General features: G+C 58.7%; 209 protein-coding genes, 2 tRNA genes, 11 pseudogenes and 2 riboswitches (2 of these 224 cut by a window edge). Of the genes and pseudogenes, 106 read left to right on the forward strand and 116 right to left on the reverse strand.

Annotated features, from left to right (window positions below; translation table 11 throughout):
- Positions 1–1,337, forward strand: partial view of an Orn/Lys/Arg family decarboxylase gene (locus tag ACYZTZ_RS09810; RefSeq protein ID WP_461998015.1) — the 3' portion only. It extends 949 nt beyond the left edge of the window; the window shows 1,337 of its 2,286 coding nt (coding positions 950–2,286); its start codon lies off the left edge, out of view; it ends in the stop codon at positions 1,335–1,337.
- 298 nt (positions 1,338–1,635) lie between these two features.
- Here ACYZTZ_RS09810 and ACYZTZ_RS09815 read toward each other — a convergent pair whose 3' ends face one another.
- On the reverse strand, positions 1,636–2,046 hold the full coding sequence (locus tag ACYZTZ_RS09815) for a response regulator (protein WP_461998016.1): 411 nt from the start codon (positions 2,044–2,046) through the stop codon (positions 1,636–1,638).
- A 215-nt stretch (positions 2,047–2,261) separates the two neighbouring features.
- On the opposite strand from ACYZTZ_RS09815, the gene ACYZTZ_RS09820 reads away from it, so the two are divergent.
- Both ACYZTZ_RS09820 and ACYZTZ_RS09825 read left to right on the forward strand, forming a co-directional pair.
- Positions 2,262–2,882 carry a tyrosine-type recombinase/integrase gene (locus tag ACYZTZ_RS09820; RefSeq protein WP_461998017.1) on the forward strand — a complete coding sequence of 207 codons (621 nt, stop codon included), beginning with the start codon at positions 2,262–2,264 and terminating at the stop codon, positions 2,880–2,882.
- A 180-nt stretch (positions 2,883–3,062) separates the two neighbouring features.
- A complete protein-coding gene (locus ACYZTZ_RS09825; RefSeq protein ID WP_461998018.1) occupies positions 3,063–3,761 on the forward strand; it encodes an ion channel in 699 nt (232 codons plus the stop codon).
- Positions 3,762–4,215: 454 nt separating this feature from the next.
- Here the strand turns inward: ACYZTZ_RS09825 and ACYZTZ_RS09830 are convergent, their stop codons facing one another.
- From ACYZTZ_RS09830 to ACYZTZ_RS09845, 4 genes are all read right to left on the reverse strand, one after another.
- Positions 4,216–5,265, reverse strand: coding sequence for a tyrosine-type recombinase/integrase (locus ACYZTZ_RS09830; RefSeq protein WP_461998019.1), 1,050 nt, complete (start codon positions 5,263–5,265; stop codon positions 4,216–4,218).
- A 1-nt stretch (position 5,266) separates the two neighbouring features.
- Complete coding sequence (locus ACYZTZ_RS09835; protein ID WP_123368031.1) at positions 5,267–5,509, reverse strand: DUF4224 domain-containing protein; 243 nt, start codon at positions 5,507–5,509, stop codon at positions 5,267–5,269.
- Positions 5,510–5,554: 45 nt separating this feature from the next.
- Positions 5,555–5,914 carry a hypothetical protein gene (locus ACYZTZ_RS09840; protein WP_461998020.1) on the reverse strand — a complete coding sequence of 120 codons (360 nt, stop codon included), beginning with the start codon at positions 5,912–5,914 and terminating at the stop codon, positions 5,555–5,557.
- A 330-nt stretch (positions 5,915–6,244) separates the two neighbouring features.
- Entirely contained in the window at positions 6,245–6,568 is a 324-nt protein-coding gene (locus ACYZTZ_RS09845; RefSeq protein WP_461998021.1) for a hypothetical protein, read from the reverse strand.
- Between the two features lie 114 nt (positions 6,569–6,682).
- Here ACYZTZ_RS09845 and ACYZTZ_RS09850 point away from each other — a divergent pair, with 114 nt between their 5' ends.
- A complete protein-coding gene (locus tag ACYZTZ_RS09850) occupies positions 6,683–7,072 on the forward strand; it encodes a hypothetical protein (RefSeq protein WP_461998022.1) in 390 nt (129 codons plus the stop codon).
- On the opposite strand, the gene ACYZTZ_RS09855 is transcribed toward ACYZTZ_RS09850, so the two are convergent.
- Positions 7,073–7,699, reverse strand: coding sequence for a hypothetical protein (locus ACYZTZ_RS09855; RefSeq protein WP_461998023.1), 627 nt, complete (start codon positions 7,697–7,699; stop codon positions 7,073–7,075). It lies immediately after the preceding gene.
- Positions 7,700–7,789: 90 nt separating this feature from the next.
- Between ACYZTZ_RS09855 and ACYZTZ_RS09860 the strand changes: the two genes are divergently transcribed.
- Complete coding sequence (locus tag ACYZTZ_RS09860; RefSeq protein WP_461998024.1) at positions 7,790–8,023, forward strand: hypothetical protein; 234 nt, start codon at positions 7,790–7,792, stop codon at positions 8,021–8,023.
- On the opposite strand, the gene ACYZTZ_RS09865 is transcribed toward ACYZTZ_RS09860, so the two are convergent.
- Entirely contained in the window at positions 8,024–9,829 is a 1,806-nt protein-coding gene (locus ACYZTZ_RS09865; protein WP_461998025.1) for a DNA cytosine methyltransferase, read from the reverse strand.
- An 85-nt stretch (positions 9,830–9,914) separates the two neighbouring features.
- On the opposite strand from ACYZTZ_RS09865, the gene ACYZTZ_RS09870 reads away from it, so the two are divergent.
- Positions 9,915–10,112, forward strand: coding sequence for a hypothetical protein (locus tag ACYZTZ_RS09870; protein ID WP_461998026.1), 198 nt, complete (start codon positions 9,915–9,917; stop codon positions 10,110–10,112).
- 29 nt (positions 10,113–10,141) lie between these two features.
- Here ACYZTZ_RS09870 and ACYZTZ_RS09875 read toward each other — a convergent pair whose 3' ends face one another.
- Both ACYZTZ_RS09875 and ACYZTZ_RS09880 read right to left on the reverse strand, forming a co-directional pair.
- Positions 10,142–10,780 (reverse strand): hypothetical protein, encoded by a 639-nt coding sequence (locus tag ACYZTZ_RS09875; protein WP_461998027.1) that lies wholly within the window; start codon positions 10,778–10,780, stop codon positions 10,142–10,144.
- A gap of 232 nt (positions 10,781–11,012) precedes the next feature.
- Positions 11,013–11,936 (reverse strand): DNA cytosine methyltransferase, encoded by a 924-nt coding sequence (locus tag ACYZTZ_RS09880; protein ID WP_461998028.1) that lies wholly within the window; start codon positions 11,934–11,936, stop codon positions 11,013–11,015.
- A 53-nt stretch (positions 11,937–11,989) separates the two neighbouring features.
- Between ACYZTZ_RS09880 and ACYZTZ_RS09885 the strand changes: the two genes are divergently transcribed.
- Entirely contained in the window at positions 11,990–12,391 is a 402-nt protein-coding gene (locus ACYZTZ_RS09885; RefSeq protein WP_461998029.1) for a hypothetical protein, read from the forward strand.
- A 30-nt stretch (positions 12,392–12,421) separates the two neighbouring features.
- Here the strand turns inward: ACYZTZ_RS09885 and ACYZTZ_RS09890 are convergent, their stop codons facing one another.
- Together ACYZTZ_RS09890 and ACYZTZ_RS09895 are read right to left on the reverse strand one after the other, a co-directional pair.
- Positions 12,422–12,784, reverse strand: a complete 363-nt coding sequence (locus ACYZTZ_RS09890; RefSeq protein ID WP_461998030.1) for a hypothetical protein — start codon at positions 12,782–12,784, stop codon at positions 12,422–12,424.
- A gap of 4 nt (positions 12,785–12,788) precedes the next feature.
- On the reverse strand, positions 12,789–13,097 hold the full coding sequence (locus ACYZTZ_RS09895) for a hypothetical protein (protein ID WP_461998031.1): 309 nt from the start codon (positions 13,095–13,097) through the stop codon (positions 12,789–12,791).
- Between the two features lie 101 nt (positions 13,098–13,198).
- Between ACYZTZ_RS09895 and ACYZTZ_RS09900 the strand changes: the two genes are divergently transcribed.
- Positions 13,199–13,417, forward strand: coding sequence for a hypothetical protein (locus ACYZTZ_RS09900; protein WP_461998032.1), 219 nt, complete (start codon positions 13,199–13,201; stop codon positions 13,415–13,417).
- An 11-nt stretch (positions 13,418–13,428) separates the two neighbouring features.
- Here ACYZTZ_RS09900 and ACYZTZ_RS09905 read toward each other — a convergent pair whose 3' ends face one another.
- Positions 13,429–14,046, reverse strand: coding sequence for a hypothetical protein (locus tag ACYZTZ_RS09905; RefSeq protein ID WP_461998033.1), 618 nt, complete (start codon positions 14,044–14,046; stop codon positions 13,429–13,431).
- A 121-nt stretch (positions 14,047–14,167) separates the two neighbouring features.
- Here ACYZTZ_RS09905 and ACYZTZ_RS09910 point away from each other — a divergent pair, with 121 nt between their 5' ends.
- Positions 14,168–14,389, forward strand: coding sequence for a hypothetical protein (locus ACYZTZ_RS09910; protein ID WP_461998034.1), 222 nt, complete (start codon positions 14,168–14,170; stop codon positions 14,387–14,389).
- 122 nt (positions 14,390–14,511) lie between these two features.
- On the opposite strand, the gene yejK is transcribed toward ACYZTZ_RS09910, so the two are convergent.
- Complete coding sequence (gene yejK, locus ACYZTZ_RS09915; RefSeq protein WP_461998035.1) at positions 14,512–15,519, reverse strand: nucleoid-associated protein YejK; 1,008 nt, start codon at positions 15,517–15,519, stop codon at positions 14,512–14,514.
- Between the two features lie 172 nt (positions 15,520–15,691).
- Here yejK and ACYZTZ_RS09920 point away from each other — a divergent pair, with 172 nt between their 5' ends.
- On the forward strand, positions 15,692–16,213 hold the full coding sequence (locus ACYZTZ_RS09920) for a hypothetical protein (protein ID WP_461998036.1): 522 nt from the start codon (positions 15,692–15,694) through the stop codon (positions 16,211–16,213).
- Between the two features lie 3 nt (positions 16,214–16,216).
- Here ACYZTZ_RS09920 and ACYZTZ_RS09925 read toward each other — a convergent pair.
- From ACYZTZ_RS09925 to ACYZTZ_RS09970, 10 genes and pseudogenes are all read right to left on the reverse strand, one after another.
- Positions 16,217–16,525: pseudogene (locus tag ACYZTZ_RS09925) on the reverse strand (hypothetical protein).
- Positions 16,526–16,600: 75 nt separating this feature from the next.
- Positions 16,601–17,062: pseudogene (locus tag ACYZTZ_RS09930) on the reverse strand (hypothetical protein).
- Positions 17,059–17,301: a hypothetical protein gene (locus ACYZTZ_RS09935; RefSeq protein WP_461998037.1), complete on the reverse strand. Its 243-nt coding sequence runs from the start codon at positions 17,299–17,301 to the stop codon at positions 17,059–17,061. The pseudogene ACYZTZ_RS09930 and the gene ACYZTZ_RS09935 overlap by 4 nt, the downstream one beginning before the upstream one ends.
- 2 nt (positions 17,302–17,303) lie before the next feature.
- Complete coding sequence (locus ACYZTZ_RS09940; RefSeq protein ID WP_461998038.1) at positions 17,304–17,966, reverse strand: lambda exonuclease family protein; 663 nt, start codon at positions 17,964–17,966, stop codon at positions 17,304–17,306.
- The gene (locus ACYZTZ_RS09945) at positions 17,966–18,955 is read right to left on the reverse strand and encodes a RecT family recombinase (RefSeq protein WP_461998039.1); all 990 of its coding nucleotides are present in this window, start codon (positions 18,953–18,955) and stop codon (positions 17,966–17,968) included. Before ACYZTZ_RS09945 ends, ACYZTZ_RS09940 begins: the two co-directional genes overlap by 1 nt.
- Positions 18,956–19,008: 53 nt before the next feature.
- Positions 19,009–19,809, reverse strand: coding sequence for a hypothetical protein (locus ACYZTZ_RS09950; protein ID WP_461998040.1), 801 nt, complete (start codon positions 19,807–19,809; stop codon positions 19,009–19,011).
- A 158-nt stretch (positions 19,810–19,967) separates the two neighbouring features.
- Positions 19,968–20,093 (reverse strand): hypothetical protein, encoded by a 126-nt coding sequence (locus tag ACYZTZ_RS09955; RefSeq protein WP_461998041.1) that lies wholly within the window; start codon positions 20,091–20,093, stop codon positions 19,968–19,970.
- On the reverse strand, positions 20,090–20,284 hold the full coding sequence (locus ACYZTZ_RS09960; protein WP_461998042.1) for a hypothetical protein: 195 nt from the start codon (positions 20,282–20,284) through the stop codon (positions 20,090–20,092). The genes ACYZTZ_RS09955 and ACYZTZ_RS09960 overlap by 4 nt, the downstream gene beginning before the upstream one ends.
- Complete coding sequence (locus ACYZTZ_RS09965; protein WP_461998043.1) at positions 20,281–20,493, reverse strand: hypothetical protein; 213 nt, start codon at positions 20,491–20,493, stop codon at positions 20,281–20,283. Before ACYZTZ_RS09965 ends, ACYZTZ_RS09960 begins: the two co-directional genes overlap by 4 nt.
- The gene (locus tag ACYZTZ_RS09970) at positions 20,490–20,738 is read right to left on the reverse strand and encodes a hypothetical protein (protein WP_461998044.1); all 249 of its coding nucleotides are present in this window, start codon (positions 20,736–20,738) and stop codon (positions 20,490–20,492) included. Before ACYZTZ_RS09970 ends, ACYZTZ_RS09965 begins: the two co-directional genes overlap by 4 nt.
- Positions 20,739–20,916: 178 nt before the next feature.
- On the opposite strand from ACYZTZ_RS09970, the gene ACYZTZ_RS09975 reads away from it, so the two are divergent.
- On the forward strand, positions 20,917–21,240 hold the full coding sequence (locus ACYZTZ_RS09975; RefSeq protein ID WP_461998045.1) for a hypothetical protein: 324 nt from the start codon (positions 20,917–20,919) through the stop codon (positions 21,238–21,240).
- Between the two features lie 907 nt (positions 21,241–22,147).
- Here the strand turns inward: ACYZTZ_RS09975 and ACYZTZ_RS09980 are convergent.
- A complete protein-coding gene (locus ACYZTZ_RS09980) occupies positions 22,148–22,903 on the reverse strand; it encodes a hypothetical protein (RefSeq protein WP_461998046.1) in 756 nt (251 codons plus the stop codon).
- Positions 22,904–23,358: 455 nt separating this feature from the next.
- On the opposite strand from ACYZTZ_RS09980, the gene ACYZTZ_RS09985 reads away from it, so the two are divergent.
- Complete coding sequence (locus ACYZTZ_RS09985) at positions 23,359–23,670, forward strand: DUF1654 domain-containing protein (protein ID WP_461998047.1); 312 nt, start codon at positions 23,359–23,361, stop codon at positions 23,668–23,670.
- Positions 23,671–23,718: 48 nt separating this feature from the next.
- Here ACYZTZ_RS09985 and ACYZTZ_RS09990 read toward each other — a convergent pair whose 3' ends face one another.
- Complete coding sequence (locus ACYZTZ_RS09990; RefSeq protein ID WP_461998048.1) at positions 23,719–24,060, reverse strand: hypothetical protein; 342 nt, start codon at positions 24,058–24,060, stop codon at positions 23,719–23,721.
- A gap of 165 nt (positions 24,061–24,225) precedes the next feature.
- On the opposite strand from ACYZTZ_RS09990, the gene ACYZTZ_RS09995 reads away from it, so the two are divergent.
- On the forward strand, positions 24,226–24,444 hold the full coding sequence (locus tag ACYZTZ_RS09995) for a hypothetical protein (RefSeq protein WP_461998049.1): 219 nt from the start codon (positions 24,226–24,228) through the stop codon (positions 24,442–24,444).
- 3 nt (positions 24,445–24,447) lie between these two features.
- Here the strand turns inward: ACYZTZ_RS09995 and ACYZTZ_RS10000 are convergent, their stop codons facing one another.
- The 4 genes from ACYZTZ_RS10000 to ACYZTZ_RS10015 form a co-directional block, all read right to left on the reverse strand.
- The gene (locus tag ACYZTZ_RS10000; RefSeq protein WP_461998050.1) at positions 24,448–24,711 is read right to left on the reverse strand and encodes a hypothetical protein; all 264 of its coding nucleotides are present in this window, start codon (positions 24,709–24,711) and stop codon (positions 24,448–24,450) included.
- 253 nt (positions 24,712–24,964) lie between these two features.
- Positions 24,965–25,471: a hypothetical protein gene (locus ACYZTZ_RS10005; protein ID WP_461998051.1), complete on the reverse strand. Its 507-nt coding sequence runs from the start codon at positions 25,469–25,471 to the stop codon at positions 24,965–24,967.
- A 74-nt stretch (positions 25,472–25,545) separates the two neighbouring features.
- A complete protein-coding gene (locus ACYZTZ_RS10010) occupies positions 25,546–25,962 on the reverse strand; it encodes a hypothetical protein (protein WP_461998052.1) in 417 nt (138 codons plus the stop codon).
- A gap of 474 nt (positions 25,963–26,436) precedes the next feature.
- The gene (locus ACYZTZ_RS10015; protein ID WP_461998053.1) at positions 26,437–27,309 is read right to left on the reverse strand and encodes a S24 family peptidase; all 873 of its coding nucleotides are present in this window, start codon (positions 27,307–27,309) and stop codon (positions 26,437–26,439) included.
- Positions 27,310–27,417: 108 nt separating this feature from the next.
- Between ACYZTZ_RS10015 and ACYZTZ_RS10020 the strand changes: the two genes are divergently transcribed.
- The 10 genes from ACYZTZ_RS10020 (at position 27,418) to ACYZTZ_RS10065 (ending at position 37,786) form a co-directional block, all read left to right on the forward strand.
- Positions 27,418–27,624, forward strand: a complete 207-nt coding sequence (locus ACYZTZ_RS10020) for a Cro/CI family transcriptional regulator (protein ID WP_461998054.1) — start codon at positions 27,418–27,420, stop codon at positions 27,622–27,624.
- Between the two features lie 326 nt (positions 27,625–27,950).
- The gene (locus tag ACYZTZ_RS10025; RefSeq protein WP_461998055.1) at positions 27,951–28,382 is read left to right on the forward strand and encodes a phage regulatory CII family protein; all 432 of its coding nucleotides are present in this window, start codon (positions 27,951–27,953) and stop codon (positions 28,380–28,382) included.
- 64 nt (positions 28,383–28,446) lie between these two features.
- Complete coding sequence (locus tag ACYZTZ_RS10030; protein WP_461998056.1) at positions 28,447–32,319, forward strand: phage tail tip fiber protein; 3,873 nt, start codon at positions 28,447–28,449, stop codon at positions 32,317–32,319.
- A 3-nt stretch (positions 32,320–32,322) separates the two neighbouring features.
- Positions 32,323–32,679, forward strand: coding sequence for a hypothetical protein (locus ACYZTZ_RS10035; protein ID WP_461998057.1), 357 nt, complete (start codon positions 32,323–32,325; stop codon positions 32,677–32,679).
- Positions 32,676–33,335, forward strand: a complete 660-nt coding sequence (locus ACYZTZ_RS10040; RefSeq protein WP_461998058.1) for a hypothetical protein — start codon at positions 32,676–32,678, stop codon at positions 33,333–33,335. The genes ACYZTZ_RS10035 and ACYZTZ_RS10040 overlap by 4 nt, the downstream gene beginning before the upstream one ends.
- A 39-nt stretch (positions 33,336–33,374) precedes the next feature.
- Positions 33,375–34,538 (forward strand): pyocin knob domain-containing protein, encoded by a 1,164-nt coding sequence (locus ACYZTZ_RS10045; protein ID WP_461998059.1) that lies wholly within the window; start codon positions 33,375–33,377, stop codon positions 34,536–34,538.
- Positions 34,538–34,873 carry a hypothetical protein gene (locus ACYZTZ_RS10050; RefSeq protein WP_461998060.1) on the forward strand — a complete coding sequence of 112 codons (336 nt, stop codon included), beginning with the start codon at positions 34,538–34,540 and terminating at the stop codon, positions 34,871–34,873. The genes ACYZTZ_RS10045 and ACYZTZ_RS10050 overlap by 1 nt, the downstream gene beginning before the upstream one ends.
- Positions 34,870–35,235: a phage tail protein gene (locus ACYZTZ_RS10055; protein WP_461998061.1), complete on the forward strand. Its 366-nt coding sequence runs from the start codon at positions 34,870–34,872 to the stop codon at positions 35,233–35,235. The genes ACYZTZ_RS10050 and ACYZTZ_RS10055 overlap by 4 nt, the downstream gene beginning before the upstream one ends.
- 280 nt (positions 35,236–35,515) lie before the next feature.
- A complete protein-coding gene (locus ACYZTZ_RS10060; protein ID WP_461998062.1) occupies positions 35,516–36,946 on the forward strand; it encodes an acyltransferase family protein in 1,431 nt (476 codons plus the stop codon).
- 414 nt (positions 36,947–37,360) lie between these two features.
- On the forward strand, positions 37,361–37,786 hold the full coding sequence (locus ACYZTZ_RS10065; protein ID WP_461998063.1) for a cell wall hydrolase: 426 nt from the start codon (positions 37,361–37,363) through the stop codon (positions 37,784–37,786).
- 345 nt (positions 37,787–38,131) lie between these two features.
- Here the strand turns inward: ACYZTZ_RS10065 and ACYZTZ_RS10070 are convergent, their stop codons facing one another.
- The 3 genes from ACYZTZ_RS10070 to ACYZTZ_RS10080 all read right to left on the reverse strand — a co-directional run bounded on the left by ACYZTZ_RS10070 (position 38,132) and on the right by ACYZTZ_RS10080 (position 40,192).
- Positions 38,132–38,809: an SOS response-associated peptidase family protein gene (locus ACYZTZ_RS10070; protein ID WP_461998064.1), complete on the reverse strand. Its 678-nt coding sequence runs from the start codon at positions 38,807–38,809 to the stop codon at positions 38,132–38,134.
- A 23-nt stretch (positions 38,810–38,832) separates the two neighbouring features.
- On the reverse strand, positions 38,833–39,561 hold the full coding sequence (locus ACYZTZ_RS10075; protein WP_461998065.1) for a hypothetical protein: 729 nt from the start codon (positions 39,559–39,561) through the stop codon (positions 38,833–38,835).
- A 205-nt stretch (positions 39,562–39,766) separates the two neighbouring features.
- A complete protein-coding gene (locus ACYZTZ_RS10080) occupies positions 39,767–40,192 on the reverse strand; it encodes a response regulator (RefSeq protein ID WP_461998066.1) in 426 nt (141 codons plus the stop codon).
- Positions 40,193–40,353: 161 nt separating this feature from the next.
- On the opposite strand from ACYZTZ_RS10080, the gene ACYZTZ_RS10085 reads away from it, so the two are divergent.
- Positions 40,354–40,590 carry a hypothetical protein gene (locus ACYZTZ_RS10085; RefSeq protein ID WP_461998067.1) on the forward strand — a complete coding sequence of 79 codons (237 nt, stop codon included), beginning with the start codon at positions 40,354–40,356 and terminating at the stop codon, positions 40,588–40,590.
- A 41-nt stretch (positions 40,591–40,631) separates the two neighbouring features.
- On the opposite strand, the gene ACYZTZ_RS10090 is transcribed toward ACYZTZ_RS10085, so the two are convergent.
- The 4 genes from ACYZTZ_RS10090 to ACYZTZ_RS10105 form a co-directional block, all read right to left on the reverse strand.
- Positions 40,632–40,838, reverse strand: a complete 207-nt coding sequence (locus tag ACYZTZ_RS10090) for a hypothetical protein (protein WP_461998068.1) — start codon at positions 40,836–40,838, stop codon at positions 40,632–40,634.
- Between the two features lie 232 nt (positions 40,839–41,070).
- Positions 41,071–41,466 carry a hypothetical protein gene (locus tag ACYZTZ_RS10095; protein ID WP_461998069.1) on the reverse strand — a complete coding sequence of 132 codons (396 nt, stop codon included), beginning with the start codon at positions 41,464–41,466 and terminating at the stop codon, positions 41,071–41,073.
- A gap of 105 nt (positions 41,467–41,571) precedes the next feature.
- Complete coding sequence (locus tag ACYZTZ_RS10100; protein ID WP_461998070.1) at positions 41,572–41,781, reverse strand: hypothetical protein; 210 nt, start codon at positions 41,779–41,781, stop codon at positions 41,572–41,574.
- A 206-nt stretch (positions 41,782–41,987) separates the two neighbouring features.
- Positions 41,988–42,075: transfer RNA gene (locus tag ACYZTZ_RS10105), tRNA-Ser, on the reverse strand.
- A gap of 122 nt (positions 42,076–42,197) precedes the next feature.
- Between ACYZTZ_RS10105 and ACYZTZ_RS10110 the strand changes: the two genes are divergently transcribed.
- On the forward strand, positions 42,198–42,869 hold the full coding sequence (locus tag ACYZTZ_RS10110; protein ID WP_008155030.1) for a Bax inhibitor-1/YccA family protein: 672 nt from the start codon (positions 42,198–42,200) through the stop codon (positions 42,867–42,869).
- A gap of 65 nt (positions 42,870–42,934) precedes the next feature.
- On the opposite strand, the gene ACYZTZ_RS10115 is transcribed toward ACYZTZ_RS10110, so the two are convergent.
- The gene (locus ACYZTZ_RS10115; RefSeq protein WP_056740694.1) at positions 42,935–43,372 is read right to left on the reverse strand and encodes an Lrp/AsnC family transcriptional regulator; all 438 of its coding nucleotides are present in this window, start codon (positions 43,370–43,372) and stop codon (positions 42,935–42,937) included.
- Positions 43,373–43,507: 135 nt separating this feature from the next.
- On the opposite strand from ACYZTZ_RS10115, the gene ACYZTZ_RS10120 reads away from it, so the two are divergent.
- The gene (locus tag ACYZTZ_RS10120; protein ID WP_461998071.1) at positions 43,508–44,404 is read left to right on the forward strand and encodes a DMT family transporter; all 897 of its coding nucleotides are present in this window, start codon (positions 43,508–43,510) and stop codon (positions 44,402–44,404) included.
- 13 nt (positions 44,405–44,417) lie between these two features.
- Here ACYZTZ_RS10120 and ACYZTZ_RS10125 read toward each other — a convergent pair whose 3' ends face one another.
- A complete protein-coding gene (locus ACYZTZ_RS10125) occupies positions 44,418–45,458 on the reverse strand; it encodes an FUSC family protein (protein ID WP_461998072.1) in 1,041 nt (346 codons plus the stop codon).
- Between the two features lie 47 nt (positions 45,459–45,505).
- Positions 45,506–47,131, reverse strand: coding sequence for an NADP-dependent glyceraldehyde-3-phosphate dehydrogenase (locus ACYZTZ_RS10130; protein WP_461998073.1), 1,626 nt, complete (start codon positions 47,129–47,131; stop codon positions 45,506–45,508).
- Positions 47,132–47,375: 244 nt separating this feature from the next.
- Between ACYZTZ_RS10130 and ACYZTZ_RS10135 the strand changes: the two genes are divergently transcribed.
- The 14 genes from ACYZTZ_RS10135 (at position 47,376) to ACYZTZ_RS10200 (ending at position 62,677) form a co-directional block, all read left to right on the forward strand.
- Entirely contained in the window at positions 47,376–48,263 is an 888-nt protein-coding gene (locus ACYZTZ_RS10135; RefSeq protein WP_461998074.1) for a Dyp-type peroxidase, read from the forward strand.
- A 16-nt stretch (positions 48,264–48,279) separates the two neighbouring features.
- Positions 48,280–49,248 carry a Gfo/Idh/MocA family protein gene (locus ACYZTZ_RS10140; protein WP_461998075.1) on the forward strand — a complete coding sequence of 323 codons (969 nt, stop codon included), beginning with the start codon at positions 48,280–48,282 and terminating at the stop codon, positions 49,246–49,248.
- Positions 49,249–49,424: 176 nt separating this feature from the next.
- Positions 49,425–50,177: a GntR family transcriptional regulator gene (locus ACYZTZ_RS10145; RefSeq protein WP_461998076.1), complete on the forward strand. Its 753-nt coding sequence runs from the start codon at positions 49,425–49,427 to the stop codon at positions 50,175–50,177.
- Between the two features lie 11 nt (positions 50,178–50,188).
- On the forward strand, positions 50,189–51,919 hold the full coding sequence (locus tag ACYZTZ_RS10150; RefSeq protein ID WP_461998077.1) for a fumarate reductase/succinate dehydrogenase flavoprotein subunit: 1,731 nt from the start codon (positions 50,189–50,191) through the stop codon (positions 51,917–51,919).
- Positions 51,920–51,945: 26 nt separating this feature from the next.
- Complete coding sequence (locus ACYZTZ_RS10155) at positions 51,946–52,191, forward strand: 4Fe-4S dicluster domain-containing protein (RefSeq protein WP_007946457.1); 246 nt, start codon at positions 51,946–51,948, stop codon at positions 52,189–52,191.
- A gap of 169 nt (positions 52,192–52,360) precedes the next feature.
- Entirely contained in the window at positions 52,361–53,767 is a 1,407-nt protein-coding gene (locus ACYZTZ_RS10160; protein WP_461998078.1) for an ABC transporter substrate-binding protein, read from the forward strand.
- A 137-nt stretch (positions 53,768–53,904) separates the two neighbouring features.
- Positions 53,905–54,687, forward strand: coding sequence for an ABC transporter permease (locus ACYZTZ_RS10165; protein ID WP_461998079.1), 783 nt, complete (start codon positions 53,905–53,907; stop codon positions 54,685–54,687).
- Entirely contained in the window at positions 54,687–55,535 is an 849-nt protein-coding gene (locus ACYZTZ_RS10170) for an ABC transporter ATP-binding protein (RefSeq protein ID WP_461998080.1), read from the forward strand. The genes ACYZTZ_RS10165 and ACYZTZ_RS10170 overlap by 1 nt, the downstream gene beginning before the upstream one ends.
- Positions 55,532–56,494 carry a HEAT repeat domain-containing protein gene (locus tag ACYZTZ_RS10175; protein ID WP_461998081.1) on the forward strand — a complete coding sequence of 321 codons (963 nt, stop codon included), beginning with the start codon at positions 55,532–55,534 and terminating at the stop codon, positions 56,492–56,494. Before ACYZTZ_RS10170 ends, ACYZTZ_RS10175 begins: the two co-directional genes overlap by 4 nt.
- Positions 56,491–56,778: a DUF971 domain-containing protein gene (locus ACYZTZ_RS10180; protein ID WP_461998082.1), complete on the forward strand. Its 288-nt coding sequence runs from the start codon at positions 56,491–56,493 to the stop codon at positions 56,776–56,778. Before ACYZTZ_RS10175 ends, ACYZTZ_RS10180 begins: the two co-directional genes overlap by 4 nt.
- A gap of 167 nt (positions 56,779–56,945) precedes the next feature.
- Positions 56,946–57,563 carry a transcriptional repressor LexA gene (gene lexA / locus ACYZTZ_RS10185; RefSeq protein ID WP_461998083.1) on the forward strand — a complete coding sequence of 206 codons (618 nt, stop codon included), beginning with the start codon at positions 56,946–56,948 and terminating at the stop codon, positions 57,561–57,563.
- On the forward strand, positions 57,563–58,180 hold the full coding sequence (gene imuA / locus ACYZTZ_RS10190) for a translesion DNA synthesis-associated protein ImuA (protein WP_461998084.1): 618 nt from the start codon (positions 57,563–57,565) through the stop codon (positions 58,178–58,180). Before lexA ends, imuA begins: the two co-directional genes overlap by 1 nt.
- 7 nt (positions 58,181–58,187) lie before the next feature.
- Positions 58,188–59,603, forward strand: a complete 1,416-nt coding sequence (locus ACYZTZ_RS10195; RefSeq protein WP_461998085.1) for a Y-family DNA polymerase — start codon at positions 58,188–58,190, stop codon at positions 59,601–59,603.
- Positions 59,579–62,677 (forward strand): error-prone DNA polymerase, encoded by a 3,099-nt coding sequence (locus ACYZTZ_RS10200; protein ID WP_461998086.1) that lies wholly within the window; start codon positions 59,579–59,581, stop codon positions 62,675–62,677. Before ACYZTZ_RS10195 ends, ACYZTZ_RS10200 begins: the two co-directional genes overlap by 25 nt.
- 195 nt (positions 62,678–62,872) lie before the next feature.
- Here the strand turns inward: ACYZTZ_RS10200 and ACYZTZ_RS10205 are convergent, their stop codons facing one another.
- From ACYZTZ_RS10205 to ACYZTZ_RS10235, 7 genes are all read right to left on the reverse strand, one after another.
- Positions 62,873–63,535, reverse strand: a complete 663-nt coding sequence (locus ACYZTZ_RS10205; RefSeq protein ID WP_461998087.1) for a flavin reductase family protein — start codon at positions 63,533–63,535, stop codon at positions 62,873–62,875.
- Positions 63,536–63,547: 12 nt separating this feature from the next.
- Positions 63,548–65,035 carry an amidohydrolase family protein gene (locus ACYZTZ_RS10210; RefSeq protein WP_461998088.1) on the reverse strand — a complete coding sequence of 496 codons (1,488 nt, stop codon included), beginning with the start codon at positions 65,033–65,035 and terminating at the stop codon, positions 63,548–63,550.
- Complete coding sequence (locus ACYZTZ_RS10215) at positions 65,032–66,228, reverse strand: amidohydrolase family protein (protein ID WP_461998089.1); 1,197 nt, start codon at positions 66,226–66,228, stop codon at positions 65,032–65,034. The genes ACYZTZ_RS10210 and ACYZTZ_RS10215 overlap by 4 nt, the downstream gene beginning before the upstream one ends.
- Positions 66,229–66,351: 123 nt before the next feature.
- Complete coding sequence (locus ACYZTZ_RS10220; protein ID WP_462000658.1) at positions 66,352–67,404, reverse strand: extracellular solute-binding protein; 1,053 nt, start codon at positions 67,402–67,404, stop codon at positions 66,352–66,354.
- Between the two features lie 32 nt (positions 67,405–67,436).
- Positions 67,437–68,225, reverse strand: a complete 789-nt coding sequence (locus ACYZTZ_RS10225) for an ABC transporter permease (RefSeq protein WP_008154998.1) — start codon at positions 68,223–68,225, stop codon at positions 67,437–67,439.
- Positions 68,222–69,139 (reverse strand): ABC transporter permease, encoded by a 918-nt coding sequence (locus ACYZTZ_RS10230; protein WP_461998090.1) that lies wholly within the window; start codon positions 69,137–69,139, stop codon positions 68,222–68,224. The genes ACYZTZ_RS10225 and ACYZTZ_RS10230 overlap by 4 nt, the downstream gene beginning before the upstream one ends.
- Position 69,140: 1 nt before the next feature.
- Positions 69,141–70,226 carry an ABC transporter ATP-binding protein gene (locus ACYZTZ_RS10235; RefSeq protein ID WP_461998091.1) on the reverse strand — a complete coding sequence of 362 codons (1,086 nt, stop codon included), beginning with the start codon at positions 70,224–70,226 and terminating at the stop codon, positions 69,141–69,143.
- Between the two features lie 140 nt (positions 70,227–70,366).
- Between ACYZTZ_RS10235 and ACYZTZ_RS10240 the strand changes: the two genes are divergently transcribed.
- The 3 genes from ACYZTZ_RS10240 (at position 70,367) to uvrA (ending at position 76,115) form a co-directional block, all read left to right on the forward strand.
- Positions 70,367–71,056 carry a GntR family transcriptional regulator gene (locus ACYZTZ_RS10240; RefSeq protein ID WP_008154995.1) on the forward strand — a complete coding sequence of 230 codons (690 nt, stop codon included), beginning with the start codon at positions 70,367–70,369 and terminating at the stop codon, positions 71,054–71,056.
- A 178-nt stretch (positions 71,057–71,234) separates the two neighbouring features.
- The gene (locus ACYZTZ_RS10245; RefSeq protein ID WP_461998092.1) at positions 71,235–73,346 is read left to right on the forward strand and encodes a hybrid sensor histidine kinase/response regulator; all 2,112 of its coding nucleotides are present in this window, start codon (positions 71,235–71,237) and stop codon (positions 73,344–73,346) included.
- Between the two features lie 138 nt (positions 73,347–73,484).
- Positions 73,485–76,115: an excinuclease ABC subunit UvrA gene (gene uvrA, locus ACYZTZ_RS10250; RefSeq protein ID WP_461998093.1), complete on the forward strand. Its 2,631-nt coding sequence runs from the start codon at positions 73,485–73,487 to the stop codon at positions 76,113–76,115.
- An 84-nt stretch (positions 76,116–76,199) separates the two neighbouring features.
- Here uvrA and ACYZTZ_RS10255 read toward each other — a convergent pair whose 3' ends face one another.
- Positions 76,200–78,143 carry a response regulator gene (locus ACYZTZ_RS10255; RefSeq protein WP_461998094.1) on the reverse strand — a complete coding sequence of 648 codons (1,944 nt, stop codon included), beginning with the start codon at positions 78,141–78,143 and terminating at the stop codon, positions 76,200–76,202.
- Positions 78,144–78,205: 62 nt separating this feature from the next.
- Positions 78,206–78,310: pseudogene (locus tag ACYZTZ_RS10260) on the reverse strand (ATP-binding protein); the annotation flags it as partial.
- A gap of 129 nt (positions 78,311–78,439) precedes the next feature.
- On the opposite strand from ACYZTZ_RS10260, the gene ACYZTZ_RS10265 reads away from it, so the two are divergent.
- On the forward strand, positions 78,440–78,682 hold the full coding sequence (locus tag ACYZTZ_RS10265; protein WP_056740730.1) for a DUF465 domain-containing protein: 243 nt from the start codon (positions 78,440–78,442) through the stop codon (positions 78,680–78,682).
- A gap of 129 nt (positions 78,683–78,811) precedes the next feature.
- Here the strand turns inward: ACYZTZ_RS10265 and ACYZTZ_RS10270 are convergent, their stop codons facing one another.
- The 3 genes from ACYZTZ_RS10270 to ACYZTZ_RS10280 all read right to left on the reverse strand — a co-directional run bounded on the left by ACYZTZ_RS10270 (position 78,812) and on the right by ACYZTZ_RS10280 (position 82,012).
- Positions 78,812–79,900, reverse strand: a complete 1,089-nt coding sequence (locus ACYZTZ_RS10270) for an SMP-30/gluconolactonase/LRE family protein (RefSeq protein ID WP_461998095.1) — start codon at positions 79,898–79,900, stop codon at positions 78,812–78,814.
- A complete protein-coding gene (locus ACYZTZ_RS10275; RefSeq protein ID WP_461998096.1) occupies positions 79,897–81,042 on the reverse strand; it encodes an SRPBCC family protein in 1,146 nt (381 codons plus the stop codon). Before ACYZTZ_RS10275 ends, ACYZTZ_RS10270 begins: the two co-directional genes overlap by 4 nt.
- A gap of 106 nt (positions 81,043–81,148) precedes the next feature.
- Positions 81,149–82,012, reverse strand: a complete 864-nt coding sequence (locus ACYZTZ_RS10280) for a LysR family transcriptional regulator (RefSeq protein WP_461998097.1) — start codon at positions 82,010–82,012, stop codon at positions 81,149–81,151.
- 130 nt (positions 82,013–82,142) lie between these two features.
- Here ACYZTZ_RS10280 and ACYZTZ_RS10285 point away from each other — a divergent pair, with 130 nt between their 5' ends.
- Positions 82,143–84,773 carry an MGH1-like glycoside hydrolase domain-containing protein gene (locus ACYZTZ_RS10285; protein WP_461998098.1) on the forward strand — a complete coding sequence of 877 codons (2,631 nt, stop codon included), beginning with the start codon at positions 82,143–82,145 and terminating at the stop codon, positions 84,771–84,773.
- A gap of 77 nt (positions 84,774–84,850) precedes the next feature.
- On the opposite strand, the gene ACYZTZ_RS10290 is transcribed toward ACYZTZ_RS10285, so the two are convergent.
- From ACYZTZ_RS10290 to ACYZTZ_RS10300, 3 genes are all read right to left on the reverse strand, one after another.
- Positions 84,851–86,698: an amidohydrolase gene (locus ACYZTZ_RS10290; RefSeq protein WP_461998099.1), complete on the reverse strand. Its 1,848-nt coding sequence runs from the start codon at positions 86,696–86,698 to the stop codon at positions 84,851–84,853.
- 307 nt (positions 86,699–87,005) lie between these two features.
- Positions 87,006–87,320: an SCP2 sterol-binding domain-containing protein gene (locus ACYZTZ_RS10295; RefSeq protein ID WP_008154977.1), complete on the reverse strand. Its 315-nt coding sequence runs from the start codon at positions 87,318–87,320 to the stop codon at positions 87,006–87,008.
- Between the two features lie 64 nt (positions 87,321–87,384).
- Complete coding sequence (locus ACYZTZ_RS10300) at positions 87,385–88,095, reverse strand: histidine phosphatase family protein (RefSeq protein ID WP_461998100.1); 711 nt, start codon at positions 88,093–88,095, stop codon at positions 87,385–87,387.
- 204 nt (positions 88,096–88,299) lie between these two features.
- Between ACYZTZ_RS10300 and sohB the strand changes: the two genes are divergently transcribed.
- Together sohB and ACYZTZ_RS10310 are read left to right on the forward strand one after the other, a co-directional pair.
- On the forward strand, positions 88,300–89,322 hold the full coding sequence (gene sohB / locus ACYZTZ_RS10305) for a protease SohB (protein WP_129443624.1): 1,023 nt from the start codon (positions 88,300–88,302) through the stop codon (positions 89,320–89,322).
- A 199-nt stretch (positions 89,323–89,521) separates the two neighbouring features.
- Positions 89,522–93,322, forward strand: a complete 3,801-nt coding sequence (locus ACYZTZ_RS10310; RefSeq protein WP_461998101.1) for a dermonecrotic toxin domain-containing protein — start codon at positions 89,522–89,524, stop codon at positions 93,320–93,322.
- Positions 93,323–93,374: 52 nt separating this feature from the next.
- Here ACYZTZ_RS10310 and ACYZTZ_RS10315 read toward each other — a convergent pair whose 3' ends face one another.
- Entirely contained in the window at positions 93,375–93,869 is a 495-nt protein-coding gene (locus ACYZTZ_RS10315; RefSeq protein ID WP_038982933.1) for a DUF934 domain-containing protein, read from the reverse strand.
- Entirely contained in the window at positions 93,853–95,511 is a 1,659-nt protein-coding gene (locus ACYZTZ_RS10320; RefSeq protein WP_056741498.1) for a nitrite/sulfite reductase, read from the reverse strand. The genes ACYZTZ_RS10315 and ACYZTZ_RS10320 overlap by 17 nt, the downstream gene beginning before the upstream one ends.
- Before the next feature lie 525 nt (positions 95,512–96,036).
- On the opposite strand from ACYZTZ_RS10320, the gene ACYZTZ_RS10325 reads away from it, so the two are divergent.
- Complete coding sequence (locus tag ACYZTZ_RS10325) at positions 96,037–97,110, forward strand: ABC transporter substrate-binding protein (RefSeq protein WP_461998102.1); 1,074 nt, start codon at positions 96,037–96,039, stop codon at positions 97,108–97,110.
- Here ACYZTZ_RS10325 and ACYZTZ_RS10330 read toward each other — a convergent pair.
- Entirely contained in the window at positions 97,107–97,325 is a 219-nt protein-coding gene (locus tag ACYZTZ_RS10330; protein WP_008154959.1) for a DUF2970 domain-containing protein, read from the reverse strand. The genes ACYZTZ_RS10325 and ACYZTZ_RS10330 overlap by 4 nt on opposite strands.
- A gap of 152 nt (positions 97,326–97,477) precedes the next feature.
- On the opposite strand from ACYZTZ_RS10330, the gene ACYZTZ_RS10335 reads away from it, so the two are divergent.
- A complete protein-coding gene (locus tag ACYZTZ_RS10335; protein WP_461998103.1) occupies positions 97,478–98,881 on the forward strand; it encodes a dermonecrotic toxin domain-containing protein in 1,404 nt (467 codons plus the stop codon).
- A 59-nt stretch (positions 98,882–98,940) separates the two neighbouring features.
- Positions 98,941–104,556, forward strand: coding sequence for an NEL-type E3 ubiquitin ligase domain-containing protein (locus ACYZTZ_RS10340; protein ID WP_461998104.1), 5,616 nt, complete (start codon positions 98,941–98,943; stop codon positions 104,554–104,556).
- 62 nt (positions 104,557–104,618) lie between these two features.
- Here the strand turns inward: ACYZTZ_RS10340 and metH are convergent, their stop codons facing one another.
- Positions 104,619–108,329, reverse strand: coding sequence for a methionine synthase (gene metH, locus ACYZTZ_RS10345; protein ID WP_461998105.1), 3,711 nt, complete (start codon positions 108,327–108,329; stop codon positions 104,619–104,621).
- Positions 108,330–108,484: 155 nt separating this feature from the next.
- On the opposite strand from metH, the gene ACYZTZ_RS10350 reads away from it, so the two are divergent.
- A complete protein-coding gene (locus tag ACYZTZ_RS10350; protein ID WP_461998106.1) occupies positions 108,485–110,779 on the forward strand; it encodes a fatty acid cis/trans isomerase in 2,295 nt (764 codons plus the stop codon).
- A gap of 213 nt (positions 110,780–110,992) precedes the next feature.
- Complete coding sequence (gene nfuA / locus ACYZTZ_RS10355; RefSeq protein ID WP_008150988.1) at positions 110,993–111,577, forward strand: Fe-S biogenesis protein NfuA; 585 nt, start codon at positions 110,993–110,995, stop codon at positions 111,575–111,577.
- Between the two features lie 146 nt (positions 111,578–111,723).
- Here the strand turns inward: nfuA and cobM are convergent, their stop codons facing one another.
- The 4 genes from cobM to ACYZTZ_RS10375 form a co-directional block, all read right to left on the reverse strand.
- Positions 111,724–112,470 (reverse strand): precorrin-4 C(11)-methyltransferase, encoded by a 747-nt coding sequence (cobM, locus tag ACYZTZ_RS10360; protein ID WP_461998107.1) that lies wholly within the window; start codon positions 112,468–112,470, stop codon positions 111,724–111,726.
- Positions 112,471–112,553: 83 nt separating this feature from the next.
- Entirely contained in the window at positions 112,554–112,967 is a 414-nt protein-coding gene (locus ACYZTZ_RS10365) for a cobalamin biosynthesis protein (RefSeq protein WP_461998108.1), read from the reverse strand.
- Entirely contained in the window at positions 112,964–113,671 is a 708-nt protein-coding gene (locus ACYZTZ_RS10370) for a CbtA family protein (protein ID WP_461998109.1), read from the reverse strand. Before ACYZTZ_RS10370 ends, ACYZTZ_RS10365 begins: the two co-directional genes overlap by 4 nt.
- Before the next feature lie 11 nt (positions 113,672–113,682).
- On the reverse strand, positions 113,683–113,886 hold the full coding sequence (locus ACYZTZ_RS10375) for a CbtB domain-containing protein (RefSeq protein ID WP_008150980.1): 204 nt from the start codon (positions 113,884–113,886) through the stop codon (positions 113,683–113,685).
- 121 nt (positions 113,887–114,007) lie between these two features.
- Positions 114,008–114,236: riboswitch (cobalamin riboswitch) on the reverse strand.
- Between the two features lie 176 nt (positions 114,237–114,412).
- Positions 114,413–114,625: riboswitch (cobalamin riboswitch) on the forward strand.
- 98 nt (positions 114,626–114,723) lie between these two features.
- Here ACYZTZ_RS10375 and cobW point away from each other — a divergent pair.
- From cobW to ACYZTZ_RS10400, 5 genes are all read left to right on the forward strand, one after another.
- The gene (gene cobW, locus ACYZTZ_RS10380; RefSeq protein ID WP_046048481.1) at positions 114,724–115,785 is read left to right on the forward strand and encodes a cobalamin biosynthesis protein CobW; all 1,062 of its coding nucleotides are present in this window, start codon (positions 114,724–114,726) and stop codon (positions 115,783–115,785) included.
- 3 nt (positions 115,786–115,788) lie between these two features.
- Positions 115,789–119,562, forward strand: a complete 3,774-nt coding sequence (gene cobN, locus ACYZTZ_RS10385) for a cobaltochelatase subunit CobN (protein WP_461998110.1) — start codon at positions 115,789–115,791, stop codon at positions 119,560–119,562.
- Between the two features lie 154 nt (positions 119,563–119,716).
- Positions 119,717–120,715, forward strand: coding sequence for an ATP-binding protein (locus tag ACYZTZ_RS10390; RefSeq protein ID WP_461998111.1), 999 nt, complete (start codon positions 119,717–119,719; stop codon positions 120,713–120,715).
- 53 nt (positions 120,716–120,768) lie between these two features.
- Positions 120,769–121,374: a vWA domain-containing protein gene (locus ACYZTZ_RS10395; RefSeq protein WP_462000659.1), complete on the forward strand. Its 606-nt coding sequence runs from the start codon at positions 120,769–120,771 to the stop codon at positions 121,372–121,374.
- A gap of 28 nt (positions 121,375–121,402) precedes the next feature.
- Entirely contained in the window at positions 121,403–123,049 is a 1,647-nt protein-coding gene (locus ACYZTZ_RS10400) for a phospholipase D-like domain-containing protein (protein WP_461998112.1), read from the forward strand.
- Positions 123,050–123,181: 132 nt separating this feature from the next.
- Here the strand turns inward: ACYZTZ_RS10400 and ACYZTZ_RS10405 are convergent, their stop codons facing one another.
- Positions 123,182–124,408, reverse strand: a complete 1,227-nt coding sequence (locus ACYZTZ_RS10405; RefSeq protein WP_461998113.1) for an NADH:flavin oxidoreductase/NADH oxidase family protein — start codon at positions 124,406–124,408, stop codon at positions 123,182–123,184.
- Between the two features lie 77 nt (positions 124,409–124,485).
- Here ACYZTZ_RS10405 and ACYZTZ_RS10410 point away from each other — a divergent pair, with 77 nt between their 5' ends.
- Positions 124,486–124,899 (forward strand): MerR family transcriptional regulator, encoded by a 414-nt coding sequence (locus tag ACYZTZ_RS10410; RefSeq protein ID WP_046048475.1) that lies wholly within the window; start codon positions 124,486–124,488, stop codon positions 124,897–124,899.
- Here the strand turns inward: ACYZTZ_RS10410 and ACYZTZ_RS10415 are convergent.
- A complete protein-coding gene (locus tag ACYZTZ_RS10415) occupies positions 124,880–126,430 on the reverse strand; it encodes an MFS transporter (RefSeq protein ID WP_461998114.1) in 1,551 nt (516 codons plus the stop codon). The two genes, ACYZTZ_RS10410 and ACYZTZ_RS10415, sit on opposite strands and share 20 nt — an antisense overlap.
- Before the next feature lie 103 nt (positions 126,431–126,533).
- Between ACYZTZ_RS10415 and ACYZTZ_RS10420 the strand changes: the two genes are divergently transcribed.
- Positions 126,534–127,400, forward strand: a complete 867-nt coding sequence (locus ACYZTZ_RS10420) for a LysR family transcriptional regulator (RefSeq protein ID WP_461998115.1) — start codon at positions 126,534–126,536, stop codon at positions 127,398–127,400.
- A 97-nt stretch (positions 127,401–127,497) separates the two neighbouring features.
- Here the strand turns inward: ACYZTZ_RS10420 and ACYZTZ_RS10425 are convergent, their stop codons facing one another.
- Positions 127,498–127,941, reverse strand: coding sequence for a thioredoxin family protein (locus ACYZTZ_RS10425; RefSeq protein WP_461998116.1), 444 nt, complete (start codon positions 127,939–127,941; stop codon positions 127,498–127,500).
- A 210-nt stretch (positions 127,942–128,151) separates the two neighbouring features.
- On the opposite strand from ACYZTZ_RS10425, the gene ACYZTZ_RS10430 reads away from it, so the two are divergent.
- The 10 genes and pseudogenes from ACYZTZ_RS10430 to ACYZTZ_RS10475 all read left to right on the forward strand — a co-directional run bounded on the left by ACYZTZ_RS10430 (position 128,152) and on the right by ACYZTZ_RS10475 (position 135,403).
- Complete coding sequence (locus tag ACYZTZ_RS10430) at positions 128,152–128,400, forward strand: type II toxin-antitoxin system Phd/YefM family antitoxin (protein WP_461998117.1); 249 nt, start codon at positions 128,152–128,154, stop codon at positions 128,398–128,400.
- A pseudogene (locus ACYZTZ_RS10435) lies at positions 128,390–128,524 on the forward strand (type II toxin-antitoxin system RelE family toxin); the annotation flags it as partial. The gene ACYZTZ_RS10430 and the pseudogene ACYZTZ_RS10435, both read left to right, overlap by 11 nt.
- A 255-nt stretch (positions 128,525–128,779) precedes the next feature.
- The gene (locus ACYZTZ_RS10440) at positions 128,780–129,628 is read left to right on the forward strand and encodes a transporter substrate-binding domain-containing protein (protein WP_033061661.1); all 849 of its coding nucleotides are present in this window, start codon (positions 128,780–128,782) and stop codon (positions 129,626–129,628) included.
- 51 nt (positions 129,629–129,679) lie between these two features.
- Positions 129,680–130,342 (forward strand): amino acid ABC transporter permease, encoded by a 663-nt coding sequence (locus ACYZTZ_RS10445; protein ID WP_008015908.1) that lies wholly within the window; start codon positions 129,680–129,682, stop codon positions 130,340–130,342.
- Positions 130,343–130,351: 9 nt separating this feature from the next.
- The gene (locus ACYZTZ_RS10450; RefSeq protein ID WP_008033040.1) at positions 130,352–131,014 is read left to right on the forward strand and encodes an amino acid ABC transporter permease; all 663 of its coding nucleotides are present in this window, start codon (positions 130,352–130,354) and stop codon (positions 131,012–131,014) included.
- Positions 131,011–131,817, forward strand: a complete 807-nt coding sequence (locus ACYZTZ_RS10455; RefSeq protein WP_461998118.1) for an amino acid ABC transporter ATP-binding protein — start codon at positions 131,011–131,013, stop codon at positions 131,815–131,817. Before ACYZTZ_RS10450 ends, ACYZTZ_RS10455 begins: the two co-directional genes overlap by 4 nt.
- A gap of 29 nt (positions 131,818–131,846) precedes the next feature.
- Positions 131,847–132,236, forward strand: a complete 390-nt coding sequence (locus ACYZTZ_RS10460; RefSeq protein WP_461998119.1) for a RidA family protein — start codon at positions 131,847–131,849, stop codon at positions 132,234–132,236.
- An 82-nt stretch (positions 132,237–132,318) separates the two neighbouring features.
- The gene (locus tag ACYZTZ_RS10465; RefSeq protein ID WP_033061664.1) at positions 132,319–133,083 is read left to right on the forward strand and encodes an IclR family transcriptional regulator; all 765 of its coding nucleotides are present in this window, start codon (positions 132,319–132,321) and stop codon (positions 133,081–133,083) included.
- A 39-nt stretch (positions 133,084–133,122) separates the two neighbouring features.
- Positions 133,123–134,340 carry an amino acid deaminase gene (locus ACYZTZ_RS10470; RefSeq protein WP_046048469.1) on the forward strand — a complete coding sequence of 406 codons (1,218 nt, stop codon included), beginning with the start codon at positions 133,123–133,125 and terminating at the stop codon, positions 134,338–134,340.
- Positions 134,341–134,470: 130 nt separating this feature from the next.
- Positions 134,471–135,403: a sugar kinase gene (locus tag ACYZTZ_RS10475; protein WP_461998120.1), complete on the forward strand. Its 933-nt coding sequence runs from the start codon at positions 134,471–134,473 to the stop codon at positions 135,401–135,403.
- 125 nt (positions 135,404–135,528) lie between these two features.
- Here the strand turns inward: ACYZTZ_RS10475 and ACYZTZ_RS10480 are convergent, their stop codons facing one another.
- Entirely contained in the window at positions 135,529–135,804 is a 276-nt protein-coding gene (locus tag ACYZTZ_RS10480) for a peptidylprolyl isomerase (RefSeq protein WP_007898282.1), read from the reverse strand.
- 69 nt (positions 135,805–135,873) lie between these two features.
- On the reverse strand, positions 135,874–138,411 hold the full coding sequence (locus ACYZTZ_RS10485; protein WP_461998121.1) for a hybrid sensor histidine kinase/response regulator: 2,538 nt from the start codon (positions 138,409–138,411) through the stop codon (positions 135,874–135,876).
- A 120-nt stretch (positions 138,412–138,531) separates the two neighbouring features.
- Between ACYZTZ_RS10485 and ACYZTZ_RS10490 the strand changes: the two genes are divergently transcribed.
- Both ACYZTZ_RS10490 and ACYZTZ_RS10495 read left to right on the forward strand, forming a co-directional pair.
- Positions 138,532–139,641 carry a PilT/PilU family type 4a pilus ATPase gene (locus ACYZTZ_RS10490; protein WP_461998122.1) on the forward strand — a complete coding sequence of 370 codons (1,110 nt, stop codon included), beginning with the start codon at positions 138,532–138,534 and terminating at the stop codon, positions 139,639–139,641.
- Positions 139,642–139,777: 136 nt separating this feature from the next.
- A complete protein-coding gene (locus tag ACYZTZ_RS10495; RefSeq protein ID WP_461998123.1) occupies positions 139,778–143,626 on the forward strand; it encodes a hypothetical protein in 3,849 nt (1,282 codons plus the stop codon).
- A gap of 19 nt (positions 143,627–143,645) precedes the next feature.
- On the opposite strand, the gene ACYZTZ_RS10500 is transcribed toward ACYZTZ_RS10495, so the two are convergent.
- The 11 genes from ACYZTZ_RS10500 to ACYZTZ_RS10550 all read right to left on the reverse strand — a co-directional run bounded on the left by ACYZTZ_RS10500 (position 143,646) and on the right by ACYZTZ_RS10550 (position 158,029).
- The gene (locus ACYZTZ_RS10500; protein ID WP_461998124.1) at positions 143,646–145,601 is read right to left on the reverse strand and encodes an acetoacetate--CoA ligase; all 1,956 of its coding nucleotides are present in this window, start codon (positions 145,599–145,601) and stop codon (positions 143,646–143,648) included.
- A gap of 86 nt (positions 145,602–145,687) precedes the next feature.
- Positions 145,688–146,461: a 3-hydroxybutyrate dehydrogenase gene (gene hbdH, locus ACYZTZ_RS10505; RefSeq protein WP_461998125.1), complete on the reverse strand. Its 774-nt coding sequence runs from the start codon at positions 146,459–146,461 to the stop codon at positions 145,688–145,690.
- Between the two features lie 7 nt (positions 146,462–146,468).
- Positions 146,469–147,860, reverse strand: coding sequence for a GntP family permease (locus ACYZTZ_RS10510; protein WP_046048463.1), 1,392 nt, complete (start codon positions 147,858–147,860; stop codon positions 146,469–146,471).
- 300 nt (positions 147,861–148,160) lie between these two features.
- The gene (locus tag ACYZTZ_RS10515; protein WP_461998126.1) at positions 148,161–149,576 is read right to left on the reverse strand and encodes a sigma-54 interaction domain-containing protein; all 1,416 of its coding nucleotides are present in this window, start codon (positions 149,574–149,576) and stop codon (positions 148,161–148,163) included.
- A gap of 127 nt (positions 149,577–149,703) precedes the next feature.
- Positions 149,704–151,278 carry an ABC transporter ATP-binding protein gene (locus ACYZTZ_RS10520; RefSeq protein WP_461998127.1) on the reverse strand — a complete coding sequence of 525 codons (1,575 nt, stop codon included), beginning with the start codon at positions 151,276–151,278 and terminating at the stop codon, positions 149,704–149,706.
- A gap of 14 nt (positions 151,279–151,292) precedes the next feature.
- Positions 151,293–152,315 (reverse strand): ABC transporter permease, encoded by a 1,023-nt coding sequence (locus tag ACYZTZ_RS10525; RefSeq protein WP_046048461.1) that lies wholly within the window; start codon positions 152,313–152,315, stop codon positions 151,293–151,295.
- On the reverse strand, positions 152,315–153,376 hold the full coding sequence (locus tag ACYZTZ_RS10530; protein ID WP_461998128.1) for a microcin C ABC transporter permease YejB: 1,062 nt from the start codon (positions 153,374–153,376) through the stop codon (positions 152,315–152,317). The genes ACYZTZ_RS10525 and ACYZTZ_RS10530 overlap by 1 nt, the downstream gene beginning before the upstream one ends.
- Positions 153,376–155,244 (reverse strand): extracellular solute-binding protein, encoded by a 1,869-nt coding sequence (locus tag ACYZTZ_RS10535; protein ID WP_461998129.1) that lies wholly within the window; start codon positions 155,242–155,244, stop codon positions 153,376–153,378. Before ACYZTZ_RS10535 ends, ACYZTZ_RS10530 begins: the two co-directional genes overlap by 1 nt.
- Before the next feature lie 135 nt (positions 155,245–155,379).
- Positions 155,380–155,661, reverse strand: coding sequence for a peptidylprolyl isomerase (locus ACYZTZ_RS10540; RefSeq protein ID WP_056741530.1), 282 nt, complete (start codon positions 155,659–155,661; stop codon positions 155,380–155,382).
- A 108-nt stretch (positions 155,662–155,769) separates the two neighbouring features.
- Positions 155,770–156,651: a lipase family alpha/beta hydrolase gene (locus tag ACYZTZ_RS10545; protein WP_461998130.1), complete on the reverse strand. Its 882-nt coding sequence runs from the start codon at positions 156,649–156,651 to the stop codon at positions 155,770–155,772.
- A 289-nt stretch (positions 156,652–156,940) separates the two neighbouring features.
- The gene (locus ACYZTZ_RS10550; protein WP_461998131.1) at positions 156,941–158,029 is read right to left on the reverse strand and encodes a 3-deoxy-7-phosphoheptulonate synthase; all 1,089 of its coding nucleotides are present in this window, start codon (positions 158,027–158,029) and stop codon (positions 156,941–156,943) included.
- A gap of 624 nt (positions 158,030–158,653) precedes the next feature.
- Between ACYZTZ_RS10550 and ACYZTZ_RS10555 the strand changes: the two genes are divergently transcribed.
- The 6 genes from ACYZTZ_RS10555 to ACYZTZ_RS10580 all read left to right on the forward strand — a co-directional run bounded on the left by ACYZTZ_RS10555 (position 158,654) and on the right by ACYZTZ_RS10580 (position 163,180).
- Positions 158,654–159,412 (forward strand): carbon-nitrogen hydrolase family protein, encoded by a 759-nt coding sequence (locus tag ACYZTZ_RS10555; RefSeq protein WP_461998132.1) that lies wholly within the window; start codon positions 158,654–158,656, stop codon positions 159,410–159,412.
- Positions 159,412–159,855: a GNAT family N-acetyltransferase gene (locus tag ACYZTZ_RS10560; RefSeq protein WP_461998133.1), complete on the forward strand. Its 444-nt coding sequence runs from the start codon at positions 159,412–159,414 to the stop codon at positions 159,853–159,855. The genes ACYZTZ_RS10555 and ACYZTZ_RS10560 overlap by 1 nt, the downstream gene beginning before the upstream one ends.
- 126 nt (positions 159,856–159,981) lie before the next feature.
- Complete coding sequence (gene gacA / locus ACYZTZ_RS10565) at positions 159,982–160,623, forward strand: response regulator transcription factor GacA (RefSeq protein WP_008015884.1); 642 nt, start codon at positions 159,982–159,984, stop codon at positions 160,621–160,623.
- A 2-nt stretch (positions 160,624–160,625) separates the two neighbouring features.
- Complete coding sequence (uvrC, locus tag ACYZTZ_RS10570; protein ID WP_056741535.1) at positions 160,626–162,449, forward strand: excinuclease ABC subunit UvrC; 1,824 nt, start codon at positions 160,626–160,628, stop codon at positions 162,447–162,449.
- Positions 162,450–162,481: 32 nt separating this feature from the next.
- On the forward strand, positions 162,482–163,042 hold the full coding sequence (pgsA, locus tag ACYZTZ_RS10575; RefSeq protein ID WP_008150904.1) for a CDP-diacylglycerol--glycerol-3-phosphate 3-phosphatidyltransferase: 561 nt from the start codon (positions 162,482–162,484) through the stop codon (positions 163,040–163,042).
- Positions 163,043–163,104: 62 nt separating this feature from the next.
- Positions 163,105–163,180 (forward strand) — tRNA-Gly (locus ACYZTZ_RS10580).
- 19 nt (positions 163,181–163,199) lie between these two features.
- Here the strand turns inward: ACYZTZ_RS10580 and ACYZTZ_RS10585 are convergent.
- Complete coding sequence (locus tag ACYZTZ_RS10585; RefSeq protein WP_461998134.1) at positions 163,200–163,604, reverse strand: hypothetical protein; 405 nt, start codon at positions 163,602–163,604, stop codon at positions 163,200–163,202.
- A 468-nt stretch (positions 163,605–164,072) separates the two neighbouring features.
- Between ACYZTZ_RS10585 and ACYZTZ_RS10590 the strand changes: the two genes are divergently transcribed.
- The gene (locus ACYZTZ_RS10590) at positions 164,073–164,342 is read left to right on the forward strand and encodes a hypothetical protein (protein ID WP_461998135.1); all 270 of its coding nucleotides are present in this window, start codon (positions 164,073–164,075) and stop codon (positions 164,340–164,342) included.
- 45 nt (positions 164,343–164,387) lie between these two features.
- Here the strand turns inward: ACYZTZ_RS10590 and ACYZTZ_RS10595 are convergent, their stop codons facing one another.
- Positions 164,388–165,254, reverse strand: coding sequence for a patatin-like phospholipase family protein (locus ACYZTZ_RS10595; protein ID WP_461998136.1), 867 nt, complete (start codon positions 165,252–165,254; stop codon positions 164,388–164,390).
- A 317-nt stretch (positions 165,255–165,571) separates the two neighbouring features.
- Between ACYZTZ_RS10595 and ACYZTZ_RS10600 the strand changes: the two genes are divergently transcribed.
- From ACYZTZ_RS10600 to ACYZTZ_RS10610, 3 genes and pseudogenes are all read left to right on the forward strand, one after another.
- Entirely contained in the window at positions 165,572–166,345 is a 774-nt protein-coding gene (locus tag ACYZTZ_RS10600; protein WP_461998137.1) for a ParA family protein, read from the forward strand.
- Between the two features lie 166 nt (positions 166,346–166,511).
- Positions 166,512–166,727 (forward strand): hypothetical protein, encoded by a 216-nt coding sequence (locus tag ACYZTZ_RS10605; protein WP_461998138.1) that lies wholly within the window; start codon positions 166,512–166,514, stop codon positions 166,725–166,727.
- Positions 166,728–166,890 (forward strand): annotated as a pseudogene (locus ACYZTZ_RS10610) (LysE family translocator); the annotation flags it as partial.
- A 47-nt stretch (positions 166,891–166,937) separates the two neighbouring features.
- On the opposite strand, the gene ACYZTZ_RS10615 reads toward ACYZTZ_RS10610, so the two are convergent.
- On the reverse strand, positions 166,938–167,249 hold the full coding sequence (locus ACYZTZ_RS10615) for a hypothetical protein (RefSeq protein WP_226299650.1): 312 nt from the start codon (positions 167,247–167,249) through the stop codon (positions 166,938–166,940).
- 319 nt (positions 167,250–167,568) lie between these two features.
- Between ACYZTZ_RS10615 and ACYZTZ_RS10620 the strand changes: the two genes are divergently transcribed.
- The gene (locus ACYZTZ_RS10620) at positions 167,569–168,606 is read left to right on the forward strand and encodes a GGDEF domain-containing protein (RefSeq protein WP_462000660.1); all 1,038 of its coding nucleotides are present in this window, start codon (positions 167,569–167,571) and stop codon (positions 168,604–168,606) included.
- Positions 168,607–168,630: 24 nt separating this feature from the next.
- A pseudogene (locus tag ACYZTZ_RS10625) lies at positions 168,631–168,954 on the forward strand (acetoin dehydrogenase dihydrolipoyllysine-residue acetyltransferase subunit); the annotation flags it as partial.
- Positions 168,955–169,040: 86 nt separating this feature from the next.
- Here the strand turns inward: ACYZTZ_RS10625 and ACYZTZ_RS10630 are convergent.
- Both ACYZTZ_RS10630 and ACYZTZ_RS10635 read right to left on the reverse strand, forming a co-directional pair.
- Positions 169,041–169,817, reverse strand: a complete 777-nt coding sequence (locus ACYZTZ_RS10630) for a hypothetical protein (protein ID WP_461998139.1) — start codon at positions 169,815–169,817, stop codon at positions 169,041–169,043.
- A 68-nt stretch (positions 169,818–169,885) separates the two neighbouring features.
- Positions 169,886–170,551: a type 1 glutamine amidotransferase gene (locus ACYZTZ_RS10635; RefSeq protein ID WP_461998140.1), complete on the reverse strand. Its 666-nt coding sequence runs from the start codon at positions 170,549–170,551 to the stop codon at positions 169,886–169,888.
- 191 nt (positions 170,552–170,742) lie between these two features.
- Here ACYZTZ_RS10635 and ACYZTZ_RS10640 point away from each other — a divergent pair, with 191 nt between their 5' ends.
- Complete coding sequence (locus ACYZTZ_RS10640; protein ID WP_461998141.1) at positions 170,743–171,651, forward strand: LysR family transcriptional regulator; 909 nt, start codon at positions 170,743–170,745, stop codon at positions 171,649–171,651.
- Here ACYZTZ_RS10640 and ACYZTZ_RS10645 read toward each other — a convergent pair.
- Positions 171,648–173,003, reverse strand: coding sequence for an amidase (locus ACYZTZ_RS10645; RefSeq protein WP_461998142.1), 1,356 nt, complete (start codon positions 173,001–173,003; stop codon positions 171,648–171,650). The genes ACYZTZ_RS10640 and ACYZTZ_RS10645 overlap by 4 nt on opposite strands.
- 13 nt (positions 173,004–173,016) lie before the next feature.
- Entirely contained in the window at positions 173,017–174,348 is a 1,332-nt protein-coding gene (locus ACYZTZ_RS10650; RefSeq protein WP_461998143.1) for an MFS transporter, read from the reverse strand.
- Positions 174,349–174,560: 212 nt separating this feature from the next.
- On the opposite strand from ACYZTZ_RS10650, the gene ACYZTZ_RS10655 reads away from it, so the two are divergent.
- On the forward strand, positions 174,561–175,598 hold the full coding sequence (locus ACYZTZ_RS10655; protein ID WP_461998144.1) for a LacI family DNA-binding transcriptional regulator: 1,038 nt from the start codon (positions 174,561–174,563) through the stop codon (positions 175,596–175,598).
- Positions 175,599–175,640: 42 nt separating this feature from the next.
- Here ACYZTZ_RS10655 and ACYZTZ_RS10660 read toward each other — a convergent pair.
- From ACYZTZ_RS10660 to ACYZTZ_RS10675, 4 genes and pseudogenes are all read right to left on the reverse strand, one after another.
- A pseudogene (locus tag ACYZTZ_RS10660) lies at positions 175,641–175,775 on the reverse strand (LysR family transcriptional regulator); the annotation flags it as partial.
- A 37-nt stretch (positions 175,776–175,812) separates the two neighbouring features.
- A complete protein-coding gene (locus tag ACYZTZ_RS10665; protein ID WP_461998145.1) occupies positions 175,813–176,433 on the reverse strand; it encodes a glutathione S-transferase family protein in 621 nt (206 codons plus the stop codon).
- Positions 176,434–176,531: 98 nt separating this feature from the next.
- On the reverse strand, positions 176,532–177,413 hold the full coding sequence (locus ACYZTZ_RS10670) for an NmrA family NAD(P)-binding protein (RefSeq protein ID WP_461998146.1): 882 nt from the start codon (positions 177,411–177,413) through the stop codon (positions 176,532–176,534).
- A gap of 58 nt (positions 177,414–177,471) precedes the next feature.
- Complete coding sequence (locus ACYZTZ_RS10675) at positions 177,472–178,113, reverse strand: HD domain-containing protein (protein WP_461998147.1); 642 nt, start codon at positions 178,111–178,113, stop codon at positions 177,472–177,474.
- 105 nt (positions 178,114–178,218) lie between these two features.
- On the opposite strand from ACYZTZ_RS10675, the gene ACYZTZ_RS10680 reads away from it, so the two are divergent.
- Positions 178,219–179,262, forward strand: a complete 1,044-nt coding sequence (locus tag ACYZTZ_RS10680; protein ID WP_461998148.1) for a GlxA family transcriptional regulator — start codon at positions 178,219–178,221, stop codon at positions 179,260–179,262.
- Between the two features lie 282 nt (positions 179,263–179,544).
- Complete coding sequence (locus ACYZTZ_RS10685; protein WP_461998149.1) at positions 179,545–180,417, forward strand: DNA/RNA non-specific endonuclease; 873 nt, start codon at positions 179,545–179,547, stop codon at positions 180,415–180,417.
- Between the two features lie 338 nt (positions 180,418–180,755).
- Here ACYZTZ_RS10685 and ACYZTZ_RS10690 read toward each other — a convergent pair whose 3' ends face one another.
- Complete coding sequence (locus ACYZTZ_RS10690; RefSeq protein WP_461998150.1) at positions 180,756–182,414, reverse strand: arylsulfatase; 1,659 nt, start codon at positions 182,412–182,414, stop codon at positions 180,756–180,758.
- 496 nt (positions 182,415–182,910) lie between these two features.
- On the opposite strand from ACYZTZ_RS10690, the gene ACYZTZ_RS10695 reads away from it, so the two are divergent.
- Positions 182,911–183,726 (forward strand): transporter, encoded by an 816-nt coding sequence (locus ACYZTZ_RS10695; protein WP_462000661.1) that lies wholly within the window; start codon positions 182,911–182,913, stop codon positions 183,724–183,726.
- A 92-nt stretch (positions 183,727–183,818) separates the two neighbouring features.
- Here ACYZTZ_RS10695 and ACYZTZ_RS10700 read toward each other — a convergent pair whose 3' ends face one another.
- Entirely contained in the window at positions 183,819–184,364 is a 546-nt protein-coding gene (locus tag ACYZTZ_RS10700) for an NMCC_0638 family (lipo)protein (protein WP_461998151.1), read from the reverse strand.
- A 351-nt stretch (positions 184,365–184,715) separates the two neighbouring features.
- Between ACYZTZ_RS10700 and ACYZTZ_RS10705 the strand changes: the two are divergent.
- Positions 184,716–184,949, forward strand: a pseudogene (locus ACYZTZ_RS10705) (c-type cytochrome); the annotation flags it as partial.
- Here ACYZTZ_RS10705 and ACYZTZ_RS10710 read toward each other — a convergent pair.
- Positions 184,881–185,051 (reverse strand): hypothetical protein, encoded by a 171-nt coding sequence (locus ACYZTZ_RS10710; protein ID WP_462000735.1) that lies wholly within the window; start codon positions 185,049–185,051, stop codon positions 184,881–184,883. The pseudogene ACYZTZ_RS10705 and the gene ACYZTZ_RS10710 overlap by 69 nt on opposite strands.
- On the opposite strand from ACYZTZ_RS10710, the pseudogene ACYZTZ_RS10715 reads away from it, so the two are divergent.
- Positions 185,049–185,230: pseudogene (locus tag ACYZTZ_RS10715) on the forward strand (efflux RND transporter periplasmic adaptor subunit); the annotation flags it as partial. The gene ACYZTZ_RS10710 and the pseudogene ACYZTZ_RS10715 sit on opposite strands and share 3 nt — an antisense overlap.
- 63 nt (positions 185,231–185,293) lie before the next feature.
- On the opposite strand, the gene ACYZTZ_RS10720 reads toward ACYZTZ_RS10715, so the two are convergent.
- The 4 genes from ACYZTZ_RS10720 to ACYZTZ_RS10735 are packed head-to-tail and all read right to left on the reverse strand — an operon-like array spanning position 185,294 to position 188,348.
- On the reverse strand, positions 185,294–186,058 hold the full coding sequence (locus ACYZTZ_RS10720) for an ABC transporter ATP-binding protein (protein WP_046031503.1): 765 nt from the start codon (positions 186,056–186,058) through the stop codon (positions 185,294–185,296).
- 16 nt (positions 186,059–186,074) lie between these two features.
- Positions 186,075–186,785, reverse strand: a complete 711-nt coding sequence (locus ACYZTZ_RS10725) for an ABC transporter permease (protein ID WP_461998152.1) — start codon at positions 186,783–186,785, stop codon at positions 186,075–186,077.
- Positions 186,782–187,510 (reverse strand): ABC transporter permease, encoded by a 729-nt coding sequence (locus tag ACYZTZ_RS10730; RefSeq protein WP_046037968.1) that lies wholly within the window; start codon positions 187,508–187,510, stop codon positions 186,782–186,784. Before ACYZTZ_RS10730 ends, ACYZTZ_RS10725 begins: the two co-directional genes overlap by 4 nt.
- Positions 187,511–187,565: 55 nt before the next feature.
- Complete coding sequence (locus ACYZTZ_RS10735; protein WP_461998153.1) at positions 187,566–188,348, reverse strand: transporter substrate-binding domain-containing protein; 783 nt, start codon at positions 188,346–188,348, stop codon at positions 187,566–187,568.
- 386 nt (positions 188,349–188,734) lie between these two features.
- Here ACYZTZ_RS10735 and ACYZTZ_RS10740 point away from each other — a divergent pair.
- Positions 188,735–189,014, forward strand: a pseudogene (locus tag ACYZTZ_RS10740) (transposase); the annotation flags it as partial.
- 59 nt (positions 189,015–189,073) lie between these two features.
- On the opposite strand, the gene ACYZTZ_RS10745 reads toward ACYZTZ_RS10740, so the two are convergent.
- The 4 genes and pseudogenes from ACYZTZ_RS10745 to ACYZTZ_RS10760 all read right to left on the reverse strand — a co-directional run.
- Positions 189,074–190,207, reverse strand: a complete 1,134-nt coding sequence (locus ACYZTZ_RS10745; protein WP_461998154.1) for an aminotransferase class V-fold PLP-dependent enzyme — start codon at positions 190,205–190,207, stop codon at positions 189,074–189,076.
- Between the two features lie 323 nt (positions 190,208–190,530).
- A complete protein-coding gene (locus ACYZTZ_RS10750) occupies positions 190,531–190,950 on the reverse strand; it encodes an SRPBCC family protein (RefSeq protein ID WP_461998155.1) in 420 nt (139 codons plus the stop codon).
- 90 nt (positions 190,951–191,040) lie between these two features.
- Entirely contained in the window at positions 191,041–191,427 is a 387-nt protein-coding gene (locus tag ACYZTZ_RS10755; protein WP_461998156.1) for a hypothetical protein, read from the reverse strand.
- 52 nt (positions 191,428–191,479) lie between these two features.
- A pseudogene (locus tag ACYZTZ_RS10760) lies at positions 191,480–191,935 on the reverse strand (IclR family transcriptional regulator); the annotation flags it as partial.
- On the opposite strand from ACYZTZ_RS10760, the gene ACYZTZ_RS10765 reads away from it, so the two are divergent.
- Positions 191,903–192,046: a hypothetical protein gene (locus ACYZTZ_RS10765; RefSeq protein WP_461998157.1), complete on the forward strand. Its 144-nt coding sequence runs from the start codon at positions 191,903–191,905 to the stop codon at positions 192,044–192,046. The pseudogene ACYZTZ_RS10760 and the gene ACYZTZ_RS10765 overlap by 33 nt on opposite strands.
- 204 nt (positions 192,047–192,250) lie before the next feature.
- Here the strand turns inward: ACYZTZ_RS10765 and ACYZTZ_RS10770 are convergent, their stop codons facing one another.
- The 3 genes from ACYZTZ_RS10770 to ACYZTZ_RS10780 form a co-directional block, all read right to left on the reverse strand.
- Positions 192,251–193,831: an aldehyde dehydrogenase (NADP(+)) gene (locus ACYZTZ_RS10770; protein WP_461998158.1), complete on the reverse strand. Its 1,581-nt coding sequence runs from the start codon at positions 193,829–193,831 to the stop codon at positions 192,251–192,253.
- Between the two features lie 72 nt (positions 193,832–193,903).
- Entirely contained in the window at positions 193,904–195,451 is a 1,548-nt protein-coding gene (locus ACYZTZ_RS10775) for a UxaA family hydrolase (protein WP_461998159.1), read from the reverse strand.
- Positions 195,452–195,616: 165 nt separating this feature from the next.
- Positions 195,617–196,576: a LysR family transcriptional regulator gene (locus ACYZTZ_RS10780; RefSeq protein ID WP_056741656.1), complete on the reverse strand. Its 960-nt coding sequence runs from the start codon at positions 196,574–196,576 to the stop codon at positions 195,617–195,619.
- A gap of 120 nt (positions 196,577–196,696) precedes the next feature.
- Here ACYZTZ_RS10780 and ACYZTZ_RS10785 point away from each other — a divergent pair, with 120 nt between their 5' ends.
- Positions 196,697–197,893, forward strand: a complete 1,197-nt coding sequence (locus ACYZTZ_RS10785; RefSeq protein ID WP_461998160.1) for a fumarylacetoacetate hydrolase family protein — start codon at positions 196,697–196,699, stop codon at positions 197,891–197,893.
- A 67-nt stretch (positions 197,894–197,960) separates the two neighbouring features.
- Complete coding sequence (locus ACYZTZ_RS10790) at positions 197,961–199,328, forward strand: MFS transporter (protein ID WP_461998161.1); 1,368 nt, start codon at positions 197,961–197,963, stop codon at positions 199,326–199,328.
- A gap of 121 nt (positions 199,329–199,449) precedes the next feature.
- Here the strand turns inward: ACYZTZ_RS10790 and ACYZTZ_RS10795 are convergent, their stop codons facing one another.
- From ACYZTZ_RS10795 to ACYZTZ_RS10850, 12 genes are all read right to left on the reverse strand, one after another.
- On the reverse strand, positions 199,450–200,238 hold the full coding sequence (locus ACYZTZ_RS10795; RefSeq protein WP_461998162.1) for an SDR family oxidoreductase: 789 nt from the start codon (positions 200,236–200,238) through the stop codon (positions 199,450–199,452).
- Between the two features lie 59 nt (positions 200,239–200,297).
- Complete coding sequence (locus ACYZTZ_RS10800) at positions 200,298–201,845, reverse strand: amino acid ABC transporter permease/ATP-binding protein (protein ID WP_461998163.1); 1,548 nt, start codon at positions 201,843–201,845, stop codon at positions 200,298–200,300.
- Positions 201,846–201,909: 64 nt separating this feature from the next.
- Complete coding sequence (locus ACYZTZ_RS10805; protein ID WP_046046875.1) at positions 201,910–202,704, reverse strand: ABC transporter substrate-binding protein; 795 nt, start codon at positions 202,702–202,704, stop codon at positions 201,910–201,912.
- Between the two features lie 47 nt (positions 202,705–202,751).
- The gene (locus ACYZTZ_RS10810) at positions 202,752–203,822 is read right to left on the reverse strand and encodes an isopenicillin N synthase family dioxygenase (RefSeq protein ID WP_461998164.1); all 1,071 of its coding nucleotides are present in this window, start codon (positions 203,820–203,822) and stop codon (positions 202,752–202,754) included.
- Between the two features lie 14 nt (positions 203,823–203,836).
- Positions 203,837–204,688, reverse strand: a complete 852-nt coding sequence (locus tag ACYZTZ_RS10815) for a sugar phosphate isomerase/epimerase family protein (protein WP_461998165.1) — start codon at positions 204,686–204,688, stop codon at positions 203,837–203,839.
- Positions 204,689–205,048: 360 nt separating this feature from the next.
- On the reverse strand, positions 205,049–205,477 hold the full coding sequence (locus ACYZTZ_RS10820) for a hypothetical protein (protein WP_461998166.1): 429 nt from the start codon (positions 205,475–205,477) through the stop codon (positions 205,049–205,051).
- 106 nt (positions 205,478–205,583) lie between these two features.
- A complete protein-coding gene (locus ACYZTZ_RS10825; RefSeq protein WP_461998167.1) occupies positions 205,584–206,114 on the reverse strand; it encodes a DUF2867 domain-containing protein in 531 nt (176 codons plus the stop codon).
- Between the two features lie 58 nt (positions 206,115–206,172).
- Positions 206,173–207,225, reverse strand: a complete 1,053-nt coding sequence (locus tag ACYZTZ_RS10830) for an alpha/beta hydrolase family protein (RefSeq protein ID WP_462000662.1) — start codon at positions 207,223–207,225, stop codon at positions 206,173–206,175.
- 47 nt (positions 207,226–207,272) lie between these two features.
- Positions 207,273–210,293, reverse strand: coding sequence for an EAL domain-containing protein (locus tag ACYZTZ_RS10835; protein ID WP_461998168.1), 3,021 nt, complete (start codon positions 210,291–210,293; stop codon positions 207,273–207,275).
- The gene (locus ACYZTZ_RS10840; protein WP_462000663.1) at positions 210,281–211,300 is read right to left on the reverse strand and encodes a substrate-binding domain-containing protein; all 1,020 of its coding nucleotides are present in this window, start codon (positions 211,298–211,300) and stop codon (positions 210,281–210,283) included. The genes ACYZTZ_RS10835 and ACYZTZ_RS10840 overlap by 13 nt, the downstream gene beginning before the upstream one ends.
- A gap of 414 nt (positions 211,301–211,714) precedes the next feature.
- Entirely contained in the window at positions 211,715–212,518 is an 804-nt protein-coding gene (locus ACYZTZ_RS10845) for a putative hydro-lyase (protein ID WP_461998169.1), read from the reverse strand.
- A 91-nt stretch (positions 212,519–212,609) separates the two neighbouring features.
- Positions 212,610–213,557 carry a LysR family transcriptional regulator gene (locus ACYZTZ_RS10850; protein WP_008145748.1) on the reverse strand — a complete coding sequence of 316 codons (948 nt, stop codon included), beginning with the start codon at positions 213,555–213,557 and terminating at the stop codon, positions 212,610–212,612.
- A gap of 267 nt (positions 213,558–213,824) precedes the next feature.
- Between ACYZTZ_RS10850 and ACYZTZ_RS10855 the strand changes: the two genes are divergently transcribed.
- A complete protein-coding gene (locus ACYZTZ_RS10855) occupies positions 213,825–215,087 on the forward strand; it encodes an OprD family porin (RefSeq protein WP_461998170.1) in 1,263 nt (420 codons plus the stop codon).
- Between the two features lie 136 nt (positions 215,088–215,223).
- Positions 215,224–215,439, forward strand: a complete 216-nt coding sequence (locus tag ACYZTZ_RS10860; RefSeq protein WP_008145745.1) for a TOBE domain-containing protein — start codon at positions 215,224–215,226, stop codon at positions 215,437–215,439.
- A gap of 35 nt (positions 215,440–215,474) precedes the next feature.
- Here the strand turns inward: ACYZTZ_RS10860 and ACYZTZ_RS10865 are convergent, their stop codons facing one another.
- On the reverse strand, positions 215,475–216,344 hold the full coding sequence (locus tag ACYZTZ_RS10865) for a LysR substrate-binding domain-containing protein (RefSeq protein ID WP_461998171.1): 870 nt from the start codon (positions 216,342–216,344) through the stop codon (positions 215,475–215,477).
- A 252-nt stretch (positions 216,345–216,596) separates the two neighbouring features.
- Here ACYZTZ_RS10865 and ACYZTZ_RS10870 point away from each other — a divergent pair, with 252 nt between their 5' ends.
- From ACYZTZ_RS10870 to metC, 10 genes are all read left to right on the forward strand, one after another.
- On the forward strand, positions 216,597–217,439 hold the full coding sequence (locus ACYZTZ_RS10870; RefSeq protein WP_461998172.1) for a transporter substrate-binding domain-containing protein: 843 nt from the start codon (positions 216,597–216,599) through the stop codon (positions 217,437–217,439).
- 72 nt (positions 217,440–217,511) lie between these two features.
- The gene (locus ACYZTZ_RS10875) at positions 217,512–218,363 is read left to right on the forward strand and encodes a transporter substrate-binding domain-containing protein (RefSeq protein ID WP_461998173.1); all 852 of its coding nucleotides are present in this window, start codon (positions 217,512–217,514) and stop codon (positions 218,361–218,363) included.
- A complete protein-coding gene (locus tag ACYZTZ_RS10880) occupies positions 218,360–219,784 on the forward strand; it encodes an FAD-binding oxidoreductase (RefSeq protein WP_461998174.1) in 1,425 nt (474 codons plus the stop codon). Before ACYZTZ_RS10875 ends, ACYZTZ_RS10880 begins: the two co-directional genes overlap by 4 nt.
- Positions 219,781–220,992, forward strand: coding sequence for an aminotransferase class I/II-fold pyridoxal phosphate-dependent enzyme (locus ACYZTZ_RS10885; RefSeq protein WP_461998175.1), 1,212 nt, complete (start codon positions 219,781–219,783; stop codon positions 220,990–220,992). Before ACYZTZ_RS10880 ends, ACYZTZ_RS10885 begins: the two co-directional genes overlap by 4 nt.
- Positions 220,989–221,723 carry an amino acid ABC transporter permease gene (locus ACYZTZ_RS10890; RefSeq protein WP_140893106.1) on the forward strand — a complete coding sequence of 245 codons (735 nt, stop codon included), beginning with the start codon at positions 220,989–220,991 and terminating at the stop codon, positions 221,721–221,723. Before ACYZTZ_RS10885 ends, ACYZTZ_RS10890 begins: the two co-directional genes overlap by 4 nt.
- The gene (locus ACYZTZ_RS10895) at positions 221,713–222,501 is read left to right on the forward strand and encodes an amino acid ABC transporter permease (RefSeq protein WP_461998176.1); all 789 of its coding nucleotides are present in this window, start codon (positions 221,713–221,715) and stop codon (positions 222,499–222,501) included. Before ACYZTZ_RS10890 ends, ACYZTZ_RS10895 begins: the two co-directional genes overlap by 11 nt.
- A complete protein-coding gene (locus ACYZTZ_RS10900) occupies positions 222,488–223,324 on the forward strand; it encodes an amino acid ABC transporter ATP-binding protein (RefSeq protein ID WP_461998177.1) in 837 nt (278 codons plus the stop codon). Before ACYZTZ_RS10895 ends, ACYZTZ_RS10900 begins: the two co-directional genes overlap by 14 nt.
- A 17-nt stretch (positions 223,325–223,341) precedes the next feature.
- Positions 223,342–223,938 (forward strand): cysteine dioxygenase family protein, encoded by a 597-nt coding sequence (locus tag ACYZTZ_RS10905; protein WP_461998178.1) that lies wholly within the window; start codon positions 223,342–223,344, stop codon positions 223,936–223,938.
- Positions 223,935–224,591, forward strand: a complete 657-nt coding sequence (locus ACYZTZ_RS10910) for a glutathione binding-like protein (protein ID WP_461998179.1) — start codon at positions 223,935–223,937, stop codon at positions 224,589–224,591. The genes ACYZTZ_RS10905 and ACYZTZ_RS10910 overlap by 4 nt, the downstream gene beginning before the upstream one ends.
- Positions 224,592–224,614: 23 nt before the next feature.
- Positions 224,615–225,603 carry the beginning of a cystathionine beta-lyase gene (metC, locus tag ACYZTZ_RS10915; RefSeq protein WP_461998180.1) on the forward strand. It continues 1,765 nt past the right edge of the window, so only the first 989 of its 2,754 coding nucleotides appear in the window; the start codon lies at positions 224,615–224,617; the stop codon falls past the right edge of the window.

Raw genomic sequence — 225,603 nt, forward strand, 5'->3', positions numbered from 1 at the left:
ACCCGACACCCGTCCACGCCATCATCACCAACTCCACCTACGACGGCCTGACTTACAACGTCACCCGCGTCGAAGAGTTGCTGGGGCAAAGCGTCGATCGTCTGCATTTCGATGAAGCCTGGTACGGTTATGCGCGTTTCAACCCGCTGTATCGCGAGCGCCACGCCATGCACGGCAGCCCGGACGATCACGACGACTCGAAGCCGACCGTGTTCGCCACCCAGTCGACCCACAAGTTGCTGGCCGCCCTGTCCCAGGCCTCGATGATTCACGTGCGTAACGGCCGCAACCCGATCGAACACGGGCGCTTCAACGAGTCGTACATGATGCACGCCTCGACTTCACCGAACTACGCGATCATGGCTTCCTGCGACGTCAGCTCGGCCATGATGGAAGCGCCCAGCGGGCAAATCCTCACCACCGAATCGATCGAAGAAGCCATCAGTTTCCGCCAGGTCGTCTCGCGCATGCACAACGAGATGCTAAGCAAGGATGACTGGTTCTTTACCTGCTGGCAGCCGCCGACCGTGCAGGTTGGCGCGGCCACCGTGCCGTTCCATGAAGTCGCCCCGGTGCTTTTGAAAACCGAGCCGAACTGCTGGGTACTCCATCCCAACGCGGTATGGCACGGCTTCGGTGACATCGAAGAAGGCTACTGCATGCTCGACCCGATCAAGGTCTCGGTGCTCAGCCCCGGCATGGGCGACGACGGCAACTTGCTCGATTCTGGCATCCCGGCCTGTGTGCTCACGGCCTACCTGGGACGTCAGGGCATCGTGGTCGAGAAAACCACCGACTTCACCATCCTGTTCCTGTTCTCCATCGGCATCACCAAAGGCAAATGGGGCACCTTGCTCAATGCCCTGCTCGACTTCAAACGCGACTATGACGACAACGTCGAACTGGAACTGTGCCTGCCGGATCTGCTGGCCGCCAACCAGACTCGTTACGCCGGCATGGGCCTCAAGGACCTGGCCGACGAAATCTTCGCTGCCATGAAGAAACACAAAACCACCGCCAACATGGCCCAGGCGTTCGGCACATTGCCGAAAGCCGAATTCAGTCCGGTGGAGGCCTACGAAAAACTGGTCAGAAACGACATCGAACGGGTGACACTCGCAGAAGCCGCAGGGCGTATTGCCGCGACCGGGATCGTGCCGTATCCACCGGGCATTCCATTGCTGATGCCGGGTGAAAACGCCGGGCCTGCGGACGGGCCTTTGCTGGCGTATCTCAAGGCACTGGAAGCCTTTGACAAATCCTTCCCGGGTTTCACCCATGACACCCATGGGATCGAAAGTGAGGCTGGGGTTTACCGGATGCTGGTACTGAAATGAGTGAAGGGCTGGCCTGCCCATTACGCCGTCCATCACTCAGATGGGCGGCTGCCAAGCTAGAGTTGTTATCTGTTGTACGGGTTTAATGATGACGCTCTTGAGTTAAAAAAGGTCGGTTTTGAACTATCCAAGATGCGGTGAATGTCGTTGCCATATCCCTGCCGCCGAGGTGCCCAAGTCGGTAACGAATCTCAACGAATGACTGGTATTAGCTGGTAGCTGCCTGTCAGAAAGGGCTGCATTCGACCCCGAGCCGCCAATAGGCCAAGGAGGTAAAAACTGAATAGGCGAACTGTCTTCAATTCTGCAGCAGGGAAGGTTGTTGTCTGAGAATGATTGCGATGGTCTTCTCTAACTGATCCAAGGTGTAAGGCTTATGCAGATAAGTCGCCGACGGCGGGATAACCTGCTCATCAGTGAGATAACCAGATGTAAGAATCGAAGGAATAGATGGCCATCTTTTGTTGGCCATGCGAATGAACTCAGTGCCTTGTATCCCACCAGGTTGCCCCTGATCCGCGATGATGAGGGTGCAATCACCTTGTATATACGTGAGATGGGTCAGCGCTTGAACAGCATTATCGAAAGCCACTGATGTAAACCCCATCTCAGTCAGGGTTTCCTGCAAAAGCATCCGCACCACCGGTTCGTCTTCAATAACGAATACGTGTCTGGAGGCAGCTTGTCGGTCATCCCAATTTTCGCTCACGTAGGGGGCCTTATCCGAATTTCCCATGGGTTTTCTTCGTTCAGTGTAAGCGTTTTTTAGGACCGATAGGTTGTGACGAGCCGACAGTGCGAGAGGTCGCATCATGTCTCCTGGTCGTTCTCTGCCTGTTACGACCGGCTGCAATGGGTCGAATAGCGACAACGGCGCACTGTGCCGGATCCACCCTGTCCTCCCCCAACGTGGAGGACACCACCATGAACACTATTGCTACATACAGCCATCAGCCTTGGAACAAGGGAAAGTTAGTCGGCCAGAAAGCCCCGCTTAGAGTCAGAGATATCTGGGCCATCCGGGTCAGACTCCAGCTCGCGGAGAAGACACGGGATCTGGCTCTCTTCAACTTGGCTATCGACAGCAAGCTGCGTGCCTGTGACTTAACCAAGCTGCGAGTACGAGATATAGCCCATGGAGAACATGTGTCGTCACGGGCCATCGTGATGCAGCAGAAAACTCAGCACCCAGTGCAATTTGAAATCAGTGAGCAAACCCGAACGGTTCTTGAGGCTTGGATGCATCAGGCCCGCCTCCGCAGCGAGGACTTCTTGTTCCCGACCCGGTTGCACGACTCAGACCATCTCTCCACCAGACAATACGCTCGAATAGTCAAAGCGTGGGTGACAGTCATTGGCCTTGACCCAACCATGTACGGTACTCACACGCTACGGAGAACCAAGGCATCGCTAATCTATCGCAGGACAAAGAACCTGAGAGCTGTCCAACTCCTGCTTGGTCATACGAAGCTTGAAAGCACCGTTAGATACCTGGGAATCGAGGTCGATGATGCCCTGGAAATGGCGGAACAGACGGAAGTCTGACCATCTATAGCGACGGTCGATGCTAGACCGTCGCTATCCGACCCATAGCTGTCTGTCAGGCTGAATCCTCTCACATGCATTCGCGACTAGAATTTCACTGCCAACTCTTGTAAAGCCAGATCAGATTTCAATCGTGCAACGTCAGGTCTCGAGCGTTATTTCAATCTCTGGAAAACCGGTATGGCAAATCCGCAAGATAAAGCCGAATCTGACGAGGATTTAGCTCAGATGGTAATAGGGCGAGGGCCCTGCACCTATCTATTGCTGCTCTTACTAGGATTGATCCTCCTGTTTCCCTTTCTTGAGGAAGGTATATTTGCTCGCACGTTGCTCGGCATTCTGTTTTCAATCGTGCTGCTCGTGGGCGCTTTCGCCACCAGGCAGACTCGGCGGGGGTTCATCCTAAAACTGGGTCTGGCGTTGCTTGGGGTTGGCCTTCAATGGACGGCGTTGTGGTCTGAGAATATCGCGATTCTTGACCTTGCCGGGATAGCTTATGCGGCGTCTCTTGCAGTCTCGTTTAGCGGAGTGCTTCGCTATATTCTCAAGCGCGGGCCAATTACAGCCGACAAGCTGCATGGTGCGCTTGCGGGTTACATTATGCTGGCCTTCGTTTGGTCCTTCGTCTATGCGCTGCTCGAGATATCCAGCGCTGGCTCATTCGGCCCTGGTTACCTCGACTTCGGACAGCCCGGCACTTTCTTCAAACTGATCTATTTTAGCCTCACGACGCTCACGACCACTGGTTACGGTGATGTTATTCCGTTGACCAACCACGCCCGCTCACTTGTGATGGTCGAAGAATTCTCAGGCGTCTTTTACGTTGGTGTTGTGATAGCGCGGCTTGCCGGTCTTTATCCATCGAATCAGACTAAGTGACTCTCGATTTGCCTGAGCCGCCTCCGGGCATTAGTGATTGAGTCGTCCCTGATTTAGTGGACACCTTCGACCGACTGCTAATGGCCGACAGCTGCCTGTTGAAGAAAGCCACATCCACCTGCGTGTCGAGGTCGAACCAGTGATGTCGGAAGGGTAGGGTTGCGGAAATGACCGAAAAGCTGCGGAAGCGATCCAGAAAGGGAAGACCAAAAATCGCGAGTTCCAGAAACGACAAAGCCCCGAATAATCAGGGCTTTGTCGGTACAAATATGGCGGAGGCGATGGGATTCGAACTCATGGACCTGTTACAGTCGACGGTTTTCAAGACCGCTATTTAAAGCCGCTGAAACCGTGGCCTGTAGCTGTTTTTCGTTACAGTACTTTGGTTTTTCGGCACCTCTGTAGACCGCATTCTACAAGGGGCGGAGTTTGAGTTTTGTAACGGGTTTTCGGGCTATTTTGACGGCTTGGCAATGGCGCCGATGCGGCGGTAAACGCGTTCCGTGATGTCCCCCTTGGTGTGACCCAGGAGCAGGCTCGCATCACCGACATCGAGGATTTCCGACGCGGCTTTTGGCCGGATATCACGGAACTGGAATCCACTTATCTTTGTCGCTAGCAGCTCGTCGCCGATCTCGATCGCGGCCAACTTTGCTTTCTCGCGCGCAATGTCCCAACGCTTTCTCAGCATCGTCGCGGTCATCCGCTTTCCGTGCCTACTTACAATCAGATAGTTCGAGACGTGCTGAGCGTTGCGTGCGGATATCTCGGCGATCAGCCGGCCAAGACTGTTTGCCTCACCGCCAGTGGTCATCTGTATGCGAAGCTTCTTGTGCGTTTTCTTCTGCTGCACCCCCAAATATTCCCCCTCGACATCATCCTTCCTCATGACCAGAACATCTGCCGGCCGTTGCCCGGTCAGATAAGCCAGGTCCATCGCGTCTTTCAGCTCTTGAGCTGCCTTCTTGTAAACAGCATCCCAAACCACATCATTGGCGTAGTAGTCCCGCGGCGTTTCCTTGTTTTTGCGCACGCCCTGGCACGGATTCTCCTTGGTTGTGAGCCCCCATTCCCGGGCGATATTGAAAACGTGGGAGAGGGTGGCGATCTCCCTGTTCGCCCGCACCTTTGCCGTCCGCGCATCCCGGTACCCGGCAATCGTGGCCGGGGTGATCGAGTCGATCGGCGCGCTATCGAACATAGGTCGCAGCTGCTTGATCTCGGATAGGTTGTCCTTTTGGGTGCGCGGTGCTTTCTTGGAGACGATGTCGCGGATGTACCTGTCAAAGATCCCTTTCATCGTGCGAAGGTCGAGGGGCTTTTCCTTCGCCTCAAGCTCTGCCCATTTGATCCTGGCCAAATCTAGGTCTTTGCCCAATGGGATCGCCTTGCCGGTCAAGTCCAGGTAGTAATAGGCGATCCAATCCTTTCCGCTTTTCCGTGGCCGCGTCCACTGATACATACGGGGCGGCAAATTGCGTGTTTCGGCATTACGGGGTCGCATATCAGTTCACTCGCGAGAAGTCGGGCGTCCATGCCGGCGCGGCCGGCGGTGGGTTAGGGTCAGCGATGGCGGGGGAGATCATGCCCAGCTTCATGCGGGCATACATCCGGCCAACCAGTGGTCGCTTGCCGCGGCTTTCGACGAACACCCAATGACGATCTGTCAGCCAGCGCCGCTGATAGGCCCGAGCCTTGTAGCCGGTGAGATCCGCCAGCTCTTCGTCCGAGAGAATTTCAGTTTCCATAGAGATGCTCCATGCCGCGCGTGGCGGCAGAAGGTGGGGGATGGGTTAGGCCGCTTTGAGCAGCGCTTTGGCAGCGAGCCGGCGGCGGCTCATGAGTGCCTGCAAGCGATAGGCGTGAAATCGGCGACCGTCATGCGATGTGATTTCCGGGGCCAGGTACGACATGTCTTCTTCAAGCTGCCCGAAGTAATAAAGATGCTCGCCATCACTACCCCATTCAGGCTGGGCGGTTGCCCAGGTTCTGGTGCTGAGGCAAGGCATGCAGGTCTTGAACGACGCCATGTCGCCATCCCAGCTTCCCGAGATGAGTTGGTATTTCTGGCCGGGCTCGATGTGCCCGTGGCATTCGCCGCAGATGTGCAACTTGCGAGCGGTGGGCGTGGATTCCGTTTGAAAATCGGACATAGCGATTCCTCGCCCGCCGTTCACCGGCAGGCTGGTAGGTGGATTGCGGAAATCAGATGAAGGGTTTGAGGCGGGTTGAGTGGGTGAACTATGGTTTATTCGTTCGCCTCGCCAGTTGCATTGCACAGCTCCCCTCCTGAGGTGGCTGGCGGGGTGAACTAGCCTTCGTTGTATTGAGTAAGACAAATTTTGCGGGTGAGCTATTGTTTAAGCTTGCGTCTCATCAGCTGCCGAGCTCCTGTCCGGTTCATTCGGTGGTTGATGGGGCGGTTTCTATTCACTGTGGCCCCGTGTAGATGAGCCAGGCCATGTAGGCGAGTGCGGGGAGGATCATGGCGTCACCCGCCGTGCCCACCAGCAAGCCGGGCCGTTGTCGGTGTCGAAAATGGCCAGCACAAACCAACCTTCGCCATCGGGCTTGCTCGGTTCCCAGTGCGCGCAAGAGCCCTCGCCCTGCTCAAAGTATGGGTCGTTGTCGGTATCGACCTCGTATTCCATTTCGGCGGTAACGATGGTCAGGCCCTGAGCCTTTACCCACTCCCGCGATTCTTCGCCTTGGTCCTCTTCGAACATCGGCAGATCGGGGTGGTGCCACCAGCCATCCGCCTCGCGCAAAACAGGGACAGGCTGGATCAAAACGATTTCTTCAGGCATGACTGTTCCTTTGCCGCTATAGCGGCTGACTTTGAAGGGGGAGGGGGTTACTGCTGTGCTTTACTGATATCTGACAACGGGAGCGCTTTGCGAGCGGTGAAAGGACACTTTGCTTTGGGTCGATACATTCTTTTTGTGCTGTTGCTTCCGCTGGGCACTGCGTTTGCGTATGAGCCAGAGCGAGCAACAAACAATTATGCTCATGAGCTCGCGGAATGCAGCGCGTTCTACATGCTCAGCTCATTGATTGTAAAAGCGCAAAAACCAGACGTATCTAAAAACGCTAAAAAACTAGGGGGGCTAGCCATTAAATCTTCCGCAACGCTAACCAGCGAGAAGCTGGCGCATGCACGTGCTGAAATGGCCACCAAAACAATGCTTAAAGAGATCGATAATGACGCGGTAAACTTTTCGATTCTGTTGAATAAGTATGCCGATCCATGTCGCGAAGCATTGAGTGATTCTAAGGTCCGAATGGATTACTGGCTCAACAAACGCGATTGATCATCCTGCGACCTCCATCGATACCAGATCATGGGCATTCACAACCGGCTTCGGCGTGTAGGTCAGGGCTCCGTTGAGGATCGCTTCCTTGATCGCGTTGAACTCCCATGCGTAGTACTGGGAATCGACGTAGGCGCGCATACCCTTGCGGTAGTCGTGTTTCTTCCGTCTGATAAATGCCTCGGCAGCGTCCTTTGTGAAGTGGGCGTTGACGTACTCCCAGTGGTCGCTGATGCCTGTCACGTAGTGATTGCCACGCTTACCTAGGATGTACCACTGGGCATCCTCATCAGCTTTCATGAACTGATGCTCGCACCAGGCTTGCGCCTCACGGTTCAGGTCGGCCCGACCATCTTCGTCCAGGTCTTCCCAGTATTCCTTTGGGGTTCTCCATTCCGTCTCGTCGCAGATGACGACCTTATCTTCGGCGTATTCCATATCCAGGCCGTAGATCGTTTTGCGCGCCTCGACGATGAAGATTGCGCAAGAGGTGCAATGGTCGCGCACGCCTTCACCAACGCAGTCATGGCGGAGGCGCTGCACGAAGTCGGCCCAAGTGGCTGCATCGAGATCGTGGCCGGTTGCCAGGCTTGGTGCGGGCTCAGCGATTTTGTTTTCTGTGGGCATGGGGCGTCCTATGCCGGGTCGTGCCCGGGCGGTGGAGGGTGGCGAGGGATCAGCTACAGTTGAGCGATTAACTAAAATAAGGAGAGTCGTATGGAGTGCCTGGTCTGCGGGGTCGATGCTTTAAAAGTTGAGTCAGATCTTGATGGAAAAGAACTGAGCTGCCCGGATTGTGGCCACTTCGGCGTTTCGGGGAGTCTGCTTTCAGTTCAGTACGACCGTCGATTCGATGTTACGCAAACGAGGTGGTGGTTTGAGCGCCAGCGGCGTGCTCATCCCCAGCGGATCCCGGTCATCACAGGTGCTTTTGTTTTCTGGGCTGTCTGATCAGGCTGCAAGGCGCTGATAAAGCTCAATGATGTCGGCGGCGTTGGCTGCGACCAGTGCTTCGGCTTCGTCCGGACAGACGCTGTTGCCGATCAGCCGGACCTGGTCCGTTTTGTTGATGTCGCGCCACTCTTCGGCGCCGGTGACCGGGTCAACGAACAGCCCGCGATCGATGATGTAGTCCTTGTCGAAGCCCTGCGCAGCCTTCAATTCAGGCGGTTGCAGCATGCGCAGGGTGATATCCACCAGCACGTAGCCGCCGACCATCACCATTTCCGCAGAGTCTTTGAAGTGCTCCGGCAGGTACTCATGCATGAAGGCAGCGCAGCGGCGGGCGCCTTCCATCTGTTCCGGCGTCAGCGTGTCCGGTACCTGCACCACCTCGACCAGCGCAACTCGATCCTTTGTCGGCAGCGTATGCATTGGCTCGGTTAGCGAAATGCCGTCCTTCTCGTTGCCGTAGTACTTCACCAGGTAAGCTTTGACCAGCCGCTGATTGGCGCCGGACTGGCAGATGGTCGATATCGGGTCGTAAGCTGATCGACCGTCACCTTTGTAGTAACCACCGTTCGCCTGTTCGAAAAATGCGGCCGATACTGCATGGTGCCCGGTGCTGGTAGCGACCACGCCGAGGGGGTTGTCGACATCAGCCCCAACCGAGCCTTTTCGCAGAGTGACCATGTTCGCTGCGGCCAGCGCGAAGTGCCCGCCCTTGACCTGGGCAACCTGTGTGCGCAGTGGCTCTTGCACGTCGAAGTTGCGTTGCGCTGAGCCGTTGGCGCACTCGGTGAGGAATGGCGCGGCGACAGGCTGTACCAGTGCGTGATGTGTTCCGCCGGCGCTGATGGTCGACAGTGCTTCGTTCGTGCCGTGAGTGCTCGTGTGTGATTCCGAGGTGCCGCGCATCGGGACAATGAAGGGCTTGGCGCTGGTCAGGACATGACGCCAGCAGCCTTTGGCCACGCGGCGCATTGTGTTCACTGCCATCGGCCTTTCACGGAAGATCGTGCGGCCGAGGTTGCTCCAGTCAATGCACTCCGCGGCAGTGCGCCAAGGTTGCTGTTTCGCCGTCGGCTTCTTGTGGCGCTTGGGTTCTGGCCAAACGATCGCTTTGCCGTCACTTCGCGCTACCAGGTAAAGACGTTTGCGAATAGTTGGGGTGCCGGCGTTGGCCGCGATGCGCTCGCGCCATTCGACGTTGTAGCCGAGACCGCGCACTAGCGCTTCCGCAGGTACGAACTCGCCGATTGACTCAAGAATCTCTGGCATGTCCGGGTGATCGGCGGCAAGGCCGGTGCTCAGTGCTGCAATGAATGACTTGAAGGTGCGGCCGCGCTCGGCCTTGATTGGCTGACCTTCCTCATCGATCGGCCCCCAGTCGCAAAACTCTTCGACGTTCTCCAAGAACATCAGGCGCGGCCGGGTAGCGTGCGCCCAACGCACAACGACCCAGGCCAGTCCGCGTACACCACGATCGCGTGGAGCGCCGCCCTTGGCCTTGCTGTGGTGGCGGCAGTCGGGCGAGGCCCAAAGGATGCCGACTGGCTGACCGCCGGTAGCCAGCACCGGGTCAACTTCGAACACGTCCGCGACGTAGTGGGCCGTCTGCGGATGGTTGGCGCGGTGCACGGCCAGGGCGATGGGGTTGTGGTTAACCGCCACATCCGGCTCCCGGTACGCCCGGGCGATGCCGGTGCTGGCGCCGCCGCCACCCGCGAACAGATCCACAACCAGCTCTTTCTGGAAGTGGAGGCCCATGCTTGGATGGCCATGGATGAACTGGGGTGGCTTCTGTTGTGCGGACATAGAGGATCCTCGCCGGCTGGCGTGAAGTGTGTTTGTGGGCTATTGGTTGATGGTCTGGCAAAAGGCCGGATCAAGGAGGGCGGTGATGAGCAACCATTTAGCAGAGGAATTTCAGCGTCTGATCAAAGAGCGAAGCGACGCGTTCCGAGCGGTAGAAGTTTTTGCGGCTTCGAATTACCCATTTTCTGAAGAACAGAAAGCGGAGTTCTTGGAGCTTGAAGCAAAAGCTTCAGATGCTGCGCTTGCTTTCGATGAACTAAGCACCTTTCGAAAGCTTCTATAGTCGCGTACCGCGCAATAGGTGAGGGCGGGTCATGCTGCCAGCTGTTGCTGTTCTTGGCGAAGCGCTGCCTGCACCGCTTCGACCACTCGCCGCAGGTACGTGAACTTGTGGTTTTCCTCTTTGACGCGGTCGCCGATGGGGTAGTGCCACTCTTCGCCGAATAGTTCGGTGAGCAGCTCGCTTTGATGCCAGCACTCGTTGGCGGATTCTATGTTGCGAAGTTCGTCGGCTCGATTGAACAGGCGACGCGCGTCTTCCGCATCGAGGCTGCCTTCCCCCCAGTCTGCCTTGTTGCGACCGCGGCGGCGTTCAAGGATGCACTTGCGGGCCAATGCCTCGAGCGCATCACCGGTGAACTGTGTATCGCTGATCCCTCTGTCCAGACAGTTCAAAACATAGTGCCAGTCGCAGTCGGCAACGAACTCAGCAACGGTGCGTGGACCCATGCCACCCCAGTAGGCGTTCCAGCTATTGTCCCAGCAGTTGATGGTGATCTTGCCCTGGGCGGTCTGGTAGTTCGGGTTGGACTCGGTCGGGCAGTCGCGCCGGCCAAAGTCTTCGAGGAACACGGTTATCGCATCGAGTCGCGGGGCGCCGGTGATCACCAGCTTTGTGACTGTCGAGCGCTCAACCTTCAGCGGCTCGACCGGTTTGTTTTCTGTGGGCATGGGGCGTCCTATGCCGGGGCATGCCCGGGCGGTGGAGAAAAGATGCGTTTGGTGACCGCGACCGTACGACGGTTTTGCTTGCTTGCCGCAAAGTGGAGCCCTGCCAAATAGAACAAGGGTTCCACATGAAACAAGTCGTCGCAGATCTGATGTATCAAGTTCTTGTTGAGCTGCTTAGCCAGATGCTGATGCGTCTGACGGAGTGGCTGTTTGCGGTGCCGTGGCTGTGAAGCTACGCGGCAGCCTTAAGGGCCTCGATGATTCGCTGGCCTGCCAGCGGCGGTACTGCGTTACCCGTCATATGCATAGTCAGCCGATGGTTGTCTGGGCGCAGAGTGTCTTCCGGGAAGGACTGTGCGGCCATTGCCTCGTCGGCGGTGATCATGCGCATCATGTCGCCGTCGACCACAGCCCAGCGGTCCAGGGTGGTGATGGTGCCGATTGGACGGTCCAGGCTGCGGCCGGTAAGGCCGGACCCTGAGCCGTAGTAGGGCATCACGAAACGCTCGCCGAATCGCTTGCGGCCGTTATCTACTCGAATCAGCGTCGATTCAGCACGACCAGGCTTCATGATGGGCGACCACTTACCGGCATCGAAGTTGATGATCTGGCTGGCAGGAACGTGTCGGTATTGTGGCAACTGCAAGTGCAGCGGTGCTTTGCTGCGAGAGCAGACCATGAACAGGTGCACTCGATGTTGTGGCACGCCCAAGTCGGCACAGTCCACGATGTGCGGTGCCAAGGTGTAGCCCAGTCGTTGCATCGCGTCTTCCCATGCGGGGTACAAAATCCAGTCCATGAACTCCGGCACGTTTTCGATCACCGCGAAGTCCGGCCGGTTCACCTCCGCATTCGCCACCGGCGCCCAGGCTGTCGATCGTGAGTTGTCGTGCTGTGGATTACCCGATGCCTTGCCGCGGGCCTTGGTATGTCCTTGGCAGCAGGGTGAGGCCAGCATGACGTCGTGCTTGGGCACCTTGGACCAGTCAGCCTGGTGCAAGTCCTGGCAGACGTGCTGCGTGTCTGGGTTGTTCTTCGTGTGCCACTCGACGGCCGCGGGCCAGTGGTTGGCCGCCCAAAGCACTTGCAGACCGGCATCAACACCGCCTCGGGTCCATCCGCCAAAACCGGAGAACAAATCAATTGCTGTGAACATAGGGGATCCTCGCCGGGTATATTGCGATTTATTTTTCAGAGTGGGGTTCAGGAATGTGGGAGTGGATTTCAGCGAACAATGGATCGCTGGCTTTGTTTCTGTCGCTGATTACTGCGGGTAGCGCGCTATACCATTACCTATCGATTAAAAAATCAGAGGAGAGAGATAGGCGGTTTGCGAATTACCATAAACTGGTGGAGGACTTGAACAGCACTGGATCTAATGTTGATAAGCAACTTGTCATAATTTTCGAGCTCAGAAATTTTCCTGAGTACTACCCGGCAACAATCAGGCTTTTGAATCGCTCCCTAGAAAAATGGCAACTGATGAAGGCTATGGCAACCAGCATTAATCCGCACAGCTTGATCGATGAGGCAAAACTCACGCTTTCATTTATTAAGCGTAAGCAGAATGAGCGAAGCTATTTGTGTATGCCTGAAGAGGACCGAATCTAAGCGTCATTCAGCGCAATAGGTGAAGGCGGGTCAGGCGGCCGCTGTCGATTCAGGCGAGTAATCCATCCAAGAAAGCTTGATCGGCGACTTCCGTCTCAGGTCGTTCTGCGGCAACTTGATCTTCGCCCTGATGATTACGTCGCGGCACCGTCCCAGCTTCCGGATGCGCTCGGCATAATCGGCGGCGTACTGGGGGGCATCGAACATGCTGCTGAGTTGAGCGACCCGCTTGCCGTCCATGATCTTGACCACCCGATCCTCGACAGCCTGGAGCCACTGGCTCATCGACAGCTCAACCCGCTTACCCTTTTCGATCTTGAAGTCGCGAACCTTGCGCTTCGCCTCTTCGCGGGCGAAGTGTTCGTTCATTCCAAACACTGCAAATGTGCTCATGGCGTTAACCCAGGCAGTCGAGCGCTTTTTGCAGCAGCTCGTTCGGTGACAGCTCCCGGTCGTCCGGGTCCATTGCTCGCTTGATCCACTGGCAGGCCTCGCCGGCACCATCGCGAAGATTTTCGAGTTCGTCTTCGTCATCGCTTGCTTGGCTTTCGAGGCGACGGATGTCTTCACGCAGCTCTTCACGCTCGGCGCTCGGGTCGATGCTCTGCGAGGTGAAGCGGCGGGTCAGTTCGGCGGCGGCCGCCGGATCAAGCGCGGCGTAGTGCAGGCACTCTTCGTCGCTTAACGCATTTGCGGGAATGCTCATTGGTAATCTCCAGGCAGACGCCTGCCTCACCGGCTGGCGTGATTCGTTGAAGTGGGGTATTACGGGGTGACCGGCATTCAGTCGGATCAAGGAGGTTTCTGATGAGCGACGAACCCACAGACAAGGAATTGGCTGATGCTCTTGGCATCTCCGAGATCCAAGTCCAAATTTACTTATCACAACGTGGAGCACTGTTGACGCCTGGATGCTGGATGCTCACGTTCTCACCGGACACGCCAGCTGACCTCCGCAAGAAATTGGAACTCAATAAAGCCCTGGTCCGTACCGTGATGCTCCCGCCGCGGCGATCAGCGCAATAGTTGAGGGTGGGTCAGGGGCAGTTGTCGACGCCGCAGTTGCGGCAGTCTTCTTGGTAGCGCTGGATGTCGGTGATAAACCGCCCGCAACCTGAACAGTTGAACACCTGCTCGCGAGGCTTCTTGGGCTTGATCAGCTTTATGCCGGTGCTGCGCAAGGCCTCTTTGATTGAGACGTCTTGCACATGGACGAGCCGTTTCGACTTGCTTTCGATGTAGGTCAGCGGCCAGATGATCTCGTTGTCGGAGAGCGCCTTTGTCTCCGCAAAATCCATGCGGTGAGCGCGCTCCAGCTTTGGCGAGCCGCCGATAGGCCATACCGCCCAGATCAAATCGTTGCCGTTCCACTGCCGAGGGATTTGCACTACGCACTGACAGCCTTCTATCAAGTGCGGCGCCGCTTCCTCTTCGCGGACATACTGGCAATCAACGCCGATGTGGGATCGTTCATCGATGTAGGCCTTGGGCCAAGGAACATCGCTCTCCCGGTCTTCGTGATAACGGATTGCGCGGGCCTTTGTGAAGACCTCTGCTCGACCCAAGTCGGTGCAATAGCCGCCACCTTGAGCCCAGAACATAAGGCCGTCACCGGTGTTGCTGCGGCTATCCTGCAAGTAGAACTGGTCGTCCACAGTGTATCTCCAGTCAGGCGCCGCCCTCCGATACCGGATGCGACAGTGTGTAGTGGCATTTTGGCTATAGGTGAGCTATTTATCTTTCTGCCCGGCATGAAGCCGGATCAAGGAGATGCGGATGATTACTGATCGCGAAGTTGCACTTGAACAGGCGCTTGTAGCCATCATTGGAGCTGCCATCTCCAGCGGGCTGGATGTAAAAACTTTAATGGACAATGCGGCCGCAGGCTTACTGAGCAATGCCCCCTACCGCTGGGTTGGGCACCCGCATGTGTCGAACGCCATTCAGGTGATGATCGCTGCCCATGCGCAAGCATTGACTACTGCACCACCGGAGTAGCTGGGCTGTCAGGCCTCGACACCAGTCCTGGCAAATTCTTCAAGCTGCCGCGACCACTTTTCCTTAACGACGATTTCAGGTCGCGACATGGTGGCGAAGCGGGCGGACTCTTCCGTTCGCTGTCAGGCTGCGGCGCGCTTGAGTTGATCTGTGAGTTGGGTGGGCAGCCCGCGCAGTGTCAACGTGCCACCGGCTTCGTCGAACTCGACTTTGGAGCCGAGCAGATGCTGTTCGAAGCTGATCGAAAGGCCATCGGAGCGCCCGGTGAAACGGCGAAATTTGATCAGAGTTTTCTTGTCCGGCGGGAGTGAAGTCGACAGGCCGTAATCCTTGTCGCGGATGAAATCGGCAAACGCCTTTGGCTGCTCGTCGTCGAGCACTTCGGACAACTCGTCGAGGGTAAGCGGCTCGCCGATCTTGGCTTGGGCCATCGCGTAGCTGACCAAGGTGTTGGTCTTCTCGCGGGCTGATTCCTCGCCGAGGTCTTCGCTTTCAACGAAGTCGCTGAACGCCTTGAGCAGGGTGCGGGTTTCGCCCGGGCCGTCGACACCTTCTTGGCAGCCGATGAAGTCGCGGAAGTACTCATTTGCCCGGCGACCATTCTTGCCTTTGATGAACGAGATGTACTGGCGCGACTTGGGGTTGCTCTTCCACTCGCTGAGATTGATGCGCGCTGCCAAATGGATGTGATCCAGATCCAGGCGCCGGATCGGCATCAGCGTCAGTCCGTCGGTCATGGTCACCGCTTCGGTTTCCTGCACCAGGGCAATGACCAAATAGTCGGTCATACCTTGCAGGTAATGGCAGAAGAGAGCGTTGCCACCGATCGACAGGTTAGATTCTTCCATGAGCATTGTCAGATGCTCGACGGCGACACTGCTGAACTCCGTGAAGTCTTCGGTGCCGGCCAAGTACTTGCTCAGCCAGCCACTTAAAGGGTGGGCGCCCGATTCGGCGTGGAAGAACCCCCAGACCTTGCCGGTCTTGGCGTTGTAGCTTTCGTTGAACTGGTGCATCAGGTCGTCGCGAGACTGACTCTCTGCCAGTTCCGCGCTGCTGCGGTGCAGGATCGCGGGGCTACCGTCGGGCTTCTTGTCGATCTTGTGAATGATGCTGTGGAGAACAGGCATTGCGTTTACCTCGGGTAGGCGCCGCCCTCCGTGACCGGATGCGACAATGGTGTGTATGATTTGGGCGTGCGCGACAAAGCGTCGCAAAACTGGCTTGGTGCGTTGAAGTGGGGTATTTGTGTTCGGCCCGGCATGGCGCCGGATTTGCCGTCATACATAAGGAAGGAAAGTGATGGAGCGTTTTCTATCTTCAGTTGAACAAGCACTGGCTGACAGTAACTGGTACTCGGCTCTATATATGGCTTTGACGCTTCCTGATGTATGTTCAAGTCTAGAGGCTGCTGATGGCAAAACTAACGGTAAAAAATTCGCTACTTGGTTTGATACGTATCTGAAACCAACCTATAGCATGACCATGTTTGGTGAAACTCATGTCTTTATGGCTGGTGATGATTGCTATGTACTAAGGTGTTCAGCGCTCCATCAAGGGCTTACGGATGTTGGTCATCAGCGGGCCAAAGGGGTGCTAGATAAATTCTATTTCACTGTGCTGCCTCAGCATCGAGTTCAGATTGGAAGTGTTTTGCATCTGAACGTCAAAATATTTTGTGAGGAAATGGTGGCAGCTGTTCGTCATTGGATCGGTGACTTCCATAATAATCACTTAGATAAAGTTGAGCGACTATCGCAGCTAATACATATCCACTCAGAAGGTTATTCTGTGGGCGGTGTTCGTTTCTCCGGTGGGAACTAATTGTTAGTCGATTCCAACTCGCAGCTCTTCACGTCGATAAGCAAGCTTCAATTTCCGCGACACGTTTTCCGGTATCACGTATTCGTGTCGCGGTGGCGTGAGCAAAGGCAGGGCGCCGCCCGGTCAAAGGCCATGCAGGTGGTGAATCATCAGCGTGATGGCCTCGCCCTGTTCCTCGATGCCGCTCCAGGTCATCAGCTCAGCCAGTGCTTGGCGGGTTCCGGCCATGCAATGCAGCCTGATTTCTTCCTCGCCGCGAGTCTTTCGTCTCGCCGCAGTCTTTGCTGATCGGTCTTTCGGCTCGGCTGCCATGATCTACCTCGGCTATGCCACTGGCCGGCAGTGCCAGCCAGGTTTGTCGTTTTCGTTGTTGGGTGCGGAAGCGTCTCACGCTGCTACCTTGACCTGATTCCAGGCCCCGACCGCTTCAAAGATCCGCGCGGCATGAGCTTCGTCGAGCGACAAGGACTCCGGAATTGCGATCCAGCCAGAAGCCACCATCTGGCTTTGATTGGTCGAGTTGCGCAGTTGCTTGTAGCAATGCTCGATCACGTCTTCCAAATGGTCGGAGAGGTACACGCCGTCCGGTGCCACCTCAATCGACTTGCTGTAGCGGTCGCCGCGGGCATCAATACAGAGAGCACTGAGGTAGATCGTCCAGCGGTGGGGGATGCCACATACGGCCTGACCAATCTTTCCGGGAGCGATGTTCTACAGCGACTTGTAATTGATCATGCCCTGGTGGCCGCTGGGGTCGATGTTCACCACTGCAACGTGGTTGGTGGCCAGCAGAGAACGACACGATCGGTCGATGCGAGCCTTGAGGTTGTGAGGTTTCCTTTTACTCATACTGAGTCCGCCATTAACCGGAGAGCCTTTCGATCAGCAGCTGTCAACGCCTTAGGCTTTCTCTTGAGGACCGTGCCGGGGTCGATTTTCTGTGATCGGGCAGGCGGCAGCAGATTGCGCGGCGGGCTTTTCAGTTGGGCGATTTTCCCGCCGGCAGCCAGAAATTCGGCGGTCCGATTGGAAATTGATTCCGCGTTCTGCCGCTGCTGCTCGACCAAGTTGAGGTGGTTGCTGATCATGATCAGGCTCCTAAACGATGGGCTTGCGCCCTGGCTTTGTCCGCGACTTCATCAACCATGCGATTCAGTTCCAGATTGAACTGGACCAGCTCTTTGTGCAGGTTGGCGATGTAGTCTTCGTCGCGGTGAATCGTTTCGATGTAGAGCTGACACTCTTCATCTTGGCGAGAATCGAACGACAGAAAGTCCCACCATTTCCGTCCCGTAACGAACATGCAGCCCTGGACCTGCGGCATGTGTTCCTCGGGCATGCCTTCGAGCCAAGTCCTGACGTGTATCGCCTCGTTGAAAGGGCACTTCGACTCGGTGCCACCGTCATCGTTGATCAGGCCGTCTGGCGAGCAGCCGAGCCAGTCGTACTTCGGGTGGACGATGAACGCGGACGGTACGACGATGTTGCCGGTCAACATCTCGTAGGCGTCCTGCGCCTTCTGCTCTTCGGTGTGGCCCCACTTCATGGAAGCACTGCTGACGTTGTGTTTCGACTTCTTTGCCAGTCGCTCGAAGCACAGTTCGCGCATGTAGGAGGTACGCGCTTGCATCGGCTCGCGCTTGCCATTTTTGTCGGGCTTACCCCAGGCCACCACGTCTTTAAACCGGCTGGCGGTTACTCGGCCAGATCGGTCTGCATGCCACTTCTCAGTGCCTTGAAGTTCCGTTCTCACTACGCCGCTTCCTCGGCCTGAGACAGGCCATCGCTGGTGCCAGTCATCTCGGTGAAGTCGCCATCAACGGTTGCCGCCATACTCTTGAGCGCTTCGTGGCATTCCAGGCCGATCGCTGCGCGCTGCTTAGGCTTGAGACCTGCCCAGGCTGCCGCATAGGCTTCAATGTCCTGCCGCTTCGCGACGACCAAAAGGTCTGCGAATACTCCGTCGATTTCCGGCGACGGGGATTTTGGGCCGAACGACACACCGGCAGCGGCTGCGGTATTTGAAGCCTGCTTCGCAGGGGTGATGTCGATTTCGCCACCGTAAGAGTCTTCGAACTCATCGGGTGAATAGACGCCGAGAATGACGTCAGGGCAGAAGAGTCGCGCCCATTTTTTAGTCACCAGGTAGGCAATCTGCTGCTTGGGATCTTCCGCCCAAAGCGTAGAGTTCCGCGTGCGGACCTGGGTGAGCAGAAGTTCTAGAACGCGTGGCTCGTCTTCGCCTTTGAAGGTTGCCCAGACCTTGATCCCGAGACCTCTCTCGTCGTCAAAGCTCCAGGCCGGAACGCGATACTTCTTGAACTCACCAGTGTCCTCGTCCTTCTTGGTCTTGCTGGTGACTTCGCGCATCTTGCCGATAACGTTTTCCCAGGCGCCGAACCACTCGAAGTTCAAACGACCCTTGACTGGCGCCTTGGCGGTGATCACTGCGTTGACGAGCTGCGCCTCGTAGCTCAACGCACCGCCGTTGACGATGAACGTCTTCTGCGCAACAGCGAATGGGTTCATCTGCCATTGCATCGCTTGTAGCACCACCGCCATGCAGTCAGCTTGATTGCCCTTCAAATGCTTGGGGACTGTCGTAACGCCCTTCGACATCATCATCGCGAGATCGCTCATCGACTTCATGGTGCCTGGGTCGAGAATGAGCGCTGCCGCGTTGTGCGATGGATCGTGGTAAGTGGCGAGGCCGGTTGGGGCTTGGGTGTCTGAGTCAGTCATTGCGCTCTCCGTGGCCGACAAGGAGTGGGTCGGCCGTTAGATGGAAAGGGTGGTTAGAAGCGGATGGCTTGAAGCCAAGCGCGAGCAGTACCGAGGTCCACGTCGAAGCCCAGGGCTACGACCTCGACAATGTCGTCAACCGCCGGCGCGGTCGTAGTCACATCGTCGTTTTCAGCGGCGATCGCCTGTGTGCTGATAGGTGCGACATCGACCTTCTCTGCGACCATGGGCGCAGCTACTGAAGTGGCTGGAGCGGGTGCGGCAGCCTGGGCGCGCAGACGAACCAATTCTTCCTGGTCCCGCTGATACTGTGCGTCGCGTTCGCGCTGCTGGCGCTGTTGCTCTTCCTGCTGCTCACGCTGTTGGCGTTGCTGTGTTTCCATGTCGCGGCGCTGCTGGTCCAGATCTTCCTGCTGCTTCTTCAAACGCAGGCGGTCTTCCTCGGCCCGCTGCTTGCGCAGCTCCTCGGCTTCAGCGTCGGCAATGCGTTGCTTCTCGCGCAGCTCGTCGAGTTCTTTCTGCTGGGCCAGCAGCTTGGCGGCAGCTTCTTCCCGCTCAACGGCAGACTTGTGCAGCGTTTCAAGCTGCTCAATAGCGTTGTCGCGAGCGATGGTGCCTTCAGCTTCGAACTCGGCATATTCTTCGGGCAGGATCACCGATTCCTTGACGCTTTCGCTGGTCGAGCAATCAACGACCAGCTTCGCGTAAGTGGTCTCCAGTCGAACGATCTGTTCCTCGTGCGGCCGATATTCGGCGATGTCGGTGACGGCAACCGCAGGGACTACAGATTTTTGTACGTCGTCGGTTTCGCTCATTTCGAGCGATTCTTGTGCTTGTTTAGTATTTGCGGACATGACAGTTCCTTGCGGCGCGGTGCGCAGCTTTGAAAGGCGTGGGAGTTATTGAGTGACGCGATCAGCGAGGGCGCCGAGCAGCATCAGGAAAGCGAAGAGGGCGAGGACAGGCAGAGAGCCGCGCCAGATCAGCAGGCGCCGCGCCCGCTGGCGACTGGTCACCTGAGCACCCGGTAAGTCACCTCGTGCGGCACTTGGCAGACGCTGGATGCGTCTCGGGTGACGTTGTAGACCATCAGAACGAATACCAGGCCAGCGGTGAGAATCCAGTAGAAGGTCTTCATGGCCGAACTCTCACTGCAATCCGACCGCCCTTCATCGTCGGCGCCAAGCGCTGCGGCAGACTGACGACCAGCTCATCGCGCTTGCGGCCGATCACCTCGTTGAAGGGCAGGCCGAAGCCGAGCAGGGCGATCTTGCGCTCGATGTCGTCAAGCTGTTCGTCGATCAGGGTTTTCACTGGCGCGGTGGTCATGACGTTCTCCCTTGCCGCATATCAAAGGTGCGGCTCAAACGCTCGGTGTATTTGGCGTCTTCGTCGGCGCTGATGATGCTCAGCGTGCGGAAGATGAGGATCGCGGTGTTGGCTGATGCCTTTACCGCTACGGCGCTGCACTGCGGGTCGATCATGCTTTGGATGTAGCCATCAAGCATGCCGGTAGCAAGATCGTGCTGGCTGCTCATGCTGACGCCTCCTTCAAGCCCCAAAACTCACCGATGGCATCGACCGCTGCGGCTACACGTTTCGCACTCGCCTTGCGCTCTGCAAGCAAGCGAACATCGCGGTCTGCCAGTGCCTGGGTGCGCTTGAGGGCGGCGGCCTCGTAGTCGTGGAACTCGTCGGGCTTCGCTTTCTTCTCGCGGCCCCAAGCGTCATAGCGCCGATCCCAATCCCGGGCCTGCGCACTGTCTGCATAGCTGGTTGCCATGGTCGCCTCCAGAGTGGCGGGGTGTTGATCCAACAAAACTCGGCTGCACTCATCCGTTCCGCTGGTTGCCGTTGGGCGCGGAGGGGAGTGCATGCGGGTGGTGTCGGGGGTGTAAGTGCGTGGCCTGCAATACTGCCGCTACACTCCATTTGCGCGAGTAAGAAACTCGGAGAGTTCAATGGACCTAATCTTTCGCTTTGCTCTTTGCGTCCTGCTGCTGACCTTTGGAACATGCACATTGGCGGCAGAGGGGGAAGGGGAAGGCGCTTTGGCACTGCTCATCACCGCGAAGTTCTCCGGAGGGTGCGGAATGATTACCCAGATGGCCACCTTTCAGCAGTCAACAAAAATGCAAGGAGGGGACGAGTTTCTTCAGCGATTTCTCAGTACCGAGTCAGCTAGGCTTGGCATGACGCCGCAGCAGTACGTTGAGCGCTGCCGTAAATCATCTGAGATTTATCAGTCATATTACGACGAGCTTAAAAGTTCTTCGGCCCCTTAATTCCAATAGATGCCCAGGCCCGCTGCTGGCGACGGCCTGGGTTTGCAGCATCAAGTTGTCTTCGTGCGCTGGGGTGGCCTACCGGAATTCCGGCCGATGCGCGGTGACATCGACGACCTACTGTCCGCTGCCTGCATGGGTGTTGGGCGCAGCCTTCAGGCTTGCTGTGCCTCGCGGGGAAAGCGGTGGTCTACTTCATGGCGATATCTCCACTGGGCAGGCAGTGGCCACCTATTGAAGCTGCATTGGAATGCCGGTCCTGACCAAGATGCCTAACTACGTCCGCCCGTTCGCATACAAACAGTTGGCCTGGATCAGCTTTTTTCATGGGGCGCCGACATTCCGATGCAGCCTCTTTCGAGGTGATCGGTCCGGTTACGCTGTCCGGCTCCAGCGCTGACGTCGCGATAAACGACCTGGCCAACTGGACGAGGTGTTGCGGATGGCCGGAGCTGATCCCGGCATAACGAGTGTTTAGCGATTTGCGCGAGTTAGGGGATGGCTACCCATGTTCAGATCCGCCTCTCGTTGACGCTTACTACGCATCAGCCTGCGCATTCATCTGCTTGCCGGTCACGTCTCCGGCGCCGAGTTCCACGGCCGTGTTCAGTTCGCCAGCGCTCGATAACAACCGATTCTGGGATTTGATGCAGGTGGGCGGTTATAGGCCGCAATTTCGTCCGCATCGGAGAGTGATCGAAACACCAGGGCGCTACCCCTGCTTGGTTCCCGCCGCGTTTATAGTATTGGCCGTCTCGCTCATACCGGCTCAGGACATTCACGGGTCTTTGCGATCCTAGCGCTGCAGCCCGCTTGGGCACGCTTCGATCACTCTCCGATGCGGCCTGGTGCTGGGGAGTACCAGGTGCTCGGGCAGTTATCGTCAGGCTGACGTGGCGCTGGGTGTTCAGTCGTAAATTCCGTAGCTGAAATCGTCTTCTTCGCAATCCACCAGTATCTTGGAGGCGCCGAAGTAGAGAGCGGCGAGAAGCTTCTCGAACTTCGATCTGAAGCGCAGGGTTTGACCGATCTTCTCGTTGTCGATGCGGGCGGCGTAGACGCTGCCGATCTGACGACCTTTATCGTCTCGGTCATTTCCGCGCTTATCGAACGAGATATGGATCGCGTTATCCAGGTTGTACTCGCTGCGTTCGCGGCTGCTGTAGGGTGATTCTTCTTTTGGTTTCTTGTCGAAGTAGATGTGCAGGCCGCCGTATTCGGATTCTTGAAAACGAATGTCCGGCCGTTCCCAGCGCTCCTCTGCGGCGCTTTCCTTGTGGTTGTCGATGAAGGATTCGAGAAGGTCTTGCAGGCTTACCACAGCTGGCATCTGATCCTTGGTGAGCACTTCGTCGATAGCCTCCTGCGCGCGGCGGACCATGTCGGCCTCTACGCCGCTGGTTTCCCACTTTTCTTTAAGCGCTTTGGCGATCATGTCGTTGTAACGGGTCAGCTCGAAGACTGTGGTCAGGTTGGCTGGCAACGCCGCCTTGATTGCCTCCTCAACCTGCTTGCCCATATCGCCGTAACGACCAAAACAGTTGTCGATCACCTCGGTGAACATGATCTTCACATGCTCGTCGATGATTGCTGCCGGCTGATCACCTGCAGCAAAGGCAGTGACTCGCTCAGCCAGCAGCGCTTGAAGGGTTTGCTCGCTCATTTGATGCTCCGTGCTTGATCGGTTGATTTCCCGTCTGGCCCTGTCACCAAGGCCAGCCAGTGAAATCTGTTTTCTCCACCACGCGCATCGCCGGATTCATATCTCTGGCTGTCGTCGCACATTTCGTGTTCGGTGCTGGTACGGCTGGCTTGCGTGGTTTCGCACACCCTCATATGGAAGGTGCGGCCAGTTCCAGAGCTGGCGTGGCATCGACTATTTGTTGCTCGCACTTACCAGCTGAAACCCGGGGTAGTCGATGGCGAGGATCCTGAGCTGTTAAAGAGCGGCGGATCTCTCGACCCTTCGCAGCTGGCCCCTGATTGGGTGCCGGTTGCGATGGAGCTAAATTAACCGGCGGTTTACACATAGTCAACACCGGCGGTTAATTTATTTTTCAATGTAATGGCGTATGCTTTTGCTAGTCCTGTATGGATATACAGTTATCGGAGGGTGATGTGGTAAAGGCGAAGAAGCAGGCAAAACCAACAATCAGCGAGGAAGTCAGCGGCGTGAAGCGGCTTGGGCTGCGCGTCTCAGGGATGATCAATCACCCCGTTGCACAGGTTCAGCGCTGGGTGACGATCCACCGTCTGGATACGGACGGTGATCGGGAGTGGGATGAGGTGATGGGCTTGCTACACGAGACGGACGGCATAGATATGACATTCAACGACGACGAGTCGGTGACGTTGAAGTGGGAGGCTAGTGCCGAGGAGGATCGGCCGGTCGAGGTCTTCGAGCCAGTAGAAGAGCCGGCGCCTTTCTAGCAGGCACAAAAAGCCCGCGCTTGGCGCGCTCATCTATTCGGGCTGGCATCAGTCTTCTGGATCAATCTCTTCTTCAGGCTTCCACCTGGCCATTAGATCAGCCATCAGCTCAGCTATGGCGTCAGCGTTGTCTTCCAGAACCTGTAGGTGCGCGCTTATCCGGTTGGACGCTTCCGTTGAGCCTCGCTGGTCGATCCAGTTGCCGATCTCGTCGATAGCAGACCCAAGAGCCATGATGTTCTGGTTCATGCGGTAGAGCAGGGCGGGGGTAGGATCGTCTGGCATGGCGTTTCCTCCATCGAGAAGGAAAGCGTAGCCCAGGATAAAAGCTGGCGCATCCCAGGAATCGCAGGCAGAAAAAAGCCCGCATGGGCGGGCCGTTTTATACATCGAGGTGCTGTTCCTTCAGCTGATGTCAGTGTAGACAGTGTCTGCGAGGGCGCAAGATGGAATGAAAAAGCCCGGTACGGGAGGCAGGTTACGGCCGTGCGTCGCCGTCGATGAACGCCTCAGGCCGATAGATGCTCTACCGAAACACGTTCGGAGAATACGACCATGTACGACGACGCGAGGGTGAAGGCGTTTTCTGCCTGGCATGAGTTACTGGTGAATCCTGAGGATCGAATGAGCGCCCAGGAGCAATACGATGAACTGCTGCGACTCGCCGACAGCTATCGGGAAAAAGGAATTATTGATCCGGCAGAGCGCAAGACCTTGATAGAGGTGGCAACGACTACCTATGCGCGGGCGGTCGAAGGCGTAGGCAGTGCGTAGAGTTTAAGCCCGACTTACGCGTGACTGGCGGTGCGATAACTGTCGCGACATAACCATTTCTTCCAGGATCTCGCGGGCGAGCCTATTGATGCCTGCGTCGCCGTGATACTGGAAACGGTCGATATTTATGATCGTGAACTGATCCGATTCTGGTCCTATTACGTCGACGGACAAGGTGCCATCTGGATTTGTCGAGCAGGAAATGGTGCAGTTTGGTAGTCGGCTTGAAAGCACTGCTTCGATTTCCAGCTTGCTTAGGGTGTCCATTCGCTTTTCCGTAAACAGAGGGAGTGGATATAAGCCTAGTATTTGGGGGCGAGGTGTAAATGGTGGCAGGTTGATACTGGGCTGGCGGCGGACTGAACGAGGAAACAAAAAGCCCGGCGCTAGGCCGGGCTCTTTATGCACGTGGCCAAATCCCTTTGGCTGACTGCAGTGTGCTTGGTAGGTGTGACGAAGGGATGACAGACGGATACAAAAAGCCCGGCGCTGGGCCGGGCTTTTTGTGAGCCGAAGACAGCTACGACTTCTGATTTGCCTTGATCTGCTCGAGCATTTGTTTATTTTCGAAAGATTGCTGACGCAATTCTTGAATCAGAACGGAGGTATCTCTTCCAGAGTCAAAATTCGCGATTCCGTATGCCATGACACCAATGACTATGCCCACAATTGCAATCACTGATACGACGGAATTGAGAATTATTGTCCCTTTCAACCCTCTGACTCCTGCCAGATCTTTATCAAGCAACTGCAAGCTTTGATTCATCATCGAAAGGCCGTCAGTGACACGCTGCTCAAATTGTCCCAGGCGCGCGTCGACCTTGAGATCCTGATTCTCAAGGTGGGCTTTCAGCTCTTCTCGATCCATGTCCGCTTCTTCATCCAGTGTTTTTAAGGTTTCCTGGGCGCTTTCGGTCGTCCCGAACGAAATTACATCCTCTATACGTATATCAGAGTATACGTTCAGCGTCGGCATGATCGCTTTTAATTGACCGGTGGATGGGGACGCCAAAACGACCCCTGTCATCAGCCAGGTTCCCGACATCGATCCGGTTGGCCGAGAGATAATTACGCTCGAATTATTCCCTGACATAGCTGGATTTATCCGTGCGTGGTGTTCGGTGGAGCGGTGGGCGAGGGTGCCTGTGGGATCTGATCAATTGCAGTCTGGAGCGCTATAACAAGCGCTTTAGCAGAATCAAGAGGGATGGTGATGTTTGCCACAACATGCTTGGTCAAGACAAGGTCTCCATCTTGAACTTGCGCTTGAAAGCCTATTTCTTGCTGGACAAGGGTCTCTTGCGTTACGTCAAGCTGATCTCTAGAGATTATCATCGATATCTTCGAGCCAGAGCCTGTTTGGAGCCCGGCGACGTTGAAAGAGTCAGCCATTTCGCTAATGAAATTAGGTGATTTGACGTGTGGTATTTTTGATCCATTCACAAGCATTTGTAATCTCCTTGCTGCATAAAAAGTCAGAGATGCATCGATGAAAAAATCGCTACGCTGTTTCGGCACGCAAACCGCCCGCCAGAACATTCGCACCAGCAGTGGGATCTAATCAGCCTTCGCTCGCACAATCCTTCCCGCCTTCACCTCATCAGCGTAAGCAGTCAGTCGATCCCAACACATCAGTCCTGCATTCAGCCTTAGCAATTCTCAGTGCTACCGCAACCTGTAGAAGCTTATGAGCCTGAATCGAAACATCCACGGCCAGGCTCTCACTCCCGGCGGCTTCAAGCATCGAGGCCAAATCAAGCAGCTTGCCCACCTCGATCTCAAGGGTGCTAGCGGATTCCGCTATCTGATATTTAAGTGAGTGCGCCATGCCGTCAGCCCTCGTTCCAGATCGGTCGGACTCTCGTATATCAGGTGCTCCGCCGTGCCTCTAATGGTTCTCCGAAGAACAGTTAACGGCGTTAACCCTTACGCCTGGCGGTAGCGCTACAACCCGCCACCACCGCGCCAGATGAGGCTGTCAATGACGCGACATCAAACCAGATGAGCATTCCAAACCAGCAGCACGCGCGCCTGAATGAAGGTCTCATCGGCCCTGATCGTCTGCGGCGGGTGCCTCGTATTGTCAGAAATCATGTTTATCTGATCGTCGCCAATCCATTGGAGACGTTTGATGTACAGGTGCCCCTCCCAAGAGAACATGTAGATCCCATCGCCGGCGAACTCGCGGACGCTGACATCGACCAGAAGTGGGTCGCGGTGCTTAATCGTGGGCGCCATGGACTGGCCCCAGCCTGTCACCATCTTCAGATGAAAGTGTTCTTTAAATTCAACGCCCATTTCTCGTAGGTGCTGGGGACTGACGCGCACATCCTGAAACATCTCAGGATAGTCGTGTGGGATCTGCCCGCCACCCATTGCCGCGCGGACGTCGTAATGCGCGATCCACACCTCGTCACCCATCGCGCCGGGGCGGTAGTAGTCGATCTCGATAACGCCACCGCCGTCATCGGCTTCGGCAGCTGCAAGTAACCGCCTACGAGCATCATCAGACAATCCTTTCCCTTGCTTGGAAAGCATTTGACGAACCATGTCTGCGGCAGACGCGCCCTCTGATGAGGCGTTGATTGGGTCGGCAGCACTTGTAAGCCCGCTGATTTCAGCCGCCAGTCTCTTGCTGAATTTCTCAATAGGCACGTCAAGTAAGCGAGACAGCACGGCCGCAAACTTTACATTCAGCGGATTGGTGCCGTTCAGGTACATCGCGACAGCTGCAGCAGAGATATCAGCCGCTTCTGCAAGACTTGCTTGAGTGAGGCCGAGGGCGTTTTTTTTCGATACGAAAAGCGCCTTCGCGGCGTCGCACTCGGCCTTCAGCTCCGGGGAAAGTTCTTTCTTTTTACTCATCCGTGAAATTTAACCGTTGGTTAATTTATTTGCGGCAACCGGCGGTGTTGCTAGAAACCTAACCGGCGGTTAATATTGATCTCGAGAACACCATTCGAGATTTCCAGAATGAAGCAGATCCCACTTACAGAACTGGTTGCTACGAAAGGGCAGGCCTTTGCGGCCAAGGCTCTTCTGGTCAGCCCTGCTGCGATCAGCAAGGCCATCGCGGCCCAGCGAAATATTTCCGTCACCTGCAATCAGGACGGGACTTATGAAGCACACGAGCTCAAGTCCTTCCCGGCGCAGGCGACCCCAAAAAAATCAGCCGCCTAACCCAGCCCTGTCACACCGACCCCGGAAGTGAACCAATGGCCTACAAAAACAAGACGCATCGCAACACCCACCAGCTGAAGTCGCGCCTCGCTGATCACTGCGCACAAGAGGCGCGGACAGGAAACGTGGTTTCAATTTTCCCCGAAAGGTAACAGTCCGGCCCCTTATTAGGGGCCAGCGCAGCAACGATTGGGCCAAGCGGGGCCGGCACCTCATTAGGGGCCAAGAAGAACAGAAGGTCATGGATTCGTCCCTGATCAGTTGATGAATGAATGATCGCGGAAGTAGTGGCTCGGTGCCACGCGAGAAGAAGAGGGGATTTCGCAATGGAAGAATTTGAAAGAACGCTGCACCGGGAAGTGAAGGCTGATGGCGGTACTGCGCTGGCTAAGCGGATGGGTGTGAACGAAACCACGCTGCTGGATTGCGCGAACCCAAACCGGGCGAATCACAAGATGAACATCCAGATGCTCGGGATGGTTCTGACTCACTTGCCACTGGACGGGCGCCTGAGCGTATTGAGCGCACTCACCAATCAGTTCGAATGTGACGTTGTGCTGCGCAAGCGCCCAGAGCCGAAACCTCTCATGGCCGCCTTGTGCCATCTGACCGCCGAATGCGGCGACGTGGGCCGACTGATCTTCGACGCCGCCACTGACAACCACATCAGCCAGCACGAAAAAGCCCAGGGCGATAAGGCCATCCAGGAAGCCATCGACGCGCTGCACGTTCTGCGCGAATCGCTGAAGGCTGCCTGAATTTCAGACACAAAAAAGCCGACGGAGAAGGTCGGCTGATTCGCAAAACTAGAGAGTGCCGATTATGCAGAGCCAACCCAATTCAAGCAATACCCTGAACCATGTCGCGACACGTTTTATTAATTCCGAAAACGTGTCGCGCACCAATTCAGTTATCCCTTTCGACTTCGACGGCGGCGCCATCCGCGTCATCACTGACCAACTTGGCGATCCGTGGTTCGTCGCTCGTGACGTTGCTGACGCTCTGGGTTACGCCAAACCAGAAAACGCTGTATCCCGCCACTGCAAGGCCGCGACCACTACCCCGAAACAGGGTGGTGGTTTCATGACCATCATTCCTGAGCGCGACGTGTATCGGTTGGTGATGCGCTCAAAACTTGCAGGTGCCGAGCGCTTCGAGGAATGGGTTGTAGGTGAGGTCCTTCCGAACGTGCGCAAGACAGGTAAGTTCGAAGTGGCCGGCCCGAGCAGTTCGAAGGTCGTAGGCGAACTGGCAATCATGGAATGCTTCACGCGTCTTCTGAATCCGACCGCGCAGGACATTTACCTCGACAACACACCGCTGCAAGACCCTCAGGGCAACATGAACTTCCCTAACGTGAAGTTCGAGTATCGCAACGGTTCTGTTGAGCAGGACTATATCCAAGGTATCCCTTCGGTTGAGAACGAAACCACCCTAGGCATCGAGCTGCGCAGCGGCACGCCATGGGTGCGGGCGATCAGCAACACTGAACTGTCTGCGGTGCGCCTGCGGTTCGCGTGGCCATCCCTGCAATCGGTCGATGCCAGCGGCAACGTGAATGGCTATCGGATTGAGTACAAGGTTGAACTGGCCACCGATGGCGGCGCCTATCAGCAGGTTCTGAGCGAAGCCGTAGACGGTAAGACGACCAGCACCTATGAGCGCACTCGTCGCGTTGATTTGCCTGTGGCGACCAGTGGATGGCTGATCCGCATCACCCGTATTACGCCGAACCAGAACAACAACAAAATCACCGATACCATGCAAATTGCCGGTTTCACTGAGGTGATCGACGCCAAGCTGCGTTACCCGAATACCGCACTGCTCTACATCGAATTCTCGGCCGAGCAGTTCCGCAGTATTCCCGCGGTGACTGTCGATACCAGACTGAAAATTATGCCGGTGCCGAGCAATTATGATCCGGAAACTCGGAGCTATACCGGGATCTGGGACGGCACCTTCAAGCAGTCTTGGACCGACAACCCTGCGTGGATGACCCATGACATCACCGTCAGCGATCGATTCGGTCTTGGCCGGCGGATTAAGCCATGGCAGGTCGATAAGTGGGAGCTGTACCGGATCGCTCAGTATTGCGATCAACTGGTACCCGACGGAAAGGGTGGCCAGGAGCCGCGCTTCATTTGCAGCCTGAACCTGCAAGCAAAGGCCGACGCCTGGTCGCTGCTGCGCGATATTTCGGCGATCTACCGGGGCATGACCTACTGGGCCCAGGGCCAAGTCTTCACGCTGTCCGATATGCCGCGCGCCACCGACTTCGACTTCGCCTACACACGGGCGAACGTCATCGACGGCAAGTTCACTTACTCCAGCGCATCCGAACGCACTCGCTACAGTCGCGCCCTGATCAGTTACGACAACCCGGCGAACAACTACGACACTGACGTCACTGCGGTGACCGATGCCAAACTTCAGCGGCGTTACGGCGACAATCCGCTGGAGATCAGCGCGATCGGCTGCACCCGCGAGTCTGAAGCGCAGCGCCGTGGCAAGTGGGCGCTATTGACCAACTCCAAGGATCGCGGGATCAGCTTCAAGGTTGGCCTGGACGGGCGTATTCCTTTACCGGGCTACGTCATCCCTGTTGCGGATGAGCTGCTCGCTGGGCGCGCAATCGGTGGGCGAATCTCGGCGGCAGCCGGCCGGGTCATAACGCTGGACCGTGACACCCAAGCCAAGGCAGGCGACAGGCTAATCTTGAACCTGCCTAACGGTAACTGCGAAGGTCGCACCGTGCAGTCCGTTGCCGGCCGCGCAGTAACAGTCACCACTGCTTATTCGGTCGCGCCCGAGGCGGAACTTGTCTGGGCGCTCGATGCGGACGACCTGGCCGTGCCTTTGTACCGCGTGACGGCAGTGTCTCGGCCTGAACCTGGCGTGTTCGAAATTTCGGCCGTCCAGTACGACCCGAGCAAGTTCGCGCACATCGATACCGGCGCACGCCTGGAAGAGCGGCCGATCAGCGTGATTCCGATCACCATCGTTCCGGCGCCGGCCAGCGTGACCGTCACATCAAACTCGGTGGTGTCCCAGGGCATCGCCGTGGCCACCATGACCATCACCTGGCCTGCGGTGAACGGCGCAGTCGGGTACGACGTTGAGTGGCGTAAGGACAGCGGCAATTGGATCAGGCTGCAGCGCACCGGGATGACCAGTGTCGACGTGGTGGGCATCTACGCCGGGGCCTACGTGGCCCGCGTTCGTGCAGTCAGTGCCTTCGACATCTCGTCGATCTGGCGCAACTCGATCCTGACCAACCTGAAGGGCAAAGAGGGTCTGCCGCCGGCGCTCAGCTATCTGACGGCGACACCGCTGCTGTTCGGCATCTACCTGAAGTGGGGCTTCCCGGCTGGCGCCGAAGATACCCAGCGGACTGAAGTCTGGTACGGGCCAACTACCAGCCTGCCGGCTGCCACCAAGCTGACGGACCTGTCCTACCCGCAAAGCGATTTCTCGATGCTCGGCCTGGCCGCAGGCGTGACCTTTTACTTCTGGGCGCGCCTGGTGGACCGGATAGGCAACATCGGCCCGTGGTACCCAATTGGTATCGGCGTGCAGGGCCAGTCGAGCTCTAACGCGTCCCCGATTCTGGCAATGATCGCCGGCAAGATCACCGAAACAGAGCTTGGCCAGGACCTTCTGGACGAGATCGAAAAGATTCCAGGGCTTCAAACGCAGATAGATGCGCTGGACGAAAGCTACGACCCCACCAAGACCTACGTGAAGAACGCGATCGTGCGCTCTGGCCAGTTGCTGTACCAGGCGAAAGGGGCAGTTCCGATCAACACGCCGCCGCCGAACGCCAGTTACTGGCTGGATGTGGGGCAGTCGGTTGAAACTGCAAATGGGTTAGCTCAGCAGGTGGCCACCAACACGACTGACATCATCGAGATTGACGGCGCGGTCACTGCCCAGGCGACAGCGTTCCAGGCCTTGCGGGCGTCATCCCGCGACGACAATGGTGAAGGGGATCTGGCGGATGCGCTGAAGGGCTGGACCAGCACCGCAGCGATCGCTTCGGAATCAAAGGTACGCACCTCTGAAAACGAAGCAATGGCGCAGCGGATCACTACCTTCGACGTCGCTATCGGCGAGAACGCGGCGAACATTACCGAGCTGGAACAGGTGGTCGCCACCAACGAGTCAGCAACTGCCACGAAGATCGATCAGCTGAATGTTTCGGTGGGACAAAACACCGCCGCGATTCAGCAGACGTCGGCGGCCTACGCCGACACTTCTGGAAAGCTGAACACTATGTGGTCGGTGAAGATGCAAGTCACGGCGGGCGGGCAGTACGTCGCCGCCGGGATCGGCTTGGGCATCGAGAACACCGGCGCCGGTCTGCAAAGCCAGTTCCTGGTGAGTGCCGATCGCTTCGCCATCGTCAACACCATCGCCGGCGGCGCCATCTCGGTTCCGTTTGCGGTGCAGGGTGGTCAGGTGTTCATGAACTCGGCGTTTATCGCGGATGGCACCATCACCAACGCCAAGATCGGCAGCTACATCAGCTCGACCAACTACATCGCCGGCCAGCAAGGCTGGATTCTCAACAAGGATGGAGCGCTTGAAATCAACGGCATCGTCCCCGGACAGGGGCGGCTGGTGATCAACTCGCTGAACGTCTCGGTCTACGACGCCAACAACGTGTTGCGTGTCCGGCTCGGTTATCTGGGGTGAACCATGGCTTCATTTGGCCTGCGTGTTTTTGATGAAAGCGGTGGCCTATCCATGGACACCAACAGCTTCACCTATCAAGTGATCTGGCAAGGGGTGATCGATTTCAGTGGAGTCGCGCCCGACTACACGCTGAACATTCCGGGCTTCAACCCAGCTAACTGCGTGTTCATGATTATTCCGACAAGGGCACAGGATGTGCAGTCATCCGAAACCGACGGGAGCGGGAACCAAAAATCCTATCCGTTCGTCACGACGGCGGTGGGCCAGGTGGTTGTCAGGCGTAAAAACCCATCATCAAGTGCTTCCACTATCGGCTCAACGGTTGCCGCCAAGGGCTACGCGATAAGGTACTCGACATGAGTTTTGGTTTTCAGAGCATCAACGACAATGCATTTGTTCAGATTGACGCCGAGGCCCCCAGACTTTGCATGCTCACCAAGGGGGCGTATTCGGGGACTACCAATGCGTCGGGGGTGTTTGCCAGAGCAATCACAAGCCAGGACCCGCCGCTAGTGTTCATTCGTCCGGATCAGGGGGCGATTCAGGTGCCGATATCGGTATGGTTCACCGGTGGGCCGGGAAACTGGACCGGGTTCACCATGAAGGCATCCAGCGTCAACGCAACGTTAAGCGGCCAGTATTTCGCCGCCGCCTGGACGTCCATGGGCACCGCAGCCTATGGGCTGCGGTTGTGGGATCAGAACTCGGCGCTTGTTTACGACAGTGGTGCTCCGGCGGTCGTTGTGACCTTCGCAGCAGGCAACTGGACGTACCTCGGAGACGAGCAGCTGACCGTGGGCCACCGGTATATCTGGGGAATTAACAAGATGCTCGGCTCAGGCGAGTATGTCTCACTGAACCCTTTCGCCATGAACTGCCACAACAATGCGTCGGGTGGCGGTTGCGCGCTGGGCGTCGATTACGCCAATGGCCGCATCATGATGTACAGCCTCGCAACAACTGCCTGGACTGACCAAGGTCACCGTCCATTCCTCTGTGCCAAATTACTGGCCTGACTCCTTCCGCTCCGCACCTATTCATTCTGGAGATACTCAATGCCCTGGTACAAATCAGGAACGGTCTCTGTCGCCCAAAATTCCAATGCTGTGATCGGTACGGGTACCGCATTCATTGCCAACAGCCGGGTCGGCGATGCCTTTCGTGGCCCGGACGGCGGTTGGTACGAGGTGACGAACATCGCCAGCGATACCGCGTTGTCGATCTCGCCGAACTATCAGGGCGTGACCAATGCAGCAGGCGTCTACGCACTGGCGCCCATGCAGGGTTATGTCAAGGATTCGGCGGACGCATTGCGGGCGCTAGTCAATACCTACGGTGTGAAGTTGGCGGCCTTGGGCACTACTGGCAACTATGAAATTTTGCCAGTGGAGAAGGGGGGCACTGGTCGAGCCGGGCCTGCTCTCGGTACTGCCGCTGCGGCAACCGTTACGACAAGTACAACAGACACCACGTTGGGCCACTTACTTAAGGTTGGAGATCTTGGTTTAGGTCTTCGCATTGACATTTCCGGTACAGACTTGAACGCCCTGCTCACCCCCGGGCAGTACTGGCATAACGCGTCGCCTGGCGTAACGAATTGCCCTGTCGGCGCAGCAGCCGGCTATGTAGACGTCAGTATCGGGCCGCTTGCGGGCAGCACTCGGTACGAGCAGAACTGGCGCCAGCTAGGCCCCAATGTGCTTTACCGCAGAACGTGGAACGGCGTCGCCTGGCTTGCGTGGGATGTCGTAGCCATGGGCGGGGCTAACTCCAGCATCACCAGCATGACAGGCTTAACGACGCCGCTCAGTGTTGCGCAAGGCGGGACTGGTAAAACAAGCATGGGCGCTGCGTCTGTCGGCGTAGTGAGCCAGTCGGGCGGTGTGCCCACCGGCGCCGTTGTCGAGACAGGGAGCAATACCAATGGAAAATACACTAAGTTTGCATCGGGACTGCTCATCTGTGAAGGCGCAGTAGCAGACTTTCTTATGGCTGCTAATAGTATAACTGCGTGCCCAACAGTCACCTTCCCATCGGCTTTCATTGATACAAGTTATGTAGTTATCACGGATGGGACACCAGCAGGTAGTTATGATACTTATGGTTATATTTCACCCAACGCAAAAGCAGCCACTTTTTTTAATAAAATGTATAGAAATGGGGCTACTGCTCAATGGATTGTGCTCGGACGATATGTCGCTATAGGGCGGTGGTTCTAATGCTTATTAAACTTTCACCTGTGCGTTGTGACAATGTGCTTTCCGTTACGAAAACCGGGGATGTTCTGACAATTAATGGAGAAGCATTTGACTTCTCTTTGATGTCGAACGGCGACACCTTGCCGCGCGAAGCCATTGCCTCCGAGTGGTTCGCGGACGACGTGTCGAAAGTGGAAGGAGAGCTTACATTGACACTCATGCTGCCACTGCCGGCGCACTACAGCCCTGAGCAGGCTTACCCAGTCGACCTGGCTGATGTTCCAAATGGTCTAGTCCAATTTCCGCAACCGCTCCCAGAAGTATCAGTCGACCAAAATAGTGAGGAGCAAGAATGAACATCGATTGGTCACAACTCATCACGAAGGCCATGAAGGATGCCGCCGCCCAAGCCGTGCAACTGGGTGAGGTCCGAGCCGAGCTATCAGCCAAAAACGCCAAGGCGGTGGTGCAGATCGCTCGCATCCAAGACCGCGTCGACACCCTTGGTTACGGCATCGATGTCGGTGAGGCCACCGAGGAAGACGAGGCCGAGCAGGCCGCGCTGCTGGTCAGCCTGAAAGCCTGGAAGACCTACAAGTTCGCACTGGGCAAAGTCACCGTGCAGAATACCTGGTACGCAGCGCCTGTTTGGCCGCTGGAGCCCGTAGCACCCGTGATCGAAGCCAGCCCCGAGATTCGGGCCGCCAACCTGATATAGACCGCCAGCACCGAACAACGCACCCGCCATCGAGCGGGATTTTTTTGCCTGGAGAAAAGTATGACCGTCACTGAGAAGGATCGAGACGTGCCGGTCTCAAGGAGCAGACTGCAACAAGGCAGGCCTTTCCAGTCCGGATTGGGCGGGAGAGGTTGCAAGTAGCGCTCATTGGTTCGGCTGTCATGGCGTCTTTTTTAAAGCCATTCTTAGTGGCGGTTAGGGAGACACTCATGTATAAGACGCGCCAATAAAAAATATTATGGAAATCTGAGCAAAAACAATGGAGAGAAACTTTACACAGCATAGCCTCGCCTACAACCCGGCTTTAGACGGCCTGCGCGGCGTTGCTGTCTCACTTGTCTTTCTAACTCATTTGCATATTTTCTCAGGGGGTACATTCGGCGTCGACGTGTTCTTTGTCCTCAGTGGATACCTGATTACTGAAGTTCTTAGTAATTCTCGAGAGAATAAAAAGTTTCTATGGGTATTTTATTTTAAGCGTTTTATAAGGTTGTTTCCTCCGCTTGCCGTTTTGTGTGTCGTCGTAGCTGTTATATGCGGAATTTCGGGAGGCCACAGCAACATATACAAAGATACGTTGTCGTCAATTTTGTACTCGCAGTCGTGGACATCAGGATTTGATGACGGGTTCAGTCTTTATCTCGGGCATACTTGGTCTCTTTCCGTGGAAGAGCAGTTCTATCTTTTATGGCCGTTCGTGTGGATATTTGCTACGCGCACAGATGCAAAGACAGCACTCTTTATTTCCTTGCTATTGCTCGCCCTTGCCATCGCGTATCAAATTCACATGGATCAATTGCCACTAGCTTATGATCGTTTGTATTTTGCAGCCGATACCAGATTTCAAGCGATTTTGATTGGCGCTGTCGGGTCTGTCGCTTGCAGAGTACCTAGAGTTCGTAATTTTTTAGAGAGATTTATAGCATCGATTCCGCTTCTGCCAATGGCAGCCATCGGTTGGATTTGCAGTTCCTTGAAGTGGAATATATATAGTAGTTTTATGGTGTCAGTCTTCAGTCTTATGCTTATTCTGCGATTGACAATGAAGAGCGGATCCATAGATTCAAAATTGTTTAGTCTTCCTCCTCTCGTCAGGCTCGGCCAAATTTCGTATGGTTTTTACCTCTGGCACGTTCCGATATTAGTGCTACTCCGAAATTATTTTGGACTTGGCTTTTGGAGTGTTTTTATTATAGGGTTAGCGGTGTCTCTCCTAGCAAGTATCGCATCGTATGTATTAGTTGAGCAGCCCATGCTAAAACTTCGAACCATAGTCTCGCCCGAGATACAGTCTAAGGTCGGATTGTTGGCAGTGCCGGTATCCGTATTGTCGATTAGTGTTGGGCTTGTGTATTTCCAATTTTCAGATATCGATAATTTTTTTCTGGGCACGAGACTCGAAGTGGCAGCGTATGGCCCTACAGTCTACCAAGTTGGTGACAAGGGACCGCTGCAGCCGAATGGGTCTCTTGTAATGTGGGTGAGCCTAAACAGTCGGCCGGACATGAGGTCGAGATCGACGGTATCCGGGCTAGAATCCATCACTACAGCCTCGAAAGACGGGATCAATATTGTTATTCCTAAGTCGGTTTTGGTAACCCCTGGAAAACACACGATCCAGGTCTTCACGTCGGATCAAAGGCCCCAGCTACCGCCTATGGAGCTTGATGTCGTAGCTGCGACGAAATAAATCATGTGGGCATCGGGCACAATCTCGGATGTTCATATTGAATGTGACCATGAAGTATAGTGTAGGCAGCATAAAACAGCAGGCTTCTAAAAAACTCCAAACAAATTTCTCTCTTGAGTGAAATTATCTATCGCCACCCGACTGGGCCTTTCTATAAACCTGATGAGATTTTCCGACTTCGAATATGCCGGCAAGCGCAAACAGATATTCTGAGAATGATTCCTTGCCGAAATAGAAAAGGTAGCGCCTTGGAGTGGATTGCTGGCGCTTAACACCCATTTCGCGCAATCAGGCATCGGCTTGGTTGCATGAAGTGCGCTGCCGTGATTTGCGATCTCAAACCGCGCAGCAACTGCCGCAGATCCTCCCGAACGCCCGCCAAGCAGCGGGCTTTTTTTTGCCTGGAGAAAAGTTATGACCGTATCTGAAAAGGACCGCGACATCCTCGCGCGCACGCTGTGGGGAGAGGCTCGCGGGGAAAGCCTCGCAGGTCAGATCGCGGTTGCCTGGACCATCCGCAACCGCGTGAACGACGGCAAAGCCAAGTCGTGGTGGGGCGAGGGCTACGCCGGCGTCTGCCAGCAGCCTTACCAGTTCAGTTGCTGGAACAAGAACGACCCGAACTTCGCTTACCTGAGTGGCGCGAAGCCCATCCCGTTTCGCGAGTTCGCGCAGGCGCAGATCGCTGCTGATCAGGTGATTGACAGCAAAGTGCTGGATCCTACCAGCGGCGCCACACACTATTACGCGACCACCATGCCGAAGCCTCCGGTTTGGGCGAAGGGTGCCAAGCAAACGCTGAAGCTCGGACACCACGTGTTTTTTAAGGATGTGCCATGAGCCCGTGAGGTCGTGCAATAGTGCGGACTTACTCCAATAGGCAAATGATGGCAAACTCCAACTTGGCCGGGGAGGGCCTTCAATTGAAGATTTTGTTTTTGTCCGCGATTGTGTTGGTTCTGGCAGGTTGCGCAAACCACCCAGGGGAGTGTGCGCTTGGCACGCCTCGTGCGGATTGCCTGCCTGGAACAAATGGCTACGTTGAGCGACAGCGGCGGATCAATGCAGCGGCTCAAGAGCGATCTAGCAAGGAATCGTCTGATGATCAGAAGTGCCGATCATACGGTGCAGTAGCTGGCACCGACGCATATGTGAACTGCCGAGCTCAACTCGAAAGATAGTGAGTCATATGGGTTTGATCAGTTCTGGACCTTGGTTCCGTACATTGCCCACAGCCCGATCAACCTTGAACCACTCGAACGCCTCAGTCGGCTCTCCCTGGAGTAGCACCATTTGCTCGGCGCGCTCCTTGGGCGTGGCCGGGTCCAGCCATTCGCGAGCGAGCTCCGGTGACAGTGCCACTGGGCGTCGGTCATGGATGTCCACCATCCCACCTGCGCTGTCAGCGGTGATGATGACGAAGCCGTCATGCTCGCCCGGCTCATGTTCGCCGATTGGGTACTGACCGATCGCAGCACAGAGGATAGGCGTCCGGTCGCGGTGGCGAATTAGGTAGGGCTGCTTCTTCGGTCCGCCTTCATAAACCCACTCAAACCAGTTGTCGATTGCAATAATTGCCCGGTGTGGCCAGATGGCTTTGAAGAATGGGCCATGGGCGACTTTCTCAACCCTGGCGTTGATCGGAGCTGCACGGTCTTTGGCCCAGTGCGGACGCCATCCCCAAAGAACCATGTCAGCGCGCAGGTATTCACCATCACGGTGAAATAGGGCGAGCTGAGTGGTCGGCGCGGCGTTATAGCGCTCGAAAGGCTGGTCTCCGGCATAGTTGAGCAGGGCGTTGGGAATGCTGAGCGCCGCGACGAAGTCGTGAATACCTCGGTACTGTGAAAGGCGTCCGCACATGGTTGAACCCTCCGGCTGTACATTCAGGGTAGACCGGTGGCCGCTGGCTTCGTTACAAACCCTCTGCCAGCGCGTGTCGGGCAATCTTCACGCCGATCAAAACGATCAAGGCAAGCGGGGCAGGTGCGGAACCTGGCCAGATCGAGACGCGGCCGCACTCTTTCGAAAGCACGTAGATCACAGCCCTCTTTGGCAACTTGGGCGGCATCCACCAATGCGCGGTAGAGGTCCGGATCCTCGATCGGCTCGTGGGTCATCCCCTCGAGTGTGCGCCCAGTTTCGACAAGGTCGTATTGCTGCCCATCCGGCAGGGTCAAGGTAAGCCTGGTAATTCTCGCCACAGCCCCGGACGGGTTGAACACAAGGTTCGCTCCAGTGGCATCGCGGTAAATCTTCCCGTCGTAGGAGGATCGCGCACCGTCGGCCAGCGTGGTCGCGGCATAGAAAATTGACTGTCCAATCTTGCCGAACAGCTCGGTGCTTCCGTGCTGCATGACGTCGTAGGCAGAGGCGCTGCAGTAGCGGCCCGACGCGGTCTGCAACTCCTCCACGGCGTGCCAGTAGGCAGAGTTCGCCATCTCGTTCAGGTCGAACCGCTGGAGCTCATCGATCAACCCCTCGGTGACAAGGGAAGAGCTCATTTCGTGAAGGGTCTGTCGGTGGGCCTCGTGGTTCTGCATTCGAAAGTCGTGGTCGTCGAGGGTCGAGCGCCACTGCTGAAGTCTCAGCGCCTTAGCCTGGTCGAAATTCATTGGAACGAGTTCGCTGTACAAGTACTGGTTGTATGTACAGTAATTCATGTTTGCGCGCGGTGCGAAAGAAAGCGACGAACTGTTAATGAGGGTTGGGGCTCAGGATAGCCAATACATTGTCCCTGTCACGATGGCGATCCATAGAACGCTCAACACTAAAAGGAGGCTGATAAAACCGTTCTCACTCATGGTGATGGCCTGCGAATCATTGTTCTGGATCGGTGATTTTATAAACGGGTTGGCCAGGTTGAAGCAGGGTAGCCACCGAAATAATCAGGTCGTCCAGTGACCACGGCTTATGCAAGTAAATAGTAGAGAACGGCATCTGAGCAGGATCAATCAGATATCCGGAAGTGAGAATGGAGGCGATCGCGAGCCATCGGCTCTGGACCAGACTAATAAACTCGTCTCCCTGGATCTGCCCCGGCAGGCTCTGATCCACGATCACCAGTGAGCATTGACCATGGTTTTCCAGAAAGTGAGTCAATGCGTCGTCCGCAGTCACGAATGCAGGAGTCTTCGCGCCGAGTTCGCCCAAGATGTCCGACATCAACGAGCGAAGGGTAGGGTCATCCTCAATGACGATTACCGTCCCTTCGATGGGCAACATTCCTCCCCAATTTACGTTCAATCGCCTGTCCTTAATCGTCAGAATTCTCGCCGTATGGAAATGACAGCTTAGGCGGATTTCGGTTCAGAGGAGGGAGAAAAGGCTGTCGCGAAGGGCGGCTATCAAGCTGACTATTAAGTCAGGATAGTCAGCTAAACTTCTCCCATTACGAGGATCCCACCATGCACAAATACACTCTCGAATACCTGTTCAACGGCGAGCCCCGTACATACATGTTCGAATTCAAGCAGTCTCAGCTGCCCGTACATGAGGCGGCGATGCATCTGCTACAGCTGCATTTTGGGGATGGAGAGAACAGCCTGATCATGCCCACTGCGGACGCGACGCCGCAGGAGATTTTAGAACAGGCTGAGCTGGTAGGGCTGACGAAGATTAGGGTCGTCGATCAACCCAGTTGATGCCAGGTGCAGCGACCGATTGAATCCACAGCCGATAGCAGTCACTCCGGCGTCATCAGGACTGCGAGCGTAAGCTTGATGAACTCCTCGTTCTTATCGATGGTGTCCAAGGCACCGCGCACATTGTCTGCGACGTCAGTTGAGCCGCGCGCCTGCCAGTTGGAAAGCTCCGGGATGGCGGCCTCAAGGGCGAGCTGGTTTTCGCTGATCTTGAAGAGCAGGGAAGGGAGCAGATCTGAATTTGGCAAGGGCGATTCCTCCGTGGAAGAGGAAAGCGTAGCAGTCAGAAAACGAGTAAGAGGGATTGGTGTTCGGTCGGCAGGACGCCGCAGGAGGGTGAAACGCTGTCTAAAACTACCTCGGCTTTGCTCGGTTTCATTGGCCCGAAACGCGCTTATGTCGGGTTAGGGTTTTAGACAATCGTCAATGCATACCTTTGAGATACAAGACCTGTAGGCCATTCCAGATGGTACTGCTGCATCATTGGCGCATTTCGAGAGGTCGAGATTCGCTCATCAATGAGGTTTTCGTCGACGAGAGCTTTGCTTCATTCCGATCAGCTATCAGGTTCTCAAGCGCGCGCCGCTCGCGAGCGCGGAAGGTTTTTACGGCAGGAATACCGAAAACGAGGGTTAGAGGCCAGAGCATCAGGGCATTGATGATAAAAATCGAGCACGTCAATCTATCAAGCTGACTCAGGCCAAGCACTTTCAATACGTAGTTGAAGACAATATTTTGAGCAATTGGCCTTTTAGTGGATTCAATCCAATTTAAGCACGCCTGCTTGAGCTGGATGCATAAGCCTATAGATAGCAGGAAAGCCCAGATGCCTAATAAAACAAGGCCAACTGACAAAACGTTTCTGATGATATCCATGTCAGACAAAATCCATGATGGGTTGGAAAAACCGAGCATAGAGTCAGATTGTGATAATTGGAATCATTGGAAAAAAATATAATGGTCTTTTGATTTTGACGGTGGTCACTCCTGCGTCATGAGCACCGCGAGCGTCAGCTTGATGAACTCTTCGTTCTTGTCGATGGTGTCCAGGGCGCCGCGGACGTTGTCGGCGGCGTCAGCCGAACCGCGGGCCTCGACCCAATTCGAAAGCTCCATGATGGCGGCTTCGAGGGCGAGTTGGTTTTCGTTGATCTTGTACAGCAGGGAAGGGAGCAGGTCTGAGTTTGGCATCGCGAATCCTCGGTTTTGAGGGCAGCGTAGCATTGCGTTACATGAAGGATGTTTAACGATCGGCAGGACGCCGGAGGAGGGAGAAAACTGGAAAGTTTTGTAACGGTTACCAAATAGTTTTGTAACGCATGCCAAAAACAAGGGGTGCCGCTCAAACCCCAGAAACGACAAAGCCCTGAAAAATCAGGGCTTTGTCGGTACAAATATGGCGGAGGCGATGGGATTCGAACTCATGGACCTGTTACAGTCGACGGTTTTCAAGACCGTTGCCTTAAACCACTCGGCCACACCTCCGTTGCGTTGCGGGCGCCATAATACCTGAATGAAACACACTGTCAAACTCTCTGCATAGCTTGTTACAGAGCGTCTGTTATGATCTTTGCGACTGAACGTTTCAAACCAACAGGAGTGTCGCCATGCGCGAACAGGATTACGCAGTTAATAACAGCGTGCAGGCTGAGCAGCTAGAGGTTAGCCGCGTCCTGCGCAACACTTACGGCTTACTCGCTCTCACCCTCGCATTCAGCGGCGTGATGGCGTTTGTCGCTCAGCAGATGCGTGTCGGCTACCCGAACGTTTTCGTGGTGCTGATCGGTTTCTACGGCCTTTTCTTCCTCACCAACAAACTCCGTGATTCGGCCTGGGGCCTGGTGTCGGCATTTGCCCTGACCGGTTTCATGGGTTTCCTGCTCGGCCCGATCCTCAACCGTTACCTGGGTATGCAGGGCGGCGCCGAGGTGGTCAGTTCGGCCTTCGCGATGACTGCGCTGGTGTTCGGCGGTCTGTCGGCTTATGTGCTGATTACTCGCAAGGACATGAGCTTCCTGGGTGGTTTTATCACCGCAGGCTTCTTCGTGCTGCTGGGTGCGACGCTGGCGAGCCTGTTCTTCCAGATCAGCGGTCTGCAACTGGCGATCAGCGCAGGTTTCGTGCTGTTCTCCTCGGTCTGCATTCTGTTCCAGACCAGCGCCATCATTCACGGCGGCGAACGCAACTACATCATGGCGACCATTAGCCTGTATGTATCGATCTACAACCTGTTCATCAGCTTGTTGCAGCTGTTCGGCATCATGAGCCGCGATGACTAATCGTCAGCCTTGAGGAAAAAACCCGCTTCGGCGGGTTTTTTCTTGCCTGCGATTTGAGTAAAGGGTCACGCCATCGGTGGCAAACGGCGCTTGACCGGGGTTTTCTTGACGATTGCGGTGTTGGTTTCGGCATGGGTATTCAGGCGGTCGAGCAGGGTGTCCAGTTGTTCCATCGAACGCACATGCAGGCGGGCGATGAAACAGTCGTCGCCGGTGACTTTGTCGCACTCCGTGAACTCCGGGATGGCCTGAATCTGCCGCTCCACTTCCTGCAACTGGCCCGGCAGTGGGCGAATGCGCACGATGGCCTGGAGTTGATAACCGAAGCTCTTGGGATCAATCTCGACGGTATAGCCCTTGAGCACGCCGCGTTCCTCAAGGCGCCGCAAGCGTTCGGCAACGCTGGGCGAGGACAGGCCGCTGATCTGCGCCAAGGCCTTGAGCGAGCGCCGTGAGTCTTCCATCAACGCCGTGATCAGTACTTGGTCGATATCGTCAGTCATGGCGAAACCTCAATTAGGCAATTATTCAAAACCACCTTGATAAAAAAGGCAGATTTCGAGTTTAGCCTGCTTTTTGCGCTGGAGAAGCCCCTCGGCGGATTGGCATACTTTGGGCTCAAACACAGGAGTCTGATGATGGACAAAACAATACGTCACGGGTCATTTGAAATGACCGCCGCCATGCTGATTTCCGGGACCATCGGCTGGTTCGTGCTGGTGTCCGGGCAACCGGTGCTGGACGTAGTGTTCTGGCGTTGCGTGTTCGGCGCCGGCACGTTGTTGCTGATTTGCGCGGCATTCGGCTTCCTGCGCCCCGGCATTCTGACCCGCACCACGTTCTTGCTGGCCGTGCTCAGCGGCATGGCGATTGTCGGCAACTGGGTACTGTTGTTTGCTTCTTACTCCCGCGCCTCGATTGCCATCGGCACCGCGGTATACAACGTTCAGCCGTTCATGCTGGTGGGGTTGGCCGCGTTGTTCCTCAACGAGAAAATCACCCTGCAGAAACTGTTCTGGCTGGGCATTTCGTTTCTCGGGATGCTGGCAATTGTCAGCGCACATGGCGGGCAGGGCGAGAGCGGCAATGATTACCTGTTGGGCATCGCTCTGGCGCTGGGGGCGGCATTTCTTTACGCGATTGCCGCCTTGATCATCAAACGCCTGACCGGCACACCGCCGCATCTGATCGCGCTGATTCAGGTCACCACCGGCGTGCTGTTACTCGCGCCATTCGCGCACTTTTCGGCGCTGCCGCAAGCGCCGAGCGCGTGGGCCAGTCTGGTAACGCTGGGCATTGTCCACACCGGCGTGATGTATGTGCTGCTCTACGGCGCGATTCAAAAACTGCCGACGACACTGACCGGTGCGTTGTCCTTCATCTACCCGATTGCGGCGATTTTCGTCGACTGGTTTGCTTTCGGCCATCGCCTGGAGCCGCTGCAATGGATCGGTGTTGCCGCGATTCTGTTGGCCGCTGCCGGCATGCAACAGGGCTGGAGCCTGAAGTTTCGTCGGACGGTGACGACGCAGTAAGCCGTAAAAAACGTCAGATGTTCCAGCGCGGTGCCGTCTTGGCCAAGCGCTGGCGCATCTCGCCGATGTTGGCGGCTAATTGCCGGACCAATAACCGATAGCCGTCCAGCGGATTGTAAACCGGCGCGGTCAGGCTTGAATCCGATGGCAATTCGACGGGGCGACTAAGCCGCTGGGATGCCCCGGATTTCAGCGCTCGGGCCATACCGATCAGTTGCACCCGAATCAGCCGATGCTCGGCTTTCAAGGACGATTGCAGATGGGCCATGGCATCGGGGTCACTGGCGTCAGGTCGGGTGTTTCCGAGGATTTCCAGGGTGCTGACGCACATCCGCAAGTGGCGCTGAATGGCATCGAGTTCGGTCATGGAGATCCGCACTTCCTTGGACACCGACGGCATCAACGAGCGCAGTTGCACCATCACCGTGTTCAGGCGGCCCACGAGTTTATGGTGTTCGTCATCGGTGACCGATTGGCCATTGATAATTCGCCCGTAGATCGTCGCGCAGTCGCGCAAGGCATCGGCCAGGTTATAGCGCCACGAATAAACCGCGTAGAGCGGCAAGGCGAAGGAAAATGCCAGGGCCAGGGCGATACCGATCAGGATGTCCACCCCACGCCACAACCCGTCAGTGATCGGATTGTCGCCATGCCCCGCGACGATAAACACGGTAATCGCCGACAGCAGCGCGGTGTAACCGCCCTTGCCGATGGCGTGGTACGAGAAAAACCCGCAGACCACGGCCATCGCGAAATAGGTCAGCCACGGCATCCCGAGCCACGCTTGTTGCGCCACCAGCAGCAAGCCGACGCCGGCACCGATCAAGGTGCCGATGGCGCGCTCGGCGGCTTTTTTGCCGATGTTGCCGTGGTGCTGCAAACCGCCGATCACCACCAGCATCGTCACCGACGCCCACTCACCGTGGGGCAGATGGATGCCGGTGGTCAGCAGGATCGTTGCCAGCAACCCCAGCGATACACGCACCGCGTGGATCACCCTGGCGTGGCGATAGCGCCGGTACGGGTCCAGCAATGGACGCAGCAGTCGGCGCATAAGCGGTGGCAGTCGGCTGTCTCTGAATGTACTCAGGCTCGGTCTCCTCAGAAGATGTAATCGGTGGTCAGGAAACTCGAACTGCGTCCGCTGATGATCTCGCTGATGAGTTCTTTGTTGGTTTCCTGGAACTTGGTCGCCACCAGTGTCCGTATCGAAAACACCCGCAACGCATCATGCACCGACAGCGTGCCTTCGGCGGAGTTCTTGCGGCCGTTGAACGGGAAGGTGTCCGGGCCGCGCTGGCATTGAGCGTTAAGGTTGATCCGGCCGACTTGGTTGGCGAAGGTGTCCACCAGCCGGCCGACTGCCACCGGGTTGGTGCCGAAGATGCTCAACTGCTGGCCGAAGTCCGATTCCAGGACGTAATCAATCACCGTGTCCAGATGCCGGTAAGGCACGATCGGCACGACCGGGCCGAACTGTTCTTCCTGGTAGACGCGCATCTGCGGCGTCACCGGGTACAGCACGGCGGGGTAGAAGAACGAAGCGCGGGCTTCACCGCCGTTGGGGTTGACCACGGTGGCGCCTTTGCTCACGGCATCCGCCACCAGTGAGTGCAAGTAATCGACCTTGCTCGCTTCCGGCAACGGCGTCAGCGCCACGCCGCTGTCCCACGGCATGCCGGGTTTGAGGTTGGCGAGTCTGGCGTTGAATTTCTCGATGAAAGCGTCGACCACGTCTTCATGGACGAAGAGGATTTTCAACGCGGTGCAGCGCTGACCATTGAACGACAGCGAGCCGGTGAGTGCTTCGCTGACCGCGTTGTCCAGATCCACCTCGGGCAGCACGATGCCGGGGTTTTTCGCGTCCAGGCCCAACGCTGCACGCAAGCGGTGCGGTTTTGGATGGAGTTTTTTCAGGTCGCTGGCGGCCTTGTTGGTGCCGATAAACGCAAAGATATCGATCTTGCCGCTGGCCATCAGCGCGCTGACGGTCTCGCGGCCGCTGCCGTAGATCACGTTGATCACCCCGGCCGGGAAGCTGTCGCGGAACGCTTCCAGCAACGGACGAATCAGCAGCACACCCAGCTTGGCCGGTTTGAACACCACGGTGTTGCCCATGATCAGCGCCGGGATCAGCGTGGTGAAGGTTTCGTTCAACGGGTAGTTGTAAGGTCCCATGCACAACGCCACACCCAGCGGTACGCGGCGGATCTGGCCTAGGGTGTCCTGTTCCAGTTCGAAGCGGCTGGAGCGGCGGTCGAGTTCCTTGAGCGCGTTGATGGTGTCGACGATGTAATCGCAGGTGCGGTCGAATTCTTTCTCCGAGTCCTTGAGGTTCTTGCCGATTTCCCACATCAGCAACTTGACCACGGCTTCGCGCTGTTCACGCATGCGTCCGAGGAAGGTTTCGACGTGCTGGATGCGTTCGGCTACGCGCATTGTCGGCCACAGACCCTGGCCCCGGTCATAGGCGCGGACGGCGGCGTCGAGGGCGGTCAATGCGGTGTCGGCGTCGAGCAGCGGCGTGCTGCCAAGGATCACCTGTTCATCGCCATTTTCACCCGTCAGGTACACCGGGCTGCGGACTTGGGCGAGGGGCCCGGACCAGGTTTTCAGCTCGCCGTCGACCAGGTATTCACGCTGCTCGGTCTGGCCGTCGAGGCGGTATTTTTCCGGGATGTCGGTGGCGTCGGGAAACAGGTTGCCAAGGATGTGTGCTGTGGTCATGTCGCTACCCCGTCTGGATTGGGTGATGCGGATAAGGTCTGTTATCGCTACGCACTGCTATCAGGTCAAGGCCTGATGACAACGCGGTTGTCGAAAGTGGCGGCGAGAGGCTGCCTATTACAGGCGGCGCGCTCGATCAGCATAGCTGAATCGTTTTATCAGATGGCAACACGGCTTGTCATGACCTACAGCACACTGGCTGTCTTGATCGGTTAAACTTCGCGCTCTTTCTGAAGGAGTTCATATGAGTTACTACCAGCCGGGCATTCTCGCCACCCCAGTTCCGCCTCAAGCCCGTCATATGTTCTTCGCACTCGAATCCGCCGCTGCCTTGCCGGCCGCGCTGGAAAATCTGAAGGGGCTGATCGACGGTAAGTCGGCAGTGGTCGGGTTCGGTGAATCCCTGGTCAAGGCCCTCATGGGGCAAATCGAAGGCCTGCGCACCTTTCCAGCGTTGACCGGTGTCGGCGTCGACAACCCGTCGACCCAGCACGCGCTCTGGTGCTGGTTGCACGGTGTCGACCGTGGCGAATTGCTCAACCGCAGCAACGCCATCGAAGCGGCGCTGGCCCCGGCCCTGCGCCTGGTGCAGATGAACGAAACCTTCCGCCACCTCACCGGCCACGACCTGACCGGTTACGAAGACGGCACCGAAAACCCTCACGACGAAGCCGCCGTTGCCGCTGCGCTGGTGAGTGACGGCGCTGACGGAATGGTCGGCGGCAGCTTCGCCGCGATCCAACAGTGGCAGCACGACCTGAAGGGCTTTCACGGGATGCCGTCCCATGAGAAGGACAACATCATGGGCCGTCGTTTGAGTGACAACGGAGAGATCGACGACGCGCCGATCTCCGCTCACGTCAAACGCACCGCCCAGGAAAGCTTCGCCCCCGAGGCGTTCGTGGTGCGCCGTTCCATGCCCTGGATCGAAGGCGATCGCGCCGGTCTGATGTTCCTGGCCTTCGGTTTTTCCCTCGACGCTTTCGAAGCCCAATTGCGCCGCATGAGCGGTCTGGAAGACGGTATCACCGACGGTTTGTACCGCATCAGCCGGCCGATCACCGGCGGCTACTACTGGTGCCCGCCGCTCAAGAACGGTCATCTGGACCTGCGCGCTCTGCGCATCGGCTAAACATCAGGGAGTGAGTATGAACGTGGTGCGCTGGGGCATGATCGGTTGTGGCAGCGTCGCTGAACGCAAGAGCGGGCCGGCCTTCTACAAGGCGCCCGGCTCGGCGCTGGTGGCGGTGATGGGCCGGCGTCTGGACGCGGTGACGGATTACGCCGCGCGCCACGGCATCGCTCGGGCCTACACCGACGTCGACGCGTTGATCAATGATCCCGAGGTCGACGCGGTGTACATCGCCACGCCGCCTGACAGCCATCACGCTTACGCCTTGAGGGTGGCCGCCGCTGGCAAACATTGCTGCGTCGAAAAACCGATGTCGCTGAATGCCGGGCAAAGCCGTGAGATGCAAAAGGTCTTTGCCGAGGCCGGGCTGCACCTGTTTGTTTCCTACTACCGACGCTCGCTGCCGCGCTTCCAGCAGGTGCGGCACTGGCTGGAGGAAGGGCGGATCGGCGAGGTCCGGCACCTGACCTGGACCCTGACCAAAGCGCCATCTCCGACTGATGTTGGCGGTACAGATAACTGGCGCACCGACCCGGCCATTGCTGGCGGCGGTTATTTCGCCGACCTGGCCAGCCATGGCTTCGACCTGTTCCAGTACCTGCTCGGTGACATCGTCGAAGTCGCCGGGTTTACCGCGCACCAGGCCGGTTTGTATGCCGCCGAGGATGCCGTCAGCGCCAGTTGGCGGTTTGCTTCGGGCGCCCTGGGTATGGGGTGCTGGAATTTCGTCGCGGACCGCCGCGAAGATCGGGTCGAGCTGATCGGCAGCAAAGGCCGGATCAGCTTTTCCGTATTCGATGAGCATCCGGTTCAGCTTGAAGCCGATGAAACCCTCAGCCTGCACATCGACAATCACCACCACATTCAATGGCATCACGTACTGGGCATGAACGCACATATTCGGGGTGAGGCGCAGCATCCGGCGGTGGCCGAGCAGGCATTGAAAACCGATTGGGTGATGGACCAGATCCTCAAGCGCGGCTGAAAAAGAGCAGAAGATCGCAGCCTTCGGCAGCTCCTACATGGCATCGCGTACACCTGTAGGAGCTGCCGAAGGCTGCGATCTTTTGATCTTCTAACCTTATTCTCAAACAGTATTTCTCAAGCCTGTCATTAGAACTTTAAGATCACGTCATAACTCGTTATAACAAGTGATCTTCCATGACCGATAACGTTCTCTCCCTCAGTAGCGTTCCGCTGCACACCCAACTGCGGGATGTGCTGCGCGCTCGCATCCTTGACGGTGAATACCCGCAAGACAGCCAGATGCCTTCCGAAAGCGAACTCGGCGCGCTGTTCAAAGTCAGCCGCATCACCGTGCGCCAGGCCTTGGGGGATCTGCAGAAAGAAGGGCTGATCTTCAAGATCCACGGCAAAGGCACCTTCGTCGCCAAGCCGAAAACCTTCCAGAACGTCAGCACCCTGCAAGGCCTCGCCGAGTCCATGATCGGTCGCGGCTACGAGGTGATCAACCGCCTGCGCAGCTTCAAATTCATTCCCGCCGACAAACTCGTTGCCGAGCGCTTGCACGTCGCCGAAGGCGAGACGGTGGCGCAGATCAAGCGCGTGCGGCTGATCAACCGTGAGCCGATTTCGCTGGAAATCACCTACCTGCCCAAGGCCATCGGCGAGCGCCTGGAGAAGGCCGATCTGGTCACCCGCGACATTTTCCTGATCCTGGAAAACGACTGCGGCCTGGCCCTCGGTCACGCGGATCTGGCCATCGACGCGGTGCTGGCCGACAGCGACCTGACCCAGGCGCTGAACGTCGAGCCCGGCTCGCCGATCATGCGCATCGAGCGCCTGACCCACGATGCCAGCGGCCAACCCGTGGACTTCGAACACCTTTACTACCGCGGCGATGCCTTCCAGTACCGCCTGCGGATCGACCGGCAAAAAGGGGCGCAGGCATGACTCACGGCTCAATGACTAGAAAGACGCTCGAACAGGAATACGACATCGTCGTGATCGGCGGTGGTACCGCGGGACCGATGGCGGCGATCAAGGCCAAGGAACGCAATCGCGATTTGCGCGTGCTGCTGATCGACAAGGCCAACGTCAAACGCAGCGGCGCGATCAGCATGGGCATGGACGGCCTGAACAACGCGATCATTCCCGGTCACTCGACGCCCGAGCAGTACACCAAGGAAATCACCATCGCTAACGACGGCATCGTCAATCAGGCGGCGGTGTATGCCTACGCGACCCACAGCTTTGAAACCATTGAGCAGCTGGACCGCTGGGGCGTGAAGTTCGAGAAGGACGAGACCGGCGACTACGCGGTGAAAAAGGTCCACCACATGGGCGCCTACGTGCTGCCAATGCCGGAAGGGCATGACATCAAAAAAGTCCTGTATCGCCAGTTGAAACGGGCGCGGGTGAGCATCACCAATCGGCTGGTCTGCACACGATTGCTGACGGACGAAGAGGGTGCGGTCAACGGTGTGATGGGCTTCGATTGCCGCACCGCCGACTTCCACGTGATCAAGGCCAAAGCCGTGATCCTCTGCTGCGGCGCCGCCGGGCGTCTCGGCTTGCCGTCCTCGGGTTACCTGATGGGCACTTACGAAAACCCGACCAACGCCGGCGACGGTTACGCCATGGCTTATCACGCCGGGGCTGAACTGGCGAACCTGGAATGCTTCCAGATCAACCCGCTGATCAAGGATTACAACGGCCCGGCCTGCGCCTACGTCACCGGTCCGTTAGGCGGCTACACCGCGAACAACAAGGGCGAACGCTTCATCGAGTGCGATTACTGGAGCGGCCAGATGATGTGGGAGTTCCACCAGGAACTCGAAAGCGGCAACGGCCCGGTGTTCCTCAAACTCGATCACCTGGCCGAGGAAACCATACAGAACATCGAAGAGATCCTGCACAGCAACGAACGCCCGAGTCGCGGTCAGTTTCACGCCAATCGCGGCACTGACTACCGTACGCAAATGGTCGAAATGCACATCTCCGAGATCGGTTTTTGCAGCGGTCACTCGGCCTCCGGAGTGTGGGTCAACGAGAAGGCCGAGACCTCGGTCAAAGGTTTGTATTCGGCCGGTGACATGGCTGCGGTGCCGCACAACTACATGCTTGGCGCGTTCACCTACGGCTGGTTTGCCGGCACCAACGCGGCGGATTTTGTCGCCGGACGTGAGTTTTCGACGGTCGATGCCCAGCAGATCGAAACGGAAAAGGCCCGGGTCTACGCACCGCTGGACCGCGAACACGGCCTGCCGCCGGCTCAGGTCGAATACAAGCTGCGGCGCTTCGTCAACGACTACCTGCAACCGCCGAAAGTGACCAAGAAGATGCAAATCGGCCTGCAACGCTTCAGCGATATCCAGCGCGATCTCGATCAGATCAAGGCCCACAACGCCCACGAACTGATGCGCGCCATGGAAGTCAGCATGATCCGCGACTGCGCCGAAATGGCCGCCCGCGCTTCGCTGTTCCGCGCCGAAAGTCGCTGGGGGCTTTACCACTATCGGGTCGACCACCCGCAACGCAACGACAGCGACTGGTTCTGCCATTGCCACCTGAAGAAGGATGAAAACGGCGTGATGAGCAGTTTCAAGAAAGCTGTCGAGCCTTACATCATCCCGCTGGACGCCGATGAAATGCAGGCCTACGACCGGCTGCGGGTCGGTGCCTTTGCAGCCTGAGCATCACAAAAAAGAGAGACCGCGAAATGGCCTATCAACCCCAGGAAATCTTCTTCCGCTCCAACGCGCCCGTCACGGTCGATGAGGACCTTTGCATTGCCCACAAAGGCTGCACCGTGTGCGTCGATGTGTGCCCGATGGACCTGTTGGCGATCAACCCGGCCACGCAAAAGGCCTACATGGCGTTCGACGAATGCTGGTACTGCATGCCGTGTGAAAAGGACTGCCCGACCGGGGCGGTGAAAGTCGAAATCCCCTACCTGTTGCGCTGAAACCCAGTTCCAATGTGGGAGCGGGCTTGCTCGCGAAGAGGCCAGCCCAAACAACCACAAAGCCATCCGGCAACCACCGGACGCCTGATTCAAAACACCCCTCGTTTCCCACCACGCCCTGATCGTGGCGGAGACGAACATCCTAAAAATGATTCGAGGGGATACATCTATGTTATTGCGTGCAGCATTAGCCGGTCTGGTACTGGCCTCATTCACCTTGTCTGCTCAAGCCGAAACCATCCGCATTGCCATCGGCACCCAGGACACCACGATCAACTGCGCCGCCGGCGGCCTGTTGATTCGCGAGTTGGGCCTGCTGGACAAATACCTGCCCCACGACGGCCCCTACAAAGACGCAAAGTACGATGTCGAGTGGAAGAACTTCACCAGCGGCGCGCCCCTGACCAATGAGATGGTCGCCGGCAAACTCGACTTCGGCGCCATGGCCGACTTCCCCGGTTCGTTCAATGGTGTGGCGTTCGAAACCGCGGGCAAGCACAGCCTGTTCATCAGCGTGCTCTCGGGCAGCATCAAGGGCAGTGGCAACGGCATCGTGGTGCCGAGCGCCTCGAGTGTGCAGTCGCTGGCCGAACTCAAGGGCAAGACCATTTCCGTGCCGTTCGCCTCGACGGCGCACGGCATGTTGCTGCGGGCGGTCGCGGCCCAAGGCTGGGACCCACTGAAAGACGTGAACATCATCGCCCAGCCGCCGGAAGTTGCAGGCTCGGCCCTGCAGGCCGGGAAGATCGATGCCCACGCTGACTTCGTGCCGTTCGCCGAACTGTTCCCCAGCCGTGGTTTCGCTCGCAAGATCTATGACGGCGCCCAAGCCAATGCCCCGACCTTCCATGGTGCGCTGGTGGACCAGGCCTACGCGAAGAAGTACCCGGAAATCGTTGTGGCTTACCTGCGGGCGAGCATCGAAGCCAACCAGTTGCTGGCGGCTGAACCGGAGAAATACAGCGAGTTGATCGCCAAGGTCACTGGCGTCGATGCGGAGGTCAATTACCTGTTCCACGGTCCGCTGGGCGTGCAAACCCGCGACCTGAGCTGGAAGCCGGAATATCGTCAGGCCGTCGGGACTGCCATCGATACCCTCAAGCTGTTGAAGAAGGCTGATCGCGGTCTCGATCTGAATACCTTCATCGACGACCAATACATCCGCGCTGCGTTCAAGGCCTCGAAGCTGGATTACACCGCGCAACTGGCCAACTACGGGCAGGCGCCGCTCAAGGCGGTGGATGCGTCGAGCGGCAAAGCGATTACCGATTTCAGCCATGTGGCGGAGATCTGGGTGCGGGGTGAGCCGAAGGTTCGGCAGTACGCCTCGGCAGAGTCGGCGTTCACCGCGTTGGCCAGCCTGAAGCAGGAAGGCAAAAACATCCGCGCGGTGTATGCCCAGGCGAGTGACAGCGGGATCAAGTTGCTGGCGGATCAGGCGTGGTTTGCCAGTGATGCGAAAGGGCGCCTGAGCGCGTTTCTGCTCAAAGGCCAGGCCCAGCAATTTGCTGCGGCCCAAGGCGGAAAAGTCTTCGACTTCACCGATGCCACCACCCAGGCCGTCGCCACCCGCTGATCCCCAGAACGACTCGATCAAATGTGGGAGCGGGCTTGCTCGCGAATGCGGTGGATCAGTCGACATCAATGTTGAATGAAAAATCGCATTCGCGAGCAAGCCCGCTCCCACAGTGATCTCGGTTGAGAGGAAGTATTGTGTACAGATCCTATTTACGCTGGATCCCCCGAGCCGCGTCACTGCTGCTCTGCCTCCTATTCTGGCAACTCGCCGCCAGCCACCACTGGAACCTCGGCCTGGTCACCTTCGCCAACGTCCCGACGCCACTGGCGGTCATCGAAGCCGCCCTCGGCCTCGGCGACTCCGGCAAGCTCGCGCAACACCTCGGCAGCAGCATCAGCCGGGTCTTCGCCGGTTACCTCGCGGCGCTGATCATCGGCATCGCGTTGGGCCTGGCCATCGGTCGCTCGAAATGGGCTGAAGACCTGTTGCTACCACCGCTGGAAGTCCTGCGCCCGATCCCCGCCGTCGCCTGGATTCCACTGGCGATCCTGATGTTCCCCTCGTCAGAGCTGTCGATGGTCTTCATCACCTTCACCGGCGCGCTGTTCCCGATCCTGCTCAACACCGTGCATGGCGTCGAAGGCGTCGACCCACGGCTGATTGCCTCGGCGAAAAGCCTCGGGGCAGGGCGCCGGGCGATTCTGCTGGAGGTGATCCTGCCAGGCGCTGCGCCGAGCATCATCACCGGCCTCGCTATCGGTATGGGCACCTCATGGTTCTGCCTGGTGACCGCCGAAATGATCTCCGGCCAATACGGCATCGGCTATTACACCTGGGAGTCCTACACCATCCAGAACTACGCCGACATCGTGGTTGGCATGTTGCTGATCGGCGTACTGGGGATGGGCAGCAGCCTGCTGATCAAACGTCTGGGCGGGCTGCTCACGCCTTGGCACCGACCACGAGGAAAAGCCTGATGAGCGTGATGCAAACCCCTGAAGGGCGGATCGACATCCGACAATTGTCCATCGTCCTCGGCGAAGACAAGCAAGCCTTCGAAGCCGTGCAAGGTCTGGATTGCCAGATCGAACCGGGGCAATTCGTGTGCATTCTCGGGCCGTCCGGTTGCGGCAAATCGACTTTGCTCGGCGCGCTGGCCGGCCACCTGCAACCGCGAACCGGCACCCTGAAAGTCGACGGTGCGCCAGTCTCGGGCCCGTCCCCGCAACGCGGCATGGTGTTCCAGCACCACACGCTGTTCCCTTGGCGCACCGTGCGCGACAACGTGGCTTTCGGCCTGAAAATGCGTGGCATCGGCAAAACAGAACGCCACAAAGCCGCCGACGAAATCCTTGCCCTGGTGGGCCTCGAAGGGTTTGCCGAGCGCTGGCCTGATCAACTCTCCGGTGGCATGCAGCAACGGGTAGAAATCGCCCGGGTGCTGATCAACCGCCCGCGCCTGTTGTTGATGGACGAACCCTTCGGCGCCCTCGATGCGCTGACCCGGTTGAACATGCAGGAGCTGCTGCTGGACATCTGGACGCGAATTCGCACCACCGTGGTGTTCGTCACCCATGACATCGATGAAGCGCTGTTCCTCGCCGATCGGCTGCTGGTCATGAGTTCGCGCCCGGGCCGGATCATTGAAGACCTGCGCCTCGATTTCCCACGGCCACGCACCACCGAACTGGTCACCAGCCACGAGTTCTCCCGCTTGAAGCGTCATTGCCTCGAGTTGCTGCGTCACGAAGACGGTCGGCAGTTACCGCGCCTGAACCCTCTCGGACTTCCCCTTGAAAACAAACTGCCGCGATTTGCCCTATGACCTCTCTATTCGATGTAACCGATAACGACGACATTCTCGCCCTGCAACCGCGCCTGACGGATGAAGATCCCGGCGTGCGCAGAATTGCCCTGATCGAACTGGCCGACCTTGAAGAACCGGACGGTTTGCTGTGGCTGGTCAATCGCCTGGCGCAAGACCCGACCGAAGAAGTCCGCGCCGAAGCCGCACGCTTGCTCGAAGCCTGGGAGGACGAGCCGGTGGTGGAAGCGCTGTGCCAGGCGCTGACCGATCCTTCCCAAGCCGTGCAAGCCGCCGCCGCGCAAAGCCTTAGCCTGCTCAAGACCGAGGCGGCGGGCAAGGTGATTCTGCCGTGGACCGGGCATGCCGATATCAGTGTGCGCATCGCCGCTTTCAGAGCCTTGCGTGAGTTGCGCTTTCCCGATGCCGCCGCTGCCGCCTTAGAGGCATTGAGCGATGAAGACGCCAGCGTTCGCCGCGAAGCCGTTGGTGTACTCGGCTGGCTCAAGCAACTCGATGCCTTGCCGGCGCTTGCTCGATTGGCCAGTGACGACCCGGACACCGAAGTCCGCCGCGCCGCCACCGGTGCCCTGGGCCTGGCGTCCGACGCCCACGTGCTGCCGGCGCTGCGCCACGCCTTGCAGGACGAGGCCTGGCAAGTGCGCGAAGAAGCCGCCACCACGCTGGGCAAGGTCGGTCACGTCGACGCCGGCCCGGCCTTGGTCGAAGCCTTGAGTGACGATTACTGGCAAGTCCGCCTGCGCGCCACTCGTAGCCTCGGCCGGTTGCGTTACGTCCCGGCCCTTGAAGCGCTGATCGAAACCCTCGGCCACCGCATCAGCAACTTGCGCAAGGAAGCCGCCCTGGCCCTTGGAGAACTGAACGAGCGGGGCGCCATCGCACCCTTGCAAGCCGCGCAAGACGACGGCGACCCGGAAGTGCGCAAAGCCGTGCGCATCGCCTTGAGTCAGCTGCAATGAACCCGGTGGCGATTGGCAATTCCCAAGGTAAACAGCAGCTGCGGTTGAACTGGCCGGATGGTCGCGAACAGTTGCTGGATCACGCTGAATTGCGCCGCCAATGCCCGTGCTCGCAATGCCGGGCGTTTCGGTTGCAGGGGTTGAGGGTGAAAGTCGATGAGCGCATCCGTGTGGTCGAACTCAATTCCCAGGGCTACGGCCTGCAACTGATCTTCAGCGACGGCCACGAACGCGGCATCTACCCCTGGCCCTACCTGGCACAACTCACCCCAGAAACCACCTGAAATCCCTGTGGGAGCGAGCCTGCTCGCGAATGCGGACTGACATTCAGCACAGATGTCGACTGACACACCGTATTCGCGAGCAGGCTCGCTCCCACAAGTGGAAACCACAAAGTCTGGGGATTGAGGTGACTGGCGGTCCTTGCCAGAAAAAAGCCAAAAGAGTACAAATGTACTCCATGACGACTTTAACTCCCCGCCGTACCGCCATCCTGACCTTTATCCGCGATCGAATCGCCGAGCATGGCCAGTCCCCGAGCCTCGCTGAAATCAGCGAGGCGTTCGGTTTCGCCTCCCGCAGCGTGGCGCGCAAGCATGTGCTGGCGCTGACCGAGGCCGGTTTCATCGAGGTCAATGCGCATCAGGCCCGGGGCATTCGTTTGCTCGGGCAGCCGGCGCGGCCCGAGTTGCTGGACATTCCGGTACTCGGCCGGGTGGCGGCGGGTGCGCCGATCGGTGCCGATGCCGAGGTTCACAACCGCTTGCTGCTCGATCCGTCGATCTTCTCGCGGGTACCGGATTACATGCTGCGGGTCCAGGGCGACTCGATGATCGAGGACGGCATTCTCGACGGCGATCTGGTGGGCGTGCACCGTAATCCCGAGGCGTTCAACGGCCAGATCGTCGTCGCGCGACTCGACGGGGAAGTCACCATCAAACGTTTCGAACGGGTCGGTGAGGTTGTCAGATTGCTGCCACGCAATCCGGCCTATAAGCCGATCATCGTCGAAGCCAATCAGGACCTGGCCATCGAAGGGGTGTTCTGCGGTCTGGTGAGGCAAGGGTGATGGGCGCCGTCGTTGCGCTGGATACGCTGTTCAATGGCGGCCAGGTCTGGAAGGGCCGGCTTGCGCCACCGGCCGTCAGCCCGCAACCCACCGGGCATGCCGCGCTGGATGCGGCGTTGCCTACGGGTGGGTGGCCGGAAGCGGCGCTGACCGAAATCCTTTTGGCCGGGCAGGGCGTCGGTGAGCTGCAACTGGTGTGGCCGGCGCTGGCGCGGTTGTCCGCCGCGGGCGAGCGCATCGTGCTGGTGGCGCCGCCTTACGTGCCGTATCCCCAGGCGTGGCAGAACGCCGGGGTCGATCTGCGTCAGTTGTCGATCATCCAGGCCAGCGAACGCGATGCCTTGTGGGCTGCGGAACAATGCCTGCGTTCGGGCAGTTGCGGCGCAGTGCTGTGCTGGCCGCACAAGGCCGATGACCGGGCGTTGCGACGCTTGCAGGTGGCGGCGGAAACCGGCTCGACCCTGGCGTTTGCCTACCGCTCGATCAATGAGGCGATCAACCCTTCGCCAGCAGCGTTGCGCATCGCCATCGATGCCAGGCCTGCGCAATTGCGCGTGCTCAAGTGCCGGGGCGGGTTGGCGCGTTCGGCGCCGATTGCCTTCCCTGTGGGACATTGAGGTTGCCATGCGCTGGGTCTGTATTCTTTTCCCGCAATTGGCGCTGGACGCGGTACTGCGTCAGCGCGCCGATCCCGATGAGCCGCTGGCGCTGCTGACCGGCCCGGCCCAGCGTCGGGTGTTGCAAGCGGTCAACGCTTCGGCGCGGGCGCTGGGCTTGCGTCCGGGCCAGTCGATGACCGCCGCCCAGGCCTTGAGCAAAGGGTTTGTCACGGCTGAATACGACGCTGCCGAGATCGAGCACTGGCAGCAGTTTCTGGCCGCCTGGGCTTATCGATTCAGTTCACAAGTCAGCGTGCATTACCCGCGTGCGCTGGTGTTTGAAATCGAATCCAGCCTGGGGTTGTTCGGCGCCTGGCCGCAATTCGAGGCGCGGTTGCGGGCCGAGCTCGGCGAGTTGGGGTTTCGCCATCGGATTGTTGCCGCGCCCAACCCGGTGGCCGCACGGGTGCTGGCCAACGCTTATGACGGTCTGGTGGTGCCCGACGATCAAGTCTTGCAGCATCATCTTGGGCAGTTGCCCATCGACCGGGTCGGGCTGGAAACCAGCGTTGCCACCGCGTTGTCGCGCATGGGGTTGCGCACCTTGAGTCAGGTTCAGGCGTTGCCTCGCCATAGCCTGGCCCGGCGTTTCGAGGCCCAGGTGCTCAAGCATCTGGACGCCTTGCTCGGGTTACGGCGGCTGGCGCTGGCGTTCTACTTGCCGCCGGACCGCTTCGATGTGCGCATCGAGCTCAACTTCGACGTGCAGTCCCATCAGGCGCTGCTGTTTCCGTTACGCCGGCTGACCGGTGACCTGTCGGCGTTTCTTTGCGGTCGGGACAGCGGCGTGCAGCGTTTCGACCTGCACCTGGAACACGCCGGGTTGCCGGACACCGTCATCAAGGTCGGCCTGCTCAGCGCCGAACGTGATCCGGCGATGCTCTTTGAACTGGCCCGGGGCCGGTTGGAGCACGTCCAGGTCGAGGCCCCGGTGCGCGGTTTTCGCTTGCGCGCCGAAGACTTGCCGGCCTTCGTTCCCCAGCGCCAGGAACTGTTCGACGACCGCCCGCAGCAGTCCTTGCCGTGGGAGCAACTGCGCGAACGCTTGCGCGCGCGGTTGGGGGATGACGCGGTGCAGGGTTTGCGGTTCCAGGCCGATCACCGGCCGGAATGCGCGTGGCAGGCCAGTGTCGACAGTCAGCGCTGTGCAGGGCTGCCTGCGGTGCAACGTCCGGGCTGGCTGCTGACTGAACCGTTGGCGGTGCACGAAGGTTCGACGCGCATCCTGATGGGGCCGGAACGCATCGAGTCCGGTTGGTGGGACGGCGCCGATGTGCGCCGCGATTACTTCCTGATCGAAACCCGTTCCGGCCAGCAGGGCTGGGCCTATCGTGCGGTCGGTGAGGACGGCCCGTTGTGGCTGCAGGGCTGGTTCGCATGAGCGTCGACTATGCCGAGCTGCACTGCCTGTCTAACTTCAGTTTTCAGCGCGGTGCTTCCAGTGCCCTCGAACTCTTTCAGCGGGCGAAAAAGCAGGGCTATCAGGCCTTGGCGATCACCGATGAATGCACCCTGGCCGGTATCGTCCGCGCCTGGCAAGCGGCAAAATCCGTGGAGCTGCCGCTGATTATCGGCAGCGAAGTGCGCATCGAAAACGGTCCGAAACTGGTGTTGCTGGTGGAAAACCTCGAGGGTTACCAGACCCTGTGCCGACTGATTACCCGAGCCCGACGCCGCACGCAGAAAGGCCAGTATCAAGTGCTGCGGGAAGACTTCAGTGAACCCTTGCCGGGGCTGTTGGCGTTGTGGGTGCCGGACGCGGTCGATGACGTCGAACTGGGCCACTGGCTGAAACAGGCCTTCGCCGAACGCCTGTGGCTGGCCGTCCAGCTGCATCGCGGCCAGGACGATACCCGGCGACTGGCTGCGCTGCTGACCCTGGCGGGCGAACTGCGAATCCCGGCGGTGGCCAGCGGCGATGTGCACATGCACGCCCGTGGCCGGCGCGCCTTGCAGGACACCATGACCGCGATCCGTCATCACCTGCCGGTGGCCGAGGCCGGGCTGCGTCTTCATCCCAATGGCGAGCGGCATGTGCGCAGTCTCGAGGCGCTGCAATCGATCTACCCGCAAACACTGCTCGACGAAACGCTGACCATCGCCCGGCGCTGCACCTTCGACCTCGGTCAGTTGCGTTATCAATATCCTAGGGAGTTGGTCCCTGAAGGCCAGACAGCCACGTCCTGGCTGCGTCATTTGACCGAGAAGGGCATCGCGTGGCGCTGGCCAAAAGGCCCGCAGGCCCAGGTGCTGACGCAGATCGACAAGGAACTGGAGCTGATTGCCGAGCTGGGCTACGAAAGCTATTTCCTGACGGTTCACGACATTGTGCGATTCGCCCGTGAGCAAAAAATCCTGTGTCAGGGCCGTGGTTCGGCGGCCAACTCGGCGGTGTGCTTTGCCTTGGGCATCACGGAAATCGACCCGGATCGCACCACCCTGTTGTTCGAGCGCTTTCTCTCCAAAGAGCGCAACGAACCGCCGGACATCGACGTCGATTTCGAACACGAACGTCGCGAAGAAGTCCTGCAGTACGTGTTCCAGCGTTATGGCCGGACCCGCGCGGCGTTGACGGCGGTGGTCAGCACGTATCACGCGGCCGGCGCGGTGCGTGATGTGGCCAAGGCCCTGGGTTTGCCGCCGGATCAGATCAACGCCCTGGCCGATTGCTGTGGCCACTGGAGTGATGAAACACCGCCCGTGGAGCGCCTGCTTGAAGGCGGGTTCGATCCCGAGAGCCCGGTGCTGCGCCGGGTGCTGAGCCTGACGGGGCAACTGATCGGTTTCCCCCGACACCTGTCCCAGCACCCCGGTGGTTTCGTGATTTCCGAGCAGCCTCTGGACAGCCTGGTCCCGGTGGAAAACGCCGCCATGGCCGAGCGCACCATCATCCAGTGGGACAAGGACGACCTCGATGCCGTCGGGTTGCTCAAGGTGGATATCCTGGCGTTGGGCATGCTCAGTGCAATCCGCCGCTGTTTCGATCTGTTGCGCCGTCATCGCCATCGGGACCTGAGCCTGGCGACGATCCCGTCCGAAGACTCGCAAACCTACGACATGATCGGTCGTGCCGACACCATCGGCGTGTTCCAGATCGAGTCCCGGGCGCAGATGTCGATGCTGCCGAGGCTCAAACCCCGGACCTTCTACGATCTGGTGATCGAGGTGGCCATCGTCCGTCCGGGGCCGATTCAGGGCGGGATGGTGCATCCGTACCTGCGACGCCGAAACAAGGAAGAACCCGAGATCTATCCGTCCCCGGCACTGGAAACCGTGCTCAAGCGCACACTGGGCGTGCCGCTGTTCCAGGAACAAGTGATGCAAATTGCGATTGTCGCCGCCGACTACAGCCCCGGCGAGGCCGATCAGTTGCGCCGCTCCATGGCCGCCTGGAAACGCCACGGCGGGCTGGAGCCGCACAAGGATCGCCTGGCCGCCGGGATGAAGAAAAACGGCTACACGGCCGAGTTTGCCGCGCAGATCTTCGAGCAGATCAAAGGCTTCGGCAGCTACGGTTTTCCCGAGTCCCACGCCGCCAGTTTCGCCTTGCTGACCTACGCCAGTTGCTGGTTGAAATGCCACGAGCCGGCGGCCTTCGCCTGTGCGCTGATCAACAGCTGGCCCATGGGTTTCTATAGCCCGGACCAGATTCTGCAGGACGCGCGCCGGCATCATTTGCAGATTCGCCCGGTGGACGTGCGCGCCAGTGACTGGGATTGCAGCCTCGAACCGATCACCGGAGCCCAGCCGGCGATTCGCATGGGGTTGCGGATGATCAAGGGCTTTCGCGAGGACGATGCCCGGCGCATCGAAACGGCGAGGTCGAAGGGGGCGTTTATCGACATTGCCGACCTCGGCGAACGGGCGCGACTCGATGCCCGCGTCCAGGAACAACTGGCCGATGCCGGTGCGCTGCGTGGCCTGGCCGGTGACCGTCATCGGGCGCGCTGGGAAGTGGCGGGTGTGCAGAAACAGCTCGGCTTGTTTGCCGGTCTGCCGAGTCAGGAGGAGGGCGCGGTGTCGTTGCCCAAACCCACCGTCGGCGAGGACCTGCTAGCCGATTACAACAGTGTCGGCACCACGCTCGGTCCGCATCCGCTGGCGTTGTTGCGGGGTGAATTGAAAGCCCGGCGCTGCCGCAGTTCGAAGGAACTGCTGGAGGTCGAGCATGGACGACCGGTCAGCGTCGCCGGGCTGGTGACCGGTCGACAACGCCCGGGCACCGCCAGTGGTGTGACCTTTGTCACCCTTGAAGATGAGTTCGGCAATGTCAACGTCATCGTCTGGCGCGACCTGGCCGATCGGCAGCGCCAGGTGTTGGTCGGCTCGCAATTGCTCAAGGTCGACGGGCGTTGGGAAAAGGAAGGCGAGGTGCGGCATTTGATTGCCGGACGGTTGAGCGATTTGAGCCCATTGCTCGACGGCATCAGTGTGCGCAGCCGGGATTTCCGCTGAACATTAAAGCCACCCCTCACCCCAGCCCTCTCCCCACAGGGGAGAGGGGGAAAGGGAGCAGATTTGTGTTGTTTCAGATCCCGAGCTCGACTCGATATTGCAGGTCGATGTAAATCAAAAAAACACCTCACCCTAACCCTCTCCCTCCGGGAGAGGGTTAGGGTGAGGGGGGATCTACCTGACACACCCACGCCCTCATTTACCCAAAGGCCAAAACCTTTCGCCACCCCCCGGCGTCTCCGTCCACGCCTGCAACGAGCGCGTCGGTAGATCGAAATAATCCCGCGTGCGCGCATACCCATGCCCACCCATCCGGCCAATCGCATCGAGCCCGAGCTGATCGATATACAAGGTTTTCGGGTCGATCAATTCATCCCGCACATGGGCCATCAGCACTTCGCCAAAGATAATCTCCCGGGACTGTCCGATGGACAGCGCCATCATCCGCCGACATTCCAACGCCACCGGTGCTTCCCCAATCCGTGGGCATTTGACCGTGGTCCCGGGGATGGCAGTAAGGCCGGCGGCCGTCAGTTCGTCGAAACCGGGGGCGAACGGCACGGCGCAGACGTTCATGGCTTCCACCAGGGCATCGCTGACAATGTTTACGGTGAATTCCTGGTTGAGCTGGATATTGCGCGTGGTGTCCTTGGGGCTTTGGTCGCCGTAGTTTTCCACGCCCAACGCGAGGATCGGCGGGTCGGCCGAGAGGGCGTTGAAGAAGCTGAAGGGTGCGGCGTTGATCCGGCCTTCGCCGTCGATGGTGGTGACCAGGGCAATCGGCCGTGGCACCACGCTGCCGATCAGAATCTTGTATTTGTCTCGTGGGCTCAATTGGCTGAAGTCGAAGCTTTGCATGGGCAGAATTCTCTAAAGAAGGGGATCAATCGCGCTCAGCGGCGCGTGTGCGCTGTAGTCATCCGCGAACGGGATGGCCGGTTTGAACAGGCCTTTCCAGTTCGGTTGGCCGAAGGCCCGGTCGCTGTGGCTGCGCATCAGTTTTTCGAATTGTTGTTGGGCCTGGCGTTGCAGGGCGGGGTAGTCGACGCCTTGAACCTGACCGTCCTGCATCACGCAGCGGCCGTTGATGTAGCTGGCGATGCAGTCGTCACCGCGTCCGGCCAATACCAGGTTTTTCAGTGGGTCGAACAGCGGCCCCAAATGCAGGCCGCGAAGGCTGAACACCGTGATGTCGGCTTTGGCGCCCGGTGCCAAGCGGCCCAGATCATCGCGGCCCAAGGCTTTGGCGCCGCCGAGAGTGGCGGCGTTGTACAAATCCAGGGTGCTGGTGAGCAAGTTCCCGCCCTCCATCAATCGCGCGATGTTCAGACCCTGGCGCATGTTTTCCAGCAAATCCGCTGGCCAGGTGTCGGTGCCCAAAGCGAAGTTGATGCCCTTGGCCCGATAGCGACCGAAGGAGTTCAGCGCCTCGCCGTCACGGGCAAACACCACCGGGCAATGCACCAGACTCGCGTCGCCATCCACCACGCGTTGCAGATCGTCATCGCCTGAGATGTAGATGCCGTGGGGCAGCAGTGTGCGCGGGGTCAGCAGGTCCAATTGCTGCAACCAGCCCAGCGGCGAAGTACCGCGCAGTTGCTCGACCATCGCCACCTCCCCGAGCCCTTGGCAGCAATGCAAACGCATCGGCGCGTTCAGTTCCCGGCTGATCGCAGCAGTGCGTTGTAGCAGAGCCGGGGTGCAGGTCTGGATACGGTCCGGCAGCAACGCGCCGCGAATCAAACCCTCGTGCGCGCCGTCGAAATCATGGAAAAACCGAGCAGCTGCGTCGAGCCCGGCCATACCTCGCGCTTCATCCCAGTGATGCCCGAGGCTTCCATCGGCGCGCCAGTAACTCATGCCGCTCATGTAGCAGGGGCCGAGGTAAGTCCGCAGCCCCAACTCGGCAGCCACACCGGCCACCGCAGAAAACTCGTCGTAGGTTTCGGCCCACTCGCGGTAATACATCGAGGTGATCGGCATGGCGGTGGTGATGCCGTTGCGGATCAGCTGAGTGAAGGCGTAGCGATATTTGAAGACTTCTTCATCCGGGCTGTAACTCTCCCGCGGACCGCTCGCCAGATAGTCCTCGGACCACATCCGGCCCATGTCGCGTTCGTCGCCGTTGTCCAGCGTCAGCACCGTCGAATCAAGATCCCCGAGTGCATCCAGATCGATGAAGCCCGGACCGATCAACGCGTTGCCATAATCAATCCACTGATCCACCGGCCCCGGATAGTCACGCCCGACAAACACAATGCGCGAACCTTCGAACACCACTTCGCCGTCGCGCCACAGCACATGCTGTGTGCCGTCGAACCCGACCACGCAACTGGCTTTCAATCCAATCCTTTTCACAAACGGCTTTCCAGCAGTTGGCCACCGGAGGCGATCAACTCACCGCCGCGATAAACCTGCCGCACCGGCCGCGACACCACCGCCTCACCCAGCGTCTGCACTGGCATCAGCAAAAAGTCCGCCGGTTGGCCGATCTCCAGCCCATAACCTTCACAGCCCAACGCCCGAGCGCCATTCACCGTCGCGGCTTCGAACGCCGCCGTCAGTTCATCGTCCTTGTTCAAGTCGAAACGAAAGGCCAGCAGCATCGCCCGTTCCAGCATGTCGCCATTGCCCATGGGCGACCAGGCATCACGAATGCCGTCCGAACCCAGGCAGACATTCACCCCGGCCTCACGCAAGGCGAGGAACGGCGGCACCGCGCAATCGGCCGGTGCCGAACTCATCAGCGAAATGCCCAGCGCCGCGAGGCGTTCGGCCACCGGTTTGACCTGGCTCCACGGCAACATCCCAAGGCAGTAAGCGTGGCTGATCATCACCCGACCCTGACGCCCGAAACGTTCGGTGTAGTCGGCGATCAGTGCGATCTGCCACAGGCCCAGCTCGCCCTTGTCGTGCAGGTGAATGTCGACGCCACGCTCGAATTCGCTGGCCAGCTTAAACACAAAGTCGAGCTGCGCGATCGGGTCGTTGTCGATGCCACACGGGTCGAGGCCGCCGACGTTTTCCACGCCCAGGGCCATCGCTTCGCGCATCAGTTCGGCGGTGCCGGGGCGGCTGATCAGGCCGGTTTGCGGGAACACCACCAGTTGCAGGTCGATCAGGTCGCGGTAGCCTTCGCGCAGCTGTTGCATGGCCTCGACATGGCGCAGGCCGAATTCCGGGTCGATGTCGACGTGACAACGCATCGTCAGCGAGCCTCGGGCGATGCAGTTTTCCAGCAAGGCGCCCGCACGCTGGGCAATCGGCGCCTGGACTTCACGCAGCACGCGGCGCTCGTTGGCGATGTAGTCCTTGAGCGTCGGGCCGGCGCTGTTCGGGCGCCAGGCTTGACCCCAGAGGGTTTTGTCGAGGTGGACGTGGCTTTCAACCAGGGCGGGGGTGAGGAGCTGGTTTTGGCCGTCGATGTCGGTGGTGGTCAGGGCGGCGCTTGATGCAGGGCGGCGTTGCTTGAACAGGCCGTTTTCGATCAGCAGGTCTTCGGCGGTTGAACCGTAGGGCCGCACGTTGCGCAGCCAGCGGGGTTGATTCATTGCATACCTCGAATTTTGTAGTGTTCAGGCGGGCCTCATCGCGAGCAGGCTCGCTCCCACATTTGAAATGCATTCCCCCTGTGGGAGTGAGCCTGCTCGCGATGGCCGCGACGCGGTCTAGGATCAGCCTTTGAGCTTCGACCAGATCCGGTCCTGCAGCTCGCGCGCCTTGTTGCTGCACTCTTTCTCCGGGCGCAAGCGCGAGGCGAACTCGTCGGGCATGTTGATCGCGTCCATCACCCGCCATTTGGCGTCGATCAGCTTGTCGCTCTGGATGCCGTTGGCGTAGGCGATGGCGTTGGACACGGCGGCGGCGTTTTCCGGTTTCATCATCCAGTCGATGAAGATCTTCGCGTTGCCAGGGTGCGGGGCGCTTTTCGGTACGGCGAAGTTGTCCTGGAACATCGCCAGGCCTTCGCGCGGGTACACGTACTTGATGGTGCTTTTTTGCAACGTGGCCCGGGCGGTGGAGCCGTTCCAGTTCTGCATCATGATCACTTCACCGGAGGCCATGCGGTCGACGGTGTTGTCCGAGCTGTACATCTTCAAGTGCGGTTTCTGTTTTTGCAGCAGCTCCAGAATGCGCTTGGCGTCCTGCGGGTTTTCGCTGCATTCGTCGACGTTCAGGTAATGGCTGGCGGCGTTGATCACACTGCTGGAGGTGTCGAGGGCGGCGAGTTGGCCTTCGAGTTCCTTGCGCGGTTCGAAGAACTCTTTCCATGAATCGTCCAGTTTGCCGCCGGGCACCCGCGCGCTGTCATAGGAAAATCCGGTGGTGCCCCACAGGTACGGGGCGGAGAACTTGCGGCCCGGGTCGAAACTCGGGTCGCGGAAGGCCGGTTTGACGTACTGGAAGTTGGGCAGGGTCGACGCGTCGATTTCCAGCAACAGGTCCTGTTTGATCAACGTGCGCATGATCGACTGCGACGGCACGATCACGTCATACGCCGCGCCACCGGCCTGCAACTTGGCCAGCAGGGTTTCGTTGCTGTCGTAGCCGTCCATGGTGACCTTGATCCCGGTCTCCTTTTCGAACTTGGCCAGCAGATCAACCGGGTAGTAGTCGGTCCAGTTGTAGAAGAACAATTCCTTGGGTTCGGCGGCCTGGGCGGTGAACGCCGTGAAGCAACTCAGGGCCAGACCGGCGATAGCGAAACGCATGCTTTTTGTTTTCATTGGCTTTTTATTCATAACAGCAGGCTCCAGGCTCATTGGTTTTTGCCGCGCTGTCCCAGCCAGAAGGCCAGCACCACCAGCACGATGGAAATCACCAGCATCAGGGTCGAAATCGCGTTGATCTCCGGCGTGACACCGGACTTGATCGCCGAGAAGATGTACACCGGCAACGTCGTCGAACCGGGTCCGGCGACGAAGAAGGTCATGATGAAATCGTCGAGGCTGACCACGAACGCCAGCACCGAACCGGACAACACCGCCGGCCACAACAGCGGCAAGGTGACCCGGCGAAACACCTGCCACGGGTTGGCGTACAAATCGTTCGCCGCCTCCAGCAAGCTCTTGTCCAGGTCATTGAGCCGCGCACGGATCGGCAGGTACGCGAAAGGAATGCAGAAGCCGATGTGCGCGACGATCACCGTCAGCAAACCGAGCTTGATCCCCAGCGCCATGAACAGCAGCAGCGTGGCCACGGCGGTGACGATCTCCGGCAGGATCAGCGGCAGGTTGATCCCGCCCTCGACCATCTTCTGTCCATAGAACGGCCGGTACGTCGCCAACGCCGCGAGCAAGGCAATGGCCGTGGCGCAGACCGTGGCGATGCTGGCGACGATGATCGAGTTCAGCGCGGCGGTCTGGATCGACGGGTTGGCCAGAATCCTTCCGTACCAGGCAAAGGAGAACTCGGTCCACACTGTGGCCGAACGGTTGGCGTTGAAGCTGTAGGCGATCAGCACGAAGATCGGCACGTACAGATACGCCAGGATCAACAGGCTGACTTCGCGGGTCAGGGGCAGTTTTTTCAGGTGCAGGGCGATCATGCGGTGGCTCCCCGACGCAGGGTCTTGGCGGCGTTGCGGCTATAAAGGGCGTAAAGCACCAGCGAAAGCAGCAGAATCCCCAGCAGCAGGAACGACAGCGAACTGCCCAGCGGCCAGTTGCGCGCGGTGCCGAACTGTTGCTGGATCAGGTTGCCGATCATCAGCGTCTTGCCGCCGCCGAGAATCGCCGGGGTGATGAAGGCGCCGAGGCTCGGCACAAACACCAGCAGTGCACCGGCAATCACGCCGGGCATCGACAGCGGCAGGATGATCCGCTTCAGCGCATGCCAGCGATTGGCGCCGAGGTCGTACGCCGCTTCCACCAGACGCCAGTCGAGTTTTTCCAGGGTCGAGTAGATCGGCAAAATCATGAACGGCAAGAAGCTGTAGACCAGCCCGACGCTGACCGCGAAGTCGTTGTAGAGCAGGGTGATGCCACCCGCCTGGGGGAACAGCGCGTTGAGGCTCTGAGCAACCCAGCCATGCTCGCGCAGGATGATCAGCCAGGCGTAGTTGCGGATCAGCAGGTTGGTCCAGAACGGAATGGTGATCAGCAAGACCATGAGGTTGCGTCGCTGCGGCGTCAGGCTCGACATCCACAACGCCACCGGGAAGCCGAACAGGAAACACAGCAACGTGGTGCCACCGGCCTGGAACACCGAGCGCAACAGCGCCTGGGCGTAGACCCAGTTCAGTTCCAGTTCACCGTCGAAACCTTCCTGGAAAAACAGCTGCACGTAGCTTTGCAATTGCCAGTTGGCCTGCCAGTCGACGCCGCCATACACGTTGCGCGGCAACAGGCTGATGTAGCCCATGATGCCGAGCGGAATGGCGATCAGCGCCAGCAAAGTCAGAACCACCGGGCTGAGCAACAGCGCGCGGTTGAGGGCGGGAGAAGTGCTGCTGACGCTCATCTCAGGCCTCCATCAACAGACAGGCGTGGGGCGGCAGGTTGACCGCGACGCGATCACCGACCACCCGGCCACGGTTCAGGCCTTCGTTGTTCTCGCGCAGCATGACCTTGATGTCGTTGTTCAACCGGCACTGGTAAAGGGTCGCGGTGCCGACATACAACACCGCTTCAATCACGCCGCGCAGGTGATGCGGTTGCGCCGGGTCGACCAATTGCGAACGTTCCGGGCGGAACGCCAGTTGCACGCTGGCGCCGTCGAAGCCTTGAGCCGGGCAAGGGATTTCCACCGGCATGCCGCTCGGCACGAACAGTTTTTCGTTCTGCTGGCCGCGCTTGAGGTGGCCGGGGAGGAAGTTGATGTCGCCGATAAACTGCGCAACGAAGCGGTGCTGCGGCCGTTCGTAGATATCGTTCGGTGTGCCGATTTGCAGGATCTTGCCGGTGGACATCACGGCGATGCGGTCGGACAGGGTCAGCGCTTCTTCCTGATCGTGGGTGACGAAAATGAAGGTGATCCCGGCTTCCTTCTGTACGCGCTTGAGTTCGACCTGCATTTCCTTGCGCAGCTTCAAGTCCAGTGCCGACAGCGGTTCGTCGAGCAACAGCACTTTGGGTTTCGGCGCCAGGGCCCGGGCCAGGGCCACGCGCTGCTGCTGGCCACCGGACAACTCGGCCGGTTTGCGCTCGGCCAGGTGTTGCATTTGCACCAGCGCGAGCATCTCATCGACGCGCTGGGCAATTTGCTTGCGATCAAGACCCTGCATCTCGAGGCCGAAGGCGATATTCTGCGCGACGCTCATGTGCGGAAACAGCGCGTAGCTCTGGAATACTGTGTTGACCCGGCGCTTGAACGGTGGCAAATCATTGACCGGTTCGCCCGCCAGACGAATCTCGCCTTCGCTGACCTGTTCGAAGCCGGCGATGGTGCGTAGCAAGGTAGTTTTGCCGCAGCCGGAAGGGCCGAGCAGGGTGAAGAATTCATTGTCGGCAATGTCGACTGAAACGTTGTCGAGGGCTGGAGCCAGCCCCGGATCGTCGGAATACCGCTTGGAGACGTTACGCACTTCAATCGCTGTTGGATGACCCATATTGGTGCATTCCTCTAATTATTGTATGCAATATCTGGATGCAATCTAGAAATAACCGGATTAATCTGCTCGTGCAACCCCCTTTTTCAAAGGCTGCTCATCGCCTGGGGCCGGTTGTTTAGCGCTAAAGGAGTGTTCAGATGACCGAGAAAAAACTCGAGACCACGGTCGACCGCGTCTACCAAGGGGTTTACGAGGCGATCAGCAAACGTTCATTGCGTCCCGGGATGAAGCTCGGCGAAGCGTCATTGGCCGAACTTTTTAATGTCAGCCGGACGTCGGTTCGTGCCGCGCTCAAACAGTTGGAGGCCGATGGCCTGGTCACCACCGAGCCCAACAAAGGGGCGTCGGTGTCGTTGCCCAGTGATGAGGAGATCCGCTCGCTGTTTGAAACGAGGCGCCTGATCGAGATCGGCATCGTCACTGAGCTCTGTCGTCGTCGTGATACGGCAGTGACCCAAGACCTGCGCGATCACCTGTTGCTTGAGGATGAAGCTCACCGCAGTGGCGACCATGAACGGTTGATTCATTTGCTCGGCGAATTCCATATCAAGCTCGCGCAAAGCCTCAACAATCCGGTGTTGCTGGACTGGTTTCGCAAGCTGATTTCCCGCGCCTCGCTGTACGCCGCTGCGCTGGATGACGACAGTCACGAGGCTTGCCGCGACGACGAACATCTGCGGCTGATCGAGTACATCGAAGCGGGCAATCAGAGCGCCGCGATCGAACTGACCTGCATGCATTTGAATGGCATCGAGAAGGCCATTCTCGACGTCGCCGCCACGCTGAAAACCGGTTACCACCCGCTCAAGCACCTGATCGAGGTGTAGCCACGCTGAAACCTCGTAGCAGGGCACGCTCCATGGCCATAAAAATCTGCAGATCAAGAATCAGCTAACCTCTATGAAACCATTGGCGACGGCGATGCTCGAAACAAACGGGCACGCACCGTCCTCATGCCGTTGCGATCCCTTAAGCCAGTCATCTACAGGGATACAGAGTCAGTCGATGCAGTTTCTAGACGATAGCCATGGGTGTGCAGGCTGGAACGGTGAAATGGCCGGGCGCATTCGCGCGTTCGACTGGAGCCTGACTGAGCTTGGGAACATGGACTCCTGGCCCAGAAGCCTGTGCAGCGCGGTGCAGTTGATGCTCGCCTCGCCACTGCCGATGGTGATGCTGTGGGGCCGACCGGGTTACATGGTCTATAACGACGCGTATTCGAAGTTTGCCGGTGGTCGCCATCCTTACCTGTTGGGTTCCCCGGTGGAGCTGGGCTGGCCGGAAGTCGCCGAATTCAATCGGCATGTGGTCGACACCTGCCTGGCCGGCGGCACCTTGTCCTATCGCAACAAAGTACTGGAGCTGCTGCGCGACGGGGTTCCCGAAGACGTCTGGCTGGACCTCTATTACAGCCCGGTGGCGGATGATGACGGGAAACCGGCCGGGGTCATGGCGATGGTGGTCGAGACCACCAAACATGTGATTTCCGAACGCCGCCGTCAAGCCGCCGAGGACGCCTATCACGCCGACAACGAACGGGTACGCCTGGCACTCAATGCCGGGGCTTTGCTCGGCTCGTTCGTCTGGGACATCAAGGACAATGTGCTCTCCGGCGATGAGCGTTTCGCCCGCACTTTTTCCTACCCGCCCGAGCAAAACCTGGCCGACTTGCCGATGGACGTCGTCGAAGCACGGATCCATCCCGATGACCGCAGCTGGGTGCAGGAGCAGGTCAAGCAATCAGTGAAAACCGGCGAACCCTTTAACGCCGAGTATCGGGTCCTGCGCCCGGATGGCAGTTATCTGTGGGTGCTGGCGAGTGGTGGCTGCGAGTTCAATCAGCAGGGCGAGCCGTTCCGTTTTCCCGGGGTGTTGATCGATATCCACGAACGCAAGACTGCCGAAGAATCCCTGCTCAAGTTCACCCGCAACCTGGAGCAACGCGTTGCCGACGAAGTCGAAGCGCGGCTGGCTGCTGAAGAACAACTGCGTCAATCACAGAAACTCGAAGCCATCGGCGGCCTCACCGGCGGCGTGGCCCATGACTTCAACAACCTGTTGCAAGTGATCGCCGGCAACCTGCACTTGCTGGCGCGGCATGAACCGGACAACGCCAACGTGCAGCGCCGGGTCAGTGCTTCGATTGCCGCGGTCGAGCGCGGCGCCAAACTGTCTTCACAACTGCTCGCGTTCGCCCGCCGTCAGCCCTTGTCGCCAGCGGTCTGCGACCTGCGCCAGGTCTTCGATGGACTCGGGGAATTGTTACAGCGGGCGCTGGGGGAAACCATCCAGATCAATGTCACCGCGGCCGAAGCCCTTTGGCACATCTACGTGGACCACAATCAACTGGAAAACGCCATCCTCAATCTGGCGATCAATGCCCGGGACGCCATGAACGGCGAGGGGACCATTGACCTGAGCGCCGAGAACATTGCCCTTGATAGCAAGTTTTGTGCAGGCAAGGGCATCGTCGCCGGCGACTATGTCTGTGTAGCAGTGGCTGACAAGGGTATCGGCATGTCGCCGCAGGTACTCGCACAGGCTTTCGAACCGTTTTTTACCACCAAGGCCGATGGCCAGGGCACGGGGCTGGGCCTGAGCATGGTGTTCGGTTTCGTCAAGCAAAGTGGCGGGCATATCGAGATTTCCAGTGTGGTCGGGCGGGGCACTCGGGTGCAGCTGTATTTCCCTCGCAGCCTGCGGCCGATGCTCAACGAAACGACACGTCATGACCCGCAACAGCGAGGCGGACACGAAACCATTCTGGTGGTCGAAGACAACGAGGCGGTGCGCAGCTCAGCGGTGGAATTACTGCGCGAAGAAGGTTATCAAGTCCTGACGGCTGCCAACGGTGACGTCGCGATGCAGATGTTGCTGGATGGCGCGGTGGTGGACCTGATTTTCACCGACGTGGTCATGCCCGGCCTGATCAAAAGCTCGGACCTGGCCGCCTGGGCCAAGGTGCAGACGCCGCCGGTGGCCGTGCTGTTCACCTCGGGCCACACCCGTGACATTATCTCGCGCAATCACCAACTCAGCCCGGATACCTATTTGCTGAGCAAACCTTATGGCCCCGAGGCGCTTACCCAAATGGTTTGCACCGTCCTCAACGGCTGAACAGATTCAATGTGGGAGCGAGCCTGCTCGCGATGGCGGTCTGTCAGGTACATTAATGTTGTATGTGCCACCGTCATCGCGAGCAGGCTCGCTCCCACATTGGTCGGTGTTTTTCCGCTAGCTAATTTAAGGCCCTTCATGACGTCCAAGCGCACTTCCAACCCTCCCTCCGGCATGGTCAGGGTGCGCGGCGCCCGGGAACACAATCTCAAAAACGTCGATGTCGACATCCCCCGGGATGCCCTGGTGGTGTTCACTGGCGTGTCCGGTTCGGGGAAGTCGTCGCTGGCGTTCTCGACCCTCTATGCCGAAGCGCAACGCCGCTATTTCGAATCCGTGGCGCCTTATGCGCGGCGTCTGATCGATCAGGTCGGCGTGCCGGACGTCGACTCGATCGAAGGCTTGCCGCCGGCGGTGGCGCTCCAGCAACAACGGGGTACGCCGAGCACGCGCTCTTCGGTGGGCAGTGTGACGACGTTGTCGAGCCTGATCCGCATGCTGTACTCCCGGGCCGGCAGTTATCCGCCGGGACAGCCGATGCTCTATGCCGAAGATTTTTCGCCCAACACGCCCCAGGGCGCGTGCTCCGACTGTCATGGGTTGGGGCGGGTGTATGAAGTCACCGAAGCATTGATGGTCCCGGACCCGAGCCTGACCATTCGCCAGCGCGCGGTCGCCTCTTGGCCCACCGCCTGGCAGGGACAGAACCTGCGCGACATCCTGGTGACGATGGGTTACGACGTCGACAAACCCTGGCGCGATCTGCCGAAAAAACTGCGCGACTGGATTCTCTTTACCGAAGAAACACCCACGGTGCCGGTGTATGCCGGGCTCACCCCCGAAGAAACCAGAGTCGCGCTCAAACGCAACATGGAACCGAGTTACCAGGGCACGTTCACCGGCGCCCGGCGCTATATCCTGCACACCTTCAGCCATTCCCAAAGCGCGTTGATGAAGAAGCGCGTTTCGCAATTTATGCTCGGCAGCCCGTGCCCGTTGTGCGACGGCAAACGGCTCAAGCGCGAGGCGTTGTCGGTGACCTTTGCCGGTTACGACATTGGCGAGTTGTCGCAGATGCCGTTGCTGCAAGTGGCCGAAGTCTTGAAGCCAGTGGCCGCTCACAGCTACCTCGAACAGACCGAGGCGGCGGGCGAAGTATTGACGCACGACCAAACCCGCGAGGCCCGCGAGCAACGAGTGGCCCACGGCGCCAGTGGTCACGCCAACGCGCCGGATGTACGCCACACACCGAACCTGTCAGTAGAGAAACGCCTGGCCGCGCAGCGGATCGCTCAGGACTTGCTGGAACGGGTCAGCACGTTGACCGATCTGGGGCTCGGTTACCTGGCGCTGGAACGCAGCACGCCGACGCTGTCGTCCGGCGAGTTGCAGCGTCTACGCCTGGCGACGCAATTGGGTTCGCAGTTGTTCGGCGTGATCTACGTGCTGGATGAACCCTCGGCCGGATTGCACCCGGCGGATGGCGAAGCATTGTTCGAAGCCCTGCAACGCTTGAAGGCTGCCGGCAACACCTTATTCGTTGTCGAACATGACCTGGAAACCATGCGCCGCGCCGACTGGCTGATCGACGTAGGCCCGGCGGCCGGCGAACATGGCGGCCAAATCCTGTACAGCGGACCGCCGCCAGGGTTGGCGCAGGTGACGAACTCGCAGACGCGCGCTTACCTGTTCGCCGAGCAGGTCACTCAGCCTCAAGCCAGCCGTAAGGCGAGAGATTGGCTACGGCTGGAAGGCATCACTCGCAATAATCTGAACAACCTCAGCGTCGAGTTTCCGCTGGGCTGTTTTACCGCGGTGACGGGCGTCTCCGGTTCCGGTAAATCAAGCCTGGTCAGTCAGGCGTTGCTGGAACTGGTGGGCGCGCATCTCGGGCGTGCGGCAAGTGACAGCGAGCCGCAAGAGTTGAGCCTTGAGGACGACGCACCGCAAATGAGCGGCGGTCAAGTCACGGCGGGGCTGGAATCGATCAAGCGCCTGGTGCAAGTCGACCAGAAACCCATCGGCCGCACACCGCGCTCGAACCTGGCGACCTACACCGGGCTGTTCGACAACGTGCGCAAACTCTACTCCGCCACACCCGAGGCGCAGGCCGAGGGTTACGACGCGGGCCAGTTTTCCTTCAACGTCGCCAAGGGCCGTTGCTCGACGTGCGAGGGTGAAGGCTTTGTCAGCGTCGAGTTGCTGTTCATGCCCAGCGTCTATGCACCGTGCTCGACCTGCCACGGCGCGCGCTACAACCCCGAGACGCTGGCAATCATCTGGCAAGGGTTGAACATCGCCCAGGTGTTGCAGCTGACGGTGGACGAAGCGGTCACGGTATTCGCCGAACAACCGGGCATTCGCCGCTCGCTGGAGGTGCTGCGCGATATCGGCCTGGGTTACCTGCGCCTCGGCCAGCCGGCGACCGAGCTGTCGGGCGGTGAAGCCCAGCGGATCAAACTGGCCACCGAACTGCAACGTAACCAGCGCGGGGCCACGTTGTATGTGCTCGACGAGCCCACCACCGGTTTGCACCCAAGGGATGTCGATCGCTTGCTCGAACAGTTGAATACCCTGGTGACGGCGGGGCATACAGTGATCGTCGTCGAACATGAAATGCGCGTGGTGGCGCAGAGTGACTGGGTGATCGACATCGGCCCGGGGGCGGGGGATCAGGGCGGGAAGATAGTCGTCAGTGGGACGCCGCAGAAAGTGGCCAACAGCAAAAAGAGCCGGACGGCACCGTTCCTTGCAAGAACTCTGGGCTAAATCAAAAGATCGCAGCCTGCGGCAGCTCCTACAAAGGATCGGCGTACACCTGTAGGAGCTGCCGAAGGCTGCGATCTTTTGATCTTAAGTGCCGTCGAGCGTGCGCCGCACCTTGTCCAGCAGTTCGTTGATCTGGAACGGCTTGATCAGCATCTCCATGCCATCGCCGAGGAACACCTGACGGTTGATGGCGGTTTCGGCGTAACCGGTCATGAACAGGATCGGCAGTTTTTCGCGCCAGCCCCGTGCCACATCGGCCAGCTCGCGGCCGCTCATGCGCGGTAGGCCGACGTCTGTCAGCAGCAGGTCGATGGACTCATCGTTTTGCAGGCGCTCGAGGGCACCTTCGATGTCGCCCACCTGCGTGCAACGGTAACCGGCATCCACCAACACTTCGGCCACGAACATGCGCACCGACGGCGTGTCCTCGACGATCAACACATGTTCGCCGGCACCCTGATGATCGCCGGTGGCTGACTCGGCTTCACCGGCCGTGGGGTCGGGGCTGGCCGGCAGCATGATGGTGACTTCGGTGCCGCGCCGGGCGACGCTGCGGATGTGCGCATCGCCACCCGATTGCCGGGCGAACCCGTAGAGGGTCGACAACCCCAGCCCGGTGCCCTGGCCCAGCGGTTTGGTGGTGAAAAACGGGTCGAACACCTTGTCGATCACGCTGTGTTCGATACCGGTACCGTCATCGCGCACAGACAACGCGACATACGCACCATCGGCGAGATTGGGGTCGCCATGGGAATAGGCCGCATAGGTGCTGACCCAAATGTTGCCGCCCTGGGGCAAGGCATCGCGAGCGTTGATCACCAGGTTGAGCATCGCGCTTTCGAGCTGAATGGGGTCGACCAGGGCGATGGCGGCTTTAGAGGTCAATTCGAGTTTCAGCGCGATGCGCTCGCCGATGGTGCGCACCAGCAATTCTTCAAGGGAACGCACGTGTTCGTTGATGTCCACGGGCCGGGTATCGAGTGGCTGTTGGCGGGCGAAGGCGAGCAGGCGATGGGTCAGGGATGCGGCACTCATGGCCGAGTTCAAGGCGGCTTCGGCGTAAAACTGAACCTTGTCGGTGCGTGAGGCGGCAACCCGTTTCTGGATCAGTTCCAGGCTGGTGATGATGCCGGTCAGCAAGTTATTGAAGTCGTGGGCGATGCCCCCGGTCAGCTTGCCCAGTGCGTCCATTTTCTGCACTTGCAGCAGTTGAGCTTCGGTTCGCGCTCGCTCGGCGACTTCTTTGGCCAATTGGGTGGTGGCGTCGTCCAGCCGGGCCAGGTGCGAGCGTTCGCGGTGACGGTGTTCAGTGACATCCTCGACAAACACCAGGCTCAGTTCCGGCGTGCGATACGGCGAAATCTGCCACTCGGTTTCGCGAACCTCGCCGTGGACCCGCATGCTCAGCGTGCCTTTCCAGCGCTCGCCGTAGGCCAGACGCAGGCGCAGTTCCTCGATGACGACATCCTGGTCCTCGGCAAAGCACTCGCGCAGGGTCTCCGGGTTGAGGTTGTTCTGAATCAACTGCGCGAAGGCATGGTTGCATTCATGCACTTTCAACTCGGCATCCAGCACCGCGATGGGCGCCGACACATTGACAAAGATTTCCCGAAACCGCGCCTCGCTTTCGCGCAGGGCATTTTCGGTATCACGCACCCGCAGCAAGGTGCGCAAGGTCGCGAGCAGTACATCCGGATCCACCGGGTGGATCAGGTAGGCATCGGCACCCGCGTCCAGGCCGGTAATGATGTCGCCGTTCTGGATCGAGGCCGCCGAGACGTGAATCACCGGGAGCAGGGCGGTGGCGGGTTCGGCGCGCAGTTTGCGCACGATGTCGAAGCCGCTCATGTCCGGCAGATTGACGTCGAGGATCAGCGCGTCGATCGTCACGCTGTCGATCAGCTCCAGGCCCTCGGTGCCGGTGCTGGCTTCGAGCACTTCATAGCCGTGGCGCTCCAGGCGCCGGCGTAGGGCGTAGCGCGTGGCGACGTTGTCGTCGACGATCAGCAAACGGATGTCACGCTTCATCGACGGGCTCCATGGCGATGGCCAGCGGGATAGACACTCAATCTGACTCATGGGTGTCTCGACAGGCCCTCGCTGTACAGGATCAACAAGTGTCCGTTCACTTGAGCATAGTCAAAGGGTTGCGCCTTTCGATATTGGCCGCCGCCGATGCCGGGGTGAGAGGCCAGGTCGCATGGCGACGAACGGGCACCGCTGGTCTGATAGGCGGTCGACAGAACCGGCTAACCGAGGCCATTCTGATGGTTGGTGAACGCAATTGATCGCGTTTGCCTCCGATCAACAAACGGAGGTGTTCCATGCCGGTGCCACACGACCTTTATCAGGATCTCAAGCTTTCAAAGGAAGATATCCAGCAAAAACGCACCAAGGATCCGTTACTGGATTCACTGATCAACAAGTATTCGCAGGCGGATGCCGAGGTCGTAAAGGCTGAATCCGCAAAATCGGATGCGCCCACTGATGACGCATTGAAGAAACTCAAGGCGAAGCGCGTGGAGGTTAAGCAAAAGATCGTTGATCGACTCCAGACGCCGTCCTGACGCGCCCTGTCTGGTCACCGACGACCGGTGACTGAAAAATTGGAACGGCGATAAATACCGGCACCTCGAATGCTCAGAGTCCGACTTTACGGCTCCATGCGAGGTGCCCCATGACCGAACGCACCACCATCAATCCAGCGCGGTACTCAACGGCAATCGCGCCATGTGTTTGGCCTTCAACGACCCGAAATACAACCAATCCCCATACTCGCGAACGGTAGTGATCGGCGAGTAGTTGTCGCGGCTACCGTCCTGCAGGTTGGCGATCACTTTACCGTCCAGATCCAGCCCCAGCGCAAAGGCGCGCTTCTCCACCGGTTTCGGCAGGAAAGTCATGGCTCGCACAATCATCTTGCGCACGAAGGGATGCGGCGCGGTGGCATCGAGCAATGCGTTGCGCGGTGCATAGAGCGCCACCCAGAAGCGGTCGCGACCATTGAACGCGAGGTTGTCCGGCAACCCTGGCAAGTTGTCGATGAACAGATCGTGGGTGCCGGCTTTGGGGCCGCTCAGCCAGTAACGACTGATGCGATAGGCGCCCGTCTCGTTGACCAACACAAAGGCATCGTCCGGACCCAGGGTCACGCCGTTGGCGAATTCCAGCTTATCCAGCAGGACCGCGGTCTTTCCGGTCTGGAAGTCGTAACGCAGCAAGCGGCCATCGCCGCCGTGCTCGATGATCGCTTCGCCGTCACTGCCGTAGCCAAAGCGGCTGGAGGCATCACTGAAATAGGCGTAGTGCCCGGGTTTGTCGATCGCCACGTCGTCGGTGAAACCGAAGGGCACGCCATTGGCCGCCGTGGTCAATGCAATCAACCGGCCCTGGGCATCCAGTGACAGCAAGCCCTTGACCCCGTCGGCAATCACCAGCAGACCGTTGGGATGACGGGCCAGGCCCAAGGGTCTGCCGCCCGTATCGGCCAGGACTTTGGTGACCTTGCCGTCGAGGCTGGTACGGATCAATCGGCCGTCATGCAGACCCGTGATGAGGACGTTTTCCTCCAGCAGCAACGCTTCCGGCCCGTCGATATCCGCGGCGCCGACGCGCTCCACGCCTTTGAGGCGCTGATTGTCGGCGTAGATGCCGCTGGTGAGGGAGGGCGCCGGTGGCGGTGTCCAGGCCACCGGCTGAACCTTGGTCGGCATCAGCAGCAGAAAGGCGCCGATCGCGACGATTACCAGCAACAACACATGGCGAAACTTGACGGTTCGACTCACGCGCTGACTCCTGCCGGGGCCAACTGTTTTTGCGCCACCTCACGCAACGCCAGCATCGACGCTGCCGACTCACGATCGATGCGCCGCTTGAGCAGCAGTCGATTGGCAATGCGCATCGCCAGGCCGCTGAACTGATACTCCAGGGTGCGGACAAAGCGTGTGCCGTGGCTCAGGGCCTCACACTCGTAGGTCACCACTAAAGACACCCCGTGATCGTCATGGGCCCAGGCACTCCAGCGGCGTCCTGGCAGGTATTCGTTAACTTCCCAGTGCAAGTGTCCTTCACGCCCGCCCGCCTTGATGTCTTCCTCAAACCGCCCCCCTGCATGCACCGGCCCGCTCTGGCCATCGACCTTGAGGGACGAGGGATGCCACTCCGGCCAACGGGTCACGGTGCTGGCATAGGCGAGCACGTCAATCGGGTCTCCAGCAATGTCGATTTGATGCTGCATGCGGGTCATGGTCGTTCTCGTCGGGTGCAGGTCAGTCGGCTCCGGTTCCCAATAGAGGGTGCCAAACAGGTAGTCCATCAGCGGAAAAACGATATTGAAATTGCGTTCCTGCATCAGCTCACGACGGTGATGCAGTTCATGCAGACGGCGCATCTGGCGGATCCATGGCAACCGCGTGACGGGGTTCTCCGGTGGCAGGTGCTCGCAGGCATGGAATACTTCATAGGTCAGGTAACCGAGGACCAGACAGCCACCGAACAACCCGGCGACGTTGTTATCGAACTGCTCAAGCAGCCACCAGACGGGCAGGGTGATGACGACCGTGTGCAACACGATCAGCCAGGCTGGAAACAGAATCACCCGCCAGTCCCGGGCACTGTTGTAGGTCATGTGGCCAGGGGCGAAAAAGCTGTGATGGTCGCCGGCATGGCGTGCATAGAACATTCGCGCGAAGCTCTTTTTATGATGCCCCAGGTGTCGATGGACCATGTACACGCCGAAGTTGAAGAACAACAACGTCAACGGCATCGCCAGCCATTCCAGTGGCTGAACCTGGTGCACGGTGCTCCAGAATCCGCCAATGGCCAGCACCCCGAACAGCAGCACAAAAGCGCCGTGCAGCCATGGGTTGTAGAGCGGATGAATGTCGGCACGGTAGCGGGCGCGGAATGCTTCGGTGGTCTGCCTCACTGCAATCACCTGTAGTTATTGTTATCTCCAGCAGATTAGACGATCCCGGCGTTTTGGCTGGCCCAACCTTGAGGATGCAACCGCCATGCTTCGGTGCAAACCGGACTCAGGTCAGCGGGTCCCAGCGTTGCGACCAGTCATCGTCGGATTTGATCACTTCGCGCAGCAGGTCGAAGGCTCGTTGCAAGGTCGCGGAGTCGCGGTCGCGGGAGTAAACCAGATAGGTCGGGTAGCTGAATTCCGGGGCTTTGGGCACTTGCTCCAGTACACCGCTTTCCAGATAACTCTGGACCACCCGGGTGCGGAAGTAGCCGCTGCCGCCGTTTTCCAGAATGTACTGCAAGCCCAGTGGGCCGAGGTTGAAGCTCAATGCGGCTTTGGCTTTTTCCGGCAGGGCCGCATCGTGCTGGCGGCGGAAGTCCGGGCCCCAGTCGATGTACACGTAGGGATCGGGTCTTGCGGCCAGGCGGATGAGGACCAGTTTTTCTTCCAGCACCTGTTCGACTTGCAGGCGCGGCCAATACTCGGGCTGGTAAACCAGCGCCGCATCCAGAACCCCCAGTTCCAGTTGGCGCAGCAGGTTTTCACCGTCACGGATTTCCATGCGCAGGGCGTGGCTGGGGATCTTCTCGCGCAGCGCGCCGGCCCAGCTGAGCATCAGCGGGTTGCACAGACTGACCTCGCCACCGATGTGCAACACGTCGCGGTAACCCTCGGGCAACGGCAAGTCCCGTCGCGCCGCTTCCCAGGTTTCGACCAGTTGATTGGCGTAGACCACGAAGGCTTCACCATTCGGCGTCAGGCGCGCACCGGCGCGGTTGCGCACGAACAACGTACTTCCTAGCTGGCTTTCGAGTTTCTGTACCCGCGCCGTGATCGCGGTCTGGGTAACGTGGAGTTTTTCGGCGGCTGCGGCAAGGCTGCCGTGGCGGACGATTTCCAGAAAGGTGCGGGCGAGATCGATGTCCATGGGGCAGCCGGTGTCGGGAGTGGACGCATTGTAAGAGCACTCCCCACCTGTGGCGAGGTGTCACAGGTTTCACGTTGCTGGCGGGGCGTGCGCACTACACTGCAACCGTCTCTCGCCCAACGGACTCACCATGACAGCCAAACCCGCTGCGAACATCCAAGGCACTGTCGAAGGCCAGCGCCTGGCCGGCAGCGAGGCCGATGCCTGGCGCGAATGGGGGCCTTATCTGAGCGAGCGCCAATGGGGCACGGTGCGCGAGGACTACAGCGCCGATGGCGATGCCTGGCGCTATTTTCCCCACGACCATGCCCGCAGTCGGGCCTATCGCTGGGGCGAGGACGGGTTGGCGGGGTTTTCCGACAAGGCTCAGCACTGGTGTCTGGGATTGGGGCTATGGAACGAGCGCGATCCGATTCTCAAGGAACGTCTTTTCGGCCTGAACAATGCCGAGGGCAATCACGGCGAAGACGTCAAGGAACTGTATTTCTACGTCGACGGCGTGCCGAGCCATGCCTACATGCGCATGCTCTACAAATACCCTCAGGCCGAATTTCCCTACGCTGACCTGATCGCCGAAAACGCCCGTCGTGGTCTGGCGGACACCGAGTACGAAATCCTCGATACCGGTGTATTTGATGACGACCGATACTTCGACGTGACGGTGGAATACGCCAAACACGCGACGAACGACATCTTTATGCGAGTCACGGTGCACAATCGCGCCGATCAGCCAGCGCGTTTGCACGTAGTGCCTCAGCTATGGGCGCGTAACACCTGGAGCTGGGTGGCCGATGGGCAGAAACCGAGCTTGACGCTGGACGGCGATCAGGTTCTGGCCCGGCACCCGCAACTGGCTGACCGGCAGGCCAGTGTCTGGGGTGAGGAGGACTGCGAATGGCTGTTCTGCGAAAACCAGAGCAACTTCCCCAAGCTCGATGGTGTGGCGGCGAACGGGCCGTTCAAGGACGGGATCAACGATTTCCTGGTCGATGGCGTCAACGACGCGATCCGCCGTGACACGGGGACGCGGGTGGCGGCGCATTTCGTATTGGCATTCGAGGGTGGCCAGCGTCGCAGCGTTTATCTGCGCTTCGCCCCCTCGGGTGCCACTCGGGTGAATGCCAAGGCGCTGTTCGACCGTCGGCGCGCCGAGGCCGACGCGTTCTACGCAGCGCTGCAAATCGGGATCAACGACCCGGATGCGCGCAACGTTCAACGCCAGGCCCTGGCCGGATTGCTGTGGTCCAAGCAACTGTATTACTTCGACGTCAATCAGTGGCTCGACGGTGATCCGGCGCAACCTGCACCTCCACCCGGGCGCTCGCACATTCGCAACACCCATTGGCGGCACCTGTCGAATTTCGACATCGTCTCCATGCCGGACACCTGGGAATATCCGTGGTACGCCTCCTGGGACTTGGGCTTTCAGGCCGTGGCCTTCGCGCTGATCGATCCGGGATTCGCCAAGCATCAGTTGTTGTTGCTGGTCAAAGACCGCTTCATGCACCCCAACGGTCAGTTGCCGGCCTATGAATGGCGCTTCGACGACGCCAACCCACCGGTCCACGCGTGGGCCTGCTGGCGGGTCTATCAGCAGGACAAAACGCTGGCCGGGGCAGGGGACATGGATTTCCTCGAACGGATTTTCCATAAGCTGCTGCTGAATTTTTCCTGGTGGGTGAACCGCAAGGACGCCGAGGGGCGCAACCTGTTTCAGGGTGGCTTCCTTGGGCTGGACAACATCGCACTGTTCGACCGTTCGGCGATGTTGCCGCCCGGCTACCAACTCGATCAGGCCGATGGCACGGCGTGGGTCGCCGCTTATGCGCTGGATCTGATGCGCATCGCCCTGGAACTGGCCAAACGCAACAGTGTGTACGTCGACATCGCAGTGAAGTTCTTCGAGCATTTTCTCTACATTGCCGGGGCCATTAATCGTGTCGATTCTGATGCCGAAGGTCTGTGGGACGAGCAGGATCAGTTTTTCTACGACGTGCTGCACCGCCCGGACGGCGTCAACGAACCGCTGCGCCTGCGCTCTATCGTCGGTCTGATGCCGCTGTTCGCCGTGCAGGTGCTGGAGCAGCACGAGCACGAGGGTTTGCCTGGGTTGCGGGAGCGCCTGCTGGGTTTTATGCGCCATCGACCGGATCTGGCCAGCCTGGTCTCGCGCTGGACCGAACCGGGTGAAGGCAACCGGATGCTGCTGGCATTGTTGCGCGGCGAACGCACCAAGAACTTGCTCAAACGCATGCTCGACGAGGGCGAATTTCTCTCTGAATTTGGCATTCGTTCGCTGTCCAAAGCCTTCGCTGAACGGCCCTTTGGCGCGCAGATCAATGGTGATCGGCTCTGCGCCCGTTACGAACCGGCGGAATCGGGTTCGCGGCTGTACGGCGGCAACTCCAACTGGCGTGGGCCGGTGTGGATGCCGATCAACTACATGCTGATCGAATCCTTGCGCGAGTTTCACCGTTACTACGATCAGAACTTCTCGGTGGAATACCCCACAGGGTCAGGTTTCCTGGCCACGCTGGAGGAGGTTGCCGATAGCCTGAGCCAGCGTCTGACCCGATTGTTTTTGCGCGATGAAGAGGGCAGTCGACCGTCGATGGCGGCGTATCCGCAATTGCAGGCTGACCCCGCCAGCCGCGACCTGGTGTTGTTTCATGAGTATTTTCACGCAGAGACCGGGCGCGGTCTGGGGGCCAGTCATCAGACCGGGTGGAGCGCGTTGGTGGCGCTGTTATTACAACCTTGATTTTCCACCCGACGCAAAACCCCTGTGGGAGCGAGCTTGCTCCCACATTTGATTATCGCCGTCTGGGAGCGCTTCGTTCAAAACGCAAAACACGAGCAGCCAAACGCTCCCCAGAATCCCTGAAAGTCGCTGACCGGCGCCGACGACAATCGCGCCCGTTCATGGCTATGGGCATGCACCGCACAAGCCCCGACACATTGATGAACCTGCGCCGTCAGCGGCGCCAGGGGTTTCCAATGGCCCGGTACTTTGGCGACTGGCGACCATTCAGGCACCACCGGGACGGGAGGCGGCCCGAGTTTTTCAAACTCGACGCTGCCGTAGACGATCTTGCCGTCAACGATGGTCAGTACCGATTCGATCCATTTGACGGCTTCATCTTCGATGTGGAAATAGTCCGCCGACAGCGCAATCAAGTCGGCCAGTTGCCCGACCTTGATTTGGCCTTTTTTGCCTTGCTCGGAGGAAAACCAGGCGCTGCCGTGGGTAAAGAGTTCCAGCGCGGTATCGCGGCTCAAACCTTGCGGGTACAGCGCCAGACCACCGACGGTGCGGCCGCTGATCAGCCAGTACAGCGAAGTCCAGGGGTTGTAGCTGGACACGCGCGTGGCATCGGTGCCGGCGCCGACCGGAATGCCTTCGGCCAGCATACGAGCAATGGGCGGCGTGGCTTCGGCAGCCTTGGCGCCGTAACGGTCGACGAAGTATTCGCCCTGGAATGCCATGCGGTCCTGGATCGCGATGCCACCGCCGAGGGCTTTTACCCGTTCGATGTTCTGCGGGGTGATGGTTTCCGCGTGGTCGAAGAACCACGGCAAACCGTCGAACGGAATGTCGCGATTGACCTTTTCGAACACGTCGAGCATGCGGCTGATGGATTCGTTGTACGTGGCGTGCAGACGGAACGGCCAACGCTGTTCCACCAGATGGCGGACCACCGGTTCCAGTTCCTGTTCCATGGTTTGCGGCAGGTCGGGGCGGGGCTCGAGGAAGTCTTCGAAGTCGGCCGCCGAGAACACCAGCATTTCCCCGGCACCGTTGTGCCGTAGAAAATCGTCGCCCTGACCGTAGTGGGAGGTGCTGGTCCAGTTCTTGAAGTCGGTCAGCTCTTCCTTGGGTTTTTGCGTGAACAGGTTGTAGGCAATGCGCACCGTGAGCTGCTGGTCTTTGGCCAGTTGCTGGATGACTTGATAGTCGTCCGGATAATTCTGATAACCGCCGCCAGCATCGATGGCGCTGGTGACACCCAGGCGATTGAGTTCACGCATGAATTGGCGGGTGGAGTTGACCTGGTATTCCAGCGGCAGTTTCGGCCCTTTGGCCAGGGTGGAGTAAAGAATCATCGCGTTCGGACGGGCGATCAGCATGCCCGTCGGGTCGCCATTGGCATCGCGCTGGATTTCGCCACCCGGTGGGTTCGGCGTGTCGCGGGTATAACCGACCACCTTCAACGCAGCGCGGTTGAGCAGGGCACGGTCGTAGAGGTGCAGGACGAACACCGGGGTATCCGGCGCGGCCTTGTTCAATTCATCAAGCGTCGGCAGGCGTTTTTCGGCGAACTGGAACTCGTTCCAGCCACCGACCACCCGCACCCATTGCGGCGTGGGCGTGCGGTCCGCCTGATCCTTGAGCATGCGCAGCGCGTCGACCAGTGAAGGGACGCCTTCCCAGCGCAATTCGAGGTTGTAGTTGAGGCCACCACGGATCAGGTGCAGGTGCGAGTCGTTAAGGCCCGGAATCACCGTGCGACCGTGCAGGTCGATAATTTGTGTGCCGGGGCCTTGCAGGGCCATGGCCTGGGCATCGCTGCCGACCACCACGAAGCGTCCGTCCTTGATCGCGACGGCGCTGGCTTGGGGTTTTTTGCGGTCGACGGTGTGCAGGCGTCCGTTGTACAGGATGAGGTCGGCGGGGGTGTCGGGCATGGTTTTACTCCCTGCGATTAGCGGGCTGATCCAGGCACCGACGGCGCCTGCCGAAAGGCCTTGCAGTACACGTCGGCGGTTAAATCCGTCGTGGTCGTCAGGTGGGCTCATGGGCAGTGCTCCGCGCAAAGGCTCTTCATAAAAAAGCGAGGGCAAACAGCCGATGTCTGACGCATGCGGCCAGAAGGAATATAGACGGCAAATCCACAGGTAGCCGTTTTCCGATGGCGAAAAACGACGAATCCCGCCTCGAGGGGCGGGATTCGTTTGCAGCCAGGCGTGCCCCCGAAGGTCGGGAGCGGCGCGCTTAGGCCGGGAACAGCTCGGACAGTTTCATGGCCAGCATCATGTCGCCTTCAGCGCGCAGTTTGCCGCCCATGAAGGCTTGCATGCCGTCGGTTTCGCCGCTGACGATGCCTTCCAGGGTTTCGCCGTCCATCACCAGAGTCACCTGGGCGTCCGGGTTTTCGCCTTCCTGGAGCTCGCAGGTGCTGTCCTTGACGATCAGCGAGAAGTTCTTGGTGTCGTCGATGCGGAAACCGAATACCAGGTCCAGACCGGCAGCAGCGGCTGGGTTGAACTTGGCTTTCATTGCTTGTACGGCATCAGCTACGGAGGTCATGGTTCGATCCTTTCTTGGGTAATTAGAGCTGGGTGAATACAGCCAGGGTCACAATAGTCCGGACTCAGCGAAACGTGATGAGTTCCGGGGTCTTCAACAGTTGCAGGTGCGCATGACTGTTGAAAGAAGACAGAGCCACCTCGCGACCGCGAAACTTCAGCAGGTTGAGCGAGGTGTTGACGATTTGCCAGTTCAGTTCAAACGCCTGCCTGGCAGGCATTTGCGTAATGAGATGGAGCAGGGCCGTGATCGTGCCGCCGGAGGTGAACACGGCGATTTTCTGGGTGTTGTCGGCGCTTTCGAGGATTCGCTGCAGACCGGCTTGCACCCGTTCGACAAACCCCAGCCAGCTTTCCAGGCCCGGTGTGTCATAGGTGCCGGCGAGCCAGCGTTCGATGATCAGGGCGAAGATTCGCTGGAACTCGCCGCGGTTTTGCGCGGCATTGCGCAGGATGTGCAGCGCTTCGGGTTCGTCCGGTAACATGGCCGGCAGCAGCGCGCGGATCACCGCGTCGGCGTCGAACTCATTGAAAGCGCAATCGATCTCCAGCGCGGGAACCGGCAGGCCTGCCGCAGCGATCTGTTCCAGTGCGCTGTTGGCCGTGTGCTGCTGGCGGCGCAGATCGCCCGAGAGGCAGCGATCGAAGCTGATACCCAGCTCGGCGAGGTGCTGGCCGAGGACTTCTGCCTGGCGAATACCGGTCGGCGACAGGACGTCATAGTCGTCTGCACCAAAGGAGGCCTGGCCATGTCGAATCAAATAGATACTGCCCACGTCCGCGTCATCCCGGTACGTTGAAGGTTCGGCGAGGTTATGAGGATGAAGGTGAGCTGTCAATGAAAAAACATACGCTTGTTTGAAATGCCCGTTACAGGCGTGTTGCCAGAGGTTTCACGGCTGGCCGCCGAGGCGGCGCATGGGTATGCTGGAGGTATCCCGCGCGCGTTTTTTGCAGCGCATCGTATTAAAGGAGTCCCTGTGGAGTTTTTTGCCGAGTACGCAGTTTTTCTGGCTAAGACCGTGACACTGGTGATCGCCATTCTGGTGGTCCTGGCCAGTTTCGCGGCATTGCGCAGCAAAGGTCGGCGCAAGTCGGTCGGCCAGTTGCAAGTCAGCAAACTCAATGATTTCTACAAAGGGCTGCGCGAACGCCTGGAGCAGACCTTGCTCGACAAGGACCAGCTCAAGGCCTTGCGAAAGGTCGAAGCTAAAACCGAGAAAAAGCAAAAGAAGAAAACCGAGGCCAAGCCACGGGTGTTTGTGCTCGATTTCGACGGCGACATCAAGGCGTCGGCCACTGAAAGCCTGCGCCATGAAATCACCGCGCTGCTGACCCTCGCCACGCCCAAGGATGAAGTGGTGCTGCGTCTGGAAAGCGGCGGCGGCATGGTTCACAGCTACGGCCTGGCGTCCTCGCAACTGGCGCGTATCCGTGATGCCGGTGTGCCGTTGACCGTGTGCATCGACAAGGTCGCGGCCAGCGGCGGCTACATGATGGCGTGCATCGGCGAGAAGATCATCAGCGCGCCGTTCGCGATCCTCGGCTCGATCGGTGTCGTGGCCCAGTTGCCTAACGTCAACCGCCTGCTGAAAAAACACGACATCGACTTCGAAGTGCTGACCGCCGGCGAGTACAAGCGCACCCTGACGGTGTTTGGCGAAAACACCGAGAAGGGCCGCGAGAAGTTCCAGGAAGACCTGGACATCACTCACCAGTTGTTCAAGAACTTCGTTTCGCGCTATCGCCCACAACTGGCCATCGACGAAGTGGCCACCGGTGAAATCTGGCTCGGTATCGCGGCGCTGGACAAGCAACTGGTGGACGAACTCAAGACCAGCGATGAATACCTTGCCGAACGTGCAAAGAAGTCCGAGCTGTACCACTTGCACTACGCTGAACGTAAAAGCTTGCAGGAGCGCATTGGCATGGCGGCCAGCGGCTCGGTCGATCGTGTGTTGCTGAGCTGGTGGAGCCGATTGACCCAGCAACGCTTCTGGTAATACTCAAAAAGCATCATCGTCAAAAAAATGAAACCGTGGATTCTTCCCCTGTTTCATTTTTTTTTGCGGGTTTTAAGTCCATCCATTTTCCTTACGGTGTTTGCGAATTTTCCTGAGGTTATTGTCGATCGCTCCCGCTTCCGGTTGATCCAGGGTCAGTTAGGGTGGTGTTCCTGAAATGCTTGCAATGGAATGCACCATGACCGACTACCCTCACAAAGACGACGATGCACCGACCTTTCCCGGCATGCGCGAAGAGCTGAAATCCGCTGTGGATGCCGCGCTGCCGCAGACTCCCGGCCAGTTTGGCGAACACCTGATCAAGCAAAAGTGGGGTCAAGACATTGACCCGACGACAGCGCAGCTGGTGACGCTCGATTACGACTACGCCGGGCGTTCTGCGCAGAACGGCGTCCATCAGGGGCGGGTGGCGAGTGCCATGTCCCTGGTGCAGGTGCTGATTGGCAACTATCAAACCGTGGGTGACGGACGCTTCGGCGAAACAGTGTTTGGCTTGTACACGCCACCCGATGTCGGGCCGCCCATCGTTGTTACGGAACACGTCGATGAGTTGGCCGAGCCCGGTAACGACTTTCACTATTCCTACGAAGGCATTTATCGCGGAACCGTTCCGCAGCGCTACGGACCGCAGACACAGATCGCCGTGAGGCCCGCCGACTTCAAGAAATGGGTCTGGGAGCTGGACCTCCAGGACCGTTATCAGGCTTACCTCGATCAAGCCTGGCCATCGGATGAAGTGATCGTCGCCCCTAGACCCCATGCGCTGAAAACCTCGGCCAAAGCGGCCTTCGTCATGGCCGCTTTGCTGCAGCGGCATGAGAACAGTCTGACCCCTAAGGGGAGCGAGATGGCCATGCAGGCGGCAGGGCTGCCGTCGAATCAGGCATGGGCAACACTGACGATCGAACAACTGCAGGCGCCCACCAGGGTGCCCGCGATGCTCAAGACGGGACGCCTGAAGCTTTATCGCTACACCTCGAAAGACATCTGGGGCTACCGTGACCGCGACGGCAGGATTCTGTTGTACATCCCCGGCAACTCTTCGCCCTTGCACCTGTTTGACGATTCCCGGCAATTGCACCAATGGGTTGTGAAGCAGGGCAGGCGTGATGATACAAAACAGGCCTTGGCCGCCCACTTCGCCGAGGACGATCGCAAGGACGGCACTTTCCATGCCGGTGTGTTGACGGCGCTGGATGGCATGGCGGTCTACCCGAAGGTACACAGGCTGAGGAAAGAGGCGGGGTTCTTCAACGATGACGGCCTTTGGGAGCCGGCCGGATACATCGGTTTCGATGACTCGCCATCAGGCATCGATCCGTTTGCCCAGCTGGTACTGACCATGAAAGAGGCCTCCCGGGCCAGTGTCAAAACCATTCGTGACGATGCGCAGGTCAACCGGGACAACTTGAGTGCCGTCGTCGAACCGGTCGTGCAGTGGATCAACCGTTTCGGTCCGTTGGCGTTGTTCGTGCCCGGAGGTGAAGGATTGCTGGTGCTGGCCGGTATCATCGACGCCGGGTATGGCCTTGATCAGGCCGTCAACGGCGCAACATCGAGTGATCGAGCGTCGGGCGTGACCCGCACGGTGTTTGGCTTGCTCAATGCGCTGCCGCTGGCAGGCGCAGGCGCGGCGCTCAAGGGTGAAGCTACCGAGGCCGGTGCCATTGCCGAGAGAGTGCACGAACCTGGCGTAGCACCGAGGGAGGAGGTTGCCAGGCCGACGCCGGATCAGGCCGTTGCCCCGACTCCCGGACTATCGAACCTGACACTGCCGACCCGCGTGGAACTTCTGCGCGGAATCGGCCCGTCGGTGGCGTCTTTCAGCGATGAAATGCTGGTGCAGATCGGTAAGGTCAGTACAGTCGATGACGACATGCTGCGACTGATGCAGGCCGGGCGCCCGCCGACGCCTTTGCTGGCCGATACGATCAGCCGTTTCAGGATTGATCAGGAACTCGGGCAAACGACCGTGGCACAGGGCGAGCGAGTCGAACGGTTCAACAGCCGTTACGAAGCGCTTCAGCACTCGGAACATGAATGGGGCCGGTTGTTTCAGCGCCAATACCCCGACCTGCCCAACAGCGCTATTGAGCAAATGCTCGACCGTTATGGCGTGGACATCCAGAGCCCGCCCGACGCGGTCCAGGTCCGGCAAGTGTTCCGCCGTCTGGACAGCAAGGCCCGCCAGTATCAACAACATGTGCGGCTCAATCGTGCCTATGAAGGCTTGTACCTTCGGTCGGTGGTTAGCCCGGAGTCGGACACACTGGCCCTGCATTCCCTCAAAAATCTCCCCGGATGGCCAAAAAGCCTTCGAATTGAGGTGCACGACAGTTCCCTCGCAAGCCGGGTTCTGGACCGTAGCGGTGCGTTTGACGCTATCGATGTTCGACGCTTGATCAGGGTGGGGAACCGTTACCTGAGCCGCGATGTGCCAGCGGGCTTTTATGAGGTAGTGCTTGAAGTCTTGACCGAAGACGAGCGCTCGGCGCTGCAACTTTCATCGCTCGATCCGGCCCGCGATTTGCGGCTGAAAGTCGGCGAGCGGGCAATGCCTCGATCCGAACTCGTGCTCGGTCTGGGCAGGATGGATTTCGGTCTGCCCTTTGAGGCGCAAGGGCTACGCGGCGGCGGCTTCCCCGGTACGCCACAGGGCGAAGGGTTGACGCACGAGATGATGAGGTTGCAGCTCAAGGAGATCTATCCGGATTTCTCGAACGCTGAAGCCGATGAACTGTTACAGCGTGCTGGTGGCAATGCTCAGGTACACATCGATCAGCTGAAGCAACAGTTTCAGCAACTCAACACTGATTTGAGCAGTTGGATAGATCAGGGCGCCGATGATGTCAACGACATGGAGCTTCCCTTTATTGTCTTGGGGGATGCCGCGGCAGAGGGGTTGAATCCTGCACAAATCGCGGCCTATAACGTCCAGCTAATCATGGAGGAGATGCAGGACGAACGGACGCTCAGGACCGAACTGGCCGACGAGCTGGTCGGCATTTGGCAAAAGCGCGGAGGGGCTCCACGTACCACGCTGGATATGACCTTTGAAAACTATCACCGATTACCGGTGTTGAATGTCAGGTTGGACGATGTAACCGAACTATTGATGCGAGGCTTCCACCTGACCGAGGAGGACAGTTTGAATGGGTTTCTCGAGAGCTTTCCAAACCTCGAGGTCTTGAATCTGGACAGTGTGGACTTGCGTCATTTCTTCGTGGGCGGCGACGCGGGTCGCTCTTTACCGCCGGCAATCAGTCAATTGAAACACCTTTCCTCACTGAACCTGCGAGCCACACAGCTGGTTTTCAGTGAAAGCGCCGCGTCCCAACTGCGTGACCTGACCCGTTTGCAATCGCTGAACTTGAGTGACAACCCGCTGGGTGTACCGCCGCTGGTGTTGGGCATGAACGATTTGCGTCAGCTCAACCTGAGGAATACGCAGATCAGCCGGTGCCCGATCGGTATCAAGGATGAGCCCTATCTGACTATTCTGGATTTACGTGATAACCGTATAAGCCGGGTTCCACCAGCGGTCATGAATCAGGCTGTCGCTGACGACCGCGTGCTTTTATGGGGGAATCCGCTGACGGACGAAGACACGCTTCGCCGGCTTGTCAGTCATCGCGAGGAAACGGGAATCAATGTATGGCTTGACGCCCCCGGAGCCGACTATGGTTCGTCGATGGTGTGGCTGCGAGATTGCGAGGAAGCGTTGCAACAATCCCGGCAAGCGCTTTGGCAGCGATTGGCAGGCAAACCTTCCGGTACGCGATTTTTAGACGTAATAAACAGGCTGAGTTTGACGGCCGATTTTAAGGTGAGTTATCTGTCGCTACAGGCGCGAGTCTGGCGACTGTTGCACGAGGCCGATACTTCGGAGGAAATGTGGGCTCGATTGAGTCGCAGCAGCGGGCGGTATGATCATCCGATGGCAGCTTTTGGGGCGCTGGAGGATCGTGCCAATCTGTAACTCAGCGAGGAAGGAGCCTTGAGCCCGGAAAACCGGGCTCAAGGCTGGACGATCAACGACGACGGAACAGCGGCAGCGGTTCGTCGGTGGCGGCCTGATAGGTCACCGAGAAGTCCTTGAGACCTTCCAGGGCTTCGTACGGGTCTTTATCGGCGCGGATCGCAAAGGCGTCGAAACCGCAGCGGTGCAGGTAGAACAGCTGGTCGCGCAGCACATCGCCAATTGCCCGCAATTCGCCTTTGAAACCATAACGGTCACGCAGCAGGCGGGCGTTGGAGTAGTTGCGGCCATCAGTGAAGGCGGGGAAATTCAGGGCGATGACCTGGAAATTTTCCACGTCGTCACCGATTTCTTCGGCTTCTTCATCGGCATCCAGCCATACACCCAAGCCGCCATCGCGGGCCTTGAGCATGCGGCTGTGTTCGCGCCACAGCTGCAACGGGACGATCAGGTCGTCGCAGTTGCTGATCTCGTCGATGTTGAAGTCCTTGGGCAGCAAGTGCCAGGTTTCGTCGACGACTTCGTTGTTCTTAATTATTCGCTGCATAGACGCGCTCCTTGAAGAGGTCGATGCCAATACGCTGATAGGTGTCGATGAAACGCTCGTCTTCGGTACGTTGTTCGATGTACACGTCGATCAGCTTTTCAATTACATCAGGCATGGCTTCCTGGGCGAAAGACGGGCCGAGGATCTTGCCCAGGCTGGCGTCGCGACTGGCGCTGCCACCCAGGGACACCTGGTAGAACTCTTCGCCTTTCTTGTCCACCCCGAGGATGCCGATGTGGCCGACGTGGTGGTGACCACAGGCGTTCATGCAGCCGGAGATGTTCAGGTCCAGTTCGCCGATATCGAACAGGTAATCCAGGTCTTCGAAGCGACGCTGAATCGACTCGGCGATCGGGATCGACTTGGCGTTGGCCAGGGAGCAGAAGTCGCCGCCCGGGCAGCAGATGATGTCGGTCAGCAAGCCGATGTTCGGCGTGGCGAAGCCCTGCTCACGCAACTCGCCCCACATCGCGAACAGTTGGGACTGCTCAACGTCGGCCAGAATGATGTTCTGCTCGTGAGACGTGCGCAGCTGACCGAAGCTGTAACGATCGGCCAGGTCGGCAACGGCATCGAGTTGCTTGTCGGTGATGTCGCCCGGTGCAACACCGGTCGGCTTCAGGGACAGGGTCACGGCCACATAGCCCGGCTTTTTGTGAGCCAGGGTATTGCGGGTGCGCCAGCGTGCGAAGCCCGGGTGTTCTTTATCGAGTTCGGCCAACGCCAGGGTCTGGTTGTCCAGAGCCTTGTACTCCGGATCAACGAAGTGTTTGGCGACGCGATGCACTTCGGCGTCGGTCAACGTGGTCTGGCCACCGCGAAGGTGCTCCATCTCTGCGTCGACTTTTTGTGCGAAGACTTCAGGTGTCAGGGCCTTGACCAGAATCTTGATCCGCGCCTTGTACTTGTTGTCACGACGGCCGTAGCGGTTGTAGACCCGCAGGATGGCGTCGAGGTAGCTCAACAGGTCTTGCCACGGCAGGAATTCATTGATGAACGCGCCCACCACCGGGGTACGGCCGAGACCGCCACCCACCAGCACACGGAAGCCCAGCTCGCCAGCGGCGTTGTGCACCGGCTCAAGGCCGATGTCATGGACTTCGATGGCCGCACGGTCGGACGTCGAACCGTTGATGGCGATCTTGAACTTGCGCGGCAAGTAAGCGAATTCAGGGTGGAACGTGGTCCATTGGCGGACGATCTCGCACCACGGGCGCGGATCGATCAGCTCGTCGGCAGCGACACCGGCGAACTGGTCGGTGGTGACGTTGCGCAAGCAGTTGCCGCTGGTCTGGATCGCGTGCATCTGCACGGTCGCCAGTTCGGCAAGGATGTCCGGGATGTCTTCCAGCGCCGGCCAGTTGAACTGTACGTTCTGCCGGGTGCTGATGTGGGCATAGCCCTTGTCGAAATCACGGGCAATCCTGGCCATCATTCGCGTCTGGCGCGAAGTCAGTTGGCCGTAAGGCACCGCCACCCGCAACATCGGCGCGAAGCGCTGGATATAAAGGCCATTTTGCAGGCGCAGGGGGCGGAATTCTTCTTCGCTCAGCTCGCCTGCCAGATAGCGTCGGGTCTGATCACGGAACTGCTTGACGCGGTCCTCGATGATCCGCTGATCGTACTCGTCGTATACGTACATATAAGTCCTGTTCTCAGGCTTGGGCCGGTCGGATCCAGTTGCGTTTTTCGCTTGCTGAAGTCTCCGATACTGCCTCGGCAATTCTGCGCGCACGGCCGCGCACTCCCAACGGAGCCGGGGCAAGATACCAGTTTGCAGTTATGCGCAAAAGTGATGTTTGAGTATATGTAAAGAACCAAAACGACTAATGAGGCTCATCGCTCTAAAACCCACATTTGTGGTGCGGGCAATCATCGTCTTAACTGTGCTCGAGTCTTTATGCAATCACCGATAAAACCGACAAGAGGCGATGCAATGAGCAACCCTACCAAAACGTCAAAACCCGATAGCACGGTCGATGCTTGGGCCATTCTGTTCCTGATTATCCTGGTCGTGAGCACTGCGGTATTTTGGGTCAGTCATCAATAACCGACCCCGTCCGGGCCCCATTCCGACGATTGTCGGACAATAACCGGAATAAACGCCGTTTTCCGGGACTTCGCTGGCTATAATGCGCGGCGAATTGCCGGGGGGCTCGGACGATCCATGTTGAAGTTTTTCTACTCATTCCTGCTGATGTGCGGCGCGGTTTATGGACCCGGTGCGCGCGCGGAATCAGTGCTGTTCCTAAATCCCGGAGCCACTCAGGAAGCCTTCTGGGTCAGTTACTCGCAATTCATGCAGGCGGCAGCCACGGATCTGGGCATTGATCTGCGAATTCTCTATTCCCGACGCATGCCAGAGCTCACGCTGGCGCAAGCCCGCCTGGCGCTGCAAGGCCCTGATCGTCCGGACTATCTGGTTTTCGTCAACGAACAGTACGTCGCTCCGCAGATCATTCGCCTGGCCCAGGGCAGCGGGGTGAAGCTGTTCATGGTCAACGCGTCCCTGACAGCCAACCAAATGAGCCTGCTGGGCGAGCGCCCTGAGCGCTTGGGCAGCCTGGTGCCCAACGACGAGGAGGGTGGCTACCTGATGCTCAAGGAACTGATTCGCCAGCATCCCCCCGCGGTACCCGGTCAGGTCATCGAGTTGCTGGCGTTTTCCGGCTTGAAGATCACCCCTTCGGCGCAATTGCGCGAGCAAGGCATGATGCGGGCCTTGGCCGAACACCCGGAAGTGCGCTTGCGCCAGCTGGTTTACAGCGGCTGGACCCGGGAACGGGCCTATGAACAGGCCAAACTGCTGTTCAAGCGTTACCCGAAGGTCTCGCTGGTGTGGTCAGCCAATGACGAAATGGCGTTTGGCGCCATGCAGGCGTATTCGGAGACGGGTGGGCTACCCGGCAAGGATGCGTTGTTCAGTGCAGTCAACACCTCGCTGGCGGCGTTACAGGCGACGGTCGACGGACGCATCAGTGTGCTATTGGGCGGGCATTTCACATTGGGCGGCTGGGCGCTGGTGGAATTGCATGATCTTGAGCAGGGCGTGGATCTCACCCATTACGGCGGCCGAGACCGGCGAATCCCGTTGCTGCAACTGATCGACAAGGCACAGGCCAGGCGATTGCTGGCCATGGGGGAATCACCGGATTACGGTGTGAACTTCCGCCGTCTTTCAGCCAAGGGCCGGCCGACGTCGTATCGCTATCCGTTCAGTCTGCAAACCTTGATGCGCTAAACCCCGGCCAGGTGCACCACCAGTTGCACGATGCCATACAGCGTCAATGCGAACACTGCGGTGAACAAAATCCCCAGAATCACGAAATGACTGGGTTTGCCGTGAGTGAAGTCCCGGGCCCGGTTCTTCCCGCTCTGCACCCCGAACGCCGCCGCCATGACGCTGTGCAGCATCTGCCAGAAAGTGGGCGGCTTGTTGTCGGCTGGATCGTCCATAAACCCCTCGTCTCCTGTTTGAGTAAGACAAGCATAGACAACCCACGGAAAGAAGATCGCCCCCGGCGCTACCCGGTATAAATATGTACCGCCCTGGACGACAAACCTGCTGATTGACTGGTGCTTCATTTGACAGCATCAGGTATTGCCACATGAGTGGAATCCCATCGGCCCAGGAAAAGGGTCTTCACAACCATTTCATCAAAAAAAAGCTGCACGATCGGATACGCCACCTGACCCCGGCAAACATCCGGGCTCTGGATCGGGCGAGAACACCGGGAGGCCTGGCCGAAAATGCCATGCCGGACTGGTTTCAGAAGGCCTCCGGCGACCAACGACACACTGTACGGGACGACCAGAAACGCAGTCGAACCGCCAACGAAACCCTGGCAAAAACACTCACCGGGCTCAAAGGGGTCACCGAATTCGCCCAACCGTTGCTCGAAGCGGCGTTGCAAAAAAAGTTCGGGTTGAAAGTTGATGTTGCGCAGACCTGGCTCTACGAGCCCTTTGCAGGCTCGCTGATCACTCACCAGACACTGCTGCAGTTGGCACTGCGCAATTTTGAAGAAGACCAGGCGTTTAATGAAGGTGACGTCATTGCTGAACGAGGTATACGGGCTGCCTATCTGGAAACTCAAGGAGGACCTTACGGTTGGGACTATCCGCAAAAGGGCCCTTCAACGCGCTACAGGATCAAGAAGCTACCGATAAAGCCCGCCGATTTCGCCTCGCTATGCCGTGAACTGGATATCGGCAAGCAGTATCAGGAACACCTGACGGCGATGTTTGACGCCGCGGACAGGGCGGCCACCGTGCGCACCCAAACGGTCGGCGCGTGGACGGACAGTCTGCGGGTGCATGCCCATATCGCCCACCTCAAATCGCTGATCACGCCATCGTCCTACAGCACATTGCTGGCCGTGCTCAACGGCGACAAATCGGCAACACTGGACGGTGAGCGCGTCACTTGCAGTCAGTTGCATGTGCTGGGGTCGCCTGTCAGTGAGCTGTTTGTCATTGGCGCAAGCCGGCGCAAAGGTAAAAAGGTCAACTTCAGCTTGTCGAATCCCGGTGTAAACCTGTTTGACGTACTGGGTTACCAGGACTCGCGGATCATCGTCTGTATTCCGGGTGATCCGGTGGCGCCGGTCATGGAATATGCCTCGCTCAAGTCCTTTGAAAATGACCTGAGCTACAGGCTGCGCGATGTGAACTACCAGCGCTCTTTCCTCAGGCTCATCCCTCACGGTGATGCGGGCAAGTTCCTCGGCAAGATCAAGACTGCTCTGCAAACACTCAAATGGAACCCGGATTTCCCTTACCGTAAACAGACCCTCTTGGGGCACATAGACGGAATCTACGAACATGTTTACCGGGACGAGCCGGTTCTGGATATCAGTGAAGAATTTTTTGACACGGAGCTGTTCGGCGAGCTCTACACGCGGCACCAGACGCGCCTCAAGGAGGCTGCCGAGCAACTGGCGGTGCCGACGGCCAGGTCGATCATGACGCCTGGTATGAACGACTCGCCCGCTATGCCGAGTGGGGGCTGAACATACTCAACGTGGCGGCATTTTTCGTGCCTGGCCTGGGCGAGGTAATGATGGCCGTGATGGCTGTGCAACTGACCACGGACATTTATCACGGGGTTGAAGCCTGGAGCATCGGGGACACGGATCAGGCCTGGAGTTATTTGAAGTCGGTGGCCGTGAACGTGGCATTCATGGCGGCGGTAGGCGCGGTTGCCAGTAAAGCGCCGAAAGTGCTGTCCACACCCATCGTCGATGGCCTGGTGAAGGTCAAATTGCCGTTTGGCAGCGAACAGTTGTGGCGGCCTGGCTTGACGCCTTACCTGAGCGACCGGGTCTTGCCGGCGGGGCTCAAGCCCGACAAGCTTGGGCAGTATGAAGTGGGCGGCAAGACCTATATCAGGCTCGACGGTAACGTCTACGAAAAAACCTTCGACCCCACGCTGAACAAATGGCGTCTCAAACACCCGACGGCCCCGGACGCTTATTCCCCCGTTCTTGAGCACAACGGTGAGGGCGCGTGGCGCCATCGTTTCGAGCGCCCGCTGGGGTGGGATCGTGCCACCTTGTTACGACGTCTTGGCCCGGTCACCGACGGTATTGACGCGGCGACGCTGGAGAAAATCGCCGATATCAGCGGCGTTAACGACGACGCGTTGCGCAAGATCCATACGGATAACCTGCGCTTGCCATCAGCGTTATCCGACACGTTGCGGCAGTTTCAAATCGACCGTCAGCTCAATGAAATGATTGAACGGATTCGTCTCGATCAGCCGGTGCCGGACAGCCGCTACAACGCGATCTTGCCGCACGTGATCAATATGCCGCGTTGGCCGCAGGGGCGGGTGATCGACGTGTTCGACACTGCACGCTTGAGCGGTGCTTCGTCCCGCTACGGTGAGGCGTCGACATCCGTGAAGCCGAGCATCAGGATTTCCCGTGAGGAGGTGTCTGCCGGGAAATTACCCGAACGAGTGCTTTCGGCACTGGATGAGGAAGAAATCGTTCGCTTGCTGGGGGGGGAAGGTGCGCGGGTCGAGGCAGAGCGTGAAACGGTTTTTCGACAACAGCTTGGCGACCACCTTTCGGGCAACAAAACCTCATTGTTCGACACACTCAGCCAGGATTCCAAGGCAACAGCGCGTGAAATTCAGGCGCTGCAACGTACTCTCCCCAGTCTGTCGACGGACGCGGCGCAAGAAGTCCTGGCCAATGCCACAACCAAGGAGCGGCTGCACATCAAACAAACCGGCCGACTCCCCACCAGTCTGTTGCTCAAGGGGCGTGCGCGCGCCCGGGTGACTCGGCTGAACAAGGCCCTGGCCGGATTGCAGCTGGAGAGCATGGCGTCATCCGACAGCCAGCGCCTGGCGCTGCACAGCCTGGAAAAACTCCCCGGCTGGCCGAAAAACCTGCGCCTGGAAGTTCGTCAGGGCGATTGCGGCGGAAAACTGCTCGACAGCATCGGTAGCGAGACGGCCGAGCAAGTCAAATACCTGGTCAAGGACGGCTATCAACATCATCAAACCAACCAGTTCCAGGCCTTCGACCAGCAAATAAACTCGTTGAACAGCGTGCCGAAAATAGGCGACAACTTTTTCTCTTCGGTCATGCATGCGTTACCGGACGACGCTCGCACTCAGTTGGGCATGCCCCAAGTGGCGCAGGATGCCAAGTTACAAAAGACATTGGCCACTTATGCCATGGGCCACCGTGACCAGATGATGGTAACCCTCGTGCCCAATACCACTACGCCACGATTCCGTTCGCCGGTGCGACTGGCCGACGGCAGGGTCGGCTACCCATTGAGCGGGCGAGGTGCCGGAGCAATGGTGAATCCCTTATTGGTCTCCAGGTTGCGGGATGTCTATCCGATCTTCTCCGATGAGTTGGCGGAATTGATGGTCATCAAGCTTGCGCGTGATGGCATGACCGAAACGCAGATCGCCCATTTTCTGAACATGCGGGGCCGGGAATACGAGGTACTGACGGCGCAGCTCGAACAATGGATAACCAGCGGCGGCCAGAATACTGTCCGCCATCAAGTCGCACGAAACATTCAATACGTCTGGCAGCAGAGGGGTATTTACGATGGCGATGCCAGTGTTTCTCTGGACGTGCGCGCTGCAGACAGCCTGCCGGAACTGGCCGGCTACTTTCCTCACGTAAGTGATCTGAATATGAGCGTTGGTGGAGTATTGAGTCAGACACCGGAAGCCTTTATGCGCCAGTTCCCCAACGCCCGGTCGCTGACGTTGGGAGTCCAGGATGGCGTCGATAGGGTTCAACTGGTCGAGAGGCTAAAGGCACTGCCGGGTATTCGTGAGCTGGAGATGGCAGGGCCGCTGGGTCCGGAGTTCACCGAAGCTGCCCAATCGGTGATAGACGCGATGCCACAACTGCAACGATTGGACGTGATCGGCATGGCGGGCGAGCTGGATGTCAGTCGCCTGACTCAACTGCATTCGTTGAGTGTGTACGGAACGACAGAGGCCTGGCCGAAGGGCGCTCTGCAATTGCCGCAGCTCAGGTCGCTGGATCTCACTCACTCAAGCGTCAAGACACTTCCCTCTGAATGGCTATCCGGTCATGAATCACTGTGGCCCGGCATGAAACTCAACTGGGCCAGGCTGAGCACTGAGGACTTCGTGAAGGCATACGAGTATGTGCACGACAATCCTGCGCATTTGCTGGATACCGGGCAAATGCTGGATCGTTATTGCCAAGGCACGCTACACAACGCCCTGGAGACAAGCGACGAGCTTTCGAAGATTGCCCTTGGGCGAATGAAGGCTGAGGGGTTGGCAGGGCGGGCGTTGCTGGCACGGATCAATGCACTGCGCCAGGACGGACAGGCATTGCGACAGCAACTGGAGGCGTGGCAGCAGCGAACAGCAAGAGTCAATGGCCGGCAAGTCAACACTCGGGAACGAGAATTCGTTGCCCGGCGAATCCGTGAGTGCTGGCGTGATGGTCTGCGTAAACGCTATGGCGGTACGCAGGAGGCACAGTCTTCGCAACCTCAGGCCGGACCTTCAACGGTGCGGCCATGGCCTGTCATGCCGCGACAAATCATTTCATCGAATCTTGATTTGTCCGGCTGGCCGCTGGGCGATCTGCCTGAACTGCCAGCGCTGTCAGCAACGAATTTTACCCATGTGCAAACCTTGCAAATGTCGGGTGTGGTGGCCTCATCCGAGGATTTCAGTCGTTTTTTGAGCGGGTTCACCGACATTCGCGGGTTGGATCTGAGTGGCAATCAACTGCAGGATCTTCCGTCGGCATTGGGCAACCTCGGAAAACTCAGTTATCTGGAGCTGAGCCGAAATCACCTGACAATGACCCCGAGTATGCAGCAACGCTTGAACCGGTTGTCTGCCCTTGAAAGCCTGGACTTGCGCTATAACCGGCTCGATTCGCTGGATGTCAGCGCCATGACTCGCTTGAAGACCCTGCGTGTGGGACATACCGCCATTAAAGACTGGCCCAAAGGTGCGTTGGACTTGTCCGGCCTCGGGAAGCTCGAGTTGAACAACAGCGCGATCACGACGATTCCTGAGGCTGCCCTGACCGGCCATGACGCTTTAAGGATCGATATGACTGGCTGTCGGTTGACGGCCAAGGCCCGCACCGATTTGCTGGCGAGTACTTCTTCAGAAACACCCATGGGTATCCCCAGAGCCAGCTTGCAGGCGGGCATTACCATGGGTGAACCAGAGTACTTTCCGGTTCTGGTCGCGCAAAATCCGGACTTGTTACTGTCGCTGCCCGTTGTACCTGGCTATGACCTGACACGCTTGACCCCGCAAGCCCGCTTGCGAAGGCTTGACCCGGATCTGCCGGGCGCCGAGGCGATACGGATGATTGATGAACTGACGTTACGCCATGGCGGCGCTGGACCCCTGTATGAGCAATTGGCCAAATGGGACAGACAACATCAGGCATTGACGAAGACCCTGAACACATGGATCGAAACCCAACCACAGCAGATGGGTGAATCCTCTCCTCCTGTGTGGATTGCAGCCACCGAGCGTCGTCAGGCGGCTGACCGGATAATGGCGTGCTGGAGGCAGAACCTCCGAGGGGCGCAGGCCGTGGAGAGCGCATCGGGAGGTTATATCCTTGATCTGTCCGATAACCCCTTGGGCAATCTCCCGGCTCTACCCGCCGACTTCGCTCATGTCGGTGCGTTGAACCTGAACAACGTGTATCTGAGAGAAGAGGGGCTAAGCGATTTCCTTGGTGCGTTTACTCATGTTCATACCCTGGCGCTGAATGCCAACGCAATGTATGCCTTGCCAGAGTCAGTGACCTCATTGAACAGCCTCAAGCGACTTTCTGCAGTCAATAACCGTTTTTCCAATGCGCCTCAGCTCCAGCGTCAGCTTGCAGGATTGAGCAACCTGGAGTCATTGAACCTGGCGGAAAACTGGCTTGAGTCGCTGGATGTCAGCCCTCTTACCCGTTTGCAGGCCCTCGATCTGAGTGGCAATCGCCTGGTCATCTGGCCGCAGGGAACGCTTCAGCTCCCCTCGCTCAGCGCACTGGATTTGCGCGACAACATGATCGAGTCCATTCCGTCGGTCCTGATGGCCGATGAACACAGGGCATTGCGTGCGGGCACGAATCTGGCCAGCAACGAAACTCTGGATGGCGCGAGCCTGCTAATGCTGCGTAATCAGGTGCTGGAGGGCGAGCAGATAGTGGGATGGACGCCAGAAGAGATTGACGAGGCGTTGGAGCGGATTGATAGCAGTAGCCACAGCGGCACCTTTAACGACAGCGATAGCGATGACTCGATCGCAAGTGACGTAGAAGTGGATATGGATGAGGTGACAGGTACCGACGCCCGCGAGCGATGGATCGCTCCGTCAGCAGCCGACTCAGAGAATTTGATACGGATATGGAATGACTTCGAGCAAGCGCAAAACAATCAGTTCTTCTTCAATCTGCTGACCAAAATGGAAGGTACGACAGACTTCCTGACGGGACGTTCTGATCTTGTGCGGCGGGTCCATACCGTACTGAGGGTGGCCGATAGCGACGCAGGTCTGAGGGATACGATATTCGAAATGGCGAGGTCTGGCGCAACCTGCGTTGATGGTCAAATCCTGCTGTTCAGCGATATAGAAGTCAAGGCTTTCGAATTTGAGACCACGAAGTCAATTTCCCCGGGCCAACAAGGTAACGTCTTGTTCAGACTTGGCAGGAGCCTGTTTCGCCTTGGGAAAGTCGAGCAAATCGCTAACCGCGACATTGTCCAGCGACAGGCAAAGCGCCGTTCAACTGATCCGGCGGAGGTGCGGTTGGCCTATCGTATCGGCCTTGCCGAGCGGCTTGAGTTGCCGGGGCAACCAAGAGGCATGCGTTACAGCGGCAACGTTACGCCTGCCATGCTGGATGCGGCCCATGCTGAAGTGATCGCGGCAGAACAATCATCGGCATTTATGGATGATTTGGTCGGCCGCAAGTACTGGAGCGACTATTTGAAGGACAAATACCCTGAACGGTTCGCCCAGGTGCGAGAGGGCTTCGCAGGCAGAGAGCATGAAGTAGACGAGGCGTATCCAAATTATGGCGAAGGCGACGAAGAGCAGTACAAAACCGCCATGCAGGCGATAGAGGTAGACCTTCTCTTCGAGCAAGGACAGTTGGTGCGCGAATTGTCTGAAAAAGAACGGACGCTGGTGGGGCTGTAACGTTTAGCTGCAGCTTTCACAAGAACCTCGGGAGTCGCACCAGTCGACTCCCGGGACCACCATCAGTTGTCGTAACCCAGGTTCGGCGCCAGCCACCGCTCGGTCACGCTCAACTCCTGACCCTTGCGCGATGTGTAGCTCTGCACCTGATCCTTGTCGATCTTGCCCACGGCAAAATACTGCGCTTGCGGGTGAGCGAAGTACCAGCCGCTGACCGCTGCCGCCGGGAACATGGCGTAGTGCTCGGTGAGGAACACGCCGCTGCGGCCGGCTTTCATTTCCGAGGCCTCAGGGTCCAGCAACTTGAACAGCGTGGATTTCTCGGTGTGATCCGGGCAGGCCGGATAGCCCGGGGCAGGGCGGATACCGGTGTATTGCTCTTTGATCAACGCCTCGTTGTCGAGCGTCTCGTCCTTGGCGTAACCCCAATAATCTTTACGGACCTGTTGGTGCAGCCACTCGGCGCACGCCTCGGCCAGGCGGTCGGCCAGTGCCTTGACCATGATCGAGTTGTAGTCGTCGCCGGCATCCTGATAGGCCTTGGCCACTTCTTCAGCGCCGATCCCGGCGGTGGTGATGAAACCACCCACGTAGTCGATCACTTCGCTGTCGTTCGGTGCAACGAAGTCAGCCAGGGAGAAGTTCGGTTTGCCGTCGGTCTTGATGATCTGCTGACGCAGGTGATGCAGCTTGGCAATCGGCTTGCCGTCATCGCCGTAGACTTCAATGTCATCTTCACGCACCTGGTTGGCCGGCCAGAAGCCGAACACCGCACGGGCGCTGATGAGTTTTTCGTCGATCAGCTTGACAAGCATTTCCCGGGCGTCGGCGTACAACGCCGTGGCGGCTTCACCGACCACTTCATCCGTGAGGATGCGCGGGAATTTGCCCGCCAGGTCCCAGGAGATAAAGAACGGCGTCCAGTCGATGTATTCGGCCAGGACTTTCAGGTCGATGTTGTCCAGCACCTTGGCACCGGTAAACGTCGGTTTGACCGGCGCGTAAGTGCTCCAGTCGAACTGCGGCTTCTTGGCGATGGCCGCCGGGTAGCTCAGGCGTTCGGTGCGGGCGCTGCGGTTGGCAGTGCGCTCGCGGACTTCGATGTATTCCAGGCGGGTCTTCTCGACGAACGCCGGTTTCAACTCCTTGGACAGCAACTGCGTCGCCACGCCGACGGCGCGGGAGGCGTCGGTGACGTAGATCACCGCATCATTGCTGTACTTCGGCTCGATCTTCACCGCCGTGTGGGCCTTGGAGGTGGTCGCGCCGCCGATCATCAGTGGCAGATGGAAGTCCTGACGCTGCATCTCGCGGGCCACGTGGACCATTTCATCCAGCGAAGGGGTGATCAGGCCGGACAGGCCGATGATGTCGCACTTCTGCTCCTTGGCCACCTGCAGGATTTTCTCCGCCGGTACCATCACGCCGAGGTCGACGATGTCGTAGCCGTTACAGCCCAACACCACGCCGACGATGTTCTTGCCGATGTCGTGCACGTCGCCTTTTACCGTCGCCATGAGGATCTTGCCCTTGGCTTCCGGCTTGTCGCCTTTTTCCAGTTCGATGAACGGGATCAAGTGGGCCACGGCCTGCTTCATCACGCGGGCGGATTTCACCACTTGCGGCAGGAACATTTTGCCCGCGCCGAACAGGTCGCCGACGATGTTCATGCCCGACATCAACGGGCCTTCGATCACTTCGATCGGGCGAGCGAAGGACTGACGGGATTCTTCGGTGTCTTCAACGATATGCGTGGTGATGCCTTTGACCAGCGCATGCTCCAGACGCTTGTTGACGTCCCAGCTGCGCCATTCTTCGGTCTCGGCTTCCTTGACGCTGCCGTCGCCCTTGTACTTGTCGGCAATGGCGAGGAGGGCGTCGGTGCCTTCCGGGGTGCGGTTGAGCACTACGTCTTCCACGGCGTCACGCAGTTCGGCCGGGATCTGGTCGTAGATCTCCAGCTGGCCGGCGTTGACGATACCCATGGTCAGGCCGTTGCGGATCGCATACAGCAGGAACACCGAGTGAATCGCCTCGCGCACCGGATTGTTGCCACGGAACGAAAACGACACGTTGGACACGCCACCCGAGGTCAGCGCGTACGGCAGTTCGTCACGGATGTAGGCACAGGCGTTGATGAAGTCCACAGCGTAGTTGTTGTGTTCTTCGATGCCGGTGGCCACGGCGAAGATGTTCGGGTCGAAGATGATGTCTTCCGGCGGGAAGCCGACTTCGTTGACCAGAATGTCGTAGGAACGTTTGCAGATCTCTTTCTTGCGCGCTTCGGTGTCGGCCTGGCCGGCTTCGTCGAAGGCCATCACGACCACGGCGGCGCCGTAGCGCTTGCACAGTTTGGCGTGATGAATGAACTGCTCGACGCCTTCTTTCATGCTGATGGAGTTGACGATGCCCTTGCCCTGGATGCACTTGAGGCCGGCTTCGATCACTTCCCACTTGGAGGAGTCGATCATGATCGGGACGCGGGAGATGTCCGGTTCACCGGCAATCAGATTGAGGAAGGTCACCATGGCCTTCTTCGAATCGAGCATCCCTTCGTCCATGTTGATGTCGATCACTTGGGCGCCGGCTTCGACCTGTTGCAGGGCGACTTCCAGGGCTTCGGTGTAGTTGTCTTCACGGATCAGGCGGGCGAACTTGGCGGAACCAGTGATGTTGGTCCGCTCGCCGACGTTGACGAACAACGAGCTGCGATCGATGGTGAACGGTTCCAGGCCCGACAGGCGGCAGGCCTTTGGAATGTCCGGAATTTCACGCGGCGCATAACCGGCCACGGCGTTGGCGATGGCTTCGATGTGGCCCGGCGTGGTGCCGCAGCAGCCGCCGACGATGTTCAGGAAGCCGCTTTGGGCGAATTCTTCGATGACCTTGGCGGTTTCCGACGGCAGTTCGTCGTACTCGCCGAATTCGTTCGGCAGGCCGGCGTTCGGGTGCGCGGAAACGTAGGTGCTGGCCTTGTTCGACAGTTCTTCCAGGTACGGACGCAATTCGCTGGCGCCGAGGGCGCAGTTCAAACCGACCGAGATGGGCTTGGCGTGGGCCACGGAGTTCCAGAAGGCTTCGGTGGTCTGGCCGGAGAGCGTACGGCCGGACGCATCGGTGATGGTGCCGGAGATCATGATCGGCAATTCGACGCCGAGTTCTTCGTACACACCTTGCACCGCGAAGATCGCCGCTTTGGCGTTCAGGGTGTCGAAAATGGTCTCGATCAGGATCAGGTCGGCGCCGCCTTCGATCAGGCCTTTGGTGGCCTCGGTGTAGTTTTCCACCAGTTCATCGAAGGTTACGTTGCGGTAGCCGGGGTTGTTCACATCAGGCGAAAGCGAGCAGGTGCGACTGGTAGGACCGAGCACGCCCGCGACGAAGCGCGGCTTGTTCGGGGTTTCCAGGGTCTTGGCATCTGCAACCTTGCGCGCCAGGCGTGCGCCTTCTACGTTTAGCTCGTACGCCAGGCCTTGCATGCCGTAGTCGGCCTGGGACACCTGGGTGGCGTTGAAGGTGTTGGTTTCCAGAATGTCGGCGCCGGCATCCAGGTAGGCTTTCTCAATGGCGCCAATCACGTCCGGGCGCGTCAGGATCAACAGGTCGTTGTTGCCCTTGACGTCACTTGGCCAGTCGGCGAAACGTTTGCCGCGGTAATCCTGCTCCTCGAGCTTGTAGCTCTGGATCATCGTTCCCATGCCGCCATCGAGAATCAGGATGCGCTCTTTGAGGGCGTGCTTGAGAGCTTGAAGGCGAACACTGCGATCGGACATTTGGACTACTCGGAAAGACCATGACGAAGGGGCGGGATAATACCAAACCTGTGCGGTTTTAGAGCATGTCCCGGTTTTGCATGAATATCGCTCATGTTGGGGTGGGGGTCAGACCGGTAGAATCGCGGCGTTTTTTCATGATTGGGACCAGGGATATGTCTTATCGCGTCATCAGCATTGTTTTGCTGTTTTTAAGCTGGGGCGCTGCCGCGCAGGATCCGGCCATTTCCTCTGCCATTTCCTACAGCCGCGACATCCAACCGATCTTCACCGAAAAGTGTGTGGCCTGCCATGCCTGCTATGACGCCGCCTGTCAGCTCAATCTGGGCAGTGGCGAAGGGGCTGCCCGTGGCGCAACCAAGATCCCGGTCTACGTTGGCGATCGCCGCCAGGCTGTCGCGCCGACCCGGCTGTTTTATGACGCCTTCGGCAAACGCGCCTGGCAGCAAAAGGACTTCTATTCGGTGCTCGACGCTCAGGGCAGTCAGGCCGCGTTGATGGCGCGGATGCTCGAGCTGGGCCACAAAACCCCCTTGCAACCCAACGCCAGGTTGCCGGAGGACATCGTCCTTGGCCTGAACCGGGAAAACATGTGCGCCCTGCCGGCCGAGTTCGACGGCTACGCCAAATCACATCCCCAAGAGGGCATGCCGCTGGCGGTCACCGGCCTGACCGACCAGCAATACCAGACGCTGCAACGCTGGCTGGCGTCCGGCGCACCGATTGACGAGCAAGGCCTTGTGCCGAGCGCCAAAGAAGCGTTGCAGGTGGTGCAGTGGGAAAACCTGCTCAATTCACCGGGCGCACGGCAAAGCCTGGTGGGGCGCTGGTTGTTCGAGCATTGGTTTCTCGCTCATCTCTATTTCAAGGACGGCGAGCCGGGGCATTTCTTTCAGTGGGTGCGTTCGCGCACGCCGACCGGCCAGCCGATCGATCTGATCAATACACGCCGCCCGAATGACGATCCGGGCACTCAGGTGTATTACCGCTTGTGGCCGGTGCAAGGCGTGATTGTGCAAAAGACCCACATCACCTACCCGTTGAGCGCGGCGAAGATGGCACGCATCAAAAGCCTCTTCTATAACGGCAACTGGCAGGTCCACGCCTTGCCGGGCTATGGGCCGGAGCGTCGGGCCAATCCGTTCACCACGTTCGAGGCGATCCCGGCCCAGGCGCGCTATCAATTCATGCTCGATAACGCCGAATACTTCGTCCGTACGTTTATTCGCGGCCCGGTGTGCCGCGGCCAGATCGCCACCGACGTGATCCGCGATAACTTCTGGGCACTGTTCCAGGCGCCTGAGCACGACCTCTACATCATCGATCCGAAGTACCGCGGCCAGGCCACGCCGTTGCTGGCGATGCCGGGGCAGAACGACGATGTCGGCAGCGTCCTGAGCCTGTGGCATGACTACCGCGACAAGCGTAACGAGTACGAGGCGCTGCGCCGTGACAGTTACGCCGATGCGCCAGCGCCGAGCTGGTCGACCTTATGGGCCGGTAACGATAACGCCTTGCTGACGATCTTCCGGCATTTCGACAGTGCCTCGGTGAACAAAGGCCTGATCGGTGACGTGCCGCAAACGATGTGGCTGTTCGACTTCCCGCTGCTGGAGCGCACGTATTACCAGTTGGCGGTCAACTTCGACGTGTTCGGCAATGTTTCCCATCAGGCGCAAACGCGCCTGTACTTCGACCTGATCCGCAACGGCGCCGAGCAGAATTTTCTGCGCCTGATGCCGGCCAATTCGCGCGACGACTACCTCGACGACTGGTACCAGAGCGGCGGCAAATTCAAGATGTGGCTGGACTACGAGGCCATCGACAACGACAAAGAAACGGCGCTGGTACTGAACGAAAAAGACCCGAAACGCGATTTTGCCCTGCAGTTGCTCACCCGTTACGGCGACCTCAACGCCAAACCGGATCCGATCAACCGTTGTGACGGCGCTTATTGCTCGCGGCCGAACATCGATCTGGCCTTGCAGAGCGCCGAACAGGCGTTGAGTCGTCTGACTTCGCGTCCGGCGGCCGGGTTGAAGGTGATCGATCAGTTGCCGGAAGCGACCCTGCTGCGCATCGAAACCGCGAGCGGCAAGCGCGAGGTTTACAGCCTGCTGCGCAACCGGGCGCACAGTAACGTCGCGTTTCTGCTCGGTGAATCTCTGCGTTATCAACCGGGGCTCGACACAATCACCATTTTTCCGGGCGTGCTCAGCAGCTATCCGAACTTCATGTTCAACATCCCGGCCGAGCAAGTGCCCGCGTTCGTCGATGCAATGGAAAACGCCAAAGACGCTGCCAGTTTCGAGAAAATCGTCGAGCGCTGGGGCATTCGCCGCAGCCATCCGCAGTTCTGGTTCTACTTCCATGACCTGAGCCGGTACGTCCACGAGACCGAACCGGTGGAAGAGGGCGTGCTGGACATGAACCGGTACGAGAATCTTTGATGCGCGGAATTTAGAGGTGCCTGCGATCCAGTGTGGGAGCGGGCTTGCTCGCGAAGGCGGTAGACCAGTCAACATTAATATTGACTGTTATAGCCTCTTCGCGAGCAAGCCCGCTCCCACATTGGATCCGCTGCGCTTTCCCGACAAAAATACTAGGACTTTGTACGGCGCGATGATTGGCGTAAACTGCGCCCAAGCCTGCGAGGAGTTTCCATGACCGCTATTACCATTACCGACGCCGCCCACGATTATCTGGCTGATCTGCTCTCCAAGCAGAACACCCCAGGCATCGGCATCCGCGTCTTTATCACCCAGCCTGGCACCCAGTACGCCGAAACCTGCATTGCTTATTGCAAGCCGGGCGAAGAAAAACCTGAAGACACGGCGCTGGGGCTCAAAAGCTTCACCGCTTACATCGACTCGTTCAGCGAAGCCTTCCTGGACGATGCGGTAGTCGACTACGCCACCGACCGTATGGGCGGCCAGCTCACCATCAAGGCGCCAAACGCCAAAGTACCGATGGTCAGCGCCGACAGTCCGGTCAATGAGCGTATCAACTACTACCTGCAAACCGAGATCAACCCGGGGCTGGCCAGCCACGGCGGTCAGGTCAGCCTGATCGATGTGGTCGAAGACGGCATCGCCGTGTTGAAGTTCGGCGGCGGTTGCCAGGGCTGCGGCCAGGCAGACGTCACCTTGCGCGAAGGTATCGAGCGCACCTTGCTCGAGCGCATTCCCGAGCTCAAGGGTGTTCGTGACGTCACCGACCACACGCAGAAAGAAAACGCCTACTACTAAGTAAGGTGTTCGCTGCAGACATAAAAAACGGCGCCCCGTGAGCGCCGTTTTTTATGGGTGAAGCCTTAAAAGATCGCAGCCTTCGGCAGCTCCTACAGGTGTACGCATCCCTATGTAGGAGCTGCCGTAGGCTGCGATCTTTTGATCTATGGGCGATACAGATGCGCATGCCCGGCACGATACAGCGACGACTCACTGAAGTGATCACTGCCCAACACTCGCCCCACCAAAATCAACGCCGTGCGTCGAAACCCCTTTGCTTCAACCTTCTGGGCAATATCCGCCAACGTCCCCACCACCCAGTCCTGATCCGGCCAGGTCGCCCGGTGAATCACCGCAATCGGGCAATCCGCGCCGTAATGCGGCAGCAATTCGGCCAGGATCTTCTCCAGATGATTGACCCCCAGATGGATCGCCATGGTCGCCCCGTGCTGCGCCAGGCTGCCGAGCTCTTCGCCGGCGGGCATCGCGGTCTTGTCGGCGTAGCGGGTCAGGATCACGCTTTGCGACACGTCCGGTAACGTCAGTTCCGCGCCAAGAAGCGCCGCGCAGGCCGCCGTGGCCGTGACGCCGGGAATGATTTCAAACGGGATGTCGAGTTCGCGCAGGTAGCGAATCTGCTCGCCAATGGCGCCATAAAGACTCGGATCGCCAGAGTGCACCCGGGCCACGTCCTGACCCTTGGCATGGGCGGATTTGATCAGCTCGATGATCTGTTCCAGGTGCAGTTCGGCGCTGTTGACCACCTGTTCGGCGCGATGGCCTTCCAGCACGGCGGCGGGCACCAGGGAGCCGGCATAGATGATCACCGGGCAGCTGCGAATCAGCCGTTGGCCTTTGACGGTGATCAGTTCCGGGTCGCCGGGACCTGCGCCAATGAAGTAGACGGTCATCGTCGGTTCCTGTGAGAAAAAGGGGCTGGGCAAGGCTTCAGATGAAGATTGCTCATGATCAAAGACGGGGATTATCGAGGATTTTAGGCAGCGCCGGCCAACGCCAAGGTTGCCTGGGCATATTTTTGTCGTGAGATCAGCAATTTTGCCGGTGCCTGGGCCAGGTGTTCGGCCAGGGCCAGGGCGGCACTTTCCGCGACGCCGTAGCAGCCGGTGCGTTCGAACGCGATGTCCGAGCGGTGGCTGAGTTGCGGTTGATAGACGGCCAATTGTTCACAGCTGAAATACTGCAATGGTAACGCAAGCTGTTCGGCCAATTCGATCAAGCCCGGTTCTTCGCGCTTCAGGTCGATGCTGGCCAGGGCCTTGATCTGGTGAAGTTCGATTTTATAAGCCTGTAACGCCTGATCGAGCAGCGCCCGCAGCGTGCTGACGGGGCAGCCGCGCTGGCAGCCCAGGCCGACTACCAGAGTCGGCGCTGTGCTGATCTCAGTCATGCGTGGTATTGACCATCGCTTTTGCGGCGGAACAACCAGGCACTGATCAGGCCCAAGGCCAGCCAGAATCCCATGTTGGTCAGCTGCGAAGCGATTTTGAACTGAGCTTCCAGGGCTTCTGGAGCCAGCATCGAGTGGACTTCCGGTTGTGGTGCGCCGATCACATGAGGAACAGCCAGGATTGCCACGCCGAGCACTTTCATTAGCCAGTGACGACTGAACACGATCAATGCGATGCCGACCGCGGTGGAGGCGGCCGTGCCGATCCACCAGATCTGCCGTTGCGCCAAATCAGCCGCAGCAGTGCCCGGCAGTTCAGGCGGTAGGCCGAGGGTCGGTGCCAGCACGAACGTCGCATAACCGGCCAGGCCCCAAAGCAGGCCTTGGGAGGTTTTGGTCGGCGCGCGCAAGGTGTAAAGACCGGCCAGCATCAGGGCGAAACCGACCGCTACCACCAGGTTGCCGCCGGTGGTGGACAGCACGCGCTGCCAGCCGTCTTCCGGTTCCCAGGCTTCAGCATCGTGGGTGTGAGCGGCGACAGCACCTGCGGCGTGTTCGTGAACTTCAACAGCGGCGGGCTCGGATTTTTCGAACGTCTCGGCCTGCAGAATCAGCGGGGCCACCCAGAAGCTTTGCAGCAGGGTCAGCAGTAGGGCGGCCAGCAGCCCGGTGAACCCTGCGGTTTGCGCAATACGCTTGATCATGTCAGCAGGTCTCAATGGCACGGGAATGCAGAGCTGTGGCGGGTATCGTGAGCGGCGTTGTGCACCGCTTCGATGTGCGAGAAACCGGCGAAATACACAAGGCACGCACCCAGGATCGACGCACACACGGCGGCGGTCAGGCGTTGAGTCAGGGTATTGGTGGTGCTGGCGGTGCTTTTATCGGTGTTGCTGCCGGTGCTGCTGATGATCGACATGGCGCTTCCCTCTGGTCTGTCAGCGGGTGATTTAGAGCGCATGGAAGACCCCTGCGAATCGGGATCGCAGAGGTTCAAACAGCGCCCGCCCACCGCGGGTTTGTTATTCAGTGATCGTAATGGTCACTTTGTGTTGCGGGCCGGTCTCCGGGCTCACGAGGGGCACTGGCTTTCGCCTTGACCTGCAAGCATCACCTTCCCATGCCGAACTGCTGGCACAGTGGATCTGACGCTTCGCTCGCTTACCGTTGCGGGGGCAGCACCGGACTGACATGACTTTAGAGTAAAGCACATGATTCACCGGTTTCCCGTTTCACCCTGTGAAGGGCACCCGTAACAAGGCGTGTAGGAGAGCATGGGCGGGGGTTGGGCGTCAATTGGCAAGGGTTCTCAACTTGGGGCCGAGGCGACTTCATCGCGAGCAGGCTCGCTCCCACAGTTGATCGCATTCCAATGTGGGAGCGAGCCTGCTCGCGATGGGGCCAGTGAGAGCGCCACAAGACATTGACCCGCCCCCACACGATGCGTAGCCTTGCGCTTTCGAGGTTCTTCGGCGTCTGCCGAAGCTAAGAAGGGAACGCGGTCGATGCCGCGGCTGCCCCCGCAACTGTGAACGGTGATGTTCGCTGCCACGCCACTGCAAACCCTGTGCAAAGGGTTCGCGGGAAGGCGCAGCCAACGCCAGTCGAACGATTGGCACACCGTCAGCCAGGAGACCTGCCTCGAAACGAATTCTCACTACAACCGGGCGGGGTGATCCGGTGGCGAAATCTTCCGCGCGCCTATGCAGCAGCGGTCGTCGTCCCGTATGCCCGCCACCTTGCCAAAGGGCATCCGATGAAAACACTGGCCAAACTCCCCGTCACCATCGTTACCGGCTTCCTCGGCTCGGGCAAAACCACCTTGCTGCGGCACATGCTCGACAACGCTCAGGGCCGCCGCATTGCGGTGATCGTCAACGAGTTCGGCGAGCTGGGCATCGACGGCGAAATCCTCAAGCAGTGCTCCATCGGTTGCACTGAAGAAGAAGCCAACGGCCGCGTCTACGAACTGGCCAACGGCTGCCTGTGCTGCACCGTTCAGGAAGAATTCTTCCCGGTGATGCGCGAATTGGTCGCCCGTCGCGGCGACCTCGACCACATCCTGATCGAAACCTCGGGTCTTGCCCTGCCAAAACCTCTGGTGCAAGCCTTCCAGTGGCCGGAAATCCGCAGCGCCTGCACCGTTGACGCGGTCATCACCGTGGTCGACAGCCCAGCGGTCGCCGCCGGCACTTTCGCGGCTTTCCCGGACCAGGTCGATGCCCAGCGCAAACTCGACCCGAACCTGGACCACGAATCGCCGCTGCACGAGCTGTTCGCCGACCAACTGGCCAGCGCCGACCTGGTGATCCTCAACAAGGCCGACCTGATCAGCCCTGAAGACCTGGCCCGTGTGCGCCTGGAAGTCGCTGAAGAACTGCCGCCAGCGGTGAAAGTCATCGAAGCCAGCAGCGGTCGCGTGCCACTGGACGTGCTGATCGGCCTCGGCGCCGGCTCCGAAGAACACATCGACAGCCGTCACAGCCATCACGATCACCACCATGAAGGCGAAGATGATCACGACCACGATGCCTTCGACTCCATCTCCATCGAATTGCCGCAAGCCGACGAAAGCCTGCTGCTGGACGCGTTGACTCAACTGGTGGTCCAACACGGCATCCTGCGCGTCAAAGGTTTCGCGGCGATCCCGAACAAACCAATGCGCCTGCTGATCCAGGGCGTGGGCACACGTTTCGACAAGCACTTCGACCGTCAGTGGGGCGCCGACGAAGCGCGCACCACGCGTCTGGTGTTGATCGGTCAGGAGCTGGACGCCACTCTGCTTGAAGCGCAATTGCGCGCTGCGCTCAGCGTTTAAGCCATGCACCTGCTCAGGACCCAGCCCGGCGGTTTCGTGTCGGATGACAACATTGCCGACCTTGGACAAACCCCCGCCGAGCTGGTGATCCTGTGCAGCGGCGACTCCAGCCTCGCGCTGCTCGCCGAAGCCGCGCAGCAACTGCCCGACGACTACCCGAGTGTGCGCCTGGCCAACCCGATGCAGGTGCAGAATCACGCCTCGGTCGATCTCTACTTCGACGAAGTGCTGCGCCACGCCAAGGTGATTCTGATTTCGCTGCACGGCGGCATCGCCTATTGGCGGTACGGCGTCGAGCAACTGGTGCAACTGTCGGAGCGCGGCGTGCAGCTGATTCTGGTGCCAGGCGATGATCGCCCGGACCCGGAACTCAGCGAGCTGAGCACGGTGGGCGCGGAAGACCGCGACCGGCTCTGGCAGTTTCTGCGTCAGGGTGGCATGAACAATGCTCTGGATTTTTTTCGCTGCCTTGCCAATCGCTGGCTGGACCGCGACTACGCCTGGGCCGAACCGCAAACCCTGCCGCGCACAGCGATTTACCACCCGCACAAAAGCCCCGCTGAACTGAAGGATTGGCAAGCCGACTGGCAGGCCGATCAACCGGTGGCGGCGGTGCTGTTCTACCGCTCGCATTTGCAGGCGGCCAATACAGGCTTCATCGATGTTTTCTGCCAGCGTTTGCAGGCGGCAGGGTTGAACCCGTTGCCCATTGCCGTGGCCAGTTTGAAAGAACCCGGCTGCCTGACGGTGGTCGAGGACCTGTTGGACGAAGTCGAAGCCGGGGTGATTCTCAATACCACCGGTTTCGCACAATCCAGCCCCGAAGCGCCGCACTTGCGACCGTTTCGCCGCAATATTCCGGTGATCCAGGCGATCTGTGCTCAGGACAACGAACCGGGTTGGCGCGCCAGCGAGCAAGGCCTCGGTCCGCGTGATCTGGCGATGCACATCGCGCTGCCGGAACTGGACGGGCGGATCATCAGCCGACCGATCAGCTTCAAGGACCTGGCTTGGCGCAGCGAGCGCAGTCAATCCGATGTGGTCTGCTACCGGCCACAACCGGAGCGCATGGATTTTGTCGCCGAACTGGCGCGACGCTGGATTGATCTGGCGCGTGTACCGAACAGCGAAAAACGCATCGCCCTGATCCTCGCCAACTACCCGACCCGCGATGGTCGCATCGGCAATGGCGTGGGCCTCGACACCCCGGCCGCCGCGCTGAATATCCTGCGTGCGCTGCATAAAGAAGGTTATCCGCTGCCGGCCGAGCTGCCTGATAGCGGGACCGCGTTGATCCAGCAGTTACTCGGTGGCGTCAGCAACGACCTCGACACCCTCGACCAGCGTCCGTGTCAGCAAAGCCTTGCGATGGACGACTACCTGCTGATGTTCAACGCCTTGCCCGAAGCCAACCGCCAGGCCGTGCTGGAACGTTGGGGCTCGCCGCAAAGCGATCCGATGTGCCGTGGCGGGCGAATGATGATCGCCGGGCTGCGCTTTGGCCTGACCTTCGTCGGCATTCAACCGGCGCGGGGTTATCAGGTGGACCCGAGCGCGGTGTATCACGACCCGGACCTGGTGCCGCCTCACGGTTATCTGGCGTTCTATTTCTGGTTGCGTAACACCTATGGCGCCCACGGCGTGATCCACGTCGGCAAACACGGCAACCTCGAATGGTTGCCGGGCAAAGGCGTCGGGCTGTCCGAGAATTGCTGGCCAGATGCGCTGCTCGGGCCGTTGCCGAACATCTATCCGTTTATCGTCAACGATCCGGGCGAGGGCGCCCAGGCCAAGCGCCGTACGCAGGCGGTGATCATCGATCACCTGATGCCGCCGCTGACCCGCGCTGAAACTTACGGCCCGTTGCGCAACCTCGAATTACTCGCCGACGAGTATTACGAAGCGCAATTACTCGATCCGCGCCGTGCCCGGGAATTGCAGCGCGACATCCTGCAACTGGTGCGCGACACGCACATCGACCGCGAACTGCAACTGGACGAGAAGCTCGACAGTGATGCCGATGCGGCGATCTGGTTGCCGCGTCTGGACACCTATTTGTGCGACTTGAAAGAGTCGCAGATCCGCGACGGTTTGCATGTGTTTGGCGAGTCGCCGACCGGGCGTTTGCGTATCGATACGTTGTTGGCGTTGTTGCGCATTCCGCGTGGCGATGGGCGTGGTGCGCAATCGAGTCTGCTGCGGGCCTTGGCCAAGGCGTTCACGTTGGGCTTCGATCCGCTGGATTGTGCGCTCGCCGAACCGTGGACCGGGCCGCGTCCGATTGAACTGCAAACGCTCACCGATGAAGTCTGGCGCACGGCAGGTGATACCCGCGAACGTCTGGAACTGTTTGCCACGCACCTGATCGAGCAAGCCTTGATCACTGAAGTTGAGCAGCTGAACGCGCCAGGCTGGTCAGAGGTGAAAGCCATCATCGACAGCCTGCGCGAAGTCGTCGCCCCGCGTCTGGACGCTTGCGGCCCGGCGGAAATGCGCGGTCTGCTTGACGCCCTAAGCGGTCGCTTCGTGCCGGCCGGCCCCAGCGGTGCGCCGAGTCGCGGTCGGCTCGACGTGCTGCCGACCGGGCGCAACTTCTACTCGGTGGACGTGCGTAACCTGCCGACCACCACCGCGTGGCGTATCGGTTTCCAGTCGGCCAACCTGATTCTTGAACGACACCTGCAAGACCACGGCGATCACCTGCGTCAGCTCGGCCTGTCGGTGTGGGGTACCGCGACCATGCGCACCGGCGGCGACGACATCGCTCAGGCCATGGCGCTGATGGGCGTGCGACCGGTCTGGGCCACGGGCAGTCAGCGAGTTGACGACTTCGAGATTCTACCGCTGAGTCTGCTGGACCGTCCGCGCGTGGACGTGACGTTGCGCGTCTCCGGATTCTTCCGCGATGCCTTTGCCAATCTGATCCGTCTGTTCGACGCCGCCGTGCAAGCGGTCGCCGCCCTCGACGAGCCGGACGACCTCAACCCCTTGGCGGCCAAAGTGCGTGCCGAGCGCGAAGCATTGATGCAATCGGGGCTGGATGAAGAGGCGGCCAAGCGTCAGGCCGGTTGGCGCATCTTTGGCGCCAAACCCGGTGCCTATGGCGCGGGCGTGCAGGGCGCCATCGATGGTCGTCTGTGGCAAAGCCGCGACGATCTGGCCGAGGTTTATCTGAACTGGGGCGGCTACGCTTACGGTGGTTCTGACGAAGGCACCGCGGCGCGAGAGCAGTTCGCTCAGCGCCTGAGCCAGGTTCAGGCTGTGCTGCAAAACCAGGATAACCGTGAACACGACTTGCTCGACTCCAACGACTATTACCAGTTCCAGGGCGGCATGCTCGCGGCCGTGGAAAGCCTCAGTGGCGAAGCGGCGGCCAGTTACCATGGCGATCACAGTCAGCCGGATCTGCCGAAAATCCGTACGTTGAAGGAAGAGCTGAGCCGGGTGATTCGCTCGCGGGCAGCCAATCCGAAGTGGATCGACGGCGTGAAGCGCCACGGCTATAAAGGCGCATTTGAACTGGCGGCGACGGTTGATAATCTGTTTGCGTTCGATGCCACTACGCAACTGATCGACGATCACCAGTATGCGTTGCTGGCGGATGCGTATTTGCTGGACCCTGCGACCCGGGATTTTGTCCGTGAGCATAATCCGCATGCGTTGCGCGACATGACCGAGCGGATGCTTGAGGCGCAGCAGCGGGGGATGTGGAAGGAACCGGGCGACTACCGTGAAGCGCTGGAGAATTTATTGCTGGACATAGAAGAAGACAGCTAATGCGCCGCAGAACCCTGTGGGAGCGAGCTTGCTCGCGATAGCGGTGGATCATTCAATATTAATTTTGGCTGACACGCCGCCATCGCGAGCAAGCTCGCTCCCACAGGGATTAAGGTGCTGCTGATGGATCACCGACCATGACCGAGTATTTAAGATGACCGACATCCCCCATTTCCCCCTCTCCGCCGTGGTCGGCGCCGACGATCTGAAACTCGCCCTGTACCTGACCGCCATCGACCCGAAAATCGGCGGCGTTCTCATCGAAGGCCCCCGCGGCATGGCCAAGTCGACCCTGGCCCGTGGCTTGGCGGACTTGCTCGCCAGCGGCCAATTCGTCACCTTGCCGTTGGGCGCCACCGAAGAACGACTGGTCGGCACCCTAGACCTGGACGCCGCCCTGAGCGAGGGGCGCGCACAGTTTTCCCCCGGCGTACTGGCCAAGGCTGACGGCGGCGTGCTCTACGTCGATGAAGTCAATCTGCTGCCCGATCACCTGGTGGACCTGCTGCTGGATGTGGCCGCCAGCGGCACCAACCTGATCGAGCGCGACGGCATTTCCCATCGGCATTCGGCGAAGTTCGTCCTGATCGGCACCATGAACCCGGAAGAGGGTGAGCTGCGTCCGCAACTGCTCGACCGTTTTGGCCTGAACGTCGCCCTCAGTGGCCACACGGCACCGGCCGAGCGTGGCCAGATCATTCGTCGGCGGCTGGATTTCGACAACGACCCCCACAGTTTCTGCGCCGAATGGGAAAGCCAACAGCAATCGCTGCGCGAACGTTGCCAGAAGGCGCGCAGCGCACTGGCAAGCATCCCGCTCGACGATCATGCGCTGGCGCAGATTACCGAGCGCTGTTTTGCCGCCGGTGTCGATGGCTTGCGGGCCGACCTGGTCTGGTTGCGCGCGGCGCGTGCTCACGCGGCGTGGCGCGGGGCGAGCGCCATCGCCGAGGAAGATATCGACGCCGTCGCCGAATTTGCCTTGCGCCATCGCCGCCGCGAGCAGTCGCCACCGGCGCCGCAACACAGTCAGCCGCCCTCTACGCAAAATGCCAATCCGAGCGAAGGCCAGGGCCAATGGGGTGAAATGCCCGCTCAGGCGCTCCCGGTCGGCGCCCGACGTGACGTGCCGAGCTGGCCAAAAAAGCCCTAGGCATTCGCCCTCGATCTGACGCGGGGGCGAATGCCAGACCCCGCGCCGGACGGCTGGATAACGGCAAACAGGGTAAACGTCACGCGGCGCGCAGCGGCTCGATCAATTGGCCCGGCACCTTGCTGAACGGCCGCCCGTGTCAGCGCGCCGATGTCTTGTTTCACCTGCGCACCCGTTCGCCCCACGAACTGTGGCTGGTGATCGTCGACGCCTCGGCCTCGACCCGTCGTCATCAGGCGTTGAGCGATGCCAAGGGCTTGCTCGCGCAGCTGTTCGACGATGCCTATCGCCAGCGTGCACGCCTGGCGTTGCTGACTGCCAGTGGGCATGTGCCGAAATGGCAAGTGCAAGGGTTGAAAGCCTCCGCCGGGTTACGCAATTGGTTAGATGGGCTCGGAGCGGGCGGTGGTACGCCGTTGCTGGCGGCGCTGGGTGAGGCGGGGCTCTGGCTGACGGCACGGCAAAAACGCTTTCCGGCGGAACAGCAGCGCTTGTTGCTGGTGACCGATGGGCGGTTGAAGGACTGGTCGATGTTGCCGACGCTTGATTGTCCGGGGCTGCTGATCGACATCGAACGGGGGCCGATTCGTCTTGGACGGTCTAAAGTATTGGCAACTCAATTGCAGGCGCAGTACCGGCATATCGATGATATGGAGTGAACCGAAAAGATCTTCACAGGAGTGAGTCATGCGCGTTCTAGCCGCCAACATTCAGGACGATTTCCGCGTCAAAGCCTACGCCGGCACCAATGGCGTGCTGTTGGCCATGGACCTGGCCGAACCCCGCCGCAAAGGTCTATTGGGTTTCGCCATCGAAAAACAGCAAGGCCCCAAGCCCTGGCTGTTTCTGTTCAACAGCCTGACCTTCCTCGGCAAGGTGCATACGTTTCCCCAGTTTCACGCCACCCCCAGCGATATCGCGCCATTACAGAAATTTCGCTGGGCCGATTACGCGGTCAATCCGGGGATGACGATCCATTACCGAATCCACCTGGCCTACGGCTCCGTTGATGCGCCGCAACTGGGTGAATCCCTGGAAGTGACGGTCACCTCCGACAATGGTCAGCCGGGTAACCAAAGCGTGATCTTCAACCGTGCGGTCGCCGCCAGCCAGGCGTTCCAGCGCAAGTTTCCCGAGCTCGACGCGCTGATCAGCGCCAACAAGAACCTGCCCATCGAAGCCTGGCCGGATGCCCCGCGGCAATGGCTGGAAAACGGTTTGCTCGGACGCTTGCTGGGGTTTATCGAGCGTGCGGTGGATGGCCAGTGGGCGCTGGACATTGCCATCTACGAATATGAATTGCAGGCCATTGTCGATGCGGTCAATGCCGCGTTCGAACGTGGGGTAAACGTTCGAGTCCTGTATCACGCTCAACCGGGTGATGAGGACACCACCATGAACGAGGCCAGCCTGGAAAAAATCCCGGCAGAGAACAAGCGTGGGCGGGTCACCCACAATATCTTCCACAACAAATTCATCGTCCTGAGCCGGCTCGACGCAGCGGGACAGCGGCAGCCGGAGTCGTTGCTTTGCGGGAGCACCAACTTCACGCCCAACGGCGTTTACCGACAGGCCAACGTGGTGCATGTGCTGGACGAGACACGCGTCAGCAGCAGCTATCTGCATACCTTCGAGGAGGTCTGGGCTAACCCTGCGGATGTCGGCGTCACCCGAAACTGGCTCACGCAAAATAACCCGATGGATCCGCTGCAGCCGATGTTCGCCGGTTTCTCACCGCGCTTGGGCAAAGGGGATCTGGATGAGTTTGTCGAGATCATCAACGCCGCAAAAAAGGACGTGCTGTTCGTCACCGCGTTCGCTTTGCCCGACGACATCCTGAGCGCCTTGCTCGGCCTGCCCCACGATGACATTTTGCGTTACGGCCTGCAAAACACCGCCAGCAGCATCACCGGTTTCCACGCCGACCGCACCGCCGAATTCGCCGCCACCGCGCTGCTCAACACCGGGCTGGAAGGCTGGCTCCGAGAGAACATGAAAGGCCAGAAGGGCAACCTGCTGGTGCACACCAAAGCCGTGGTGACGGACTTCACCAGCGATGCGCCGACGATCATCAGCGGCAGCCATAACCTCAGTGCCGCGGCCAGCAATGGCAATGACGAGAACTACCTGATCATTCGCGGTGATACCGATCTGGCAGACCGTTATGGTCTGGAACTGCTGCGGTTCTACGAGCATTACCGCTTTCGCTATTTCGCCAAGAAACTCGCGCTCAAGCAGGTCCAGCCGTTGGCGGCGGATGACAGCTGGACCGATGACTATTACCTCGACGGGGATTTGCGTCAGTTATCCAGATTGCGTTTTTCCGGACGGTAAACACACTTGCAGCGCAGACGTACCCCTTGTAGGAGTGAGCCTGCTCGCGATAGCGGTGTGTCAGGTGACATCATGACTGGTCGGGCGCTTTCGTCGGAACGCCGCCCGGAGCAGGCTCGCTCCCACATTGGATTACTTCATTCCCATTGCCTGACGGTATTGACGAGTGCGCCGGGCGATGTACACGCGGTCGAGAATCAACGCCCATAGCGCCGACACATCGGGACGGGTCTTGCGCCCACGACTCAGGCGATTGAGCTGGAATTTCACGACGGCCATGCTCGCCAGTGCCGCCAGGGGTTTGCGTTTCCAGCGAATCGGTGGCAGTTGCGGGTGACTGTTCTGACCTTCGCGCCAGCGTTTGACCAGTTGAGGTTCGAGCGCCAGCGCCGTGCCGATCCCGGCCATGGCGATGCCGCTGTCGAGCACCTGTTCGACGATCGCCAGACGTCGAATCCCGCCCGTCACCATCACCGGCATGTTCGCCACACTGGCCAGCTCACCGGCCATCTCCAGAAAGTATGCTTCACGCGCCAGGGTCCGACCATCCCGGGCCTCGCCTTGCATGGCCGGGGCTTCGTAGCTGCCGCCGGAGAGTTCCAGCAGATCGATCGGTTGATCGTTGAGCCACTGAATCACCTGCCGGGCATCGTCGGCATCGAAACCGCCGCGCTGGAAATCCGCCGAGTTGAGCTTCACCGCCACGCAAAATTGCGGCGACACAGACTCGCGCACGGCGCTGACTACCGCCAACAACAAGCGAGCGCGATTTTCCAGGGAACCACCCCAGCGGTCGGTTCGGCGGTTGGTCAAGGGCGAGAGGAACTGGCTGATCAGATAACCGTGCGCGGCATGAATCTGCACCCCGGTGAAACCGGCCTTTTCCGCCAGGGCAGCGCTGGTGGCGAAACGTTGAATGACCTCTTCGATGTCGCGCTCGCTCATGGGTTTGGGCTCGGCAAACATCTTCGAGAACCCACCCAAGTCCAGCGCCACCGCGGACGGCGCTAACGCTTGCTGGCCGAGGTTGGCCATGGTCTGACGGCCAGGATGATTGAGCTGCATCCAGAACTGCGCGCCACCGGCCCGACCAATGCTGGCCCACTGGCGAAAGCGTTCCAGGTGGCGCTCATCCTCCAGCACCACGCCACCGGGGCCGGTCATGGCGCGGCGGTCTATCATCACGTTGCCCGTCAGCAACAGTCCGGTTTCGCCTTCGGCCCACGCCTGATACAGCCGGAACAAGGCCTCTGCGGGTGCCTGACCGCTGTCAGCGAGGTTCTCTTCCATCGCGGCTTTGGCGATGCGGTTGCCGATGGTCTGGCCGTTGGGCAAATTCAATACTTGGAAGGGCGACATGCTTGACTCCTCATCAGTGATGAGTAGAGGCTAAGCTTAAAGTTAACTTTAATGTCAAGCAGGCAAATGAGGTTGAGATGAAGATTGGTGAATTGGCGGAGTTAAGTGGCTTCAACCCATCGCGTATTCGGTTTTACGAAGCCCAGGGCCTGATCCAGAAAGTGGAACGTCGGGCCAATGGCTACCGGCATTACCCCGAGCAGGTATTGCAGACGCTGTACCTGATCCAATGCGCCCAGCAGGCAGGGTTCAGCCTGGAAGAGTTGAAACAGTTGATGCCGGACACCCTCACCGGTGAATTCAAGCACGACGAACTGCTGGCGGGGCTTAAGCGCAAAGTCGATCAGATCGAAGAAATGCAGCTACACCTGGCGCAGAGCAAGGCGAAGCTGCTGGCGGTGATCGACGACATACAGGCGAAACCCGAAGGCATGGGCTGCGATGCGAATGCCGAGCGGGTGCTGGCGTCATTCAAGCATTCGCGCCGATAGCGGCGGTCGACGGAGCGGGGATCGGATTGCGCATCAGCGTGCCCACCACCAGCGCACCCAGTAGCGCCAACAACCCCGCAACCCACAACAGCAGACTGAAGCCACCGACGAAGGCTTGACGGGCCAACGGTTCGACCACGGTGCGCGCGGTTTCCGGCAACAGGCCCATCGCCGCCGTCATGTCACCGGCTACCACCCGCGAGGCGATGCCCTGGGTTTGGTCGAGCCATTGCGCACCCTGCGCCGTCAGGCTCGTACGCAACAACAGCTCGGTATGACTGGACAGCAACGCGCCGAACACGCCAATGGCCAGAACGATGGCGCTGAAGCGCATGGTGGTGCTCATGCCTGAAGCCATGCCGGTACGCTCCCGTGGCACGCAGGCCATGATGTTCTTCTGCGTATCGCCGTTGAGCAGTCCGGCACCGGCGCCGGTCACGGCAATCGCGAAGGCGAAAGGCAGGTAACCACCGCTGCTGACCGCCCAGGCACTGAGCAGATTGCCGCTGCCGACCAGAGTCAAACCGGCGGCCATCAACGTGGCGGGGGCAAATCGACTCGCCAGACGTACGCCGATGCGTGGGCAAATCAGCATGGTCAGGGCAAACGGCAACATCCCCAGGCCTGAAGCGATGGCCGAGAAACCCAGGCCGTTTTGCAGGTAGAAGGGCAGCAGGGTCATCATCACCTGGGCGCAACCGGCGTAGGCGAACATGCCCAATAATGCGCCGATGAAGCGCGGATGCTTGAACAGTTGCAGGTCGACCATCGGCCGCCGCTGCATCCGCTCAATCACCACGAACAGCCCCAGCAACAAGGCGCCGCCGATCAGTCGAGCGTAGGTCAGAGGGTTGCTCCAGCCGATCCGGTTCGCCTCGATCAGGCCCCAGATCAGGCACAGCAAACTCGCACTGAACGCCAGGCTGCCCCAGGGATCGAGGCGTGCGGACTGAGTGTCGCGGGACTCCGGCACGGCGCGCCAGACCATCACCATCAGGAACACTCCGACGGGCAGGTTAAGGTAGAAAATCCAGCGCCAGCCCATGTATTCGGTAATCAGCCCGCCGACCGTCGGCGCGGCGGTCATCGCTACCCCCATGCACGCGCCCCAGAACGCCCAGGCCTTGGCCCGTTCCACTTCATCGTGAAAGGTGTGGCCGATGGAGGCGAGCGCCGAGGTCAGCAGCAAGGCCGCGCCGACACCCTTGATCGCCCGGGCGATGTCGAGGAACAGCGCGTTGGGCGCGGCACCGCAACCGATGGACGCGAGGATGAAAATGGCCAACCCGCAGAGCAGGGTTTTCTGCCGGCCGAAGCGGTCGGCGATGCTGCCAGCCGGCAACAAAAGGGCCGCGAAGGCCAGCATGTAAGCGCTGACTACCCATTCGATGTCGGCAAAGTTTGCGCCCAGGTCGCGGGCGATCGTGGGCAGCGTCACTGCGACAATGTTGGTGTCGAGGACAATCAGCGAGCAAACGCCTGAGGCTGTGAGTAATGTCAGTCGCGGGCTCACCTTGGGTTTGACGGGCATGGCAGCGTTTCTCTACTGTGAAAGTCAGTGCAGCTTATCGTCTGTTGACGCTTCCCTTGTTAGGCGTGCCTTGTCACTTCATTACCTTTGAGCTAACGCACCCATGGACATACGGCATTTCCGCTATTTTCTGGCCGTTGCCCGGCAAGGCAACTTCACCCGCGCCGCCGAACAACTCGGTATCGCACCGCCGACCTTGACTCGACAGATCCAGGACATGGAGAACGAACTCGGCACGCGATTGTTCGTGCGCCAGACACGTGAAGTCAGCCTGACCGAGGCCGGCGCCGCGCTGTTGATCGAGGCCGAGGCGACGGTGCGGCAATTCGAATACGCTCAGTACAACGCCCAGCGTGCCGGGCGCGGGGATATTGGCCATATCGAACTGGGTTACGTGGCTTCGGCGGTGTATTCGGGCTTGCTGCAGAAACAAGTGCAAGCCTTCAGCCGCGAGTGTCCTGACGTCAGCCTGAACGTACGGGAAAGTCCCATGGCGTCATTGCCCATGATGGTGGTCGAGGGGCGTTTCGATATTGGCTATGTCCGCTCACCCATGACCTTGCCCGAAGGCCTGGATGCCATTCGCCTGGACGCAGAAGGCTTCGTGCTGGCGGTGTCGGCCGAGTCCTGGCTGTGCCGATTGCCAGAGATTGGCCCGGAACATTTGCAGAACGAGACGTTCATCTTGCCGGAGCAAATCAGCGGCACGTTGCAAGTCGCCGCCGAGGGTGGGTTTGCGCCGAAACTGGGGGCGCAACCGGGCGGGCTGGTGGCGGTCATTGCGCTGGTGTCGTTGGGGCAGGGCGTGGCGGTGGTGCCGGAATCGGTGGTCGGCCATGTCAGTCTGCCCGGTGTCTTGTACCGGCCGATCAATGGGTGTGAGGCGAGCTCCTGGTTGTCGTTGATCCATCGGCGATTCGAAAAGTCACCGGCGGTGGCGAGGTATATCGAGCAGGTCAAAAATCGCTAAGCGCAAAAGCTTCGCGAGCAGGCTCGCTCCCACAATTGACCGAGTTACCCAAACAGACACGGTCATCTGTGGGAGCGAGCCTGCTCGCGAAAGCGATCTAACAGCAAACCCGCCGACTCAACTGCCCAGTTGCGCGAGGCACAGTGCGCAACCTTCGCAGGGTCTGGAGCAACCACGCCAGATCGTGAACCGGTTTGCGCTTCCCCATTGCCGGTTTCACCTTGCCAATGTGCCTGGCGAAGTCTTCCTGCAGGGTTTGCTCAGTGCCAATTCCCTTGAGCTTCTTCAGCAACTTCCCATCCTTGTAAAACAGCACGGTCGGAGTGCCGGTGACGTCCGGGTGGCGGGGGGATTCGCTGGTGTTCAGCATGTAGATCTGCGCGTGATGGCGATATCGTTCGCCAATCTGACGAAAAATCGGCCCGGCCGTTTCGCAGGCGGGGCAGTGTTGATTGCCGAAGTACAGGATCACCGGGCGCCAGGTTTTCAGGGCCTTGCGGTAGACCGGGGCCAGCGCTGCAGGGGTGGTTGTCGAGCTCATTGAAGTCTCCTTTTCACAACGGCCATTGACGGTCCGTCGACGGTAAAGGAAGGCGCAGGGATGGGTCTACTGTCAGAAATAACAGGTAGGTAGGTTTCCTACGTAGACTCGGGCACTCCTTACAGTGTTACAGGACCAACCCGACAGGACACACGGAAAGCTGGAAGCGTGTGGCGTGATACTTTTTGTTCACTCCTCAGGAACAACTTCATGACACATATCGTGCTTTCGCAGGTGATGGCCAGCATTTCTAAATTGAAAAAAAATCCGATGGGAACGGTCGCTGCCGGCGGAGGCCTGTCTGTTGCGATCCTTAACCGCAATAAGCCGGCTTTCTATTGTGTTCCCGCAAAAGAGTACGAAGCCATGATGAATCGCGTGGATGACTTGGAGTTACTTGCCCTTTGTAAAGAGCGGGAAAACGATCCGACCATAAAGGTTTCGATTGATGACCTATGAGCTGGAGTTTTCAGAAAAAGCCTGGAAAGAATGGAAAAAGCTTGGAGTGAACCTGAAGGATCAGTTCAAAAGGAAACTTCAGGAGCGTCTTGTAAACCCGCACGTTCCCGCTGACCGACTCAGTAGCGCTGCACCGAATTAGCCCATCAAAACTCCAACTGTGAACCAGATACCCGCACGTTGTAGCCAACGGTAGCGGTCGTTCACCTGTGCATTTCGTAGCGTCGGTGTTGTATTTTCTCCATCCATTTGATTCAAAACACTTTTCAATCTCCCCAACATTCCGCCCACATCCTGTGGCACACTTTCTGCTGTCTATTCCGTTGTTACATACCAATATCCGGTATAGCGGAATAAACATCATCCTGGAGTGCTTGCCATGCATCGCCGACCTTCCTTGTTTAAAGCGTGTGTTTTTGTTCTCGCGGCTTCGGCTGCTGTCATGGGTGTGGCCCAGGCGGCGGACAGCAAGCTCGATAGCGTGCTGGCCCGCGGGAAACTGATTGTGGGCACCGGCAGTACCAATGCGCCGTGGCACTTCCAGGGAGCGGACGGCAAGTTGCAGGGTTTTGATATCGATATCGCGCGAATGGTGGCCAAGGGGTTGTTCAACGACCCGAGCAAGGTCGAGTTCGTGGTGCAGTCATCCGATGCGCGGATTCCCAACCTGCTGACCGACAAGGTCGACATGAGTTGCCAGTTCATTACCGTCACCGCCAGTCGTGCGCAGCAGGTGGCGTTCACGCTGCCGTACTACCGCGAAGGTGTCGGCCTGCTGTTGCCGGCCAACAGCAAGTACAAGGAAATCGAAGACCTCAAAGCTGCCGGCGACGGCGTGACCGTGGCGGTGCTGCAGAACGTGTACGCCGAAGAGTTGGTGCATCAGGCGTTGCCCAAGGCCAAGGTCGATCAGTACGACAGCGTGGACCTGATGTATCAGGCGGTGAACTCCGGTCGCGCCGACGCCGCTGCCACCGATCAGTCCTCGGTGAAATACCTGATGGTGCAGAACCCTGGTCGCTATCGCAGCCCGACCTACGCCTGGAGCCCGCAAACCTACGCCTGCGCGGTCAAACGCGGCGATCAGGACTGGCTGAACTTCGTCAACACCGTTTTGCATGAAGGCATGACAGGCGTGGAGTTCCCAACCTACGCAGCGTCGTTCAAGCAATGGTTCGGTGTCGATCTGCCGTCGCCCGCCATCGGTTTCCCCGTCGAATTCAAATGATCCCGTGAGAGCGGGGCGGTTCCGATCGCCCCGTTCAAGGTACTGCTGACCATGAACTATCAGTTGAACTTTGCCGCCGTGTGGCGCGATTTCGACACCTTGCTGGCGGGGCTCGGTCTGGGTCTTGAGCTGGCGCTGGTGTCGATCGCCATCGGTTGCGTGATCGGCCTGATGATGGCGTTTGCTTTGCTGTCAAAACACCGCGCGTTACGGGTGCTGGCGTCGGTGTATGTGACGGTAATCCGTAATACGCCGATTCTGGTGTTGATTCTGTTGATCTACTTCGCCTTGCCGAGCCTGGGGATCCGTCTGGACAAGATCCCGTCATTCATCATCACGCTGTCGTTGTATGCCGGGGCCTATCTGACCGAAGTGTTTCGCGGCGGGTTGTTGAGCATTCCCAAGGGCCAACGCGAAGCGGGGTTGGCGATCGGTCTGGGCGAGTGGCAGGTCAAGGCGTACGTCACCGTGCCGGTGATGCTGCGCAATGTGCTGCCGGCCTTGTCGAACAACTTCATTTCGCTGTTCAAGGACACCTCGCTGGCCGCGGCGATTGCCGTGCCGGAGCTGACGTATTACGCGCGCAAGATCAATGTCGAGAGCTACCGGGTGATTGAAACCTGGCTGGTGACCACAGCGCTCTATGTGGCGGCCTGTTACCTCATTGCCATGATGCTGCGTTACCTCGAGCAGCGTCTGGCGATTCGCCGATAGGAGGCCTACATGTACGAATCCCCCAGTTGGTTGCATGAGTTATGGGTTGCCCGGGAAGTCCTGTGGCAAGGCTTTTTGACCAGTGTGCAGGTCTCGGCCCTGGCGATTTTGCTGGGCACGATGGTCGGCATCGTCGCCGGCCTGGTGCTGACCTACGGCAAGTTCTGGATGCGCGCGCCGTTTCGGTTTTACGTCGACATCATTCGCGGCACGCCGGTGTTTGTATTGGTGCTCGCCTGCTTCTACATGGCACCTGCGCTGGGCTGGCAGATCAGTGCGTTTCAGGCCGGTGCATTGGGGCTGACGCTGTTTTGCGGCTCCCACGTCGCCGAGATTGTGCGCGGCGCGTTGCAAGCACTGCCCAGTGGTCAGATGGAAGCGAGCAAGGCCATTGGCCTGACGTTTTATCAAGCGCTCGGTTACGTGTTGTTGCCTCAGGCGTTGCGGCAGATCTTGCCGACCTGGGTTAACTCGTCCACCGAGATCGTCAAGGCTTCCACGCTGCTGTCGGTGATCGGTGTGGCCGAGTTGCTGCTCAGTACGCAGCAGATCATCGCCCGGACCTTCATGACCCTCGAGTTTTACCTGTTCGCCGGATTTCTGTTTTTCGTCATCAACTACGCCATCGAATTACTCGGCCGGCACATTGAAAAGCGGGTGGCCTTGCCATGACTCAACCTTCGCTCTCTAACGTAAAAGCAGCTCAAAACGGTCAGCCCCTGCTGGACATTCGCGGATTGCACAAAAAGTACGGCCAGCTCGAAGTGCTCAAGGGCGTCGACCTGACGATGCAGCGCGGCAACGTCGTGACGCTGATCGGTTCCAGCGGCTCGGGCAAGACCACGCTGCTGCGTTGCGTGAACATGCTCGAAGAATTTCAGGGCGGGCAGATCATGCTCGATGGCGAGTCCATCGGTTATGACGAGGTCAACGGCAAGCGCGTGCGTCACCCGGAAAAAGTCATCGCCCGGCATCGGGCCATGACCGGCATGGCGTTCCAGCAGTTCAACCTGTTTCCGCACCTCACGGCGCTGCAGAACGTCACCCTCGGTTTGCTCAAGGTCAAAAAGCTGCACAAGGATGAAGCGGTGGCCCTGGCGGAGAAATGGCTGGAGCGGGTCGGCTTGCTGGAACGCCGCGATCACTTCCCCGGTCAGTTGTCCGGTGGTCAGCAGCAGCGCGTGGCGATTGCCCGGGCGATTGCGATGAACCCGAGCCTGATGCTGTTCGACGAAGTGACCTCGGCCCTCGATCCGGAACTGGTGGGTGAAGTGCTGAGCGTGATCAAAGGCCTGGCCGAGGACGGCATGACCATGCTGCTGGTGACCCACGAAATGCGCTTCGCTTTCGAGGTCTCGGACAAGATCGTCTTCATGAATCAGGGGCGGATCGAAGAGCAGGGGCCACCCAAGGAACTGTTCGAACGCCCGCAATCGCCACGCCTGGCAGAATTTCTCAAGAACACGCGGTTTTAAACCCTCATTTTCAATCAGGAGAAACACTCATGAGCATTACTCGTTACGGCACCGGCAGCACCGCCGGTGGCGGCCAGCCCCGTCCTTTCGCCCGCGCCGTTGAGGCCGATGGCTGGCTGCATGTGTCCGGGCAAGTACCGGCGCTGGATGGCGAAATCATTGTGGGTGGCATCGTCGAACAGACTCACCAGACCATGAAGAACCTGATCTCGATTCTCGAAGAGGCCGGTTACGGTCTTGAGGACGTGGTGCGCACCGGTGTGTGGCTGGAAGACCCACGGGATTTCTGGAGTTTCAACAAGGTGTTTTCCGAATACTTCAAAAGCGAACACGCCCCGGCCCGGGCCTGTGTGCAGGCGAACATGATGGTCGATTGCAAGGTCGAGATTGACTGCATCGCGTACAAGAAAAAGGCCTGAAGCTAATGATCATTCCCACGCTCCGCGTGGGAATGATCATTAGCGGTAAACTCCCGGCCACTTTGAATGGGAACCTGAAGCAATGACCGAAGACACCATCAAGCGCCGGGCTCGCGGTCTGGACCGGGCGTTCGATATCCTCGATTTCCTCAAGGAAGTCGGCAAGCCCCTGCGCCCGAACGAAATCGCCAGCGGCATCGGCAGCCCGAAATCCACGGTCTACGAATTGGTTGCCTCCCTGCTGGAGCGACGGATTCTGGAGGCCGTGGGCAAGGACGGTCACGTCTACCTCGGCCGTCAGCTGTACTTCCTGGGGCAAGCGCATTTACGCCATTTCGACCTGACCCGCGAGGCCGATCATGCCTTGCAGGAGATCGTCAGCCAGACCCGCGAAACCGCGCAGATGTGCCTGCTCAACGGGCGAAAATACACCGTGGCCTTGATGAAAGAGGGCGAGCGGCATTTCCGCATTTCCTCGGACATCGGCGAGAACGCGCCGATTCCCTGGACCGCTTCCGGACGCCTGCTGCTGGCGCACTTGAGCGACCAGGAAATCGTCGACCTGATTGATCACGACGACTTCATCCTGCCCAACGGTGAACGCCTGCCGCTTGAACAGTTTCTCGGTGAAATCCGTCAGGCCGCTATCGATGGTTTCTTCTCTTTCGATAGCGTTGCCGACACCTTTACCCATTGTTTTGCCGCCCCGGTGAAAGACCCGAACGGCGTGGCCATTGCGACCCTGTGCATCGTCGCCCCACGGGCCGATGCCAAGAACAATTACAACGACTATCGCCGGGTGCTGATTGACAGCGCCAACAGCCTGGCCCGTCGCATCAACGAATAACAGCGGCTGCCTGCGGCCGCGAATGTGAGGAGTTCGACCATGTTTTCTGCCAAAAATACTGCCACTGTGGAAAAGGGCTTTGCCCACACAGGCGCCAATCTGGTGCGCGACGTCAGCCTGCCTGCGCTGGTGCTGCACCGCGAAGCGCTGGAACACAACATTCGCTGGATGCAGACCTTTGTCAGCAACAGCGGTGCCGAACTCGCCCCCCACGGCAAAACCAGCATGACCCCGGCGCTGTTTCGTCGCCAACTGGACGCCGGTGCCTGGGGCATCACCCTGGCCAGCGCCACGCAAACCCGCGCGGCTTACGCCCATGGCGTGCATCGGGTGCTGATGGCCAACCAACTGGTCGGTACGCCGAACATGGCGTTGATCGCCGATCTGCTCGCGGACCCGACTTTCGACTTCCATTGCATGGTCGATCACCCGGATAACGTCGCTGACCTCGGCGCGTATTTCGCCTCGCGCGGTGTGCGTTTGAACGTGATGATCGAGTACGGCGTGGTCGGCGGTCGTTGCGGTTGCCGCACCGAAGACGAAGTGGTCGCGCTGGCCAAAGCCATTGCCGCACAACCGGCCTTGGCGCTGACCGGGATCGAAGGTTACGAAGGGGTGATTCACGGCGATCACGCGGTGAGCGGCATCCGTGCGTTCGCTGATTCTTTGGTGCGTCTGGCCGTGCAGTTGCAGGACAGCGGCGCGTTCGCCATTCCCAAGCCGATCATCACGGCGTCGGGTTCAGCCTGGTACGACCTGATCGCTGAATCCTTTGAAGCGCAGAACGCCGGCGGGCGTTTCCTCAGCGTGCTGCGTCCCGGCAGCTACGTGGCTCACGACCATGGCATCTATAAAGAAGCGCAATGCTGCGTGCTCGACCGCCGCAGTGATCTGCACGAAGGCCTGCGCCCGGCGCTGGAAGTCTGGGCTCACGTGCAGTCGTTGCCGGAACCGGGCTTTGCGGTGATCGCCCTGGGTAAACGCGACGTGGCCTACGATGCCGGGTTGCCGGTGCCGCTGTTGCGTTACAAGGCGGGCGTGGTGCCGGCGACAGGCGACGACGTCAGCGCCTGCAAGGTGACGGCAGTGATGGATCAGCATGCGTTCATGACCGTGGCGCCGGGGGTTGAGTTACGGGTGGGGGACATTATTTCCTTTGGTACTTCGCACCCGTGCCTGACGTTCGACAAGTGGCGTATCGGGTGTCTGGTGGATGAGCAGCTGAATGTCATCGAAACCATGGAAACCTGTTTCTAAGACTCCAGACCGAGGCGCGGCCATCGCGAGCAAGCTCGCTCCCACAGGGAACGCATTCCATTGTGGGAGCGAGCTTGCTCGCGATGAGGCCCTGCCAGACAACACAGAAACACCAGAGACTACAAAAACAATGAACACCATCAGCACCCTCGGCCCCAACACCCCGCGCATCGCCCTGATCGGCGAATGCATGATCGAGTTGCAGCAACGCGCCGACGGCAGCCTGCAGCAGAGTTTCGGTGGCGATACCTTGAACACGGCGGTCTACCTGTCCCGGGAGTTGGGCGAGGGCGGCACGGTGGATTACGTCACCGCCCTGGGTGACGACAGTTTCAGCGATGCCATGTGCCAGAGCTGGGCCGACGAAAACATCGGGCTCGGTATGGTCCAGCGCTTGCCCGGCCGGTTGCCCGGCTTGTATTGCATCCAGACTGACGCCGCCGGCGAGCGGCGTTTTCTCTACTGGCGTAACGAGGCAGCAGTCCGAGATTGTTTCACCACCCCGACCGCCGCGCCGATCCTTGCGGCGCTGCCGGATTACGATGTGCTGTATTTCAGTGGCATCACCCTGGCGGTGCTCGGCGCGCAAGGTCGGGAGAAGTTACTGGAAACCCTGGTCGAGGCACGGCAGCGGGATGCACGGGTCGTGTTCGACAACAACTACCGGCCACGTTTGTGGGCGTCGATCGCGGACGCACGGGCGGCCTATCGCAGCGTTCTGCCCTATGTCGACCTGGCGTTGCTGACCGTCGATGACGAACAGGCGCTGTTTAATTTTTCCGATTGCGAGGCGGTGTTTGCCGCTTACGAGCAGATTGGCACGCCTGAAGTGGTACTCAAGCGTGGCGCCGAGGCGTGTCTGATTCGTTGTGATGGAGAGTCGTTTGAAGTGCCGGCGCAGGTAGTCGAGCGGGTGGTGGACACCACGGCGGCGGGGGATTCATTTAGCGCGGCGTATTTGGCCAGTCGCCTGAAAGGAGGCAGCCCGGTTGAGGCTGCTGAAGCGGGGCATCGGTTGGCGAGTCGGGTGATTCAGGTGCCGGGAGCACTTATTCCGAGATAAGTGGTGAATGGCCGCCTGCTGCGCAATCGGATCGCGAGCAAGCTCGCTCCCACAGTGGGCTTGTGCACACTGCAGATCCAATGTGGGAGCGAGCTTGCTCGCGATGAGGCCCTCAAACCAACCCATTAATCCCGGTAAAACACCTGCACCAGGTGATAGCCAAACTTGCTCTTGATCGGCCCATGTACCACGCGCAACGGTTTTTTGAAGATCACGGCATCGATGACCCCGACCATTTGCCCGGGCCGCACCTCACCCAGGTCGCCGCCGCGCTTGCCGGACGGGCAGGTGGAATACTTTTTGGCGAGCACATCGAAGGCTTCGCCCTTGGCGATGCGTTGTTTGAGCTGTTCGGCTTCTTCCGAGGTTTTCACCAGAATATGGCGGGCTTGAGCTTTCATTGGGGCAGGTACCTTGCAACGGTGGTGGCTATGTTGGTGCCAGCGGGGGGCGCGCGATTATGCCTTAACTCAGTCCGGTTGGCCGATCATCGCGCGAATCTTGTTGGCCAACAGGTCAATGGAAAAGGGCTTGGCCACCATGTCCATGCCTTCCTCCAGGAAGCCCTGGCGTTCGGCGGCTTTTTCCGCGTAACCGGTCATGAACAGCACTTTGAGCTCGGGGCGGTGCTGGCGCGCAATCTCCGCCAGTTGCCGACCGTTCATCCCCGGCAGACCGACATCGGTGACCAGCAAATCGATCCGCAGGTCGGATTCCAGCAGGGGCAGGGCGGTCTTCGCATCTTCGGCTTCATGGGCGTGGTAACCCAACTCTTTGAGCAGGTCGAGCACCAGCATGCGCACCGCGGGGTCATCCTCCACCAACACCACGGTTTCACCGGCAATCGCGGCCGGCGTCTCGCTGGTGACAGGCTTCAGGATGTTTTCGGGCTCTGCGGCGTGCAGCCGCGGCAGGTACAGACGGACGCTGGTGCCCTGTCCCGGCAAGCTGAACAGGCTGACATGCCCGCCCGACTGCTGGGCAAAACCATAAATCATCGACAGCCCTAGACCGGTGCCCTGGCCGATGGGTTTGGTGGTGAAGAACGGGTCGAAAGCCTTGGCCAGCACCGACGGTGTCATGCCGGTACCGTTGTCGCTGACGGCAATCATCAGATAATCCCCGGCCTTGACCGGTTCCAGGGTGTTGATGTCACTGCTGTCGAGATAAACGTTGGCGGTTTCGATCCGCAACTCGCCGCCATCGGGCATGGCGTCCCGGGCATTGATCACCAGATTGAGCAGGGCGTTTTCCAGCTGGCTGACGTCGGTGCTGACCGGCCAGACGTCATCGGCCAATTGCAGTTTGAGCTCGATGTGGTCGCCCTTGGTCCGGCTGAGCAGATCTTCCAGGGAATGGATCAGATCATTGGCGTTCAGCGGCTTGCGGTCCAGTGACTGACGCCGGGAAAACGCCAGCAGGCGATGGGTCAGGGCGGCGGCGCGGTTGGCCGAGGACACGGCCGCCTCGGTGAAACGGCCCACCTCGGCGGCGCGTCCGTCGGCGATGTAGCGCTGCATCAAGTCGAGGCTGCCGATGATCCCGGTGAGCATATTGTTGAAGTCATGGGCGATGCCGCCGGTGAGCTGGCCGAGCGCTTCCATCTTCTGCGCATGCCGCAACGCCTCTTCGGCGCGCTCGCGTTCGAACATCTCGTTCTGCAGTCGCTGGTTGGCTTCAGCCAATTGCTGGGTGCGGGCGGCAACTCGTTCCTCAAGGGTCTCGTTGAGGTTGCGCAGGGCTTCTTCGGTCTGTTTACGCTCGGTTTCGTCAATCACAAAGATATAGAAACCATTGACCGCACCATCCGCGCCGTGGCGCGGCAAGTAGTTCATCAGGGCATGGCGGATGCTTCCGTCACGGTGCGGGGTGCGGATGCTGAAACAACAAGGCTTGCCGGACAGCGCCTGGGCGATGTATTCGGCGCGCAAGGCATAGGCTTCGTCACCCAGTACTTCACGGATGGTTTTGCCAAAGAGCTCCTGGGGCGTCAGCCCGTACCAGTCGAGGTAGGCCGCATTGTTCAGGCGAAAGCGTTCCTCGCTGTCCACGTAGCTGATCAGGATCGGCATGGCGTTGATGATCAGTTGCAGCTCGGTCTGACTTTGCCGCAAGGCTTGTTCCGTGTGTTTACGTTCGGTCAGGTCCAGGGCGGCGCCGAGGAAGCGGATCGGCCGGCCATGGTGGTCCTTGTAGCAACGACCCCGGGCAAACACCCAGCGCAGCTGACCGTCGGCTTGCAGCAGGCGATATTCCTCGGCGTACTCGGTGCCGTGGGTGATGGAGTGTTTGATGCTGCGGGCGACCATGGCGCGGTCTTGCGGGTGCACCCCCTGAAGGTAGGCGCTGATGGGCAACTGATTGGCGAGCAGCGGGTCGATACCGTGTAACTGGGCGAAGTGGGTGTCGGCAATGAAGCGGTCTTCGTTTATGTCCCAGTCCCAGGTGCCAACGGCGTCGGTGGCGGCGAGGGCCAGTTGCAGACGCTCTTCGGTTTCGTGCTGGGCCTTGAGGCTGGCGGCCGAACGCTGTTCGAGTTCGAGGGCGATGCGTCGGCGCTCGTTGGTTTCGATGGCGGTGACCAGAATCCCGGCGACCTGGGCGCTTTCATCGCGGATGGGGCTGTAGGTCAGGTCCAGCCAGAAGTCGGAATCATGGCCATTACGCTGCAAGGTGAAGCGCTGTTCGCTGTAGGTCCGTACCTGTCCTTGTAGGACTGCGCTGTAAATGGGGTCGGTAAAGTCTTTTAACTCTGGCCAGATCAGGTGTGTCGGCTGTCCGAATGCGTGTGGATGCTTGCTGCCGGCCAGCAGGGCGAAGCCGTCGTTGTAGATCTGCGTGAGCTGCGGCCCCCACAGCAACAGCATGGGCATCGGCGAATGAATCACGATATCCACGGCGGTTCGCAGGCTTTGCGGCCAGGTACTGGCAGCGCCCAGCGGGCTGCGTCTCCAGTCCAGTCGGGCAATCAAGGCCTGGGCATCGCTGCCGGTCGGTGATGCGTTCATCAAGATGTCCTGCATTTAAGTCGGTGTAGCGGTGTCAACTATCCTTGTACCGCAGTAGACGCTGTATGACCCTTTTTGGGTCATTTTTATTCATTGAATGCTTCGCGGGTGCTTTTTGCCATGGAAATCGATGCACTGTTAAGGCTCCTGGCCAGCCAGAATGGCTCCGATCTTTATCTGTCTACCGGTGCGCCACCCAGCGCACGGTTCGAGGGTGTGCTTAGACCCTTGGCCGATCAGCCGTTCAAACCGGGTGGAATTGCGGCCGTTGCCGCGTCCATCATGGACGCCGAACAGCGTCTGGAGTTCGATCGGGAACTGGAGATGAACCTGGCCATCTCTTTGCCAGGTGTCGGGCGCTTTCGGGTCAATATCTTTAAACAACGCAACGATGTGTCAATCGTGGCGCGCAACATCAAGCTCGACATTCCGCGTTTCGAAGACCTCAAACTGCCGCCGGTGCTCCTCGAAACGGTGATGCTCAAACAAGGACTGATGCTGTTCGTCGGCGCTACCAACTCGGGCAAGTCAACCTCGCTGGCGGCATTGATCGACTACCGCAATCGCCACAGCAGTGGCCACATCATCACCATCGAGGACCCGGTCGAGTACATCCATCGGCACAAGAAGTCGATCATCAACCAGCGCGAGGTCGGCGTCGATACCCGCAGTTTTCACGCGGCATTGAAAAATACCCTGCGCCAGGCACCGGACGTGGTGCTGATCGGCGAAATCCGTGACCGCGAGACGATGGAGCACGCGCTGGGGTTTGCCGATACCGGCCATCTGGTTATCTCCACCCTGCATGCCCACAACGCCAATCAGGCGCTGGACCGGATTATCAACTTCTTCCCCGAAGAACGGCGGACGCAACTCCTGCATGATCTGGGCAACAACCTCAAGGCCTTCGTTTCCCAGCGATTAGTGTGTACCCGCGACGGTCAGCGACGGGCGGCAGTGGAAGTGATGCTCGGGACGCCGACCATTGGCGACCTGATTCGGCGCAATGAATTGGGCGAGTTAAAGGGCATTATGGAAAAGTCCGCCCAACTGGGTATGCAGACCTTCGACGGGGCACTGTTTGCATTAGTGATGGAAGGTGTGATCAGCGAAGACGAAGCCCTCAAAAACGCCGACTCTGTCAATAATCTAAAACGTCGACTTAAATTTCATAACGACGGCGCATCTACCCCCGATTCATCTTTTGGGGAGTGGGGGTTGATGGAGTGATTGTTGTTTTTGTCCGTGTGTCAGTTGCCGGGCTCTGAAATTCCATTTAATGGTTTTTGGCTGGTTTGTTTTGCGCTGGAAAGTAAGACTTCATTCCCGCTGCATTGTCAGTCATTTAAATCTATGAGGTGGTATTGTGTGTGCTGTATTGAAAAGTAAAATTTCTTATTCGTCTGTTACCGCTACAGAAGAATCACAACGTCGTTTAAAGGCAGATAAAGCAGAGCGGCAACAGGTATTGGAGTTGTTAAAGGAGGCCTTGGAAAATCAATCAGAAGAAGAGCCGTTTACATGGCAAGGGTATGAGTTTGGGTTAGAAGAGGGGTCCTCGCTTTATGAAATTCATATGCCTGGGCGCGTTATATGGCATAAGTTAGCCGAAAATTTATTCGTGTTTGATGCGCTTCACGAAAATAGACCCAAGGATTCGGATTCGATTCGGGTGACTGCAAATGGCACGATAGAGCTGTACAAGGATGCATCACAGCGCTGGGAAGAAATCGATGTTAATGCGCATGAATTAACAGGTGTCCCCGGTAAACTCAGGGATCTTGGGGATATCGCCAAGCAAGCCGGTGGCTTTATAGTCGCGATAGACTGTGTGGATGTTGATCAATGGCTCAGGTTTCATGACTTGCATGTGCCGACGGACGCTGCGCAAACCAAAAATATGATTGATGTTCTTGAGTTTGATCCAGCCGTCGACGATCTGGGCAACTATTGGAGCCAACTTGTTGCTGATGACCCGTCGTTAGCCGTATTGTCGGCTGAGCAACGTGCAGCTATTCGGCAGGCCACTGTCAAACTTGTAGGTGCGAACGAAAGACTGTTGGACAAGCTCTATCGCGAAACAGGTCGCGCCGTTCTGACGCACGACGCCGCCGAACGTATCGTTCAGTTGGTCAAGCATCCGGTGGCCCAGGCCTGCGCCAGGACACTCCTGGAGGAGTTGGACTGGTTCGGCGCGCAATCCGGGCAAGACGCCTCTGCACAGGATCTTGCGCAACTGTTGATAACGGCCATTTTGCTGGAACTGGATCCGTTCATTGGTAGCGCTCAAATTCGAAAGAGTATCGCCGGGCTCAATTTGTATGCACCGACCAATGTCGAGAGGCATTCGTCGGTCGTGCGCAAGGAGCTGGAAACCGTTCTACACACCAAAGGCTGGGTGAATCCTGTCTTGGCCCCGTTGGCATCGCACCTGCTGCTGGCGGAAATCGCGCCAGAATTTCTGGTCAAGGGTGTCCCGTCGTCGCTGATGATGGGCTCGGTTGGTTGGGTGTCCTTCTGCCGCGGGGTAGTGCTGGCGGAGGCGGTCAGGAAAGGGGCTTCTCGTGTGATGACGCATGCGCAAATCATGGCGTATGCCGATCTGGAGCCTGTCAGTGAACCGCTGAAATATCTGCGGGATCTGGCAATGATCGATCCAATCGTTGACTGGGCGCTGATCAACGGTGTGGTGACCACGCAGGAACTCACTCAAGCGGAAAAGGAGACCACTGAACGGGCAATAACTGTGTTTCAGGAGTACGCGGAAAACTTCACGCACCTTGCCCGCGCATACTCCTGCTCCATGCCAAGCAGAGAAGACATTGCAAGGGCGGCGGTAAACAAAGCCGCGCCTGATTGTGATTTCCTGGAAGAAAAAATTATCTATCAACAGCCAGGCCTATATGCCTCACCTACCGCCATGTCCATGGTCGAGTTGCATATGTCCGGTGATTTGGTGACTGGCAATTGGGATCTACGTGCTGTTTTTCCCGACAACCACATTTCCACGATGCCCGATTTAAACGCAGCTATTACTGGTTACAAAAGGCCAACTTTTTATGATCCATCCATCGTCAGCATTTACAGCCGCTATCCGAATTTGCGGCGACTGGCGCCCAATGATCATGAGTTTCACCTCCAGTTGCGGAATTATCTCGGGAATTTGAATAGTGCGGTGGCCACCAATGTGAAGTTGGCCCTTTCACACATGCTTCCCTTTGATCTGGAAACCTTTCTGAAAGGTAAGATCACTTTCTTTACCCTTCGCAGTGCGGTGGTAGAGACATCTTCCATGCCTTTGGGGGGGCCGTTGAGGCGTGAAACAGACTACGAAACCCAACAAAACAAAGATGCAGTCACAGGGCGATTTGGCATTGTGATGTACGCTTCTCATGGAAGCACTTTTGCATGCTATGAACTGTTTACCTTGCGTGGAGAACTACGTAGAAACAGCACGCTGGGTGCGCTGATAACCAGAGCAGGAAAATTGCAGGGCGCCGCCAGAACGGATTTCAACGGTGACCTTAATGCGAAGGTGGCACCGATGCCTCCGGAATCTTTACCGATCACTCTTCATGAATACACTCACGGTTTTTCAGAAGCCGATTCTGCCAACAATATGGCGATTATTGAAAAGCTGGGTGAACTTCCCGCACCTGCTACGTCGACGTTGCGGCAGCAGAGTATTTTTAAAAATTTTGATAATCCGCAAATTATCCGGATCGCCGAGTTCATCGTAAACAATCGTCCGATAATAACGTTTGATGAGTTTAAAGAAGTCGCTACCGTGCCAACAAAGCTTGAACGCCAGCGCAAGATGGGAGAAGAAACGGCGAAGTATATTGTTGATCTGGTAGTTCCCTTTAAAAAGTGCATCGAGGATCTATCTTCCGGGGAGCACGATAAGATGGTCGATGGGGTGTATGGCTGCGTTATGGATGCCATCGCATTGGGTGGGGCGTTTGTGGGGGCTGGCGCCAAAGCGCTGAGCATCTCGTCCAAGGCAATCTCTTTGACATCCAAAGCCGCCCGCCTGACCAAGCTCGCTTTCGCGACGTCAGTTTCCATCTTCAACCCTGTGGATGGCGTGCCAACCGCGTTGTTCGGAGTCGGGAAACTCGTCCACAAGGGGGCGCTACGCTTTAACAGGCAGGCTCAAGAGGTCCTCGGACTGGCGCAATCCCAGTTGCGCAAACTCAATGGCAGTCATAAAACCTACGACCTCGTCCGCGCAGCCAAAAGTGCCGATACCAGCGGACAGGGTACCTGGCGGCCCCTTGGTGCTACCGGTGAAACGTTCATAGTCGTGGCGGCGCGTAACAACCGTCAATGGTATGCCCTTGATAGATTAGGCAAGCCCTGGGGCCCAAAGCTAAGTAACTTCACCTTTACGGCACCCGTCCGGTTGCCGCGCTCCGTTAAGACATTGCCCGTCAGCTACACCCGACAGTTCATTGAGCAAAGCTTGCCGCTGGCGCGTACAAAAATCGACAACGCGATCAATGTCTTGACCCGTCATGACTTCACGAAGGAACGCGACGCAATCATCAAGGTACTGATGGGAAACAACTCGAGCGATGCATTCGAACGGTTGTTGAACTATCTGAGATTGGTCAGGGCGGACTTTGCAGGTCTTTCCATCAGTAACATTTTTCTCGATCCGCTAAAGGATACCCACCACATTGCCGCTTTCGACCCGAACGCTTTCCAACAATGGAAAGGTGCAACAGACAAATCCGCCACGACGTTCATCGAAATCTATACGCCCAATATCAACAGGCGCTTTATCGGTCTGGGTTTCAACCATGACGTCGTTGCAGACGACTTGATTCATGAGCTGTTCCACGGTACTTCACAGACTGATGATGTCAGCTATGCCAGCGATGCGGGACGCAATGGCGAAAGAGGGCAGTTGCTGGATGTGGCTGCGCTGCTGAACCTGGCGTCGGGACGTCTGCCGGTTACGGATGAGGGCCGTGCCTGTCACGCCAGTTCCAAAGCCTTTGAAAATGCTGACTCACTGGCTGTGACCACCTCGCTGCTGAGCCAGCTGTATACGGACAAGGGTAGTTATGAACTCAATATGTCCACCCTGCGTGGCGCGCTCGAAGCAAACCCCGGTAGCGCGATTGACGAGCCGGTTCTGATCACTCTGAACAACTCTATTGCGCCGAAACCTGCCAGTGGAAGGCACCCAGGTTCGCACATGGATTAACACACACCTGCATGATCGTTTAAGTGTCGAGTTCCGGCCGATCCCGAAATTGCTCAAGCGCTTCGGGATTGGCCAAGGCATCAGTGTTTTTTACTTTCTCACCGTGCACCACGTTGCGCACCGCCAGTTCCACGATTTTGCCGCTGATGGTGCGCGGTATATCGGTCACCGCGACAATCTTCGCCGGCACATGCCGCGGTGTGGTGTTGGCGCGGATGACCTGGCGAATCTGTTGTTGCAGCGCTTCGTCCAGTTCGACGCCCTCGCGCAACCGCACGAACAGCACCACCCGCACGTCATCCTGCCACTGCTGACCAATGGCCACGCTGTCCAGCACTTGCGGGACTTTCTCCACCTGGCGGTAGATTTCCGCGGTGCCGATGCGCACGCCGCCGGGGTTGAGCACGGCGTCGGAGCGTCCGTGGATCATCATCCCGCCATGGGGCAATTGTTCAGCGTAATCGCCTTGGGCCCAGACCCCGGGGAACTGACTGAAATACGAGGCGCGGAGCTTTTCCTGCTGAGGATCATTCCAGAACCCGATGGGGATTGCCGGGAAGTGCCGGGTGCACACCAGCTCACCTTTTTCGCCGATCACCGGCTGGCCGTTGTCGTTCCAGACTTCCACCGCCATGCCCAGGCTTTTGCCTTGTATCTCGCCACGGTGTACCGGTTGCAGCGGATTGCTGTTCACAAAACATGAAACGATGTCGGTGCCGCCGGACATCGAGGCCAGGCACAGGTCAGCCTTGAAATCGCGGTAGACGTAGTCGTAACTCTGCGGCGACAACGCGGAGCCGGTGCAGAGCAGGGTTTTGAGGCTGCTCAGGTCATGGCTTTCGCGAGGTTTGATGCCGCTGCTTTCCAGGGTCGCAAGGTACTTGGGGCTGGTGCCGAAGACACTGATGCATTCGTCGTCAATCAGGTCGATCAGGCGCTCGGAGGCGGGATGAAACGGCGAGCCATCGTACAGCACCACTGCGCTGTCCACGGCCAGCGCCGAGACCAGCCAGTTCCACATCATCCAGCCACAAGTGGTGTAGTAGAACAACCGGTCGCCGGGGCCGAGGTCGCAATGCAGTCCATGTTCCTTGACGTGTTGTAGCAACACACCGCCGGTGCTGTGAATGATGCATTTCGGCACGCCGGTGGTGCCGCTGGAATAGAGGATGTACAGCGGATGCGCGAAGGGCACCGGGACGAAATCCGGTTCGCCACCCACGTCGTAGAAATCATCCCAGAGCGTCACGTTGGCTCGGGTGTGGAAATGTTCGATGCGCGCTTGCGGTCGGGCGTAAGGCACGACAATCAACTGATGCAAGGACGGCAAGCGTTCAAGGATTTCATTGACCTTGGCGGTCTGGTCGATGTCCTTGCCGGCATAGCGGTAACCGGCGCAGGTGATCAGCACTTTGGGCTCGATCTGGCCGAAACGGTCGATTACGCCCTGGGTGCCGAAGTCCGGTGAGGAGCAGGACCAGATCGCTCCCAAACTGGTGGTGCCGAGCATCGCCACGAGGGTTTGCCAGGTATTGGGCATGCACGCCGCGACGCGGTCACCGAGGCCGACACCGGCGGCTTTCAAGCTGTTCTGAAACCCGGCGACATGCTCGGCCAGTTCTGCCCAGGTCAGGTGTTCACGCTGGCCGTTCTCGCCGATGGCAATGACCGCTACGGCATCGTCGCGACGGCGCATCAGGTGTTCGGCGAAGTTCAAGGTAGCGCCGGGAAACCATTGGGCGCTGGGCATTTGCGCGCCCTCCACCAGCACAGCGTCCGGTTGATCGTGGAAACGGATGTCGAAGAAATCGACGATGGCCTGCCAGAACGCTTCACGCTGATCGATGGACCATTGATGCAGGGCAGGGTAGTCGTCGACGTGGAGGTTGTGTCGCTGATTGATGAAGCGCCGGAAAGCCTCCATGCGGGTCTTGCCGATGCGCTTGGCGCTGGGTTGCCAGAGGATGTCGGACATGGCTTGCCTCTTCTTGTTGTTCTCTCGTTCAGATCGTTCCCACGCGGACGGTTCGACGCCTCGACGTGGGAACGATCATCGGTGGGTTACTGCGCCAACCACCCACCATCGATATTCCACGCCGCGCCACGCACCTGGCTACCGGCCTCACTGCACAAAAACAGTACCAGTTCGCCCAATTGTGGCGGCGTCACAAACTCCAGCGACGGCTGCTTCTCGGCCAGCAAATCATGCTGCGCCTGCTGCGGGTCGATCCCTTTGGCGATGCGGTCATCAATCTGCTTCTGCACCAAGGGCGTCAGTACCCAGCCTGGGCAGATGGCGTTGCAGGTGACGTTGGTGGTCGCCGTTTCCAGGCCCACCACCTTGGTCAAGCCGATGACGCCATGCTTGGCCGCGACATAAGCCGCCTTGCCCACCGAGCCGACCTGACCGTGCACCGAGGCGATGTTGATGATCCGTCCCCAGCCCTTGGCGCGCATGCCTGGCAGGCTCAAGCGGGTGCTGTGGAATACCGACGACAGGTTGATCGCAATGATCGAATCCCAGCGCTCCACCGGGAAATCCTCCACCGGCGCCACATGCTGAATACCGGCGTTGTTGACCAGGATGTCCACACCGCCGAACTCACGCTCGGCGTAGGCAATCATATCGGCGATCTGCGCCGGGTCGCTGACGTCGGCCGGGTGATGGCCAACCTTGCCACCGAATTGCTCCACCTCGGCAATCACCTTGGACGCATCACCGAAACCGTTGAGGATCAGATTGGCGCCAGCCTTGGCCAGGCTGAGGGCAATGCCCAGGCCGATGCCGCTGGTGGAACCGGTGACCAGTGCAGTCTTGCCCGAAAGAGTCGTCATGAATACCTCACACAATGCCAGTGGCGTAGAAAGTACCGATCACCACAAAAACCGCCAGGGTCTTGATCAGCGTAATACAGAAAATGTCTTTGTAGGCTTCGCGGTGGGTCAGGCCGGTGACCGCCAGCAAGGTGATCACCGCGCCGTTGTGCGGCAGGGTGTCCATGCCGCCACTGGCCATCGCGGCCACCCGGTGCAGCACTTCCAGCGGAATGTTTGCCGCATGGGCCGCTGCGATGAAGTCATTGGCCATGGCCGCCAGCGCAATGCTCATACCGCCCGACGCAGAACCGGTGATGCCGGCCAGCAGGGTCACGGTGATCGCTTCGTTGACCAGCGGATTGGGAATGCTTTTGAGCCAGTCGGCCAGCACCAGGAAGCCCGGCAAGGAGGCGATCACCGCACCGAAACCGTACTCCGACGCGGTGTTCATCGCCGCCAGCAACGAACCGCTGACCGCACTTCTACTGCCCTCGGCCAACTTGCCGCGAATCGCCTGGAAGCCGAACACCAGTACCATGATGATGCCGACCAGCAAGGCTGCCTGAACTGCCCAGATCGCCGTGAGTTTGGCGATGTCGGTGGTCACCGGCGCGGCCATGCCCGGCAGCGCGAGGCTGTGGGTCTTGCCGTACCACTGCGGAATCCACTGGGTAAACAGCAGGTTCATGATGCCGACGGCCAGCAGCGGCGACACGGCGATCCACGGATTGGGCAGTTTGATGTCGGCAGCGGTTTCCGGCTCGTTGCGCAGATCGGTGCCATACCCTTCACCGGCGTGCTGGGCCTTGTTGCGCTGGCGCTGCAGAAACAGCATGCCGGCGCAGACCACGAAGATCGCGCCGATCAAGCCCAGCCAGGGCGCGGCCCAGGCGGTGGTGTTGAAGAAGGTGCTGGGGATGATGTTCTGGATTTGCGGGGTGCCGGGCAGGGCGTCCATCGTGAACGAGAAGGCACCGAGGGCGATGGTCGCCGGGATGAGTCGTTTGGGAATATTGCTCTGGCGGAACATTTCAGCAGCAAACGGGTAGACCGCGAACACCACTACGAACAGCGACACGCCGCCGTAAGTCAGCAGGGCGCAGACCAGTACGATCACCAGCATCGCCTGACTCGTGCCGAGGAGGCGAATCGCCGCTGCGACGATGGAGCGCGAAAAGCCCGACAGCTCGATCAGCTTGCCGAACACTGCACCGAGCAGGAACACCGGGAAATACAGTTTGATGAAGCCGACCATTTTCTCCATGAACACCCCGGTGAAAGCGGGGGCGACAGCGGAAGGGTCGGTGAGCAGAACGGCGCCGAGGGCGGCAATCGGGGCAAAGAGGATAACGCTGTAGCCACGGTAAGCCGCGAGCATTAGCAGCGTGAGAGCTGCCAAGGCAATGATCACACTCATGGTGTGTCTCCTGGATTGTTATTTTTTTAGGGTGGATCTTGGTGGGAGAAGGCTTTAGCGAGTTTCGTGCCAGACACGCAAGCTGTTGAAATATAAGGATATATGTAGGATTTTTGAGTTGAGTTTCAGCTGGGTGTCTCTAGTTTGAGACTTGTGTCGGTAATGCCGGCCTCATCGCGAGCAAGCTCGCTCCCACATTTGACCGCATTCTTGCGCGCAACTCAGTCAACCTGTGGGAGCGAGCTTGCTCCGGGCGGCGTTCCGACGATGTTCTGTCTACAAGTGGAGATATATGTCTCGTTATAGAGACTCTGCAATCCCCAGAGCCACCATTTTCTTGTACAACGTCGACCGCCCCAGCCCCAACCGCGCCGCCGCTTCAACAACCTTCCCGCCGCATTGCACGAGGGTGGCCTCAATCAGCTGCCGATCAAACCGCTCTCGAGCCTCACTGAAAGTCTCATGCGCAACCGGCTCAATCGTTACAGGCGCCACGCGCTCTACCGGTGTGAACGTACCAATCGCCGCGCGGATATCTGCGGCATTCAGCATCAGGTCATCACTGAGCAGTGCGGCGCGTTCGAGTACGTTGCGCAGTTCACGAATATTCCCCGGCCAGGCATGTTGTCCCAGCAGTTCCAGCGCTTCGCGGTTCAATTCGTGCTGACTGCGCAGTTCTTCCAAAATGGCTTCACTGAGAGCCGGAAGATCGTCGAGTCGATCACGCAGCGGTGGGACCTGGATCGGCAGCACATTGAGGCGGTAATACAGATCGGCGCGAAATTCACCGCGTTTGATCGCCGCTTCCAAATCCGTGGAGGTCGCGGCAATCACCCGCACATCGCTCTGGATCACTTCGTTGGAACCCACCGGCTCGAATTCTTTCTCCTGCAGTACCCGCAGCAATTTGCTTTGCAGTGGCAACGGCATGTCACCGATTTCATCGAGAAACAGTGTGCCGCCCTGGGCAATCTGCAACTTGCCGGTGCGACCCTTGCGATCAGCACCGGTAAACGCGCCGGGCGCGGTGCCGAAGAATTCCGCCTCCAGCAACGATTCGGGAATCGCCGCGCTGTTGATGCTGACGAAGGCTTTGTGCGCGCGCGGCGAAGCGCCGTGGATCGCCTGGGCCAGCAACTCTTTGCCGGTGCCGGTTTCACCGAGCAGCAACACCGGGGATTCCGCGCTGGCACTGCGTCGGGCGCGGCGTTTGACTTCGAGGCTGGCGGCGCTGGTGCCGATGAAGTGGGCGAAGTTGTACTTGGTCTGCCGCGCTCGCAACAGCGAGCGGGTGGACGCCAGTTCTTCCTGCATGCTCATGTAGCGCTTGAGCATCGGCGAGAGACTGCGCAACTCGTCGAACAGCGCAAACCCGATGGCGCCGATCACCACGCCGGCGTCGTCGTGAATCGGCAGGCGCATCACCACCAGTGGTTCTTTGGGGGTGTCCTGCATGTCGAGCAAGATCGGCCGACCGGTGCGCACCACCTCGCGCAACAGACTGCCGGGGATCACGCTTTCGCAGGCCTTGCCGATCGCCACTTCCGCCGATTCCAGGCCGAAGCGTCGGGCATAGCGCTCGTTCATCCAGACGATGTTCGCATCGCGGTCGACAATCACCGTGCCTTCGCTGGACTGCTCGATGATCTCGAACAATGAACGTATCGCCAGCAGGCGAACGCGCTGGTAGTCCTTGAGGCTTTCGGTGGTGTTCATAAACACAGATCCTGAATGTGTATTGCTTGTGCGGGCCTAATCGCGAGCAGGCTCGCTCCCACAGTTTGAAATGCATTCCAATGTGGGAGTGAGCCTGCTCGCGAAGGCCGCGCCGCGGTTTTAAGTCTTAACCCGGATGCGCCGCCGCCAACAGCTCTTTGGTATACGGATGCTGCGGCGAATCGAATACGTCGTGGCTGGCACCGCTTTCCACGACTTTGCCGTCCTTGATCACGATCATGTCGTGAGCCAGGGCACGGACCACTGCCAGGTCGTGGCTGATGAACAGGTAGGTCAGGCCGTGTTTTTCCTGTAGCTGGCGGAGCAGGGCGACCACTTGTTTTTGCACCGTGCGATCCAGTGCCGAGGTCGGTTCGTCCAGCAGGATCAGCGCCGGTTTCAACACCAGCGCCCGGGCGATGGCGATGCGTTGGCGTTGGCCGCCGGAAAACTCGTGCGGGTAGCGATGACGGCTTTGCGGGTCGAGGCCGACTTCCTCCAGTGCCCGAATCACTTCGGCTTTGCATTCGTCAGCCGTCAACTGGCTATGGACTTCAAGGCCTTCGCTGATGATCTGCGCCACGGACATCCGCGGGCTGAGGCTGCCGAAGGGGTCCTGGAACACCACCTGCATTTTTTTGCGCCACGGCCGCAGCTGTTTCTGCGTCAGGCCGTCCAGCGCCTCACCCTGAAAGCGAATGCTGCCTTCGGAGTCGAGCAAACGCAGGATTGCTTGACCCAGCGTCGACTTGCCGGAGCCGGATTCGCCCACAATGCCCAGCGTCTTGCCGCGTTGAATGTTCAGGCTGATGCCGTCCACGGCCTTCAGGTAAGTCTTGCGCTGAAACAGCCCGCCACTGAGGGCGAACTGCACCCGCAAGTCATCTACCTCAAGCACGTTCTCGCGCTCGTCCCGGGGCAGCGCTTCACCTTCCGGTTCGGCATTCAGCAAGACGCAGCTGTAAGGATGTTTCGGTTCGGTAAACAAGGTTTCGCAAGGTGCCTGTTCGACGATTTCTCCGGCCTTCATCACGCAGACTCGTTGGGCAATGCTGCGCACCAGATTGAGGTCGTGGCTGATCAGCAGCAGCGACATGCCGAGACGCTGTTGCAGGGATTTGAGCAGCAGCAGGATCTTGCGCTGCACTGTCACGTCGAGCGCTGTGGTCGGCTCGTCGGCGATCAGCAGCTCCGGTTCGCAGGCCAGGGCCATGGCGATCATCACCCGTTGCCGCTGGCCACCGGACAATTGATGGGGGTAGGCCTTGAGCCGCTCTTTGGGCTTCTGAATACCGACCAGATGCAGCAACTCGAGTATCCGTGCTTGCGCCGCTTTACCGGCCAGGCCCTTGTGCAGCAACAGGGTTTCGCCGATCTGCTTTTCGATGCTGTGCAGCGGATTAAGCGAGGTCATCGGCTCCTGGAAGATCATCGCGATGCGGTTACCCCGCAGTTCTCGCAGCACCTTGGACGAAGCGCCGACCAGCTCCCGGCCACGATAGCGGATACTGCCCGTGGTTTCGGTGCCGGTCTCGGGCAGCAGTTGCAGGATCGAGTGAGCGGTCACCGATTTGCCGCAGCCCGACTCGCCCACCAGTGCCAGGCATTCACCGGGGCGGATGTCCAGGCACAGATTGCGCACCACGGTCTGGCCACTGAAGGCGATGCGCAGGTCACGGATTTCGATCAGGTTGTTACTCATATCGGTAGTCCGCATCACGATCGGGGATCAAAGGCATCACGCAACGCCTCGCCAATAAACACCAATAAAGAAAGAATCAGCGCCAGGGTAAAAAATGCCGTCAATCCCAACCACGGCGCTTGCAGGTTCTGCTTGCCTTGACCGATCAACTCGCCCAGCGATGCACTGCCGGCAGGCATGCCGAAACCGAGGAAGTCCAACGCGGTGAGGGTGGAGATCGCTCCGGTCAGAATGAACGGCAGGTAGCTCAGGGTCGCGTTCATCGCGTTGGGCAGGATGTGGCGGACGATGACTTTGCGGTCGGTCAGGCCCAGCGCACGGGCGGCTTTGACGTATTCCAGGTTGCGTCCGCGCAGGAATTCGGCGCGCACCACGTCCACCAGGGCCAGCCAGGAAAACAGCGCCATGATCCCCAGCAGCCACCAGAAATTAGGCTCGACGAAACCCGACAGGATGATCAGCAGATACAGCACCGGCAGCCCCGACCAAACCTCCAGCAACCGTTGACCGATCAGGTCGACCCAGCCGCCGTAGTAGCCTTGCAGGGCACCGGCAGCGATGCCGATCAGTGCACTGACAAACGTCAGCATCAAGGCAAACAGGATCGACACCCGCGCCCCGAAAATCACTCGGGCCAACACGTCCCGCGCCTGATCGTCGGTGCCCAGCCAGTTGACCTTCGTCGGAGGGCTGGGCGCGGGTTGGTTGAGGTCATAGTTCGGCGTGTCGTCGCTGAAGGGGATTGGCGGGAACAACATCCAGCCACCGTCCTGGTGAATCAGCTTTTGCACATAATCGCTGCGGTAGTCCGCCTGGAACGGCAACTGCCCGCCAAATTCCTGCTCGGTATGACGCTTCAGGGCCGGGAAGTAGAGGGAGCCCTGGTAGCTGACGATCAGCGGTTTGTCGTTGGCGATCAGCTCACCACCGAGGGTCAACAGGAACAGGCCGACAAACAGCCACAGCGACCACCAGCCGCGACGGTTTTTCTTGAAACGCTCGAAACGACGACGACCTAACGGCGAGAGCTTGAACATCAGGCGCTCCTCGAGGCGAAGTCGATACGCGGGTCGACGAGGGTGTAGCAGAGGTCACCGACAATTTTTATCAAGAGTCCGAACAGCGTGAAGATGAACAGCGAACCGAATACCACCGGATAGTCCCGGGAAACCGCGGCCTCGTAACTCATGCGACCCAGTCCGTCGAGGGAGAAGATCACTTCGATCAACAGGGAGCCGGCGAAAAATACGCTGATAAACGCCTGGGGAATCCCCGAGACCACCAGCAGCATGGCGTTGCGAAACACGTGACCGTAGAGCACTCGGCGTTCGCTCAGACCCTTGGCACGGGCGGTGACCACGTACTGGCGCGTGATTTCATTGAGGAAGGAGTTCTTGGTCAGAATGGTCAGCGTGGCGAACCCGCCGATCACCAGCGCGGTCACCGGCAATACCAGGTGCCAGAAGTAATCAGCGATTTTGCCCACGGTCGACAGCGATTCGAAATTGTCCGAGACCAGCCCGCGCACCGGGAACCAGTTCAGCGAGGTACCGCCGGCGAAGACTACGATCAGGAACATCGCGAACAGGAACGCCGGCATGGCATAGCCGATGACGATCGCGGTGCTGCTCCAGATATCGAAATGGCTGCCGTGGTGCACGGCCTTGCGGATGCCCAAAGGAATCGACACCAGGTAGGTGATCAGCGTCGCCCAGAGCCCAAGGGAAATGGTCACCGGCATTTTTTCCAGGATCAGGTCGGTGACGGTCGCGCCACGGAAAAAGCTCTTGCCGAAGTCCAGGCGCGCGTAGCTGGTGAGCATCAACCACAGGCGTTCGTGCGCTGGTTTATCGAAGCCGTATTGCTTTTCGATGTCCTTGATCAGTTGCGGGTCGAGGCCGCGACTGGATCGGGAGGTGCCGGACATGCGTTCGCCGGAACCGCCGCCGACACTCGCGCCGCCGATGCCTTGCAAGTGCGCGATGGCCTGTTCCACCGGGCCGCCCGGCGCGGCCTGGACGATGATGAAGTTGACCAGAAGAATGATCACCAGCGTCGGAATGATCAGCAGCAGACGCCGTAGTATGTAAGCCCACATCAGTGCGGCCCTCCGGGTTTGCCACGGCTGATTTGCTCAGCGGTCATCTGTTGGTTGGTCAGTGGCGTGGTGCTGATTTCCCACCAGCTCTCGATGGCTTCGTCATTGCTCGCTTGCTCGTTGGGCCTGCCGAAACGATTCCACCACACGGTGGAGCTGCCCGGCGGGTAATAGTTGGGAATCCAGTAGTAGTTCCATTGCAGCACCCGGTCCAGCGCGTGGGCGTAGTGCAGCATTTCGGGTTGGGTGGTGGCGCGAACCAGCCCGGTGATCAGTGTGTCGACCGCCTGATTTTTCAACACCATGTAGTTATTGGCGCCAGGGTCGTTGGCCGAGACCGAGCCGAAGTAATTGAGCAGTTCACCCCCGGGCGACGTCGTGACCGGGTAGCCGGTGACGATCATGTCGTAATCGCGGCTCATCAGGCGATTCACGTATTGGGACGAGTCGATGCGGCGGATGTTCATGTCGATGCCGATCTGTTTCAGGGTGCGCTTATAAGGCAGCAGCAATCGGTCCATGCCGTTCTGGCTGACCAGGAAAGTGAAACTCAATGACTTGCCTTCGGCGTTGACCAGTTGATCGCCATCGGGTTTCCAGCCGGCCTGTTCGAGCAAATCGAGTGCCTGCAACTGTTTGTCGCGTATCACGCCACTGCCATCGGTTTTCGGTGCCTGGAAAACCTGGGTGAACACCTCGTCGGGGATCTGCCCGCGCAGTGGTTCGAGAATCGCCAGTTCGCCGGCGTCCGGCAGGTGTCGGGCGGCGAGGTCGGTGTTGGAAAAGTAACTCTGCTGGCGGATGTACATATCGCGCATCATCTGCCGGTTGCTCCACTCGAAATCCCAGAGCATGGCCAGTGCCTGACGCACTCGACGGTCCTGGAACAGCGGGTTTTGCAGGTTGAACACAAAGCCCTGAGCCGTTTGGGGCGCTTGCGTTGCCAGGTGCGCCTTTTGCAATCGCCCGTCACTCAGGGCCGGGCTGTCGTAGCCAATGGAGTAAGCGGTGGCGGAGAATTCTCGGTTGTAGTCGTAGGCTCCGCCGCGCAGGACCTGACGGGCGACGTCGGTATCGCCGAAGTACTCGATGCTGAAACGATCGAAGTTGTAGAGGCCGCGGCTGACTGGTAAATCCTTGCCCCACCAATCGGCATTGCGCTCGAAGGTGATACTGCGACCGGAGTCGACCTTGCTCACCCTGTAAGGACCGCTGCCCAGCGGTGGCTCGTAACCGCCACCATTGGCGAAGTCGCGAGTCTTCCACCAATGCTCGGGAAGCACCGGCAAGGTCGCGATATCGAGGGGCAGGGTACGGTTTTCATTACTTTTCAAGTCGAACCGAACCGTTAGAGGTGATTCCACTTCGACGCCTTTGACGTCGGCAAATTGGGTGCGATAACGCAGGCTGCCCTGAGTCATCAACAGGTCGAAGGTGTAACGAACGTCTTCGGCCGTGATCGGTTTGCCGTCCGCGAAACGGGCCTTGGGGTTCAGATAGAAGCGCAGAAACAAACCGTCGTCCGAGCGCTCCATCTTCTGAGCCACCAGGCCGTACACGGTGTAAGGCTCGTCCAGCGAACGCTGGGCGAGGGGCGAGTAAAGCAGGCCGTCGATCTGTGTGACGCCAATGCCTTTATCGATGTAGGGCAACATATGATCGAAATGACCGATTTCGACAGCCGAGCGGCGCATCGTGCCACCCTTGGGGGCTTGCGGGTTTGTGTAGGCAAAATGACTAAAGCCAGCAGAATACTTCGCCGGTTCACCGTACACGGTCAACGCATGTTGCGGTGCTGCATTCACACCGGTGACGCTCAACAACAGGGCCACGGCCGTGAACAATAAAGTAGGGAAAGCCAGTCGCATTGTCAGCCTTAGAGCCGGGTGGTCAATAACCGCAATTTGTACGCTAGCGGCGCGTCCCTCGCCACTCGTATCACGTATCCGAAACACAACGGCCCACCAAAAGGCGGGCCGTTGAGCAGAAAACTTAAGACTTGATCAGTCCTGACGGCTGGTCACTTCCAGCAGGTGGTAACCGAACTGGGTCTTGACCGGGCCTTGCACCACGTTGATCGGTGCGCTGAAGACCACGGCGTCGAATTCCTTGACCATCTGGCCTGGACCGAACGAACCCAGATCACCGCCCTGGCGGCTGGACGGGCAAGTGGAGTTGGCTTTGGCGACTTCGGCGAAATCAGCGCCGCCTTCGATCTGGGTTTTCAATTCGTTGCACTTGGCTTCGCTGGCAACGAGGATGTGACGGGCAGTGGCTTTAGCCATGGTGAAATACTCCTTTCAATGTTCAGTAAAGTGCGGAGCCTACCGGATTCAGTGGTCTATTTCTTCTCAAAGTTCCGTACAGACTATGCAGGCCGGTACGGTATTCCTTTATAGGCCTGCATTTCTCAGGCGCTCCGCATGCTGCACATACAGGTCAATCGGGTCGATGCCCTTGCGCAGCGGACCGGCAGTCTGGCTGAGGCTGTCCAGATGATCCAGCGGGTAGTCGGAGCGGATGACTTTGCCCAAGTGGGAGCTGTAGCGGCCAACCAGGCCATCGTTCTGCTCGGGCTCGGTGGTGAAGTATCGGGAAAAGGCGCGGAGGAACCCGTGCAACGGACTCAGAGCATCAAGCCCTTTGTCGAGGATGTCGCCCTGCAGGGTGCCGCTCCAGGAGTAGTAACGTACGCCGTCGACCCGTTCGCGACCCTTGCCACACCAGGTTTTCGGCAATCCCTGGGGGTATTTGTCATTGAACGCGCCTACACCTTCGGTGGTCAGGGCATTCAGCGCGGCGATGGCGTTCTGCGGCAGGTGACGGTGGCCGCTGAGCAACGATAGAAAGTCTGCAAACAACGTTGCAACCGTCTCGGCGACGTGTTCCGGCAGGCGCCCGGGTGTCAGCGCCTTGCGCAAGAAGTCAGCCAGTTCCGAGCCGTGATTCGGTCCGCTGACGGACGTCACCGAAGCGATTGCTTCCGGCGCTGTCGCTGCCGCATAACGTGCAGCGAGTGCGCCTTGGCTGTGGCCGATCAGGTTGACTTTGTTTGCACCGGTTCCCTCCAGTACCCGTTCGATCTGCGCCAGAAGTTGGTCGCCTCGAACTTCATTGCTATGGGTAGCCGACACGTACGGGATAAACACTCTTGCGCCTGCACTCCTGAGCGCCTGCTTGACGTCATGAAAGAGTTCGATCTTGCCGATGCGATCGAAGCCGAAGAGCCCGTGGACCAACAGGATCGGATACTGAGTAGTTGCATTCCGTAGCATGTTCTTTCCTTTTTCGCAGTCGTTCAGAGGTGTGTTGATGGGCTCACTCTAAAGCACACCCGCTGTTCGGCGTTGTATGAAAAAGCCGCTGTAACCTGATGAAAACGGAATAGAAAACGTACGAAAGTTCGAAAGTAGATGAGGTCTTGTTCGGAATATTTGGACATCTTTTTATCTGTAACAGAGCGTTTTCCTGCGATGGCCTACTCAGGGAACACCCTTTGCCTGTTAATCGTGTCTCGATTCCGACGTCCAGTCCTCAATGGGAGGACTGGACGATGGGTGTGGCTCACGCCGATTGTTGATCCCTGCTCTGCGCTCTGAGCCGATCGGCGGCCTGGCGCAACAACAATTCCGTCCCGCTCCAGCCAAGGCAGCCGTCCGTGACTGACACGCCGTAACGCATTGACGGGCTCAGCGGTTGGCAGCCTTCGAACAGGTGACTCTCGATCATCATGCCGATCAGTGATCGATCACCTTGCAGGCGCTGTTCAAGCACATCGTTAAACACCGCTGGCTGACGCAACGGGTCTTTGCCGCTGTTGGCATGGCTGCAGTCGACCATGATCCGGGCCGGGATCTTCAGTTTGGTCAAATCGCTGTTCACCCGGGCGACGCTGTCGCGGTCGTAGTTCGGCCCACGGTGTCCGCCACGCAGCACCAGGTGGGTGTCGGGATTGCCCGGCGTCTGAATGATTGCCGGATGACCCTGGCTGTCGACACCGAAATGGCGATGCGGATGGGCAGCAGAGCGCATGGCGTCGCTGGCCACACCGACACCACCATCGGTGCCGTTCTTGAAGCCGACCGGCATGCTCAGGCCGCTGGCCATTTCCCGATGGATCTGCGATTCGGTGGTGCGAGCGCCAATGGCGACCCAGCTCAGCAGATCGTCGAAGTAGCCGGCAGCCATCGGTTGCAGCAGTTCGGTGGCAATCGGCAGTCCCAGACGGAGCATTTCGCGCATCAACTCGCGGGACAGCGTCAAGCCGCCGGCCATGTCGTCGCTGCCATCCAGGTGTGGATCGTAGGCCAGGCCTTTCCAGCCGATGGTGGTGCGGGGTTTTTCGACGTAGGCGCGCATCACCAGCAGCATTTCATCGCTGACGTCGGCGGCGAGGCGGGCGAGGTTGCCGGCGTATTCGAGGGCGGACTGAGGATCGTGAATCGAGCAGGGGCCAACGATGACCAGCAGACGGGAGTCTTCACCGTTGAGGATCGCGCGAACCGCTTGGCGGTGGGCGGCGACTTGCTGGGTCAGGGCGTTGCTGAGTGGCAGTTGCTGTTTGAGTTGCAATGAGCTGGGCAGACGCAGGGTCAGCGCTTCATTGGCAGGGCTCAAGGTGGACAGCGGCAGAGCAGAGACGGACGAGTTCATATTCGGGCTTCCTGGGCTGGCGGCGGGTTCGTTCCCGCGCGCTCGGCCCTACTGGGGTGTTCGACAATTGGCCGGATTGGCTGCGTGTGTGTGCTTGCCACCTGTGGGTGACCGATCGGAGGCGGCAGGCTGTCCCGAGCGGAGGCTGCTAAATCGCCAGGCGGTAAAACTGTCGTAACGGTAATAAGTGGCGTAGTTCATTGTTGAATCCTCTGGTTGTCTGGTGTGTCGCTAAAAATGTGCGGGGCTGAAAAAACAAAACCCCCGGTCGGGAAGCCGACCGGGGGTTGAGAATTCTCTGGTGGCGACCCGTTTAAAGTGGGCGCCGTGTGGGTATCAGGCGCGCCAGTGGCTAAACCAATACCCAAAATAAAAGCTGACCGGAGCACAAACGTCATTCGCCCGGGCAGCCGACACCGAGCGCAAGGCGCTGACGGTACGAAGCTGTGAGAGGGCGTTGGACATGGTCTTCTCCGATGAATGCGCCGAGCTTACTAGAGGCCGGTACACGGATTCAATCAGAAAATGCTATCGATCACCGACGGCATTTTCTATCGCTTGAGTGCGTCGCCGGTTGTGACACACTTTGTGCTTCGCTTATGTACAACGTCACAAGGACGAACCATGACGACACTGATCATCGCCGCTGCTCAATCGATCTCCATCGCCGGTGACCTTGCCGCTAACATTGTGTGGCATCAGCGCTTCATGCAAGTTGCCGCGGAGCAGGGCGTGCAGTTGCTGGTGTTCCCGGAGTTATCGCTGACCGGGTACGAGCGTGGACTTGCGGCTGAATTGGCCATTGCGCCAGACGCCGAGGTGCTGCAACCGCTGCGGGATTTCGCGCGGGAAGTCGGTGTGACGACTGTCGTCGGGATGCCGATTCGGCTGTCGGAAGATTCGCCAGTATTGATTGGGGCGCTGGTGTTGGGCGCTGATGGATCGCTCGGGATCTACAGCAAGCAACATCTGCATCCAGGCGAGGAGGTTGCATTTGCACCGGGATCCGGCGGTTCGACCCTGACCCTAGGTGCCGATACGGTCGCGTTGGCGGTGTGCGCGGATTTCTCTCACGCCAGTCATGCCGCCGCAGCGGCGCAGCAGGGCGCCGATCTCTATGCGGCGGGCGTGCTGATCACGGAAAACGGCTACGCCCCGGATACCGCGTTGTTGCAAGGCTACGCCAGCACTCATTCGATGGCGGTCCTGATGGCCAACCATGGCGGTGCAACGGGTGGCTGGGAATCGGCAGGACGCAGCGCGATCTGGGCGTCGGACGGCTCGCTGATTGCGTCTGCCCCCGGAACCGGTAACCTGATGGTCGTTGCTCGACGCAACGCTGACGGCTGGAAAGGGCAATTAGTGGAGGTTGCATTGGGGTGATGGTATTTGAATTACGTCCGGCGACATCCCGGGACCTCGACTTCGCTCGTGAACTGACCCGCAACAACATGCTCCGCTATTACATTCAGCACGATCTGCTGTGGCAGGACGAAGGGTTCGATGTTGGCTGGGCCGGGCGCAAGAACTGGTTGATTGTAAGTGGCAGTACCGTGTTGGGCTTTTTCAGTCTGAGTCGTGACGCCCAAGCCCTGTACGTCCGCGAACTGCACGTCCTCGAAGCGTTTCGAGGGCAGGGCGCCGGTTCCTGGGCGATTGATCAGGTATTCGCCATGGCGTGCCAGGAACGGCGTCCGGCATTGCGTTTGACGGTTTTTGAAAACAATCCCGCGCAAGCGTTGTATGAAAGAAAGGGCCTGAAGGTGGTCGGCACGGACGAATGTTTCCTGAGAATGCAGCGTGATATCAATGCCTCGCCCGGCTGAAACACGCTTACGACAAGCCTTTCAAGATGTATTGAAACTTTTTATATGACGCTTGCCGCTAGGTCTGCCAGTTGCTTTTTGCTAAGGTGTCGGCAACCCAATAAGACCATTTCGCGAGGTGTCTGCTTGATTAGGGTGCTAGTAGTCGATGATCATGATCTCGTTCGTACAGGCATTACACGAATGCTGGCTGACATCGATGGCCTGCAAGTAGTCGGCCAGGCTGAGTCAGGCGAAGAATCCCTGCTCAAGGCGCGTGAGTTGAAACCGGATGTGGTACTGATGGACGTCAAGATGCCCGGCATCGGCGGTCTTGAAGCCACGCGCAAATTATTGCGCAGTCATCCGGATATCAAAGTCGTCGCGGTCACCGTGTGCGAGGAGGATCCGTTTCCGACTCGGTTGTTGCAGGCCGGGGCCGCGGGCTATCTGACCAAGGGCGCCGGATTGCCGGAAATGGTCCAGGCCATCCGCCTGGTGTTTGCCGGGCAGCGCTATATCAGTCCGCAAATTGCACAGCAACTGGCGATCAAATCCTTCCAGCCGACCAATGATTCGCCTTTCGACGCCTTGTCGGAGCGGGAAATCCAAATCGCGCTGATGATTGTCGGCTGTCAGAAGGTCCAGATCATTTCCGACAAACTGTGTCTGTCGCCAAAAACCGTGAACACTTACCGTTACCGCATTTTCGAAAAGCTTTCGATCAGCAGCGATGTCGAGTTGACGCTGTTGGCGGTTCGTCACGGCATGGTCGATGCCAGTCTCTGAAAATGACTGAAGTCTTCGATCCAAGCGCCTTTCTGTCGACGGTCAGTGGGCGTCCCGGTGTGTATCGCATGTTCGACAGCGAGGCACGCCTGCTCTACGTCGGCAAGGCCAAGAACCTCAAGAATCGCCTGTCGAGTTACTTCCGCAAATCCGGTCTTGCGCCCAAGACCGCGGCGTTGGTCGCGCGTATCGCTCAGGTCGAAACGACGATTACGGCCAATGAAACCGAAGCCTTGTTGCTTGAGCAGACGCTAATCAAGGAGTGGCGTCCGCCCTACAACATCCTGCTGCGCGACGATAAATCCTACCCCTACGTCTTTCTCTCGGATGGCCAGTTCCCTCGCTTGAGCATCCATCGCGGTGCAAAAAAGGCCAAGGGCAAATATTTCGGCCCTTACCCCAGCGCCGGCGCCATTCGCGAAAGCCTGAGCCTGCTGCAGAAGACATTTTTTGTTCGTCAGTGCGAAGACAGCTATTACAAGAACCGCACGCGTCCTTGCCTGCAATACCAGATCAAACGCTGCAAGGCGCCCTGTGTCGGGTTGGTGGAGCCCGAGGTGTATGCCGAAGATGTGCGGCACTCGGTGATGTTCCTCGAGGGGCGCAGCAATGCGTTGACGGATGAATTGTCCGCAGGAATGGAAGAGGCGGCGATCAATCTCGAGTTCGAACGTGCGGCCGAGTTGCGGGATCAGATTTCATTACTGCGCCGGGTCCAGGACCAGCAGAGCATGGAAGGCGGGACGGGCGATGTCGACGTGATCGCAGCGTTTGTCAATCCGGGTGGTGCCTGCGTTCATTTGATCAGTGTGCGTGGCGGGCGGGTGCTGGGGAGCAAGAACTTCTTTCCTCAGGTGGGTATTGAAGAGGATGTTTCTGAAGTCATGGCGGCGTTTCTCGGCCAGTATTTTATCAGCAGTCCCGAGCGCGACTTGCCGAGCGAACTGATCGTCAACGTGGTTCACGAAGACTTCCCGACACTGATCGCGGCCATCGATGAGCTGCGCGGTCGCGAATTGACCATCAGTCATAGGGTTCGTGGTACGCGAGCACGCTGGCAACAGTTGGCGGTCACCAATGCCGAGCAGGCCCTGGGAGCGCGACTGGCCAACCGTCAACACGTTGCTGCACGTTTCGATGCCCTGGCGGAAGTGTTGAACCTGGATGAGCCACCACAGCGCCTGGAGTGTTACGACATCAGTCACTCCAGTGGCGAAGCGACCGTGGCCTCCTGCGTGGTGTTCGGCCCCGAAGGTCCGATCAAGTCCGACTACCGTCGCTACAACATTGAAGGCGTCACCCCGGGTGATGACTACGCCGCGATGCACCAGGCCCTGACCCGACGCTTCAGCAAACTGAAGGATGGGGAGGGCAAGCTACCGGACATTTTGCTGGTGGACGGTGGCAAGGGGCAGTTGTCCATGGCCCGCGACGTGCTCAATGAACTGGCCGTACCTGATCTGATTCTGCTGGGCGTGGCCAAGGGCGCCACGCGCAAGGCCGGTTTCGAAACTCTGTATCTGAATGATGCTGCCCACGAATTCACCTTGCGCGGTGATTCCCCCGCGCTGCATTTGATCCAGCAGATACGCGACGAAGCTCACCGTTTCGCGATTACCGGGCACCGCGCCCGTCGTGGCAAAACTCGCCGCACGTCTACACTGGAGGGCGTCGCCGGTGTCGGACCGACCCGTCGCCGCGATTTGTTGAAACATTTTGGTGGATTGCAGGAGCTGTCTCGTGCCAGCATCGAAGAGATCGCCAAAGCACCCGGGATCAGTAAAAAGCTCGCAGAGTTGATTTATGCCAATCTGCACAGCGAGTAGAATGCCCCCTCACCTCGTAGCCAGTTGTGCCGATGAATATCCCTAATCTGATTACCGTACTACGCGTCCTGCTCATTCCGATCTTCATTTTACTGTTCTACCTGCCGTACCAATGGAGCTACCTGGCGTCCGCCTCGGTGTTCGCATTTGCCGCTGCCACAGACTGGCTGGATGGGTATCTGGCCCGCCGACTGGAACAAAGCACACCGTTCGGGGCTTTCCTCGATCCCGTGGCTGACAAGCTGATGGTCGCCGTTGCGCTGGTATTGCTGGTGCAAGAACATGGCAACCTGTGGCTCACGCTGCCGGCCGCCGTGATCATCGGTCGCGAGATTGTCGTCTCGGCACTTCGCGAATGGATGGCCGAACTCGGCGCCCGCGCTCACGTCGCGGTGTCGAACCTGGGCAAATGGAAGACCGCCGCGCAAATGCTGGCGCTGGTGATCCTGCTGGCCAATCCGTCGGATTTCACGTTTTGGGTGCTGCTGGGTTACGCCTTGCTGCTGATATCCGCGGGCCTGACGTTGTGGTCCATGGTCCAGTATTTGCGGGCTGCCTGGCCGCATCTGAAGACCGACGTGGAAAAGAAATAAACTTTTTTGAATCAAGGGGTTGACGGGGCATCTGGATTCTATAGAATGCGCCACACCAAGACGCGGGAATAGCTCAGTTGGTAGAGCACGACCTTGCCAAGGTCGGGGTCGCGAGTTCGAGTCTCGTTTCCCGCTCCAAATATAGAAAAAGCGCCACTCATTGAGTGGCGCTTTTTTTTGCGCGTTGATAAGGGAGCAGTATTGAAAAAAGAGGCTTCGGCGTCTTTTTTCGTTCCAGCGAGCTCTGTTGAAAACCACCAGCAGCCACGTTTTTTTTGTACGTTAAAACGTACGTCGAAATCTTGGTCTCCTTCAGCGTGCCTCCGTGACTGATGAACCCCCGCCACTTTCCTCCCCAAACCGTTTCATGGATGAAGATCCGCTTGCCGGTGTAGTCGTCGATCAGCCAGACCTTGCCACGCTGATCGACTTCCATGCTGGCGTAACGGTTCGTGACTTCGTCGTAGAAGAGCCGGCGACCGTGGCCGACGATGATATGGATCGCCTGATTGACCTGCTCGGCGCGCTGCTGCTTCAGGGCGAGTTTGTTTTTTGTGGGCATGGAGGGAGTCTTGGCCGGTGTTCGGCTACAGTAGGTAGGTCATCGAAAAGGAGATCGAACATGCAATGCTTAATCTGCCAGGCTGCCTCTAAAATCGCTCACATCATTGGATGCTGGTCAGAGATCAAATGCTCGGCCGGGTGTGGGCACTTTAGGGTTTCAGCGAACCTTGTTGCGAAGATGAAGTTCAAGAACGAATTCTTTGACGTTGAACGAACAAGGCAATGGCTCGAGATGGCTCGGAACGAGGGGCCAATGCCGTTGATATCTACCTACGATTACAATGTTTCTTTGTTGCATCGTGCCACTAAAGAGCGATCTGACAGCTTGCCCAGTCGTTCCAGGAAATCGATGGCTTTGGAATAAATGGACTTCTGACTTCGATCCGCCTGGTCATGCCCGGGCGGTGGGCGGGCTGACGGAGGTAGGATCAGCTACAGTTGATAGGTCATTCACAAAGAGGTGCGTATGAGCATCACTGTCTGTGTCATATGTCGCGAGAGCGCCGAGAAAGCTTTTCCGGTGACCAGTTTTGATGAGTTTAAATGTCCGAACTGCGGCTACTACTCAGTCAATCGTCAGTTGATTGAGGAGATGACGGCAGCAAGGCAGGTCTTTGACACCGAGCGCACCCAGCAATACGTGTTGACCCATTCTCAGTCGGGCCAGGTGCCTGCGATTACGCGAATCGAGACTACGAAGCATCGATTGATTGTGGAGAGCACGGGAAAAGGGTGAGGGTGGGTCATGCTGCCAACTGCTGCTATAGGTAATTCACATCACTCAATGCTCATGGGCATGTGAATGGATGGTCAGGGCACCAGGTACTTTGGTGCGTTCGAGCCCCCCACGTTCCAGCCACCGGAGGGTCTGCTCATAGGCGCGCTGCAACAAAGACTCGGTCTGGTCAAAGTTGAACACCGAGACATCCACAGGGCACAAGGGCGGGACGATGTGCAGGCTGGTGAGAGTGCGGAAGTGTTCGATGTCGCTCACCAGTTGACGCATGCTCATCAGATTGACGGTGTGCAGGGCTAAGGCGACCAGGCCTCGGGGCGGTTGTGTCAGGCCGCAACTTACGCCGGTGGGGATTACCACGACGTTGGTGGCTCCCAAGGCTACGGCAGTCGAAATAGGTGTGTTACTTGCCACGCCACCGTCAATCAGGAACTGGTCGGCGATTTGTACGCAGGGGAACACCAGCGGGATGGCAGCGCTGGCCAGTAACGCCTGCGCAAGTTCGCCACTGGACAGAACCGTCTCGGCACCACTTAGCAGGTCGGTGGTGACGATGTGCAGGGGCAGCGCCGCATCCTCAATGCGATGAATGGGCAGTGCCTGACCCAGCAATCGGTTCAAGGCCGCCGGCTGCAACAGAAAGCCACGCCGTTTGATCAGTCCTCTACAGGTATCGAGCCAAGAGAGGGGGAAGATGTCAGTTTTAGACAGCCCGAGCCAGAATCCGGCAAGCGCCTCGACGCCATCCGAATCGGGCCTTGCGGCAAAGTAGGCACCGTTGATAGCGCCTACCGAAGCGCCAACTACCATGTCGAATCGAATATTGGCCTCGACCAAGGCCCGCAACATACCCACCTGCACCGCACCCAAACTGCCGCCGCCAGCGAATACGATTGCGGTTTTGGTCGCCATGGCCGAAGTCTCTGTGCAGAAATGTATCGAATTAGTGTAGCTGGCGGGTCGGCGTTACTTCTAGGTGCTCGCCACGCATCGTGCCTCTCTTTTCCCCGACCGCTGACGGCTAGCTGCAATGAAACGTTTTGCTGAACGGTCATCAACCCCGTCTCAGAGTCGTTTGCTATTACGTTGTATCGCCAGGCCATCCCTCTAGCCCAGCCCTTTCGTCAATCGCAGTCGTAAAACTGAAACATTACGGTCATATAATTGACACGACTTCTTACACCTTCTTTCAGTCGGCCTTCGGCCTTTTTCATGGATGAGCAAGCCCCATGCGTCGCGTTGTATTCAATCAGAAAGGGGGCGTTGGAAAATCCAGCATTGCCTGCAATCTTGCCGCAGCGAGTGCTGCCGAAGGCTACCGAACGCTGCTGGTTGATCTCGATCCTCAGGCAAATTCGACACACTATCTGACGGGCCTGCTCAACGAGAGCATCCCTTCGGGCATCGCCGATTTTTTCAAACAAACACTCTCCGGCGGCTTCGAAGGTAGAAGGAATCGCGTGGTCATAACCGAGACCTCTTACGACAACCTTCACTTGGTGACTGCTAGCTCCGACCTGTCAGACCTCCAGTCAAAACTCGAGAGCAAATTCAAGATCAATAAGCTGCGCAAGCTACTGGTTGAACTGTCCGAGGATTATGAGCGCATCTATATCGATACACCTCCGTCACTCAACTTCTACACATTCAGTGCCCTGGTGGCTGCGGACAGTTTGCTGATCCCATTCGATTGCGACAGTTTTTCTCGCCAGGCGCTGTATCGCGTGATCGCGCAGGTCGAGGAACTACGTCTTGATCACAATGAATTACTGAAAGTGGAAGGGGTGGTGGTCAATCAGTTCACCGGGCATACCGGCTTGCACCAAAATCTCGTTGATGAGCTGTTGGCCGAAGGTTTACCTGTGCTACCGGTTTATCTGAGCAGCTCCGTCAAGATGCGAGAATCTCACGAAGTTTCAGTACCCATCATCCATTTGGCCCCTCGGCATAAGCTTTCTCGGGAGTTTTTTGGTTTGCTGGATGCTCTGGAGCGAGCCGCTTAGCTTCATCAATGACGGGTTGCTACAAGCGTAATCGACCCCTCAGGTTGTCCCACCAGCTAGCGTTAAATGAGCCGGAGCCAGTGATTCAATCCAGTTCGTGCAGCTGAAATACTGACGAAACATTCTGGCCATATGATTCGCGTCACTGAAATCCAGGGAGCTGGAGATGAATCGACCATCAAGAAGCATGCGCAAACTGCTCGACTCCGTCGCCACTAACAATGAGGTAGCGGCGCTCGATATGATGCGCGCAGCAGAGCAACTCCAAGACGAAGTGCTACGCCAACGGTTACTCAACATGATTCACCGACTCAACCAGGACGCTATTGACTTACGAATGGCGCGTGACGATATCCAGGGCGGAGCCATAAAGCTCGCGTGATCGGTCTCGGTGACGTCTCTTGGTCTGTATGCCGCACTGGTCTCTTGGGCCAAGGGGCGTGTTGGCCCGTCCCGAGCTATCCCGGTGGGTCCGCCGGGTAGTTGGGTCGACGTTCATCTGCTTCGGAGCAGCCATCCTGACCATGCGTCGACAGACTGCATAAGAGGAGGGCGGCGAGCTACCGATTAGCGCAGAACAGGCGCCAAAACATCACCACTGATTTGATGCGGAGCCTGCCTCTTTCAAGCCAGGGTAATCATTGAGCGCAAGGCTAGACTCACCATCGTCCATTGGCTCGCGCACTGATTTATGTATCACTCCGGCTTCAGCATCCGCACGCATCTGATCGAGCTCCCTGTGAAATGCCTTGTCCTGAACCGTGGGCTTACTGGTGTATGGCTTTCGTTCGGGTTCAGGTTGTGCTGCATAAGTCGTTACCGCATCAGGGTCGTGCTGTAGCTTTTCTTGAACTTGCGATTCCAGCATCGCACGTAGCGCATCTTTGTCGGGGCGAGTCAGCAATTTGTCAATCCTATTAGGAAACCTGGCACCCAGTAATCGACTGGGCCAGTGGCCGGTTGGGGAACATCCAATCGATCGTGTTGAAAAATTTGGGCTGCAGATACAGCCACAGGATTTCAGGTCGAAGAGAAGAGGCGAATCATCAATTTCTTCCAACACGGCGATCGTGTCAAATTTGGTACATGCCTGGGATGATTTCGTAATCGACAGGAACGGTGGACGTCTTACACATGGACTTATGTATGGCTGCTTGGTGTACGTAAGGATATGCTGCCCCCCGACTTCATATATGCCAATAAAAACCAACCACAGTGACGTTATGAGCCAATCAGAGACGCGAGCGACTGCCCTAGCGCTGTATCCAGAGGACTCCCGCGAGGCGGCGGCTCTGCTTAAGCAGGCCGTACCACTGATGGTGCGTCACAACATTCCACCAAATCCTGTGCACTATGCTCTCTGGTACACCTACAGCAAAGGTCAGGAGCCAGAGCTTAATCGCCATTTGGACAGGGTGGTCAAAGACTTCGACTGTTTCCCTCCAGAATCCGCTACGAAGCTTTTTCGCGACTACATCATTCGTGACGAATTGGAGGAGGCGCGCGCAGGGCAACAACAAGCGATCGATCTGGTTGACGACATGGAGCGTAATGTCTCGCGTAGCGTGAATGGCAGTTCCACCTTTCAAGCCAGTCTTGGCCATTGCATGGAAATGCTCGCGGAGCCGGTTGACCAGAGGTTGCCCGCCATTCTGAGCGAGCTGCAACAGAGCACCCAGGTCATGCAGGATCAGCAAGAGCTTTTCCTCTCCCAGCTGCACTCAGCGCAAAATGAAATCAAGAGTCTGAGAGACAAGCTCGAGCGTGCCCAACTGGCTGCATCTTTGGATGGTCTGACTAAGGTGTTGAACCGAGCTACCTTCACTCGCTTGCTGGAGCATGCATTGATCAACGCTCCTCACGGGGTGGCATTGGTCATGTTGGATATTGATCATTTCAAGCAGTTCAATGACCGGTATGGCCATCCTTTGGGCGACCGCGTCCTTGAGCATGTTGGTCAGGTGTTACGGAACTCAATCCCGCCTCAGGCCCTGGCGGCACGCTATGGTGGTGAAGAGTTCTGTGTAGTCTTGCAGGAGTGTTTTGATCTCACCAGTGCTCATACATTTGCTGAGCAACTGCGCTTAAAAATTCAGGCGCTGCGGATCAAGGTTCGTGGCACGGATGAGGTGCTAGACACCGTAACTGCGTCTTTTGGTGTCGCCCTCGCCAAAGCCGGTGACGATGTGGAAAGCCTTCTGACTCGTGCCGATGATGCCCTCTATCAAGCCAAGCGCAGCGGGCGCAACCGAGTGAACTGAAACTGGCGTTCGGACTCTAGCTGCTCCAACCCCGAGCTGGCCAACCGGCAGATGCTCGAAGACATGCTGAAGTACAAGCGCCTGGAAGGAGTGGGCGCGGCCCTGCGCCTACTGGTTTCAGGCTTGTTCAAAGAAGGACGGCAACAGCTCGATCTGCGCGGCGTGGTGCAGGACGGCCGGCTGCCAGTGTTGCTGATATGGGGCAGTCACGACGCGATTATTCCGGTGAACCACAGCGCCGGGCTGAAGGCCCAGGTCGAGGTCCTGCCAGGTCAGGTGCACATGGTGCAGATGGAAGCGGCTGAGCAGGTCAACCGATTGATTCTGGACTTTGTGCAACAGCACTGACGCCCCCTCCTGGCGGCCTCTCGCGGGGCGCCAGGACCAACGATTTCAAGGAGAGTTCGCTATGCTGATTTACGACGGTGGGGGTGTCACGGATCGGGCGCACAGCGCCAACCGCCAGCTGGAATGAATGTGCCGAGTGAAGACATGACGGCTTCATTGGCGAAAATATCCGGGGCAAACGGGTCCACCGATGAAGGCAGCAGGCATCGGCCAGTTTTGGCGGGGAGCGTTGAGCACTCGATTTTCCATGGGGTTTCTCCGGCGTGATGCCGGCCAAAAGACAGTTCGCAGGCGAACAGGAAAACAGGGTTTATCGAGCTGTCGGGTTGGCTGAACTGTTCGCGCAAATGAGGGCCCGGTGTCAGCGGTGTGGGGCGGCTGGCGGCGAACAGAAAATAGTCCCCGACCAATAGCAGACAGCCCTGACGCGATGGCTCATCCATCGCTTGCAACCATTGGCCACGACAAACGCCGAGGGAGTCGGGCAAGCGATCCCATATTTCGTAGTAGCTTTCGTCCAGAGCGGTTTCGATCAGGCACTCACTGGTTTCAAAGTGCATGCGACCAATGTCTTCAGCGCCACTGACCGGCTGATAGTCCATTTTGCGATGCCATTGGCAAATGTCGGCGTCTATCTGGGTCACCCCGGCGAAACCTTTCTGTTCACACAACGCCAGATGTTGAGTGTGGCTGAATTCTTCGAGCGCCAGACTTGGGAGCGGATTGGAGGGGATTCGCAGGTCGGCAAACAGTCGCGGTGTCTGTAGCCAATACACGGCCGTTTCGCTGTCCGAACGCCCTGAGCGGTGCTGGATCAAACGCCGCTTCCATACGCCTAGATAACATTGCGCAACCTGATGCATTGATATTCCCTGTTTTACGCGTCGCGTTTGGTTCTCCACCTGTCTTCATCGACTCAGTGGTGTCCCCCTCACTTCGACCATGACGCCGACCAACGATCGAGTAATCCGAAGAACCACTGATGCATACGGGCGTAACAGGCTTCATCCGAAGGTGAGGGCATAGGTAGTGGCGACTCGGCAGCAAAACGGCGGTTGAGTGCGTTCACAATCTGCGGCGTCCATTCCGGGTGAAACTGCAGTCCAATCATCCCATCGCCGACAGAGTAAGCCTGGTTCTCCCAGTCTGATCCCCTGGCCAGATGCCTGGCCCCAACCGGCAGCGCAAAACCGCGTTCGTGCCACTGCAGCACCTGCATGTTATGCCTGTCATCCTCACCATCCTCAATGAACTCCACCTCGCACCATCCACCCTCAGGGTGGCCGATGGGGGCAACCTGCGCCCCGAGCCGATCAGCGAGCAGTTGCCCGCCCAGGCAGATACCGAGTACCGGCTTAGCCTTGCGCAGCAAGTTGCCAAGCCAGACCTTCTCCTGCTCCAGCCAAGGTGGGCAATCCGCCCCTACCACATTGAATGGTCCTCCCAACAACACGTAGGCATCGTAGTCTTCGTGCGTCGGCAACTGCCCTAGATCACCGCGAAACAGTTCGATGGCGACATCACGACCCAAAGCCCAATCGGCCAGGGCGCCAGGGCCTTCTTCTGCCAGATGCTGAATGCAAGCGATCTTCTTCATGTGGCGTCCCCAAAAATAGCCAATACGAACTCCAAAGCGTGCATAGCAAACTCCTTACCGCAGGTCGGGACAAAGTGGATTGTGCGTATCAGACCCAGCATCGCCTCTTCTTGCCGAGGCAAAAAACGTTCGCTATTCTCCGCCATCAAACTTGCTTTTCAATCCACGAATATTCAACAACTATTGAACAAATGGAAACATTCGATCTAGCGACCCTGCGCCAATTCGTGGCCCTTGCGCGCCACCAAAACCTGTCCGATGCCGCTTCGGAACTGCACCTGAGCCCGAGTGCTCTGTCCAAGGGGCTGAAGAGACTGGAACTAGCCTTGCAGACCACGCTGTTCGACCGCCAAGGGCGCAATCTGCGCTTGAATGCCGACGGCGCGCGCTTGCTTGATCGGGCTGCAGCGCTGATGGCCAGTGCCGACCAGATGCGTAGTGAGTTTCTAGGGACTCGCGGTAGTTTCCACTGCCGGATCTCCGGGCCGGCGCTGTTGCAGTTGAATTGGGGACGGCGCATAGCCAGTTTGATCGGCGAACGCTTTCCCGGCGCTCAAGTGGCTTTTGGCAACGAGAAGGAAGACGAAGCGCTCAGTGCCCTGGCCCGCGGTGAGGCGGATCTGGCACTGGTGACCACGGCAGCGCTTGGGGCTCTCGACCCGCGCCATATCGCACTGAACATCGGACTAACCCGCTTTGAAGTGGCCGTCGGCGCAAACCACCCGCTTACCCTCGCAGGCAACGGACCACGCGCCACGGTGACCGAGGTTCTGAAATACCCCTTCGTGGTACCTACACAGCCGCCGTTTCGCGGGCTGCAAGGTGGGCCGGCCACCGACGGCTGGCGTGACGATCAGCAACCGCGCATCATCCGTTACCGCAGCGATGACCTTCTTTTGGTTGATGGCCTTGTACGCGCGGGTTTGGCTCTGGCCTACCTACCGGACTATGCGCTGGCCGAACTTCAGCTGTTACGGCTCGATCTGACTGACAACCCGTTCTCTTGCACCCAACAGGTGGTGCTGGTTTATCGCCCCAGCACCGCCAGCGGTTGGCTCAATTATGTGGTTGAAGCGATGAAGTCCGAGGCGGTTACCTAGTCCCGCACGAATCGCTGCGCCATCACCCGCAACAAACGATCATCCTCTCCCGCAGCGCCAATCACCTGTAGTCCCACCGGTAATCCCCTCAACAGTCCCACCGGCAGGCTGATCGCAGGCAGCCCGGTGAGATTCCAGGCACTGGTATGGCTGAGCAGCGCAGCGCGCACATCGATGTCCTGCTCACCCACCCGGACCCCGCGCGCATCGACTGCTGTCGCGGTAATCGGCACGCTGGGCGAGACAAGAAAGTCATAGTGCTCGAACAAGCGCGCCATCGCCCCCTTGAGCCGTGCTTGGCTGGCTTGTGCGCGGATGTATTGCCAGCCCCTGACTTCACGCGACAATTCGAGGCGCTCGCGCACCTCCTGCTCGAACGTGTGCGGTGCATCCTGCATGCGCTCGGCATGCACATCGAAGGCCTCGGCGCGTTGCAGCACCAACAAGGTGTCTTTCATTTCGGCCGCCAGCGGCACCAGTTCAGCAGTATCCTGCAGCGCCTCGCCAAACAGCTGCTGCGCCGCCTGGTATACCTGCCGATCCAGCTCCGCGTCGACCGGGCCGAAGCTGCCGGTGGTGATCCAGCCAATCCGCAACGGTCGAGGGTTGGCCACCGGCGCACACACTCGCCCAGCCACCACTTCGAACAGCAGGCGCGCATCCTCGACGTGGTTGGCGATCGGGCCTACGTGGTCGAGGCTCGACGACAGCGGGAACACCCCCTCCAGCGGCACACTGGCAAACGATGGCTTGAAGCCGACCACTCCGCACAACGCCGCCGGAATACGGATCGATCCGCCGGTGTCGGTGCCCAGCGCCAACGGCACCATGCCGCTGGCCACCGCAGCCGCGCTGCCGGCGCTGGAGCCGCCAGTGATGCAGCTGGCATCCCAGGGGTTGCGTGCCGCGCCCTGCAGCGAGCGATCGCCAGTCGGACCGTAGGCGAATTCGTGGGTCAAGGTCTTGCCGACAATGACCGCACCCGCCTCGCGCAGGCGCTGCACGCACAGCGCGTCGCGGCTCGGCTTGAAGCCTGCGAAATGCGCCGAACCGTAAGTGGTGACGTGGTCGAACGTGTCGATATTGTCTTTGACCGCCACCGGTATGCCGTGCAGCGGGCCCAGGTCCAGGCCCTGGGCAAACAGCTCGTCGGCCTTGCGCGCCTGGGCCAGCGCCACGGGTGCATCGACATGAACGAAGGCGTTCAAGGTCGGATTCAGGCGCTCGATGCTGTCCAGGGCTGCTTGGGTCAGCTCGACGCTCGTCAGGCTGCCCGCGCGCAGGCGTTCGGCCAGCGCGATGACCGATTGACCAAAAAAAGATCCAACGTGAGGAGGCTTCGCCAGGCTCATACAAACAACTCCATCAAACTGCTGCGGGTAAAGGGGAAGGGCTGGATTGCCGACTACCGGGACGTACCATCAGCATCGCGCTCATGCCCAGTGCAGTGGCCACTGCCGCTGCCACGAACATCGACGAGTAGCCATAGCGCACGGTCAGGTAGCCGGTCAGCATTGGCGCGATGAACGAAGCGGTGTTGGCGATGAAATGGGTCATGCCGCTGTAGGAACCGACCCGGTTGGACGGCGCGGTATCGATCACCACGGCCCAGTAAACCGAATTGGGCAGCGCGTTGAGGGCGTTGGCCAGGGTCATCAGGGCAATCACGCCCCACACGGTCTGGGCCTGCGATACCAGTATGAAACAGAGCGTGGTCAACAGCAGGCAGGTCGCGGCCAGCCAGCTGCGTGCCACCTTCAGGTTGCCGGTGCGGCGCAACAGCAGGTCAGAGAGCTTGCCGCCCAGTAGCACGGTAAAGCAGGCGCCGGTCCACGGAATCATGCCCATGTACCACAGCGACGACAGGTTGTAGTGGAACTCGTCCTGCAGGTATTTGGGGGTCCAGGTCAGCAGCAGAAACGTTACGTACACGAACGAGAAGTAACCGACCGCATTGAGTATCAGGTCTTTGTTCTTGAAGAAATGCCATACCGGCGCAACGCTGGTGGTCGGGGTTGAAGCATTGGCTGCCGCGGCGCGTTCCCGTCGCAGGAAGTCGAGCTCGGCCTTGGACACCCGCGGGTTCTCATCGGGGGTGTTGGTGAAGCGCGTCATGAAGAAAATCAGCAGCGCCAGGCTGACCACACCCAGTACCACGAACATGCTGCGCCAGCCGCCAGTCAGGGTTTGCAGACCTACCGCTACCGGGGCGGTGAGCAGCGCGCCCAGCGGTGTGCTGAGCAGTCCAACCGAGACCACGAAGCCGCGCTCTTTGGGCGTGGCCCAGTTGGCCACGCTTTTGTTGATCACCGAGTAGGCCGGGCCTTCGGCAAAGCCGAACAGCACGCGGATAGTGGCGAAACCGGCCATGGCCGAGCCTCCCATGAATGCCAGCCCGAGGTCACCGGCAAACGCGGTGGCGATCTCGAAAATCGACCAGGTGGCCCCCGCAATCAGCCAGATGCGCTTGGCACCAAAGCGGTCGGCCAGGATGCCGCCGATCAACGCCCCGAGGATGTAGCCGTAACCGAAGTAACCCAGGACTTTGCCCCAGTCGGCCTTGTCGAAACCGTACTCCGGGAGAATGCTCGCCGAGGCATAGGCAATCGCGCCGCGGTCAATGTAGTTGAGCAGTGCCATCAGCATGATCAGGAAGAAAATCTGGTAGCGGAAAGACGGAATAGCTGCGCTCTTCATAGGGATCTGACTCTTCAAAATGATGGCAGAAGTCAAAAAGTCGGCCGCGTCCGGCGTATTTTTATTGTGTTACCCAAACGTTTGGGTTGCCGAAATGTAGATACAGGAAAAGCTTTAGTCAATCGTTTGGGTAAAGGTTTTTTTTCCGGGAAGAGGTCCCGGTTGAGGTAGAATCGCGCGCTGAATAATGCACGGTTGGAAGACTCTCAAACATGCCGAATCAATCTCGCCCCGCCACCCTGAAGTCCATGGCGACTGCACTCGGGTTGCACGTCTCCACGGTGTCGCGGGTGCTCAATGGCGACCCGACCGGGGTCGAGCGAGCGGCGTCGGCTGAGGTGGTGGAGCGTATCCGTGCACTGGCCAAGGAGCTGGACTATCGGCCGAACACGCAGGCATCCAACCTGAAATTGCGCAAAAGTCAGGAGATCTGCGTACTTATGCCACGCCTCACCGACCTGGTGATGGCGACCATTTATGACAGCATCGACAGCGCGGCGGAGGAGGCCGGCTACCTCACGTTCGTCTCCAATACCGACGACCTGCAGCCGCGCCAACTGGCACGTGCCGAGCACGCCTTGCGCCGCTCAGTGGCCGGGCTGATCGTGGGTGACTCGCACGTGGGTGAAAGCCAGCCCTTACTCGATCTGCTCGCACGCAAGCACATTCCCTACGTGCTGGTCAGCCGGCAGATTGCAGGACACCTCTCGGCGGCCAGCGACGACGAATTGGGCGGCTGGTTGGCGGCCGAACATTTGTATCAGCTGGGTTGTCGCGATGTGGCGATCCTGGCGGGTGAACGGCATGCGTCCACCGGGGCTGATCGTACCCGCGGGTTCATCCGCTATTACCGTGAGCAAGGCGTCGCCCTGCGCCCGGAGTGGATCCTCAATGGTCCTTTTGACAGCCACACCGGACACCAACAAGGCGAGTATCTGCTGGGGCTCAACCCACGCCCTCAGGCGTTTTTCGCGGTCAACGACTTCCTTGCCATTGGCCTGATGGGCGCCGCCCGCGACAAAGGGTTGCAGCCGGGCAGGGACATTGCCGTCGTCGGCTTCAACGACATCCCGCTAGCCAATGAACTCATCGTTCCGCTGACCAGCGTGCGCCTGCAGATGGCACAGATGGGGCGGCATGCGGTTGAGTTGCTGCTCAAGCGCATCAAGGGCGAGGCCGCAGAGTCGATCATCCTTGCGCCGCAGTTGCAGGTTCGGGCGAGTTCCTCGCTGTTGCGCCGCGTTGATTGAGGGGCGGCTGCACGGCCCTTCACTGGTAGTCAAATCAAGTGGTCAGGCGCTTACCGATTTCGCCCCAAAAATGTCGATCAACTCTGTCAAGAAGCTGCTCACCACCTCATGCTGGCGAGTCGAGTGTCGAACCGCGGCATGAAAGACGACCTCATAGCGTAAATGCTCATCCCGCAAACCTTTAGCGCACACAATAAGGTCTGTCGGGCAGCGCTTAGTGATTTTGAAACGCTTTCAATCCTCGCTGTACTGCGGGCCTGGCTTCGATCGCGTCGAACCAGCGTGATAAGCGTGAAAGCACTGCCCAATCCAGCCGGTCACGCATTGATGCCGCAATGGTGAAAGCAGAGATGTCCGCCATGGAAAACTGATCTCCGGCCATAAAGTCTCCGGTAAGAAACCGTTCTGCATAGACAAGTTGTTCAATGACGCGCAGATCGATGACTGTGGCCGCATCGATTAATCCCGCTTGGCGCAGGAAAAATGCCGCATGGCTGGGCCCGATTACGTCCGTTACGAAAAAGAAGTAACGATCAAACACCCTGTCGCGCTCTGGTCCAGGATGCGCGGGTGCGAGTCGACCGGGAGCTTTGGCATCAGCGAACTGAATGATTGCGTTTGATTGGTTGATGACCCGTGCCGGTGTCGACGTATGGTCGACCAGGGTGGGGACTTTTCCTGCCGGATTAAGCGCCAGGTACGCCAAGTCGCGCTGCTCATTCGCTTGCAGATTCAGTCTCCGTGCCGTGTAGGGGATACCTGCTTCTTCCAAGGCTATCGCAGCCCTCAGACTGTTGCCGGTTTGAGCGCCATACAGCTCGATTTTGGGGTTCATCAGGCACTCCATTGGAAACGAATGGACAATCATTGGATGCTAAGTGAAAAGCGGCGTATGCGTATGTCTTCAAGACCAAACGCATACGCCTATAGTGATCACACCTCGAATGCTTGCCGGTTTGCGCGTACGAAGTCAGCCACCGTTTGAGGCGCTTGTCCGGTGATTTCGCCGATAACCCCGTCCTCACCGCTAAAGATTCCGTTCTGGTAGTCGACCGCGACTGCAAGGAAGTGCTGGATCACAAACTCCGGCAGATCGTAGGTCTGCAGATGCTGGCGATACTCTTCGATGGTCGAAGGGCTGTAGGTAATGGTGCGACCTGTGATGCCGCTGATTTCGTCGGCAATCTCTTGGTGACTCAGCTCGACCGGCCCGTACAGCGGATAAGTTTTCCCGATATGGCCAGACGGCTGTGTGAGAACGGCGGCGATTAGCCGCGCTTGGTCTTCAGCGGCGATGGGTGCATGTCGGCCGGTGCCGTATGGCAGCGTGATCTTGTTCTCCTTCACGATCTGATCAAGCACCCACGGAAAGATCAGCCACTCGGAAAAGAACGTCGGGCGGATGTGCACGGTGGGTACGCCCGACCAGTCGAGTACACGTTCTGCAATCCAGTGGTCGCGCGCAGCATGGCTCAAAGAGTCTTCCCGTGCAGAAATCTGCGACATTTCTACAACGACCTCGACGCCGGCTCGCCGGGCTGCATCGGCAAAATAGGCAGTCGCCTGAATGTAGCCAGGACGCACGGGATAGCACAGGTAGGCGCCTGTGACCCCCTCCATCGCACGAATAATGTCGTCATGTTCAAGGAGGTCGCCCACAAATATTTCGGCACCTTCGCTTTGAAGCGCTGCGCTACGCTCGTCCTCCTGATGCACAAAAGCCCGAACCGCATGGCCTCCGTTGAGAAGGTGGCGAATGGTGTAGACGCCGGTTTTCCCCGTAGCGCCGGTGACGAGGTATTTACGTTGCTGCATGGTGAATACTCCAAAGTAAAGGAACACACATTGCTCGTGCCGATATCACGTATTGCCGTCAGCTATCGAAAGGAGCGTGATCAATCAGGTCGCACACATTCGGGCAATCGAACCCGTGCACGTGACGACGTCCGACATCCGCGAGCCCGGTGCCAATCGCCGTGTGAGGTTTCTTCCGGGCCACTTCGGCGACCGCTTGGGTAAACGCGGCTTTCATCCCAATGCGGGGGTAGAGGGCCAGCGTATCCTCGACCAGCGATGGCGTGATTTCTTCCAGCCGTAATCCCATCACGTCGACATGGGCGCCCATGTAGATCAGGGCGATCTCTGGTTGTTTGCGGTCGGCGATGCCGGCGCTGGAGTGAAGGGCGATCGCATCCCAAACCAGCTCGGCTTTCGATTCCGGGTAACCGTTTTCCAACAGGAAGCGGCTGGCAGCGTCCGCGCCGTCGACCTCAAAACGTTGGTCGGCTGAAAATTCGTATGTCAGACCCAGGTCGTGCAGCAATGCGGCGAGATAGACGGCCTCGCGGTCGTATTTCAGGCCTCGCTGCTGGCCGAGGAATTCGGCAAACCACCACGTGCGATGCACATGGTGCAGGAGCGCTGTCGAGTGAACGCGTTCGACGAGGAAGGAGGCGTTGCGGGCGAGTTCAGAGTCTGGAGCGCTGAAGCCGCCGATAATCACAGGTGTACTCATGTTTGCTCCCGGGGGATGAAGTGGGCTCGCAGTTCATTCTAAATAGTTGCAATTGGCAAAATTGACTATATTCAGATGATTTGTGCCAATATCCGTGCCAGGTCAATGCGGGAGATCGCTGTGAAAATAACGACGAAATCAAAACATTCCTTCCTCGGCGCGACGCAAAAACGAGTGGTGATTTTGGGTTTGCCACCCGTGGACTCGCTTGATGTGATCGGCCCGGCAGAGGTGTTCGCTTATGCAAACAACCTGCACCGCGGCGACTCTGCTCCCTACGTACTTGAGCTCGTTTGCGCGGGCGCCAATGAACAACTGGAGAGCAGCACCGGCATCGCACTCATGGCGCACAAGACGCTTGAACAGGAGCGTCTTGAAAACAAGGCCATCGACACCTTGATCGTGACGTCGGGCTGGAAAGCCATGGATCAGCTGGATCAGACGGCCATCGAGTGGATCCGCACGCGAGCCAAGAGCATCAGACGTGTGTGCTCGATCTGTGTCGGCGCGTTCGCCTTGGCCGAAACAGGGCTTTTGGACGGTCGAAAGGCAACGACCCACTGGCGGATGGCGCGCAGCCTGGCTGATCGCTATCCCAACGTGCAGGTGGATCCCAACCCGATTTGGGTCAAGGACGGCAACCTGTACACCTCGGCAGGCATCTCGGCGGGAATCGATCTTGCGCTCGCATTGGTCAGCGAAGACCTGGGTGACGACATCGCTTTGGAGGTCGCGAAAAATCTGGTTCTGTTTCTGCGACGTCCAGGCGGCCAGGCACAGTTCAGCGTCGCACTCCAGTCGCAGCATGCGACAGGTTCGAACCTGGATGAGTTATGCGTATGGATCAGTGAGCATCTACATTCGGAGCTTACGGTCGAGATACTTGCAGACAGGCTCGCCACCAGTGTGAGGACCTTGATTCGCATGTTTCAGAGGGAATTCAAGACAACGCCTGCGAAGTACGTCGAGGACGTCCGGGTTGAAGCGGCCTGTCGGCAAATAGAGCTGGGAAGGCGCTCGATGGAAGAGGTTGCGCGCCGATGCGGCTACCACAGTGTCGACGTGCTCAGAAAAGCCTTCGTGCGACGCATGGGGGTAAGTCCGAAGGAATACGCACAACGTTTCGCGCCAGTTAACGAGCCCGTTTAGGCATGCTCAATGGTCATGAACTTGGTCGAGCAGGCTGCTGATTCATTTGAGTCAGTAGAATGTAAACGCTGCTCAGCACTTATGTGACTTGTCATGGTCAATAAATCCCGCACGACCGTCAGCGGTCGTACTGCTCGGAGCCGACCGGATCCGCATTGGCATTTTGATCAAGGACAGTGAAAGCATGCTCGCCGCAAGATAATCAGCAACCGCCTCCACCTGGTTCCGTGAATCGGGACTCGCCGTACGTTTACCCCTCAATCCAATTCGAAGATTAAAAGCATGCACCTACGCAAAATTGCAGTTGGGCTGTCAGCCCTTGTTTTGCTCTCGACCGGGGCAGAAGCCCGTAGTCTGCTGGATCTCCTCAAGCCACCCACCCAGCATCAGGAACAAGCGTCCCACTCGGGTTCGATCAGCCAGAACGCGGCCCTGGACCTCTATTCAAACAAACAGAAACAGGCATCGTTTGACGGCTGCGCAGATCTGTTCCCGGCTGCGAAACCGATCAACATGGCCACTGTGCCTGCAACCATGAAACCCTTGGCCCTGTGCTCTGACAACTTCGCGGTGCTGTACTCGCAAACCAGCAGGACGCCGCTGGTAGTGGTCGAACGCCTTAATGCCGCCCAGCTGCAGGATGCCAAAGGGGAGGAACGCACCAACCAGTTCTACCCGGACCCACGCATCCCCAAGAGTGGGCGGGCAGAGTTGAGCGACTACCGTAGCCAACATCCGGCTGTGGATCGTGGCCATCAATCCCCGGCAGCCGATGCACCAAGCCCCAATGCAATGGCTCAATCCTTTGCGCTGTCGAACATGGTGCCGCAAGACCCAACCAACAACCGGAAGATCTGGAGCAAGGTCGAGGCGGACGTCAGAAAATTTGCCAAGCGAGCCGATGGCAATGTGTTTGTCTTTACCGGCCCGCTCTTTGACTCTGGCCACACCACCATCGGCGACAATAAGGTCTGGGTGCCGACCCGTCTGTTCAAGCTGGTTTACGACGCATCGTCCAAGCGTGCCTGGGCTTACGTACTGCCCAACGCTGAAACCCGTATCGAGAGACCGATGGACTATGACGCTTTCGTGAAGAGTACCGGGCTCAACTTGCTGGGGAATCTACCGGTCACAGGTTCCGTAGGACGCTCTTGATGGCTTGATGAATTGCACCCCAAAGGCTGGATGCAACCGATGGGGTGCTTCATTCACGGATAGATAGCGGTGGTTTAAAAGTTGCTGCGGGACATCGGATTTGCAAACGCGACTCGCGTCTTAAACAGTCTTTTTTCCGGTTCGGTAAACATATCGACAACCGGATGGGTAAAGGCCGTTCGCCCGCTTCTGGCCGATTCTTGCCTGTCACTAAGGGCAGAAAACGCTAATTCATGATTTGAGTCCTGAGTATCTAGAAAGCGCACTGGTCAGCCATTACGTTGAAAATCTCGCACAGTGGCGACCTCTAAAAAGGCCGCCACTCGATGCCTGATTGCCTAATTACCGGCTGGCATCGGCAGGTTAATGCCCTCCTTCTGCAATTGCTCCCGAACCGATTGGAATTTCTGATACTGGGACAGCTCGATCGGCCCGTCATAGGTCATGCTTTGCATTTTGCGGGGTGGGTACTTGACATAGGTCTGCATGAGCTTGCCGATCGCCTGGCTGATCGGCACCATCGTCCAGGTGTGTTCGGTGAAGTTACTCATGAAAATGTCATAGCGCTCCTGCGGGTCTTGCCACAAGTCAAAGACTTGCGGCACGGTCGCTACGTACTTAGTGGCGCCTTTCCAGCCCAGGTTGGAGTCCACGGCCAGGCCTCCGGTTTGCGCGCCATCATCGCCCCGCAGATTGAATACGGCCTTGTAGTTTCCAACACGGGCCGCACCCGGGGACAATTCGTTCTCGGTAAAGTAGAACCACTCCTTGCGCGGAGAAGGGGCACTGCCGGTGAGTACTGGTGTCATGTCGTAACTGTCGAAGATGATTGGCTGACCCTCGCGATCTTTCTCGGGCAGCTTCACCCCAGCCACAGAGGCGAACGTAGCCATCAAATCCAGGCCACCGAGAATCTCGTGATTTTTCGTGTCCGGCTTGATCTTGTCTGGCCAGACGGCAATAGCCGGTACCCGGTTTCCGCCCTCACGTACCGTGCCCTTGGTCCCGCGGAATGGGGTGTAGCCGGCATCCGGATAAACATCCTGCCAAGCCCCGTTGTCCGTGGTGTAAACCACCAGCGTGTTCTTATCCATGCCAAGTGCCTTGAGCTTGTCCATGATGCGGCCGATGTGGGTATCGAGTTCAACCACCGAATCGGCGTACTTGGACTTGGACATGGACTTATGAACGAACTCCGGTGCCGGCATGTTCGGCTGGTGCACTTTCATGAAGTTGACGTTGATGAAAAACGGCTTGTCCGATTTGGCCGCGGTGTCGAGAAATTCCAGTGCAGCTTTTTCGACATAGTTGTCAAAGAACGGAATGCCGACCACGCCGGGTTTGCCATCCACGACCGGCGTGTCCACGTACTGACCATTGACCTTGAATTCTTCGATCGGTTTTTCACCGGCCTTGCCGGACAACGCACCCTTGGTCACCTTTTGAAACATCGCGCGGGTTTCCGGATCCATGTCGGGGAACCATTCTGGATCGGCGTAGGTGTAGGCATTGAGGTGGTACAGGCCGACGTATTTCATCACGTCATAACCTTGTGCATTGGGAAGGGCGTAGTCGGCTTCACCCAAATGCCATTTGCCGGTGAAATAGGTGTCGTAGCCACCGGTTTTCAGCACCGATGCCAGCGTCCATTCGGCGGCGGGCAAGCCACCGCCCTGGCCCTGGAAGGCCACGGTGGTCATGCCACTACGATTGGGGATGCGCCCGGTTTGCATGGCCGCCCGACCAGGCGTGCAGCTTGGTTGCGCATAAAAAGAGTAAAAAGTAACACCTTCTGCCGCCAGCTCATCAATACTGGGCGTAGGCATGCCGCGACCAACCCCACCGCCGTAGGGACCCAAGTCGCCATAGCCGGTGTCGTCGGAGACGATAAACAGGATATTGGTTTTTTCCGTTTGAGCGGCGTGAGCAAGCCCGTTCAATGACAATAGTGCAGCAAACACGACAGACAGCTTGAAACGATCCGATAGCTTGTCCATACCAGCAATCCTCGTTGTTTCATTGTGTTGGCAACCTGGTGATGAGTGCACAACTACATTGACACTTGGTGCGTTGACCACCGAGTAATTAGCCTAGGCATTGCGTACAGAATCATTTCCCCCTTGCTACATGACCATGCACAAGTTAAGGCGCAGGATAGAGTTTAGTGCGGTTTTTTCAGATGTACGTGGTGAGTGCTCTGGCTGTATCAATAGAAGTTTTCTGAAGAAGCCATCTTCTGTTTCGGTCTAATAAATTTTAGGGACACTCCTTTCAATGGAGAATGTTTCGCCCCGATGTAGAGGGGGGACGAATGATCGATGGCTCAACGGAACGTTAGTTAATACGAGTTAGTCCTCCTGACCGGAGACAGTATTTTTCCCCGTCGAACATAGTTCAGATACCTGATCTAAGCTCATTGGCGGCAGGGTCATCCTCAGCCTTGTAACCGCGACACAACAACCCAAGCTCTCAATTTCGAGAAAGGAGTTGGAAATGAACAATGGCGTTCGACTTGTTCCTTTCATTACCTTAGCGGTGGTATGGCCCGAAATTAGCCTCGCCGCCGATAGTCAGGCCGAGCTGGCCAAGCAAACGCTGAATCCCGTCGCCGCGCTCTACAGCGTACCTATTCAGTACAACTGGAACCAAAAACTCGGCCCGAGCGGTGAGGGCTACCAAAGTGTCACCAACATCCAGCCAGTGCTGCCATTCAGTATCAATGACGAGTGGAACCTGATCTCCCGAACCATCCTGCCGATCATTGATCAGCATGGTCTGGTACCTGGCGGGCAGGCGGACAAATCCGGTATGGGGGATGTGACCCAGAGCTTCTTTTTTTCACCCAAGCAGCCGACTTCCGGTGGCTGGATTTGGGGGGCAGGACCTGCCATTCTGGTGCCGACCGGCAGCGATAAGCTTTTGAGCAGTGAGCAATGGGGGTTGGGGCCCACAGTGGTGGCCCTCAAACAGAGCAATGGTTGGACCCGCGGCATTCTGGCCAATCACATCTGGTCGTTGGAAAACAGCCCGCCCGATGACAAGGACAAGGTCAACGCCACTTTCCTGCAACCTTTCTTCAGCTACACCACTCACACCTACACCACCTTCGGCATCAACACCGAATCCACTTATGACTGGCAGACCCGCGAATGGTCAGTGCCAATCAACCTGTTCGTCACCCAGTTGTTCAAAGTGGGCCATCAACCCATGACCTTGCAAGCAGGACCACGCTATTGGGCAGACAGTCCGAAAGATGGTGCCGAGGGCTGGGGCTTCAGGGTGGCGTTTACACTGTTGTTTCCCAAGTGAGTGCCAAGTTTCAATGGAGCATGTTAAGCGTCTGCTTTTGGCCGACTGCTGCCCGTCGCTGCAGCGCAACCCATTGAACGCAGGGATTGATTCTATTGACTGATGATTGCTGCCGAACCAAGCACTTGAAGTTGTGCGGATTCAGATGTGGCGGTCGTGAGGGTAAACAACATTTTTCGTGTCGCGCTTGGAACTGACCATTCGTAGGAAAGAGTTTGAATTTGCCCATTTGCGGGAGATTGTGTTTGCTCGTTTTTTACCAGTGTTGAGATAAATGGAGAGGGTGGATTTGCGACCATTCCAGTGAACAGCTTTATAGCGGTCTCAGTACTTGCCCTGCGGACATGCACGGCGCAAAAATTCTTGCCGCTAGGAAGCGCGAGCACAAACGTTCCGTACTTGTCTGGAACAGACCAAGCGTCGCCAGGATTACCTGCCAGGAACAGTGCCGCCTTTTCGGGAGGAAGGCTTGGGATTGGCCTCAGCTTTTCTCGGAGTGCTTCCAGATTTGGAAGGTTCTTCATGCAAAGCGATGCGTAAATTTTGGCGAATGAGTTGGCTTGGTCGTCACCTTCGCTGGCAAGGCAAGCATTCGTACCTAGAGTGATCATGAGTAAGGTGGCGAAAAATCTGGGCATGCAAATCCTCCCTGGAGATATCACGATCAAGCTAAGCAGGATTTCAAAAAGTTGCCATCCGAATAATTTACCTCCGTAAACAAGCAGGGAACAGGAAGGTTCGAGATTCAAATTATAGAGTCCGCTTTTGGCCGAGGCTGTGTAAAAACGTTTTTGACCAGCAACTGCGGACGAAAACAGTCCGGAAATCGTGTTCCTACGCAAATTTCAGGTCCGTTGACTGAGCGAGCGCTGGCAGATTTTACGTAGCAACGCAGACTTCCAAACGGCGTCTGCGTTTTTACACACTCTGGGCTGATTGCTGCCCATTGAGCAGAAGGATTCACAATAACCTCGCGGCACAAGCCTTGGCTTGGTGTCGATGGAAACCCAGCAGCAGAGTTCTGGATCATCAAGCACGGTATCAAGTCCACGGGCATGCCTGCCTGGGGTAAAAGCATGGCCGATCCCTATATCTGGGGAATGGTCGCTGTTCTTTAGCAGCTTCCTGGTATGGATGATCAGGAATAGAGAGCGCTAGCCGCGAGCAACGGTGGCCATCAGCATGGTGGTGAAACCAAGATGCATAACCATGAAGGTCAGCATGATGGGCAAAAAGAAGCGACATCTGGACATCGTCATGATGCAGGTGGCACTGAGGAGTTCGCCGAAGCTGACGTTCACCGCGGTGACACAAGCGGCGGCCATGCTCCCGGTGATGTGCTCAAAGCAATGCGGCGTTGGTAGATATCCTGGTTCCAGAGTGGGTGGCTGCTCAGACAGCGTTCCTTGTTTTGAAGCGAAGCGGTCGGATCTGTTGGCCGCGGCTCGTCAGCGGCTACGGCATCACAGGGATGCTGGCAACACTGATTGCTCAGGTTGAGCGTGGGCGTTTTGAGGGTTGAGCCAGCGCCTTCGAGCGACCCTGCCATCACTCGAAGGCGCTCCGGTTACTTCAGGTTGCCGCTGAGGAATTGCTGCAGGCGCTCGCTTTTGGGGTTGCCCAATACGTCCTCGGGCGCACCCTGCTCTTCGACCCGCCCCTGGTGCAGGAACAGCACCTGGTTCGACACTTTGCGCGCAAAGCTCATTTCATGGGTCACCATGATCATGGTGCGGCCTTCTTCGGCCAGTCCCTGGATCACCTTGAGCACTTCTCCCACCAGCTCCGGGTCCAGGGCCGAAGTCGGCTCGTCGAACAGCATGATCTCCGGTTCCATGCTCAGGGCACGGGCAATGGCGACCCGTTGCTGCTGACCACCCGAGAGAAACGCCGGGTATTGATCTGCAACCCGTGCCGGCAAACCGACCTTGTCCAGGTAGCGTCGGGCGCGATCCTCTGCGTCCTTCTTGCTGACGCCCAGCACCCGGCGTGGGGCCATGGTGATGTTTTCGAGCACGGTCATGTGGCTCCACAGGTTGAAGTGCTGGAACACCATCGCCAGGCGAGTGCGGATGCGTTGCAGTTCATTGGCGTCGGCCACGCGCATGCCGTGGCGATCATGGACCATTTGAATCGGCTGGTTGTCCAGGCTCATGGCGCCGTCGTTGGGCGTTTCCAGGAAGTTGATGCAACGCAGAAAGGTGCTCTTGCCCGAACCACTGGCGCCAATCAGGCTGATCACATCGCCGGTCTTGGCGTTGAGCGAAACACCCTTGAGGACTTCATGGTTGCCATAACTTTTGTGCAGGTTTTCAACGGTCAGTTTGTACATGAACAAGCATCCTGAATTAGTGAGCCGGGCCGAGGAAAGACAACCAACGGCGTTCAGCCAGGCGGAACAGGCCGACCAGGGAGAAAGTGACTGCCAGGTAGATCAACGCGGCGAGGCCGAACGACTGGAAGGTCAGGAAGGTCGCCGAGTTGGCGTCTCGCGCGACTTTCAGGATGTCCGGGATGGTCGCGGTGAAGGCCACGGTGGTCGAGTGCAGCATCAAAATCACTTCGTTGCTGTAGTAAGGCAGCGAGCGACGCAGGGCCGACGGCATGATCACGTAGGCATACAGCTTCCAGCCGGTCAGGCCGTAAGCCTTGGCCGCTTCCACTTCACCGTGGTTCATGCTGCGAATGGCCCCGGCGAAGATCTCCGTGGTGTAGGCGCAGGTGTTCAGGGCGAAGGCCAGGATGGTGCAGTTCATCGCATCGCGAAAGAACGCATCCAGTACTGGCTGAGCACGCACCGCGGCCAGGCTGTAAATGCCGGTGTAACAAATCAGCAGCTGAATATAGAGAGGCGTACCCCGAAACAGATAGGTGTAGAACTGCACCGGCCAGCGCACCCAGACATTGGTCGAGACCCGGGCAATCGACAGCGGGATCGACATCACGAAACCGAAGAAGATCGAGGCACTGAGCAGCCAGAGAGTCATGGCCAGCCCGGTGATGTGATTGCCGTCCTGGAACAGGAAAGGTTTCCAGTATTCCTGCAGTAGCTCGATCATCGCACGGCCTCCCGGGTGCCTGCGGCGTAGAAGATTTCCATCCGGCGCAAGACGTAGTTCGAAACGGTGGTTATCACCAGATAGATCAAGGCGGCCAGAATCAGGAAGAAGAACAGCTGATAGGAGCTCTTGCCCGCGTCCTGGGCCACCTTGACCAGATCGGCCAAGCCAATGATCGACACCAGCGCGGTAGCCTTGAGGATCACCATCCAGTTATTACCGATGCCCGGCAGGGCAAAGCGCATCATTTGCGGGAACACCACTAAGCGAAAGCGCTGAGCGCGGGTCAGGCCGTAGGCGGTAGCCGCTTCCATCTGCCCTCGCGGTACGGCAAGGATGGCGCCACGGAAGGTTTCGGTGAAATAAGCCCCGTAGATGAAACCCAGGGTAATGACCCCGGCGCTGAACGGGTTGATCTCGATGTATTCCCATTCCATGAAGTCGGTGAACGACGTCAGCCAGGTTTGCAGGCTGTAGAAGATCAACAGCATCAGCACCAGGTCCGGCACGCCGCGAATCAGCGTGGTGTAGGCCTGCGCAGGGACGCGCAGCAGTGCCGATTTCGAAAGCTTGGCGCTGGCGCCGATCAGGCCCAGGCCAACGCTCACCAGCAAGCACAGAAAGGATAATTTGACAGTCATCCAGGAGCCTTGCAGCAACAGCGGGCCGAAACCCTTAAGGCTAAAGCCTGACAGTCCAAGAATCTGCAATAGGTTTTCTAGCATTGAGCAGCCCTACGTCAATCAAAAAAGCGCCCATCCGGAAATGGGCGCAGGGTCATTATTTGCCACTGTAGAGATTCAGATCGCCAAAGTGCTTCTGCTGAACGGTCGCATAGGTGCCATTGTCGTGCAGTGCCTTGATACCTTTGTTCAGCAAGGCCTGGAGCTCGGCGTTGCCTTTGGTGAGACCCACGGCGGTTTTGGCTGGCAGCAGAGGGCTTTCGACCGGCTCGCTGACTTGGAAGTCGGCGCCTGGTGGCGACTTCAGGAAGCCCAGTTCGGCTTGCAGCATGTCCTGGATTGAGGCATCGAGGCGTCCGGAGATCAGGTCAGCGTACACCTGGTCCTGGTTGGCGTAGGCCTGGGTCTCTACCCCGGCCTTGTCCAGCACGGCCTTGGCGTAGGCTTCCTGGATGGTGCCTTGCTCGTAGCCGACTTTCTTGCCCTTGAGTGAGGTCGGATCGGTGCCGATGGCCGCGCCTTTCTTGAATACCAGCGCAGTCGGGCCAGAGAACAGCTCGTTTGAGAAGTCGATAACTTTCTCACGCGCTGGCGTGGCGGTCATGGAAGAGATCACGCCGTCGAACTTGTTGGCCTTGAGGCCGGGAATCATGCCGTCGAAGTCACTTTCGACCCATTTGCACTTGACCTTCAGCTCAGCGCAGATCGCGTTGCCCAAGTCGATATCGAAGCCCACCAGGCTGCCATCGGCGGCCTTGGATTCGAACGGCGCATAAGAGGGGTCGACGCCAAAACGCAACTCCTTGTACTCCTTGGCCAGCGCAGAACCGGCAGCCATACACAAAGCCAATGCAGAAAGGGTGAGAAATGCTTTTTTCATTGTTTTATTCCCAAGGACCATCGAAAGCGCTTGTGCCGCAAGAGCGCGTGTACTGCGCGGCGAAATGTCTTATGCACACGCAAATACTTGTACAGACAAGCATATGCAATCACCCGGCCAATTCGCGGATTGGGCGTTTGAGAAAGCGCGTACAGCGCTCTGGGATGGGCTTGGCAGGCAGGTGAGCGCAGGGGGGAGGCAGCCTGCGAGGTTGTTACCAAAGCAGGTTTTTACACCCGGCTGGGGTATGCGGTAACAAAGTGTGAGATTAAGGGCGCCGACTTTCCTGGCTCAATCCTTGATGCTCCAGCAGCAGCATCGACGGTCGGAACGGCGGAGTGTCATCGCAGGCATTGAGTGGTCATGTGTACGACGAGTTCGACCCATGGGAACAGGAAGCTGTATTGGAGGAAATGCAAATTAGGCTGAGCAAAGCGCCGCAGACATGCGGAACCGAAAAAGGACTGTTGAGCATCCCTTCGGGACACTCAAGCAATGGATGGTGCGACGCACTTCCTGACCCGAAAGCTCGCCGGGGTGAGCGCCGAGATGAGCTTGAATGTGCTCGCCTACAACAGGAAAAGGGTCATGAAAATCATCGGTACCCATAACTTGATGAGGGCGTTACGGCATAAAAACCGTGCTGTTTTCCTGCTGTCCCGGTGATATCACGTGTTGTGTTTGGAATTCACAAGTTCGGTATGTGCTGCGGGCAAGATGAGGGCTTAGTTAACCATCACTTCGTCCAGTGCCTGCTCGAGGGTGCTGACCGTGCGCTCGATATTGTGCAGCTTTTCGAGTCCGAACAGACCGATGCGGAAGGTCTGGAAATCGGCCGGTTCGTCGCATTGCAACGGCACTCCGGCGGCGATCTGTAGGCCGTGGTTGGCAAATTTCTTACCGCTCTTGATGTCGGCATCATCGGTGTAGCTCACCACTACGCCAGGGGCCTGAAAGCCGGCTGCGGCCACGCTTTTGATGCCTTTGCCGGTCAACATTGCGCGCACCCGATCGCCCAGCGCCTGTTGTTCGCCGCGGACCCTGTCGAAACCGTAGGCTTGCGTCTCTTTCATCACTTCGTTAAACCGCGCGAGGGAATCGCTGGGCATGGTCGCATGGTAGGCATGTCCGCCCTGTTCGTAGGCCTGCATGATCTGAAGCCACTTTTTCAGGTCGCAGGCGAAGCTGCTGCTTTGCGTCTGCTCGATGCGCTCGAGGGCCAAAGAACTGAGCATCACCAGGGCGCAGCAAGGGGAGGCGCTCCAGCCTTTCTGCGGTGCGCTGATCAGCAGGTCGACTGCGCATTTCTGCATATCAACCCAAAGCGTGCCTGAGGCGATGCAGTCCAGCACGAACAGGCCACCCACCGCATGCACGGCGTCGCCGACGGCCCGCAGGTACTCGTCGGGCAGGATAATCCCTGATGAGGTTTCAACGTGGGGGGCGAAGACAATCTGCGGCTTCTGCGCCGCAATGGCTGCCAGCACTTCGTCCAGAGGGGGTGGGGCGTAGGCAGCCTGGCGACCCGTGTCGACCGGTCGGGCTTTCAGCACCGTAGTGGCCGCCGGGATATTGCCCATCTCAAGGATCTGGCTCCAGCGATAACTGAACCAGCCGTTGCGTATCACCAGACATTGCTGGTCGGTGGCAAACTGTCGCGCCACCGCTTCCATGCCGAATGTGCCGCTTCCCGGGACCACCGCAACCGCCTGGGCGTTGTAGACCTGTTTCAGGGTCCTGGAAATGTTCTTCATCACGCCTTGAAATGACTGCGACATATGGTTGAGCGAGCGGTCGGTGTAGACCACTGAGTACTCGACCAGCCCCTCAGGATCGATACTGGGATATAGCTTTGACATGGGGTGACTCCTTTGGCAGAGATGTCAGTGGTATCGACCCTGCCCTAAGCCTTGGCAAATGACAAGATTGCTCGGGATTGAATTGCGATTTCTGTCGAGCGGCTGGCATCACCTGTGGGCAACAACTGGTTCTAACTGCGCAGATTGCGCACAAGAAATACAACGGTAAAAAGCAGGCAATTACCTATGCACGAGTAAAATGGTGCCCCCAGTCCGGTTGGTCGACAACGATGGCGCAACGCGGCAATCAGGTTACACCTAGTCTGTCCACTGACTGCTTATGGCTGTGGATTCAACCGGTCGGCACAGGAAGCTTCGGGTCGTCAGCCCCTGGTTTCGACGACGGCTTTAAGGCGCTCCAGCCCTGTGCGGTAGAGTGCCTCGAAATGCTCGACGACCTCAGTTTCATCGGCACCCAGGACCACAAAGGTGCTGGACCAACAGGCCAGCGTCCCGCCTTTGCCATCATCCTGCGCTGACATCGTGCCGATATAGTCAGTAACGGGCGATGGTCCTTCCAGCAGGGCATAGCTGTAGTGTTTTTCATCTTCGTTAAACGTGAGCAAACGCTCGACGATGATCGCACCGTTAGCGGTTTTCAGATGACGCAGGCGTCCTCCGTCGCTGAGGGTGCTGCTGGCGATAACATCCAGCCAGCGGGGCAGCCAATCAAAGCCGCCGAGAAGTGACCAGACCTGTTCGACGGGGCGTGCAATAGCAATTTGGACGTGGACGTCACTCATGTGTTCACCTGTTTGGTAGTAGGGCATTCAAAGTTAAACGACGCGACCAGCCACAGATTGGCGGCGCTGATCAGCGGGAAAATCTACAAATCACCAATGGCCTTGACTGGCCGTCGAGCGGGGGCGATGAAAGCTCGGGTCTTTTCGGTTCAGCGACACCTGCCAGACCAGCGGCAACTGTGCAAGGATCACCGTCACAACTCCCGCCCAGGGTGTGAGAGCAATCTGCCCGTGGTCGACCAAGGTACTGCCACTGGTTTCTCCCAGGGCAATGCCCAGGTTGAAGGCTGAAATGTTCAGCGCCGAAGCGAACGCCACCGCGTGCGGGGTATAGCGTTCGGCGGTGGCCAGCATGCCGGCCTGGGCGGCGGGGGAGAGTCCGAACGCCAGCGCCCCCCAGAAAAACAGCATCACCACCATCGGCAGCTGATAGGGCAACAGCAGCGCGACGGCAGCCAGCACGAGTGTCAGTAGCATGAAGATCCTTCGCTACGCAGTTCAGCCCTGGTTCGGCTTCTTCAAGGTCTAACGCATAACCATCCATGACGATACCGGCCAACTCGTTTTTCAGTTCCGCGGGTAGCAGGTCAGATCGGCGCAAGCTGCGGCGCAGGTCCTCGTCAAATGCCAGGAACACTTTGCCGATGGCCGAGGTGGTCAGCCCCGCACGACGTCCACGCGGACTTGCAACGCGCAAATTGCCGCTGCCTTCCAGGGCATCCATATAAAGGTATTCGCGAGTACCGCAGGGCACCGCGAGGAAACAGGTTTCACCACTGTGTTCGGCCAGAGTGCGTAGCGCAGGGGCGAAGGCTTCGCGCAGTAACGCATCGGCGTCGTTCAACGGCTGGGCGATCTCACGTAGACGCAATCCCAGGGCGTAGTAGGTGCCGCGACGGGAAATGTAGCCCATGGCAGCCAGGGTATTGAGCAAACCGTGCAAGGTGCTTTTGTGCAAACCGGATTGCGCCGCAAGGTCTACCAAGCGGATCTCGCCCCCTACCGCCGCGATGGTTTCAAGGATCATCATCGCGCGTTCGACGGACTGTATGCCTTTGTTCTCGTTGATCATGTGAGGACGTTCGTTTGCCTGTAATGAGTCTGAGGTTATCGGATTGGGCAGGAGTCCTGATTATCCGGGGGCTTTGGGCTGGGGTGACGGTGGGCGGGGTGATGGGAGGGGGAAGTTTGATGATGTCGGATATTGAGCTGGCGATCGACTGCGCCGGGCACAAAACCTGTGAGCGACACAGGGCAAATGTGGGAGCGAGCCTGCTCCCACATTAATTGCATTTAACTGTTAGAGGGCGTCGCGGGACGGTTGGCCGTCCACCAGGCGTTGGATACGCAATGGGTTAGCATTCTTCAACGCATCCGGCAGCAGGCTGTCGGGGTAGTTCTGGAAGCACACCGGGCGCAGGAAACGATCGATGGCCAGCGTGCCCACCGACGTACCGCGCGCATCGGAAGTTGCCGGATACGGCCCGCCATGGACCATTGAATCGCAGACTTCCACACCAGTCGGATAACCATTCAGCAGGATCCGCCCGACCTTTTGTTCCAGCAACGGCGTCAGCTCAGCGAACTGCTCGAAGTCTGCCGGCTCGCCAATGATCGTCGCCGTCAGTTGCCCATGCAGACCGTTCAACGCGGCGCTGAGTTGCGCCTGATCGGCGACTTCGACGAACACCGTGGTCGGGCCGAACACTTCTTCCTGCAGCACCTCATCGCCCTTGATCAACAGGCTGACATCGGCCTTGAACAGTTGCGGCTGAGCCTGATTGCCTTGTTGCGGACTGCCGGCCAGATGCTCGATACCGGGATGAGCGAGGAGTTTTTGCAGACCTTTGCCATAGCTGCTCAAGGTCCCGGCATTGAGCATGGTTTGCGCCGGCTGATCGCCCATCAGCCCTGCGACCTGCTGAACGAAGGCGCTGAACTGCGGCGAGCGAATACCGATCACCAGCCCGGGATTGGTGCAGAACTGACCGCAGCCCTGAACCACCGAAGCGGTCAGGTCACGGGCGACCGATTCGGCGCGAACTTGCAGCGCCTGCGGCAACACGATCACCGGGTTGATGCTCGACATCTCGGCGAACACCGGGATCGGTTGTGGACGCGCGGCAGCCATGTCGCACAACGCGCGACCGCCTTTCAGCGAGCCGGTAAAGCCTACCGCCTGAATTGCCGGATGCTTGACCAGCGCTTCGCCGACTCCGCCGCCGTAGATCATGTTGAACACGCCAGCCGGCATGCCGGTTTTTTCTGCGGCGCGGATGATCGCGTCGGCCACCCGTTCGGCTGTGGCCATGTGACCGCTGTGGGCCTTGAACACCACCGGGCAACCGGCGGCCAACGCCGACGCGGTGTCGCCGCCCGCCGTGGAAAACGCCAACGGAAAGTTACTGGCGCCAAACACGGCGACTGGCCCAAGGCCGATGCGGTACTGACGCAAATCCGGACGCGGCAACGGCTTGCGCTCGGGCAACGCCTGATCAATCCGCGCACCGTAGAAATCACCGCGACGCAGTACTTTGGCGAACAGGCGCATCTGACCGCTGGTGCGACCTCGCTCGCCTTGAATGCGTGCCGCAGGCAGCGCGGTTTCGCGGCAGACCAGCGAAACAAAGTCATCGCCCAACAGGTCCAGTTCATCGGCAATCGCATCGAGAAATTGCGCCCGGCGTTCGGCACTCAGGCTGCGATAGGCCGGGTAGGCGGCAGCGGCAGCCTTGGCGGCGGCATCGACTTCTTCGAGGGTGGCCTGGTAAAAATCGTGAGGCAAGGCTTCGCCGGTGCTGGCATCAACGCTGTTGACGATGATAGTGCCGGCAGCGCTGCGCTGACCGGCGATGTAGTTGTGGCCGATGATCGTGGGCATTTCTGGCTCCAGAAAAGAATGTTCGAGTCCCCCTTGCGGGGACTTCAGGGCAATAGGGGAGGAGAGAGGGGGTCAGGTGACTGCGCCGATCTGCCAGGGCACGAATTCGTTCTGCCCGTAACCGTGCTGCTCGCTCATGCTGCGTTCGCCCGAAGCGATGCGCAGCATGAGTTTGAAGATGGCTTCACCGCATTCTTCGATGGTCATGGTGTCTTCGGCGATCTCGCCGCAATTGATGTCCATGTCTTCGCGCTGGCGGTTCCACAGGGCGCTATTGGTCGCCAGTTTGATCGAAGGCGTGGGGGCGCAACCGTAGGCCGAGCCACGTCCGGTGGTGAAGGCGATCAGGTTGGCGCCGCCGGCGACCTGACCTGTGGCCGATACCGGGTCGTAGCCGGGGGTGTCCATGAACACCAGACCTTTGGCGCTGACCACTTGGGCGTACTCATAGACATCGACCAGATTGCTGGAGCCTGCCTTGGCCACGGCACCCAGGGATTTCTCCAGGATGGTGGTCAAGCCTCCGACCTTGTTTCCGGCCGAAGGGTTGTTGTTCAGTTCTGCGCCCATGCGTGCGCAATACGCCTCCCACCAATGGATCCTGGCGATGAGCTTTTCGCCCACGGCGCGGTTGACCGCACGGCGGGTCAGCAGGTGTTCGGCGCCGTAGATTTCCGGGGTTTCGGAAAGGATGGCCGTACCGCCACAAGCGACCAGACGGTCCACGGCATTGCCTAGCGCCGGGTTGGCGGTGATACCGGAATAACCGTCCGAGCCGCCACATTGCAAGCCAATCACCAGATGCCTGGCACTCACGGGTTCGCGCTTGACCTGGTTGGCCTCCTCAAGCAACGCCTTGACCTGGGCGATGCCGCTGGCGACCGCTTTGGAGGTCCCGCCACTGTCTTGGATGCTGAAAGTACGCAGCGTATCGCTGCGGCTCAGGCCCTGGGTGCTGAGCAGCCCTTCGATCTGGTTGGTTTCGCAGCCCAGTCCGATGACCAGCACCGCAGCGAAGTTGGCATGGGTGGCGTAGCCGGCCAATGTTCGGCGCAGCAAGGCCAGGCCCTCGCCGGCGGGGTCCACGGCGCAACCGGCGGAATGGGTGAGGGCGACCACGCCATCGACGTTGGGGTATGCCAGTAACGCGGCAGGATTGATGTCCCGGCGGAAGTGGTCGGCAACGGCGCGGGCCACGGTGGCCGAGCAATTGACCGAGGTCAGGATGCCGATGTAGTTGCGCGTCGCCACTCGACCATCCTGGCGCACGATTCCCATGAAATGCGGCTCGTCGTTCAAGGGTTTGTCGGGTTTCACATCGACGCTGAAGGCATAGTCACGGGCGAAATCGCCCATGGTCAGGTTGTGTACATGCACGTGATCGCCGGCTTCGATAACCCCGGTGGAAAAACCGATGATCTGTCCGTAACGACGCAAGGGCTGGCCGGCTTCGACACGGCGTGCGGCGATCTTGTGGCCGGCGGGTACCGGCTGGCGTACGGTCACGCCTTCCTGCTCGAGTACTTCACCCGCCACCAACGGGCGACGGGCGATCAATACATCGTCCAGAGGATTGAGGCGCAGGACGGCGGCTGCACCGGTTTTCATGATCAATTCCATCGCAAACTCTCTGGCTATGAAGCGTGGGAGGTCGCTGGCGAACGAGCCGCGCCTTACCTTTGTCGCTGAACTATAAGAGCCGCCGCCCGTGGCTGCCTAATGAGACCTTTGGATTGATCGATAACCTTTTCTCATTGGTTCAGGGTTTTCTGAGTGAAACATCGCTCAACGGTCGCCAGCTTCCCGTCGCAGCCTGGCGAATTCCAGCAACGTATCGGCGAACTCCCGGGCGGCTTCGCTCAGCGGTTCGTCCTTGCGCGTGATGATGCCGTAGTCCTGGGGCTCGACCTTGAACGGCGTGTTGAGCACCTTGAGCAAGCCGCTCTGAACCTGCGACTGGACCATGGATTCGGGCAGCATCGCGAGCATCGGTCCCGATTGCAGCAGTTGCAGGAAGGTCGGCATCGAGATGGTCTCGACCGTGTTGGTGGGCGTGCGCACATTGAACTCGGCGAAGGCACTTTCCATTCGCCGCCGTATGGGTGCATTGAAGGGGTACATGACCCAAGGCCAATCGCCGAGCTGATCGGTCGCTACTTCATCGAACTGCGCGAGGGGATGGCGACTGTTGACCACCAGGCAAAAGGGCTCGGGCCCGAGCGCACGAAACTCGAAGGGTTGCTGATAACGTTCATCGGTGAAGCGGGCAATGATCAAGTCGAGTTTTTTGTGCTCGAGCATTTCCAGCAGTTGATTGCTGGTTTGCTCGATCACTTCGATGGACAACATCGGGCGGTCCAGCTTGATCCGGGTGATGGCCTCGGGCAGCACGACCGAGGTCGCAGCGAAAATCGCGCCGACTTTCAAATGACCATGTCCACCTTTGCGCAGCTTATTGAGCTGATCGACGAAAGATTGCGTGTCGTCCAGGGTCATCCGCGCATAGCGGACCACGAACTCGCCGAGCTCGGTCAGGACCATGCTGCGGGTCTGCCGTTCGAACAAGGCAAAGCCGAGCAACAGTTCGATGTCGCGCAACATTTTGCTGATGGCGGGCTGGGTCAGGTTCATCAGCTCGGCGGTGGTATGCATGTTGCGGGTCCGAGCCAGGGTATCGACCAGCATCAGGTGCTTGATCTTGAGCCATTTGCTGACGCTGGCGTATGAAATCTCGTCGTTTTCCATAAGTCGCTCACATCTGATTGATAACGAAACGATATCAAATGCTGAAAATATGTCATTGGGATTTATCGATCCAGTCCACTAGTTTTGCTCGGTCGTTATCGAATTGACCTGGATCTGCATATGCCCAAGCTGAATTTGACTGGTAAAAACACCCTCCCTATCGATGGCCTGGAAGGCACGCTGATCGGTCGCGCCTGGGTGCCGGGGGAGGCCGCAGGCCCGTCGCCGGTGGTACTGCGCGTCGATGGCGTGTTTGATCTGTCGCAGGAGTTTGCGACATTGAGCGATCTGCTTGAGAGCCCGTCACCGCTCGAAGCTGTTCGCGGCGCCCGGGGTCGATACATTGGCAGTGTTGACGAATTGCTGGCCAATACGGGAGTCGGCTCCGACCCCGCCAAAGCTTTCTTTTTGCCCCCGGCTGACCTGCAAGTGATCAAGGCCGCCGGTGTGACATTCGCTTCCAGTATGATCGAGCGCGTGATTGAAGAGCAGGCCGGTGGTGATGCGGTCAAGGCCGAAAGCGTGCGCAACGTGGTCAAGGCAGCTATCGGCGATAACCTGCGTTCGATCAAACCGGGTTCGAGCGAAGCGGCGCGGCTAAAGGCGGTGTTGATCGGGCAGGGGTTGTGGTCGCAATACCTGGAAGTGGGGATCGGCCCGGATGCCGAGATATTCACCAAGGCGCCGGTTCTCGCTTCCGTCGGCAGCGGCAACGAGGTCGGTATTCATCCCGAGTCCAGATGGAACAACCCAGAGCCGGAAATCGTCCTGGCGGTGAACAGCCATGGCCGGATACTGGGCGCAACCCTGGGCAACGACGTCAACTTGCGCGACTTCGAAGGCCGCAGCGCATTGCTGTTGAGCAAGGCCAAGGACAACAATGCGTCTTGTGCGATCGGCCCGTTTATTCGCCTGTTCGACGAAGGCTTTTCTCTGGATGATGTGCGCCGCTGCGTGGTCGACCTGGTGGTCGAAGGTGATGACGGTTTCATCCTGCGCGGCAGCAGTTCGATGGAGCAGATCAGTCGCGATCCGCTGGAGCTGGTCGCCCAGACGGTGGGCAGCAATCACCAGTACCCGGATGGTTTCATGCTGTTCCTGGGCACCCTGTTTGCTCCGACGCAGGATCGTGAAGAGCAGGGCAGCGGTTTCACCCACAAGCAGGGCGATAGCGTCAGCATCGGCAGCCCGTTGCTGGGCACGCTGCACAATCGCGTCACCTTCAGCAATCAAGCCACACCCTGGACGTTTGGTCTGCGTGCATTGATGGGCAACCTGGCTGCTCGCGGTCTGGTGGCAGGTAAATCACTCCATTGATTTGCCTGCCAGAGGTTGCTGGCAGATGAAAACAGTGGTCGCTGGGCAATAATAATAAGGCACACAAATGATGACCAAAAACACAACAAGAGCGGATCACGCGGCAGCCATCGAGAGCGCCATCGCCAAATGCCGGTGGAAGCTGTTGCCGTTCCTGGCATTGATGTTTGCCCTGGCAATGATCGATCGCTCCAACGTCGGGTTCGCCAAGGCGGCACTGCAAACCGATATCGGCTTGAGCAATGCCGCCTTCGCTCTGGGCGCGGGTATTTTCTTTATCGGTTATGCAATCTTCGAAGTCCCCAGCAACCTGATGTTGCACCGGGTCGGCGCACGGCTCTGGCTCAGCCGGATCATGATCACCTGGGGGCTGGTGTCCGCCGCCATGATGTTCACCCGGGATGAAACAACGTTTTACGTCCTGCGATTTCTGCTCGGCGTGGCTGAAGCGGGCTTTTCCCCGGGTGTCATCCTGTACCTGACCTACTGGTTTCCGGCCCAGCGTCGCGGCCAGGCCATCGGCATCTACTATTTCGGCTTGCCAATGGCCCTGATGCTGGGCAGTCCGCTGTCGGGCTGGTTGCTGGAAATGCATGGCATGTTCAACCTGACCAACTGGCAGTGGATGTTCCTGGTGGAAGGCCTGGCGGCTGTCGTCGTGGGGATCATTGCGCTGTTCTACCTCAAGAGTAAGCCACAGGATGCCCCTTGGCTGACCCGCGAGGAGAAGGCCGCCCTGAGTCAGGAGCTCGAAGCCGAAGACAAACTCAAACTGGCCCATGGCCCGAAGAACCTGTTGGGCCTGATGCGCAACAAGCGAGTACTGAAGTTCATCCTGATCTACTTCAGCGTTCAGGTCAGTGTGTACGGGGTGATCTTTTATCTGGCAACCCGAATTGCGGAGCTGCTGGGGACCAAGGTCGGCTTGGAGGTGGGCATGTTCATTTCACTGCCATGGCTGTGTGCCGCCATCGCCATGTACTTTGTGACGCGTTATGCCGACCGGCATGGGGCGCACCTGAAGATGGCGATGTGCATGCTCGGTATGGCAGCCCTTGGCATTGCCGCTTCGGCCTTGCTCAACAGCTTTGCCCCGGTACTGCTGGCTTTCTGTTTCGCAGCCGCTGGTTTCGTGACTGTTCAACCGCTGTTCTGGACGCTGCCGACCGGCTACCTCGGAGGGGTCGCCGCGGCAGGCGGTATTGCCCTGATCGGTTCCATGGGCAACATCGGCGGCTTTGTCGCGCCAATGCTCAAGGCCAATATGGAGGTCTGGTTCACCGATCCACGGGCAGGGATGTTGTCGCTGTCGGCAGCGGGGTTGGTAGGGGTTTACCTGTTATGGACGTTGCGCGTATCGAAGGGGCAACTGCAGGTCAATCAAGGTCCGCTGGACGGGGTGGCAAATAACGCCCGGGCACCTTCGAATCCTTGAAACCACAATGGACCGAAAAAAATAGCCGAAGCCTTTTAAGGGCTTCGGCTTTTTTTTGTCCATAAATCCTGCCGGTGTGAGTGCGGTCAGTGCCTTCTCCCGGGTTCAACGCCTGCCGTCTTTATTGGCTGGAGCGAATGGCCCCTCCATCAATCAACAAGTTCTGCCCGGTCAGGTAGCCCGCATGACTGCTGCAAACGAAAGCACACAGAGCGCCGAACTCCTCGGGTGAGCCGAAGCGTTTAGCAGGAATTTCGCGACGGCATTCGCCGAGGAATGCCTCACTGTCTTGCCCCAACTCCTCGGCAGCAGCGATCAGGTTGTCACGCAGTCGATCGGTGTCGAATGAGCCCGGTTGCAGGTTGTTGATCGTCACATTCCGACTGGCAATGTTTTCTTGCCGGGCAAGCCCTGCGATAAATCCCGTCAGACCACTGCGCGCGCCATTGGACAGACCCAGGCTTTCGATTGGGGACTTCACGGCACTCGAGGTGATGTTGATGATTCGGCCAAATCCGCGTGCCGCCATACCGTCTACCGTTGCCTTGATCAACTCGATAGGGGTGAGCATGTTGGTATCCAGCGCCTTGAGCCAGGCGTCGCGGTTCCATTCGCGGAAATCCCCGGGAGGAGGGCCTCCAGCGTTGTTGATCAAAATATCGAAATGCTCATGGGCCACGAGGGCTGCCGCGCGACCCTCCGGCGTTGAAATGTCTCCGGCTACGGCGATGACAGTCACTTCAGGATTTATCGCTCTGAGCTGACGGGCTGTTTCATTCAGCGTCTGTTCGCCTCGGGCGGTGATCACCACGTTCACGCCTTCGCTGACGAGTGCCTGTGCGCAGGCTTTACCCAGGCCTTTGCTGGCCGCGCACACCAACGCCCAGCGTCCTGCTATTCCAAGATTCATGCGTGTTTTCCTGAAAGAAGGAAGTTCAAAGAAAGTGGTTGCCTACTGCCGAACCCTGCTCACGCATGATTCGCAGTGATAGGCAGGTTTGGCGATCGAACACTGATTCCCATAAAGCGCCGCACTCGCTCTCCTTCGGCATCGCAACGTATGGTTTCAGGTGCGGCATCCAGTTGGATATTTCCGTTCTCCATGAAGACGACCCTGTCGGATATCGACATGGCAAAGTCCATTTCGTGGGTGACGATAATCATGGTCATGCCTTCACTGGCAAGGTCGCGTATGACGTTCAGCACATCGCCCACCAGCTCTGGATCGAGCGCTGAGGTCGGCTCGTCGAACAGCATGATGTCCGGCTCCATGGCCAAAGCACGAGCGATCGCCACGCGCTGTTGCTGTCCGCCGGAGAGCTGGTGCGGGTACTTGTGGGCGTGGGCGAGCAGGCCGACCTTGTCCAACAGCGCATAAGCACGGTGTTCGCTCAGCTCGCCCGGGTTGCCGTGGTAACGCGGCGCCAGCGTGACGTTGTCGAGAATGGTGCGGTGCGGGAACAGATTGAAGTTCTGGAACACCATGCCAATGTGCCGCACGCCTTTGCGCAGACGGGCGCTGTTGGGCTTGTCCGACGCTTCGATGAATTTTTCACCGAACAACAGAATGTCGCCTGTATCGATACTTTCCAGACCGTTGACCGTGCGGATCAGCGAAGTTTTGCCGGAGCCGGATGGGCCAATGATCGAGATCACCTGGCCGTATTCGACATTCAGATCAATACCCATCAGCACTTGGTGCGTGCCATAGCTCTTCTGGATGTTCTTCAGTTGCAGGATTGGCGTCGCGTTGCTGCCCGCGGCTTTACGCGCATTGTCGGGCAAGGCTTCGGCGCAGGCCTTGAGCTTGGCCACGGCTGCGGCATCGAGTGTATGCGGCTTGCGGAAGTTCAGGTCCAGGTAGCGCTCCAGACGCTGCAGGAAATAGCCGAACACGGTGACGATCAGCACGTAGTACACGCCCACCGCAGCCAGGGTTTCCATGACCAGGAAGTTGGTGGCATAGAGGCGTTGGCCGACCGTGAGGATTTCGGTCAGGGAGATGACCGAAACCAGCGACGTCAGCTTGACCACTGTGATGTATTCATTGATCAACGTAGGCAGCGAGATACGGAAAGCCTGAGGGATCACGATCAAGCGCTGCATGCCGAACAGGCCGACACCCAGCGCGCGGCCTGCTTCCTTCTGGCCCTTGGCCACGGAGATCAGACCACCACGGTGGATCTCCGCCATGTAAGCCGCTTCGGTGACCACCAGGGCAAGCAAGCCCGAGTAGAAGGGGTTTGACAGAATCGGTCCGCTACCGGGAAACAATTGCGGCAAGTTGTAGACGAAGACCACCAGCACCAGCAACGGGATGCTGCGGAAGAACCAGATATAGACCGCCGCGGGAATGCGCAGTAAGGGCGACTGGGACAACTTGGCCGTGGCCAGGCCAAAGCCTAGCAGCATGCCGAGGAACCAGGCCAGGGCACTGAGCTGGACCACCGTGACGCAGGCCTTCCAGAAGTCCGGCAGGGAGAACAGGGAGATGAAATACGACCAATCGAATTGCATAGGGCACCTCGATCTGCCGCCCCGGTGCAGGGGCGGCAGATGACCAGACTACAAGGACACGTTCTTAGTGGGCAGTCGGTTCTTCCAAGCCATATTTCTTGAGAATAGCGGCGTACTCACCGCTCTTTTTGGTCTCCTCGAAGGCTTTTTGCACGGCCTGGAATGTTTCGTCGTTACCTTTCTTGACGAAGATACCCAGGGTTTGCTGATAGATCGGGTGTTCGGTGGTGATCACTACCCGGCCATTGGTTTTTTCCGCGATCAATTTTGCGGCGCCGGCGATTTCAACCTGGGCCTGAATGTTCTTGGACAACAGGGCCTGGGTCACTTCGGGTGCCGAGGGGTACTCGCTGACGGTGATGGCGCCTTTGTTGTTCGGCACGCAGTACTCATCGGACAGCTTCCTGAATTCCTTGACCCAGGTGGTGCCCTGTTCCAGGCCAAGTTTCAAGCCGCACAGGTCTTCAGGTTTTTTCGCATTGATCTCGCTGCCCTTGGGCACCATGACCGCGGCACCGGTGTTGGCATAGGCGATGGTTTGGGCCTGAGTCTGGCGCTCCGGTGTGATGTACATGCCGGAAATGACCGCGTCGTATTTGGCGGAGTTCAGGCCCAGGATCAGGCTCGGGAACTTGGTGTCGACGAACTCCACCTTGGCGTTCATGTGCTTGGCCAGTGCCGCTGCTATCTCGGGGTCCGAACCCACCACGTTTTTGTCCTTGTCATAGGACTCGAAAGGAGGGTAAGTGATTTCCATACCGACCTTGAACGTGTCTGATGCGGCCATGCTCAACGAGGCACCGAGCATACCGGCTGCCAATACAGCCAGGCTCAACAGGTTTTTTTTATTGTTTTTCATTATTTACAGACTCCGGCGTAGGTAAGGGGTGTAGTTGAAAACTTCAATCAGGACGGTTGAGCCTGATTTTTCAAATGTCCGAAACTGGCGGGCTTGCGTGCCTTGCCTGGCAGTTGAACGTCCCCATTGGCCACCCTTTGGCGCAGATACTGATAGGTCTGCAACGCCTGGCCATACATGTGTTCGCCGATCGTGATTTCTTCGTAGTCGTTACCTCCCTGGGCGAACCCGGGCAGCGGTTTGATCTGGGTGTGATAGTCGCAGGCATAAAACAGTGGAAAGGAATAACGCTCCTCCTTCACGCTCCGCACCCGGTGCGCAGTGGCAACGAATGCGCCTGCCGTCATCACTTCCAGCATGTCGCCGATGTTCACCACAAAGGCATCGGCAATCGGTGGTGCATCGATCCATTGTCCAAGGTTGTTCATCACCTCAAGGCCTGGTTTGTCGGCCAGGAGGATGGTGAAGCACTCATAATCAGTATGGGCGCCAAGGCCCGGTGCGTCATGGGCGGCACCGTCGAAGGGGTAGTGGATCAGGCGCAGCTTGGACGGCGGGCGGGTGACCAGGCTGTCGAAATAGTTTTCTTCAAGGCCCAGGGTCAGGGCAAAGCCGCCGAACAGGCGCCGGCCCAAGGCGAAGATCGCTTCATAGTAGGCCTGCACCGACGCCTTGAAACCCGGCAACTGAGGCCAGTCGTTGGGCCCCAGCAACGGGGTGTTGGCCAACACCAGCGGGTCATCGGCCGGGACTTCGAAGCCAACGTCGAAGGCTTCCTTGTGGTCCGGCTTGCCTTTGGAATAGACCTCTTCGCCTTCGGGTACAAAGCCCTTGTGGGTTTGCGAGGTGCCGATGTAGTGCCGCATCTTGGTGTCGAAGGGCTGGTCGAAAAAGTCCTTGGCAGCCTTGCGCAGGTTGGCGATCAGTTGCGGGTCGATACCGTGATGGGTGATATAGAGGAACCCGACTTCGCTGGCGGCGCGCCCCAAATGTTCGGCCACGGCCAGGCGGTGTTCCAGTTCGACGCTGAACAGACCGGCGATGTTGACCACCGGGATGCTATTGAAGTTGGCATTGTGTGTGTCAGTGCTGGCGCTGTTGTTTTTATTGTCAGGCATGACGCATCGGCTCCCTAAGGATTGCTTGAGTGGTGGAAACGCTCGAAGTGTTCGCGCTCGGTCTGGCCCATCCACACGTTCAATGACCACAGGTCGGCGACCGGTACATTGGTGAAGGGCAAATGATGCAGGTAGCCGTCGGCGCCGAATTCCGGGGTCAGGGTGCTGACCTGGTAACCGCGGGCTTGCTGCGAGCGCCAGATGCTTTCCCAGTGCTGCTGATGGAAAGCCAGTTCTTTTGCATATTCGGGAGCCGCCGGGTGCGGAACCTGCGGGCCCTGGTCGTAACCGACCCGGGCCTGGATATGGTGAACCCGCTCGATGAACGCGCTCAGATCATCGGCCGGGTCATTCAACAGACGCTCGCAGGTCACGACCCAATGGCTGATGTCACTGGTGAACAACAGATCGGGCAGCTGCCGGATCAACTCCAGGGTCACCCAAGGGTTGAACAGCGACCGCGAGCGGTGGGTTTCGAAACTGCAGACCTGACCGTGCTTGCGCGCCAGTTCCAGTGCCTGACCGAAGAACTCCACTTGTTGTGGCAAGGACCAGCGATCGTTGCCCGCCAGCACGTTGACGAAACGTGGGCCGAGCTCGGCGGCCCAGGCGAGTTTCTGATCGAGGTCATTGAGGTGAACGGCAGGGGTCGCCGACTGGTCTGGCAGCACATCGTACGCCGTGAAGACTGTGCTGATATAACCCAGGCGATTGGCGTGGAGAAAGGCGGCGAACTCAGCCCGTTCACGGGCGTCCAGTGGCAGACGTGCTTCCATTCCATCAAAGCCCGCCTGCAGCAGCTCTTCAAGCGCCTGGGCCTTGCTGGCGGTGTAACCCCACAGCGTGCGGAAAATTTCCAGCTTCATCGGTGATCCTCAAAAATCCTCGGGCCTACTGCAAAAGCACTTCGACAAAGCCAGTCGGCGATCAAGGGCCCAACAACGGCAGAGGATTTTCGAGCCGGGTCTCTGCCTGATGGGTCCCACTAAGCGCTGCCGAGGCTAGTTCGCTGTGGAGCCGATGTTAGGCATAGGCGGCGGGGTGGAAGAATCCGAAAGTTCAAATGAATACTTCAGACTTTCGTCAACAAATAGCTAGCTATTTATCGCGCTTTTCAAGAGGGATTTTATGGGCGAGTAGGTGTCTACGCTGGCTATTAGCGAGGGATGCCATTGTTACGGCATCATTTTGAAGAGTCCCAAGCGACAGGCCGGAACTGTCTGGGCTCAACGTCCATATTCAACGTAGGGGCCCAAGTAGAAATCTTGCGTATCCCAGCTGATTCGATAAATCACTTCTTTCCCTGACTTGATGCTGGCCGCGACAGTTTTGATCGCGACACCAGCACATAATCCAGACTCGGCGAGCCCGGTGCCGAGGTTCACTTCACCGGCAGGCAAAACGAAAGATGCCTTCTGGCCGGGACCTATCTTGGCTGCGCGCTGACCATCAATGTAGAACACGACGTCACATCCCGAACCGACAAACCCGTCATCACGGAGAATGGTCAGGCGTCCCGGATCTTTTGAATCCTGGCTTTTGAACGCGTACATCTGATTAGCCGGCACTGGCCGCGCTTCAGAAACCCGCATAGGTGATGTTGCGCAACCGCCCAAGGCCAGCAAGAGCGCCCCCGTTGCGATAATCCTTCGCATAATTGTTCCCTCCTGAAAAAGGGCGAATGTATCAGAGCGTCCGGGCTTGCCGGAACAAGCCTTTCGATGGAAGGGTTGACCTCGGGGGCACACAGCGTTCTCAGCCTTAGGGGCAGGTAGCCAGAGGCCAACCGACTTGCGCTGCACGGAGGAGGCTGGCCTTAACAACCAAGCGGTGAAATGGGGCAATGACGAAGATGTAGACCCGGCCTAGGCGGTTGTGGCACTGGACCACGGTTGACAAAACGAGTTGGTGATTGCCTTCTGGCTCTGCCTCTCCAGAACATAGAACCGATATCCGGAAGTCGAGGTGCTTGTCGTCCTCTCCCAACACGATTTCAGTCTGGTTCGTGCTGTAGACCTTGAAGACTCCAATCCGATTAGCAAGTGATGCCAAGTGTTTGGCTGTCTTGAGACCAAAACAGGCAACGATAGTGTCTCGGACTTTCAAGAGCCATCCGATCCAGGATGGCTGGTGGGAAAAGATGAATCGAGCTAGCAAATCTGGATTGCTGGATGTGCCCGCAGGGAGCCGAATCGCAAAAGCGTCCGCCAGGTTCATCGACTTGTAATAGTGGGAGATGCCGGACCTCAAGGGGACTGGCACGGACGTAATGAGCTCGAATTCTCTGGGCATCGGGGATCTCTCCTGAGTTCTAACTAGTAATTAGACGACATGCTCTCGTACCACGATTTTACAAACTGTCTTCTTTGTAGATAGATGACTGAAGAAACTCTGCTATCAGCGATGTAATCTGCTGTTGAATCACCTCACGCGGGCGAGCGCTGTCGCCATCCCGGCAAATGATGCCATCGCCTGGTACTTCTTCTTCGAGCATTACTTCCGCGCCAGGTTTGCACTCCGACAAGAAACTGAAATGGCTTGCGTCGCTGATTTCGACGTAACGGCTTGAAGCCGGAGGCAGGCGTTTGGCCAGGTTGGCAGACTCCAACTCAGCGGGAAGCTCGCGCGACGGTACGCCGGCAGCGATCACCAGCGCTGGTACCGGCAGCGCAGCCAGGCTTTCATCGGTCATGCCCCGTGAAAGGCCCAGGTCCAAGGTAACCACAGCAGTGACGCGTTTATCGCGCAAATCGGCGGCCAACGCGGCCTTTGATTCTGAGGTGCTTGCGGGGTTTATCTTTCCATAGACGGTGCAACTTGCTAACTGCGGGTGGGCTTTGCAGTCATGGGCGAAGCGGTCTGGATCGAAACGAGCACCGGCGATCTCCAGGGCGGTCCAGCCACCGAGTGAATGGCCCACCACTGCAATTCGGTCATTGGCGACCAAGCCGAATTTTTCAGGTTGAGTCGTGACCCTATCAATGGCTCGGCGCACATCAACGGGCCGCTGCCATAACTGCGCCGCTGCTTGAGGGCTACGGTCATGAGTGGTGGTGCCAGGGTGATTGATTGCGGCGACGATGTAACCCCTATGAGCCAGAGCACTGGCAAGCCAGATCTGGTTGCTCCAGTTACCCCTGTACCCGTGGGAGAGCACCAACAATGGATGCTTGCCAGCAGCGGGCGGCGCGTCACGAACGGCAGAAGCCCCGACGAACACCGCATCATCGCCAATCATTTGCGTGGCTGCGGTCGTTGCACTGGGGTACCAGACGACCATCTCCAGTGCGCGGTCATTGTGCGAGTCCGCCAGCGTGGAAGAGTGGAAGCCGACAGGGTTCTCGTCAGCGAGTGCGATAGTCGTCAGCCAGGTCAACAGCAGGGCGCCAAAAGCTATTTTCAATGTCGTTTCTTCCTTGATCAGATAAGTGCATAGCAACTGCTGAGTCATTAATGCCCGGGCATTGGACTGCTTGGGCGTTTTACATCGCGTTTTCGTCTTACCGGGTCAGGGCTCGCAATGCGGCTCGGTTGAGGCAACCGGGGCGTACGCAGTAACAGACTGATTTCCTCTGCGCTGACCGCTCTGCTGAAAAAGTGGCCCTGAATTTCATCGCAGCCGTTTTCACGCAGGAAGGTTTGCTGCTCTTCGGTTTCGACGCCTTCGGCAATGACCTTGAGGTTGAGTTTGTGCCCCAACGAAATCACCGCGGTGGCGATGGCTTTGTCGTTCTCGTTGTCGGGCAGATCGCGCACGAAAGACTGGTCGATCTTGAGTCTCGCGATCGGGAAGCTTTTCAATGCTGCGAGGCTGGAGTAGCCGGTGCCGAAGTCGTCGATCGAGAGGCTGATCCCCATTGATTGCAGTTCCTTCATTTTGCTGATGGCTTGCTGAAGGTCTTGCATGATCAGACTTTCGGTCAGCTCCAGCTCAAGGTACATCGGGTCCAGTCCGGTTTCTTGCAAGGCATGCATCACCCGGTCGATCAGGTCCCTTTCGATGAACTGGCGTGCTGAAATATTCACCGACATGGTGATCGGCGGCCAGCCCGCATCCTGCCAGTCCTTGTTCTGTCTGCACGCGGCATGAATCACCCAGTCGCCGATGGGCACGATCAACCCGGTCTCTTCGGCCTGCGGAATGAATTTGATTGGGGACACGATGCCGAGTTCGGGGTGCTGCCAGCGGATCAGTGCCTCTACGCCGATAATCTGACCTGACTGCAAATCCACCTGTGGCTGGTACAGCAGCAGGAACTCGTCATGGTTGAGTGCGTTTCGAAGCCCGTCTTGCATGGCGAGCTTGCCCTGAACCTTGTTTTTCATCTCGCTCGTATAGAACTGGTAACTGTTGCGACCCAGTTCCTTGGCCCGGTACATGGCGGCGTCCGCGTTGCTGAGCAACGTGTCGGTATCGCTGCCGTCGGCAGGGTAGGTGGCCAACCCCATGCTGCAGGTGACGTGGAGTGTATGTCCGCTGAGCTGAATCGGCCGCAGGATGGCTTCCTGGATTTTGTGCAGGGCTGGAGTAACGCCGTCGAGGTCTGAGGGCTGGTCGAACAGGATGATCACAAACTCGTCGCCACCCAGTCGCACGACGGTGTCGGTGCGGCGTACACACTCCAGCATGCGCTGGGCGACGGTTTTCAGCAGTTCGTCTCCAGCACTGTGCCCAAGGCTGTCATTCACCAGTTTGAATTTGTCCAGATCGAGAAACACCACCGTCACCAGGCGGTCGTAGCGCTGAGCATAAAGTATTGCCTGCTTGAGGCGGTCTTCGAGCAGTGTGCGATTCGGCAGCCCGGTCAGTGCGTCATGGTCGCCCATATAGCGAATGCGCTTTTCGGCAAGTTGGCGTTCTATCGCAATGCCGGCAAGCGGTGTCGCCATGTCGATCAGTCGCGTCTCGGCCGAGCTAGGGCTGCGTACAGTGTTGGAATACAAGGCAAACGTACCCAATACCTTTCGCTCATGGGACAGAATCGGCGTCGACCAGCAGGCGCGAAATCCATAGGGTGCAGCAACTGAACGGTACTCCTCCCACAGCGGATCCAGCTCGATATCCGTGACGATGACCGGTTCTCGTCGATACACCGCGGTGCCGCATGAACCGACGTTCGGACCGATCGCAATCCCGTCAATGAGCTGGTTATAGGCTTTCGGTAAACTGGGTGCAGCCCCGTGCAGCAGGTGCTTGCCATCCTCATCCAGCACCAGGATGGACACCATCATCCCCTGCAGTTGGGACTCCACCAGGTGAGCCAGGCTGTCGAGGACTTCTGCAAGCTCGGTGCTCCTGGCGATCAGCTCCAGGACATGACGTTGTCCGGCACGGATGACGGCTTCTTGCTCTAATCGGCTGTTTTGCAGGGCGAGTCGCTCTGTGGCGATACTCAATTGGACCGTTCTTTTTTCCAGCTGAAGTCGGTCTTTGAGAAATTGATTCACCGCGCGAGCCATGTTGCCGATCTCGTCCTTTCCATGTTCCGCCATCATCAAATGCGTTTTGTCAGTGTGCTCCTGACGCAATTGCCGGCTTATTTCATTTAGACGCGCGAGCACATGACGGCCCATGAAGACCCGGGTCACGAACCAGGCGAACACCAGGCTGGCGCCCAACATGATCAGCACCCATTGCTGGCTACGATTTGAGGCCTCGACCAGGCGCTGCAGGGCTTCGCGATAGTCTTCCGTGTAAGCACTGGATTGCGCACGGGCAACCGCGACCAGAACCCCGGCCTCATTCTTCAGTTCCTCATTGAAGCGCTGTATGACGTTGTGCTGATTGATCAGTCTCAGGCGCAGGGAGAAGAGATCGGGCGTCTCCACATCAGCGTCGGGTAACTTGCCTGCGGTGCGTGACAGGCGCTCATATCGGATCCGCAGCCGTTGCACGGCATCACTGTCAACAGCCTGCGGCAGATCGAAAAGCAACATCGCCAGTTCCAGGCTGGCCCGGGTCTGAGTCGCGGTTAACCGGGTGGTGTGATCCTCCATGGTTTGCTCGAAGGTGACCTCGGTTTGCAGCAGGCTTTCTCGCAGCTGCGCAACGATGTTGGCGGTATTGCGGAACATCTGACTTGACTGATGCATGTCGAGTATTGCCACGCCACTGTTCGCGGCAGTCAGCTGCTGCACCAGTTGATCAAGGGCTTCAAGCTGTTCGACGGTCGCCGCATAGCTTGAACGCAGGGTGTCGGAGGAGCGGGTTGTCAGAAGCTGATCGGTCTGGCGTTCGATCAGCAAGGTACGCTGCAGCATGTCTTGCCCATCTTGCATGCGGACCAGTCGTTCATCCGTCAGCTGGCGGGTGGCATTGTTTGACGTGCGCAAGGCGTAGACCGCCGTTGCACCACTCGCCAGGATCAGCAGCGCCAGCGTCAGAAACGCCAGTGTGAACTGTGCGCGTAGCGATTGCGGCAATAGCTGGCGTCCGAGCCGGGAAGTAACGTCCAATATCAGGGATTCCATTGGTGGCGATAGATGTCTCGATAGCCATTGTCAGGGTCGTACTGGAATTTCTTCCCGCCGTCGAAGGCGATATTGTCGGCATTGACCAGGTGAATCGGCGCGACGAAGCCGCTCACCGGCTGACCTGCAAACAGCCGGTTCAATTCATCCATCACTTGCCAGCCATGCAGGTTGAGTGGCTCGGCCACGGTGACGGTCTGGTAGGTTTTTGCCTGTATGCGCAAGAAAGCCGAAGCGCTGCCATCACCGGCAGACAACAGACTGATGCCGTCGCTGGGTATTGCGGCGTTGGTCAATGAGGCAATCGAGTAGTCGAAATAGATATCGTTGATGGCCAGCGTGTGGGTCCAGCGCTTGCCATAGCGCTGAAGCAGCTCCTTGGTGATCGCCGGCATCTTCTCGCCACTTTCGGAGATCGCGACATCGCGCACTTCCAGCAACGTACATTCCGGACAGGCCCGAATGACGTTTTCCATGGCCTTGGCTTTCGCCATGGCGATGCTGTACTTGGAGTCGGTCAGGATGACCACGCCGGCGTGTCCGTTTGACTGTGCCACTGCCGCCATGGCCGTGAGGCGAGCCACTTCGAGCGGGTCGGTCGTGACGTTCATGGCCACCGGCGTGCCGTCAATCGGCCCGGGTCGTGCCCCGGCGTGCCAGCCAACCACCGGCACATCCCGTTTGGCGAAGAGGATCAGTGCCGCATTGTTCTCAAGGGCATCGGAGCCGCACAGAATGAGGCCGTCGGGTTTCGCTGCCAGGGCATCGGAAAAGGCCTTTGCGCGCCCGGCCGATGATCCAGCGCCATCGAATATCTTCAGCGTCCAGCCCATCGCCTTGGCTGCCTCGCGAGCGCCCTGCGCGACACCGACAATTCCTCCATTACGCAAATCTTCTGCGACAAAGGCGATGCTCTTGCCCCGCAGGACTTGCGGGCCGGATTCAGGGCCGCTCCAGCGAACGGCATCGAGGGTGGCCCTGGAAACGATTTCCTGCGCTTGAATCACCGTAACCGTGGCGTTTTCGGCGCCCGCTGCGGTTGGCAGGTTCTGGCCGAATCCGGGCGTTGCCGTGAAAAGACAGAAAACCGTAATTGAAGCCATCCAGAGTGGCCCGGGCCTGATCAGACGGGTTCGATCACCGTCTGTGATGCCGGGTCTGGAGCCGATGGCGCGATCATAGTCTGGCATGGCGTCCCTTTTTGCCAAGAGTGCAGCGTTCACTGTCCGAAAGGATAGTCGGTTCTGCCGTCATCTGGTCTTTTGTGGGTAATGTGCGCGAACTTTAGTCCTGAACATTCAGGAAATGGGGCAGTGTCCATGGCACAAAATGAGGGACGAAGGCCAATTGCATCGTTGACCACATTGAGTGGTTTTACAAGGCTTCGGCACAATCCACTGAACTCAAGCACACCCACGCCTTTACAAAGCACTGTTGTACAAATCCGTCACCAGCATGCAACCGGGGGCATGGGTGATGCACAGTGGCGGACGTGACGCCTGCACCACCGATTGAGGCGTCACACCACACGCCCAGAACACTGGTATTTCGTCAGCTTCAATGGGGACGGCATCACCGTAGTCCGGGGTGTTGAGCGCGTGGATGCCGATCAGCGACGGATCGCCGATGTGCACGGGAGCGCCGTGGACGTTGGGCATACGTGCGGTGATTTGAATGGCCTGGATGGCGTCGGCGGCTTTCATCGGCCGCATGCTCACCACCAGCTTGCCACCGAGGCGAGCGGTGGGGCGCGTGTCGATGTTGGTCTGGTACATGGCGACATTGCGCCCCAGATCGATGTGCTTGAGGGGGATGCCGGCATCCAGCAGCGGTTGTTCGAAGGAGAACGAGCAGCCGATGGCGAAGGCCACCAGGTCATCCTGCCAAAGGTGTTCGATATCCAGCGGTTCTTCGCTCAGTTCGCCATGGCGATAGACCCTGAATCGGGGCACATCATGGCGAATATCAATGGCTGTCCCGAGATTGCGAAAGTACGGATCGCCCGGCTCGGTAATGTCGAGCAGTGGGCAGGCTTGACGATTGAGGGTGCAATACCTGAGGAACTCGTTGGCCCAATCACTGGGCAGAATCACAATATTGGCTTGCACCCGGCCTTGGCCCAGGCCGCTGGTGTGACCCTGATAGTGCCCGGCGGCGATGCTTTGGCGCAGGGCGAGAGGGGTGCTGCGCTGCAGTTGTTCGAAGGACAGGGCGGGCTGATTCATCATGGCATCTCGGCAGGATCGTTGACCCTTTTTAGAAAACCGCGGTGATGCCGTCCAACAAGGAATGTTATTGCCCCCAGACAACTAAAAGTTATTCAGGGGGTAGTCGACTGTCGAGGCCCGGTGCCGCCACCATGAGTAGCGGACCGACATCCGCCGCGTATTGGCAGACCACCTGACGGCTCATCTCGACGATGTTCTCGATCAGTTCCAGTCCGACCCCGGCGCGCCACGAGGCCACGACATCCAGTTGCGGCAAGCGGCTGCCGGGATCCAGCTGGATCAACTCGCCGCTGGCCAGGGGTTTGGCCACCAGTGCCGCCGGCAAGGCGCCGATACCGAAGCCGTCACGAATCAGCCGGGTCATGGCCGACACCGAGTTGACGCAACTGACGCGCGGTGCGCCGATGCCATGAGCGTGCAACAGGTTGAGCACATCCTGATGCGGTCTTGAGTGTTTGACGAAGGTGATGATGCGCTCGCCGGCCATCTCGGTGAGCGAGGCATAAGGCCGGGCATAGATTGAGTTGCTGGCGGCGATCCAGTGCATGGGGTAGTGCGCCAGCTCAAGGTTGCGCACGCTTTCGTGGCGGATCAGGTCCGTTTGAAAAACGATATCCAGATAGCCCTTTTGCAGTTGCTCGCAGAGATTGCGCGCGGCGTCGGCGGTGATCTCGATTTCCACGGCAGGGAAGGTCTGCATCAGGGTCGACATCAACGGGCTGAGCCAGGTGTGAATCACCGTATCCATCACGCCGATGCGCACCAGCCCTTGCTGCGGACTGGTGTTGTCCAACGAGTGTTTCAGTGCGCGCTGAACCTCAAGCATCTGCTCGGCATAGTCGAGCACCTTGAGACCTTCGGGCGTCAGCGACACCCCGCGTGAATCGCGCACGAACAGGCGCAAGCCCAACTCATCTTCCAGCGCGGCGATCCGGCTGGAGATCGCTGCCTGAGTGCTGAACATTTTCTCGGCGGTCAGGCTGAAACTTTGCAGGCGGGCGACCCAGACGAAGGTTTCGAGGAATTTGAGGTTCATGGCGGTTCCCTTGGCGCTTATGGCTCTTGTAATGAAGGGGCGAGTTGCAATTGTTACTCCAGAGTCCGCCATCGCGGGCATCAAATTTTCTTATGCATAACCTCGTCTTTTTCCCGTTTGACGCCGTTCTGCCTCGACACGAAGAATCCGCTCCACGACGCAGGTCGCCTGCGTCCGCCCCCCACGACAACGCCTTCACAAAAAAACAATGAGGCGTGTCCGTCATCTTCGCTTGCTGCTGCAGGAACCTCTTCCATGGGAAAAATCATGACTGCCCACGTGCCTTCAAAAGCGGGTCGCACCCGCCCATTCAATGGGTACGTCCCGGTTGGTACATTGCTCGGCCTGGGTCTGCTCTGTGCACCGGCCGCTCAGGCGGATTTCGTCGCGGACAGTAAAGGTAGCCTTGAAGCGCGCAACTTCTACTTCAACCGCGATTTTCGCCAGGACGGTTCGCGCGACAAGGCCGAGGAATGGGCGCAGGGTTTTCTGTTGCGGATGGAGTCGGGTTACACCGCGGGCACGTTGGGGTTTGGCCTGGATGTTTTGGGCATGGCCGGTTTCAAGCTGGACTCCGGTGGCAGTACGGCGGGTACCAATCTCTTGCCGCCGAATGGCTCCGGCGGCTCACAGGATCGCTATGGTGAGTTAGGCCTGACGGGCAAAATGCGTATGTCCAACAGCACCCTGAAATTCGGAACATTGCAGATCAAGGACCCGGTGGTGAGCTCCAACGACACACGCCTGTTGCCCGGAACGTTCAAGGGCGGCCTGGTGAATGTGCAGGAAATCGATCGTTTGAAGCTAACGGGCGGTCAACTCACGCAGATCAATTTTGTCGACTCCACCGACTATCAGGACATGACCGCCAACCGCATTGGCGGGCAGAGCGACAGGTTTCAGTTTGCCGGGGCTGACTATCAGTTCCTGCCGAACCTGACCGCGCAATACCGCTACGGCCAGCTTGAAAACATCTACCAGCAAAATTACCTCGGGCTTGTGCACGCGCTGGACCTGGGCGCCGGCCAGTCGCTCAAGAGCGACGTGCGCTATGCGCGCAGCACCGAAGACGGCAACTTTCGTGATATCGACAACCAGGCCTTCGGTGCGTTGTTCACCTATAGCCTGGGCGGCCATGCGTTGGGTTTCGGCTATCAGCGCATGAGCGGCGACGATCCGTTTCCGTATATCGGGCGCAGCGATCCGTACCTGGTCAACTTCGTGCAGATCGGTGACTTCGCCAACATCGAGGAGCATTCCTGGCAGGCGCGCTACGACTACAACTTTGCCGCACTCGGTGTGCCGGGATTGACCTTCATGACGCGCTACATCTCTGGCGACAATGTGCAACGCACTGCGCCGGGTGAAGGCAAGGAATGGGAGCGCAACACCGATATCGCTTACGTGGTGCAGGACGGTTCGTTGAAAGGGCTCGGCCTCAAATGGCGCAACGCGTCAGTGCGCTCGAACTTCGGTAATGACCTCGATGAGAACCGCCTGATCGTCAGCTATACCGTGGCGTTGTGGTAAATGCTGGGCGGACTTTATATTCGATATAGGAATAAGCAAATCGATATTTATTCCTTTTAATATTTGTTCGTGAGGTTCATTTTGAAGGCCTGCACATCCGTGCGGATGTATTCGACATCAGACAGGAAGCCTCATCATGACCATCAAAGCGATCAACGTCCGCAACCAGTTCAAGGGTGTCATCAAGGAAATTGTGACAGGCGAAGTGGTCTCCGAAATCGATGTGCAAACCGCCTCCGGCATCGTCACCTCGGTGATTACCACCCGTTCAGTACGCGATCTTGAATTGAAAGTGGGGAGCGAGGTGATTGCCTTCGTCAAATCCACCGAAGTCTCGATCGCCAAGCTCTGAAATGGCCAGGGCTTGAATCCGCGGAGCCGCTCACGTCAGGAAAAGGACAGCCCCTGGCTCGCACGAATCAAGTCATAGGCCTTGCGGGCAATCAAGTTGGCGGTGTTGGGCCTGATCCACAGGTAGTAGGTCACGTCCGGCAGTCGCGGCAATCCGTCATTTTCACCCAGCACGCGCATGTCTGGGCCGAGCATCTCCATGCTTCTGGGGGTGACACCCAGGCCTGCACGGGTCGCGGCCTTGATGCCAATCAGATTCGACGCCAGGTACGCCTGGCGCCAACTGATGTTGGCGCGTTCCAGCGCCTCCAGGGCATAGCGTCGGTAGATGCTCGGTTCGTCCACGAGGATCAGTGGTAACGGTTCGCTGGGGTTGTGAATGTACTGCGCCGAGCAGATCCACCACACCGGCGAAGTGCGTAAGGCGAAGCCTTCCAGGCTTGGGTCCTGGCGGGTGGAAATCACCATGTCGACCTTGCCCCGGTGCAAGTCGTCCATCAGAAACGGGCTGCGCCCGACATCGATCTCCAGACGCAAGCGCGGTGCCGAGCGGGCGATATGGCTGAGGATCGGCGGCAGGATGGTGTCGGCAATGTCGTGGGGCGAACCGATGCGCAACACACCACTCAAGCTGCTTTCACGCAGGGAGTTCAGCGCATCGTCGTTGAGCGACAGCATCTGCCGGGCATGACGCAGCAACTGCAAGCCGGGTTCGGTGAGTTGCTTTTGCCGTCCGCGCTTTTCGAACAGGCTCACCCCCACTTGCTGTTCCAGACGTTGCATGTGTTGGGTGACCGACGATTGCGTGCGGGCCAGTTGCGCGCCGGCCTCGGCAAAACTGTGGTGATCAACCACGGCAATGAAGGTGCGCAGTAATTCGAGATCGAGGGTGGGTGAGGTCGGCATGGCCATTTCCGGGGCTGTTTTTATATCAAGGCTGAAAACATAAACATTACGTTTATTTATGTGTTTTTGCTGGGTTTTTCACTTATAGAACTTTAGCGCCAGTAAATACTGGTCTTGTTGAAGTGCACTCCCGGTGAGAGCACGGGAAGTTATAACGATATTAGATATTTGAATTTCCGTTACTTCAACGCTGTACCTAGGATGCCTCCACATCAGGTCGGGGTACGCCGATCAATCATCAGGGGAAGATCCATGTCGAAAAAGTGCTCAGCCGTTAAACAATTGTTGCCTGTGATGCTGGGCGCCTTGATCTCGCTGGTTGCCAGCACCGGTGCCCGGGCTGATGCAACCTTGGACAAGATCGAGCAACGGCATGTGCTGGTGGTCGGCGTATTGCTGTCCGGCGGCCCGTTTGGCGGGATTGATCCAGCGAGCCAAAAGCCGCGCGGTTTGAATGTCGATCTCGCTCAGGAACTGGGACGGCAACTGGGCGCCGAGGTGGAGCTGGTGCCGGTATTGCCCGCCAACCGCGTGCAGTTTTTGCAGCAGGGCAAAGTCGATTTGCTGATTGCCAACATGGAGTGGACGGCCGAACGCGGCGAGATCCTCGGGTTTGTGCCGACACCGTTCTACCGCGTAGGCGGAACCGCAGCGGTGTTGAAGGACAGCAAGATCACCCGTTGGGAAGACCTGAAAAACCAACCGGTCTGCACCTCCCAGGGCAGCAGCTACATCAAGCCGCTGACCGAGTTGGGCGTCGAGATCAAAGCCTTCAAGAGCTCTTCGGAATCCCTGTTGGCGTTGCGCGGCAACAATTGCGTCGCGGCAGTGCATGACGCCACGCTGATCAATCCGCTGCTCGCCGGCACCGCCGAATGGCAGGGCTATCGCGCGCTTACGCCGGAACTCAATCCCGCGCCGTCGGTGATCTGGACCCGCCTTGGAGAAAGCGATACCCAGGCCAAGCTCGATTCGATCATCAAGGAACTGCACCGCAGCGGCTGGTTGATTGAGGCCCAGACCCGCAACCACATCACCCCCGCGTCGCCCGCTCTGGTGGAGCTGCAGAAACAGTTCCAGGCCAACGGCGCCTGACCCCCGGTTCTCCACCTCATCGTTTTCAACAGACCGTCTCTTTTACCGGGCGGTCGTTCAAGGTAGTCGTGCATGAACCGATATTTTTCCGCCAGAAGCCTGGCCACGCTTTGCCTCGCCTGGTCCGCCGCGTTAGGCGCCAGCCTTGCCCAGGCCGATGCCACGCTGGACAAGATCGAGCAACGCCCCGCCATCAGCGTCGGGGTGATTCTCAGTGGCCCGCCATTCGGCACCATCGACCCGAGGACCGGTGAACACCTGGGCTACAACGTCGAACTGGCCAAGGGCATCGCCAAGGCGTTGGGCGTCGAAACGAAGACCGTTTCGGTACTGGCGCCCAACCGCGTGCAGTTCCTGCAGCAGGGCAAGGTCGACATCCTGATCGCCAATATGCAGTTCACCGAAGAGCGCGGCGAGATTCTCGATTACGTGCCCACACCTTATGAAGAGGTTGGCGGCGCGGCGTTGATTCGCAAAGGCGCTGGCGTGACTCAATGGGCTGATCTCAAGGGCAAGCCGGTGTGCGTGTCCCAAGGCAGCAACTTCATCAAGCCCTTGCAGGAAACCTACGGCGCAGAGATCAAGGCGTTCCGCAGCCAATCCGAATCGTTGTTGTCGCTGCGCGGCAATGGTTGCGTGGCGGCGGTGCATGTCAGTCCGACCATGCATGCGCTGCTGAGCGATGCCGAGTGGGCTGAGTATGAAATCCCGCTGCCGGGTGATTTGATCCCGTCGAACTCGGTGATCTGGCTGCGCAAAGGCGAGCACGATACTCAGGCAAAACTGGACGCCATCGTGCGCGACTGGCACCGCAGCGGCTGGCTGATCGAATTGGGCGAGCGCACCGGTATGACGCCGTCCCAGGCGTTGCGTGATCTACATGAGCAGTACCGCAACTCGACTCCGCTGGCGTCGCAACCATGAGTCGGCAATTGTTTGTGGCCTTGCAGCAACTGCTCGGCCCCAGCCATGTGCAGAGCAGCGAAGAGGCCGCGCCTTACCTGACCGACAAACAGGGCCGTTACGTCGGGCAGGTCATCGCGGCGGTGCATCCGGCGAACACCGAAGAAGTCGCGGCCGTGGTCCGTGCCTGTGTGGCCAGTGATACGCCGGTGGTGGTGCAGGGCGGCAACACCGGGCTGATGGGCGGCGCGACCCCGGATGCCAGCGGCCGAGCGGTGTTGCTGTTGCTTGATCGTCTGAATCGTGTGCGGACGGTGGACACCGACAACGACACCCTGACCGTCGAGGCGGGCTGCATTCTGCAAACCGTCCAGGAGGTTGCTCGTGACGCCGACCGGTTGTTTCCCCTGAGTCTGGGCGCCGAAGGCAGTTGCACCATCGGCGGCAATCTGGGCACCAATGCCGGCGGCACCGCGGTGCTGCGTTATGGCAATACCCGCGAGCTGACCCTGGGCCTGGAAGTGGTCACCGCCGAGGGCGAAATCTGGAACGGCTTGCGCGGCTTGCGCAAGGACAACACCGGTTATGACCTACGCGACCTGTATATCGGCAGCGAAGGCACCCTCGGCATCATCACCGCCGCGACCCTGAAACTCTTCCCGCTGCCCAAGGCGCAGGCGACGGCACTCTTGGCTTTCGACACCCTGGCCCAGGCGGTGCAATTGCTGTCCCATGCCCGCGCCGGTTTCGGTGCCAGCCTCACCGCGTTCGAACTGCTCAGTGCTGACTGCCTCGCGCTGCTGCGCGAGCAATTTCCGCAAGGTCCGCAACCTTTTCTCGGCGCCAGGCAGCCTTGGTTTGCACTGTTGGAACTGTCCGACAACCACAGCGAAGCCCATGCCCGCCAAGCCTTTGAAGAAGTGCTGGGGGACGCCTTCGAACGCGAGTTGCTGGCCGATGCGTTGATCGCCGAAAGCCTGGCTCAGAGCGAAGCCTTGTGGCTGTTGCGGGAGAACATGAGCGAGGCGCAGAAGCGTGCCGGTCGCAACATGAAGCACGACATTTCAGTACCGATTTCCCAGGTCGTGGCGTTTGTCGCCCACACCGATGCGTTGTTGCAGGCAAATTTTCCCGGTGTCCGCCACTTCACCTTCGGCCATTTGGGCGACGGCAATCTGCACTACAACGTTGCTCATCCACTTGATTCAACGGTCGAGGCGCATATGGCTAGCTACGCGGCGCTCAGCTTGCTGGTTCATGACAGCGCCCATGCCCACGGCGGTTCGATCAGCGCCGAACACGGCATCGGCCAGCGCAAACGGGACATGCTGGAGCGCTACAAAAGTCCGGTGGAACTCGACCTGATGCGCCGGATCAAGCAGGCGCTGGACCCGAAAAACCTGCTCAATCCGGGCAAGGTATTGGAGGTGGTGCCGTCATGACGCTTCGTCTGTCCAAGCGCGTGCAGCGCGTCTCGCTGTCGGCCAATGCCGCCGCCAAATCCCAGGCCACCGCACTGCGTGATGCCGGTCGCGACATTCTCGACCTGACCACCGGCGAGCCGGATTTCGACACCCCCGAACACATCAAACAGGCTGCTTATGCCGCCATCGCCGCCGGTGCCACCAAGTACACCCCGACGCCGGGCGTAAAAGCCTTGCGTGTTGCCGTGCAACGCAAACTCCAGCAGGAAAACCATCTCGACTATCCGCTGGAATCGATTGTGATTGCCAACGGGGCGAAGCAGATCATCTTCAATGCCTTCGCCGCGACCCTCGACGACGGCGATGAAGTGCTGGTGCCGACGCCGTACTGGCCGTCCTTCCCGGACAGCGTGCGCTTCAATGGCGGCGAGCCGGTGTTTATCGAGTGCGCGCTGGCGCAGGGCTGCAAGCTCACCGCAGAACAGCTGAACCAGCACATTGGCGAGCGGACTCGCTGGCTGATCCTCAACGGTCCCGGCAACCCCAGCGGCGCGGTGTACAGCGCGGCTGAATTGCAAGCCTTGGCCGAGGTGCTGCGTCGCCATCCGCAGGTGCTGATCCTGCTGGATGAACTCTACGAACATATCCGCTTTGACGGTCAGCCCGCGCAGAGCCTGCTCAATGTCGCGCCGGACTTGCAACCGCGCTGCCTGCTGGTGGGCGGTGTGTCGAAGACATACGCCATGACCGGCTGGCGCATCGGTTTTGGTGCCGGGCCGCAAGTGCTGACCAACGCCATGGCGGTCGTGCAATCGCAATCCACGTCGGGGGCCTCTTCGGTGGGACAAGCAGCTGCGTTGGCGGCCTTCGAGGGTGGCCTGGATTTTCTGCCGGAGCAGGTGGCGGCCTATCAGCAACGCCGGGATTTACTGGTGAGCGCCTTACGCGATGTGGACGGTCTTGAAGTGCTAGAACCCCAAGGTGGTTTCTTCGTGTTTGTTCGCTGCGCCGGGTTGCTGGGGCGTTATCGTCCGGACGGCGTATGCCTTCACAGCGACGCTGATGTCGTGGCGTATCTGCTGGAGGCGGGCGTGGCCGGTGTGGCGGGCAGCGCTTACGGTCTTTCACCGTGGTTTCGCCTGTCCATCGCCACGGCGACCGACAGCGTTACCGAAGCCGGGCGTCGCATCGCTCACGCCTGCGGGCAATTGCGGGGCGAACCATGAGTCATTGGCTGGAGCTTTTTGTCCACTGGACCGCCGGGTTGGGCCTGAACTACGGTTTTCTGCTGGACGCCTACCAGCGGGGAACCCTGGAGCAGGGTGCGCTGACCACGGTGCTGCTTTGCCTGTTCACCATTGTCGGCAGCCTGCTGGCCGGTGTCGGATTGGCGGCGATGCTGACCTCTGGAAAACCCTGGCTGGCGAAACCGGCACGCATATTTGTTGAGGTCACCCGCAACACACCGACGCTGGTGCAGCTGTATTGCGCCTTCCTGGTGCTGAACATGCTGCTGACTCAAGCCGTCGGTGCGGCCAACCCGCTGACGCCGTTCGCCTGGGTGGTGATCGTGATCTCGTTGCACAAGGGCGCGTTCCATGCCGAAGCCTTGCGCGCCGGCATCGAGGCGGTGCCGACCGTGACGCTGGAAGCCGCCAGTTCGCTGGCGTTCAGCAGCCGTCAGTTGCTGTGGAATGTGCAACTGCCATTGGCCCTGCGTTTTGCCTTGCCGTCGCTGATCAACAACTTGATCGATCTGGTGAAAATGACGGCTGTGGCCTCGGCCATTGCCGTGGGGGACATCACCTACGCGGCGATCATGATCTGGACCCAAAGCGACAACGTGCTGGAGCTGATGATTCTGATCCTGAGCTTTTTCGGCCTGCTGAGTTTTATCGTCAATTGCGTGGGGCGCTACCTTGAAGCGCGCCTGAGGATGCCCGGCTATGGCCATTGAATCGTCCGTCAGCGCACCGGTGGCCTGGCCTCGGCGGCATGTTGGCAAGCTGCTGTTGTTGGTTTGCGTCGTACTGTGGCTGGTGTATTTCGCCCCGCAAAGCCCGGTGTTCAAGGCCTTGTTGCAATGGTCGCCGGCGCTGGCCGTGGGTTTTGGCCAGAACATTCTGATCAGCCTCGTCGCCATCGGCCTGGGGTCGTTGCTGGGGCTGTTGGTCGGAGCGTTGGCGCTGTCCCCACTTCGACTGCTGCGCTTGCCGGCACGGATCTGGGTGCAGATATTTCGCAATGCGCCCTGGCTGGTGCTGATCTATTTCACCACCTATGTGTTTCCGTTCGAGATCCACATCGGAAGTGCCTATGTCTCGTTCCCGGACTGGGTCAAGGTCACCCTCGGCCTGGCCTTGCCGGCGAGTGCCAACGTCGCGGAAATCTTCCGTGGCGCCATTGCCTCGATCCCCAGCACCCAATGGGAGGCCGCACGTTCCCTGGCGTTCACTCGAGGGCAGATTTTCCGTTCGATCATCCTGCCGCAGTGCTTCAAACGCATGTTGCCGCCGTGGATGAACCTGTATGCGGTGATCACCATGGGCACCGCGCTGGCGTCCCTGGTGGGCGTGCATGACGTGATCGACACCGCGCAAATCGCCAGCAACACCGTGAACATGACCGGCTTCACCGTGGTGATTTACCTGAGCCTGTTGGTGCTGTTCTTTGCCTATTGCTACCCGATTTCCCGACTCACCCAACGCCTGGAGCGACGTTATGCCTTCTACTGAAACCGTCGCCGAGCCCTTGGTCAGCCTGCGCGACTTGCACCTGTCATTTGGCAATAATCCGGTGCTCAAAGGCATCGACCTCGACGTGCATCGCGGCCAGGCCGTGTCGATCATCGGCCCGTCCGGCTCTGGCAAATCGACCATCCTGCGCTGCATTACCGGCCTGTTGCAGCCCCAGCGCGGCAGCATCCGCGTCGGTACGACCGAGGTTCACACCCTGGCCCAGGAAGCCCAGCGCATCGAATTGCGCAAGCGCGTCGGGTTTGTGTTCCAGCAATACAACCTGTTCCCGCATTTGTCGGTGCTGGAGAACCTGGTGATTGCCCCGCGCAAGGTGCTGGGGCGCAACCGGGTCGACGCCGAGAAAGACGCCCGCGCCTTGTTGGCCAAGGTGCGGATGGAACACAAGGCCGATGCCTATCCGGGCCAGCTCTCGGGCGGTCAGCAACAACGGGTGGCGATTGCCCGCGCCCTGGCGATGCGTCCGGAACTGATTCTGTTTGATGAGGTGACCTCGGCCCTCGATCCGGAAACCGTCGGCGAAGTGCTGACGGTGATTCGCGAGCTGACCGAAGAGGGCATGACCTGCGTGCTGGTCACCCACGAAATGCGTTTCGCCGAAGAGATCAGCGACATCGTTTACTTCACCGAGAACGGCGTGATCGTCGAGCACGGCAGCGCCGCGCAAATCTTTCAGCACCCCACCAGTGAGCGCACCCAGGAGTTTTTGCGTCACGCCCTGGGTGATCCGGGGCGCCGGCCGCCCATCGCCAATGATCCGTATCTGTTGACCAACCTGGGTCGTTACAGCCTGTCCGTCTAATACCGAGGAGCCTGTTCATGAGTACCGTTAACCGTGCCGCCGTCATCGAGGATTTCCTGAAGAAAATCCGCGTCATCCATCAACGGGGCGTCGACCGCGCCGCGCTGGTGGAAATCGTTTCCTTGCTTGAAGACTTAGCCGAGCGCCGCGATCTGTTCAATTTCGACGAGTTCCCCGCGCCGGTGCCGGGGCAGGGCAGCACTGCATTTCGCTACCGTCTCAATGACGACGGCGACACGCCGACGCTGTACCTGAACTCGCTGTTGCCGGGCAAAAGTACGATCCCGCATAACCATGAAACCTGGGCGATCATCAGCGCGGTCGAAGGCCAGGAAATCAACTACGTCTACCGTCGAGACGACGAAGGCCGCGAGCCCGGTTTCACCACCTTGCACCTGGAAAAACAAGTGATCGTGCAACCCGGCACCTCCATCTCGTTTCTCGGCGAAGACCTGCATGGCATTCGTGTCGAAGGCGAGCAGGCGACCCTGCATTTCCACCTGTACGGTTTGCCGCTGGAGTCCCTCAACGGCCGCTACGGCGTGGAAGCCGACGGGCGCATCCTCAATTACAACGCCTCGCAAATGGCACCGTCGATCAAGGCCTACGCATGATCGATCTGTATTACTGGCCGACTGGCAACGGCTTGAAGATCGGCATCCTGCTTGAAGAGCTGGAGCTTGAGTACCGCGTGCTGCCGGTCAATATCCGTGAAGGCGAGCAGAAGCAGGCAGCGTTCCAGCGCATCAGTGCCAATGGGCGGATTCCGGCAATTGTCGACCATGCGCCGCAGGGCTTAAGCGAGCCGCTGAACCTGTTCGAGTCCGGCGCCATCCTCAATTACCTGGCCGACAAAGCCGGGCGTTTCCTGCCGGCGGCCGGCAGTGCCGAGCGGCAGAACGTTCAAGAATGGCTGTTCTGGCAGGTGGGGCATATCACCCCGTACCTGAGTCAGTTGCAGCTGTTCAAGGAGAAGGCTCCGGAGCAGATTCCGTTCGCCCTCGACCTGTTCAACGCCGAGGCAACGCGGCTGTATCAAGTACTGGAAACGCGCCTGTCTGACGTGCCGTTTGTGGCGGGCGACTACTCGATCGCTGACATGGCTATTTTTCCGTGGATTCAACCGTTGCGACAGGGCCAGGACCTGGCGGACTACCCGCACGTCCATGCCTGGCGCGAACGCCTCAAGGCGCGACCGGCGATTCAGCGTGCGTACGCGAAGGGCCGGGAAGTCGCGGCCAATGAGCGCTCTCTGGCGCTTCAATAACTCTTTTTTCAAACGGGACTCCCATGAGCCAGACCGTAACTCCAGGGCAACTGCAGCAGTGGCTGTTCGACGGGCAGGAAATTGCCCTGTTTGACGTGCGCGAGCACGGCCAATATGGCGAAGCTCACCTGTTTTTCGGGGTGAATTTGCCCTACAGCCGTCTGGAGCTGGAGGTCCGGCGTCTGGCGCCGAATCCCCAGGTTCGGCTGGTGATCTACGACCAGGACGGCGGGGATGTCGCGGCGCGTTCTGCTCAGCGTCTGCGGGCGCTCGGATATGGCCAGGTGCATGTGCTCGATGGCGGTGCCGATGGTTGGCAGGCTGCCGGGTTCCAGCTGTTTGCCGGGGTGCATGTGCCCTCAAAGGCCTTCGGTGAATTGGTCGAAGAGGCCAGCCATACGCCGCATGTCACCGCGAAACAACTGGCCGAATGGCAAGAGCGGGGTGAGCCGCTGGTGGTGCTCGACGGTCGGCCGTTCGATGAGTACCGCAAGATGACCATTCCTGGTTCGGTGTGCTGCCCGAATGGCGAGCTGGGTTATCGCGTCCACGATCTGGTGCCGGACGAAAGCACCCCGATCGTGGTCAATTGTGCCGGTCGGACCCGCAGCATTATCGGCGCCCAGACGTTGATCAATCTGGGGCTGAAGAATCCGGTCTACGCGTTGGAGAACGGCACCCAGGGTTGGTATCTGGAAGATTTTCAGCTGGAGCATGGCAGCACCCGACGTTATGCCGAGGCGGTGTCGTCTGGTCCGTTGCCGAGACAGCGACTCGCTGCTGCGCAACTGGCGGAGCGGGCCGGTGTGAAGACCGTTGAGGCGGCGCAGGTTGAGCAATGGGCCAGGGAGGCCGGTCGCAGCCTGTTTTTATGCGATGTGCGCACCGCCGAGGAGTTTGCTGCGGGCAGTCTGCCGGGTGCACAACACACACCGGGCGGGCAGTTGATTCAATCCACCGATCTGTATATCGGCGTGCGTCAGGCGCGGTTGGTGCTGCTCGACAGTGATGG

The organism is Pseudomonas sp. LB3P58 (genome assembly GCF_054897895.1).

Excerpts from the sequence above, each read along its gene's own strand:
- ACYZTZ_RS10475 (WP_461998120.1), top strand. The coding sequence starts at position 134,471 with ATGAACACCATCAGCACCCTCGGCCCCAACACCCCGCGCATCGCCCTG.
- lexA (WP_461998083.1), top strand. The coding sequence starts at position 56,946 with ATGTACTCCATGACGACTTTAACTCCCCGCCGTACCGCCATCCTGACC.
- ACYZTZ_RS10865 (WP_461998171.1), bottom strand. The coding sequence starts at position 216,344 with ATGCCGACCTCACCCACCCTCGATCTCGAATTACTGCGCACCTTCATT.
- ACYZTZ_RS10700 (WP_461998151.1), bottom strand. The coding sequence starts at position 184,364 with ATGCCCAGATTTTTCGCCACCTTACTCATGATCACTCTAGGTACGAAT.
- ACYZTZ_RS10180 (WP_461998082.1), top strand. The coding sequence starts at position 56,491 with ATGAACCCGGTGGCGATTGGCAATTCCCAAGGTAAACAGCAGCTGCGG.
- ACYZTZ_RS10785 (WP_461998160.1), top strand. The coding sequence starts at position 196,697 with ATGCCCAAGCTGAATTTGACTGGTAAAAACACCCTCCCTATCGATGGC.
- ACYZTZ_RS10420 (WP_461998115.1), top strand. The coding sequence starts at position 126,534 with ATGGACATACGGCATTTCCGCTATTTTCTGGCCGTTGCCCGGCAAGGC.
- ACYZTZ_RS09965 (WP_461998043.1), bottom strand. The coding sequence starts at position 20,493 with ATGAGCAGCCAGCACGATCTTGCTACCGGCATGCTTGATGGCTACATC.
- ACYZTZ_RS10235 (WP_461998091.1), bottom strand. The coding sequence starts at position 70,226 with ATGGGTCATCCAACAGCGATTGAAGTGCGTAACGTCTCCAAGCGGTAT.
- ACYZTZ_RS10455 (WP_461998118.1), top strand. The coding sequence starts at position 131,011 with ATGACTCAACCTTCGCTCTCTAACGTAAAAGCAGCTCAAAACGGTCAG.
- ACYZTZ_RS09900 (WP_461998032.1), top strand. The coding sequence starts at position 13,199 with ATGAGCGACGAACCCACAGACAAGGAATTGGCTGATGCTCTTGGCATC.
- ACYZTZ_RS10170 (WP_461998080.1), top strand. The coding sequence starts at position 54,687 with ATGAGCGTGATGCAAACCCCTGAAGGGCGGATCGACATCCGACAATTG.
- ACYZTZ_RS10280 (WP_461998097.1), bottom strand. The coding sequence starts at position 82,012 with ATGGACATCGATCTCGCCCGCACCTTTCTGGAAATCGTCCGCCACGGC.
- ACYZTZ_RS10460 (WP_461998119.1), top strand. The coding sequence starts at position 131,847 with ATGAGCATTACTCGTTACGGCACCGGCAGCACCGCCGGTGGCGGCCAG.
- ACYZTZ_RS09870 (WP_461998026.1), top strand. The coding sequence starts at position 9,915 with ATGAGCAACCATTTAGCAGAGGAATTTCAGCGTCTGATCAAAGAGCGA.
- imuA (WP_461998084.1), top strand. The coding sequence starts at position 57,563 with ATGGGCGCCGTCGTTGCGCTGGATACGCTGTTCAATGGCGGCCAGGTC.
- ACYZTZ_RS09910 (WP_461998034.1), top strand. The coding sequence starts at position 14,168 with ATGATTACTGATCGCGAAGTTGCACTTGAACAGGCGCTTGTAGCCATC.
- ACYZTZ_RS10640 (WP_461998141.1), top strand. The coding sequence starts at position 170,743 with ATGGAAACATTCGATCTAGCGACCCTGCGCCAATTCGTGGCCCTTGCG.
- ACYZTZ_RS09845 (WP_461998021.1), bottom strand. The coding sequence starts at position 6,568 with ATGCCTGAAGAAATCGTTTTGATCCAGCCTGTCCCTGTTTTGCGCGAG.
- ACYZTZ_RS10675 (WP_461998147.1), bottom strand. The coding sequence starts at position 178,113 with ATGAGTACACCTGTGATTATCGGCGGCTTCAGCGCTCCAGACTCTGAA.
- ACYZTZ_RS10335 (WP_461998103.1), top strand. The coding sequence starts at position 97,478 with ATGAGTGGAATCCCATCGGCCCAGGAAAAGGGTCTTCACAACCATTTC.
- ACYZTZ_RS10520 (WP_461998127.1), bottom strand. The coding sequence starts at position 151,278 with ATGAGTAACAACCTGATCGAAATCCGTGACCTGCGCATCGCCTTCAGT.
- ACYZTZ_RS10510 (WP_046048463.1), bottom strand. The coding sequence starts at position 147,860 with ATGAGTGTGATCATTGCCTTGGCAGCTCTCACGCTGCTAATGCTCGCG.
- cobM (WP_461998107.1), bottom strand. The coding sequence starts at position 112,470 with ATGACCGTCTACTTCATTGGCGCAGGTCCCGGCGACCCGGAACTGATC.
- ACYZTZ_RS10545 (WP_461998130.1), bottom strand. The coding sequence starts at position 156,651 with ATGCTACGGAATGCAACTACTCAGTATCCGATCCTGTTGGTCCACGGG.
- ACYZTZ_RS10820 (WP_461998166.1), bottom strand. The coding sequence starts at position 205,477 with ATGCGAAGGATTATCGCAACGGGGGCGCTCTTGCTGGCCTTGGGCGGT.
- ACYZTZ_RS09920 (WP_461998036.1), top strand. The coding sequence starts at position 15,692 with ATGGAGCGTTTTCTATCTTCAGTTGAACAAGCACTGGCTGACAGTAAC.
- ACYZTZ_RS10845 (WP_461998169.1), bottom strand. The coding sequence starts at position 212,518 with ATGAATCAGCCCGCCCTGTCCTTCGAACAACTGCAGCGCAGCACCCCT.
- ACYZTZ_RS09860 (WP_461998024.1), top strand. The coding sequence starts at position 7,790 with ATGGAGTGCCTGGTCTGCGGGGTCGATGCTTTAAAAGTTGAGTCAGAT.
- ACYZTZ_RS10815 (WP_461998165.1), bottom strand. The coding sequence starts at position 204,688 with ATGAAGCTGGAAATTTTCCGCACGCTGTGGGGTTACACCGCCAGCAAG.
- ACYZTZ_RS10650 (WP_461998143.1), bottom strand. The coding sequence starts at position 174,348 with ATGAAGAGCGCAGCTATTCCGTCTTTCCGCTACCAGATTTTCTTCCTG.
- ACYZTZ_RS10470 (WP_046048469.1), top strand. The coding sequence starts at position 133,123 with ATGTTTTCTGCCAAAAATACTGCCACTGTGGAAAAGGGCTTTGCCCAC.
- ACYZTZ_RS10350 (WP_461998106.1), top strand. The coding sequence starts at position 108,485 with ATGTCTTATCGCGTCATCAGCATTGTTTTGCTGTTTTTAAGCTGGGGC.
- ACYZTZ_RS10835 (WP_461998168.1), bottom strand. The coding sequence starts at position 210,293 with ATGGAATCCCTGATATTGGACGTTACTTCCCGGCTCGGACGCCAGCTA.
- ACYZTZ_RS10015 (WP_461998053.1), bottom strand. The coding sequence starts at position 27,309 with ATGAGTAAAAAGAAAGAACTTTCCCCGGAGCTGAAGGCCGAGTGCGAC.
- ACYZTZ_RS09955 (WP_461998041.1), bottom strand. The coding sequence starts at position 20,093 with ATGAAGACCTTCTACTGGATTCTCACCGCTGGCCTGGTATTCGTTCTG.
- ACYZTZ_RS09880 (WP_461998028.1), bottom strand. The coding sequence starts at position 11,936 with ATGTTCACAGCAATTGATTTGTTCTCCGGTTTTGGCGGATGGACCCGA.
- pgsA (WP_008150904.1), top strand. The coding sequence starts at position 162,482 with ATGAATATCCCTAATCTGATTACCGTACTACGCGTCCTGCTCATTCCG.
- ACYZTZ_RS10070 (WP_461998064.1), bottom strand. The coding sequence starts at position 38,809 with ATGTGCGGACGCCTTTCACAGTACCGAGGTATTCACGACTTCGTCGCG.
- ACYZTZ_RS10670 (WP_461998146.1), bottom strand. The coding sequence starts at position 177,413 with ATGCAGCAACGTAAATACCTCGTCACCGGCGCTACGGGGAAAACCGGC.
- ACYZTZ_RS09890 (WP_461998030.1), bottom strand. The coding sequence starts at position 12,784 with ATGAGCACATTTGCAGTGTTTGGAATGAACGAACACTTCGCCCGCGAA.
- ACYZTZ_RS10320 (WP_056741498.1), bottom strand. The coding sequence starts at position 95,511 with ATGTACGTATACGACGAGTACGATCAGCGGATCATCGAGGACCGCGTC.
- ACYZTZ_RS10160 (WP_461998078.1), top strand. The coding sequence starts at position 52,361 with ATGTTATTGCGTGCAGCATTAGCCGGTCTGGTACTGGCCTCATTCACC.
- ACYZTZ_RS10140 (WP_461998075.1), top strand. The coding sequence starts at position 48,280 with ATGAACGTGGTGCGCTGGGGCATGATCGGTTGTGGCAGCGTCGCTGAA.
- ACYZTZ_RS10665 (WP_461998145.1), bottom strand. The coding sequence starts at position 176,433 with ATGAACCCCAAAATCGAGCTGTATGGCGCTCAAACCGGCAACAGTCTG.
- ACYZTZ_RS09895 (WP_461998031.1), bottom strand. The coding sequence starts at position 13,097 with ATGAGCATTCCCGCAAATGCGTTAAGCGACGAAGAGTGCCTGCACTAC.
- ACYZTZ_RS10530 (WP_461998128.1), bottom strand. The coding sequence starts at position 153,376 with ATGTGGGCTTACATACTACGGCGTCTGCTGCTGATCATTCCGACGCTG.
- ACYZTZ_RS10230 (WP_461998090.1), bottom strand. The coding sequence starts at position 69,139 with ATGAGCGTCAGCAGCACTTCTCCCGCCCTCAACCGCGCGCTGTTGCTC.
- ACYZTZ_RS10465 (WP_033061664.1), top strand. The coding sequence starts at position 132,319 with ATGACCGAAGACACCATCAAGCGCCGGGCTCGCGGTCTGGACCGGGCG.
- ACYZTZ_RS10720 (WP_046031503.1), bottom strand. The coding sequence starts at position 186,058 with ATGTACAAACTGACCGTTGAAAACCTGCACAAAAGTTATGGCAACCAT.
- ACYZTZ_RS10050 (WP_461998060.1), top strand. The coding sequence starts at position 34,538 with ATGCTTATTAAACTTTCACCTGTGCGTTGTGACAATGTGCTTTCCGTT.
- ACYZTZ_RS10020 (WP_461998054.1), top strand. The coding sequence starts at position 27,418 with ATGAAGCAGATCCCACTTACAGAACTGGTTGCTACGAAAGGGCAGGCC.
- ACYZTZ_RS10405 (WP_461998113.1), bottom strand. The coding sequence starts at position 124,408 with ATGTCGCCCTTCCAAGTATTGAATTTGCCCAACGGCCAGACCATCGGC.
- ACYZTZ_RS10450 (WP_008033040.1), top strand. The coding sequence starts at position 130,352 with ATGTACGAATCCCCCAGTTGGTTGCATGAGTTATGGGTTGCCCGGGAA.
- ACYZTZ_RS10905 (WP_461998178.1), top strand. The coding sequence starts at position 223,342 with ATGAGTACCGTTAACCGTGCCGCCGTCATCGAGGATTTCCTGAAGAAA.
- ACYZTZ_RS10870 (WP_461998172.1), top strand. The coding sequence starts at position 216,597 with ATGTCGAAAAAGTGCTCAGCCGTTAAACAATTGTTGCCTGTGATGCTG.
- ACYZTZ_RS10065 (WP_461998063.1), top strand. The coding sequence starts at position 37,361 with ATGACCGTATCTGAAAAGGACCGCGACATCCTCGCGCGCACGCTGTGG.
- ACYZTZ_RS10515 (WP_461998126.1), bottom strand. The coding sequence starts at position 149,576 with ATGAACACCACCGAAAGCCTCAAGGACTACCAGCGCGTTCGCCTGCTG.
- ACYZTZ_RS10730 (WP_046037968.1), bottom strand. The coding sequence starts at position 187,510 with ATGCTAGAAAACCTATTGCAGATTCTTGGACTGTCAGGCTTTAGCCTT.
- ACYZTZ_RS10560 (WP_461998133.1), top strand. The coding sequence starts at position 159,412 with ATGGTATTTGAATTACGTCCGGCGACATCCCGGGACCTCGACTTCGCT.
- ACYZTZ_RS10875 (WP_461998173.1), top strand. The coding sequence starts at position 217,512 with ATGAACCGATATTTTTCCGCCAGAAGCCTGGCCACGCTTTGCCTCGCC.
- ACYZTZ_RS10605 (WP_461998138.1), top strand. The coding sequence starts at position 166,512 with ATGAATCGACCATCAAGAAGCATGCGCAAACTGCTCGACTCCGTCGCC.
- ACYZTZ_RS09995 (WP_461998049.1), top strand. The coding sequence starts at position 24,226 with ATGTACGACGACGCGAGGGTGAAGGCGTTTTCTGCCTGGCATGAGTTA.
- ACYZTZ_RS10125 (WP_461998072.1), bottom strand. The coding sequence starts at position 45,458 with ATGCGCCGACTGCTGCGTCCATTGCTGGACCCGTACCGGCGCTATCGC.
- ACYZTZ_RS10695 (WP_462000661.1), top strand. The coding sequence starts at position 182,911 with ATGAACAATGGCGTTCGACTTGTTCCTTTCATTACCTTAGCGGTGGTA.
- ACYZTZ_RS10100 (WP_461998070.1), bottom strand. The coding sequence starts at position 41,781 with ATGCCAAACTCAGACCTGCTCCCTTCCCTGCTGTACAAGATCAACGAA.
- ACYZTZ_RS10910 (WP_461998179.1), top strand. The coding sequence starts at position 223,935 with ATGATCGATCTGTATTACTGGCCGACTGGCAACGGCTTGAAGATCGGC.
- ACYZTZ_RS09865 (WP_461998025.1), bottom strand. The coding sequence starts at position 9,829 with ATGTCCGCACAACAGAAGCCACCCCAGTTCATCCATGGCCATCCAAGC.
- ACYZTZ_RS10630 (WP_461998139.1), bottom strand. The coding sequence starts at position 169,817 with ATGCATCAGGTTGCGCAATGTTATCTAGGCGTATGGAAGCGGCGTTTG.
- ACYZTZ_RS09945 (WP_461998039.1), bottom strand. The coding sequence starts at position 18,955 with ATGACTGACTCAGACACCCAAGCCCCAACCGGCCTCGCCACTTACCAC.
- ACYZTZ_RS10645 (WP_461998142.1), bottom strand. The coding sequence starts at position 173,003 with ATGAGCCTGGCGAAGCCTCCTCACGTTGGATCTTTTTTTGGTCAATCG.
- ACYZTZ_RS10430 (WP_461998117.1), top strand. The coding sequence starts at position 128,152 with ATGACACATATCGTGCTTTCGCAGGTGATGGCCAGCATTTCTAAATTG.
- ACYZTZ_RS10115 (WP_056740694.1), bottom strand. The coding sequence starts at position 43,372 with ATGACTGACGATATCGACCAAGTACTGATCACGGCGTTGATGGAAGAC.
- ACYZTZ_RS10205 (WP_461998087.1), bottom strand. The coding sequence starts at position 63,535 with ATGCAAAGCTTCGACTTCAGCCAATTGAGCCCACGAGACAAATACAAG.
- ACYZTZ_RS10330 (WP_008154959.1), bottom strand. The coding sequence starts at position 97,325 with ATGGACGATCCAGCCGACAACAAGCCGCCCACTTTCTGGCAGATGCTG.
- ACYZTZ_RS10780 (WP_056741656.1), bottom strand. The coding sequence starts at position 196,576 with ATGGAAAACGACGAGATTTCATACGCCAGCGTCAGCAAATGGCTCAAG.
- ACYZTZ_RS10075 (WP_461998065.1), bottom strand. The coding sequence starts at position 39,561 with ATGAATTTCGACCAGGCTAAGGCGCTGAGACTTCAGCAGTGGCGCTCG.
- ACYZTZ_RS10325 (WP_461998102.1), top strand. The coding sequence starts at position 96,037 with ATGTTGAAGTTTTTCTACTCATTCCTGCTGATGTGCGGCGCGGTTTAT.
- ACYZTZ_RS10755 (WP_461998156.1), bottom strand. The coding sequence starts at position 191,427 with ATGCTACTGACACTCGTGCTGGCTGCCGTCGCGCTGCTGTTGCCCTAT.
- nfuA (WP_008150988.1), top strand. The coding sequence starts at position 110,993 with ATGACCGCTATTACCATTACCGACGCCGCCCACGATTATCTGGCTGAT.
- ACYZTZ_RS10220 (WP_462000658.1), bottom strand. The coding sequence starts at position 67,404 with ATGAAAACAAAAAGCATGCGTTTCGCTATCGCCGGTCTGGCCCTGAGT.
- ACYZTZ_RS10525 (WP_046048461.1), bottom strand. The coding sequence starts at position 152,315 with ATGTTCAAGCTCTCGCCGTTAGGTCGTCGTCGTTTCGAGCGTTTCAAG.
- ACYZTZ_RS10690 (WP_461998150.1), bottom strand. The coding sequence starts at position 182,414 with ATGGACAAGCTATCGGATCGTTTCAAGCTGTCTGTCGTGTTTGCTGCA.
- ACYZTZ_RS10550 (WP_461998131.1), bottom strand. The coding sequence starts at position 158,029 with ATGAACTCGTCCGTCTCTGCTCTGCCGCTGTCCACCTTGAGCCCTGCC.
- ACYZTZ_RS10855 (WP_461998170.1), top strand. The coding sequence starts at position 213,825 with ATGACTGCCCACGTGCCTTCAAAAGCGGGTCGCACCCGCCCATTCAAT.
- ACYZTZ_RS10655 (WP_461998144.1), top strand. The coding sequence starts at position 174,561 with ATGCCGAATCAATCTCGCCCCGCCACCCTGAAGTCCATGGCGACTGCA.
- ACYZTZ_RS09990 (WP_461998048.1), bottom strand. The coding sequence starts at position 24,060 with ATGTATAAAACGGCCCGCCCATGCGGGCTTTTTTCTGCCTGCGATTCC.
- ACYZTZ_RS09885 (WP_461998029.1), top strand. The coding sequence starts at position 11,990 with ATGTGGGAGTGGATTTCAGCGAACAATGGATCGCTGGCTTTGTTTCTG.
- ACYZTZ_RS10805 (WP_046046875.1), bottom strand. The coding sequence starts at position 202,704 with ATGAAAAACAATAAAAAAAACCTGTTGAGCCTGGCTGTATTGGCAGCC.
- ACYZTZ_RS10735 (WP_461998153.1), bottom strand. The coding sequence starts at position 188,348 with ATGAAAAAAGCATTTCTCACCCTTTCTGCATTGGCTTTGTGTATGGCT.
- ACYZTZ_RS10150 (WP_461998077.1), top strand. The coding sequence starts at position 50,189 with ATGACTAGAAAGACGCTCGAACAGGAATACGACATCGTCGTGATCGGC.
- ACYZTZ_RS10030 (WP_461998056.1), top strand. The coding sequence starts at position 28,447 with ATGCAGAGCCAACCCAATTCAAGCAATACCCTGAACCATGTCGCGACA.
- ACYZTZ_RS10085 (WP_461998067.1), top strand. The coding sequence starts at position 40,354 with ATGCACAAATACACTCTCGAATACCTGTTCAACGGCGAGCCCCGTACA.
- ACYZTZ_RS10130 (WP_461998073.1), bottom strand. The coding sequence starts at position 47,131 with ATGACCACAGCACACATCCTTGGCAACCTGTTTCCCGACGCCACCGAC.
- ACYZTZ_RS10035 (WP_461998057.1), top strand. The coding sequence starts at position 32,323 with ATGGCTTCATTTGGCCTGCGTGTTTTTGATGAAAGCGGTGGCCTATCC.
- ACYZTZ_RS10000 (WP_461998050.1), bottom strand. The coding sequence starts at position 24,711 with ATGGACACCCTAAGCAAGCTGGAAATCGAAGCAGTGCTTTCAAGCCGA.
- ACYZTZ_RS10005 (WP_461998051.1), bottom strand. The coding sequence starts at position 25,471 with ATGACAGGGGTCGTTTTGGCGTCCCCATCCACCGGTCAATTAAAAGCG.
- ACYZTZ_RS10490 (WP_461998122.1), top strand. The coding sequence starts at position 138,532 with ATGGAAATCGATGCACTGTTAAGGCTCCTGGCCAGCCAGAATGGCTCC.
- ACYZTZ_RS10775 (WP_461998159.1), bottom strand. The coding sequence starts at position 195,451 with ATGGAATTGATCATGAAAACCGGTGCAGCCGCCGTCCTGCGCCTCAAT.
- ACYZTZ_RS10295 (WP_008154977.1), bottom strand. The coding sequence starts at position 87,320 with ATGACCTCCGTAGCTGATGCCGTACAAGCAATGAAAGCCAAGTTCAAC.
- ACYZTZ_RS10600 (WP_461998137.1), top strand. The coding sequence starts at position 165,572 with ATGCGTCGCGTTGTATTCAATCAGAAAGGGGGCGTTGGAAAATCCAGC.
- ACYZTZ_RS10315 (WP_038982933.1), bottom strand. The coding sequence starts at position 93,869 with ATGCAGCGAATAATTAAGAACAACGAAGTCGTCGACGAAACCTGGCAC.
- ACYZTZ_RS10485 (WP_461998121.1), bottom strand. The coding sequence starts at position 138,411 with ATGAACGCATCACCGACCGGCAGCGATGCCCAGGCCTTGATTGCCCGA.
- ACYZTZ_RS10790 (WP_461998161.1), top strand. The coding sequence starts at position 197,961 with ATGATGACCAAAAACACAACAAGAGCGGATCACGCGGCAGCCATCGAG.
- ACYZTZ_RS10370 (WP_461998109.1), bottom strand. The coding sequence starts at position 113,671 with ATGATCAAGCGTATTGCGCAAACCGCAGGGTTCACCGGGCTGCTGGCC.
- ACYZTZ_RS10375 (WP_008150980.1), bottom strand. The coding sequence starts at position 113,886 with ATGTCGATCATCAGCAGCACCGGCAGCAACACCGATAAAAGCACCGCC.
- ACYZTZ_RS09835 (WP_123368031.1), bottom strand. The coding sequence starts at position 5,509 with ATGGAAACTGAAATTCTCTCGGACGAAGAGCTGGCGGATCTCACCGGC.
- ACYZTZ_RS10175 (WP_461998081.1), top strand. The coding sequence starts at position 55,532 with ATGACCTCTCTATTCGATGTAACCGATAACGACGACATTCTCGCCCTG.
- ACYZTZ_RS10585 (WP_461998134.1), bottom strand. The coding sequence starts at position 163,604 with ATGCCCACAAAAAACAAACTCGCCCTGAAGCAGCAGCGCGCCGAGCAG.
- ACYZTZ_RS10215 (WP_461998089.1), bottom strand. The coding sequence starts at position 66,228 with ATGAATCAACCCCGCTGGCTGCGCAACGTGCGGCCCTACGGTTCAACC.
- ACYZTZ_RS10500 (WP_461998124.1), bottom strand. The coding sequence starts at position 145,601 with ATGTCCGACATCCTCTGGCAACCCAGCGCCAAGCGCATCGGCAAGACC.
- ACYZTZ_RS10800 (WP_461998163.1), bottom strand. The coding sequence starts at position 201,845 with ATGCAATTCGATTGGTCGTATTTCATCTCCCTGTTCTCCCTGCCGGAC.
- ACYZTZ_RS10850 (WP_008145748.1), bottom strand. The coding sequence starts at position 213,557 with ATGAACCTCAAATTCCTCGAAACCTTCGTCTGGGTCGCCCGCCTGCAA.
- ACYZTZ_RS10410 (WP_046048475.1), top strand. The coding sequence starts at position 124,486 with ATGAAGATTGGTGAATTGGCGGAGTTAAGTGGCTTCAACCCATCGCGT.
- ACYZTZ_RS10685 (WP_461998149.1), top strand. The coding sequence starts at position 179,545 with ATGCACCTACGCAAAATTGCAGTTGGGCTGTCAGCCCTTGTTTTGCTC.
- ACYZTZ_RS10400 (WP_461998112.1), top strand. The coding sequence starts at position 121,403 with ATGCGCGTTCTAGCCGCCAACATTCAGGACGATTTCCGCGTCAAAGCC.
- ACYZTZ_RS10680 (WP_461998148.1), top strand. The coding sequence starts at position 178,219 with ATGCGGGAGATCGCTGTGAAAATAACGACGAAATCAAAACATTCCTTC.
- ACYZTZ_RS10310 (WP_461998101.1), top strand. The coding sequence starts at position 89,522 with ATGACCGACTACCCTCACAAAGACGACGATGCACCGACCTTTCCCGGC.
- ACYZTZ_RS10290 (WP_461998099.1), bottom strand. The coding sequence starts at position 86,698 with ATGCCCGACACCCCCGCCGACCTCATCCTGTACAACGGACGCCTGCAC.
- ACYZTZ_RS10770 (WP_461998158.1), bottom strand. The coding sequence starts at position 193,831 with ATGCCCACGATCATCGGCCACAACTACATCGCCGGTCAGCGCAGCGCT.
- ACYZTZ_RS10265 (WP_056740730.1), top strand. The coding sequence starts at position 78,440 with ATGCCGGTGCCACACGACCTTTATCAGGATCTCAAGCTTTCAAAGGAA.
- ACYZTZ_RS10440 (WP_033061661.1), top strand. The coding sequence starts at position 128,780 with ATGCATCGCCGACCTTCCTTGTTTAAAGCGTGTGTTTTTGTTCTCGCG.
- ACYZTZ_RS10555 (WP_461998132.1), top strand. The coding sequence starts at position 158,654 with ATGACGACACTGATCATCGCCGCTGCTCAATCGATCTCCATCGCCGGT.
- ACYZTZ_RS09970 (WP_461998044.1), bottom strand. The coding sequence starts at position 20,738 with ATGGCAACCAGCTATGCAGACAGTGCGCAGGCCCGGGATTGGGATCGG.
- ACYZTZ_RS10635 (WP_461998140.1), bottom strand. The coding sequence starts at position 170,551 with ATGAAGAAGATCGCTTGCATTCAGCATCTGGCAGAAGAAGGCCCTGGC.
- ACYZTZ_RS10245 (WP_461998092.1), top strand. The coding sequence starts at position 71,235 with ATGCAGTTTCTAGACGATAGCCATGGGTGTGCAGGCTGGAACGGTGAA.
- uvrC (WP_056741535.1), top strand. The coding sequence starts at position 160,626 with ATGACTGAAGTCTTCGATCCAAGCGCCTTTCTGTCGACGGTCAGTGGG.
- ACYZTZ_RS10415 (WP_461998114.1), bottom strand. The coding sequence starts at position 126,430 with ATGCCCGTCAAACCCAAGGTGAGCCCGCGACTGACATTACTCACAGCC.
- ACYZTZ_RS10425 (WP_461998116.1), bottom strand. The coding sequence starts at position 127,941 with ATGAGCTCGACAACCACCCCTGCAGCGCTGGCCCCGGTCTACCGCAAG.
- ACYZTZ_RS10195 (WP_461998085.1), top strand. The coding sequence starts at position 58,188 with ATGCGCTGGGTCTGTATTCTTTTCCCGCAATTGGCGCTGGACGCGGTA.
- ACYZTZ_RS09935 (WP_461998037.1), bottom strand. The coding sequence starts at position 17,301 with ATGATCAGCAACCACCTCAACTTGGTCGAGCAGCAGCGGCAGAACGCG.
- ACYZTZ_RS09875 (WP_461998027.1), bottom strand. The coding sequence starts at position 10,780 with ATGCCCACAGAAAACAAACCGGTCGAGCCGCTGAAGGTTGAGCGCTCG.
- ACYZTZ_RS10885 (WP_461998175.1), top strand. The coding sequence starts at position 219,781 with ATGACGCTTCGTCTGTCCAAGCGCGTGCAGCGCGTCTCGCTGTCGGCC.
- ACYZTZ_RS10895 (WP_461998176.1), top strand. The coding sequence starts at position 221,713 with ATGGCCATTGAATCGTCCGTCAGCGCACCGGTGGCCTGGCCTCGGCGG.
- ACYZTZ_RS10535 (WP_461998129.1), bottom strand. The coding sequence starts at position 155,244 with ATGCGACTGGCTTTCCCTACTTTATTGTTCACGGCCGTGGCCCTGTTG.
- ACYZTZ_RS10590 (WP_461998135.1), top strand. The coding sequence starts at position 164,073 with ATGAGCATCACTGTCTGTGTCATATGTCGCGAGAGCGCCGAGAAAGCT.
- ACYZTZ_RS10890 (WP_140893106.1), top strand. The coding sequence starts at position 220,989 with ATGAGTCATTGGCTGGAGCTTTTTGTCCACTGGACCGCCGGGTTGGGC.
- ACYZTZ_RS10145 (WP_461998076.1), top strand. The coding sequence starts at position 49,425 with ATGACCGATAACGTTCTCTCCCTCAGTAGCGTTCCGCTGCACACCCAA.
- ACYZTZ_RS10255 (WP_461998094.1), bottom strand. The coding sequence starts at position 78,143 with ATGAAGCGTGACATCCGTTTGCTGATCGTCGACGACAACGTCGCCACG.
- ACYZTZ_RS10060 (WP_461998062.1), top strand. The coding sequence starts at position 35,516 with ATGGAGAGAAACTTTACACAGCATAGCCTCGCCTACAACCCGGCTTTA.
- ACYZTZ_RS10795 (WP_461998162.1), bottom strand. The coding sequence starts at position 200,238 with ATGAATCTTGGAATAGCAGGACGCTGGGCGTTGGTGTGCGCGGCCAGC.
- ACYZTZ_RS10825 (WP_461998167.1), bottom strand. The coding sequence starts at position 206,114 with ATGCCCAGAGAATTCGAGCTCATTACGTCCGTGCCAGTCCCCTTGAGG.
- ACYZTZ_RS10620 (WP_462000660.1), top strand. The coding sequence starts at position 167,569 with ATGAGCCAATCAGAGACGCGAGCGACTGCCCTAGCGCTGTATCCAGAG.
- ACYZTZ_RS10540 (WP_056741530.1), bottom strand. The coding sequence starts at position 155,661 with ATGGCTAAAGCCACTGCCCGTCACATCCTCGTTGCCAGCGAAGCCAAG.
- ACYZTZ_RS10880 (WP_461998174.1), top strand. The coding sequence starts at position 218,360 with ATGAGTCGGCAATTGTTTGTGGCCTTGCAGCAACTGCTCGGCCCCAGC.
- ACYZTZ_RS10095 (WP_461998069.1), bottom strand. The coding sequence starts at position 41,466 with ATGGATATCATCAGAAACGTTTTGTCAGTTGGCCTTGTTTTATTAGGC.
- ACYZTZ_RS10810 (WP_461998164.1), bottom strand. The coding sequence starts at position 203,822 with ATGCCTGACAATAAAAACAACAGCGCCAGCACTGACACACACAATGCC.
- ACYZTZ_RS09855 (WP_461998023.1), bottom strand. The coding sequence starts at position 7,699 with ATGCCCACAGAAAACAAAATCGCTGAGCCCGCACCAAGCCTGGCAACC.
- ACYZTZ_RS09980 (WP_461998046.1), bottom strand. The coding sequence starts at position 22,903 with ATGAGCGAGCAAACCCTTCAAGCGCTGCTGGCTGAGCGAGTCACTGCC.
- ACYZTZ_RS10025 (WP_461998055.1), top strand. The coding sequence starts at position 27,951 with ATGGAAGAATTTGAAAGAACGCTGCACCGGGAAGTGAAGGCTGATGGC.
- ACYZTZ_RS10055 (WP_461998061.1), top strand. The coding sequence starts at position 34,870 with ATGAACATCGATTGGTCACAACTCATCACGAAGGCCATGAAGGATGCC.
- cobW (WP_046048481.1), top strand. The coding sequence starts at position 114,724 with ATGAAAACACTGGCCAAACTCCCCGTCACCATCGTTACCGGCTTCCTC.
- uvrA (WP_461998093.1), top strand. The coding sequence starts at position 73,485 with ATGACGTCCAAGCGCACTTCCAACCCTCCCTCCGGCATGGTCAGGGTG.
- ACYZTZ_RS10040 (WP_461998058.1), top strand. The coding sequence starts at position 32,676 with ATGAGTTTTGGTTTTCAGAGCATCAACGACAATGCATTTGTTCAGATT.
- ACYZTZ_RS10135 (WP_461998074.1), top strand. The coding sequence starts at position 47,376 with ATGAGTTACTACCAGCCGGGCATTCTCGCCACCCCAGTTCCGCCTCAA.
- ACYZTZ_RS10110 (WP_008155030.1), top strand. The coding sequence starts at position 42,198 with ATGCGCGAACAGGATTACGCAGTTAATAACAGCGTGCAGGCTGAGCAG.
- ACYZTZ_RS10045 (WP_461998059.1), top strand. The coding sequence starts at position 33,375 with ATGCCCTGGTACAAATCAGGAACGGTCTCTGTCGCCCAAAATTCCAAT.
- ACYZTZ_RS10390 (WP_461998111.1), top strand. The coding sequence starts at position 119,717 with ATGACCGACATCCCCCATTTCCCCCTCTCCGCCGTGGTCGGCGCCGAC.
- ACYZTZ_RS09825 (WP_461998018.1), top strand. The coding sequence starts at position 3,063 with ATGGCAAATCCGCAAGATAAAGCCGAATCTGACGAGGATTTAGCTCAG.
- ACYZTZ_RS10745 (WP_461998154.1), bottom strand. The coding sequence starts at position 190,207 with ATGTCAAAGCTATATCCCAGTATCGATCCTGAGGGGCTGGTCGAGTAC.
- ACYZTZ_RS10480 (WP_007898282.1), bottom strand. The coding sequence starts at position 135,804 with ATGAAAGCTCAAGCCCGCCATATTCTGGTGAAAACCTCGGAAGAAGCC.
- yejK (WP_461998035.1), bottom strand. The coding sequence starts at position 15,519 with ATGCCTGTTCTCCACAGCATCATTCACAAGATCGACAAGAAGCCCGAC.
- ACYZTZ_RS09975 (WP_461998045.1), top strand. The coding sequence starts at position 20,917 with ATGGACCTAATCTTTCGCTTTGCTCTTTGCGTCCTGCTGCTGACCTTT.
- ACYZTZ_RS09820 (WP_461998017.1), top strand. The coding sequence starts at position 2,262 with ATGAACACTATTGCTACATACAGCCATCAGCCTTGGAACAAGGGAAAG.
- ACYZTZ_RS09960 (WP_461998042.1), bottom strand. The coding sequence starts at position 20,284 with ATGACCACCGCGCCAGTGAAAACCCTGATCGACGAACAGCTTGACGAC.
- ACYZTZ_RS09840 (WP_461998020.1), bottom strand. The coding sequence starts at position 5,914 with ATGTCCGATTTTCAAACGGAATCCACGCCCACCGCTCGCAAGTTGCAC.
- ACYZTZ_RS10860 (WP_008145745.1), top strand. The coding sequence starts at position 215,224 with ATGACCATCAAAGCGATCAACGTCCGCAACCAGTTCAAGGGTGTCATC.
- ACYZTZ_RS10900 (WP_461998177.1), top strand. The coding sequence starts at position 222,488 with ATGCCTTCTACTGAAACCGTCGCCGAGCCCTTGGTCAGCCTGCGCGAC.
- ACYZTZ_RS09950 (WP_461998040.1), bottom strand. The coding sequence starts at position 19,809 with ATGTCCGCAAATACTAAACAAGCACAAGAATCGCTCGAAATGAGCGAA.
- ACYZTZ_RS10240 (WP_008154995.1), top strand. The coding sequence starts at position 70,367 with ATGACCGAGAAAAAACTCGAGACCACGGTCGACCGCGTCTACCAAGGG.
- ACYZTZ_RS10750 (WP_461998155.1), bottom strand. The coding sequence starts at position 190,950 with ATGAGTGACGTCCACGTCCAAATTGCTATTGCACGCCCCGTCGAACAG.
- ACYZTZ_RS10285 (WP_461998098.1), top strand. The coding sequence starts at position 82,143 with ATGACAGCCAAACCCGCTGCGAACATCCAAGGCACTGTCGAAGGCCAG.
- hbdH (WP_461998125.1), bottom strand. The coding sequence starts at position 146,461 with ATGACGACTCTTTCGGGCAAGACTGCACTGGTCACCGGTTCCACCAGC.
- ACYZTZ_RS10710 (WP_462000735.1), bottom strand. The coding sequence starts at position 185,051 with ATGGCCGCCGCTTGTGTCACCGCGGTGAACGTCAGCTTCGGCGAACTC.
- ACYZTZ_RS10155 (WP_007946457.1), top strand. The coding sequence starts at position 51,946 with ATGGCCTATCAACCCCAGGAAATCTTCTTCCGCTCCAACGCGCCCGTC.
- ACYZTZ_RS10725 (WP_461998152.1), bottom strand. The coding sequence starts at position 186,785 with ATGATCGAGCTACTGCAGGAATACTGGAAACCTTTCCTGTTCCAGGAC.
- cobN (WP_461998110.1), top strand. The coding sequence starts at position 115,789 with ATGCACCTGCTCAGGACCCAGCCCGGCGGTTTCGTGTCGGATGACAAC.
- ACYZTZ_RS10595 (WP_461998136.1), bottom strand. The coding sequence starts at position 165,254 with ATGGCGACCAAAACCGCAATCGTATTCGCTGGCGGCGGCAGTTTGGGT.
- ACYZTZ_RS09830 (WP_461998019.1), bottom strand. The coding sequence starts at position 5,265 with ATGCGACCCCGTAATGCCGAAACACGCAATTTGCCGCCCCGTATGTAT.
- ACYZTZ_RS10365 (WP_461998108.1), bottom strand. The coding sequence starts at position 112,967 with ATGACTGAGATCAGCACAGCGCCGACTCTGGTAGTCGGCCTGGGCTGC.
- ACYZTZ_RS10445 (WP_008015908.1), top strand. The coding sequence starts at position 129,680 with ATGAACTATCAGTTGAACTTTGCCGCCGTGTGGCGCGATTTCGACACC.
- ACYZTZ_RS10225 (WP_008154998.1), bottom strand. The coding sequence starts at position 68,225 with ATGATCGCCCTGCACCTGAAAAAACTGCCCCTGACCCGCGAAGTCAGC.
- metH (WP_461998105.1), bottom strand. The coding sequence starts at position 108,329 with ATGTCCGATCGCAGTGTTCGCCTTCAAGCTCTCAAGCACGCCCTCAAA.
- ACYZTZ_RS10120 (WP_461998071.1), top strand. The coding sequence starts at position 43,508 with ATGGACAAAACAATACGTCACGGGTCATTTGAAATGACCGCCGCCATG.
- ACYZTZ_RS10340 (WP_461998104.1), top strand. The coding sequence starts at position 98,941 with ATGGCTGTGCAACTGACCACGGACATTTATCACGGGGTTGAAGCCTGG.